The sequence below is a fragment of the Halonotius sp. GCM10025705 genome (assembly GCF_042662885.1).
Classification (GTDB): domain Archaea; phylum Halobacteriota; class Halobacteria; order Halobacteriales; family Haloferacaceae; genus Halonotius; species Halonotius aquaticus.
Genome location: NZ_JBHSZD010000001.1, coordinates 1,057,697 through 1,282,077, shown reverse-complemented (window position 1 = coordinate 1,282,077; position 224,381 = coordinate 1,057,697). Strand labels below are relative to the sequence as shown.

At 62.1% G+C, this 224,381-nt stretch carries 207 protein-coding genes, 4 tRNA genes, 3 rRNA genes, 1 other RNA gene and 28 pseudogenes (2 of these 243 running past the window's edge); 100 read left to right on the top strand and 143 right to left on the bottom strand.

Annotated features, from left to right (window positions below):
• A protein-coding gene (locus ACFQJB_RS07210) for an acyl-CoA mutase large subunit family protein (protein WP_379725605.1) crosses the window boundary here: on the bottom strand, window positions 1-132 show its beginning. It extends 1,545 nt beyond the left edge of the window; 132 of the gene's 1,677 nt are visible here — the first part of the coding sequence; its start codon is at window positions 130-132; the stop codon falls past the left edge of the window.
• A gap of 125 nt (window positions 133-257) precedes the next feature.
• Here ACFQJB_RS07210 and ACFQJB_RS07205 point away from each other — a divergent pair, with 125 nt between their 5' ends.
• Both ACFQJB_RS07205 and ACFQJB_RS07200 read left to right on the top strand, forming a co-directional pair.
• Window positions 258-668 (top strand): nascent polypeptide-associated complex protein, encoded by a 411-nt coding sequence (locus ACFQJB_RS07205; RefSeq protein ID WP_379725602.1) that lies wholly within the window; start codon window positions 258-260, stop codon window positions 666-668.
• Entirely contained in the window at window positions 665-1,390 is a 726-nt protein-coding gene (locus ACFQJB_RS07200; RefSeq protein ID WP_379725600.1) for a methyltransferase domain-containing protein, read from the top strand. The genes ACFQJB_RS07205 and ACFQJB_RS07200 overlap by 4 nt, the downstream gene beginning before the upstream one ends.
• Before the next feature lie 71 nt (window positions 1,391-1,461).
• Here ACFQJB_RS07200 and ACFQJB_RS07195 read toward each other — a convergent pair whose 3' ends face one another.
• Window positions 1,462-2,049 (bottom strand): hypothetical protein, encoded by a 588-nt coding sequence (locus ACFQJB_RS07195; protein ID WP_379725597.1) that lies wholly within the window; start codon window positions 2,047-2,049, stop codon window positions 1,462-1,464.
• A gap of 182 nt (window positions 2,050-2,231) precedes the next feature.
• Between ACFQJB_RS07195 and ACFQJB_RS07190 the strand changes: the two genes are divergently transcribed.
• The 5 genes from ACFQJB_RS07190 to ACFQJB_RS07170 all read left to right on the top strand — a co-directional run bounded on the left by ACFQJB_RS07190 (window position 2,232) and on the right by ACFQJB_RS07170 (window position 4,783).
• Window positions 2,232-2,447: a hypothetical protein gene (locus tag ACFQJB_RS07190; RefSeq protein WP_120101855.1), complete on the top strand. Its 216-nt coding sequence runs from the start codon at window positions 2,232-2,234 to the stop codon at window positions 2,445-2,447.
• Between the two features lie 52 nt (window positions 2,448-2,499).
• A complete protein-coding gene (locus ACFQJB_RS07185) occupies window positions 2,500-2,868 on the top strand; it encodes a hypothetical protein (RefSeq protein WP_379725594.1) in 369 nt (122 codons plus the stop codon).
• A 121-nt stretch (window positions 2,869-2,989) separates the two neighbouring features.
• Window positions 2,990-3,334, top strand: coding sequence for a thioredoxin (gene trxA, locus ACFQJB_RS07180; protein WP_379725591.1), 345 nt, complete (start codon window positions 2,990-2,992; stop codon window positions 3,332-3,334).
• Window positions 3,335-3,398: 64 nt separating this feature from the next.
• Window positions 3,399-4,508, top strand: coding sequence for an aminotransferase class V-fold PLP-dependent enzyme (locus ACFQJB_RS07175; protein ID WP_379725584.1), 1,110 nt, complete (start codon window positions 3,399-3,401; stop codon window positions 4,506-4,508).
• The gene (locus ACFQJB_RS07170) at window positions 4,508-4,783 is read left to right on the top strand and encodes a hypothetical protein (protein ID WP_379725581.1); all 276 of its coding nucleotides are present in this window, start codon (window positions 4,508-4,510) and stop codon (window positions 4,781-4,783) included. Before ACFQJB_RS07175 ends, ACFQJB_RS07170 begins: the two co-directional genes overlap by 1 nt.
• 12 nt (window positions 4,784-4,795) lie before the next feature.
• Here ACFQJB_RS07170 and ACFQJB_RS07165 read toward each other — a convergent pair whose 3' ends face one another.
• The 13 genes and pseudogenes from ACFQJB_RS07165 to gnd all read right to left on the bottom strand — a co-directional run bounded on the left by ACFQJB_RS07165 (window position 4,796) and on the right by gnd (window position 20,345).
• Window positions 4,796-5,485: a DUF1641 domain-containing protein gene (locus ACFQJB_RS07165; RefSeq protein WP_379725578.1), complete on the bottom strand. Its 690-nt coding sequence runs from the start codon at window positions 5,483-5,485 to the stop codon at window positions 4,796-4,798.
• A gap of 1 nt (window position 5,486) precedes the next feature.
• A pseudogene (locus ACFQJB_RS07160) lies at window positions 5,487-6,631 on the bottom strand (NAD(P)/FAD-dependent oxidoreductase).
• Window positions 6,628-6,867 (bottom strand): sulfurtransferase TusA family protein, encoded by a 240-nt coding sequence (locus ACFQJB_RS07155; RefSeq protein WP_379725575.1) that lies wholly within the window; start codon window positions 6,865-6,867, stop codon window positions 6,628-6,630. The pseudogene ACFQJB_RS07160 and the gene ACFQJB_RS07155 overlap by 4 nt, the downstream one beginning before the upstream one ends.
• Window positions 6,868-7,001: 134 nt before the next feature.
• Window positions 7,002-10,050, bottom strand: a pseudogene (locus ACFQJB_RS07150) (FAD-binding and (Fe-S)-binding domain-containing protein).
• A gap of 73 nt (window positions 10,051-10,123) precedes the next feature.
• Complete coding sequence (locus tag ACFQJB_RS07145; RefSeq protein WP_379725573.1) at window positions 10,124-12,493, bottom strand: GAF domain-containing protein; 2,370 nt, start codon at window positions 12,491-12,493, stop codon at window positions 10,124-10,126.
• A 92-nt stretch (window positions 12,494-12,585) separates the two neighbouring features.
• Entirely contained in the window at window positions 12,586-12,765 is a 180-nt protein-coding gene (locus tag ACFQJB_RS07140) for a hypothetical protein (protein WP_379725570.1), read from the bottom strand.
• A gap of 38 nt (window positions 12,766-12,803) precedes the next feature.
• Window positions 12,804-13,959 (bottom strand): annotated as a pseudogene (locus ACFQJB_RS07135) (Gfo/Idh/MocA family protein).
• 127 nt (window positions 13,960-14,086) lie between these two features.
• Window positions 14,087-15,146 (bottom strand): annotated as a pseudogene (locus ACFQJB_RS07130) (Gfo/Idh/MocA family protein).
• 63 nt (window positions 15,147-15,209) lie between these two features.
• Window positions 15,210-17,747, bottom strand: a pseudogene (folP, locus tag ACFQJB_RS07125) (dihydropteroate synthase); the annotation flags it as partial.
• 80 nt (window positions 17,748-17,827) lie between these two features.
• Entirely contained in the window at window positions 17,828-18,313 is a 486-nt protein-coding gene (locus tag ACFQJB_RS07120; RefSeq protein WP_379725567.1) for a dihydrofolate reductase, read from the bottom strand.
• A 44-nt stretch (window positions 18,314-18,357) separates the two neighbouring features.
• Window positions 18,358-18,633, bottom strand: a complete 276-nt coding sequence (locus ACFQJB_RS07115; RefSeq protein WP_379725564.1) for an ArsR family transcriptional regulator — start codon at window positions 18,631-18,633, stop codon at window positions 18,358-18,360.
• 158 nt (window positions 18,634-18,791) lie between these two features.
• Window positions 18,792-19,373 (bottom strand): 2Fe-2S iron-sulfur cluster-binding protein, encoded by a 582-nt coding sequence (locus tag ACFQJB_RS07110; protein ID WP_379725561.1) that lies wholly within the window; start codon window positions 19,371-19,373, stop codon window positions 18,792-18,794.
• A 75-nt stretch (window positions 19,374-19,448) separates the two neighbouring features.
• Complete coding sequence (gene gnd / locus ACFQJB_RS07105) at window positions 19,449-20,345, bottom strand: phosphogluconate dehydrogenase (NAD(+)-dependent, decarboxylating) (RefSeq protein WP_379725558.1); 897 nt, start codon at window positions 20,343-20,345, stop codon at window positions 19,449-19,451.
• Window positions 20,346-20,435: 90 nt separating this feature from the next.
• Here gnd and ACFQJB_RS07100 point away from each other — a divergent pair.
• Both ACFQJB_RS07100 and bioB read left to right on the top strand, forming a co-directional pair.
• Window positions 20,436-21,666, top strand: a pseudogene (locus ACFQJB_RS07100) (DHH family phosphoesterase).
• A gap of 73 nt (window positions 21,667-21,739) precedes the next feature.
• Entirely contained in the window at window positions 21,740-22,831 is a 1,092-nt protein-coding gene (gene bioB / locus ACFQJB_RS07095) for a biotin synthase BioB (protein WP_379725555.1), read from the top strand.
• Here bioB and ACFQJB_RS07090 read toward each other — a convergent pair.
• The 4 genes and pseudogenes from ACFQJB_RS07090 to ACFQJB_RS07075 all read right to left on the bottom strand — a co-directional run.
• Window positions 22,832-23,629 (bottom strand): annotated as a pseudogene (locus ACFQJB_RS07090) (enoyl-CoA hydratase/isomerase family protein); the annotation flags it as partial.
• Window positions 23,630-23,698: 69 nt separating this feature from the next.
• Window positions 23,699-24,331, bottom strand: coding sequence for a peptide-methionine (S)-S-oxide reductase MsrA (msrA, locus tag ACFQJB_RS07085; RefSeq protein WP_379725551.1), 633 nt, complete (start codon window positions 24,329-24,331; stop codon window positions 23,699-23,701).
• Between the two features lie 8 nt (window positions 24,332-24,339).
• Window positions 24,340-24,747 (bottom strand): peptide-methionine (R)-S-oxide reductase MsrB, encoded by a 408-nt coding sequence (gene msrB / locus ACFQJB_RS07080; protein ID WP_379725548.1) that lies wholly within the window; start codon window positions 24,745-24,747, stop codon window positions 24,340-24,342.
• Between the two features lie 111 nt (window positions 24,748-24,858).
• Window positions 24,859-25,668 (bottom strand): helix-turn-helix transcriptional regulator, encoded by an 810-nt coding sequence (locus ACFQJB_RS07075; RefSeq protein WP_379725545.1) that lies wholly within the window; start codon window positions 25,666-25,668, stop codon window positions 24,859-24,861.
• A gap of 358 nt (window positions 25,669-26,026) precedes the next feature.
• On the opposite strand from ACFQJB_RS07075, the gene ACFQJB_RS07070 reads away from it, so the two are divergent.
• The 7 genes and pseudogenes from ACFQJB_RS07070 (at window position 26,027) to ACFQJB_RS07040 (ending at window position 32,996) form a co-directional block, all read left to right on the top strand.
• On the top strand, window positions 26,027-26,644 hold the full coding sequence (locus tag ACFQJB_RS07070) for a histidine phosphatase family protein (RefSeq protein WP_379725542.1): 618 nt from the start codon (window positions 26,027-26,029) through the stop codon (window positions 26,642-26,644).
• Window positions 26,645-26,701: 57 nt separating this feature from the next.
• Entirely contained in the window at window positions 26,702-27,094 is a 393-nt protein-coding gene (gene sdhC, locus ACFQJB_RS07065) for a succinate dehydrogenase, cytochrome b556 subunit (RefSeq protein WP_120085396.1), read from the top strand.
• A 2-nt stretch (window positions 27,095-27,096) separates the two neighbouring features.
• Entirely contained in the window at window positions 27,097-27,468 is a 372-nt protein-coding gene (locus tag ACFQJB_RS07060; RefSeq protein ID WP_120101906.1) for a succinate dehydrogenase, read from the top strand.
• Window position 27,469: 1 nt separating this feature from the next.
• Window positions 27,470-28,369 carry a succinate dehydrogenase/fumarate reductase iron-sulfur subunit gene (locus ACFQJB_RS07055; RefSeq protein WP_120101908.1) on the top strand — a complete coding sequence of 300 codons (900 nt, stop codon included), beginning with the start codon at window positions 27,470-27,472 and terminating at the stop codon, window positions 28,367-28,369.
• Between the two features lie 772 nt (window positions 28,370-29,141).
• Entirely contained in the window at window positions 29,142-30,983 is a 1,842-nt protein-coding gene (locus tag ACFQJB_RS07050) for an FAD-binding protein (protein WP_379727984.1), read from the top strand.
• 92 nt (window positions 30,984-31,075) lie between these two features.
• Complete coding sequence (locus ACFQJB_RS07045) at window positions 31,076-31,924, top strand: translation initiation factor eIF-2B (RefSeq protein ID WP_120101911.1); 849 nt, start codon at window positions 31,076-31,078, stop codon at window positions 31,922-31,924.
• 74 nt (window positions 31,925-31,998) lie between these two features.
• Window positions 31,999-32,996 (top strand): annotated as a pseudogene (locus ACFQJB_RS07040) (PrsW family intramembrane metalloprotease).
• Between the two features lie 3 nt (window positions 32,997-32,999).
• Here the strand turns inward: ACFQJB_RS07040 and sepF are convergent.
• Window positions 33,000-33,350 (bottom strand): cell division protein SepF, encoded by a 351-nt coding sequence (gene sepF, locus ACFQJB_RS07035; RefSeq protein WP_379725536.1) that lies wholly within the window; start codon window positions 33,348-33,350, stop codon window positions 33,000-33,002.
• A gap of 110 nt (window positions 33,351-33,460) precedes the next feature.
• On the opposite strand from sepF, the gene ACFQJB_RS07030 reads away from it, so the two are divergent.
• Window positions 33,461-34,180, top strand: a complete 720-nt coding sequence (locus ACFQJB_RS07030; protein WP_379725533.1) for a DUF1028 domain-containing protein — start codon at window positions 33,461-33,463, stop codon at window positions 34,178-34,180.
• Between the two features lie 33 nt (window positions 34,181-34,213).
• On the opposite strand, the pseudogene ACFQJB_RS07025 reads toward ACFQJB_RS07030, so the two are convergent.
• A pseudogene (locus tag ACFQJB_RS07025) lies at window positions 34,214-34,692 on the bottom strand (RNA-binding protein).
• Window positions 34,693-34,735: 43 nt separating this feature from the next.
• The gene (locus ACFQJB_RS07020) at window positions 34,736-35,062 is read right to left on the bottom strand and encodes a nuclear transport factor 2 family protein (RefSeq protein WP_379725530.1); all 327 of its coding nucleotides are present in this window, start codon (window positions 35,060-35,062) and stop codon (window positions 34,736-34,738) included.
• Window positions 35,063-35,185: 123 nt separating this feature from the next.
• On the opposite strand from ACFQJB_RS07020, the gene ACFQJB_RS07015 reads away from it, so the two are divergent.
• Window positions 35,186-35,695 (top strand): DUF367 family protein, encoded by a 510-nt coding sequence (locus ACFQJB_RS07015; protein ID WP_379725527.1) that lies wholly within the window; start codon window positions 35,186-35,188, stop codon window positions 35,693-35,695.
• 49 nt (window positions 35,696-35,744) lie between these two features.
• Here the strand turns inward: ACFQJB_RS07015 and ACFQJB_RS07010 are convergent, their stop codons facing one another.
• Window positions 35,745-36,110: a DUF5518 domain-containing protein gene (locus ACFQJB_RS07010; RefSeq protein WP_379725524.1), complete on the bottom strand. Its 366-nt coding sequence runs from the start codon at window positions 36,108-36,110 to the stop codon at window positions 35,745-35,747.
• Between the two features lie 169 nt (window positions 36,111-36,279).
• Here ACFQJB_RS07010 and ACFQJB_RS07005 point away from each other — a divergent pair, with 169 nt between their 5' ends.
• Both ACFQJB_RS07005 and ACFQJB_RS07000 read left to right on the top strand, forming a co-directional pair.
• Entirely contained in the window at window positions 36,280-38,673 is a 2,394-nt protein-coding gene (locus ACFQJB_RS07005) for a heavy metal translocating P-type ATPase (RefSeq protein WP_379725521.1), read from the top strand.
• Window positions 38,674-38,749: 76 nt separating this feature from the next.
• Window positions 38,750-39,220: an FKBP-type peptidyl-prolyl cis-trans isomerase gene (locus ACFQJB_RS07000; RefSeq protein ID WP_379725518.1), complete on the top strand. Its 471-nt coding sequence runs from the start codon at window positions 38,750-38,752 to the stop codon at window positions 39,218-39,220.
• A 98-nt stretch (window positions 39,221-39,318) separates the two neighbouring features.
• Here the strand turns inward: ACFQJB_RS07000 and ACFQJB_RS06995 are convergent, their stop codons facing one another.
• Genes ACFQJB_RS06995 through ACFQJB_RS06985 form a run of 3 tightly spaced genes read right to left on the bottom strand, consistent with a single transcriptional unit; the run spans window position 39,319 to window position 40,638 of the window.
• Window positions 39,319-39,639 carry a hypothetical protein gene (locus ACFQJB_RS06995; protein ID WP_379725515.1) on the bottom strand — a complete coding sequence of 107 codons (321 nt, stop codon included), beginning with the start codon at window positions 39,637-39,639 and terminating at the stop codon, window positions 39,319-39,321.
• Complete coding sequence (locus ACFQJB_RS06990) at window positions 39,636-40,415, bottom strand: DUF7490 domain-containing protein (RefSeq protein WP_379725512.1); 780 nt, start codon at window positions 40,413-40,415, stop codon at window positions 39,636-39,638. The genes ACFQJB_RS06995 and ACFQJB_RS06990 overlap by 4 nt, the downstream gene beginning before the upstream one ends.
• Entirely contained in the window at window positions 40,330-40,638 is a 309-nt protein-coding gene (locus ACFQJB_RS06985; RefSeq protein ID WP_379725509.1) for a DUF7490 domain-containing protein, read from the bottom strand. The genes ACFQJB_RS06990 and ACFQJB_RS06985 overlap by 86 nt, the downstream gene beginning before the upstream one ends.
• Before the next feature lie 228 nt (window positions 40,639-40,866).
• Between ACFQJB_RS06985 and ACFQJB_RS06980 the strand changes: the two genes are divergently transcribed.
• Window positions 40,867-42,093 carry a HEAT repeat domain-containing protein gene (locus ACFQJB_RS06980; RefSeq protein WP_379725506.1) on the top strand — a complete coding sequence of 409 codons (1,227 nt, stop codon included), beginning with the start codon at window positions 40,867-40,869 and terminating at the stop codon, window positions 42,091-42,093.
• A gap of 47 nt (window positions 42,094-42,140) precedes the next feature.
• On the opposite strand, the gene ACFQJB_RS06975 is transcribed toward ACFQJB_RS06980, so the two are convergent.
• Both ACFQJB_RS06975 and ACFQJB_RS06970 read right to left on the bottom strand, forming a co-directional pair.
• Complete coding sequence (locus tag ACFQJB_RS06975) at window positions 42,141-42,380, bottom strand: hypothetical protein (protein ID WP_379725503.1); 240 nt, start codon at window positions 42,378-42,380, stop codon at window positions 42,141-42,143.
• A 192-nt stretch (window positions 42,381-42,572) separates the two neighbouring features.
• Window positions 42,573-42,644, bottom strand: a tRNA-Ala gene (locus tag ACFQJB_RS06970).
• A 254-nt stretch (window positions 42,645-42,898) separates the two neighbouring features.
• On the opposite strand from ACFQJB_RS06970, the gene ACFQJB_RS06965 reads away from it, so the two are divergent.
• From ACFQJB_RS06965 to ACFQJB_RS06950, 4 genes are read left to right on the top strand one after another with little or no spacing between them, the layout of a single operon-like run.
• The gene (locus ACFQJB_RS06965; protein ID WP_379725500.1) at window positions 42,899-43,363 is read left to right on the top strand and encodes a 30S ribosomal protein S15; all 465 of its coding nucleotides are present in this window, start codon (window positions 42,899-42,901) and stop codon (window positions 43,361-43,363) included.
• A 9-nt stretch (window positions 43,364-43,372) separates the two neighbouring features.
• Window positions 43,373-44,644, top strand: coding sequence for an exonuclease RecJ (locus tag ACFQJB_RS06960; RefSeq protein WP_379725497.1), 1,272 nt, complete (start codon window positions 43,373-43,375; stop codon window positions 44,642-44,644).
• Entirely contained in the window at window positions 44,637-44,978 is a 342-nt protein-coding gene (locus ACFQJB_RS06955) for a KEOPS complex subunit Pcc1 (protein ID WP_379725494.1), read from the top strand. The genes ACFQJB_RS06960 and ACFQJB_RS06955 overlap by 8 nt, the downstream gene beginning before the upstream one ends.
• On the top strand, window positions 44,975-45,628 hold the full coding sequence (locus tag ACFQJB_RS06950) for a 30S ribosomal protein S3ae (protein ID WP_379725491.1): 654 nt from the start codon (window positions 44,975-44,977) through the stop codon (window positions 45,626-45,628). The genes ACFQJB_RS06955 and ACFQJB_RS06950 overlap by 4 nt, the downstream gene beginning before the upstream one ends.
• 45 nt (window positions 45,629-45,673) lie before the next feature.
• On the opposite strand, the gene ACFQJB_RS06945 is transcribed toward ACFQJB_RS06950, so the two are convergent.
• Complete coding sequence (locus tag ACFQJB_RS06945) at window positions 45,674-46,099, bottom strand: plastocyanin/azurin family copper-binding protein (protein ID WP_379725488.1); 426 nt, start codon at window positions 46,097-46,099, stop codon at window positions 45,674-45,676.
• A 120-nt stretch (window positions 46,100-46,219) separates the two neighbouring features.
• On the opposite strand from ACFQJB_RS06945, the gene ACFQJB_RS06940 reads away from it, so the two are divergent.
• Window positions 46,220-46,945: a protein sorting system archaetidylserine synthase gene (locus tag ACFQJB_RS06940; protein ID WP_379725485.1), complete on the top strand. Its 726-nt coding sequence runs from the start codon at window positions 46,220-46,222 to the stop codon at window positions 46,943-46,945.
• 5 nt (window positions 46,946-46,950) lie between these two features.
• Here ACFQJB_RS06940 and ACFQJB_RS06935 read toward each other — a convergent pair whose 3' ends face one another.
• From ACFQJB_RS06935 to ACFQJB_RS06925, 3 genes are all read right to left on the bottom strand, one after another.
• On the bottom strand, window positions 46,951-47,274 hold the full coding sequence (locus tag ACFQJB_RS06935; protein WP_379725483.1) for a DUF7111 family protein: 324 nt from the start codon (window positions 47,272-47,274) through the stop codon (window positions 46,951-46,953).
• A gap of 72 nt (window positions 47,275-47,346) precedes the next feature.
• Window positions 47,347-47,658, bottom strand: an RNA gene (gene ffs, locus ACFQJB_RS06930) — signal recognition particle sRNA.
• Window positions 47,659-47,742: 84 nt separating this feature from the next.
• Window positions 47,743-48,306, bottom strand: a complete 564-nt coding sequence (locus ACFQJB_RS06925; protein ID WP_379725480.1) for a class I SAM-dependent methyltransferase — start codon at window positions 48,304-48,306, stop codon at window positions 47,743-47,745.
• Window positions 48,307-48,448: 142 nt separating this feature from the next.
• On the opposite strand from ACFQJB_RS06925, the gene ACFQJB_RS06920 reads away from it, so the two are divergent.
• The gene (locus ACFQJB_RS06920) at window positions 48,449-48,883 is read left to right on the top strand and encodes a universal stress protein (RefSeq protein WP_379725477.1); all 435 of its coding nucleotides are present in this window, start codon (window positions 48,449-48,451) and stop codon (window positions 48,881-48,883) included.
• Between the two features lie 21 nt (window positions 48,884-48,904).
• On the opposite strand, the gene ACFQJB_RS06915 is transcribed toward ACFQJB_RS06920, so the two are convergent.
• The 4 genes and pseudogenes from ACFQJB_RS06915 to gatD form a co-directional block, all read right to left on the bottom strand.
• Window positions 48,905-49,333, bottom strand: coding sequence for a universal stress protein (locus ACFQJB_RS06915; RefSeq protein ID WP_379725474.1), 429 nt, complete (start codon window positions 49,331-49,333; stop codon window positions 48,905-48,907).
• A gap of 110 nt (window positions 49,334-49,443) precedes the next feature.
• Window positions 49,444-49,788, bottom strand: a pseudogene (locus ACFQJB_RS06910) (universal stress protein); the annotation flags it as partial.
• A 111-nt stretch (window positions 49,789-49,899) separates the two neighbouring features.
• Complete coding sequence (locus ACFQJB_RS06905) at window positions 49,900-50,175, bottom strand: hypothetical protein (protein WP_379725471.1); 276 nt, start codon at window positions 50,173-50,175, stop codon at window positions 49,900-49,902.
• Complete coding sequence (gene gatD, locus ACFQJB_RS06900; RefSeq protein WP_379725468.1) at window positions 50,166-51,452, bottom strand: Glu-tRNA(Gln) amidotransferase subunit GatD; 1,287 nt, start codon at window positions 51,450-51,452, stop codon at window positions 50,166-50,168. The genes ACFQJB_RS06905 and gatD overlap by 10 nt, the downstream gene beginning before the upstream one ends.
• Before the next feature lie 150 nt (window positions 51,453-51,602).
• On the opposite strand from gatD, the gene ACFQJB_RS06895 reads away from it, so the two are divergent.
• From ACFQJB_RS06895 to ACFQJB_RS06885, 3 genes are all read left to right on the top strand, one after another.
• Window positions 51,603-51,863, top strand: a complete 261-nt coding sequence (locus ACFQJB_RS06895) for an antitoxin VapB family protein (RefSeq protein ID WP_379725465.1) — start codon at window positions 51,603-51,605, stop codon at window positions 51,861-51,863.
• Window positions 51,860-52,246 carry a PIN domain-containing protein gene (locus ACFQJB_RS06890; RefSeq protein WP_379725462.1) on the top strand — a complete coding sequence of 129 codons (387 nt, stop codon included), beginning with the start codon at window positions 51,860-51,862 and terminating at the stop codon, window positions 52,244-52,246. Before ACFQJB_RS06895 ends, ACFQJB_RS06890 begins: the two co-directional genes overlap by 4 nt.
• Before the next feature lie 88 nt (window positions 52,247-52,334).
• Window positions 52,335-52,799, top strand: a complete 465-nt coding sequence (locus tag ACFQJB_RS06885; protein WP_379725459.1) for a hypothetical protein — start codon at window positions 52,335-52,337, stop codon at window positions 52,797-52,799.
• On the opposite strand, the gene ACFQJB_RS06880 is transcribed toward ACFQJB_RS06885, so the two are convergent.
• The 5 genes and pseudogenes from ACFQJB_RS06880 to ACFQJB_RS06860 all read right to left on the bottom strand — a co-directional run bounded on the left by ACFQJB_RS06880 (window position 52,796) and on the right by ACFQJB_RS06860 (window position 57,188).
• Window positions 52,796-53,440 (bottom strand): DUF1405 domain-containing protein, encoded by a 645-nt coding sequence (locus tag ACFQJB_RS06880; protein ID WP_379727982.1) that lies wholly within the window; start codon window positions 53,438-53,440, stop codon window positions 52,796-52,798. The two genes, ACFQJB_RS06885 and ACFQJB_RS06880, sit on opposite strands and share 4 nt — an antisense overlap.
• Before the next feature lie 167 nt (window positions 53,441-53,607).
• Entirely contained in the window at window positions 53,608-54,717 is a 1,110-nt protein-coding gene (locus tag ACFQJB_RS06875) for an MFS transporter (protein WP_379725456.1), read from the bottom strand.
• A 26-nt stretch (window positions 54,718-54,743) separates the two neighbouring features.
• Window positions 54,744-55,978 (bottom strand): annotated as a pseudogene (locus ACFQJB_RS06870) (ABC transporter permease).
• Window positions 55,978-56,709: an ABC transporter ATP-binding protein gene (locus ACFQJB_RS06865; protein ID WP_379725453.1), complete on the bottom strand. Its 732-nt coding sequence runs from the start codon at window positions 56,707-56,709 to the stop codon at window positions 55,978-55,980. Before ACFQJB_RS06865 ends, ACFQJB_RS06870 begins: the two are co-directional and overlap by 1 nt.
• Window positions 56,710-56,810: 101 nt before the next feature.
• Window positions 56,811-57,188 (bottom strand): helix-turn-helix domain-containing protein, encoded by a 378-nt coding sequence (locus ACFQJB_RS06860; RefSeq protein WP_379725450.1) that lies wholly within the window; start codon window positions 57,186-57,188, stop codon window positions 56,811-56,813.
• Between the two features lie 500 nt (window positions 57,189-57,688).
• Here ACFQJB_RS06860 and ACFQJB_RS06855 point away from each other — a divergent pair, with 500 nt between their 5' ends.
• From ACFQJB_RS06855 to ACFQJB_RS06845, 3 genes are all read left to right on the top strand, one after another.
• Entirely contained in the window at window positions 57,689-57,865 is a 177-nt protein-coding gene (locus ACFQJB_RS06855; RefSeq protein WP_379725447.1) for a hypothetical protein, read from the top strand.
• Between the two features lie 331 nt (window positions 57,866-58,196).
• Window positions 58,197-59,738, top strand: coding sequence for an ATP-binding protein (locus ACFQJB_RS06850; RefSeq protein WP_379725444.1), 1,542 nt, complete (start codon window positions 58,197-58,199; stop codon window positions 59,736-59,738).
• Between the two features lie 543 nt (window positions 59,739-60,281).
• Window positions 60,282-61,652 carry a two-component system sensor histidine kinase NtrB gene (locus tag ACFQJB_RS06845; RefSeq protein WP_379725441.1) on the top strand — a complete coding sequence of 457 codons (1,371 nt, stop codon included), beginning with the start codon at window positions 60,282-60,284 and terminating at the stop codon, window positions 61,650-61,652.
• Between the two features lie 171 nt (window positions 61,653-61,823).
• Here ACFQJB_RS06845 and ACFQJB_RS06840 read toward each other — a convergent pair whose 3' ends face one another.
• On the bottom strand, window positions 61,824-62,480 hold the full coding sequence (locus tag ACFQJB_RS06840; protein ID WP_379725438.1) for a helix-turn-helix domain-containing protein: 657 nt from the start codon (window positions 62,478-62,480) through the stop codon (window positions 61,824-61,826).
• 190 nt (window positions 62,481-62,670) lie between these two features.
• On the opposite strand from ACFQJB_RS06840, the gene ACFQJB_RS06835 reads away from it, so the two are divergent.
• The 9 genes from ACFQJB_RS06835 to ACFQJB_RS06795 all read left to right on the top strand — a co-directional run bounded on the left by ACFQJB_RS06835 (window position 62,671) and on the right by ACFQJB_RS06795 (window position 73,718).
• Window positions 62,671-62,844: a hypothetical protein gene (locus ACFQJB_RS06835; RefSeq protein ID WP_379725435.1), complete on the top strand. Its 174-nt coding sequence runs from the start codon at window positions 62,671-62,673 to the stop codon at window positions 62,842-62,844.
• 689 nt (window positions 62,845-63,533) lie between these two features.
• The gene (locus ACFQJB_RS06830; RefSeq protein WP_379725432.1) at window positions 63,534-64,553 is read left to right on the top strand and encodes a methyl-accepting chemotaxis protein; all 1,020 of its coding nucleotides are present in this window, start codon (window positions 63,534-63,536) and stop codon (window positions 64,551-64,553) included.
• 9 nt (window positions 64,554-64,562) lie between these two features.
• Window positions 64,563-65,006 (top strand): chemotaxis protein CheW, encoded by a 444-nt coding sequence (locus ACFQJB_RS06825; protein WP_379725429.1) that lies wholly within the window; start codon window positions 64,563-64,565, stop codon window positions 65,004-65,006.
• A gap of 83 nt (window positions 65,007-65,089) precedes the next feature.
• A complete protein-coding gene (locus tag ACFQJB_RS06820; RefSeq protein WP_379725426.1) occupies window positions 65,090-66,121 on the top strand; it encodes a PAS domain-containing sensor histidine kinase in 1,032 nt (343 codons plus the stop codon).
• A 781-nt stretch (window positions 66,122-66,902) separates the two neighbouring features.
• Window positions 66,903-68,321, top strand: coding sequence for an ATP-binding protein (locus ACFQJB_RS06815; protein ID WP_379727980.1), 1,419 nt, complete (start codon window positions 66,903-66,905; stop codon window positions 68,319-68,321).
• A gap of 806 nt (window positions 68,322-69,127) precedes the next feature.
• The gene (locus tag ACFQJB_RS06810) at window positions 69,128-70,195 is read left to right on the top strand and encodes a sensor histidine kinase (protein WP_379725423.1); all 1,068 of its coding nucleotides are present in this window, start codon (window positions 69,128-69,130) and stop codon (window positions 70,193-70,195) included.
• 116 nt (window positions 70,196-70,311) lie between these two features.
• A complete protein-coding gene (locus tag ACFQJB_RS06805; RefSeq protein WP_379725422.1) occupies window positions 70,312-71,385 on the top strand; it encodes a LolA family protein in 1,074 nt (357 codons plus the stop codon).
• A gap of 331 nt (window positions 71,386-71,716) precedes the next feature.
• Window positions 71,717-73,303, top strand: a complete 1,587-nt coding sequence (locus ACFQJB_RS06800) for a HEAT repeat domain-containing protein (protein ID WP_379725420.1) — start codon at window positions 71,717-71,719, stop codon at window positions 73,301-73,303.
• Between the two features lie 46 nt (window positions 73,304-73,349).
• A complete protein-coding gene (locus ACFQJB_RS06795) occupies window positions 73,350-73,718 on the top strand; it encodes a hypothetical protein (RefSeq protein WP_379725418.1) in 369 nt (122 codons plus the stop codon).
• Here the strand turns inward: ACFQJB_RS06795 and ACFQJB_RS06790 are convergent, their stop codons facing one another.
• Window positions 73,719-75,179, bottom strand: a complete 1,461-nt coding sequence (locus tag ACFQJB_RS06790; protein WP_379725416.1) for an RtcB family protein — start codon at window positions 75,177-75,179, stop codon at window positions 73,719-73,721.
• A 41-nt stretch (window positions 75,180-75,220) separates the two neighbouring features.
• Window positions 75,221-76,261 (bottom strand): class I SAM-dependent methyltransferase, encoded by a 1,041-nt coding sequence (locus ACFQJB_RS06785; RefSeq protein ID WP_379725414.1) that lies wholly within the window; start codon window positions 76,259-76,261, stop codon window positions 75,221-75,223.
• Between the two features lie 85 nt (window positions 76,262-76,346).
• Here ACFQJB_RS06785 and ACFQJB_RS06780 point away from each other — a divergent pair, with 85 nt between their 5' ends.
• Window positions 76,347-76,634, top strand: a complete 288-nt coding sequence (locus ACFQJB_RS06780) for a hypothetical protein (RefSeq protein ID WP_379725412.1) — start codon at window positions 76,347-76,349, stop codon at window positions 76,632-76,634.
• 29 nt (window positions 76,635-76,663) lie between these two features.
• On the opposite strand, the gene ACFQJB_RS06775 is transcribed toward ACFQJB_RS06780, so the two are convergent.
• Both ACFQJB_RS06775 and btuC read right to left on the bottom strand, forming a co-directional pair.
• On the bottom strand, window positions 76,664-77,416 hold the full coding sequence (locus tag ACFQJB_RS06775; protein ID WP_379725410.1) for an ABC transporter ATP-binding protein: 753 nt from the start codon (window positions 77,414-77,416) through the stop codon (window positions 76,664-76,666).
• 55 nt (window positions 77,417-77,471) lie between these two features.
• Complete coding sequence (btuC, locus tag ACFQJB_RS06770) at window positions 77,472-78,569, bottom strand: vitamin B12 ABC transporter permease BtuC (RefSeq protein ID WP_379725408.1); 1,098 nt, start codon at window positions 78,567-78,569, stop codon at window positions 77,472-77,474.
• Window positions 78,570-78,743: 174 nt separating this feature from the next.
• Between btuC and ACFQJB_RS06765 the strand changes: the two genes are divergently transcribed.
• Window positions 78,744-79,709, top strand: coding sequence for a PGF-CTERM-anchored ABC transporter substrate-binding protein (locus ACFQJB_RS06765; RefSeq protein ID WP_379725406.1), 966 nt, complete (start codon window positions 78,744-78,746; stop codon window positions 79,707-79,709).
• An 18-nt stretch (window positions 79,710-79,727) separates the two neighbouring features.
• Here ACFQJB_RS06765 and ACFQJB_RS06760 read toward each other — a convergent pair whose 3' ends face one another.
• Window positions 79,728-80,462, bottom strand: a complete 735-nt coding sequence (locus ACFQJB_RS06760) for an adenosylcobinamide amidohydrolase (protein ID WP_379725403.1) — start codon at window positions 80,460-80,462, stop codon at window positions 79,728-79,730.
• A gap of 182 nt (window positions 80,463-80,644) precedes the next feature.
• On the opposite strand from ACFQJB_RS06760, the gene ACFQJB_RS06755 reads away from it, so the two are divergent.
• Entirely contained in the window at window positions 80,645-80,899 is a 255-nt protein-coding gene (locus tag ACFQJB_RS06755; protein ID WP_379725400.1) for a hypothetical protein, read from the top strand.
• Here ACFQJB_RS06755 and ACFQJB_RS06750 read toward each other — a convergent pair whose 3' ends face one another.
• Complete coding sequence (locus tag ACFQJB_RS06750) at window positions 80,900-81,148, bottom strand: hypothetical protein (protein ID WP_379725397.1); 249 nt, start codon at window positions 81,146-81,148, stop codon at window positions 80,900-80,902.
• The gene (locus ACFQJB_RS06745; protein ID WP_379725394.1) at window positions 81,145-82,158 is read right to left on the bottom strand and encodes a hypothetical protein; all 1,014 of its coding nucleotides are present in this window, start codon (window positions 82,156-82,158) and stop codon (window positions 81,145-81,147) included. The genes ACFQJB_RS06750 and ACFQJB_RS06745 overlap by 4 nt, the downstream gene beginning before the upstream one ends.
• A 220-nt stretch (window positions 82,159-82,378) precedes the next feature.
• Between ACFQJB_RS06745 and ACFQJB_RS06740 the strand changes: the two genes are divergently transcribed.
• The 5 genes from ACFQJB_RS06740 to ACFQJB_RS06720 all read left to right on the top strand — a co-directional run bounded on the left by ACFQJB_RS06740 (window position 82,379) and on the right by ACFQJB_RS06720 (window position 86,876).
• Complete coding sequence (locus tag ACFQJB_RS06740) at window positions 82,379-82,783, top strand: high-potential iron-sulfur protein (RefSeq protein WP_379725391.1); 405 nt, start codon at window positions 82,379-82,381, stop codon at window positions 82,781-82,783.
• Window positions 82,784-82,859: 76 nt separating this feature from the next.
• On the top strand, window positions 82,860-83,393 hold the full coding sequence (locus ACFQJB_RS06735; protein ID WP_379725388.1) for a DUF2062 domain-containing protein: 534 nt from the start codon (window positions 82,860-82,862) through the stop codon (window positions 83,391-83,393).
• Window positions 83,394-83,485: 92 nt separating this feature from the next.
• On the top strand, window positions 83,486-84,145 hold the full coding sequence (gene tenA, locus ACFQJB_RS06730) for a thiaminase II (RefSeq protein WP_379725385.1): 660 nt from the start codon (window positions 83,486-83,488) through the stop codon (window positions 84,143-84,145).
• On the top strand, window positions 84,142-84,990 hold the full coding sequence (locus ACFQJB_RS06725) for a TenA family protein (RefSeq protein WP_379725382.1): 849 nt from the start codon (window positions 84,142-84,144) through the stop codon (window positions 84,988-84,990). The genes tenA and ACFQJB_RS06725 overlap by 4 nt, the downstream gene beginning before the upstream one ends.
• On the top strand, window positions 84,930-86,876 hold the full coding sequence (locus ACFQJB_RS06720; protein ID WP_379725379.1) for an SLC13 family permease: 1,947 nt from the start codon (window positions 84,930-84,932) through the stop codon (window positions 86,874-86,876). The genes ACFQJB_RS06725 and ACFQJB_RS06720 overlap by 61 nt, the downstream gene beginning before the upstream one ends.
• Here the strand turns inward: ACFQJB_RS06720 and ACFQJB_RS06715 are convergent.
• From ACFQJB_RS06715 to ACFQJB_RS06705, 3 genes are all read right to left on the bottom strand, one after another.
• Entirely contained in the window at window positions 86,873-87,079 is a 207-nt protein-coding gene (locus ACFQJB_RS06715; RefSeq protein WP_379725376.1) for a hypothetical protein, read from the bottom strand. The genes ACFQJB_RS06720 and ACFQJB_RS06715 overlap by 4 nt on opposite strands.
• Before the next feature lie 74 nt (window positions 87,080-87,153).
• Window positions 87,154-87,726, bottom strand: a complete 573-nt coding sequence (locus ACFQJB_RS06710; protein WP_379725373.1) for a MogA/MoaB family molybdenum cofactor biosynthesis protein — start codon at window positions 87,724-87,726, stop codon at window positions 87,154-87,156.
• A gap of 38 nt (window positions 87,727-87,764) precedes the next feature.
• Entirely contained in the window at window positions 87,765-88,190 is a 426-nt protein-coding gene (locus ACFQJB_RS06705; protein ID WP_379725371.1) for an EamA family transporter, read from the bottom strand.
• Between the two features lie 118 nt (window positions 88,191-88,308).
• Here ACFQJB_RS06705 and ACFQJB_RS06700 point away from each other — a divergent pair, with 118 nt between their 5' ends.
• The gene (locus ACFQJB_RS06700; RefSeq protein WP_379725368.1) at window positions 88,309-88,797 is read left to right on the top strand and encodes an Lrp/AsnC family transcriptional regulator; all 489 of its coding nucleotides are present in this window, start codon (window positions 88,309-88,311) and stop codon (window positions 88,795-88,797) included.
• Window positions 88,794-89,939: a pyridoxal phosphate-dependent aminotransferase gene (locus ACFQJB_RS06695; RefSeq protein ID WP_379725365.1), complete on the top strand. Its 1,146-nt coding sequence runs from the start codon at window positions 88,794-88,796 to the stop codon at window positions 89,937-89,939. The genes ACFQJB_RS06700 and ACFQJB_RS06695 overlap by 4 nt, the downstream gene beginning before the upstream one ends.
• An 18-nt stretch (window positions 89,940-89,957) precedes the next feature.
• Here the strand turns inward: ACFQJB_RS06695 and ACFQJB_RS06690 are convergent, their stop codons facing one another.
• Entirely contained in the window at window positions 89,958-90,551 is a 594-nt protein-coding gene (locus tag ACFQJB_RS06690) for a HalX domain-containing protein (RefSeq protein ID WP_120102012.1), read from the bottom strand.
• 119 nt (window positions 90,552-90,670) lie between these two features.
• Between ACFQJB_RS06690 and ACFQJB_RS06685 the strand changes: the two genes are divergently transcribed.
• From ACFQJB_RS06685 to ACFQJB_RS06675, 3 genes are all read left to right on the top strand, one after another.
• A complete protein-coding gene (locus ACFQJB_RS06685) occupies window positions 90,671-91,093 on the top strand; it encodes a nuclear transport factor 2 family protein (protein ID WP_379725362.1) in 423 nt (140 codons plus the stop codon).
• Window positions 91,093-91,317: a hypothetical protein gene (locus ACFQJB_RS06680; protein ID WP_379725359.1), complete on the top strand. Its 225-nt coding sequence runs from the start codon at window positions 91,093-91,095 to the stop codon at window positions 91,315-91,317. The genes ACFQJB_RS06685 and ACFQJB_RS06680 overlap by 1 nt, the downstream gene beginning before the upstream one ends.
• An 88-nt stretch (window positions 91,318-91,405) precedes the next feature.
• Entirely contained in the window at window positions 91,406-92,860 is a 1,455-nt protein-coding gene (locus ACFQJB_RS06675) for a phosphomannomutase (RefSeq protein ID WP_379725356.1), read from the top strand.
• Between the two features lie 44 nt (window positions 92,861-92,904).
• Here ACFQJB_RS06675 and ACFQJB_RS06670 read toward each other — a convergent pair whose 3' ends face one another.
• Window positions 92,905-93,378, bottom strand: coding sequence for a redoxin domain-containing protein (locus ACFQJB_RS06670; RefSeq protein WP_379725353.1), 474 nt, complete (start codon window positions 93,376-93,378; stop codon window positions 92,905-92,907).
• 115 nt (window positions 93,379-93,493) lie between these two features.
• On the opposite strand from ACFQJB_RS06670, the gene ACFQJB_RS06665 reads away from it, so the two are divergent.
• Window positions 93,494-94,261: a hypothetical protein gene (locus ACFQJB_RS06665; RefSeq protein WP_379725350.1), complete on the top strand. Its 768-nt coding sequence runs from the start codon at window positions 93,494-93,496 to the stop codon at window positions 94,259-94,261.
• Here the strand turns inward: ACFQJB_RS06665 and ACFQJB_RS06660 are convergent, their stop codons facing one another.
• Window positions 94,262-94,861: a class I SAM-dependent methyltransferase gene (locus ACFQJB_RS06660; RefSeq protein ID WP_379725347.1), complete on the bottom strand. Its 600-nt coding sequence runs from the start codon at window positions 94,859-94,861 to the stop codon at window positions 94,262-94,264.
• 60 nt (window positions 94,862-94,921) lie between these two features.
• The gene (locus ACFQJB_RS06655) at window positions 94,922-95,248 is read right to left on the bottom strand and encodes a 2Fe-2S iron-sulfur cluster-binding protein (RefSeq protein WP_379725344.1); all 327 of its coding nucleotides are present in this window, start codon (window positions 95,246-95,248) and stop codon (window positions 94,922-94,924) included.
• A 206-nt stretch (window positions 95,249-95,454) separates the two neighbouring features.
• On the opposite strand from ACFQJB_RS06655, the gene ACFQJB_RS06650 reads away from it, so the two are divergent.
• On the top strand, window positions 95,455-97,014 hold the full coding sequence (locus tag ACFQJB_RS06650) for a sensor histidine kinase (RefSeq protein ID WP_379725341.1): 1,560 nt from the start codon (window positions 95,455-95,457) through the stop codon (window positions 97,012-97,014).
• A 25-nt stretch (window positions 97,015-97,039) separates the two neighbouring features.
• On the opposite strand, the gene ACFQJB_RS06645 is transcribed toward ACFQJB_RS06650, so the two are convergent.
• The 3 genes and pseudogenes from ACFQJB_RS06645 to ACFQJB_RS06635 all read right to left on the bottom strand — a co-directional run bounded on the left by ACFQJB_RS06645 (window position 97,040) and on the right by ACFQJB_RS06635 (window position 102,643).
• Entirely contained in the window at window positions 97,040-97,444 is a 405-nt protein-coding gene (locus ACFQJB_RS06645) for a VOC family protein (protein WP_379725338.1), read from the bottom strand.
• Between the two features lie 76 nt (window positions 97,445-97,520).
• On the bottom strand, window positions 97,521-98,069 hold the full coding sequence (locus tag ACFQJB_RS06640) for an SRPBCC family protein (protein WP_379725335.1): 549 nt from the start codon (window positions 98,067-98,069) through the stop codon (window positions 97,521-97,523).
• 36 nt (window positions 98,070-98,105) lie between these two features.
• Window positions 98,106-102,643, bottom strand: a pseudogene (locus tag ACFQJB_RS06635) (glycoside hydrolase family 15 protein).
• Between the two features lie 240 nt (window positions 102,644-102,883).
• Between ACFQJB_RS06635 and malA the strand changes: the two are divergent.
• From malA to rrf, 6 genes are all read left to right on the top strand, one after another.
• Entirely contained in the window at window positions 102,884-104,857 is a 1,974-nt protein-coding gene (gene malA, locus ACFQJB_RS06630) for an alpha-amylase MalA (RefSeq protein ID WP_379725332.1), read from the top strand.
• A 65-nt stretch (window positions 104,858-104,922) separates the two neighbouring features.
• Window positions 104,923-105,375 carry a universal stress protein gene (locus ACFQJB_RS06625; RefSeq protein ID WP_379725329.1) on the top strand — a complete coding sequence of 151 codons (453 nt, stop codon included), beginning with the start codon at window positions 104,923-104,925 and terminating at the stop codon, window positions 105,373-105,375.
• A gap of 615 nt (window positions 105,376-105,990) precedes the next feature.
• Window positions 105,991-107,459 (top strand): 16S ribosomal RNA (locus ACFQJB_RS06620).
• Between the two features lie 167 nt (window positions 107,460-107,626).
• A tRNA-Ala gene (locus tag ACFQJB_RS06615) sits at window positions 107,627-107,698 on the top strand.
• Between the two features lie 309 nt (window positions 107,699-108,007).
• A 23S ribosomal RNA gene (locus ACFQJB_RS06610) occupies window positions 108,008-110,918 on the top strand.
• A 142-nt stretch (window positions 110,919-111,060) separates the two neighbouring features.
• Window positions 111,061-111,182: ribosomal RNA gene (gene rrf, locus ACFQJB_RS06605) — 5S ribosomal RNA — on the top strand.
• The 16S, 23S and 5S rRNA genes sit together here with 1 tRNA gene alongside, the layout of an rRNA operon.
• A 213-nt stretch (window positions 111,183-111,395) precedes the next feature.
• On the opposite strand, the gene ACFQJB_RS06600 is transcribed toward rrf, so the two are convergent.
• Window positions 111,396-111,578: an HVO_2922 family protein gene (locus tag ACFQJB_RS06600; protein ID WP_120102464.1), complete on the bottom strand. Its 183-nt coding sequence runs from the start codon at window positions 111,576-111,578 to the stop codon at window positions 111,396-111,398.
• Window positions 111,579-111,608: 30 nt separating this feature from the next.
• Window positions 111,609-111,965, bottom strand: coding sequence for a hypothetical protein (locus ACFQJB_RS06595; RefSeq protein WP_379725326.1), 357 nt, complete (start codon window positions 111,963-111,965; stop codon window positions 111,609-111,611).
• Between the two features lie 119 nt (window positions 111,966-112,084).
• Here ACFQJB_RS06595 and ACFQJB_RS06590 point away from each other — a divergent pair, with 119 nt between their 5' ends.
• Window positions 112,085-113,275: a redox-regulated ATPase YchF gene (locus ACFQJB_RS06590; protein ID WP_379725323.1), complete on the top strand. Its 1,191-nt coding sequence runs from the start codon at window positions 112,085-112,087 to the stop codon at window positions 113,273-113,275.
• Window positions 113,276-113,281: 6 nt separating this feature from the next.
• Here the strand turns inward: ACFQJB_RS06590 and ACFQJB_RS06585 are convergent, their stop codons facing one another.
• The 3 genes from ACFQJB_RS06585 to ACFQJB_RS06575 all read right to left on the bottom strand — a co-directional run bounded on the left by ACFQJB_RS06585 (window position 113,282) and on the right by ACFQJB_RS06575 (window position 114,528).
• A complete protein-coding gene (locus tag ACFQJB_RS06585; RefSeq protein ID WP_379725320.1) occupies window positions 113,282-113,800 on the bottom strand; it encodes a CinA family protein in 519 nt (172 codons plus the stop codon).
• Between the two features lie 72 nt (window positions 113,801-113,872).
• Complete coding sequence (locus tag ACFQJB_RS06580; protein WP_379725317.1) at window positions 113,873-114,145, bottom strand: DUF7521 family protein; 273 nt, start codon at window positions 114,143-114,145, stop codon at window positions 113,873-113,875.
• Window positions 114,145-114,528 carry a winged helix-turn-helix domain-containing protein gene (locus tag ACFQJB_RS06575; RefSeq protein WP_120102468.1) on the bottom strand — a complete coding sequence of 128 codons (384 nt, stop codon included), beginning with the start codon at window positions 114,526-114,528 and terminating at the stop codon, window positions 114,145-114,147. Before ACFQJB_RS06575 ends, ACFQJB_RS06580 begins: the two co-directional genes overlap by 1 nt.
• 265 nt (window positions 114,529-114,793) lie before the next feature.
• Between ACFQJB_RS06575 and ACFQJB_RS06570 the strand changes: the two genes are divergently transcribed.
• Together ACFQJB_RS06570 and ACFQJB_RS06565 are read left to right on the top strand one after the other, a co-directional pair.
• Complete coding sequence (locus ACFQJB_RS06570; RefSeq protein ID WP_379725314.1) at window positions 114,794-115,132, top strand: ArsR/SmtB family transcription factor; 339 nt, start codon at window positions 114,794-114,796, stop codon at window positions 115,130-115,132.
• Entirely contained in the window at window positions 115,129-115,428 is a 300-nt protein-coding gene (locus ACFQJB_RS06565; protein ID WP_379725311.1) for a helix-turn-helix transcriptional regulator, read from the top strand. The genes ACFQJB_RS06570 and ACFQJB_RS06565 overlap by 4 nt, the downstream gene beginning before the upstream one ends.
• Here the strand turns inward: ACFQJB_RS06565 and ACFQJB_RS06560 are convergent, their stop codons facing one another.
• A complete protein-coding gene (locus ACFQJB_RS06560; protein WP_120102471.1) occupies window positions 115,429-115,989 on the bottom strand; it encodes a TATA-box-binding protein in 561 nt (186 codons plus the stop codon). It lies immediately after the preceding gene.
• 147 nt (window positions 115,990-116,136) lie between these two features.
• On the opposite strand from ACFQJB_RS06560, the gene ACFQJB_RS06555 reads away from it, so the two are divergent.
• From ACFQJB_RS06555 to ACFQJB_RS06540, 4 genes are all read left to right on the top strand, one after another.
• The gene (locus ACFQJB_RS06555) at window positions 116,137-117,696 is read left to right on the top strand and encodes an ATP-binding protein (RefSeq protein WP_379725308.1); all 1,560 of its coding nucleotides are present in this window, start codon (window positions 116,137-116,139) and stop codon (window positions 117,694-117,696) included.
• Window positions 117,697-117,887: 191 nt separating this feature from the next.
• Window positions 117,888-118,943: an ABC transporter substrate-binding protein gene (locus ACFQJB_RS06550; RefSeq protein WP_379725305.1), complete on the top strand. Its 1,056-nt coding sequence runs from the start codon at window positions 117,888-117,890 to the stop codon at window positions 118,941-118,943.
• Window positions 118,940-119,794 (top strand): ABC transporter permease, encoded by an 855-nt coding sequence (locus tag ACFQJB_RS06545; protein ID WP_379725302.1) that lies wholly within the window; start codon window positions 118,940-118,942, stop codon window positions 119,792-119,794. Before ACFQJB_RS06550 ends, ACFQJB_RS06545 begins: the two co-directional genes overlap by 4 nt.
• Complete coding sequence (locus ACFQJB_RS06540) at window positions 119,791-120,549, top strand: ABC transporter ATP-binding protein (RefSeq protein ID WP_379727978.1); 759 nt, start codon at window positions 119,791-119,793, stop codon at window positions 120,547-120,549. The genes ACFQJB_RS06545 and ACFQJB_RS06540 overlap by 4 nt, the downstream gene beginning before the upstream one ends.
• 13 nt (window positions 120,550-120,562) lie before the next feature.
• Here ACFQJB_RS06540 and ACFQJB_RS06535 read toward each other — a convergent pair whose 3' ends face one another.
• A complete protein-coding gene (locus ACFQJB_RS06535) occupies window positions 120,563-121,714 on the bottom strand; it encodes a DUF63 family protein (RefSeq protein WP_379725299.1) in 1,152 nt (383 codons plus the stop codon).
• Window positions 121,715-121,793: 79 nt separating this feature from the next.
• Window positions 121,794-122,597, bottom strand: coding sequence for an inositol monophosphatase family protein (locus tag ACFQJB_RS06530; protein ID WP_379725296.1), 804 nt, complete (start codon window positions 122,595-122,597; stop codon window positions 121,794-121,796).
• Between the two features lie 86 nt (window positions 122,598-122,683).
• Here ACFQJB_RS06530 and ACFQJB_RS06525 point away from each other — a divergent pair, with 86 nt between their 5' ends.
• Window positions 122,684-122,875, top strand: coding sequence for a hypothetical protein (locus ACFQJB_RS06525; RefSeq protein ID WP_379725293.1), 192 nt, complete (start codon window positions 122,684-122,686; stop codon window positions 122,873-122,875).
• Window positions 122,876-122,899: 24 nt separating this feature from the next.
• Here ACFQJB_RS06525 and npdG read toward each other — a convergent pair.
• A pseudogene (gene npdG / locus ACFQJB_RS06520) lies at window positions 122,900-123,567 on the bottom strand (NADPH-dependent F420 reductase).
• 59 nt (window positions 123,568-123,626) lie between these two features.
• On the bottom strand, window positions 123,627-124,502 hold the full coding sequence (locus ACFQJB_RS06515) for a TIGR01548 family HAD-type hydrolase (protein ID WP_379725290.1): 876 nt from the start codon (window positions 124,500-124,502) through the stop codon (window positions 123,627-123,629).
• Between the two features lie 162 nt (window positions 124,503-124,664).
• Between ACFQJB_RS06515 and ACFQJB_RS06510 the strand changes: the two genes are divergently transcribed.
• The 3 genes from ACFQJB_RS06510 (at window position 124,665) to ACFQJB_RS06500 (ending at window position 126,045) form a co-directional block, all read left to right on the top strand.
• Window positions 124,665-125,186, top strand: coding sequence for an archaemetzincin family Zn-dependent metalloprotease (locus ACFQJB_RS06510; RefSeq protein WP_120102481.1), 522 nt, complete (start codon window positions 124,665-124,667; stop codon window positions 125,184-125,186).
• A 135-nt stretch (window positions 125,187-125,321) separates the two neighbouring features.
• The gene (locus tag ACFQJB_RS06505; RefSeq protein ID WP_379725287.1) at window positions 125,322-125,618 is read left to right on the top strand and encodes a toxin-antitoxin system TumE family protein; all 297 of its coding nucleotides are present in this window, start codon (window positions 125,322-125,324) and stop codon (window positions 125,616-125,618) included.
• A complete protein-coding gene (locus ACFQJB_RS06500; RefSeq protein ID WP_379725284.1) occupies window positions 125,608-126,045 on the top strand; it encodes a transcriptional regulator in 438 nt (145 codons plus the stop codon). The genes ACFQJB_RS06505 and ACFQJB_RS06500 overlap by 11 nt, the downstream gene beginning before the upstream one ends.
• A gap of 10 nt (window positions 126,046-126,055) precedes the next feature.
• On the opposite strand, the pseudogene ACFQJB_RS06495 reads toward ACFQJB_RS06500, so the two are convergent.
• The 18 genes and pseudogenes from ACFQJB_RS06495 to ACFQJB_RS06410 all read right to left on the bottom strand — a co-directional run bounded on the left by ACFQJB_RS06495 (window position 126,056) and on the right by ACFQJB_RS06410 (window position 141,634).
• A pseudogene (locus ACFQJB_RS06495) lies at window positions 126,056-126,852 on the bottom strand (DUF2797 domain-containing protein).
• Between the two features lie 73 nt (window positions 126,853-126,925).
• Complete coding sequence (locus tag ACFQJB_RS06490) at window positions 126,926-127,852, bottom strand: cation diffusion facilitator family transporter (RefSeq protein WP_120102485.1); 927 nt, start codon at window positions 127,850-127,852, stop codon at window positions 126,926-126,928.
• Between the two features lie 116 nt (window positions 127,853-127,968).
• Entirely contained in the window at window positions 127,969-129,165 is a 1,197-nt protein-coding gene (locus tag ACFQJB_RS06485) for a mechanosensitive ion channel family protein (RefSeq protein ID WP_379725281.1), read from the bottom strand.
• Between the two features lie 93 nt (window positions 129,166-129,258).
• Window positions 129,259-130,124, bottom strand: a pseudogene (locus tag ACFQJB_RS06480) (class 1 fructose-bisphosphatase).
• Window positions 130,124-130,945, bottom strand: a complete 822-nt coding sequence (locus tag ACFQJB_RS06475) for a class I fructose-bisphosphate aldolase (RefSeq protein WP_379725278.1) — start codon at window positions 130,943-130,945, stop codon at window positions 130,124-130,126. Before ACFQJB_RS06475 ends, ACFQJB_RS06480 begins: the two are co-directional and overlap by 1 nt.
• Before the next feature lie 239 nt (window positions 130,946-131,184).
• Window positions 131,185-131,556, bottom strand: coding sequence for a DUF3209 family protein (locus ACFQJB_RS06470; protein WP_120102489.1), 372 nt, complete (start codon window positions 131,554-131,556; stop codon window positions 131,185-131,187).
• A gap of 5 nt (window positions 131,557-131,561) precedes the next feature.
• Complete coding sequence (locus tag ACFQJB_RS06465; RefSeq protein ID WP_379725275.1) at window positions 131,562-132,782, bottom strand: CbiX/SirB N-terminal domain-containing protein; 1,221 nt, start codon at window positions 132,780-132,782, stop codon at window positions 131,562-131,564.
• Window positions 132,779-133,462, bottom strand: a complete 684-nt coding sequence (locus ACFQJB_RS06460; RefSeq protein ID WP_379725272.1) for a cobalamin biosynthesis protein — start codon at window positions 133,460-133,462, stop codon at window positions 132,779-132,781. Before ACFQJB_RS06460 ends, ACFQJB_RS06465 begins: the two co-directional genes overlap by 4 nt.
• Window positions 133,459-133,725: a ferredoxin gene (locus tag ACFQJB_RS06455; protein WP_379725269.1), complete on the bottom strand. Its 267-nt coding sequence runs from the start codon at window positions 133,723-133,725 to the stop codon at window positions 133,459-133,461. Before ACFQJB_RS06455 ends, ACFQJB_RS06460 begins: the two co-directional genes overlap by 4 nt.
• Window position 133,726: 1 nt before the next feature.
• Window positions 133,727-134,656 (bottom strand): precorrin-3B C(17)-methyltransferase, encoded by a 930-nt coding sequence (gene cobJ / locus ACFQJB_RS06450; RefSeq protein WP_379725266.1) that lies wholly within the window; start codon window positions 134,654-134,656, stop codon window positions 133,727-133,729.
• Between the two features lie 2 nt (window positions 134,657-134,658).
• On the bottom strand, window positions 134,659-135,531 hold the full coding sequence (locus tag ACFQJB_RS06445; protein ID WP_379725263.1) for a precorrin-3B C(17)-methyltransferase: 873 nt from the start codon (window positions 135,529-135,531) through the stop codon (window positions 134,659-134,661).
• Window positions 135,528-136,529 carry a cobalt-precorrin 5A hydrolase gene (cbiG, locus tag ACFQJB_RS06440; RefSeq protein WP_379725260.1) on the bottom strand — a complete coding sequence of 334 codons (1,002 nt, stop codon included), beginning with the start codon at window positions 136,527-136,529 and terminating at the stop codon, window positions 135,528-135,530. The genes ACFQJB_RS06445 and cbiG overlap by 4 nt, the downstream gene beginning before the upstream one ends.
• Window positions 136,526-137,485 carry a cobalt-precorrin-4/precorrin-4 C(11)-methyltransferase gene (locus ACFQJB_RS06435; protein WP_379725256.1) on the bottom strand — a complete coding sequence of 320 codons (960 nt, stop codon included), beginning with the start codon at window positions 137,483-137,485 and terminating at the stop codon, window positions 136,526-136,528. Before ACFQJB_RS06435 ends, cbiG begins: the two co-directional genes overlap by 4 nt.
• Window positions 137,482-138,201, bottom strand: coding sequence for a cobalt-factor II C(20)-methyltransferase (locus tag ACFQJB_RS06430; RefSeq protein WP_379725253.1), 720 nt, complete (start codon window positions 138,199-138,201; stop codon window positions 137,482-137,484). The genes ACFQJB_RS06435 and ACFQJB_RS06430 overlap by 4 nt, the downstream gene beginning before the upstream one ends.
• Window positions 138,198-138,790, bottom strand: a pseudogene (gene cbiT, locus ACFQJB_RS06425) (precorrin-6Y C5,15-methyltransferase (decarboxylating) subunit CbiT). The gene ACFQJB_RS06430 and the pseudogene cbiT overlap by 4 nt, the downstream one beginning before the upstream one ends.
• Before the next feature lie 214 nt (window positions 138,791-139,004).
• Window positions 139,005-139,175 carry a twitching motility protein PilT gene (locus tag ACFQJB_RS06420; RefSeq protein ID WP_379725250.1) on the bottom strand — a complete coding sequence of 57 codons (171 nt, stop codon included), beginning with the start codon at window positions 139,173-139,175 and terminating at the stop codon, window positions 139,005-139,007.
• A gap of 202 nt (window positions 139,176-139,377) precedes the next feature.
• On the bottom strand, window positions 139,378-139,869 hold the full coding sequence (locus ACFQJB_RS06415) for a Fic family protein (RefSeq protein ID WP_379725247.1): 492 nt from the start codon (window positions 139,867-139,869) through the stop codon (window positions 139,378-139,380).
• Between the two features lie 178 nt (window positions 139,870-140,047).
• Window positions 140,048-141,634, bottom strand: a complete 1,587-nt coding sequence (locus ACFQJB_RS06410) for a GMC family oxidoreductase (RefSeq protein ID WP_379725244.1) — start codon at window positions 141,632-141,634, stop codon at window positions 140,048-140,050.
• A gap of 151 nt (window positions 141,635-141,785) precedes the next feature.
• Here ACFQJB_RS06410 and ACFQJB_RS06405 point away from each other — a divergent pair, with 151 nt between their 5' ends.
• Window positions 141,786-142,646 (top strand): helix-turn-helix transcriptional regulator, encoded by an 861-nt coding sequence (locus ACFQJB_RS06405; RefSeq protein ID WP_379725241.1) that lies wholly within the window; start codon window positions 141,786-141,788, stop codon window positions 142,644-142,646.
• 86 nt (window positions 142,647-142,732) lie between these two features.
• Window positions 142,733-143,049 (top strand): annotated as a pseudogene (locus ACFQJB_RS06400) (RPA12/RPB9/RPC11 RNA polymerase family protein).
• A 47-nt stretch (window positions 143,050-143,096) separates the two neighbouring features.
• On the opposite strand, the pseudogene ACFQJB_RS06395 reads toward ACFQJB_RS06400, so the two are convergent.
• The 5 genes and pseudogenes from ACFQJB_RS06395 to cobN all read right to left on the bottom strand — a co-directional run.
• A pseudogene (locus tag ACFQJB_RS06395) lies at window positions 143,097-143,408 on the bottom strand (mechanosensitive ion channel domain-containing protein); the annotation flags it as partial.
• 37 nt (window positions 143,409-143,445) lie between these two features.
• Window positions 143,446-144,768, bottom strand: coding sequence for a cobyrinic acid a,c-diamide synthase (locus tag ACFQJB_RS06390; RefSeq protein WP_379727976.1), 1,323 nt, complete (start codon window positions 144,766-144,768; stop codon window positions 143,446-143,448).
• A complete protein-coding gene (locus ACFQJB_RS06385) occupies window positions 144,746-145,513 on the bottom strand; it encodes a cobalt-precorrin-7 (C(5))-methyltransferase (RefSeq protein ID WP_379725238.1) in 768 nt (255 codons plus the stop codon). Before ACFQJB_RS06385 ends, ACFQJB_RS06390 begins: the two co-directional genes overlap by 23 nt.
• The gene (locus ACFQJB_RS06380; protein WP_379725235.1) at window positions 145,510-146,256 is read right to left on the bottom strand and encodes a precorrin-8X methylmutase; all 747 of its coding nucleotides are present in this window, start codon (window positions 146,254-146,256) and stop codon (window positions 145,510-145,512) included. The genes ACFQJB_RS06385 and ACFQJB_RS06380 overlap by 4 nt, the downstream gene beginning before the upstream one ends.
• The gene (gene cobN, locus ACFQJB_RS06375) at window positions 146,249-150,130 is read right to left on the bottom strand and encodes a cobaltochelatase subunit CobN (RefSeq protein ID WP_379725232.1); all 3,882 of its coding nucleotides are present in this window, start codon (window positions 150,128-150,130) and stop codon (window positions 146,249-146,251) included. The genes ACFQJB_RS06380 and cobN overlap by 8 nt, the downstream gene beginning before the upstream one ends.
• A 31-nt stretch (window positions 150,131-150,161) precedes the next feature.
• Between cobN and ACFQJB_RS06370 the strand changes: the two are divergent.
• Together ACFQJB_RS06370 and ACFQJB_RS06365 are read left to right on the top strand one after the other, a co-directional pair.
• Window positions 150,162-152,368: pseudogene (locus ACFQJB_RS06370) on the top strand (VWA domain-containing protein).
• Between the two features lie 100 nt (window positions 152,369-152,468).
• Window positions 152,469-153,720 (top strand): annotated as a pseudogene (locus tag ACFQJB_RS06365) (Glu/Leu/Phe/Val family dehydrogenase).
• Between the two features lie 8 nt (window positions 153,721-153,728).
• Here the strand turns inward: ACFQJB_RS06365 and ACFQJB_RS06360 are convergent.
• Window positions 153,729-154,133 carry a TlpA family protein disulfide reductase gene (locus ACFQJB_RS06360; RefSeq protein WP_379725230.1) on the bottom strand — a complete coding sequence of 135 codons (405 nt, stop codon included), beginning with the start codon at window positions 154,131-154,133 and terminating at the stop codon, window positions 153,729-153,731.
• Between the two features lie 172 nt (window positions 154,134-154,305).
• Here ACFQJB_RS06360 and ACFQJB_RS06355 point away from each other — a divergent pair, with 172 nt between their 5' ends.
• The gene (locus ACFQJB_RS06355) at window positions 154,306-154,755 is read left to right on the top strand and encodes a pyridoxamine 5'-phosphate oxidase family protein (protein WP_379725227.1); all 450 of its coding nucleotides are present in this window, start codon (window positions 154,306-154,308) and stop codon (window positions 154,753-154,755) included.
• Between the two features lie 137 nt (window positions 154,756-154,892).
• Window positions 154,893-155,804, top strand: coding sequence for a PLP-dependent cysteine synthase family protein (locus ACFQJB_RS06350; RefSeq protein WP_379725224.1), 912 nt, complete (start codon window positions 154,893-154,895; stop codon window positions 155,802-155,804).
• 27 nt (window positions 155,805-155,831) lie between these two features.
• Here the strand turns inward: ACFQJB_RS06350 and ACFQJB_RS06345 are convergent, their stop codons facing one another.
• The 5 genes and pseudogenes from ACFQJB_RS06345 to cyaB all read right to left on the bottom strand — a co-directional run bounded on the left by ACFQJB_RS06345 (window position 155,832) and on the right by cyaB (window position 161,215).
• Window positions 155,832-157,556, bottom strand: a complete 1,725-nt coding sequence (locus tag ACFQJB_RS06345) for an ATP-binding protein (protein ID WP_379725221.1) — start codon at window positions 157,554-157,556, stop codon at window positions 155,832-155,834.
• Between the two features lie 176 nt (window positions 157,557-157,732).
• Window positions 157,733-158,185: a DUF5804 family protein gene (locus ACFQJB_RS06340; protein WP_120102512.1), complete on the bottom strand. Its 453-nt coding sequence runs from the start codon at window positions 158,183-158,185 to the stop codon at window positions 157,733-157,735.
• Window positions 158,186-158,223: 38 nt separating this feature from the next.
• Window positions 158,224-159,354: an ATP-binding protein gene (locus ACFQJB_RS06335; RefSeq protein WP_379725218.1), complete on the bottom strand. Its 1,131-nt coding sequence runs from the start codon at window positions 159,352-159,354 to the stop codon at window positions 158,224-158,226.
• 41 nt (window positions 159,355-159,395) lie between these two features.
• Window positions 159,396-160,597, bottom strand: a pseudogene (locus tag ACFQJB_RS06330) (methionine adenosyltransferase).
• A gap of 72 nt (window positions 160,598-160,669) precedes the next feature.
• Window positions 160,670-161,215 carry a class IV adenylate cyclase gene (cyaB, locus tag ACFQJB_RS06325; RefSeq protein WP_379725215.1) on the bottom strand — a complete coding sequence of 182 codons (546 nt, stop codon included), beginning with the start codon at window positions 161,213-161,215 and terminating at the stop codon, window positions 160,670-160,672.
• A 135-nt stretch (window positions 161,216-161,350) separates the two neighbouring features.
• On the opposite strand from cyaB, the pseudogene ACFQJB_RS06320 reads away from it, so the two are divergent.
• Window positions 161,351-162,330: pseudogene (locus tag ACFQJB_RS06320) on the top strand (FKBP-type peptidyl-prolyl cis-trans isomerase).
• 22 nt (window positions 162,331-162,352) lie between these two features.
• Complete coding sequence (locus tag ACFQJB_RS06315) at window positions 162,353-162,622, top strand: hypothetical protein (protein WP_379725212.1); 270 nt, start codon at window positions 162,353-162,355, stop codon at window positions 162,620-162,622.
• A gap of 427 nt (window positions 162,623-163,049) precedes the next feature.
• Here the strand turns inward: ACFQJB_RS06315 and ACFQJB_RS06310 are convergent, their stop codons facing one another.
• Genes ACFQJB_RS06310 through ACFQJB_RS06295 form a run of 4 tightly spaced genes read right to left on the bottom strand, consistent with a single transcriptional unit; the run spans window position 163,050 to window position 170,131 of the window.
• Window positions 163,050-164,135: a hybrid sensor histidine kinase/response regulator gene (locus ACFQJB_RS06310; RefSeq protein ID WP_379725210.1), complete on the bottom strand. Its 1,086-nt coding sequence runs from the start codon at window positions 164,133-164,135 to the stop codon at window positions 163,050-163,052.
• Complete coding sequence (locus tag ACFQJB_RS06305) at window positions 164,128-164,583, bottom strand: response regulator (protein WP_379725207.1); 456 nt, start codon at window positions 164,581-164,583, stop codon at window positions 164,128-164,130. The genes ACFQJB_RS06310 and ACFQJB_RS06305 overlap by 8 nt, the downstream gene beginning before the upstream one ends.
• Window positions 164,580-167,564: a PAS domain-containing protein gene (locus ACFQJB_RS06300; RefSeq protein WP_379725204.1), complete on the bottom strand. Its 2,985-nt coding sequence runs from the start codon at window positions 167,562-167,564 to the stop codon at window positions 164,580-164,582. Before ACFQJB_RS06300 ends, ACFQJB_RS06305 begins: the two co-directional genes overlap by 4 nt.
• Window positions 167,555-170,131 carry a PAS domain S-box protein gene (locus ACFQJB_RS06295; RefSeq protein ID WP_379725201.1) on the bottom strand — a complete coding sequence of 859 codons (2,577 nt, stop codon included), beginning with the start codon at window positions 170,129-170,131 and terminating at the stop codon, window positions 167,555-167,557. Before ACFQJB_RS06295 ends, ACFQJB_RS06300 begins: the two co-directional genes overlap by 10 nt.
• Before the next feature lie 442 nt (window positions 170,132-170,573).
• Here ACFQJB_RS06295 and ACFQJB_RS06290 point away from each other — a divergent pair, with 442 nt between their 5' ends.
• A complete protein-coding gene (locus ACFQJB_RS06290; RefSeq protein WP_379725199.1) occupies window positions 170,574-171,092 on the top strand; it encodes a DUF21 domain-containing protein in 519 nt (172 codons plus the stop codon).
• Window positions 171,093-171,110: 18 nt separating this feature from the next.
• On the opposite strand, the gene ACFQJB_RS06285 is transcribed toward ACFQJB_RS06290, so the two are convergent.
• From ACFQJB_RS06285 to ACFQJB_RS06275, 3 genes and pseudogenes are all read right to left on the bottom strand, one after another.
• Window positions 171,111-171,485: a YlbF family regulator gene (locus ACFQJB_RS06285; protein WP_379725196.1), complete on the bottom strand. Its 375-nt coding sequence runs from the start codon at window positions 171,483-171,485 to the stop codon at window positions 171,111-171,113.
• Between the two features lie 76 nt (window positions 171,486-171,561).
• Window positions 171,562-172,343 (bottom strand): annotated as a pseudogene (locus ACFQJB_RS06280) (TSUP family transporter).
• Between the two features lie 142 nt (window positions 172,344-172,485).
• Window positions 172,486-173,141, bottom strand: a pseudogene (locus ACFQJB_RS06275) (alpha/beta hydrolase).
• A 126-nt stretch (window positions 173,142-173,267) separates the two neighbouring features.
• On the opposite strand from ACFQJB_RS06275, the gene ACFQJB_RS06270 reads away from it, so the two are divergent.
• The gene (locus tag ACFQJB_RS06270) at window positions 173,268-173,732 is read left to right on the top strand and encodes an Lrp/AsnC family transcriptional regulator (RefSeq protein ID WP_379725193.1); all 465 of its coding nucleotides are present in this window, start codon (window positions 173,268-173,270) and stop codon (window positions 173,730-173,732) included.
• 29 nt (window positions 173,733-173,761) lie between these two features.
• Here ACFQJB_RS06270 and ACFQJB_RS06265 read toward each other — a convergent pair whose 3' ends face one another.
• Complete coding sequence (locus ACFQJB_RS06265) at window positions 173,762-174,778, bottom strand: amidohydrolase family protein (protein WP_379725190.1); 1,017 nt, start codon at window positions 174,776-174,778, stop codon at window positions 173,762-173,764.
• Window positions 174,779-174,929: 151 nt separating this feature from the next.
• Between ACFQJB_RS06265 and ACFQJB_RS06260 the strand changes: the two genes are divergently transcribed.
• From ACFQJB_RS06260 to dph2, 4 genes and pseudogenes are all read left to right on the top strand, one after another.
• Entirely contained in the window at window positions 174,930-175,613 is a 684-nt protein-coding gene (locus ACFQJB_RS06260; protein WP_379725187.1) for a carbonic anhydrase, read from the top strand.
• A 190-nt stretch (window positions 175,614-175,803) separates the two neighbouring features.
• Window positions 175,804-177,294, top strand: a pseudogene (locus ACFQJB_RS06255) (proton-conducting transporter membrane subunit).
• A complete protein-coding gene (locus ACFQJB_RS06250; protein ID WP_379725184.1) occupies window positions 177,284-179,713 on the top strand; it encodes a DUF2309 domain-containing protein in 2,430 nt (809 codons plus the stop codon). The pseudogene ACFQJB_RS06255 and the gene ACFQJB_RS06250 overlap by 11 nt, the downstream one beginning before the upstream one ends.
• Before the next feature lie 98 nt (window positions 179,714-179,811).
• Window positions 179,812-180,870, top strand: a complete 1,059-nt coding sequence (dph2, locus tag ACFQJB_RS06245; RefSeq protein ID WP_379725181.1) for a diphthamide biosynthesis enzyme Dph2 — start codon at window positions 179,812-179,814, stop codon at window positions 180,868-180,870.
• 26 nt (window positions 180,871-180,896) lie between these two features.
• Here the strand turns inward: dph2 and ACFQJB_RS06240 are convergent, their stop codons facing one another.
• Both ACFQJB_RS06240 and ACFQJB_RS06235 read right to left on the bottom strand, forming a co-directional pair.
• Entirely contained in the window at window positions 180,897-182,264 is a 1,368-nt protein-coding gene (locus ACFQJB_RS06240; protein WP_379725178.1) for an ATP-binding protein, read from the bottom strand.
• Window positions 182,261-182,677: a hypothetical protein gene (locus ACFQJB_RS06235; protein WP_379725175.1), complete on the bottom strand. Its 417-nt coding sequence runs from the start codon at window positions 182,675-182,677 to the stop codon at window positions 182,261-182,263. The genes ACFQJB_RS06240 and ACFQJB_RS06235 overlap by 4 nt, the downstream gene beginning before the upstream one ends.
• Before the next feature lie 267 nt (window positions 182,678-182,944).
• Between ACFQJB_RS06235 and ACFQJB_RS06230 the strand changes: the two genes are divergently transcribed.
• The 5 genes from ACFQJB_RS06230 (at window position 182,945) to ACFQJB_RS06210 (ending at window position 189,020) form a co-directional block, all read left to right on the top strand.
• The gene (locus ACFQJB_RS06230; RefSeq protein ID WP_379725172.1) at window positions 182,945-183,910 is read left to right on the top strand and encodes a C-terminal binding protein; all 966 of its coding nucleotides are present in this window, start codon (window positions 182,945-182,947) and stop codon (window positions 183,908-183,910) included.
• Window positions 183,911-183,974: 64 nt separating this feature from the next.
• Window positions 183,975-184,814, top strand: coding sequence for an MBL fold metallo-hydrolase (locus ACFQJB_RS06225; RefSeq protein WP_379725169.1), 840 nt, complete (start codon window positions 183,975-183,977; stop codon window positions 184,812-184,814).
• 226 nt (window positions 184,815-185,040) lie between these two features.
• The gene (locus ACFQJB_RS06220) at window positions 185,041-185,247 is read left to right on the top strand and encodes a hypothetical protein (protein WP_120102542.1); all 207 of its coding nucleotides are present in this window, start codon (window positions 185,041-185,043) and stop codon (window positions 185,245-185,247) included.
• A gap of 128 nt (window positions 185,248-185,375) precedes the next feature.
• Window positions 185,376-188,045: a hypothetical protein gene (locus ACFQJB_RS06215; protein ID WP_379725166.1), complete on the top strand. Its 2,670-nt coding sequence runs from the start codon at window positions 185,376-185,378 to the stop codon at window positions 188,043-188,045.
• Between the two features lie 75 nt (window positions 188,046-188,120).
• Window positions 188,121-189,020 carry a hypothetical protein gene (locus ACFQJB_RS06210; RefSeq protein ID WP_379725163.1) on the top strand — a complete coding sequence of 300 codons (900 nt, stop codon included), beginning with the start codon at window positions 188,121-188,123 and terminating at the stop codon, window positions 189,018-189,020.
• Here ACFQJB_RS06210 and ACFQJB_RS06205 read toward each other — a convergent pair.
• The 18 genes and pseudogenes from ACFQJB_RS06205 to ACFQJB_RS06120 all read right to left on the bottom strand — a co-directional run bounded on the left by ACFQJB_RS06205 (window position 189,021) and on the right by ACFQJB_RS06120 (window position 200,562).
• Window positions 189,021-190,078: pseudogene (locus ACFQJB_RS06205) on the bottom strand (Mrp/NBP35 family ATP-binding protein). It abuts the gene before it with no gap.
• Window positions 190,079-190,135: 57 nt separating this feature from the next.
• Entirely contained in the window at window positions 190,136-190,930 is a 795-nt protein-coding gene (locus tag ACFQJB_RS06200) for an isopentenyl phosphate kinase (RefSeq protein ID WP_379725160.1), read from the bottom strand.
• On the bottom strand, window positions 190,930-191,946 hold the full coding sequence (gene mvk, locus ACFQJB_RS06195; protein ID WP_379725157.1) for a mevalonate kinase: 1,017 nt from the start codon (window positions 191,944-191,946) through the stop codon (window positions 190,930-190,932). Before mvk ends, ACFQJB_RS06200 begins: the two co-directional genes overlap by 1 nt.
• Window positions 191,947-192,174: 228 nt before the next feature.
• Window positions 192,175-193,257 carry a CNNM domain-containing protein gene (locus tag ACFQJB_RS06190; protein ID WP_379725154.1) on the bottom strand — a complete coding sequence of 361 codons (1,083 nt, stop codon included), beginning with the start codon at window positions 193,255-193,257 and terminating at the stop codon, window positions 192,175-192,177.
• A 66-nt stretch (window positions 193,258-193,323) separates the two neighbouring features.
• A complete protein-coding gene (locus tag ACFQJB_RS06185; protein ID WP_379725151.1) occupies window positions 193,324-194,292 on the bottom strand; it encodes a hypothetical protein in 969 nt (322 codons plus the stop codon).
• A 74-nt stretch (window positions 194,293-194,366) separates the two neighbouring features.
• Entirely contained in the window at window positions 194,367-195,224 is an 858-nt protein-coding gene (rpsB, locus tag ACFQJB_RS06180; RefSeq protein ID WP_379725148.1) for a 30S ribosomal protein S2, read from the bottom strand.
• On the bottom strand, window positions 195,221-196,420 hold the full coding sequence (eno, locus tag ACFQJB_RS06175; RefSeq protein WP_379725145.1) for a phosphopyruvate hydratase: 1,200 nt from the start codon (window positions 196,418-196,420) through the stop codon (window positions 195,221-195,223). Before eno ends, rpsB begins: the two co-directional genes overlap by 4 nt.
• Complete coding sequence (locus ACFQJB_RS06170; RefSeq protein ID WP_379725142.1) at window positions 196,417-196,590, bottom strand: DNA-directed RNA polymerase subunit K; 174 nt, start codon at window positions 196,588-196,590, stop codon at window positions 196,417-196,419. Before ACFQJB_RS06170 ends, eno begins: the two co-directional genes overlap by 4 nt.
• Complete coding sequence (locus ACFQJB_RS06165) at window positions 196,587-196,781, bottom strand: DNA-directed RNA polymerase subunit N (protein WP_379725139.1); 195 nt, start codon at window positions 196,779-196,781, stop codon at window positions 196,587-196,589. Before ACFQJB_RS06165 ends, ACFQJB_RS06170 begins: the two co-directional genes overlap by 4 nt.
• Window positions 196,782-196,793: 12 nt before the next feature.
• Window positions 196,794-197,192 carry a 30S ribosomal protein S9 gene (locus ACFQJB_RS06160; RefSeq protein ID WP_120099941.1) on the bottom strand — a complete coding sequence of 133 codons (399 nt, stop codon included), beginning with the start codon at window positions 197,190-197,192 and terminating at the stop codon, window positions 196,794-196,796.
• Entirely contained in the window at window positions 197,186-197,623 is a 438-nt protein-coding gene (locus tag ACFQJB_RS06155) for a 50S ribosomal protein L13 (protein ID WP_379725136.1), read from the bottom strand. Before ACFQJB_RS06155 ends, ACFQJB_RS06160 begins: the two co-directional genes overlap by 7 nt.
• Complete coding sequence (locus ACFQJB_RS06150) at window positions 197,620-197,973, bottom strand: 50S ribosomal protein L18e (protein ID WP_379725133.1); 354 nt, start codon at window positions 197,971-197,973, stop codon at window positions 197,620-197,622. Before ACFQJB_RS06150 ends, ACFQJB_RS06155 begins: the two co-directional genes overlap by 4 nt.
• Window positions 197,974-198,000: 27 nt before the next feature.
• Window positions 198,001-198,084: transfer RNA gene (locus ACFQJB_RS06145), tRNA-Leu, on the bottom strand.
• A 158-nt stretch (window positions 198,085-198,242) separates the two neighbouring features.
• Window positions 198,243-198,992, bottom strand: coding sequence for a DNA-directed RNA polymerase subunit D (locus ACFQJB_RS06140; protein WP_379725130.1), 750 nt, complete (start codon window positions 198,990-198,992; stop codon window positions 198,243-198,245).
• A 1-nt stretch (window position 198,993) separates the two neighbouring features.
• The gene (locus tag ACFQJB_RS06135; RefSeq protein ID WP_120099951.1) at window positions 198,994-199,383 is read right to left on the bottom strand and encodes a 30S ribosomal protein S11; all 390 of its coding nucleotides are present in this window, start codon (window positions 199,381-199,383) and stop codon (window positions 198,994-198,996) included.
• A gap of 3 nt (window positions 199,384-199,386) precedes the next feature.
• A complete protein-coding gene (locus ACFQJB_RS06130) occupies window positions 199,387-199,914 on the bottom strand; it encodes a 30S ribosomal protein S4 (RefSeq protein WP_379725127.1) in 528 nt (175 codons plus the stop codon).
• Window positions 199,911-200,456, bottom strand: coding sequence for a 30S ribosomal protein S13 (locus ACFQJB_RS06125; protein ID WP_379725124.1), 546 nt, complete (start codon window positions 200,454-200,456; stop codon window positions 199,911-199,913). The genes ACFQJB_RS06130 and ACFQJB_RS06125 overlap by 4 nt, the downstream gene beginning before the upstream one ends.
• A gap of 20 nt (window positions 200,457-200,476) precedes the next feature.
• A tRNA-Ser gene (locus ACFQJB_RS06120) sits at window positions 200,477-200,562 on the bottom strand.
• 189 nt (window positions 200,563-200,751) lie between these two features.
• Here ACFQJB_RS06120 and ACFQJB_RS06115 point away from each other — a divergent pair.
• Window positions 200,752-200,958 carry a hypothetical protein gene (locus tag ACFQJB_RS06115; RefSeq protein WP_120099959.1) on the top strand — a complete coding sequence of 69 codons (207 nt, stop codon included), beginning with the start codon at window positions 200,752-200,754 and terminating at the stop codon, window positions 200,956-200,958.
• Window positions 200,959-200,964: 6 nt separating this feature from the next.
• On the opposite strand, the gene ACFQJB_RS06110 is transcribed toward ACFQJB_RS06115, so the two are convergent.
• The 6 genes and pseudogenes from ACFQJB_RS06110 to ACFQJB_RS06085 form a co-directional block, all read right to left on the bottom strand.
• Complete coding sequence (locus ACFQJB_RS06110; protein WP_379725121.1) at window positions 200,965-202,119, bottom strand: ABC transporter ATP-binding protein; 1,155 nt, start codon at window positions 202,117-202,119, stop codon at window positions 200,965-200,967.
• A gap of 33 nt (window positions 202,120-202,152) precedes the next feature.
• A pseudogene (locus ACFQJB_RS06105) lies at window positions 202,153-203,075 on the bottom strand (carbohydrate ABC transporter permease).
• The gene (locus ACFQJB_RS06100) at window positions 203,072-204,067 is read right to left on the bottom strand and encodes a carbohydrate ABC transporter permease (RefSeq protein WP_379725118.1); all 996 of its coding nucleotides are present in this window, start codon (window positions 204,065-204,067) and stop codon (window positions 203,072-203,074) included. Before ACFQJB_RS06100 ends, ACFQJB_RS06105 begins: the two are co-directional and overlap by 4 nt.
• 24 nt (window positions 204,068-204,091) lie before the next feature.
• Complete coding sequence (locus tag ACFQJB_RS06095) at window positions 204,092-205,360, bottom strand: ABC transporter substrate-binding protein (RefSeq protein ID WP_379725115.1); 1,269 nt, start codon at window positions 205,358-205,360, stop codon at window positions 204,092-204,094.
• A 448-nt stretch (window positions 205,361-205,808) separates the two neighbouring features.
• Window positions 205,809-207,344 (bottom strand): sodium:solute symporter family transporter, encoded by a 1,536-nt coding sequence (locus ACFQJB_RS06090; protein ID WP_379725112.1) that lies wholly within the window; start codon window positions 207,342-207,344, stop codon window positions 205,809-205,811.
• A gap of 158 nt (window positions 207,345-207,502) precedes the next feature.
• The gene (locus ACFQJB_RS06085; protein WP_379725109.1) at window positions 207,503-208,255 is read right to left on the bottom strand and encodes an MBL fold metallo-hydrolase; all 753 of its coding nucleotides are present in this window, start codon (window positions 208,253-208,255) and stop codon (window positions 207,503-207,505) included.
• Window positions 208,256-208,366: 111 nt separating this feature from the next.
• Here ACFQJB_RS06085 and ACFQJB_RS06080 point away from each other — a divergent pair, with 111 nt between their 5' ends.
• Both ACFQJB_RS06080 and ACFQJB_RS06075 read left to right on the top strand, forming a co-directional pair.
• Window positions 208,367-211,138, top strand: coding sequence for an ATP-dependent helicase (locus ACFQJB_RS06080; RefSeq protein ID WP_379725106.1), 2,772 nt, complete (start codon window positions 208,367-208,369; stop codon window positions 211,136-211,138).
• Window positions 211,139-211,292: 154 nt separating this feature from the next.
• On the top strand, window positions 211,293-212,264 hold the full coding sequence (locus ACFQJB_RS06075) for an AAA family ATPase (protein ID WP_379725103.1): 972 nt from the start codon (window positions 211,293-211,295) through the stop codon (window positions 212,262-212,264).
• A gap of 3 nt (window positions 212,265-212,267) precedes the next feature.
• On the opposite strand, the gene ACFQJB_RS06070 is transcribed toward ACFQJB_RS06075, so the two are convergent.
• The 8 genes from ACFQJB_RS06070 to ACFQJB_RS06035 form a co-directional block, all read right to left on the bottom strand.
• Complete coding sequence (locus ACFQJB_RS06070) at window positions 212,268-213,806, bottom strand: hypothetical protein (protein ID WP_379725100.1); 1,539 nt, start codon at window positions 213,804-213,806, stop codon at window positions 212,268-212,270.
• Window positions 213,807-213,808: 2 nt separating this feature from the next.
• The gene (locus ACFQJB_RS06065) at window positions 213,809-214,075 is read right to left on the bottom strand and encodes a hypothetical protein (protein WP_379725097.1); all 267 of its coding nucleotides are present in this window, start codon (window positions 214,073-214,075) and stop codon (window positions 213,809-213,811) included.
• Window positions 214,054-214,641, bottom strand: coding sequence for a DUF58 domain-containing protein (locus ACFQJB_RS06060; protein ID WP_379727974.1), 588 nt, complete (start codon window positions 214,639-214,641; stop codon window positions 214,054-214,056). The genes ACFQJB_RS06065 and ACFQJB_RS06060 overlap by 22 nt, the downstream gene beginning before the upstream one ends.
• 146 nt (window positions 214,642-214,787) lie before the next feature.
• The gene (locus ACFQJB_RS06055; RefSeq protein WP_379725093.1) at window positions 214,788-215,144 is read right to left on the bottom strand and encodes a hypothetical protein; all 357 of its coding nucleotides are present in this window, start codon (window positions 215,142-215,144) and stop codon (window positions 214,788-214,790) included.
• Window positions 215,144-215,830 carry a DUF7269 family protein gene (locus tag ACFQJB_RS06050; protein ID WP_379725090.1) on the bottom strand — a complete coding sequence of 229 codons (687 nt, stop codon included), beginning with the start codon at window positions 215,828-215,830 and terminating at the stop codon, window positions 215,144-215,146. Before ACFQJB_RS06050 ends, ACFQJB_RS06055 begins: the two co-directional genes overlap by 1 nt.
• Complete coding sequence (locus ACFQJB_RS06045; RefSeq protein WP_379725087.1) at window positions 215,827-216,240, bottom strand: DUF4129 domain-containing protein; 414 nt, start codon at window positions 216,238-216,240, stop codon at window positions 215,827-215,829. The genes ACFQJB_RS06050 and ACFQJB_RS06045 overlap by 4 nt, the downstream gene beginning before the upstream one ends.
• A complete protein-coding gene (locus ACFQJB_RS06040) occupies window positions 216,218-217,129 on the bottom strand; it encodes a hypothetical protein (protein WP_379725084.1) in 912 nt (303 codons plus the stop codon). The genes ACFQJB_RS06045 and ACFQJB_RS06040 overlap by 23 nt, the downstream gene beginning before the upstream one ends.
• Window positions 217,126-218,529: a transglutaminaseTgpA domain-containing protein gene (locus ACFQJB_RS06035; protein WP_379725081.1), complete on the bottom strand. Its 1,404-nt coding sequence runs from the start codon at window positions 218,527-218,529 to the stop codon at window positions 217,126-217,128. The genes ACFQJB_RS06040 and ACFQJB_RS06035 overlap by 4 nt, the downstream gene beginning before the upstream one ends.
• Before the next feature lie 79 nt (window positions 218,530-218,608).
• Here ACFQJB_RS06035 and ACFQJB_RS06030 point away from each other — a divergent pair, with 79 nt between their 5' ends.
• Together ACFQJB_RS06030 and ACFQJB_RS06025 are read left to right on the top strand one after the other, a co-directional pair.
• Entirely contained in the window at window positions 218,609-219,046 is a 438-nt protein-coding gene (locus ACFQJB_RS06030) for a hypothetical protein (RefSeq protein ID WP_379725078.1), read from the top strand.
• Between the two features lie 57 nt (window positions 219,047-219,103).
• Window positions 219,104-219,241 carry a hypothetical protein gene (locus ACFQJB_RS06025; protein ID WP_379725075.1) on the top strand — a complete coding sequence of 46 codons (138 nt, stop codon included), beginning with the start codon at window positions 219,104-219,106 and terminating at the stop codon, window positions 219,239-219,241.
• 66 nt (window positions 219,242-219,307) lie between these two features.
• On the opposite strand, the gene ACFQJB_RS06020 is transcribed toward ACFQJB_RS06025, so the two are convergent.
• Window positions 219,308-219,880 carry a hypothetical protein gene (locus ACFQJB_RS06020; protein ID WP_379725073.1) on the bottom strand — a complete coding sequence of 191 codons (573 nt, stop codon included), beginning with the start codon at window positions 219,878-219,880 and terminating at the stop codon, window positions 219,308-219,310.
• A gap of 147 nt (window positions 219,881-220,027) precedes the next feature.
• Here ACFQJB_RS06020 and ACFQJB_RS06015 point away from each other — a divergent pair, with 147 nt between their 5' ends.
• Window positions 220,028-220,660 (top strand): DUF3267 domain-containing protein, encoded by a 633-nt coding sequence (locus tag ACFQJB_RS06015; RefSeq protein ID WP_379725070.1) that lies wholly within the window; start codon window positions 220,028-220,030, stop codon window positions 220,658-220,660.
• A gap of 34 nt (window positions 220,661-220,694) precedes the next feature.
• Here the strand turns inward: ACFQJB_RS06015 and ACFQJB_RS06010 are convergent.
• Window positions 220,695-223,402: pseudogene (locus tag ACFQJB_RS06010) on the bottom strand (AAA domain-containing protein).
• Between the two features lie 69 nt (window positions 223,403-223,471).
• Window positions 223,472-224,167 carry an SOS response-associated peptidase gene (locus ACFQJB_RS06005; RefSeq protein WP_379725067.1) on the bottom strand — a complete coding sequence of 232 codons (696 nt, stop codon included), beginning with the start codon at window positions 224,165-224,167 and terminating at the stop codon, window positions 223,472-223,474.
• A gap of 86 nt (window positions 224,168-224,253) precedes the next feature.
• Here ACFQJB_RS06005 and ACFQJB_RS06000 point away from each other — a divergent pair, with 86 nt between their 5' ends.
• Window positions 224,254-224,381: the beginning of a ribonuclease H-like domain-containing protein gene (locus ACFQJB_RS06000; protein ID WP_379725064.1), read on the top strand. It continues 631 nt past the right edge of the window; the window shows 128 of its 759 coding nt (coding positions 1-128); its start codon is at window positions 224,254-224,256; its stop codon lies beyond the right edge, outside the window.

Here is a 224,381-nt window from a genome sequence, read left to right as displayed (position 1 = left end):
CGCCTGGCCACCGGTGTCGGTGGTGAACGTCTCCTCGCGCTCGCCGAAGCGATCCAGCGTCGGGCCGGCCGTCTCGGCCTCCCAGTCGGCTTTCGCCTCGCGGATCGCTTCCAGATCGTCCTCATCAAACATGCCTCGACAGAGACGGCGACCCCTGTTAAAATCCGTTGGCGACGCGATGAGATCCCAGTGGCACGCATGCCCTCCCGGCAGCCCGCTTCGCCATGCTTTTGCTGCCGCCACCAGAAGCACGAGGCATGTTTGGAGGCGGCGGTATGAATCCACGGAAGATGCAACAGATGATGGAACAGATGGGGATCGACGTGACCGAGATCGACGCCGAGTCGGTCACGATCACGACGAGCGACGGCGAACAACTCGTCTTTGAGGCCCCGGAGATCACCCGAATGGACGCCCAGGGAACCCAAACCTACCAGATCGTCGGCGAACCCGACCGACAGGAAGCCTCGGGTGCGGCCGGTGCCGTCGAAAGCGGTAACGCCGGCAGTGACGCCGGCGACGATAGTGGTGGCGACGCTGACGACGAGATCCCCGAATCCGATATCAAGCTCGTTGCCTCTCAGACCGGCGTCTCGCCCAGCGAGGCCCGAGAGGCACTTGAAGCCGAGGACGGCGAACCCGCCGCAGCGATCAGTCGCCTGGAGTGATCCTCCTCGTTCACGGCGACCGAGAGTATCTCCGGGAACCGGGTGCAGAACTCCACACCGATCTCGGCGTCGTCGAGATCCCCGAAGACGTGGAATCCGGTGACACGCTGGAGACGCATCTCGGTGAGGCGTTCCGCGCCCGCGAACTCCGCGGCCCCGACCTGTTCAACCATCTCGAACGCACCGGCGCGCCGATGATGCCGCGAGATATCGGTCTCGTGATCGGCCATACGGGCGCGTCAGCCGGCGACCGCGTGCTCGACGCCGGCACCGGAACTGGTATTCTCGCCGCGTATCTTGGCCGGCTCGGAGCCGAGGTGACGACCTACGAGCAGGACGCCGAGTTCGCCGAGGTTGCCCGCGACAACATGGCTGTCGCTGGCGTCGACGACACCGTTGAGGTACGCACTGGCGACATCACCGAGGAAATCGATGCGCTTGCCGGAGGCGAACCCTTCGACCTACTGACGCTCGATACCGAGGATGCTCCCGAAGTCGTTGCCGACGCGGCTGATCTGCTCGCCTATGGCGGCTATCTCGCCGTCTACTCGCCGTTCGTCGAGAACTCACGGGCGAGCGTCGAGGCTGCCGAGGCGGCCGGGCTGGCTGATATCGAGACCGTCGAGACGATCCAGCGGGAACTCACCGTCGACGACCGGGGGACGCGGCCGTCGACTGCGGGTGTCGGCCACACGGGCTATCTGACGTTCGCGCGACGATAACGGTCGGTACCCCGACAAGGAATCGACCTGTTTTCGCTCTTTCTCTTTTGTGTTCGGCACAGTCCCCACGGCTATGCCAGTACTGCTCGGATCTCGTAGTCGTTGTCAAACTTGTATGTTGTGTGGAAATCGACGCGTTTTGTCTCGTCGGCATCGATCTGAACCGTGGTTTCCGTGATGGTGGTCTCATCGACTGGATCGACCATGAAAACTCGCACGTCGGCCGCGCTGCCGGTGTTTCGGATGGTCGCCACGAATCGCGTGCCACGCGTCACAAATCCAAACTGCTCGGCCCACGGCGGCCGGTCGGCGGTGACACTGAGTTCGAGGCGCTCGCCCGCATCAAGCATCGTTTCTTGACTCGCTGCCGGCGTGGACGCTGTGGTGCCGTCAGCGCGGAAGTATAGCTCGGTCAGGATCGTCCCCTCGATCCCCTCGTTTTCGATTTCGGCTGTGTACGTACTCCCGCTGGCTGTCATCTCGATCAGCCGTCCCTCTGAACTCGCTGTTTCGGTGACTCGGAGGTCGGGACTGAGTGGCTCGGTTGCCTTTTCAAGTTCACGCGCGAGCGGCTCCGCTGATATCTCCGGATCGGCAGCACAACCGGTCAGCGAGGCGAGTCCTGCCGTACAGCCGAGCAGGTATCGTCGGCGACTCACCATATTTGTTGATTGAACGCTTGGAACCGCTGCTCACCGCTCACGACGAGACCTGTCCTTGGTTGAGTATATGATTCGGTCGGCAGCGGTCAAAGTTGCGGGTTCGTCCGGCGTGTCTGCGTGATCGCTACGTTCGGTTCGCCGGAAGCACTATGCCGTTGCCGACCGTGTGTCGAGATACAATGGCATCCGATGATACCGAGATCGACGAGACGCGAACGTGGCCGGAACTGGCGATCGGGCTCTACGAGCGACTGACGGGCCGCGGTGCCGAGATCGCCTACGAGTTCGAGGACATGCAGGTCGATGTACCCGATCGGGTCGGTGACGACGCAAACCACGCTCGCTGGCGGCTTGATGGGACGCTGACGATCCGAACAAGCGAAAACGACGAGTAACGAGTGTGACCGACGCCGAGTCCGGATCGGCCCCCAGCAACTCGTCGTGGGGGTGGATCTAACCCTCCAGTCCGACCGCGCGGACGTGTCGATCACGACCGCCGACGGCATGCTCGTCGTCGATGTCGACAGCCTCGGCGGGCTGTTCGCCCTATACGACCTCCAGCAGAACGTCACCGCAACAGCCGGCCACTGGCTTCCCGAGACGGACGAACTCCCTGAGGAGACACCCCTGGTGTTCAACTCACCGGCCGTCATCCGGGTTCGTGAACGGGTGGTTGCTACCTACGTTTCGGATGGCACCGGCGGCCTGCTGGCTCGTGTGTCGTCGCTGTCGATGATACAGCTTTCTCCACGGGGATTGGTCGGCGCGGTTGCCGCCGAAACGGCCGCCCGCCTTCGCGGCTGGCTCGGCGCGTAACCGACACCATCCCGCGGCATCCCGTCTTTTATCGAGAACGCGTCAGCGCCAACTGTCTGTGTTGTAGTATTGTGGCAATAGCCCAAAACAGTTTTACGTCGATAGCTCCTACCCTGTGGTGATGAGTTCACAATCCGATGCTGCGCCAGCCGAACCGATCCACCTGACTGACGCCGACGAGTACGCGGATATCGTCTCGCGGTATGATACCGTTCTCGTTGACTTCTACGCTGATTGGTGTGGCCCCTGTCAGATGATGGAGCCGACGATCGAGGCCCTCGCCGAGGACACTGCGGCGGCGGTACTCAAGGTCGATGTCGACCAGTTCCAAGCATTGGCGAGCCAACACGGTGTCCAGGGCATTCCAACGCTGTTGGTCTATGCTGACGGCGAACAGGCCGAGCGCATGGTCGGTGCCCAAACCGGCGACGCGCTCGAAAATACCCTCACCGGCTACACGGCCTAACCGCCGTGGCGGCGCGCTGTCTCGGCCGCGACGATTTTCCGTCCGCTCCCCGGAGTGGTAAGCAATGACACCGCGAGAGCTCCGTGCCGACGTGCCGGGGTTACAGGAGTCGGCGTATCTCAACTTCGGGGCCCACGGGCCGAGCCCGGAGTATGTTGTTGAGGCGGTCAGCGACGCCGTCGCCGACCACGAGTTCAACTCCGGCACCGACGACCCCTACACGACCGCTTTTGCCGGCTACGACCGTGCCCGCGAGCGCGTCGCCGAGTTCATCGGAGCCGAACCCGAGGAGGTTGCCCTCACCGAAAGCACGACCGACGGGATCAACCGGATCGCCACCGCCATCGACTTCGACCCCGGCGACGTGGTCGTCCGCACCGACCTGGAACATCCGGCCGGCACGCTGCCGTGGCAACAACTCGAAGCGCAGGGTGTCGAGGTGCGCGTCGTCGAAACCACCGACGGCCGGGTCGATATCGACGCCTACACCGAGGCCGTCGCCGACGCGCGGCTCGTCTGTTTCAGCGCGGTGACGTGGACACACGGCACACAACTACCCGTTTCCGAGCTGGTCGATATCGCCGCCGAGGCCGGCGCGTTCACACTCGTCGATGCGGTGCAGGTACCTGGCGAGCTCCCGATGGACGTTCATGAATGGGGTGCTGATGCCGTGGCTGCAGCCGGCCACAAATGGCTGCTTGGGCCCTGGGGCACGGGATTCCTCTATGTCGACCGAGAAGTCGCCGACACCATGGTACCAGGTGCGGTCGGCTACCGCAGTGTCACCGAGCCGACGGCCGCCGAATTGACCTACGAACCCGGCGCGAAACGCTTCGAGATCGGCACCACCTCGCCGGGGCCCCACGCCGGCCTGATCGAGGCGATCGATGCCATCGAATCGGTCGGCGTCGAGCGGATCGCCGATCGGATCGAGACGCTGACTGACCGACTGAAAGCCGGCATCGACGACGAGGCCCTGTTGAGCCCACAGGCACACGAATCGGGGCTGGTGTCGATCGCCGTCGATGACCCCGAGGCAACCGTCGAGCGGTTTGCCGAGGAGGGGATCGTCATCCGGTCGCTGCCACACCCCGATGCGATCCGCGTATCGGTGCATGCGGTTTCGACGGCCGCCGAAATCGATTCGGTGCTCGCGGCGTTGGAGATGGTATAATGCCAACCGAAACGCGCGTCTGGCTCGTCGAGCGCACCTACTCGGATGACGAACAGAACCTGATCATCCTCACGTACGCCACGCCCGACGGCCGACAGGATTTCCGCAAAGAGCGCGCGCTGACGAGTTTCAGCGGCGACCACCGTGAGACGCCGGTCAGTCTCACGGTGCCGGCTGACAACCTCGGTGTCGTTGATGACCCCGACACCCGCGAGCGCTACGAAACGGAAGCGACGCGGATGGCCGAAGAGTACGACGCCGACGACGCGCTGTAATTGCTGTCCGGCTTACGTGTCTTCTTTGTCTTGCTGTTGGCCGAGGGCTTTGGCAACCGCAAACAGATAACCCAAGCCCTGTTTGATCTCCGGATCGCGGAGCCCTTTTGCGAGTCCAATTGCCCCAACGGATGAGGTGTCGGCTTGTTCAGCCGCGCCAACGCTGTCGAGGAGTGCCGTGAGCCCCTCGCGGGTGTGGTCATCGCTGGCGGTGTCGGCAAGCTCGCCCAGCGAGGAGCCGGTGCCGGCCAGCGAGACGACCATCTCGTCGGTCAGCGCCGCGTTGGCGAGCCCGGCGACGTTGCCAAGCTCGGCGAGATCATCGAGCGTGCCGTCTCGCTGTAGCTCCAACACCGTTTCAAGCGCGTCGGTGAGGTCGTCGCCGTTTTCGCCGACTGTTTCGGCCAGTCTGACGGTTTCGTCGGTCGCAACGCCGTCGGCCGAGGCCGCCAGCGTCTCAGCGGTGCCGGTGAGTTCGACGACCATCTCGTCGGTCATCGCGGCGTCGCCGAGGGCGACGACATCGAGCAGTTCGTTGACCGCGTCCAGTCGCCGAACGAAGTCGGCGACCGCTTCGGGGTTCTCTGCGATGGCGGCTTCAAGCGCGGCATCGTTGCCGACACCGTCGGTATCGCCGTTGCTGGCGTCATCGTAACCGTCGCTGTCGTCGACGGCAGCCGACTCTGTCTCCGTGTCAGCCATCTCAGATCAGCCCCCGTGCGGTGAGCCAGTAGGATTCGTTGTAGGCGAGTTTCGACCAGTGAATCGATTGGGACGGCGCGATCGGCGACGGTGGGTTCTGGTAGTCAAACTCGACGAAGGAGGCCGAATCCATCCCCGTCTCGATGAAACAGATGGTTTTGCCGTCGTAGATCGCTGTCGGCACTTGGCCGCGTACCTCGCTGGCGAGCCGCTGTCCGATCGTGCCAGCTTGGTAGTGGGCCACGCTGCCGGCTTTCGGGACGCCGGTTGCGGCCGCATCGCCGAGCGCGTAGACGTCCTCGGCGTGTTCGGCTTCGAGGGTGTGTTTGTCGACATCGACCCAGCCGCGGTCGCCCAGTCCGGCCTCCTCAACGATGTCGACCCCGCGGTGCGGGGGATCGCGACCAGCAGGTCGTAGTCGAGTTCGGCGCCTTCCATCGACGTGAGCACCCCCTCATCTGGATCGACCGACTCGGCGTTGAAGAATGTCTCAATGTTAATGTCGCGTTCTTCCATGAGTGGCTGGGCCCACTCGGCGATCTGGGCGTTGCCGTGGACGCGCTGGATCGGGTAGGTGTAGGTGATCTCGATGTCCTCCCGAAGTCCGCGTTTGCGGAACCAGTCGTCGGTCATAAACGAGAACTCCAGCGGCGCGGCCGGACACATGTGTGGGCTGCCGATGACGCTCAACACGAGGTGGCCTTCGGTGAACGACAGCAGTTCCTCGCGGAGGGCCAGCGAGCCGTCCTCGCTGTAGAAGTCGTGGCCGCCCTCCTGTAGGCCGGGTACCTCGTCGGCCGCCAGCGTTGAGCCGGTGCCGACAACGAGGTGATCGTAGCCGATCGGCGTTGCGTCCGTGGTCGTCTGGAGCTGCTTGGCGTCGGTATCGATCTCGGTGACTCGGGTGTCTTCGATCTCGATGCGGTTGTCGATCAACTCTCGAAGTGGCCGCCGCCCGTCGGCCGGCTCGCGCTTGCCGAACGGGACGTACAGCCAGACGGGCTTGTAGACGTGATCCGGGCCGTCGTTGAGGAGCCGGACGCGTACCTCGCCGGCATCGATCTCGTCGTCGAGTCGTTCCGCAAGGTCGTTGGCAAGCACGGCCCCACCGGTACCGCCGCCGATGATGACAATGTCGTCGGTCATACGTTCTCCACGTAGAACGCCGTGTAGTCGTCGTGCTCTTCGATCTCGTGTAGCGTGTTCCCAGCCTCGTCGACCCACTCGGGCACGTCGGTGCGTGACTGCTCGGCATCGCTGAGGAGTCGCACGACGTCGCCCGATTCCGCATCGCGGATCGCGCCGATCAGATCCATCAGCGGGCCGGGGCAGGTCGCGCCGCGTGCATCGACGGTCGTGGTCGGTTCGATAGATGTACTCATCGTTACACCTACACCTTTGATCTCCATCGTATTAATATTGTGCGTTCGTTCCAAAACAATGAAAAACCGATCGTCGCAGATGATATCACGCAGGTATCGCTCTCTCGCGACGACCAGAAGCGACCGACAGCAGTCTACTGGAGCGCGTCAGCGACCTTCTCGATGGGGTGTGACGGTTTGCCATCGTACCGGTCAGTGTCACCGAGTTGCGAGCGACAGGAGGTACCCGGCGCGACGACTGTGTTGGCCGGCGAGTCGTCGACGGCGTCGAACAACAGGCGGCCGATTGCCTGGCTCATCGAGTAGTGTTCGGCCTCATAGCCGAAGGAGCCGGCCATCCCACAGCAGGTGGTATCGAGAACGTCGACCTCGTAGCCGACCCGCCGGAGCACGCCGACCGCGTGGTGCTCACGGCTAGCGGCGGTCTGGTGGCAGTGGCCGTGGTATGATAGTGTTTCGTCACCGTCAGCGTCGAGAGCGTCGTCCAGCCGGAAGGTGTCGATGTACTCCAACACGCTGTAGGTGTTGTCGGCGACGGCTTCGACCGCGTCGCCGGAGAGCAGATCGAGATAGTCCTCCTGGTACATCACCGCGTCGCTGGGTTCGACGCTGACGAGCTCCCAGCCGTCGGCGACACGCTCGGCCAGCACCTCGACATTGACCTCGGCGGTCGCTTTCGACTGATCGAGCAGCCCCTTCGAGTGGGCTGGTCGCCCGCTGTCAGTCACCTCGTCGGCGATGGCGACATGGACGCCGGCGGCTTCGAGTACTTGAACCGCGGCTTTGCCGACGTCGGGCTGGGTGTAGTTGGTGTATGGATCAGGGATCAGCAAGGCCTTGCGGTCGGCCTCGCGTTCGCTGACAGCTGGCGTTCGGTTTCGATCCCACTCTTGTAGGGTGGTGCGGCTGAACGTCGGTAGCTCGCGCTCGCGGGCGATGCCGAGGGTTTTCTCAGCGAGCAGGCCGCTGCCGGGAAGCTTCGTCGCCAGGTTCGACAGCGGCGCGAGCGTGCTCCCGAGGCTGTACAGCGTTTCGACGTTGGCGAAGAGTTTGTCGCGGAGGCCGACGCCATCGCGCTGATGGCGTTCGTGAGCAACCTCGGTTTTCAGCTTCGCCATATCGACGCCGCTGGGGCAATCGCGCTTACAGCCCTTACAGCCAATACAGAGATCCAGCACCTCGTGGCTGAACTCCTCGCTGAACACGTCGTCCGGCAGGTCGCCGCTCATCGCCCGCCGGAGCATGTTGGCGCGCCCCCGCGTTGAGGTGATCTCTTCGTTTTCTGTCGCCCGGTAGGTTGGGCACATGACGCCGCCTGTGGTCTCCTGATGGCCGGTACAGCCTGCACAGCCGTGACAGAGTTCGGCCATCCCCTGAAACCCATTTTCGTTGTCCCAGTTGAGCGTTGGCTCAAAATTGGCATCAAACTCGTAGTCGGCGTCGTATCGCAGATGCTCGGTCGGGTCGGCGTCGCCGCTGACGTTGCCAGGGTTGAGCAGGTCGTCGGGGTCGAAGGCGGCTTTGAGTCGCTGGAACAGCGACCAGATCTCGTCGCCGTAGAGCTTCTCATTCCATGTCGTCCGCGCGCGGCCGTCGCCGTGTTCGCCCGACACCGAGCCGCCGTACTCGATGACGAGATCAGTCACGTCGTCGCAGATCTCATACATCGTTTCGATGCCGTCGTCGGCTTTGAGATCAAGCAGCGGGCGGATGTGGAGCACACCGGACCAGCGTGGGCGTAGTAGGAGGCGAAGGTGTCGTACTCCTCGAAGAGCGTCTGGATGTCGGCGACGTACTCCGGGAGGTTCTCGGCAGGAACCGCGGTGTCTTCGATGAACGGCCAGTGTTTCGCGTCGCTCGTCCGAGAGAGGAGAATGGGGAGGCCGGCCTTCCGCATCTTCCAGAATTTGGTCTGGCGGTCGGCGTCGTAGGCTTCCAGGGCGTCGACAGCGTAGGTCTCGTCGGTCTTCGTCGATCCTGCGTCGTCGCTGGGCGCGACCGCCGCAGCAACGCCCGGCAGGCGGTCAGCGAGTAGGTCGGCGACTTTCTGTTTCCCGTCAGCAACCGAATCGGCATAGAACTCGACGAGCAGCGTCGAATCCGTGCCCTCGGGGAGAATATCGACCACATCGGCAAACTCCGGGCGGTCGGCCGCGAGATCGAGGAAGACGTCGTCCATCACCTCGACGGCTGCGGGATCGTGTTCGAGGATTGGGGCCACGTCTTCCATCGCGTCGAGCACATCGTCGTAGGTCAGCATCACGACCGCCGTCTCGTTGGGGATCGGCTCCAGCGAGACGGTCGCTTCGGTGACGATCCCGAGCGTGCCTTCGCTGCCGGCCAGCAGGCGACCGACGTTGACCGCGCCGTGTTCCTCGGCGTCGGCGATCAGTTTGTCGAGATTGTACCCTGAGACGTTGCGCATGAGATCCGGGTAGCGAGACTCGATCTCATCGCGGTGGTTACGGAGAATGTCGCTGACGACGGCGTAGACCTGGTCTTCGATGCTCGGGTCGTCGTCGCTCGCGGCGGCCTCGGCGCGGTCGTGGAGTTTGTCGAGTGGCATCCAGTCGAACGTCGTCACGGTGCCGTCAGCGAGGACGGTCTCGCAGGCTTCGAGATAGCCGTCGGCCTTCTCGTATTTCAGCGAGTGCGCGCCGGTGGAGTTGTTGCCGATACAGCCGCCCAGCACACTCTTGTCACCCCACGCGGGATCAGGAGCGTATTTGAGGCCGTGGGATTCCAGTTTGTCGTTCAGCCGGGCGAGCGTGATCCCCGGCTGGGCGGTCACGGTTTCGGCGTCGGGATCGATGTCGACGACGCCGTCCATCTCCTTTTTAAAATCGAGGACGACAGCCTCGTTGACGGTTTGGCCGGCGAGGCTGGTGCCGCCGCCGCGGGGAGCACCGGGATGTCGTTGTCGGCGCAGTACGTCATGACCGCCTGCACGTCGGCCGTGGATGTCGGGATGACGACGCCGATCGGGAGTTGGTGGTACGCGCTGGCGTCGGTCGCATACAGGTTTCGGGTGTAGCTGTCGAAGCGTACCTCGCCATCGACGAGGGCGTCGAGATCGGCGACGAGGCCCGCGTCGTCGATCTCACTGCTCCGGTAGTCGTAGTTGCTTCGCGGATCGGCGGCTGGCTCCGGCCGCGACCGCTCGGATGGCGTTGGTTTGCTCATGGGGTTGTTGGCTGGGAATTGGGAAACCGGATGAATGAATCTATGGTTGGCATCCGTGGTGAGAGCGCCGTCGCTATGCGCGCTGTAGGGTGATCTGTGCGATCGTCCCGCCGTCGATATCGACAGCAAACACGCCGTCGGAGTAGGTGACGATCCGATCGATGAGCCAGAGGCCGACACCGCTGGCGTGGCTGAGCGTGGATTCATCCGCTTGGTCGATGACCGCAAGCTCGTTCGTCGGGATCCCCGGGCCGTCGTCGGCGACGGTGATCTGTACCTCGTCGTCGGCTGTGGCTGTCACCCGGATCTCCCCGCCATCTTGCACCGCGTGTTCCAGTGCGTTCTCGATGAGGTGGGTGATCGCTGTCGGGAGCTTTGGATGCGCAATGACGGCTGCCGTGGTGTCGATATCGACGACGAGATCCACGTCGGCTGGTGGGTCAGGGGCCGCCGTGATCGCGTCGTCGATGACCGTCTCGACCGGGAGCTCCCGGCGGTCATTCCGGCTTTGGACGACCGATCGCATCGTCCGGGCGTTTTCGGCGGTCGCCTCAAGCCCCTCGGCGTGGGCCAATATGCGGTCGGTGAATGCGGCGTCATCACAGGCCTCGGCGAGCTGTTGGGTTCGGGATTTGATCACACTGAGATCCGTCCGTAGATTGTGCCGGAGCACGCGGTCGATGACGGCCTCCAGGAGCTGGAGATCTCGTCGGTTCTCGATCAGCTCGATCGCTGTTTCAAGGCTTGAGGCCAGCGTTTCGGCGATCTTTTGATCAGCAGTCGTAATGTTCTGCGGGCGCATCGCCGCCGGGATTAACACCCCAAACTCGCCGATCGGCGTGATCGCCTCAGAGCGGATCACGCTGTCTTCGTTGTAGGCCTCTGGGTGCTCCCGCACATCCGAGACCAGCCGCGTTTCACCCGCCTCGTAGGCTTCCCAGGCGATACTGTTTCCGGGTTCGAACGTCGGATGCGTCCCGATAAGCTCCGCGGCGCGTCCGGTCGCGCCGATCGGTTCGAGTCGATCCGTGGCGGGGTCGGCTCGCCAGATCCCTGCGGTCGGGAAGTTGGTCGCTGTCGGGAGTTGATCGACGACCCTCTCGACCATCTCATCGACGCTATCGGCGGTGACAGCGTCTTGGGTGATCGACTGGATCGCCTCAAGGCTCTGGACGCGTTCCGTCCGGGTCAACGCGATGCGACCGAAGGCCGCCAGCAGTTGCCCCAACTGTCGGGCCGTTTCGTCGAAGCTCTCCGGTCGGTCGTCGCCGACGATGACAACGCCGTGATCGCCCAGCGGCAGCAACAGCACACTTTCGATCGTCTCGTCGTCACAGCGGAGCGTCGTGTCGGCGCTTGACAGCGCGTCGATCCGATGGGGCGTCCCATCGTACGTTGCCCACAGCAGCGAGTCGCCGTCTGGGTCGGTATCGACAAATATCGGCTCCGTTGCGGTTGTTGCTGCCGGCTGTAGTGTGTCGGTACCGCGGTCGTAGCGGTGAATCTCGGCGACCGCCACGTCGAGCACCGACACCATTGTCGCTACTGTTCGGTCGCAGGCTGTCGCCTGATCCTCGCTGGTCAGGATCGCCGCTGACTCCTCGGAGAGTGATGCTAACGTCCGCTGGCGGCGTCGTTCCTCGGTGATATCCACATACAGCAGGAAGATTTCCTGGCCTTGTGGCGTCCGCACCGGCACGCCGCGCAGGAGAAACTCGCCCGTTCCGGTTGGTGTCTGTCGGCGCACCGCCTCGGTTACGGGATGGCCATCCCGCAGGCGTGATTCGATCTCGATCAGCCGGTCGGGGTCGCTGTCGGGGGCCGGGTCGGTTGGATCAATCCCGTCGGCTGGGGCTGTCGGCTGGCCGAACGTCGCTGTGAAGGCCGCGTTCGTGCGGCCGATCTCACAGCCCGTTTCGCTGACAACGACGGTGACCATCGGCTCGTCGATCGTCGTGAACAGGGCCTCAAACCGCCGGCGGGCATCGCTTAGCGTCGTTTTGACCTGCTTGGTGCTGCAGGCTGTTGCCAGCTGTTCGTTGAGCGGCGTTACCCCCGTTAGCATCGCGTCATCGAGCGGCTCGCCACGCCGAGCGAGTAACAGCACGCCGAACTCAGGCAGGTCAAACAGCCAGTAGTATCCATCGTCGTCGACCGTTCCGGTGATCGGCAGCGACGCCCGGTGCTCCTCGTCGGTGGCCGCCCACGTTGTCAGTCGCTCTTCGGCGGCGTCATACAGCGGGTCGTCCGTTCCGACGGCCGCATCCGGGTCGACGAGCCGATACTCGTCCGTGTCGTGTCGCTCGAAGACCGCGCCGACCGAACAGTCGAGGTGGTCAAGATACGCGTCCAGTGCGGTCACCGCTGTTGCTTCGAGTGTCTCCTCGGGGGTGATCGCAAGCGACAGCGCGTACAGCGTCTCGATCCGTTGGTGGCTATCCATTCGTGACTTCGAGTGATATCGACGACGGAATTGTCTCGCTTAGTGGTCAGTCAGCGATACTACATCGTATACGGGATCAGTATCGACTCCGCCTACCGCCAACTCCATTTGCGGCCACGGATCACACGCATGGCAATAAATCCGATCAGCACCATCGAGACGAAGGTGATCGAACTCGGCACCGTGAGATAGCCGGCCGACACCAGCACCCCTGCCATGATAACCCCCATCACCACGGTCAACACCAGTTCGAGATCATTGACGCTGGACATACCCGGAGGGATACCGGCGACCCGAAAAGTCGTTTCGGTCAGTCACCCCCGGGCATCGATCCGGTATCAAGGTCGATCCACGCCCCGGTGGTGTCGGCGCGCTCGATGGCATCGAGGACGCGCTGGACGGCATAGCCGTCGGCAAACGATGGCTGAAACGTCGTCTTGTCGGCGACCGCCGAGAGGAAGGCCGCACTCTCGTGGACGAAGGTGTGTTCCCACCCGAGGACGTGGCCCGGCGGCCACCAGGCGTCCAGATAGGGGTCGCTCTCCTCGGTTACCAACACCGTCTCGTAGCCGCGGTTGTCACCGGTCAGCACCGCCAGTTCGTTGAGCCGTTCAAGTGAAAATCGCAGACTTCCTCGGTGCCGTGGATTGTGATGGTGTGGTCGTTTTTGTGGCCGGCGGCGACCCGGGAGGCTTCGAAGCAGCGGTCGCCCCGTTGGCGAAGACGGCTTCGGCGGTGTAGGCGTCGTCGACGGTGACCGGCCGATACTCGGCGACGGTCTCGCCATCGTCGGCGTAGACTGGCCGTTCGTCAACGAACGTCTGTTGCTGGCCGGTGATGCGGTCGATCCCGCCGGTGTGGTCACCAACGAGGAACCGTGCGAGGTCGATCGTGTGCGCTCCCAGATCACCGAGCGCACCGGAGCCTGCGGCGTCGCTGTCCATCCGCCACGTCCAGGGTGCCTCGGGATCGACGAGCCAGTCCTGTAGATACCGCCCGCGAAACTGCCGAATCTCGCCGAGTTCGCCGCGATCGATCAACTCCTTGGCGTACTGGATCGCCGGGACAAAGCGGTAGTTGAAGCCACAGCCCGCCGGAACCGTCGCCTCGTCTGCGGCCTCGGTCATCGCCTCAGCGTCGGCCAGCGTCGCCGCCAGCGGCTTCTCACAGAGCACGGCTGTGTCAGCATCGAGAGCGGCAATCGATGGCTCGGCGTGGAGGTGATTCGGCCCGAGATTGTACAGCACGTCCATGTCGTCGATGACGGCTCGCCAGTCGGTCGCTGTGTGCTCGAAGCCGAGTCGATCGGCGGCCTCGCTGAGCGCGGCCTCATCGCGGCCGATCAGCGTGTGCCGTTCTGTCGCTGGCGCTTCGGGGACGAACATCGGAAGGCGGGCGATGGCGTTGGCATGAGCGCGACCCATGAACCCATAGCCGAGCATTCCGATCCGCAGCGGATCAGTCATCGCGCTCACCGCGTGGCTGGCGGTTGGCCTGCTGCGATATGCGTTGTTGTGGCATAGTCGCCGCAACAGCGACCAGCCGAATAACAGTTCGCCCGCCAGCGCGGTACAGTGCCGGCCAGTCTCACCCTCATTCAAGCCCGACGGCGTGGCCCGCGTCCGCAGAGCGATAGATGGCGTCGATCACCCGCTGGACAGCCACCCCCTGTTCGACCGTGTTTGTTGTCGGTGCTTCTCCCTCCCGGACGTGCTCAAGGAAGTAGCCAACCTCGGCCGCATGCGTGTTGCTGTCGCGGGTTTCGACGGTTGTTTCGGTAAGGTGTTCCTGCCCGGCTGTGTCTGCCTCATAGAGGGTGAGCGAATCGGCTTTTCGGTCATAAACTGCGCCGGCGTCGGTACCCCGAAACACGAACTCGTCGGTTCGCGGTCGGTTGGTCGCCCACGCGACCTCAGGGAGATAGTGCGGTCGTCAGCGGTGCGGATGAACGCGCTAGCGGCATCCTCAACATCGAAGGCCTCGGGGCCCTCGTCGTCGCCCCACATGTGGAGATAGGTGTACTCTTCGCGGGTGCCGAACTCCGCCCGTGTTGTCGCCGAGACCTCGGTGATCTCAGGGAAGTCAAGCACCGATAACGCGAGGTCGATGGCATGGACGCCGATGTCGATGATCGCGCCGCCGCCAGCGATCTCCGTCGCGGTGAACCACGAGCCTCGACCGGGGATGCCGCGTCGCCGCACGTAGTTCGCCTCGATGTGGGTGATCTCCCCGAACCGACCCGCCGCGCGGTAGCTGGTGAGGACGTCGATCGGGGCGGCAAACCGGTTGTTGAAGCCGACCATACAGAACCCCTCAGCGTCGGCGGCCGCCGCCGCGATCCGCTTCGCGCTATCGAGCGTGTGCGCGAGCGGTTTTTCGATCAGTACGTCACAGCCAGCCGCCAATGCGGTGGTTGCATACTCCTCGTGGTATTTGTTTGGCGTCGTGACGAAGATGGCCTCGGCGTCATCAAGCAGTGGCTCTGACTCTCGTACGTTGGCACCGACCATTCGGCGTTAAACTCCCGGCGGGCGGTTTCGTCGATGTCGACGCCGCCAACGAGGTCGGCGTCGTGGTCGGCAAGGATTTCGGCGTGGTGGGCGGCGATCCCCCCAAGGCCGACGATGCCGACGCTGACTGGCTCCGATGTCATTGGCATGGTTCGGGTACCGCCAGCCGATAAACCTGTGGCCCCGCGATAGTTACCCCCGATTGAATCAGGATCGTCGAGCGCAGCCACGACGTCGACCGCGGATCGGTTCTCGGCGACATCGTGGACGCGAACGATATCGGCCCCGCGCTCGGCGGCCAGGGCGGTCGCCGCGACCGTCGCGTCACGTCGGTTGTCGGGCTCACTGTCGATTTTGCTGAACATGGATTTCCGGGAGTGGCCGACGAGAACGGGGCAGCCGAGTGCATCAAATTCGCCGAGGCGATCCAGCAGTTCAAAACTCTCCGCGCTGGTTTTCCCAAAGCCGAGGCCGGGATCGACGATAATCCGCTCGCGGGGGATACCGGCTTTTTCGGCAAGCAGCAGTCGCTCGTTGAGGACAGCGAGAATATCCTCAACCACGTCGTCGTAATCGATCTCCTTGTCGGGGACGACCGGTGCGTCGATCGAGTGCATGAGGATCACCGGCACCTCGCGGTCGGCGACCAACTCCCGCATCGCCGAATCGTCAAGCCCGGTTACGTCGTTGACGATATCAGCACCGGCATCGAGCGCGGCCTCCGCAACCGCGGCTTTCCGGGTGTCGACGGAGATAGCAACGTCCAGTTCTGAGACGGCCTCGATGACCGGTACGACGCGGTCGATTTCTTCCGCAACGCTCACTGGCTCCGCGCCGGGACGCGTACTCTCGCCGCCGATGTCGATGATATCTGCTCCCGCATCGACGAGTGCGCTTGCTCCTTCGATGGCCGCATCTTGATCAAAGAAATCGCCGCCGTCGTAGAAGCTGTCGGGCGTGACGTTGAGAATCCCCATGACTGCGGTGCCGTCATCCCACGGTCTGTGCTCGGTCGATGTCGCGGTGGCAGTGGACTCGGCAGTGAGGCCCAACTGCTCGCGGAGGTCAGCCGCGATCGCCGGGAGGCCGACACCGCAGTCAGCGAGTTGGGTTGTCAACGCACGGAACTCGGCGAGTGTCCCCGAGAGGACGAGCTCGTGGCGTTCGCCCGGTGTTGTAACGCCCGAAGCGACGCAGTTGCCGCCGAGCGCCGCGAACTGCTCGCGGAGGATGGCCGCTTGTCTGTCGTCAACACGGGTCGCGATCGTTCGGTGGACTGTCTTCTCGTGGCCGCTGTCGATGTCACCGGCTGTTGCGTGAATCCTCCAACACATCGGTCGCTGTTTCGGTGTCGTCGACGCGTTTCGGGATATCGAGCCGCGTCACGGCCGATCGGGCCTCGCCGACCGCAAACAGCGAGCCTGTGACGAGCAGGCAGTCGTCGGGGCCGACCCGCGTTTCAGCCTCGCTGACGGCGTCGGCGACCGCCTCGCCTGCGGTCACCGAGTCGATGCCCTCGGTTTCGAAACAGCGGGCCAGGACGGCCGGATCTTCGGCGCGGTCGAGATTTGGGCGACAGGTGATCACCGAGGTTGGTGTCGGCAGCGCGGCGATCATCTCGGCGTGGGGCTTGTCGTGCATCGCGCCGAAGACGATATGCAGGTCGTCGTACTCGAAGGTCGACAGCGTCTCGGCGACCTTCTCGATGGCGTCGGCGTTGTGCGCGCCGTCGAAGACAGTCAGCGGCTCCGTTTCCAGCACCTCAAATCGACCGGGCCAGTGAGCGTTGCGCAACCCCGGCGGAGGGTTTCGGTGTCGAGGGTAGCGGCTGTGTCGTCGCCATCCTCGTCGAACGTTTCGACGACTTGGCCGGCCAGCGTCGTTGCGATCCCGGCGTTGAGGGCCTGGTGTTCGCCGAGTAATGCGAGTCGGGCCGAACAATCCAGCCCGTCGGCAAACGGTGCTGGGAATCTGGCGGTTCCGTCACCGCTGCTCTCAGCATCTCTGTTGCCCGGTATCGACACTGAGATCTGCGATTCGGTTGTGGTCACGCGACCATCGTAGCCGACGGTCACGTCTGTTGTTTCGTCGGTGCCGACCGTCACCACGTCGCCTGCGTCGGCTCGAAGCGTCGCAAGCGCGTCACCGGTCGTCCCGGTTACCAGCGGCGTTCCGTCGTCGGGGGCGACTGCCGCTTTTGTCGCCGCGATCTCCTCGATGGTATCCCCCAAGACGCTCGTATGCTCCAAGGAGATGGTCGTCACGCAGCTGGCGACGGGATCGATGACGCTGGTTGCATCGAACTCGCCGCCGAGACCGACTTCGAGGACGGCGACGTCGACGTCCTGCCGATCGAAATACCAGATCCCAAGCAGGGTGACAACTTCGAAAAACGTCAGCGGCTCACCCGCAGCGGCGCGGTCGATCAGCCACGGTTTGACCTGCTCGACGAACTCAGTAATCGCGCGGTCGGTGATCGGCCGGCCGTCGACCTGAATCCGCTCGTTCAGCGTTTCGAGGTGTGGCGAGGTGTAGAGGCCGACCGAGTAGCCGGCTTCCCGCAGCACGGACTCCGTCAACTTTGCCGTGCTGCCCTTCCCGTTGGAGCCGGCGATCTGCACGAACCGGATGTCCGTGCCGGGCTCGCCGAGCTCCGACCGCAACGCGGCCGCGGATTCGATCCCTGGCCGCACCTGAAACCGGCGGAGGTCGAAGAGGAAATCCACCGCCTCGTGATACTCCATACGTTCGGATCTCACCGCCGCCGCTTATGGGTAACGAAGGGGTCGGCACCGCGGCTGGTGACTCGTGGTGATGTCGGCGCTTACGTGTCGTTAACGCGAACCCACTCCTCCAAGCGGAAGCGGTCGTACTCAGTCGTCGATTCCAGTTGCCAGTCCGCGTCGTCCCACGCGGGATAAAACGCGTCGCCCTCGTAGGCGCCGGCGACCCAGCTCAACACCATCCGGTCGAGATGCGGTTGAAACAGGTCGTAGATCACCGCGCCGCCGATCACGTAGACCGTCTCCGCATCCAACGCCTCGGCGACAGCGACCGCGTCGTCGACGCCGCCGGCGTGGTGAGCAGTCGGCACGTCGAATTCGCGCTCGCTTCGGCTGAGAACGATCTGGGCTGCGCCCGGCAGGTCATCCAGCATCGATTCGAAGGTGACTCGCCCCAAAATGACAGGATCGGTGGCGATCCGCTCGCGGTACTGTTGTTTGTCGGCTGGGATCGACGGCCACGGGAGCTCGCCGTCGTCACCGATCACGCGGTTGTCGGCGATAGCGGCAACTGACACCAGTTCCATAGCCAGCGTACGGGCGGCGGTGAGAAAACCGTTGGCGTGTCGACTCAGCTCGGTTCGTTGATCGTAAGATCGGCCGTGGCGGTGGGCTCCTCGGTGGCCAGCGAGTAGAGCCGTTTGCGGGCGTCCTGAATGTGGAGCCGCTCCTCGATGAGGTCATCGTCGGCCAGCGTCGTCAGCGCGTAGCGAACAGTACGGGAGGGGAGCAACGATTCGGTTGCGAGGTCACCCTGCGTCAACGGCCCCTCGTATTCGAGCGTTTTGTAGACCAGCTTCGCGCTCGGCGGGAGGTCTTCAAGGGTCGAACGGGTGGCGTCGTCCATACGAGAAGACCGCTACGCCGGCAATTAAACACCACGGGGTTGTGCGTCGCCTGCGGTCGACCGCCTGTGTCGCCACTGTTGGTAAGCTGTGCTGTCGAGCGTGAAATCAGCAACAAAACCCGATCGTCGATCGAAATCCCCGCGGCGACGCCCGGTCGCTACGGTGCTTCGCCGGTTTCGAGCGTGAAGTCCGCAATCGGGTAGGCCACGCAGGTCAGCGTGTAGCCCTCCTCCATTTCTTCGTCGGTGAACGTTTCCTGCTCGTAGTGGATCACGTGATCCTCGGCGGGGCCGTCTTCGATGTGGCCCGCACAGGAGACACACTGCCCCTGTCGGCAGGCATACGGGAGATCGAACCCTTCGTCTTCGGCCTTGTCGAGGATCGTCTCGTTGCTGGCGACCTCGATCGTTTCGCCCTGTTTGGCGAGTTCGATCTCGTGGTACTCAACCTCGTCTTCGGGCATCTCCGCGGGGCTCTGTTCTTCCGGCTCGGCCTCTTCAAGTTCGCCGTCTTCGCCTGTTTCGGCACCGCCTTCGATGGCGACCGCGCCGCCACCGCCGCCGATCGACCGGTTCATCGGCTCAGGGAAGCTGGTCTCCGGCACTGCCGCTGCGCGCTTCTCAAGGATCTCCTGGGAGATATCGGGGTTTGCCTCCCATTCGGTTCCATTGGCAAAGTGCAGCACGACGAACATCCCCGTCAGGGCTGCAGCGATGCCGAACGCCACAAGATCAACCATATTGAGGCGTTAGGAATCGGGGGTTAATTACCTTACGAGGTTCCGCCTGCGTGTGTCGGTGTGCGTCTGTGATGCTTATTCGTTGCGAGCGACATGATGTCGCCCAAACCCGTATCGCAGCCGGTTGGCCAACCGCCGGGAGAATCGCCCCTCGTTGCGGCTGTCGAACCGTTCGGCAAGAGCTTGGTAGATGAGTGGCACCGGCACCTCCTGTTCGAGTGATTCCTGCACCGTCCAGGTGCCTGTCGAGCCGCCAGCGACGTGGTCGGCGACGTCGCCGAGGTCGTTGCCCTCCTCGACGAAAGCTTCCTCACAGAGCTCAAGCAGCCATGAGCGGATCACCGCGCCGTTGTTCCAGGTTCGCGCGATCGACTCCATATCGAGGTCGTAGCGGCCGTTGGCCAACAGCTCAAAGCCCTCGCCGTAGGCCTGCATCAGCGCGTACTCAACGCCGTTGTGCACCATCTTCACGTAGTGGCCCGCGCCGGATGGGCCCATTCGGTCGTGGCCCTCCGGGCCGGTGGCGACCGCATCGAAGACAGGGGTGAGCTCCTCGTAGGCCCACTCGGGGCCGCCGATCATCAGTGAGAAGCCAACCTCTGCGCCCGCGGGCCCGCCGCTGGTGCCACAGTCGAGGTAGGCCGCTGAACAGGCGTCGGCGCGGTCGACCGATCGCTGGAACTTGGAGTTGCCGCCGTCGACGACCACGTCGTCCTCGGTGAGGTGTGGATCAAGGTCGTTGAGGGTTGCATCGACCGCCTTGCCGGCCGGCACCATCAGCCAGATCCGTTTGTCCGCACCGAGTTGCTCGACGAAGTCGGCAATCGAGTCGGCTGGCGTTGCCCCCGCGTCGGCTGCCGTTGCGACCGCGTCGTCGTCGAGATCGAAGGCGACCACATCGTGGCCGCCGTCGACGGTTCGGTCAACAACGATCTGTCCCATCCGGCCAAGGCCGATCACGCCGAGTTGCATGCGCGAGGGAAGACGGTGGGGGTGGTAGTGGTTGTGATTGCACTCGCCCCAACACAGGGGAGTTTTCACCGTTGCCGATAGAGCCAGCCTATGGACGATTCGCTCATCGACAGCAGCGAGCTTTCGCTTGATCGCCGGTCGGTTCTGCCGGGCACCGGCTTCTTTTACCCGAATTCGCTCGACGAGGATCGAAGTGAGGAACGCGCTAAGGCCGCCATCGACGGCGCGGAGGCCGTCGTCGTCACCGACTCCGATGCCGACGGACTGGGCTGTGTCGCGCTCATCCGCGAGCGGTACGACGCCGCCCTCGATGTTGAGCCGTTCCTCAACGAGATCAACGCTCGACTCGACGATGGCGACGACAGCGATGAGACAGCCGTTGCGACGGACGATGGGGTTGACTCCGCGGTCGGCCTCATTGCCGCCGGGCCACACTCTCTGACAGAATCCTTGGAGTACGTTGCTGCGTATGCCGAGCCCGGAACCGATGTCTACATTTGTGATATCGCGCCCGATAGCTACGAAGCGGTCGCCGATCCCCTTGAGACACTCCGCGATCGAGACGACCGTGTCTCGTGGTACGACCACCACCAGTGGCCCGAAGCGGTTGCCGACGCTGTCCGTGATATCGGTGTCGACCTCGTTGTCGGCGATTCCGACGCGGAGTGCAGCACGGATGTCACGCTGCGCTCCTGAGTATGACTTCGACGAGCAGTTCACCGAGTTGGCGGCGGTCACCCGCGATCACGACCTCTGGATCAATGACGATCCACGGAGCAAGGATCTGGCTGACTACGCTTTCTGGACGGACGCCGAGGAGTACGCCGCCGTCGTCGGTGCCTATGGGGCGTCGCTGCCACAGCCGGTCGAGGAGTACATCAGTCACCGCCGCGTCGAAAAAGAACAGTTGATCGCGAAAGCCGTCGATCGGGCGGCATACAAATCGGTTGGCCCGTGGACGGTCGGCGTCACCTACGGTCGCTGCTCACAAAACGAGGTCGCCGACGAACTGCAGGCCGCGGGCGCGGACGCGGCGGTCATCGTCAAACCCTCCGGAAGTGCGAGCATCCGCGGTGGCGAGGGCTTCGAGTCTGCCCATTTGGTTGCCCGACAGGTCAACGGCGGCGGCCACCCAAAAGCCGCGGGCTGTAAACCCGATATCTACGATGATATGATGGATTACGCCTACCACTGGACGACGAAGGGTGAGACGACGAAACGCGTGATCCTGCAGGCCTTCGAGCGCGTCGCTGAAGAGTTGGATGCAGCCGACGAGGCTGATGCGGCTGACGAGGACGACACCGACACAGCCGACGAGTAGCGACGGACGCTGATCGCCCTGCTCTCCCCCTCGACCCCCGACACTTATAATCGTGTAAACGACACAGATGATCGTGGTTTACGAGACAGGAAACAGAACCATCGACGACGCTGTTGCGTGCGTTCTCGATGGCGGGATGATCGACCGCACGGACGCCATCGCACTGTTGGCCCAACCGGTCGATGACCTCGCCGCAGCGGCCGACACGGTGCGGGCAACACTCGGTGATGGCACCGTCGACGCCTGCAGCATCGTTAACGCCAAAGCCGGCAACTGCGCTGAGGACTGCGGGTTTTGTGCTCAATCGGCACACTTCGATACCGGCATCGAGACCCACGGCTTCCTCGATCCCGAGGAAATCTTAGCGGCCGCCAAACGCGCCGAAGCCGACGGCGCACAGCGGTTCGGCATCGTCGTCGCCGAGAAAGGCGTGAGCAAAGAAAAGCGACCCGAGGAGTGGGCCGATGTCCTCCGTGCGGTTCGACTGGTTCGCGATGAAACCGATGTCGAAATCGACGCCAGTCTCGGGCTGCTCACACAGGCGGAAGCCGATATCCTCGCCGACGAAGGACTCAATCACTACAATCACAACATCGAGACCTCCCCGCAGTACTTCGATGAGATTGTCTCGACGCACTCCTTCGAGGATCGCCTCAAGACGCTCCGCCGCGCCAAGAACGCTGGGATGGATCTCTGTGCCGGCGTCATCCTGGGGATGGGTGAAACACCCGCTGACCGTGTTGATGCCGCGCTCGAACTCCGAAAGATCGGTGTCTCCTCGCTGCCGGTCAACATTTTGAACCCGATTGAGGGGACGCCGCTCGGTGACCGCGAGTCGGCAGCGATCTCGAAAACCGATCTCATCAAAACCATCGCTGTCTACCGACTGCTCCATCCGACTGCCCGCGTTCGCCTGACGGGTGGCCGCGAGGTTAATCTCGCCGAGGATGAACAACACTGGCCTTTCGAGGCCGGTGCCGACGGCCTGCTGACCGGCGACTATCTCACGACCGGCGGGCAGGACGCCGCAACCGATATCGAGGTCATCGAAGACGCCGGCCTTGCGCCCAACATGGCAGTCAACGAGTTCGATCCTGAGAACGTCAAAGCAAACGCCAACCGCGACGGTGCGGACGCCGCCGTCGAATCGCGTCCTGACGACTAATTATTCGCCAGTAAACGCCGGGTCGTCGTCATTTTCGAATGCGGTGACACCTTCGTTGAAGTCCTCGGTATCGAGCAGTTGCCCGAAAGCGTGAGCCTCGATTTCGAGGCCGGCATCGGTGTCGTCGCGGCCGGCGCGCATCGCGCGTTTCGTGTATTTCTGGGCGAGCGGCGGGCCAGCGGCGACCTGTTCGGCTACCTCCATTGCTCGCTCGGCGAACTCGTCGGCGTCGACGACGCGGGCCAGAAAGCCGTAATCGGCCATCTCTGCTGCGGTGTAGCGGTCGCCGGTGAAGATGATCTCTTTGGCGCGACTTTCGCCGATGAGGTTCGGGAGTCGCTGGGTGCCGCCCCACCCTGGCAGCAACCCGAGGTCGCGTTCGGGCTGGCCGAACGTCGAGTCGACGGTTGCGACTCGGAGATCCGCAGCCGTCGCCAACTCCATCCCGCCGCCAAGACAGAAGCCGTCGATGGCAGCGACGACGGGGGTGTCGCAAGCCTCCAGTTTGCCGAAGGTTTGCTGACCCTGACGGGCGAGTTCGACGCCGTCGGCGGCGGTCATCTCGTCGGCAGCCAACGCTGCGAGTTCGGCTCCCGCTGAGAATGCGCGGTCGCCTGCGCCGGAGAGGAGGAGACAGCGCACGTCGCTGTCGTCGTCGAGGGTGTCGATGGCGGTTGCCAACTCGTCGAGAAGTGCCGGCGTGATCGTGTTTAGCTCAGCCGGACGGTCAAGAATAATGCGGGCGACCGCATCGGTTCGCTCGATTCGAAGCGTTTCGAATGCGGTGGGAGTCGCGTCGCTATCGTCGCTGTCTGCGTCCATACTCGACCTACTGGCGGGTGGCGATTCAACGTTCCGTCTTGCCGTCTATGTGCTGTGGACGCTGCGATCTGATGCGATGCCGAGGGCATCGGCGTCGTTCACCTCATGGCCGACAACATGGCCGTTGAGCGTTGCGGCCGCTGGCGACTCCCGAATCGCCGTCTCGTCGTAGCCGGCGTCCTCGAAGGCACCCATGATCGACCGCTTGTTTCGGAGGCTGTACTTCTGGTGGTAGTCCTCAGCCGGAACAAACCGGGATAGGTGTTCGACACGGGTTGCGATCCCGTCGACCGTGTAGTCGTTGGCGTCGAGATAGTCGGTGAGCGCCTCGCGCTGGTCGGCGGTTGCGACAAAGATAATGTTTTGATACTGGGTTTTCCGTGTCTGCTGGGTCGGATCGTGACTCCGGAAGACGAGATCGAGCAGGTCGCGAAAGGATCGTTCCGCAGGGTCGTAGTCGACCTGGAATGCTTCGGTGTGATCGCCGAGATCGTGATACGTTGGATCAGTTTTTGTGCCGCCGGCATAGCCAACGCGGGTGCGGACGACGCCGTCGAGCGCGCCGAACTGGGCGTCCGGCCCCCAGAAACAGCCGACTGCGAACGTCGCCGTCTCGGTTGCTGCTGGGTCGGGGGCTGCGTCGTCGTACGCTTTGATCGTAGACGCTGTGGGAGCCATCGCGGTCGCTATTCGTCCTCGAAATCGAGGGCGATCCCGTTGATGCAGTAGCGTTTGCCGGTCGGCTCTGGGCCGTCCTCGAAGACGTGACCGAGATGGCCCTCACAACTGCTGCAGACAACTTCGGTGCGCGTGCGGCCGAGGCTGTGATCTGGTCGGGTCTCAACAGCGTCGCTGTCGGCTGGATCGTAAAAACTCGGCCAGCCGGTGCCGGACTCGAATTTCTCGTCGGTCGTGAATAGCTCTTGGCCACAGCCGGCACAGCGGAAGACACCATCGTCGCTGATATCTAACAGCGGTGAGGTGCCAGCGGGCTCGGTTCCTGCCTCACGAAGGATCTTGTACTCCTCGGCTGAGAGAATCTCCTGCCACTCCTCGTCGCTGTCGGGCTGCTGGCTGTCGGGCTGATTGCTCATACACATAACAGGGGCTACAGCGGTATAGTTCTCGTGGCGGTGTCCGCCCGGCTTGCACAGCCCCGTCAACGTGTATCGACTACGATGACGATGGCCGCGACGACACCCCAGCTACGCCTCCGGCACGTCGGCGGGTGTGAGCTCCTCGGCGGCCGCCTGGATCGACGCATAGCGGTCGGCTGCCCACTCGACGGCGGCCGGCGTGTCGTTGATAACAACCCCGTGGACGCCACGGTCGGCATACACGATGAGGCCGATGTGATCCGGCTCCTCACCGATCCAGAAGCCGAATTCGATATCAACCGGCGCGCGATATACCGAAAACAGCGGTCGCTGAAGTCGATCAGCGACCGTCTCAGGATCGAGCGTCGACAGCCGTTCAAATACGGACTCCGCAAGCGTCATCTCCAGAGTGGTGTCGTTGTCGGCAGCGATCCGGAAGACCCGATCTGTGTACCCTGATAGCGCGCGCGGTGCCACCCCACGAACCCGGTCGGCGGTGGCGATCCGATCGAGAAACTCCGTGAGCACCGCATCGGGCACCGGCTCCTCGGCCGGAAAGCTGTCGGCATCCTCAAGCGCGACGGTTGGAACCTCGTGATCACCCGACAGCGGCGATAACACCTCTCCCGCGGCGGTGATCGATCGGATCGAGTCGACGGTGTTGGCATACACCGCCGCGGTGGCCTCACCGGCGACTGTCGGCTGCCAGACGCCATCGTGGTAGGTCACCAGATCAGCCCCTTCGAGCTCTCTGACGACGGTATCCAACGTTGATCGCGGCATCGACAGTGTGTCGACGAGCGCGCGTTTTTCCTGTGGCTCCTCGACGATCGCTTGCAGGCAATCCCACCGTCGATTGACGGTGTACAGAAGCTCGTGGGGGCTCTGATCCGACATCTGTTCGTTGCTCGTATCCATATTCGTGTAGGGGAATATACTTTCGGTAGGGGTACACGAATTCGGAACACCTAGAGATTCTTCGAACGAGGAACCGTAGATGGCATAATATGGGTGGGACTTCTACCACGGACTGTCCACCACTGACCCCTCGGCCCTCTCCACCTGTCCGTCCCACCGTGGTCTGCCTCGTCCACGCCTCGGCCCTCCACTGACGGCTCTTAGTCGTCTCTCCGAGCGGGTTGCGTGGTGGAAGAACACATCCACGTTTCACGAGCTGCTGATCTATTTATCGACTGCCAACCTCGCATGGTCGACAGCCGTCCAGTCGTCTGGCGCGGCCACCACAGCTATACGCCGCTGTCCCGAGACCCCAGCCATGACCGATAGCGTGTGGGTTGTTCGGCACGGCCAACGACAGGACACAGTCGATCCGGACTGGGAGTTGACCGCCGCTCGTGTTCACGATCCGGGCCTGACCGAACTCGGTCGCTGGCAGGCGTGGCGATGTGGCCGATTTTTCGCCGACAACGGGATCGATTTCGAGGCGATCTACTGCTCGCCATTTCTCCGGGCCGTCCAGACGACCGCTGAGATCTGTGGGGTGATCGGTGGAACAGGCTGGCTGGAACCCGGCCTCGGCGAACACCGCAACAACGAGTGGTTCGACAGCGAGCCCGAAACGCTCTCGTTCAAAACGCTGGCGGACTACTTCGATCCGATCCGCGACGACCACGAGCCAGTTGTCGTCCCAGATTTCCCTGAGTCCCACGACGAAGCCGAATCGCGGGCCGGCGAGACCGCTCGCCGGCTCGCCGACGCCCACGAGGGTCGGGTGCTCATGGTCGGCCACGGGCTGACGATCGGTGGCGTCGTCCGGGGCCTCGTCGGCTCGACCGAGGGTGTCGACGCGCCACTCTGTGGACTCACCCGGATCGACCGCGTAGATGACCGCTGGGAACTCGGATTGTCGGGCAAGACTGACCACCTCGATTAGCTGTGGTGTCCCGACGACGTAACTTCTATACCAGCGCGGGACGCACCCCCACACGATATGAGTCAGTCGTACAATCGCGGCACAATCGAGAGCTTCGGTCGGTGGCGGGAGTTCTCCGCCGGGATGTGGGCGTGGATCTTCCACAAGTTCACCGGCTGGGTGCTCGTTGGCTATCTCTTCACGCACATTGCCGTCCTCAGCACCGCCATTGAGGGCGCGGAGATGTACACAAACACGATCGTCACCCTCGAAGGGCTGTTGTTGGTTCGGATTCTTGAGGTCGGCCTGCTGGCGGTTGCCGTCTTCCACATCCTCAACGGCCTTCGACTGCTGTTGGTCGATCTTGGGGTCGGACTGGAATCGCAGGACAAGAGCTTCTACGCGTCGGTGATCCTGACCGGAGCGATCACGGTTGCCTCGGTGCCGACGTTCATCGCGGGGGCGTTCTAACGATGGCTGAACACTACTCCTCGTTTACTGAGGGCGGCCGACTCTGGCTGTGGCAGCGCATCACCGCGGCGTTTCTCGTTGTCGTGTTAGCCTTCCACTTCTTCCTGCTGCATTTCGTCTACCACGCCGACGAGGTCACCTTCGGGCTGAGCGCGGCCCGCATGCAGACGTGGACGTACTACTCGCTGATGGTGTTGTTCCTGATCACGGCGACGTTCCACGGTGTCAACGGCGTCTACAACGCCCTCATCAACCAAGGGTTGACAGGGACGAAACGACAAGTCGTCAAATGGACACTCGTCGTCGCCAGCGGGATCCTCCTCGTTCAGGGGATTCGCACCGCAAACGCCTGGGCAGGCATCGGAGTATTCTAATATGAGCACGCAACCACCACAACAGCAGTCCGAGGAACCGGCCGCCGAACAGTCCGCCGACGCGGAGTCGACGCCGGCGGCCCAACAGCGACGCGAGGACAAAAAGGCGGCCGACCGTGAGGCCCGGGACAAACGACAGGCTGAGGAAGCCGAACGAGAGGCCAAAGCCAACGAGGATACCCGCGAGATCAAGGTATTCCGCTACGATCCCGAGGTCGAAGCCAAACAGGAACCGCGGTTCGACACCTTCCACGTTCCCTTCACGAAGGGGATGACCGTTCTCGATGCCGTGATCTACGCCCGGGATCACTTCGATCCCTCACTCACCTTCCGTCACTCCTGTCGGCAGGCGGTCTGTGGCTCGGATGCCTTCTTTGTCAACGGCCAGCAGCGACTCGGCTGCAAAACCCAGATTTCTGACTTGGAGGAGCCGATCCGGATCGAACCGCTCCCACATCAGGATGTCGTCAAGGATCTCGTCGTCGACATGGATCACTTCTACGAGGAGATGGAGGCGGTCGATCCGTACTTCGATCCCGACGAGACGCCGGACGGCGAGCTTGAAGAGCAGCGACAGTCACGCGCCAACCGCGAGAAGGTGAAGATGTCGACGCGGTGTATCTGGTGTGGAGCGTGTTTCTCCTCCTGTAACATCGCTGCTGGCGACAACGAGTATCTTGGCCCGGCCGCGCTCAACAAGGCCTACCGGTTTGCGATGGACGACCGCGAGGGCGACGCCAAAACCCAGGATCGCCTCGAAACAATCGAACAGGAACACGGCGTCTGGCGGTGTCAGACCCAATTCTCCTGTACGAACGTCTGCCCGAAGGATATCCCACTGACCGAGCACATCCAAGAGCTGAAACGCGAAGCGGTCAAGAAGAACCTCAAGTTCTGGTAGACGCTGGCGACATCTTTTATTGCCTTTTTCATGCGTGCCGCTGGTGGTTTGTGAGCCGAACGACAGCGGGACAGCCGGGCATTCCCGGCTGAACCGCCGCCGAGTGGTACAATGAATCCTGTCGGCCGGCCGCTGCGAATGCAAGCGACCATCTATCCACCTGTTCGCCATCAAGTAAACGTTGTCGCAACTCGGTCTGTAAACTAGTTCCTATTACTACCTCATGAACATTAATTAGTGACTAAACGGCGACCTGGCATGTCATGCAAAGACGCGGGGCTTGCCAACCTGGTGTTGTCGCTTCGAAAGGCGGGACGGCGGTGGATGTGGGTCGACCCGCCAGGGGAAGTCGGTACAATGAACGGTCTCGGGCATGGCCGTGGCGGGTGGCACACGACCAGTTGGTTGAAGCGTCGAAAGCCACTAAAAGATTCTGCAAGGTATTAGCCAAATAGTGTAATAGTAGATCATAATCGTTGTATCTCTATAGTATATTTATTCTACTACAGGGATTCCACCATGATGTCCGTAGTCTTTCTATCGTCGCTTGTGGGCTCTCACAGCGCGCTCAACAGTGGGTCTTAACCCGGTGTTGCCCCCGTCGAATCCGAATGTTTTACTCCGTGCCTCCCGTTGCCATAGCTATGGTTGGGAGCACCGTTGCTCGGCCGCCGATAGTCGGGGCTTGCTCGACGATGTGGCCGCAGCCGAGCCCGTGTTCCCGAAACTGCTGGTAACGCACACGACCGTCAGAACCCAACACTACTCAACTATGTACGAACACGATGTCGTCGTCGTCGGCGCGGGCGGAGCCGGACTTCGGGCTGCCATCGCCGCCGACGAGGCCGGTGCGGATGTCGCTATCGTCTCGAAACTCCACCCGGTGCGCAGCCACACGGGCGCGGCCGAAGGCGGGATCAACGCCGCCCTTCGGGACGCCGACTCCTGGGAAGATCACGCCTACGACACGATGAAGGGGTCGGACTATCTCGGCGACGCCCCCGCGATCGAAACGCTCTGTCAGAACAGCCCCTATGAGGTCATCCAACTCGAACACTGGGGGATGGCCTTCTCCCGTGAGGACGACGGCCGCGTCTCCCAGCGACCCTTCGGTGGCCTCTCGTTCCCCCGGACGACCTACGCCGGCGCCGAAACCGGCCACCACCTGCTGCATACGATGTACGAGCAGGTCGTCAAGCGAGGCATCGAGGTCTACGACGAGTGGCACGTCCTTGATCTCGCGGTCACCGACGAGGAACGCCCCGAGGATCGGCACTGCCACGGCGTCGTCGGCTACGATGTTGCGACCGGCGAAGTTTCGGGCTTCAAGGCCCGCGACGGGGTCATCCTTGCGACCGGCGGCCCCGGTCAGGCCTTCGATCACACGACCAACGCCGTCTCCTGTACCGGCGACGGCCAGGCGATGGCCTACCGTGCCGGCGTCCCCCTGGAGGACATGGAGTTCATCCAGTTCCACCCGACGACACTCCCCTCGACCGGCGTCCTCATCTCCGAGGGTGTTCGCGGCGAGGGCGGGATTCTCTACAACAAGGACGGCGAGCGGTTCATGTTCGAACACGGCTACGCCAACAACGACGGCGAACTCGCCTCCCGTGACGTGGTCTCCCGTGCCGAGTTGACCGAGGTCAACGAGGGCCGCGGCATTGAAGACGAGTACGTCCACCTCGATATGCGCCACCTCGGCGAGGAGCGCATCCTCGACCGCCTCGAAAACATCCTCCATCTCGCGGAGGACTTCGAGGGCGCGGATGGCCTCGAAGAGCCGATGCCGGTCAAACCCGGCCAACATTACGCGATGGGTGGCATCGAGACCGACGAGAACGGCGAGACCTGCGTCGGCGGGCTCTACGCTGCCGGTGAGTGTGCCTGTGCCTCCGTCCACGGTGCGAACCGCCTCGGCGGCAACGCCCTCCCCGAACTCATCGTCTTCGGCAAACGCGCGGGCTACCACGCCGCCGGCAAGGAGATGGAGCCCGCAGAGATCGAGACCGGTCAGCGCGGCGAGTTTGAGCGAGCGACCGTCGACAGCCCGGTCGAACTCGGCGACCCCGGCTCACCTGGCGACGCCGTCGCCGACGGTGGGGCTGTCGCCGCCGGCGGATCGGCCGACGCCGACTCCGTTATCGACACCACCGTCGAGCAGGCGCGCCGACGAATCGATGAGCTGCTGAACAGCGACGGGATCCACCACTCGGAGGTACGCGCCGATGTCCAAGAGACGATGACAGCGAAAGTCAACGTCTTCCGCGAGGAGGATGGCCTGAAGGAAGCTCTGCGGGAGATTCGGCAGGCACGGGAAGAGTACGAGAACGTGGCTGTCTCTGATCCCTCCCAGACGTTCAACACCGATCTGTTGCAGACGATCGAGACCCGCAATCTGTTGGATCTCGCCGAGGCGATCACCGTCGGTGCGCTCGCCCGCGATGAGTTCCGCGGTGCCCACTGGCGGGCCGAACACCAGGAGCGCAAAGACGACGAGTGGCTGAAACACACGCTGCTGTCGTGGAACGATGGCTCCCCGGAGCTGTGGTTCCGGCCGGTCATCCTTGAGGGCGAAGAGAAGACCTACGAGCCGAAAACCCGGAGCTACTGAGCGTCGACACCGATTCCGCCGCTGTGTGGTCTCGTCTCCGGTGACCGACCCGCGCCCGCAACACATTTTGCCCGAGGGAAATACGTTGAGGTATGATTAACGAGACCGTCGAGGAGATTCAGGGGATGCACTCCCACAGCTCCTCGACAATCGCGATCAAGGCGACGGAAGCGCTGTCGGAACTGCTTGACCGCGAGTACGCCTCCGTCGACGAGTTCGAACTCGACCTCCAGCGCAACGCCGGCGCGCTTCGGCGGGCCAACCCCTCGCATGCCTCCCTCCACAACGCGGTGCGGGCGGTCGAACGCTCGGTCGTCGATGTTACCGACACCGTCTCAGAGGCTAAGGAGCTGACCCGGGAGATGATCGACCGCGTTGTCGACGATATCGAGACGGGCAAGCGGCGGGCCGCCGAGAACGCCGCCGAAACCTTCGACGACGGCGAGACGTTCATGACACACGATTTCTCCTCGACCGCCTTAGCCGCGGTCGAAACCGCCGCCCAGGAGGGCCACTATCTCGACGCCTACGTCATGGAGGCCCGGCCGCGCTACATCGGCCGCGGAACGGCGCGGATGCTGTCGGCGATCGACCGCGTCGAACCACATCTGATTGTTGACAACGCGATGGGCCACTTCCTCCAGGAGTGTGACCGCGTGGTTATCGGGATGGACTGTATCGTCGACGATACGCTATACAACCGCGTGGGCACGTTCCCGCTGGCGGCGACAGCCAACCAGCTTGATGTCCCAGTCGTCGCCGTCGGCTCCGGTGCGAAGGTCATCGAGGAGGGCTTCGTCTTCGAGAATCAACAGCGCGACCCCTCGGAGGTCATGTTGGAGCCGGTCGAAGGGATCACCATCGAGAACCCGGCCTACGACGCAACCCCGGTTGAGCTCATCGATACGCTGATCACCGACACCGGCGTCCACGACGTCTGAGCCACTGGTGATCGCTGACCTGCACGCACTGTTTCAACCGAGATATCCTTACGACCGCACCACCCACACACGGTATGGACGACACACAAGAGCCCGTGGAGGCCGCCGCCGAGGAGTCACGGGATCTGTATGAGATCGCCTCCTGGGAGGAACGCACCTCGATCGACGGGGCGGCGGTCGCCCTCTACTGGCTGTTGACGCGGGCGGCAAAGTGGATCGTCGTCCTGCTGGCGCTTGGGATTCTCGCCGGGATCGGCGGGTTGGCCGCCCTCAGCGATCCCGCTGTTGGTATGTTGACGCTGTTGTCGGTGGTGCCGGCCGCCGGACTCACGATCTACGTCTACCGCTCGGATGTGACCGACGCCGAGCCGCTGTCGCTGCTCGTGACGACGTTTTTGCTCTCGATTCTGTTTGCGACGTTTGCAGCCGTGTTCAACTCAACAGCCGAACGGTTCTTTGAGCCGCTTGGCGTCCTGGGAATGCCGCTTTTTTCTTCCTGATTGTTGGCCCCGGCGAGGAGACAGTGAAGCTGCTTGCGGTGCGGCTGTACGCCTACACCGACCGCCGGTTCGACGCCGTCATCGACGGGGCGGTGTACGGCGCGGTCGCCGGCCTCGGCTTTGCGACGATCGAAAACTCGCTGTATATCCTCCGCCAACTCTCCGAGAGCGGTGAGTTGGCCGAACTGACGATCGGGCTGAGCGCGGTCGCCGCCGGCGGCGACATCACCGCAGTACGCGCCCTGGCAGGGCCGGGCCACGTCATCTACTCGTCGATCGCCGGCTACTATCTTGGATTAGCAAAATTCAATCCGGCCAACCGAGGGCCGATCGTCGTCAAGGGACTCCTGCTTGCGGCCGTGATTCACGCGACCTACAACTCAACGGTAAGCATCGGCTCCTACGTTGTGACCTCGATCACCGGGCTGCCGGGGTTGGGTGGGTTTCTCGTCTACGTCATTATCTTCGACAGCATCTTCGGGCTCTTTTTGCTGCGGAAGCTCTGGCGATACCGGCGGCACTATCTGGAGACAAATGGCACGGAGCCCGCCGACCCGACGGCCGACAGCTGAGGCCTACAGCTTTTCGCGGTCGATCCCGATCCCGGTCGGGGTGACGATCAGTTGATCGTCGCCCTTCTGAACGATATCGCCGTCGACCTCGCGGGTGACCTGCCGGAGCTCGTCGATGATGTGTTCGATCGTCCGGTCGCTCGTGCTGTGGCGGGTGATATCCGCAAGCACGAGATCGCCGTCGTAGATGGCGTCTTTGATGTCGATCACGTCGTGTTTGTCGCTGATCTCGGCGATCCTGACTGACATCCCCGCGCTCTCGGCGGCCCCCGACACGTCCTGCATATCGAGTTCGACGTACTCCGACGCCGAGTGGCCGTCATCGCTACCGAGGATCTTGCTCATGATACCCATAGAGTACCGGAGCCGGCGTTCAACAATAGTTCTTACGTCAGACACGCCCCTGACAGATCACGAGCATCCCCGATCTGTGGGGTTTTGGCACTCCGGCCCGAGCCACCGGTATGACGGTCAGTCTCTGCGTGCGGGAACCCTACCGTGTCGATGGCGACCGCCAGTTCCGATTTGGTGTCGTCGCGGCCGCCGCGGTGCCGGGGATCGGCGCGCTCTCACCGGTCGTCTCCCCCAACGGTGCGGCCGCGATGGGCGGCCACATCGACGATACCCTCGGCAACCGACTCAGTCGGTATCTCGCCGATGGCGTCGCGATCGACGACGCGGTTGAGGCCCTGCTTGGTGCCGAGGATGTGGCCTCCCGGCGCGGCCGACAACTCCACGGTGTCGGCCGTTCCTCACAGGTGACAGCCACCGGCCGCGACTGCGTGGCGGCCGCCGACCGCGATGGCGATCACTACACCGTCGCAGGAACACATCTGCCGAACGAGGCGGCGCTTGATGCGATGGTTGATCGATACACCGGGGCAGCTTTCGGTGATGATCCGCTGGCCGAGCGGTTAATCGACGCGCTGACGGCGGCACGCGAGGTCGGCATCGACAGCCGCCGCGGCGATAGCGACAGCGATGGGCCGCTCACCGTCGGCAGTGCGGCGGTTCGCGTTGTCACCACCGAGTCGACTGACGACCGGCGATTCTACAACGATCTCCGGGTTGATGCCAGCGAGTCGCCGATCACCGATCTCGAAACAACGTACAACGCCGCGCTGTTGGGGTACGAGCAAACGGTCGACGCCTACGGCGAGCCGGATGCTCCGTCGTCTCCCTGACAGCGAGCACTGAACGGTGGAGGCTGTTCAGCGTTAGACGGAAAATTCGTAGAGGTCGTCGCCGACGTGGTGGATCGAGTCGACGACCTTCCCGGAGTCGCCGAGCATGTCGTCGCTGGCGGTCTGTGCGCGACCGACGGCGAGCACCTTGCCGTGGGTTTCCTCGGCGATAGCGACCAGATCACCGGGGTGATCCCGTCGTCGACCTCGACGATCCCCGGCCGCATCACGTCCGCGCCGTTGGAGACAAACTCGATCGCGCCGGCATCGACGGTCACGAGCCCGCGCTGTGGCGGGTATTCGTTGGCCCCCTCGACGGTGAGAAACGGTTCGTCGTCGACGTAAGCGACCAGCTTGTCGCCGTCAACGAGGATGATATCGAACTCGGTGCCGTCGAGTTCGACGAGTTCGAAGGTGTCGCCCTCGATGTCGACCCCGAGGGCGTCCGCCAGCGACGCCGTGAGGTCGTCGATGGCGTCACTGCGGAGATGGTGTCTGGAGCTGACCTGCATGCGCGCCCGGAGGGTGTCGGGGCGAATAAATCGCCCGTTTCGATCAGACGTACGTGGTCAGCTGGGTGAGCCGGCCGTCGGGCCCAAACTCGAAAACGTCGATGAACGCAAACAGCTCGTTGCCGTTGGCATCCAGCAGGTGCCCGCTGGCTGCGCGGCCGCCTTCGGAGGCACAGACGGTGGTTAGCTTGTGGGTTGTTTCAGTCAGCGGCCGCTCCGAGCGCATGAACTCCAGAAACGACGCCCGATCCTCGAAGGTGCGGTCTGGGCGTCGCTGGACGAAGGTCGGATGCAGCAGCGACTCCAATTCGGCGTACTCGCCGTCGTCAAGTCGCCGGTAGTAGGCCCGGACGCGACTGTCTCGATCCATATTCATTCTTTGTCGGGGTACCTAAGAGCGTTGCCGGTCTGACCGCTGATCCACCTGGGTCAGTATATCACCACGCCACGAACGCGCCGCTTTTGATGGTCGCAAACGAACGCCGACCCAACTGTGGAGCTACATATCCGGTATGCGGGCGACGACGACCCCGAGAAGTGTACCGCCCGCAAGCTGGCGCGCTTCGAGTTGGCAACGCTCCACCGAAGCCACAGCGAGACCCCCTACGGCGTCGTGCTCAACCCCCACGCCGAGCAGGCACTCTCACCAGCCGACCGCGAGCATGCTGAGGATGGCGCGCTCGTCGCTCTCGATTGCTCGTGGGAATCCGCGGGCGAAGCGCGCTTCTCGCTGGCCGGCGAGCACCGCGCGCTACCCTATCTCGTCGCCGCCAACCCCGTCAACTTCGGTCGGCCGATGGAACTCACGACCGTCGAAGCGCTTGCTGCCGCGCTCGCTATTTTCGGCGAAACCGAGCAGGCCGAAGCGATCCTCAGCAAATTCACGTGGGGTGAGACGTTCCTCGAACTCAACGCTGAACCCCTCGATCGGTACGCCGACTGTGCGGATTCCAGCGAAGTCGTCGCCGTCCAGCAGGAATACCTTGACCGTGGGGAGGAGTAACACCTGCCCGTGGCGACACGTGAGTCAGCGGCGACAGTAATGCACAGATTCAGGCCGCGAGCAACGCGCCGAGTGCGCCCCCGAGCGCGCTATCGAGGGCCATAATCAGGGTGATGATGACGCCGCCGATGACGACGCCACCGAAGCCGAGCAGGCCGCCGAAAGGGCCGCCGGCAGCGACCCCGATGACGCCAACGCCGAGCGCGAAGACCACGGCGACGGCGACGCCAGCGATCGAGCCGGCGAGCAGGCCGTGCCACGCGCCGCTGGTGATCCCGCCCCCGGCGACGTAGCCAGCCGCGACCCCGCCGATGAGGCCCGCGCCGACGTGGCCGACGATCGGGACACCCGTCGCCAACGCGCCGGCGACGAACAAGACGACGAAGCCGATGCCGACCGCACGCCAGTTGGGCATACACGCCGGAGGCAGCCAGTCCGCAAAAGCCCGCGGATCCTGGGGCGGAGTATCCTGATCGCGGTAGCGGCCCTGTTGTTAACGATGTTGCCGCGAGAAGCAATCTTTCAGCAATATCCGCGCTATTTAGCAGTTGAGTTAATAACCATCGAGCGAGTAGTCCCAATCAATGAGCGACGATACCGCGGAGGCGACCCCGTCTACACCACCGGATGCGACAGGGTCAACCACGACTGATTCGGTCGACAGCGATCCCGATACCCTCTCGCTGTCGGTGCCCTCGATGGACTGCCCATCCTGTGCTGGCAAAGTTGAATCCAGCGTGAGCGACCTCGATGGCATTGCCGATATCGACCCTCGAACCACCTCGGGGACGCTTGTCGTCGGCTACGATCCCGATCGGACGACACCCGAGGCGATCCGCGGTCGTGTCGAAGCCGCCGGCTACGAGATCGTCGACGACGACGAACCCTACGACCCGATGGCGATCTGGACAAGCGGGCGGGCGGTTCGCACCGCCGTCGGCGGGGCGTTGTTGCTGGTCGGGATTGTGTTTGAGTGGGTGCTCCCTGCCGCAAATCCAACGCTCACAACGATCGCAGGCGCGGAGATCGGTCTTGATACGGTCGCCTACGTGGCCGCGGCTGCGGCTCCGGGTGTGATCATCCTGCGGAATGGCTATGCCTCGCTCCGCAATCGCAGCTTGGATATCGACCTGCTGATGACCGGCGGGATCCTCGGCGCGCTCGCGGTCAACCTTCCCTTTGAGGCGGCGACGCTGGCGGTGCTGTTCAGCATCGCCGAACTGCTGGAACGCTATTCGATGGATCGCGCCCGCGGCTCGCTCCGAGAGTTGATGGCGCTGTCCCCGGAAACCGCGACCGTCCGACGGGACGGCGAGGAGCAGGTGGTCGCCGCCGACGCCGTCGAGATCGGTGACCGCGTGATCGTCCGGCCCGGCGAGAAGATCCCTGTCGACGGCGTGATTCGGGAGGGCTCCAGCGCGATCGATGAGTCGCCGATCACCGGCGAGAGCGTCCCCGCCGACAAGGAACCGGGCGCGGAGGTGTATGCGGGTAGTCTGACCGAGACCGGCTACATCGAGATCGAGGCGACCGCGCCGGCCAGCGAGTCGACGATCGCTCGTGTGATCGACTTGGTTGAGGCTGCCGAAGGCGAGGAGACCGACACCGAGCAGTTTGTCGATCGCTTCGCGGCGGTCTACACCCCGATCGTCGTCGCCGCCGCGTTGCTGACGATGGCGGTCCCGCCGCTGCTCGGGTGGGGCGCGTTCACCGAGTGGTTCGTTCGCGGGCTGACGCTGCTGGTGATCGCCTGCCCCTGTGCGTTCGTCATCTCGACGCCCGTTTCTGTCGTCTCCGGGCTGACGAGTGCGGCGCGCAACGGCGTGTTGATCAAGGGTGGCCCGCATCTCGAAGCGATGGGTGATGTTGAGGCTGTTGCGCTCGATAAGACGGGGACGCTGACGACCGGTGATCTCGGCGTCACCGACGTGATCCCGCTCAACGACACAACCGAAGCTGAGCTCTTAGACTGCGCGAGCACGCTCGAACAACGCAGCGAACATCCGATCGCCGACGCGATCGTCGACCAGGCCCGCGAGGCCGGTGCCGTCGGCGACCGCCCGGTCGAGGATTTCGAGGCGCTGACCGGCGAGGGCGTTCGCGCCGAGATCGACGGCGTCACCCACTACGCCGGCAAGCCATCGGTGTTCACCGAATTGGGCTTCGAACTCGATCATGCCCACCTCAAAACGGACGGCGGGCTGACGACCGACGCGATCGACGCCGATGAGACGGGTGCCGCCGACCCCAGCGACGAGCACCCGACTCTCGTCGAGGAGGCAACCGACTGCGAACACGGTCAGTACGTCGACCTGCTGGCGGAGACGATCCCACGGCTCCAACAGGCGGGCAAAACCGTCGTGCTTGTCGGCACCGATGAAACCCTGGAGGGGCTGATCGCCATTGCTGACACGGTACGCCCCGAGGCAAAGTGGGCTGTCGATCAGCTTCGGGCCAACGGGATCGAGCGGATCGTCATGCTGACCGGTGACAACGAGCGCACCGCCCAAGCGATCGGCGAGCAGGTCGGTGTCGACGAGGTGCAGGCGAGCCTGCTCCCCGAGGCGAAAGTCGATGCGGTGCGTGACCTCCGGGAGGCCCACCCAGGTGGGGTGGCGATGGTCGGCGACGGCATCAACGACGCCCCGGCGTTGGCGACGGCGACCGTCGGGGTCGCCATGGGTGCCGCCGGCACCGACACCGCACTGGAGACCGCCGACATCGCGTTGATGGCTGACGATCTGAGTCGGCTGCCCTACCTCCACACCCTCGCGGAGACCGCCGATGGCGTCATCCGGCAGAATATCTGGTCGAGTCTGGGCGTGAAGGTGCTGCTGGCGATCGCCGCGCCGTTTGGCTACGTCTCGGTGCTTGGCGCGATCGTCATCGGCGACATGGGGATGAGCCTCGGGGTAACCGGCAACGCGATGCGACTGGCCGGCCTGACACCCGCGGAGCCGCCGACGGACAGCGAGTAGCTGCTACCTGCTGCTGTCGGTCGCGCTGCGAGGTGGTCACCGCAAGTCCTATTCGGCCCGGTGATGTATTTGTTCTATGACAATCGAATCCGGCGATGAGGTCGTTATCGAGTATGTTGGTCGCGCTGACGACGGAACTGTCTTTGACACCTCACGCGAGGATGTTGCAACCGAATCCGGGCTGGCCGACGCCCAGCCAGACCGAGAGTTCACTCCGTTGACCGTCTCTGTTGGGGCCGGCGAGGTCATCGCCGGGATCGAAGAAGCCCTCCCAGGGTTAGACGAGGGTGAGACCACATCTGTCGAAGTGCCGCCGGAGAAAGGCTACGGTGAATGGTCAGAAGAGCACGTCCAGGAGTACGAGACCGACGAGCTGACCGCCACTCTCGGTGGCCAACGGCCGGAGGTCGGCCAGTACGTCGAAACCGAGCAGGGCGCAGCCGCCGAGATCACCGACGTTGCCGACGATGTCTCGAAAGTGGATTTCAACCCGCCGCTGGCCGGCGAAACGCTCCACTTTGAGCTTGAAGTGGTCGCTATCAACTAAGGAGTCGTTGTTGACACTGTAGGGCCGCGGACAGCGTTTCTTTGGAGCCGTCTTGGCACAGTGAGTCGCTCTAAAACCGGACAAGGGGAGCTATGTCGCTACCGAAGTTTCTGTACCTGCCAGAGAATTCCTGCGCCGGATACCAACAGGATTGTGAGGTTGAACAGCGCCTGAAACAGCGACCGATACTCCCGTGCGACCCAGGTATCGATCGTTGCTCCGGCAGCGAAATAAAAGCGGAGCGTCGCGATCAGGGCCAACAACGCGAGGCCGGCGACGACCGCATACCGAAGCGTCCGCTCGATATCGCCGGAAAGGAATCTGCTCTTGCCGGTGTCCCCGTCCACCGATGGTGGTGATTCGGGATCAGTCGACGCCTGTTCATCTGTCGTCGTGGGGTCGTTGTGATCAGAACTCATGCTGTTCGCCTCCGTGCCAGTAGCCCACCGAGCAGGAGAGCCAGTGCCGCGACCGGAACACCGAACCCGGGGGTTGCTGAATCGCTTTCGCCCCCTGCTTCTACCCGTTCTTCGTCACGATCCGGTCGTCGGTCGCGTTCGAAATCGCTGACCTCGAGTTCGACCGACTGTCTGGTCTCGTTGACCGCGATCCGTTCACTCGGGTTGAGATTCACCGCCGTCCGGGTGGTATCGACGATAACACCGTCTTTTTTCAGGACGCCGTCGACGTAGTAGTTGTAGTTGTTTGGCACCGAGACGGTCAGCGTGGTGCCGGTTGTTCGTCCGGGCTCGATCGTAGCAACATCAGCAGCGTCGCGGTCGGCCACGAGATTCGAGTCGGCCTGTCGGGCGATCACGCTTACTTCCACATCATCCGACTGCACTGATCCTCGGTTGATCAGTTGGGCGGTGATATCCAGCGTTGCTTGGCTCTCGGTTGCCGCCTGGACTGAGACGCCAAGCGGTGGCAGCGTCGTCTCGTCGGCGAACTGGATCGGTGTGCGTGCGTATTCGGGCACCAACGCTGCCAGTCCACGCACCTCCTGGCGACCGGTATCGACTCGCTGGCCGTCCTGATACACCACGGTCTCGATGCGGTAGCCACCCTCACGGGCGACGCTGAGCGTCGCGGGAACGACCCGCTCGCGGTCACCGGCCAACTCGCCGACTTCGACTGTCCGGGTGGTCTCGCAACCCGGACTCGGCGTCGATGGCTCGCAGGCGAACCGTGACATTCGGGCTTGGATTCCCGCGATGGCGCAGTGTCGTGTTGACCTGGAGGGCGACGGTTTGGCCGCCGACAGCCTGTGGCTGGATGGTGGTGTCGGCGATATCGACGTTGCCGGGCTGGGTCGCCGCACGCGGGGCTGAGAGCGCGCCCGGTACGAGCACGGCAACGAGGAGGGCCACCACAACCACGCCGGCGGCTCCGGCTGCGAGGGTTTTCGTCCGATCCATACCGGCGAACCACCCGCCGTCTGTAAGTGTTTTTGGGAGGCTATAACGTCGCCTTGAGTGACGGCTGCGATGGTGCTGGTGTCTTGGCGGGCGGGTTGACGCTTGGATGGCTATGACCGCCGGTGCGATTGGCTGTGTCGGTAATTATTCTATTATTGTGACATTTTATCCAGTCAGTATGTGTATTCAGCCAGTATTTTTTTACTCTACCGAGCATAGTATGTGACAATGGCACAAGAACCCTCCTCGGAGATGTTCGACCACTTCTATTCGTTGTCGAGCCGAGGAGCCTACGGTGAGCTCATCCGGTATATTCGGGATCACGACGACGAGGATGTGCGGTACGGTGCGGCTGGGGTGCTTTCGGAGTCCGTGTCGGGATTCGCCGAGCAGATGACGCCGCCGGCGCGGAAGGCGCTCGTTGACGCCGTGCTCAACGATCCCAGCGACGCCGTGCGGGCAAACGTCGTCAAGACGCTGCTCGCCATCGATGAGTCGATCGCCGACAACATCATCACGCGGTTGGAGATGGCTCCGGACTCGACGCCGACCGACACGCCGTATCCGCTGATCTTGACCAAATGGCACGAGCGACAGTGGCCCGAACTCCGATTTCTCGCTGTCGTCGGGTTTGGACGCGTCGGCAGCCACACCATGATCGAAAAGCTGCGGACGACGATCCAACGGGAGACCGATCTGCGGGTGATCCGCCGGGCGATCGAGGCCAGCGGCACGGTCGGCGATGAGACGTTTGTCACGCCGATCAAGAACTATCTGCGGATCGACGACGAGAGCATGTACCAGTCAGCCGACGCTGAGGAGATCAGACGCACCAAACAAGCCGCCGTTGAGGCGCTGGTCAAACTCGGTACCAACGGTGCCTACGAGGCGTTACACACAGCCTCCCGCGGGACGGATGCCGAACTCAAAGCCTGCGCGCTCAGCGAGATCGGCCGGCTTGCCCCCGACGAGGCGGTCGATCTGATCGTTGACGAACTGCACAACGATGATGACGATGCGGTACGCGAGGAGGCCGCCGAGGGGTTGATCACCACCTTCACCGAATCCGACTTTGAGGATGGTCACACTGTCCGCGAGCAGGCCCTTGCTGAGATGGACGACGACGTCGACGATGCGGTGTCGGATGAGTTTGCTTCGATCGTTGATGAGTCGCCCCGGAAACCCGAACAGCGCAACGCGGCGTGGGTGTTGGGCCAACTTGAATCCGACACTGAAGACACCGTCGAGAGCCTGCTTGCGGCCTTGGATGATGACGACGACTATCTCAGAATCATCGCTGCCGCCGGGTTGACGACGCTTGACTCCTCGCTGGTCGAAGAGAAGCTTGAAGCCTTCCTTGAGTCGGTCGACGAGGAGTCTATGGCCCACAACTTGGCGTCGTCGATCCGCTCGAATCTACAGGACGGCCCGGAGAAAGTGATCTGGGGCTCGTGACCGATCGAATCCGCCTGTTGTAGAGTGAGTCACGACTGGCTGCAAAATCAGGGGTCGATACCCTCGTCGTTGAGGATATAGTAGGTTTCACCGGTATCAAAGCCGAACGACTCCAACACATCCCATTCAACCATCGTTGCGACGGCATCCTCGATCGTGTCCTGTGGTGGTGTGTCCTCGCCAAACAGTTCCTCACAGACACGGCTGACCTCCTCGACTGAGAAGCCAGCCTGTTCGTTCGATACCCGAAGTACCCCCGCCCATACGCGGTCACGATCCGTTCCCACGAGATATACCTACTGCCGGTGGCGACCAAAATACTATCGCTAAGCGTGAGCAAAACAGTATCGCGTCGCTGACAGACGTTGAATGGTTTCACTGAATGGACTCGGCGGGACTCCCGCGAGCGAACGGCGTGAGCGAGTGGGAGGTCGCCGAGTTCACTGAACGAGTTCGAGCGCAGCGAGAACGAAGTGAAGTGGACTCGGCGGGATTTGAACCCGCGGCCTTCCCCGTGCCAGGGGGATGATCTACCGCTGATCTACGAGCCCGCGAACGCATCCTGTCGTTTTCCGGTTTTGGTATTAAGGCCTTCGACTCGGGGGAATGAACCCGTCAGCAAATAGAAAGCCCTTAACGCCCACAGCGGAGAGCAATCGGTGGGAACAGCACAGTCGTAACTCTGACTCGCCCACATGGGCTTGGGATTGCGACAGTGCGCCACCAGCCCGCGACGACTAGTCGGTCGTCTCTGGGCTGTGTGGACACGTCGTTTCTGCGGCCTGTGCCGTTCCAATATCAGACAATGGCACGAATGCATACCCGTCGCCGCGGCTCATCCGGTTCGGATCGCCCGGCGGCAGACGAACCAGCCGAGTGGAGCGATGTCGACGCCGATGCCATCGAGGATCGCGTCGTTGAACTCGCCGAACAGGGCCACGACCCCAGCGTCATCGGAATGAAACTCCGCGACGAGGGCGTCAAAGGCACGCCGATCCCGAACGTCAAACTTGCCACCGGCAAGAAGGTCGGCGAGATTCTCGAGGACAACGACGCCGCCCCGGAGCTCCCCGAGGATCTCCGGCGGCTCATGGAGCGCGCTATTACGCTCACCGAGCACCTGGATGACAACGGCCAAGACCACCAGAACAAACGCGCACTCCAGAACACGGAGTCGAAGATCCGTCGCCTCGCCAACTACTACCGCGGCGACGAGATCGACGCGGACTTCAACTACAGCTACGAGCAAGCGAAAGAACGCCTCGAATAAGGATTCACGATGTCGGACTCCCGGACTGACGCCGCAGCCGCGACCGCTCCCGACGCCGCCAACAGGGTGGCCTCGGCGGTAGCGGCCGCGCCGTTCGTCCGGGTCTTCGGCCACGCCGACGGCGACGCACTCGCCGCCTGTGGGCTGTTGGCGGTCGCGCTCCGCGACCGGGAGATCCCGTTCCGCGTCCACGTCTCGGCCGATCCGGTCGGCGACGCTGTCGCCGCTGAAACTGCCGAAGACAACAGTAGCGGAGCCGGCGAGCCCGACGCTGACGCCGAGAGCCAATCCCTTGTGGTCAGTCGTGGCCAGCGCGGCCCTGCTGATCTCACGGTGCCGGCTCGCGGCGACCGCCAGCCGGCGAGCGTTGCGGCCGCGGCGATCAGCCGCGAACTCGGCGTCGATCCCGACCCGGTGCTCGCCTTAGCGGGCATCATTGCCGCCGGCGAGACACCCGGCGGTGCCGGGAGCGACGACCTCCTCGCGGCGGCCGAGTCGGCCGGCCTCGTCGAGCGTCGCCCTGGCGTTGCGGTGCCGACCGCCGATATCGCAACCGATCTCGCCCACTCGACACGGCTCGATGCGCCCTTCTCGGGTGCTGTCGACGCCGCGAGCGACCTCCTCGCCGACCTTGGCAGCCAATCAGATTCGGACGCCGAACTCGACGAGGGGATACGCACCCAACTCGCCTCGGCCGTTGCTGTCGCAACCGCGACCGCCGACACGGCTGCCCCGCAGGCTGCCGATTCGGTGGAACCCGTGTTGCGACCGTACGCGACGCCGACCGCCCCGTTCGCCACGCTCGGCGGCTACGCTGACGTGGTGTCAGCACTTGCCCGCGAGGCTCCAGGGGTGGCGGTGTCTCTGGCGTTCGGCGCGCCGGGAGCCGTCAGCGAGGCGGTTGGCGTTTGGCGCGAGCACGCCGCCGCGGCGCATGCCGCACTCGACTCGCCGACGACGGGGCGCTACGATGGCGTCTTCGTCCTCCGTGTCGAGACGGATCGCCCGGCGGTGTTGCCGACAGTCGCCCGCCTCGCACGCGCGTACCGTTCGCCGGAACCCGTCGCGCTCGTCGCCACCGATGACCCGGTTGATGGCCGCCGACAGGCCGCCCTCGCGGCAACCGAGCCGCGCGGGCTTGACGACGCGACAGCGACCGTCGCCCGCGAGTTCGACGGCGACGCCGGCGGGACACCGACGCAGGCGACACTCACTGTTGCCGGCAGCGTTGCCGACGGCGAGTTGATCGCCGCGGTCAGGGAGGCACTTGACGATGACTGACGCCACCCACAGCGCGGTCGCCACCAGCGCGACTGTGACAATCGAGTACGCGACACCGACGCGCGCCGAGCGCGTCGCCCGCGCGGTCGGCCCCGACAACACCGCGTCGATGACGACGCGGGTTGAGTCGGCGACCGTGACGACAGAGATCGATCGGGACACCACCGGTGGGCTGCAATCAACCGTCGACGACTACGTCGTCAACCTCGGCGTTGCCGAGGGCGTGCTCGACGCCGTCGACAACCCAGCCGACGTTGGAGGCCAATCCGACATCACGCCGACCGAGGACAGCACAGCAGCCGAAACCACGACAGACGAGACAACCCAACTATGAGCGAACGATCAGTATCTAAGCAGCAACAGGACGGAAAACGATGGTACACCGTACAGGCCCCCGAGCAGTTCGACCGGGCCGAACTCGGTGAGACCATCGCCGCAGAGCCACAGCAGGTCGTCGGCCGCACGATCGAGACGACCCTCGGCGACATCAAGGATGACGCCGGATCAGACAACACCAAACTCACGTTCAAGATCAACGACGTGGGCTCGGATACGGCCTACACCGAGTTTATCAAACACGAGTTGACCCGCGATTACCTGCGGAGCCTCGTGCGACGCGGGGCCTCGAAAACCGAGGCCAACATCACGGTCGTCACGACCGACGACTACCGCGTGAAGATCCAGCCGGTCGCCTTCACGACGAAGAAGGCCGACAACAGCCAAGAGCACGCCATTCGGCGTGTCATGATCGACCTCGTCAACGAGGCCGCCGAAGAGCGAACCTTCGAGGAGCTGGCCGACAGCGTTATCGAAGGACGCCTCTCGTCGGCGATCTACGGCGAGGCCAAACAGATCTATCCGCTGCGACGTGTCGAAGTGACGAAACTCGAACTCGAAGCCCGCCCCGAAGAGCTGGCCGAAGAGGAAGCCACGGCCGTCGATGTCGACGAAGACGACGTGGCCACCGACGTCGCAGACGACTAAGCTGGCGACCACATTTTCGCAGTTTCTACCCGCCCAGCGACGCAGCTATGCTTCGACAACAATCGTCCCGACCATGCTGCTTGTCTCATGGGGAATACAGACATAGCTGTACTCGCCGGGTACCTCGAAGGTGTGGCGAAACGTCTCACCGGTTTCGATGCGGCCGCCGCTGTCGTTGTGCCAGGCTTCTCGGGCTTCGTCGGTTGAGTCGTAGCCGCCGCTGGCGAAGAAGGCTGCCCCGTCAGGGAGCGTGCTCTCGTAGGCCGTAACGGTGTGGCCGCGGGCACTTGTGTTCCGCCAGACAACGGTTGTTCCGGCGTCAACGGTGATCTCTTCGGGGGCGAAGGCTGTCGCCCGCATCCCGATGTCGTAGTCGGGGCGATCAAAGGTGCTGAGACAGCCCGCGAGCCCGCCCACTCCGGCGGCCCCAAGCGTGGCCAAAACACGCCGTCGCGTCCGCAATTCGACCATACAAGGGGTAGGGGTGGGAGCCATATAGGCCGCGTGGTTCGACCGGCTGTCTGTCACCTGTATCGAGGGCTCGGCCACGAAGATAACAACACATAACCTCCCACTGGCCAACGAGCAGGTATGCAACCGCGGTTCGTCGGGCGACTCGGCGCTGCCGATGCGGTCACCGTCGCCAACGCTGCGCTTGGCTTTCTGGCGACCGCGGCCGCGCTCATCGACGTGACCCTGGCCGCCCGGCTCATCCTCGTCGGCGCGATCACCGATGCCCTCGATGGGATCGTCGCCCGCCGCCGAGGGAGTACCCCGGCTGGCGTCTATCTCGACTCGCTGGCCGATGTCGCCTCTTTCGGTGTCGCCCCTGCCGTGCTCGTCGTCGCCGTCGTCTTTGAACAGTGGATGCCGAACGGCGAGCCGGCGATCGTCGGCGTTGGCGTCTGTCTCCCCGCGCTATTTGTGGCGATGGCGGTCACCCGATTGGGGATGTACACCGCCTACGACTACGACAGTGCCGAAACCCAAGGCGTCCAGACGACGCTGGCGGCGACGATCCTCGCGGCGGCCGTCCTGGCTGGCTTCACCGCGGTCTGGCAACTCATCGGCCTTGTTGGGGTTCTCGCGGTGCTGATGGTTACTCAGATCACCTATCCGGATCTCCATCCACAGGACGCGCTGATTATGGGCGTGGTTCAGGGGTTAGCGATCCTCACGTCGGGTTACTACGGCCGCGTCTTTGCGTTCGCCCTGCTGTTTCTGGCGGTGGCGTATCTCGTCTTCGCGCCGCGATTTTACTGGCGGGATCACCTCGACAGCGACTTCCTGCAGTCGTCGTTCGGCGAGAACGGATAACGCGCTTACATCCCCATGTCGGCGGCCGCCTCTGGCACCGGGAGCCCGTTGGGGTCAACACCGAGTAGTTCTGCGGCGTGATCGAGTGCCATATCGAACCCGTAGTAGCGTTCGAGTTCGTCGCCGTCGGCTGTCTGTCGCACCCGCAACATCGCATATCCCTCGCTGTTTTGTGCGACGACCGCGGTTTGACCCTCGCGCTCGAAGCTGAGTCGTCGCTCCCCCGCAGTTTCGGTGTAGGTGGCCTGGATGTCACCGGTGACTGCGGTGGTCTCGCTGTCTCCCTCAGATACTGTGTCGTCGCGGTCGGTCGTCGCGTCGTCGGTCATACCGACAGCAGGGGCTGGTGATAGTCGAAGCTATCGGTGGAGAGTGGCGTCGCAGCGAAAACCGCGTATGAATGGCGGACAGGCCGACTTGCCGGCCGTTCCAAACACAGGGATTCTCGGTTGCCTCCTCCACCCCGCGATCCGGCGAGCGACGGGCGTCCGGCGATGGGCTGCTCGCTTCCGCGCCTGACCCACTGTCGCCGACAAACCGGTGTGGAACACCCCTGCGGGTGTACACACCGAACCGCTGTCCCCGACGGACGAGGTTTCCACGTTGGCTCCCGAGGCCTGTGTCGGTTCAACCGACGCCCCGGCTGTTCGGCCCCCGCTAAAGACTGTCTCACGGGTGAAGAGCAGGGCCTACCTGCCCGGCCTAGTCCACTCCGGGATACAGCCGAGGGCGTTAAGTCCCTTTCGGCTCGCCGTCCAGCCATGCCGACGCCATCGGGGGTTGCTGCGTTGTCGCCGTCAGTCGCGTGTTGCCGTGACCAGCAGCGTCTCGCCGCGTTCTTCCGCGCGATCGACGCTGAAACCAGCCTCGGTCAGCGATTCCCGAAGGTCGGCCGCACTGAGGCGTTCGCTTCGCGGCGGGCCAGCCTCACCCTGTCCTTCGGCCGACCAGTCGACGATCACGAATCGCCCGCCGGTGCCGAGCACCCGCCGAAGCTCTGCCAGCGTCGCCGCAAGCGGGAGCTCGTGGGCCGTCATCGTCGACAGCACCGCGTCAACCGAGCCATCATCGAGCGGGAGGCTATCGGTCGAACTCTCGACCAGCGAGACGTTTGCCGGCACCCCGTTCTCCCGGAAGTGGTCGTGCATTTCCGACTGGATATCGACCGCCGAAACCTGCCCAAAGAAGGGGGCAAGCGCGGTCGTGTAGAAGCCGGTACCGCTGCCGAGATCAACAAGGTGGTCGTCGGTGCCGCCGCCGGCCGCAAACGCGCCGAGCAGCTCCTCCCGCGAGCAGAACTGATAGCGGCTTTCGTCGTCTAACTTGGCTGCCTTCGCCGGATCAAACGTGTGAAATCCCATTGGTCGATTGTGGGAACCAAGCCCAATAGAGCCTCGGGTTTGGCTCCTCGTGGGCGAGGATCTATGTGGACGGCGGCGAAAGCGACGCTATGATCGACTCCTCGCTGTTGCCATCCGACTCCGCACTGTTAGGTGGTTATCGATGACTGACCGGTCGGGGCTGCTCACGCGGCCGATCGTCCCGGTGTCAGATGCTGACGACGCCGTCGAGACTTACAACGCGCTTCGTCCCGAGATTGATCCCGAGTGCTGTCAACCACTGGTGGTCAGCGTCGTCGCGGCCACCGATGGCGACGACACCACTCAGCGCGCCGCGACTGACCGCGCTACCGACGCTGTCGATCGGTTTGTGTCGCTTGCGGCCGCCGACGGGATTGATATCGACACTGACGTGCTGACCGGCGACGACATTGCCGCGTCGATTATCGAGGCTGCCAGCGACAACGATGCTTCGGCGATCGCCTTTCACTCACGAGGCGGCAGCGATTGGTTGGATATCGTCGCCGGTGGCGTCCGAACCGCACTTATCGTCAAAAGCGACATCCCGATTGTGGTGTTGCCAGCCGACGACCAGTAGAGGCTGTCACTCTATTCCAGTTTACGCCTCAGTGTCGCGATCTGCCGGCGGGACGACCAACACGGGTACCGATGCGGTTCGGATCAGCTTCTCGGTGACGCTTCCCAGTAGGTATCGATCAAGGCCGGTTCGACCGTGGGTGCCGACAACGATGCAATCGCTGTCGGCGTCGGCGGCATACGACTGAATCCCTGCGACCACCGACTCGTCTTCCTCCACAGCGGTGACAACATCGTTGACACCGGCGGCTGTGGCCCGATCGCGGGCCGCAGTAACGATCTCGGTGGCGGTCTCGCTCAGACTGTCAGCGTACTGGTCAGCCTGTAGCTCGCTGCCGAACAGCGAGGTGTCGATAACCGACAACAGCTGGAGCGTACTGCTGTCGGCGACTGCGAGATCGATGCCAACATCGAGGGCCGCGGCGGCGGTGTCGCTGCCGTCAGTCGGCACGAGCAGCCGCTCGAAGGGGGCGACACCCCTGCGGTGTCGGGGCCAAGCGTAAGCAACGGCACGGGTGTCTCGCGGCTGACGCGTTCGGTCGTGCTGCCCAGCAGGTGCTCCTCGATGCCGGTTCGCCCCTGTGTCGGCATCACAATGAGATCGACATCGGCGGTCGCCGCATACTCGGTGATCGTCGCGGCGACACCACCCTGTATCACCGCCGTCTTCGTCGGAATCCCGCGTTCAGCCGCTTGGGTTGCGGTCTCGGTGACGAGTTCTTCGCCCTCGATTTCGAGGGCATCAACGACCTCGTCGCCGATCCGGGTGACGCTGTCGTGGGCGGTGTCGGCGACATTGAGCACGTGGAGGGTCGCGTCGTGGGCGGCCGCAAGGGCATAGACGCTCTCGCGGATGGAGACTGCACCGTCGCTATCGTCGATCGGGAACAAGATACGGTCGAACATGGTTGCCTCTTCGGGCGGCGACCTAATAACAACCCTTGCCGACTCCGCTGTCAACCGACCTCCTCTCTCCTTTGATTGCTCCGTTATACGACGGGTGCTGCTGTCGGTTATTTAGGCGTCGTCTTCAGGTGACTCCTCGGGTCTCGATGACGTGTCGTTCAGTCGCCCGTACAGATACCCGAAGTGGACGATTCCCGGGAGGACGAACCCGCCGACCGCCCAGCCGGCCGCCACCGGGATCGATCGCTGTCGACGACGTGCATCCCGAAACAGCCACACGGAGATGGCGAGTGTGATCCCGTAGATGACGACCAAAATTGGCTGGTCGATGACGGCGGCGACGAGCAACGGCGAGCCGGCGGCTGTTGGCGACGCCGCTACTGCCACGGCTGGGATTCCTCGGTGAGCTCGCCGGCCAGCGACCGCCCCATCGCCTCAGTGGGGTTGCCGACGTTCGCCAACGCCCACATCAGCTTCACCTTCGCGGTGCCGGGCAGCGTATCGCCGGCTTCGACGATGCCGGCATCCAGCAGATCGCGGCCGGTGTCGTACACCCGATCGCAGACCCGCCCCTCCAAACATTGGCTCGTCATCGCGACCACGGTTCCGTTGTCGACGAGTTCCTCGACTCGCGGGATCAGCTCAGTGTGGATGTGGCCGAGGCCGGTGCCCTCGATGATCACGCCCTCGGCGTCATCGAGGTAGTCCCACGCCGCGGGATCCATGCCGGGGGTGAATTTGACGAGTTCGACCGCGGGATTGAGGTCGTCGCTGAGCGCGAGGTCGGTCTCGCCGCGGGCTGCGTACTCACGGTTGAATGCGATGGCGTCGTCGGCAGCATCGCCATCCGCGCCGTCGTCTCTGGCGGTTTCGTACTCGATCGTCGCCAGCGGCTTGTTGCCAACGGTTTCGAAGGCGTCCCGCCGGGAGGTGTGATTCTTTCGGACGCGGGTGCCGCGGTGGAGCGCGCAGCGATCGTCACTGGCCGACGCGTGCATACAGAGCAGCACCTCCGCGCAGTCGGATTTTGCGGCTTCGACCGCGGACACCGCGTTCATGACGTTGTCGGAGGAGGGTCGGTCAGCCGATCGCTGGCTGCCGGTGAAGACGATCGGAACCGGCGTGTCGAGCATGAACGATAGCGCGGCCGCCGAATACTGCATCGTGTCGGTACCGTGCATGACGACGACGCCGTCCGCGCCGGCCTCGATTTCCTCGTAGACGGCGGTGGCCAACTCCTGCCAGATTGAGGGCTCCATATTCTCGCTGAGGATGTTGGCGACGACACGGCCACGGTAGTTGGCGCGACCGGCGAGTTCGGGGACGGCTCGCAGCACATCTTCGGCGGTGAACTGTGCGGTCACCGCGCCGGTGCGGTAATCAACCGTTGAGGCGATCGTGCCGCCCGTTGAGATGAGCGAGATCGTCGGCCGGTCGTCGCCGAACTCGATTTCCGAAACAGCTCCGTCGTCGGGTTCGCCATCGTCGTCGATATCGTGAACGTCGGTTTCGAGCACGTCGACGCTGGCTGCCTCGCGGTCGATCCCGATGTTGTAGCCGCCGTCGAGTTTGAGGACGATGTGATCGGTCGTCGAGGAGGGCAGCACCACCCCTTCGTTGGTGGTACCGCCGCGCTCGACGCGGACGCGGTCGCCTGGATTCATACTCCCGCGTTGCCCGGGGGTCGACTTGAAACCACGCTTTCGCGGTTTAGATAGTGGGAATTCCACCGGACCTTCCGACTCCACTTGTCTTGAAACGGGAGCGACCGGGAACAACCTTGATGTGTACCCAAACCCATACACAAAACACGGATGGCCTCGAAAAATATCGGCATCAAAGAAGCGGTCTACGAGCGGCTGAAAGCGCACAAACGCGGTGACGAGAGCTTCAGCGATACACTCGACCGCCTCTTGGAGGAACTCGATTCCGATTGGCGGACGAACGCCGGATTTCTTTCTCAGCAAGCGGCTGACGACCTCGAAGCGGCGGTTGAGCAAGGCTTTGCGGATCTCGATGCTGCGTTCGATGAAGATGGCGATGAAATCGACGAGCGACTTTCAGGGGAATCGTGAAGCTCGTCGACGCGTCGTTTCTCATCGACTACGCCCGAGGTGACGATGCCGCAATCGCGTATTTAGCTGCCCACGACAGCGAAGAGATCGGTGCACCGACCATCGTCCTCTCGGAGCTGTATCGCGGGTTGATGATCACCCAAGAGATGACACAAGCGGAGGCGATGTCGAAGTACGAGTGGGTGCAGCCGGTGCCGTTCACGAACGAAACGGCTGCGGAAGCCGCCGAAATCTATGCCAGCCTCCGTGCCGACGGCGAAATGATCAACAAAAGCGACATCTACATCGCTGGAACTGCTCGTTCGCTCGGTGTGTCACTCGTCGTCGACGACACTCATTTTGCTGCTATCGAGGATCTACAAATCGAGACGTATCGAGACTAGTTCGTAGCGGTTGTGCGACAGACGGCACGCTGTACAGTATCGTCGCTGTCGGCACAACAGCCAAACCGCTGGGGCGTCAGCTACCGGTATGCAGCAGACGGACGAACTGACCGAGACGGTCGAAGGGGTCGACACCGAGATCCCATCAAGTGCCGACGATGATGGTGGCTCGGGCCGCCTCGGCGGCCGCTTCTCGGCGAAAGCCCTCCTTGTGTCGCTGGTCGCCGTCGCAGTCGGTGTCGGCGTCGGTGGGATGATCCCGATTATCGGCAGTATCGGCTCGTTGGCCGGCGTTTTCGCGGCCACATTCATCCTTGGTGCCCTCGCCGGTGAATCGCGCTATCTCGAAACCGGCCTTGCTGGTGGTGTCGTCATCGGTGTCAAATTTGCGTTGAGTCTGCTCACCTCTGTCGCACTACCCATCGGCGTCGACTTCTTTCAGCAGTACGGCCTCGCCTTCGGCGGCCTCGGCGTTGTCATCGGTGCAGGCCTCGCGCTTGTCGGCCACTACTTCGGCCGCGATCTGCGTGATGGGCTAACCCGGGAGATTTAATCCGCTCTCACGTCGCTAAGGTGGTCGAACTGCCAGGCCGCCAGCGCGACGACACCGATCGACAGCGCGACCGTGAGCAGCGGCACCACGATCCCAGGCTCGTAGCGCAGCGGCGGGTAATAGCCAAACCCGTAGTCGACGATGTCGTTGAGAAGCAACAGTCCCAGCGAGAGCCCAAGCGCGCCCCGGGTCGTCCGCCCGTAGTGGAGGATGGCGAAGGCCAGCGCGACAAACAAGAGGTGGGTGCCGATGATCCCCCAGTAGGCATAGAGTGCGTCGGCGTCGAATCCGATATACAACCCCACTCGGCGGTTGAGCGCGATGACGACCCAGAGCCCGTACTTGATGAGCCAGACATACGCGAGGGTATGCAGATACGCCAGCGGTCGATTCATTGGGGTCGCCGCCAGCGGGCGGCCGAGTGTCGGCAGCAACGTCGCCAGCGACAGCGTCGCCAGCGCGATAGCGGTTGGGGAATCCGCATACAGCGGCCACAGCAGTGTCGACACCGCGGGCATGGTGTCAACGTAGAACCGTACCCCGACGAGAAAGGCGGCCGCGCTGGCGACCAACAACATGACCAAACTCGGGCCGTGGGAGAGATACGACTCGGCGGTCGCCCGCGACACCGGTCGCCGCATCGATGGGGTTGTCTCCCACTCCGCTGACTGCGACATGGCTGGTCTCTGTACGGCCAGCTACAGGTGTCTGTCGGTCGGCCAATACGTGGCGATCACGACGACAACAACCCCGACAGCGGCGACAGCCGCGCCGACGGCGAAGACGCCGGTGACGCCGACAGCCGGCACTAACGGTCAAACAACACCGGTGCGAGAAATTGGCCGGTGTAGCCAACTGAGGCGAGATAGGCACTGAACTGGCCCTGTTTGGTTGCCGGCGCGAACTGCTCGACCCACGCGAAGGCGGACGGAAAGACCAGTCCGATGCCGGCCCCGAATAGGACGACCGGCAGCAACGCGCCCCTGGCGGTTGTGACGGCACTCACACCAGCAAAGCCGAGCGTCCACAGCCCGACGGCAATGCCGACGAGCGTGAGCCGACTGACCCGTTTGCGCAGCCGATCGTAGGCAACGGCGGTCACGCCGCCGGCCGCGCCGTTGACGGCCAGATAGAGGCTGATCGCCGCCGAGGACTTGACGCCGACACCGTCGAGAAACTGTGGGTAGAAGACGACCACGACGTACAGCAGCGTGTTCGCGGTGAAATAGAGCAGATAGACCGCGAGCAGCTGCGGACGAGCACCGACGATGGCGGCTGTTGCCGCAAGTCGCTCTCGGAGCGTGGTGGTGGTCTCGGCTGTATTCCCAGATTTATCGCTCGCTGTCGACGTTGCTGCCGGTTCCGGGATCGTGAGCAACGCGAGTGCTCCCAGCGGGAGCGCGATCAGATAGACGGCAAACGGCAGATTCCAGGTTACTGTCCCGGCCGCACCGCCGACCAGCGGCCACACCGCCGCGCCCGCGCTGTTGGCGCTGCTCCGATAGCCGAGGGCCCGCTCCATCGCTTGGCCCGCATAGAGTTGGTAGAGCAACACCGTGATCGACGTGTAGACCGCGGCGGTGCCGACTCCGAGCACAACCCGGGAAGCCAACAGCGGGAGGTAGCTGTCGACAAGGAGCCCGGCCCCACCGCCGAGGCCGTAGATCGCCAGTCCGCCAATAAACGGTCGCCGCGGGCCAATCCGATCGATCAGCGCGCCGACAATCGGGCTGGCAAGAACGATCACGCCGCCGTGGGTCGTGATGATCAGCCCGGCAGCGGTGTCGGAGACGCCAAGGGCCGACTGGATCTCTGGGACAACCGGCCCGAGGATCGCGCCGGCCATCACCGTCAGCGTCGCGGCGGCGACGATCACCCAGAGGACGATCCGGGTCGGCGAGGACTCGGTCTCGGCCATCTACCGTGGTGTTTGTGTGTGACTACTCATTCGTGTCGGAGCGCGTCGATGGGATCGATTCGGGCGGCCCGCCAGGCCGGATACAAGCCGGCGACGATCCCGACAACGACGCCGACACCGACGGCGAGAGCGATCCAATCCGGTGCCAACGCGAATGTTACGTCCGCGTAGGCGGCAGCCCCCGACCGACAAGGAGACCGAGCGGGACGCCGAGCAGCGAACCGAGCGTCCCCAACAGCGCGGCCTCGATGACGAAGATACTCATGATATCGCGGTTGCGCGCGCCGACGGCTTTCATGATCCCGATCTCCCGGGTGCGTTCGGTGACGCTGACCAACATCACGTTGGCGATGCCGATCGCGCCGACGACCAGCGAGATGACGCCGATGCCGGTCACAAACCGGGTGATGCGCTCGATCACATCGCTGATCTCATCGATGAAGTCACTGCCCGACCGGGCGACCAACTCGGTGTCGCTCGCCGAGAGTTGGCGGGCATCGGCGGCGCCAGCGAGATACTCCTTGATGGCGGCTCGCGTCTCGGCGGTCTGTCGTGGGTCGGTGACGACGGTCACCTGTGGGTAGGCCCGCTGCCGCACCCCAGCCGAGGGACTCTCGACGACCGCCTCGTAGAAGGGATCGACCGGCGCGAACAGCCGCGGCTGGCGAGCAAAGTTGCTGACCGGCAACTCACCGCGGGTGCCGTTGACGACCCCCGTTACCGTAACCGGTCGCTCCTCGCCGTCAGGATAGCGCAGCGTCAGCGTCGACCCGGCCGTCAGATTCTTGCTGAAGCCGGTCGCCAGTCGCTCGTTGACAACGACCTCGCGTTCGCCGCTGGTGAACGAACGCCCCGCCACGATCGACCCGGCGGTGATGCTTTCAGGCGTTGTTGCGGTCACCTGCGATCTGGCCAGCGTTTGATTCCCGGCGCGTATCGATGACACTTGTATCGAGCCGCGTGGTAAGACAGCCGTGACGCCGTCGATCTCACTGATCGCCGCAAGATCGGCTTCGGTGAACACCGGCTGCAACACTCGATCGAAGCCCTCGTCGTCGCTGGGGGTGCCGAAGACGTAGATATTGCCCGCGTTGCTGTCGCCGATATCGCCGATGATCTCGGCTTGGACGCTGGCCCCGAACGTTGCAAACGTAATCACCGAGGCGATGCCGATGACGATGCCGACGACGGTCAACGCCGAGCGAAGCTTGTGGGCCCGCACCGACCGCACAGCGATCCGGAGTTCTTCGCGGCCGTCCATTAGGCCTCACCCGTGGCTTCGATTGAGCCGATCTCGCCGTCCGTGATGTGGACGATCCGGTCGGCCCGCTCGGCGACATGGCGTTCGTGAGTGACAAGCAGGATAGTGTTGCCCGCGGCGTGGAGCTCATCAAAGATATCGAGGACGGTCGCGCCGGTGTCGGTGTCGACATTGCCGGTGGGTTCGTCGGCCAGGATGAGTGCCGGATCGGGCGCGAGCGCGCGGGCGATGGCGACTCGCTGGCGTTGGCCGCCGCTGAGCTCGCTGGGGACGTGGTCGGTGCGATCGGCCAGCCCGACCGCCTCCAAGCGGTCGGTCGCGCGGTCGAGCCGCTCGGCCCGCGACCAGCCATCGAACACCAACGGGAGGGCGACATTTTCGACGGCGGTCAGCCGCGGCATGAGGTTGAACGTCTGAAAGACAAAGCCGATGTCGGTGCCGCGGATCGCGGCGCGTTCGTCTTCACTCGCTGTCGAGACCGGCTTGCCGTCGACGGCAACATGCCCCGAGGATGGCGTATCGAGTCCGCCGATCAGGTTCAACAGGCTGCTTTTGCCGGAGCCACTCGGCCCCATGATCGCGGTGTACGACCCCGTTGGGAGTGTGAGGCTCACCCCATCGAGTGCGGTCACCCGGCTGCCGACCGTGTAATGTTTCGACACCGCCTCAACGACGACCGTCGGCTCGGCGTCGTCGCTGGCTGCTGTTGCGGTCGCTGCTGTTTCGCTCACAGGTGAGTATGGCTGTCTGTGGGTATCAACGTTGGCCGCCGGCTCGACGGGACTGGACGGCGCAGGTGGTCGCTGGGTGGTATATCGACGGCTGCTTGTGGTTATTCATCGGAGGCAGTCAACAACAGTGTATTTGAGACCAGCGTGTCGATTGCCCGCCGGAGCCGCTCGGAGGCGGCCTGATCGGAGATGTCGAACTCATCGGCGATCTCTTGGGTCGAGATCTGCCGCGGCAGGGAGTAATACCCCATCTCAACGGCGTACATCAGCGTCTCTCGCTGGGGTGCGGTCAGGCCGTACCATGGCCCAGCGTCGGGTTTGGTTGGGTTGTAGATCCGCCTGATATCGATGGGGATCCCGCCATCGAAACAGACCTGCTGGAACGCTGAGAGCGCGTCGTGGGTTCGGAACCGAATCTGAAAGACCCACGTCTCGTGGCCGCCACTCGCCTCAAGAATATGGCCGTCCAGTGATATCACACTATCAAAAAACGTGTCGTCAGCGATCTCCCAATCTAACCCATACAGTGTTTCGCCGTTATGTGAACTGACCCCGTAGAGATTCGAGACCGAGGTATGGTTCCGAACGTTCGCCTCGAAGGCCTCCCGGGCGTGGTCGACGACGTGAAAAAACGGGACTGATCGCCCCCAAGCGGAACCATTGTTTTGAGGGTTACTTTTCCCTCTCCCTCCGTGGCCAGAATCCGCCCGAGTTGAAACTCGGCTGCCGGGAGGGCCAGTTCGATGATAACAGGCACAGGTGTTTACAAACGGACAGGTGAGATAAACCCTCGCCATATAATCGTGTGGGGCTATCGGAAAACCATGGTTGATCATGCATTTCGGTACGCCTATCCCCGTGGCGACGAATGTCTAGCTATGTCAATAGCCACCAGCACTCTGCGAGCGTGTTCTTGCCGCCACCATGGCGCTGTCAGGACGCAGCAGCCTGCCAAGCGACAGCGGTTTGAGGCGGCGGTATGAGCGACACGCAGTGGACAGAGTCTCTGACGACCACAACTGAGTTCGAAACCGCGCTTAGAGAGCTGCTTACCGCGGCCGAAAAAAACGATGTCGACATCGAAGGTAGCTGGGTCTACCATGCCGATGGGAACACTGATCCCAACTGGGAAGTGCTCGTCTACGAGTTGGAGTAGCGCGGACTCAACGCCCACCTCGTTAGGTCATTTATATACCTTGGTGCATCAAGCTAAACGAACTTCGGGGTAGCTGAGAAACGACTACTATGGCCCCTGCTGACGTTTTCTTCCGTCTAACGAGTGGTACAGCGCGAGCTACAGTTCACGGGTCGACTGCCACCACCGACAAGCGGAGTGAGTCCATTCCGCCCGCTTCTCCTGTCACTGGTGCTGGTATCTCTCTGTCCCGCCGGACGGGGGCTCTCGATAGCAACGCCCGCTGTCTGAGTCCAGTGCGGCTGGGATACCTCCACCTCCGTCGACTCGGTCGTCGCTTGGAGGGGCCACAATGACTGTAGAACAGCAGCTACAGGCAGAGACAACAGCTGACACGGCCAGAGAAGCACTGTATAACCTTATGCAATCTGACGTAAGCTTTGAGGAAAAGGCCCGCAAGGCACTCGATCTGGGTACCGCATATCTTGATGTTGACGCCGGTCATCTCACACGAATTAACCAAGCAACCAATCATTGGCACGTGACTATCAGTACTGATGGGCCGGACGGTCAGTTTTCACCTGGTCTGGAACTTGATCTGAACACTACATATTGTCGACGAGTGATCGAAACCAACGAGACGATTGCTATTTCAGACGCCCCGGCCCAAGGGTGGGGTGACGATCCAGCCTTCGAAGCGCATGGCCTCCATTGCTACCACGGCACGGAGATAACCGTCAACGGAACCGTATACGGAACCCTCTGTTTCGTTGCCAAAGATGCGAATAAAGAACCGTTCACCGAGGAGAAAACAAAGTACGCCACGTTGATCGCTAGGTTGCTTGAACATGAGCTTGAATACGAACGATTCGAGACCCAAATCACCCGACAATCAAACCTCGCAGTGGTGCTTAATCGGGTACTTCGGCATAATCTTCGGAATGATCTCTCCGTGGTTCGTGGCTATACGCAGGCGATGGCGAATGAACTGGATAACGACGCATTATCCGAACCGCCACTCCGGAATATCGATAAACTGCTCAGTTTGAGTGACAAAGCTCGTGAATTAGGTCGTCTGGTCACCCAGAACATGGAAAGCGAATCGGCTGATCTGTCGACTTTAGTTCGTGACAAATTTAAACAGGTTGAGGCGGAGTACCCAACGGCAGCCTTCGCTATTGAGGCCGAGGGTAATCTCACCACCACGGTACTCCCTTGTTTCGAGAAGGTAATCAGAGAACTCGCTGAAAATGCGGCCAAACACGGCGGTTCAGCACCGACTATCTCTGCGGATCTGTCTGTAGTTGACGCCGATATCGTGATTGAGATCTCGGATGATGGCCCGGGGTTACCGAAACAGGAGGCACAAGTGTTCGAAACAGGCGACGAAACACCGCTGGTGCATGGTTCTGGACTCGGCCTTTGGCTTGCCTATTGGATCGTCTCGATTCATGACGGCTCGATTAACGCGACGGCCACGGCCAGTGGGACAACAGTGACGATTACCCTACCCCGAACCACCAAGACCTACCGAGCATACCAACAAAACAGCCATCTCTGTCAGCATGATCAGTATAAGCAGTGCTTCGATACCGCCGGCGAGGGGATGACAATCACTGACGACGACGCACGAATCATCGATATTAACGATGAAGCAGCCCGTATCTTCGGTGAAAAGAAAGACGAGCTCATCGGCCGCTCAATCCGGGAGTTCTTGCCCGCCGATTTCGATTTCGAATCGGAGTGGGGTGAGATTCAATCGGGTGCTGTCACCCGAGATACGCTTCCTGTTGTCAGTGCGGATGGCGGCACCAGCCCAATCGAATACACGGCAAAAACGGATGTTGTGTCTGGCTCGCATCTGCTCATGAGCCGAGATCCAAACAAACGCTGATCCTTCCGCTGTTTCTTCTCAGTCTTCGTCACAACGAATGCTGCAAGCGGTCGCTGATTGTCCTCTTTACCGGAGAATATAAGCACCATTGTATATCACCGGGTAGAGCTATCGGGAAACAAGAGAATGGTAGTAGTATGCAGCAGCTACCAGCAGAAAGCTCCCCATACCGCGTCCGTCATCCGATGGATCCACACGGTATACTGCTGCTTACCGCGCCATCGGCAGAGCGGGTGTTCCAAGTCGTCACATACGAAGATACACCGTTGCGAACACAGTTCCAACACGCCACCCGCGGTGATATGCTCCACCTCAACTTGGAACGTGTTGAAGGGCGTGCGAGTGTCTACCGAGCAACTCGGGAACCCGACCATCCGGTGACAACAGAAAACCGACCAGTTATGCCGCGATTGCTGCATGCGGCTCTGGAATTACTCTTCGAGCCTCAGGAAAACACCACCCCCGACACAGTTCGCGGGGATCCGCAACTGACACAAAAACTGACCCTCGGCCGGTCAAGACAGAGAAACAGAGCATAAAACGATGAGTAAATTCCAACAAGTACTGGTTGTTGAAGCTGACACTGAAGAGACGGAATCACCATTGACGTTGTCAGAAACGGCCGGGTTCAATGTTGAAACCGCACGAACCCCAGATGAAACTCGTGACCGTCTTAGTCGAAACGACATCGACTGTGTTGTGACTTCTCTCGATAGTGCGACGACAAATACAATGGCTATCGTTGCCCGGCATCCTGATATCCCTGTGTTGGTCGTCGCTGAATCCGGCTCAGAGTCAGTTGTCGTCGAACTTGATACGCCAATGGCAATTGACGATGTATCAAGTATGGCTGCCCAACAAACAGTCCTGAGCCATCAAGTTGAGTCGGCTGTGACCAACGGGCAGGCACCATCGGAGAGTTCAACCCCAGATGCAAGGACTGTCTGTGAACGAGTGACTGATGGTATCTTTGGCGTCGATACGAACTGGCGTTACACGTACGCCAACAGTGAGGCCGCAGCCCTCACGGATCGATCTAAAAATGATCTGATCGGGATGTCGATTTGGGAAGCGTTTCCCGAGCTCGCTGATTCAGCATTTGAAGATGCCCTCCGGCGTGGAATGGAGTCTGGCGAATCACTCTCAGTGGAAGCCAAATATGAACCACACGGAGTTTGGTACAATGTGCGTGTCTATCCGGATGATGATGGAATTTCAATCTATTTCAAGGATATCACCGAAGCTATCGCCCGGCGTGAAAAGTTACAACGTGAAAACGAACGGCTAGAGAAGTTCGTCAGTATCGTAAGCCACGACCTTCGGAACCCATTGAATGTCATCCGAGGGGCCCTCGAGCTTATCGAAGACAGCGGCGATACATCCCACACAGAAATGGGACTTCGAGGTGTTCAGCGAATGGAAAACCTGATTGAAGATCTCTTGACGCTCGCCCGAGAGGGAGATCGGATCGAGGAATTTGAAGAAGTAAAGCTAAATCATATTTGCACTCAATGTTGGGAGACTGTCGATACACATACCGCAACCCTCGATATCGTCGGCGATCACACAATACAAGCAGACAGAAGCCGTCTCAAGCAACTCTTAGAGAATTTGTTCCGTAATGCAGTTGAACATGGTGGTGAGGAAGTAACTGTTACTGTAGGAGTGCTTGCGAACTCTCAGGGATTCTATGTCGCTGACAACGGTTCCGGTATCCCACACGAAGACCGAGAGTCAGTGTTTGAACATGGATACTCAACCTCAACCACTGGAACCGGGTTTGGCCTTTCAATTGTAAAGGAAATTGTCAATGCACACAGCTGGCAAATTACGGTCGATGATAGCGACTCTGGTGGCGCGCAATTCAACATCACGGGAGTTTCCAGAGTTGCTAACCCACAAGAGATTGATTGAGTTACAGGATAAGCCCTGCGTTCAACACTTGATACCCCATTCTATACAGTACCTGATAGACATCCGAGTGATCGATACAGAAGACAGAGGATCTATCCATTATCCTGAAAATTCACTGGATGGATTCTAACTGCTCCAGTAGGAGTTTGCCACGCATCCAACCAACATATGCTACTCGTCGGATGCGGTCAACAGCAATGTATTCGTCACGAGCGTCTCGATCGCGCGTCTGAGCCGTTCGGAGACCGCCTGATCAGAAATGTCGAACTCCGCGGCGATCTCTTCGGTCGAAATTTGTCGTGGTAGCGAGTAGTAGCCCATTTCCACAGCATAGGTGAGCGTTTCGCGTTGCGGCGGCGTCAGCCCATACCACGGCCCTGCGTCGGGTTTGGTCGGATTATAGATCTTCAATACGTCAATCGGAATATCCGCATCGAAACAGGTTTCCTGAAACTCTGAGAGTGCGTCGTGGGTTCTGAAGCGGAGCTGGAAAACCCACTGGTCGGTGCCACCAGACGCTTTCAGCACCGAGCCGCCCAGCCCAATGATACTGCCAAAGAAGGTGTCGTCACCGATGTCCCAATCCAGTCCATACAGCGTCTCGCCGTCGTGGGAATTGACCACATAGAGATCTGAAACACTGGGCTGCTTGCGAACGTGTCCCTCAAATGACTCGCGGGTGTCATCGGAGACATTAAAGAATGGAACGGAGCGCTCTCCGAGCGGAACCATCGTTTTGAGAGTTATTTCTTGGTCTTCAAAGATGGATAAAATCTCTCCGAGGCGAAACGCGGAGGCGGGGAGAGCCAGCTCAACGATGACGCTCATAGGCGTATAATATGGGCAAGCGGATTAAAACGCGGGGAAAATTATTGATAATCGTCAGATTATGCATGGTATACCATGCTTTCCAGAACCCCTATCCGATTAAGGATAGTAATAGAGTTGTGAGACAACTAAGACGGTTCGCGCACGAAAGTTTGGCTACCGCTGTGGAGAGCCGAGTCGGTGGCATATGATGAGTGATCCCCCGTGGGAAGATGCCCCAACAACTGATGCAGAGTTCAAAACGGCGCTGGATAAACTCATTGTTGCAGCAGAAACGAACGATATTGATATTGCTGGAAGTTGGGTCTACGATGGCGATGCCGCAGCGACCAACTGGGAAGTCCTCATGTACGAATTAGCATAAGCGGAAACTCATGGTTGTGCTCGGTAGGAGGGTCAGTTCGAGTTACACGCCTTTGATTCGGCACTTGGCGAATCGGTATTAGATCAAGTGACCGATTCGTTGTTTAAATGGGTTTGTCTACCAAGCAATTGGATATCATACACTCACGGGTATATTCAGTTGTCTCGCTGACCGGAGTTGCGTGTCCACTCGGCGAGACACTGGTTGATCAGAATAACCCACTCCGTGTTGCCTTTTCGAACGTGGCTTTGAAAACTTTCCAAGATATGCGCTGTCTATTCCTGTCTCTTACCCACAAATCGAGTCAGGATTTTGGGGGTGCGAAATCGGCGAGCACGACCGAAATCCTCGATACCTACGGTTTCAACATCTCTTTGGAACAATTGTAGCGAGCGTGATTACTGTCGTTCTGTAACCCTCGCGGCCAATATCACTGTCTGAATCACTCCTCGTCTCGATTTTCTGTTCAAACTGCGTCGGAGAGGGTCTGAAACGTCCGTCTACGACTCCACGAACTTATGGGTAAGAGACAGGCCTAAAGATGCAGGAATTCTCCTCGAATCTCTATCGCTTGACCCTTTGCTTAACGCAAAGGTTGGCACCTCCCTCGCTCAGATTGTAAGACTGTTTTAGTAGGTTGATTTATCAAGCACAAATAGGAACCGGTAGTCGGGACAACCATCGAGTGCATGTCATCAGATGCCCAAGCTGGTGCAGAGTCACCCAGCACCGAGATGAAGAATGGCACTCAGACCAAACCTGCTCCCGAGACCGAATCCAGTACCGATGCCATCCCAAGTTCGGGAGGCGAGCAAGTAGTTGTCGAGCGCAACCGGCTCGAAGAGCTGCAGGGCTCGATGCAAGAGCTTGCGTCGGCTGCAACGCAGATTTCCGAGAGCACCGATAAAGTCAACGGCGTCGCTGCTGAGCAGGCCGAAAACATGGCGGAGGTATCCAACGAAGCCTCGGATCTCTCGGCGACCATCGAGGAGATTGCTTCCAGCGCAGATCAGGTTCGTGCTGAAAGCCAGAAAGCGCGAGAACTTGCTAATGAAAGTCAAAATGCAGCCAACGATGCGATCAACGCAATGGATGCTGTCGATGAAGCCGCCGACGAGGTCGCGGACGATATCTCGACACTTCGTAGTCGTGTCGACGAAATTGACGATGTCGTTTCTGTCATCCAAGAGATAGCTGATCAAACAAATCTCCTCGCACTGAATGCCTCTATTGAGGCAGCTAGAGCCGGCGAGGAGGGTGATGGGTTCGCTGTCGTCGCCGACGAGATCAAGACCTTGGCGGAGGAAACCCAAGAGCAATCTGTCGATATTGAGGAGATGGCAGACCGAATCAAATCCAACACCGACGAGACCGTCGACAGCATCAACCGTGCCAACCAGCGCATCGACGATGGGGTCGAGAAGGTCGATACCGCACTTGACAGTCTCAACGAAATTGGCAATGCCGTTGGCGAAATCAATACCGGGATTGAAGAGGTTGCTACTGCGACCGACGAACAGGCCGCCAGTACCGAAGAGATAGCGTCGATGACCGAAGACGCAAACGACAACGCCCGGATGCTCGCCGACGAGATGGACGAACTCGCCGCGGCCAATCAAGAACAGACGAGCATGGTCACGGAGATCGCCGATCTCATTGAGGCATTCAGTGAGGACACGACTGTAGACTTCGAAGCCAGCCGTAACTGAGGTGGTTCGATGAGCGACACTACACAAGTACTCACGTTCACACTGGGCGAGGACGAGTACTGTATCCCAATCGACTACGTCGCCGAGATCGTCGGTGGTGACACAGTGCGGTCGGTTCCGAATACCGATACTCATGTTGAGGGCATCACTGACCTTCGTGGGGAGACAACTACTATCGTCGATCCAAGCGAGCTGTTAGAGGTCGATACTGGCGAACTGCTGACCGACGGTGGCGAGGCAACCGAGCGAATCATCGTGCTTGATGCTGACGCTTTGGATACCGACTCGCCGGTCGGCTGGCTCGTCTCGGAGGTTCGGGCCGTCAGTGAAGTCGCGGGCGACGCGCTTGATTCCAGTAGCATCACCGACAGTCCGTACCTCCGTGGCTTTCTGAAAGACGACGGCAATGATAGCTTCACGCTGTGGCTTGATCCACACGAACTGATTGCCTGAACACAAGACAGGTATGCACGGATCCGTGGCGGGTAGGCCGTTTTCGAATAGATGCGAACCCAATGCAGTTACACCGCTGATATATGATATCAACTCACCGAACCGAGACAACGAATCATTTTACGACGCTGTTCACGCAATTACCTGATCCAGTCGTCGAATTTAGACAGGAGACTGACAGCGAGCCGACCATCGTTAATGCAAATGTTGCGTTCCATGATATGTTTGCATCGATCGAGTCAGTTGTCGGCCATCCGCTCCGCGAGCTTATCGTCCCGGCTGATAGCCGCGATGGTGCTACGGCTTTCGACCAACGAAGCAGCGATGGGATAGAGACGCAGGCCGTGGTCGAACGGGCGACCTCGAACGGTCGCCGGAAGTTCCGCTGTCGCCGTATCCACATTAGCGATAGTAACGGGTTCGCTATTTACTCGGATGTCACCGAGAAATACCACCAAGAGCAGTATCTCGATGTGTTGCATCGTGTTCTCCGTCATAATCTCCGCAATGATCTGACCGTTATCAACGGCCAAATCGAACGTGCATTCGAGGCGGTCGATAGCGACGAGGGCCGCGAGGCACTCGAATCGGTACAGGAGACGGTCAGTTCGCTCAGGCAACTCTGTTCGGAGGCTCAGACGATCCGGAAGGTCACCGGCCAGCCGTCGACACTGGAGGTGACGCCGCTCATGGATCTCCTGTGGCCGGTCATCGAGGACTGTCGTGAAAGGTTTCCGGCGGCCACGATATCGGTCGACTGCCCGGCCGATCTCGCAGTGTTGGCCGACAACCGACTCCGGATCGTCGTCGACAGTCTCGTCGACAACGCAGCCCGGCACAATACATCGGAAACGCCCAGCGTGACCATGAGCGTGGCTGCTGTAGACGACGAAACCGTCGAACTTGCCGTCGCCGACGATGGCCCTGGGATACCCGAATCCGAACGGCGTGTGATCATGGAGGACACTGAGGTCTCGCCGCTATCTCACGGTAGCGGGCTTGGGCTGTGGATCGTCAAATGGCTCACTGAGAGCTACGGTGGTTGTCTCGATATCGACACACTGAACGTGAATGGTAGTATCGTTCGGATCCGACTCCCTCAGGCGAGTACTTGACATCCTCCCCGCGCTAAAGCGCGAGGCTTTTCCTTGTACTTCCGTAACCCTCTTGTCGTCGGTCGTAGTGAGCACAGCACCATCCTGATGACGTTATCGGCGATATCGAAAGGTAGCTAACGCCGACTAAGTGATAGCCCTCTTTCCCCGATATTCCCTCACGATAGCTGAGGGAACTGCTTCGCTCAGAGCGATAACTCCATTGTGAACCGCCTCGGGGTCAGCCCCGAGGCACTCGGCCTGCTCAGCCTGTAGATCCCCATTCGCCCATGGGAAGACTAATTTAATGACCATTATCTATCAAGCTAAAGTCCATTACCGGTAGCTAAGAAAAAAGCATATGGCCCCCGGTGACGTTTCTTCCCAGCCAAAGAGTCGTATAGAGCGATTTACTAGTCGCAGATCGACTGCGATTATCTCCGACAGGTGTGGATTCGACCCCCGGCTGTCTCTGGATGTGTTCATATTAGGGCACGACACCGACACCTTCCGAGCAGTAGTCTCGGAGCCATTGACAGTAGTCTCCGTCGTGCTGTATCAGGCGTACCGGGTGGATCTCAACTATATCAAGTGGTACATCTCCGTCTGGAGGGCTCACGATGCCCGTAGAGAATCAGACACAAACGGGGACAGCGGCCGATACAGCCCGTTGGGAGCTCTACGAGCTGATGCAAACCGAGGCAAGCTTCGAGGAGAAGGCCAACCAAGCGCTCAAACTCGGCACTGAGTATCTCGGTGCCGAGGCTGGACATCTCACACGCATCAACACGGCAGACGACCACTGGAAAGTGACAGTCAGCACGGAGGGGTCGAATGGTTTGTTCCCCCCGGGCTCGAACTCGATCTCAGTACTACGTACTGCCGGCATGTGGTCAAAACCAACGACACGGTCGCGCTCTCAAACGCGACAGCACAAGGGTGGGACGATGATCCTGCATTCAAAACACACAATATCCACTGCTACCACGGTACAGCAATCAATCTGAATGGAGAGTTATACGGCACTCTGTGCTTCGTTTCCACCGATCCACACGAGGAGTCGTTCAGCAACGAGGAAACCATGTATGCTGCGTTGATCGCTCGACTACTGGCGCACGAACTCGAACAAGAGCGATTCGAAACGCAAATAACCTGTCAATCAAACCTCGCAGTCGTCCTCAATCGAATCCTCCGGCATAACCTTCGGAACGATCTCTCGGTGGTTCGGGGCTATACACAGGTGATGGCGGAGCAACTGGGTGACGATGTCGTATCCGATCCGCCGCTGCGAGCTATCGATGGGCTTCTTGAGTTGAGCGACAAGGCTCGTGAACTGGGCCGGGTGGTTACGGAGAACATGGACAGCGAAGCACTTGATATACCGAGCCTTGTTGAGGATCAAATCGAACTAGTCGGCGAGGAGTATCCAAACGCGGTATTCGACCTCGAAACGGATAAGCGAATCACCACGACAGTCCTCCCTTGTTTCCACAAGGCGATCAGGGAACTCGTCGAAAACGCCGCGGAACACGGCGGGTCGCCACCGCAGATCACTGCAGCCATATCGACGACTGACACCGAGATCGAGGTCGAGATCTCCGATAACGGATCGGGGTTACCGGCGCAGGAAGCAAAGGTGTTCGAATCGGGGGACGAAACACCGCTAATTCACGGCTCTGGACTGGGACTGTGGCTCGTCTACTGGATCGTGGCGATTCATGACGGGTCGACAGACGTAACGGCCACTGCTGACGGGACGACGGTGACGATTACGCTCCCCCGAACCACAAAAACGTACCGGGCCTATCAGCAGAACACAAACCTCTGTCAGTACGACCAGTACAAGCAGTGTTTCGACACAGCAGGCGAAGGAATGACAATCACCAATGATGATGCAAAAATCCTTGACATCAACGATGAGGCTGCCCGTATCTTTGGTGAGGAGAAACAGGCCCTAATCGGTCGCTCGGTTCGGGATTTTCTGCCCGCCGAGTTCGATTTTGAAGCGGAGTGGGGAGATATTCAATCGGCGGCCGTCACCCGCGATACGCTACCAGTCCTCAGCGCGGATGGCGGTGCCAGCTCCATTGAGTACACCGCACAGACGGATGTCGTTCCCGGCTCACACCTCATTATGAGCCGAGATCCGGACAAGCGCAGTAATTCCACAGAGTGCCTCTATAGTAGATGCGCTCTTTGTCACTCTACAGGCCCGTTGTGATCCTCACGACGGTGGCTTTGCTACCGGGGGCAGCGGTCTGATAGCGGTATAAGTGTCATTGTATATCAGCGCGTAGTCATATCGGGACGTACAAAAATTATCTCGTATGCGACGGATAACACCAGAAGGGTCTACATATCGGGTTAGTGACCCGATGGACGAATACGGTATTCTGTTCGTCACCTCACCAACAAGAAAACGGGTGTTCCAAGTCGTCACATACGAAGATACACCGTTGCGAACACAGCTCCAACACGCCACCCGCGGTGATATGCTCCACCTCAGCTTGGATCGACTTGAGGGGCGTGCGAGTGTCTACCGGGCAACTCGGGAACCCGACCATCCGGTGACAAGGAGTCGACCACTCATCCCACGTTTACTGCAAGCGGCTCTCGAATTGCTCTTCGAGCCTCAAGAAGAGGCCACTTCGCAACACAAGTCATCGGAATCCGCGGTTGATTCGACTAGTGACGTACAGTCGATCAAGTCGGAGAAACTAAAATTATGAGCAAATTTCAACAGATACTGGTCATCGAAGATGGCCCTGAAGGAACGGAGTCACCATTGACGTTGTCAGAAACGACCGGATTTAATGTTGAAACCGCACGAACCTCTAATGAGGCTCGTGATCGGCTTAGCCGTGACAATATCGACTGTATCATAACCTCTCTTGATGGTGCGACGACAAATACAATGGCTATCGTTGCCGTCATCCTGATATCCCTGTGTTGGTTGTCGCTAAATCCGGCTCAGAGTCAGTTGTCGTCGAACTTGACACACCAATAGCGATTGACGATGTACAAAGTATGGCTGCGCAACGAACCGTGCTGAGTCACCAAGTTGAGTCGGCGGTGACCAACGGACACGACACAGCCGCCAGCCCATCCCCAGATCCAAAAGCGGTCGCTGAACGTGTGACAGATGGTATCTTCGCCGTCGACACAAACTGGCGGTACACATACGCCAACAGTGACGCCGCAGCACTCACAAATCGGTCGTCGGCTGACCTCATCGGGATGTCAATCTGGAAGGCGTTTCCCGAACTTGCCGGGTCGCCGTTTGCGGACGCGCTCCGCCGCGGGATGGCGTCGAAAGACACGCTGATAGTGGAGGCGAAATACAAGCCACGCGGATTGTGGTATGATGTTCGTATCTATCCCGACGATGATGGCATCTCGGTTTATTTCAAGGACATCACCGAGGCCGTCGCCCGTCGTGAGAAGTTACAGCGCGAAAATGAACGGCTTGAACGGTTCGTCAAAATCGTCAGTCATGACCTTCGAAACCCGCTTACTGTGATCAGAGGGGCCTTCGAACTCATCGAAGAGAGCGCCGATATCTCCCATACAGAGTTGGGTCTTCGAGGCGTCACGCGAATGGAGAACCTAATCAGTGATCTCCTCACGCTGGCCAGAGAGGGGAAGCGAATCGATTCGTCTGAAACGATCGATCTCAACGAGATCTGCACCCAGTGCTGGGAGACTGTCGAAACCAATACCGCGACCTTAGCTGTTGTCGACGAGTACATTCTCTCTGCGGATCGGGGCCGCCTCAAGCAACTCTTCGAGAATCTGTTCCACAATGCCGTCGAACATGGCCCCGAGGGAGTCACCGTGACAGTGGGGGCGCTCGCGGACGAACAGGGATTTTATGTCGCTGACGACGGCCCAGGTATTCCGGCGGCCGACCGCGAGTCCGTGTTTGACCAGGGTTACTCACTGTCGTCGACTGGTACCGGCGTCGGTCTCTCGATCGTCGCCGACATCGCCAGTGCCCATAGCTGGGAGATTTCGGTCACCGATAGCGACGGCGGCGGCGCGAAGTTCATGATCACCGGTGTTTCCAGCGTTGCGGATCCGCATGCGGCGGACTGACTCACACGCCCTTTCACTCATCTCAGCCCCCTCCACCAGCGAGTAGCGACGTGTGCAACTCGACTGAGGTTGACTCCGGAGCAATGTACTTACGGCGCAAGCACGTACACCAGATGATGACTTCCACCCCTTTCAGTCGTCGCCTCGGTGTGCTAGCCGCCCTCCTTGTGGTCGGCTTGCTGGCCGCTGGCGCGGCGACCGGGCTCCCCGGCATGGCTGTCGACGACCAGCCGTCCGGCGACGAGATTCTTGATCGCGTCGAGACCCGATACGATTCCGCCGACACGCTCAGCGGGACGGCGACCGTGACGGTCGAAAACGCAACCGCATCGTCGACGGCAACCGTCTCCTTCGCCGCCAAACAGCCCGAGAAGGTGGCCTACACGGTCGAAAAGGCCGGCATAACCTACGAGGCTGGCTCGAACGGCAGCGTCGCCTGGGCGGTCGGTGAGAACCGATCGTACGCCCGTGAGATCCCGACCGAAGCCGAGCTTGAAGCCTACGAGGCGAGTGGCGACCGCGAGCGGCTCCCAGGCGAGGCCAGCCAGTATGGCTCGCTGACCGATCCGGTCGCTGCATCGAACGTCACCGCGACGCTCGTTGAGACCACCGAGATCGACGGCGAATCCGCCTACGTTGTCGACATCGAGCCAACTGACGACGCTGCTACCGTCGCCGGCACGCTCTGGGTCGCCACCGATGACAGCCGCCTGCTGCAGGCGACCGCGACCGACGGCACCAACGAGACGACCGTTCGGGTCAGCGAAACTCAGTTTAACGTTAGCATCCACGACAGCACCTTCGAGCCGCCGGCCGATCGGGTGTCGGTGACGACAACTGACACCTACGACAGCTTCGCGGCTGTTCAGTCGGCGACCGAGCTCTCAGTACCGCCCTCCGACGCCGGCACGTTCACCACCGCCACCGTGATCAGTCGGGCAAACGGCCAGGCTGTCGTCCAGCAGTACGCCGTCGACAACGACACGGTCTCGGTGATCACGGCAAGCGGTGTGTCGATGCCGTTCGATCAACTCGACAATGAGACGACGGTGGCCGTCGATGGGCGGTCGGCAACCGCCGTCGAGCGTGACGACCGTGCGGTCGTCTTCTGGACGGCCGACGGGGTCACCACCGCCGTCGCTGTCGAGGGAACGATCGAGGAGGCGACCGCGGCCGCAGCGGAGCTGTAACGCGCTGTTGTGGGCCGCCGTGCGTACGTCATTATCCTAATTATCGCTGGTGATACCCGCGGGCGAACGCTTTTTGACTGAGCTACCGACCATCCGATATCAAGTAGATGGCGTCCCAGTCACCACACCACCTCCAGTGCTGTTGTTGCGGCACACCCGTGTCGTGGGCGACCGACGACACCGACGCCGCAGAGCCGCCCACACAGCGGTCGGTCGGTTCGGGACCGCCCGCGACTCTGGGAGGCCCGCCGACGATCGGTTCTGACCCGGCGGGGGAGGGCGCTCCCGAACCAGACGGCGGGGTTCAACTCCCCCGCCGATCCCGAACCCGGTGTGTCGGGACTGTGCGACCACGGCAACCACGACTGCCGGCGACCCGATCGACGCACCGCCGACACCCCAGGGCACTTCCGCCCTCCCGGCTACCGCCCCAAAATCCGGCCCGAATCCCGTCGTTGTCGACGGCGTCACCTGTTGGCGCGTCGGCACCGACGACCGGTGGCAACTCGCCCGGGACGCGGTCGGCTGTGACTCAGCCCGTGAGTTTCTTCGACGCCATACCGACGCCGACGGCACCCCGCTGCGATGGTTCGGGATCGACCACCGCGGCTCGCCGCAACAGGTGCGGATCGACCCTGACGGCGTTGTCGATCTGCTCAGTTTTTGTGAGACGTTTGGCTCCGGCACCGCCTTCGACATCGAGACAGCCCGTCCTGCGTCGCCGATTGAGCCGCCGGTTGTTGACCTACAGCGCGTGACGGCGTCCCGCTCGACGCACGACACCCCACAGGTGTCAGCGTTGACAGCCGAACCCGCCCCGCGTCGGGTTGTGGTGTCGATCGATGCGGTCGAGACCATCGCTGTGGCTCCACAGCCAACGGTAGCGACCCCTGATCCCGGAGCCACTACACAGCAACTCGATCGCTACGGGCAGTTGGCGGCGGTCGCTCCCGGGGTTATCAACCCCAGCGGCCTCGAAACGCTGCTTCGGACGCCCGATCCACAGGCGCGAGCGACCGCCGTAGAGATCTTTGAATCCGTTCTCGCCGCGACAGCTACCTCCGGGTTGACAGCGATCTCGTCGCTGGTGGACTGTCTCGATGCGGGGCGGGTGAGCACGCTGTATGCCCTGCGCTCGCTGGCGCATATCGCGGAGCTGTATCCCGATATCGTCGCCGAGGAGGTCGACCCCGTCATCGACACCGTCACCGCTGATAGCCGGCTGGTGGCGGCAGCGGCAACACGGCTGTTGCTTTACGTAGCCGAACACAACCCCGGTGCCGTCTTGGATGCCGTCCCCGCCTTCGGCTCGCTGTTGGCTCCGACGCCGACCCGCGCGCGCCGGCAGGCGTTGGCGACGGTCGGCCTCCTCGCCAAACCACACCCCGGGGCGGTACGACCGCTCGTCCCACAGCTCTGTTCGCTGTTGGACACTGATGACACCGCCTTTCGGATCAGCAGCACCGCCGCGCTCGGCCGCGTGACGGCTGCCTACCCGGCGGCGGCGACGCCGGCGGTGCCGACGCTGGTGGCCCAACTCGACGCCGACCATCCGGAGCTCCGCGCCAACGCGGTCGGCGTCCTCGGCGACATCGCCAGGGAATACCCCACCGATATCGCGCCGTATACCGACGAACTCGCCGCCCGTCTCACCGACGATGATCCGACCGTGCGGTCGAATACGGCTGGCGCATTCGCTCGCATCGCATCGGTGAAACCCCGACACGTCGAACCGTTTACCGATGCGTTGATCGAGTTGTTGGATGACGAGTGGACACGAAGCCGTGTCCATGCCTGCTGGGCGTTGGGTCGGTGTGATGCCACCGCGGCTGCCGACGCACTCGCTGAGTGTCACCACACTGATCCCGAGGAGTCAGTGCGACAGCGGGCAGCGTGGGCGCTGGAACGCATCGAGTGAAAGGGCGCACAAAGGGCTCAATAGCGTTGCCGCCCAAGAACTGGTAATGAGCTTTACTGTCACCTACTACTGTCCTCACTGTGAGGCCCTCGTCGAACTCGACCGCGAGGGGTATCTCGATGATAAGGCTGTCACCCCCTATCCCTTCGAGGGCTGGTCGTATGTCTCCCCTGATGAGCCGTTTGAGGACGAAGCCGATGTTGACGGCGTCGCCTTCACCTGTGGCGAGGATGGGACGCTCCGGGATGGCGAAACCGGCTGTGGGGAGTCGTTTTATCTCAGCTTCATCAAGTTCGACGACGGCCGTGAGATCGATCCACGGCAGCCAACTGAACAGGTCGAACTCGCTGACGAATCGCCCTCAGCACCCAGTGGCCCGCGCGGCCCCTCCGGCCCGGGCGGCTTCTGGTCGTAATCAGCCTTTGATATTGCAGACCGGCACGGTTCGAGCAACAGGATCGGCGAGATCGAGATCCTTGGAGACGGCGACCACGTCGTCGATATCCTTGTAGACACCGGGTGCTTCCTCGGCGATGGTCTCGCCGTCCTCGGCTTTGATGTAGATCTGCTGGTGATCGCGGAGGTCGGTTTGGACGTCGCTTGCGCCGTACTCGCGTTTGGCCTGCGTGCGGCTCATGAGCCGCCCCGCGCCGTGGGCGGTGGAGCCGAAACTCTCCGACAGCGAGCCATCTCCGCCGCGGAGCACGTAGCTGCCGGTGCCCATGCTGCCCGGCAGAAGGACGGGCTGGCCCACCTCACGGTAGGCCCGTGGCACCTCCTCGCGGCCGGCCGGGAAGGCTCGCGTCGCGCCCTTCCGATGGACGTAGAGCTCCCGATTTTCGCCGTCGACCGCGTGGATCTCCTTCTTGGCGATGTTGTGAGCGACATCGTACAGCAGTTCCATCCCCATGTCTTCCCAAGAGCGACCAAAGACGCGCTCGAAGACCTGCCGTGTTTGGTAGGTGAGCAGCTGGCGGTTGACCCACGCGAAGTTGATCGCCGCGCCCATGGCCCCGTAGTACGCCTCGGCAACCTGGCTGCCGGCGGGGGCGGCCGCGAGGTTGTCATCGGGGAGGTCAGCGTTGAACTCGGCGTGTTCTTCGCTGATGCGGTTGACATAGTCCTTACAGACCTGGTGACCGAGCCCGCGGCTCCCACAATGGATCATCACGACGATCTGGTCGGACTGAAGCCCGTAGGCGTCGGCCACGTTGTCGTCGAAGACCTCGGTTACCCGCTGGACTTCGAGGAAGTGGTTGCCGGAGCCGAGACTCCCGATCTGGTTTTTGCCGCGGTTTTTTGCATCTTCGGAGACGAAGGCGCTGTCGGCGTCGGGGCGGCGACCCTCGTCCTCGCAGTGCAGCATGTCGTCCCGTGTTGCATACCCTTCCTCGACCGCCCAGTCGAGCCCGCGGTCAAGCACCTCGGTGACGGTTCCCACATCGGTTTCGACAACGCCGCCGTGACCGATGCCGGTCGGAATATTCGCAAACAGCGCGTTGACGAGTTCCTCTTCTCGGCCGCGGAGGTCGTCGTAGGTGAGATTTGTCCGGATCAGTCGGACGCCGCAGTTGATGTCGAAGCCGACCGCCCCCGGCGATATACAGCCATTTTCCGCGTCGATTGCGCCGACGCCCCCGACCGGAAAGCCGTAGCCTTGGTGACCATCCGGCATACAGAGCGCGTGGGTCGTGATCCCCGGCAGTTGGGTGGCGTTGGTGATCTGATCGAGGGTGTTGTCGTCGCCGATCTGATCGAGAAGGGATTCGCTGGCGAGCAGCCGCGCCGGGACACGCATTTCGCCTTCTTGGGGGATCTCCCAGACGTGTTCCCGAACCCGCTGCAGCTGATAGCCGTTGATCTCCCGTGTGGTCATGGCTGGCTGTCGGCGACCGACGCGAAAGAGCGTTGCGTCCGCTATCGGTCAGTTCGCGTCAGCCGCACGTTGAGACAGACATTGAGTTCGTGCGGCGCGTACGACCGGACGACGTGTTCGGTCTCAACGCTCACAGCGTACTCCGGTTCGGCGGCCGCTTTGATCGCCTCAATTCCCGGGCCGAAGGGGTCGTCCTCGTGTTGGATGTCGTAGTAGTGGAGGACACACTCCTCGCCGGCGAGATCGACCGCTGTGGCAACAAACTCGTTCGCACTGTGGGGAAGGTTCATCACGAGCCGGTCGGCCCAGCCGCGGTAGTCGTCGGCGACCTCGCGCACGTCGCCGGCGATCGCGGTTACCGCGTCAGCGACACCGTTGCGACGGGCGTTTTCTCGGCAGTAGTCGACCGCCGTCTCGTTGAGATCGACGGCGACGACATCGCCCCCGCGGCTGGCGGCAGGGATCGCAAACGGGCCGACACCGGCAAACATATCGAGTACCTGCTCGCCCGGATCGATCTGTTCGACGACGCGGTGGCGTTCGGTGGCGAGCCGCGGCGAGAAGTAGACGGCGGCGAGATCAAGGCAAAACTCGTGGCCGTACTCCCGATGTATCGTTTCGGTCGGTGAGAGCTCGCTGTCGGCGGCTGCGTCGTCGTCGACGGCAACCACCTCCCAGTCTCGCACCCGGAGTTCACCTTTGATCTTCGAGGCACGATTGAGCACCGATCGAGCCGGCAGGTCGGCGTCGATGACGGCCTCGGCGATCGCCGCCGCGCGGTCGGGATCATCCTCGTCGATGACGACGATGTCGCCGATCCGTTCCACGGAGGGTTCGAAGCCGAGGATGTCGGCGGGCGTGCGGACACCCTGGCGGACGGGAAGATCGTGGGTCGTCATCTCGGTGTCGCCATCGAGTGCGGCAACAGCGTCGGCTGCGGCCTCGGCGTCGGTGACCGGAATATAGATCGTGCCGTCCTCGACAGCGATCTCGTGGTCGTCGTCGAGCACCCCTGCCTCCGCGAGCGCGGTGCGGGTCGCCTCGCCGGCCTCGCGGGCGACGGCGACACACGGAACGTCCATAGCGACCTTGGAGTGTCGCCGTGCCTAAGCGTGACGTTTGGCGGCGACCACGAGGGCTTTGAGGGTAGCATCCCAACGAACGCCAATGAGCGACAGCGAGTTTCCCGATCCCCGCCCCGGGCCATCGTGGGAACGCCTTCGGGTACGGGCCGCCTGTAGTGCGGGCGTCGCGCTGCTGCAGCTCGCCGTCTTCTGGGAGTTTGTCGTCCGGACGATCCCGATGTTGTGGCCACCGGTCGAACCGTTGACCCAGTGGGTGAGCTTTCTGATGGTCTCGCTCGGCTCGTTTGTCATCATCTCCGGACTGTTTGGAACGCTGCTCGGCGACCAACTCTACGATCGGTATCTGCGCGACACCTCAGAATCGCCGTAACCAGCTGTTTTCGGCCTGCGACGAACGGTCTATTCCTCCTCGTCAGCGGTCGCTGTCGACTCCGCCGCCAGCGCGGTCACCCGTGGTGTGTCGGTCACCTCGTCGTGGGAGACAACCGCGGTTGCATCAAAGGCGTCGTCCAAGGTTTCGCTTGTTAGCACCCTCTCCGGGTCGCCTGCGGCGACAACGTCGCCCTCAGCCAACAGCACAAGCCGATCGCAGTAGCGGGCTGCCAGATCCAGATCGTGGATCGCGGCGACCGCAGCGGTGCCGTCGTCGACGACTGACCGAACGGTCTCCAGCGTGCGGATCGCGTGGTTAATATCGAGACTTGCGGTCGGCTCATCCAACAAGAGCACCGGCGTCGCCTGCGCCAACGCCCGGGCCAACAGCACCCGTTGGCGCTCGCCGCCGCTGAGGTCGGTGACCGGCCGATCGGCCAGCGATTCCAGCGATGTTCGCGCCAGGGCGTCGGCGATCGCCTCTTGATCCGTCTCATCGGGGGTGCCGAACCGACCGATGTGGGCGTGTCGTCCCATCGCCACCGCTTGCTCGACGGAGAACCCAAAGGAAAGTTCGGTCTCCTGTGGGACAGTCGCTACCCGCCGGCCAATCTCGCGGGCCGTCAGCGATGACACCGATTGGCCGGTTACCGTGACCGCGCCGGTCGTCGGGGTGACGCCGCCGCGGATCGCTCGCAACAACGTGGTTTTTCCCGCGCCGTTCGGCCCGATAAGCCCGACGAGTTCACCGCGCTCAGCTGTGAGTGAGACACCTGACAACACCGCTCGACCGCCGAGAGCGACTGATACGTCGTCGACGACGAGTGGGGGTCGCTCACAGCGCGTGCACCTCTCGACTGCGGAGCAGATATAGGAAAAAGGGCGCGCCCAAGGCTGCGGTGACGATGCCGACCGGAATCTCCGTCGCCCCCGCCCGAGCGATCGTATCCGTGATCACGAGAAATGACGCGCCGCCCAGCGCGGCCGCCGGCAGCAACACCCGATGGTCGGGGCCGACGACCAACCGCAGCATATGCGGAACGATGAGCCCGACAAAGCCGATCACGCCGGAGACGGCGACCGCGGCGGCGGTCAGCACCGCCGACACCGCAAGCAGGAGCCGCTTCGTGCGCTCAACCTCAACGCCCAGTCCAGCGGCAGCCTCCTCGCCGAGCAGGAGGACGTTCAGATCGCGGGCGTACGCCAGCAGAATCCCAAACAGCACGGGGACGATGAGCAGTGTAATCGTCACATCACCCCAGCCGGCGTTGCCGAGATGGCCCATCAGCCAGCGCACGACCGCTCGAAGTCCCTCGCCACTGTACAGCTGGAGGGCGGCGATAACGGCCCCAAGAAAGGCTTGGATCGCGACCCCGGCCAACAGCAGCGTTGCAACCGGCGTTCGACCGCCATCGGTGGCGATCAGATAGACGACAAAAGCCGTTATCACCGCGCCGAGAAACGCCGCGCCGCGAAGCCCCAAGCCGAAGGGAATCGCCGCGGGCGCAACGATGGCGGCGACCGCACCGACCGCGGCTCCCGAGGAGACGCCGATGATCGAGGGATCGGCCATCGGATTGCGGAAAAAGCCCTGCATCACGGTGCCGGCGGCCGCCAGCGCGAAGCCGACCGTTGCCGCCAACACAATTCGTGGGAGCCGAACGCGCATGATGATCGTTTCGGCCGTGTTGTCGACGGGGTAGGCAACCGCTGACTGCCACTGCAGTGTCGGCACCGGTACCTGGAGGGTGCCGGCAACCGACAGCGGTGCGACCTCGATTCCGGCCGGCAGCGACACCGCGTTGAGCAGGATCTTCACGACCGTTGCCGGCGGAATTGAAACCGGCCCGATCCCCGCACTGAGCGTCCCCGCGACAGCGAGCACCGTGGTGAGCCCCAGCGACCACGTTACGGCGCGCTGTCGCACTCGCATGAATGAAAGCCGAGTTGCAGTAGGCAAATACTTATTGTCTTCACCCGGAGATGGCGTATGATCACGAATCGACGACTGCGTGTTGTGTGTCTGTTGGCGGCTGTGGCCATCGGTATTGGCCTGGTCGCTGTCACACCTGTGTCGGCTACAGCGTCGCCATCGGCAGGTGAATCTGTGTCGACCGCAAACGACACGTTCCCCGTTACGCTCACCGACGCGACCGGCACGGCGGTCACTGTTGAGTCCCGTCCTGAGAATGTGACGACGACCAACCCGAGTGCGGCCCAGACGATGTGGACGCTTGGCGCGGCCGACCAGGTCGTCGGGGTGACACAGTACGCGAGCTACCTCGATGGGGCCGAGAAGCGGGACAACGTCTCGGCGGCCGGTCTCGGCGTCAGCATCGAGCGGGTGGTAGCGACCGAACCGGATCTGGTGCTCGCACCGAATGCGACCAGTGTTGAGACCGTGCGAACGCTTCGCGCAGCCAACCTCACCGTGTATCATTTCCCGGCGGCAACCGATTTTGAGGCGGTTGCCACGAAAACACAGACCATCGGTCGGCTGACGGGCAACACCGCCGCGGCCGCTGAGACGAATGCGTGGATGTGGCGCAATGTTGCGGCGACCGAGTCGGAACTGAACGATGTCGACCGACCACGCGTGCTCTATCCGCTACTCGGTGGGTTCGCGGTCGGCAACAACACGTTCATCGACGAGATCATCACCACCGCTGGCGGCACAAACGTCGCTGCCAGCGAGTTCGAGGGCTACCGACAGCTGAACGATGAAACTGTCATCACTCTCGCCCCGGAGGTGCTGATCGTCACAGAGCAAACGGAGGGCCAGATCCTCGGTTCGGAGCCCTACTCGCTCACCCCGGCAGGGGAAACCAATCGCACAGCGACCTTGTCGGTGCAGTATCTCAACCAACCTGCCCCACGGAGTGTCGTCTTTGCGACCGGTAATCTCAGTGCTCAGCTGCATCCGGATGCGGCGGCTAACGTGACCACGACACCCGGCGCCGACGGCGATGATGGGCCGGCGACAGACGTTTCGGCCCCTGGATTCGGTGTTGTTGTCGCTGTCCTCTCCTTGGTGGCAGTCGTTGCCAGCGCGCGATTCTATCACGGGCGGTAGTCGACGACGCCGGTGGAGCTATTTTAATGTCGACACCGTCGCTGTCGCCGTCGTTGCAGCGCCATAGTCAGCGTCGGCTACCGATCGCGGCAGCTCACCGTCCGGATATCGTGCGTCTACGGCGGCGGTGAGGCCGTCTCGAACACAGGCCCGGGCCGCTTGGCCAACCGTCGTCGCCGAGCCAGCAAACTGTGCTGGCTCACCGGTGGGGTCGCTGCCGACGATCACCGCATCGCTCGTCGTGCCGGTGAAGTCGGTTCGGTGGCTGAGCGTGGCGGTCTTCGCCTCGGCGACCCCTGCAAGCAGGCTGGCCAACGCGGCCGGCGGGAGTGCTCGCGTTGTGCCGACGATGATGTTGATTGTTCCATAGTGGTCGGTGGTGTCGGGGGTCGTGCTGTCACCTTCGACCGTCGTCGACGACTCGGTAGCCCCCTGCGGCGGCAACGTGGCCGGATTTGAGAGCCCAGCGGTGACGAGCACCTCAACCGGGTCGAGGACGGCTCGTCTGGCGTGTCGTTGCTCGACACCTGTCAACAACGCTGGCCCATCGATCTCGAAGCCGGCGGCTGCCGTCCGCCGATCGACGTACCTGCTGAGGTCGGTGACGTCCCACCCGGTCGGCACCGTGATGTTGTAGGCGGCGTCGGCGCGCCCTCGGCCGCCATCGACGCCCGTCGAGAGCCAGTCGGTATCGGGCCGGCCAGCCTGTAGCACGCCGTCGGTGATCGTTGTCTCGAAAACGCCGTTGGCCATCGTTGCTGGCAATCAATCGCAAACCAAGTAGCCCTGTCGACTCCGAATGCAGCATAATTATCTATGAATATAGAATTATACCAATTATAATACAACAAATATTTGAATAAAAGCGTATTGTGATTGTACTTCACAGATATAGCCGCAATTCTTTTGACAATCGCAGTTACTACTGTTGTTGTATGAAGACGGAGCGATCAAAACCACACGAATACCGCGTTATCGACGAAATGAATACAAACGATGCGATTAATCTCCTCAACCCATCAGCAAACCGTGTGTTTCAGGTGGTTGCCTATGAAGATGATGCGCTCCGGAAAGAGCTTGCAACGTTGCCGGCCGGCAAACTCGTCGAGCTCAAACTCGATCGCGTCGGGGCGCGGGCCAACGTGTGGCGAGCGCGTCGACCGGCAAACGTGACATCGCTTACCGCGTGATCAGTTTCCTTCGTCTCTGGTGATCTCGTAGCGGAAGTCGATCGTGTTCTCCGGCATGATCCGCACCGACCACTCGCCGGCGGCTGGCTCATCCAGCTCGTAAGTGAACGTCTGTTGGCCGCCGCGGGCGGCGTAGGTGCCGTCGGTTGTTTCTCTCGGCCGCTGGGCGCCGAGATTGACGCTGCCGGAGTCCGTCAGGCTGGTTCGTTCGGCGTCGATCTCACGGCCGTCAGGTGCGACAAAGGTCACATCGAACGACGCGTCTTGGCTGCGCTCGCCGGCTCGGCGCCGTTGGTTGGCGGTGAGTTCCAGCGTTGCATTACTCGTCGTCTCGCTGACGCTGAAGCTCGTCTCGAATGGTTCCTCGGGGGCAGTCCATACCTGGAAGTTGAGATCGACCTCCTGCCAGTAGGTGTTGTCGGCGTTGCGAGCCGGATCGGTAAGGCCGAGGTCGACGGTCGCGCTGTAGTCGCCGCGCTCGGCGTCAGCGGGGGTTCGACGGTAAGCTCGATAGTCTCGGTTTCGCCCGGGGCGACCTCGCTGGGGGCCTCGATCGTCACCCACGAGCGATCCAACGTGGTGCGACCGCCTGGGCGATGGCGGCGTCGGTTCTCAGCGTTGAACTGCGGGTTGACCGGGACAGCCTCCTCGCCGGTGTTCGAGACTGAAATCTCTCGGGTGATCGTTTCGCCGGCTTGGAGGTGGGTGTAGATGTGTGTCTCCGAGTTGAGCTGGACGGTCGGCTCCTGCCAGACATCAACGCTGAGGGAGACGCTGTGGATCGGTTGCGGCGGCCGGCCTGGATACCGAACCGTCTCATCGGTGAAGGCGATGACACCGCGGTAGTCGCCGATCTCGGCATCATCTGGAACGTCAACCGAGATCTCAACCTCGGTGGATTCACCGGCATCGAGCGTAGTCTCACCATTCGGAATCGATACCCAATCCGGTTCGACCGGCGGCTGGCTCCGGGTCGGCGGGGTAGCGATTCGTGGGGCGATGTCGACGGCCTCGTCTTCGCCGTTTTCGATGCTAACGGTGACCGTGTCGCTTTCGCCCGGCTTGAGTTCGAGGTTTCGGTACCCCTCATCGACATAGAGGCGCGTGTAGTTGCCGGGATCAGGGGCGGTGACTCCGTCGCTGGCGGTCGCTGTCTCGGTTGCTGTTGCGGTGCTTCCCGTCGTTGCGGCGACCACGCCCGTGGCAGCGACGGCACCGACTACCACCAGCGTGATCAACATGAGCGTTCGACTGTTCATAGTGGATGCCAGCGTCTGTGGATCCGGCCTGTCTGGAGGGCGGTGTACTGGCAGCTACAACTCGGTGATCGTGGGTACTACCCCTTATGGAGACTCAAAGCTTGATTTGTGTTATATATTCACACTCCTACCGTACGCGACGACGGCGACCTGCGAAGTTGATTCCCAGTTCGTGAGAACAGTAGTGTTCATCTTTTGCACACTCGTCGTACCTCCTGACATGTCGGAGACACCGAACTCACGCCGACAGTTCCTGCGTGTCGCCGGTGCCGCAGCCATCACCACCAGCCTCGCCGGCTGCGGTGGCAGCGGCGGCGGTACAGACAATTCGGAATCGACGACTGAGAGCACTGACGAATCGGGTGGCGGCGGTAGCAAGTCTGAACCGGTTCCTGAGTCAGAGCGCACCGCCGAGGCACTTGGCGGCATCGAACGCGATCCCGAAGCACTCCAAGACCCCGAGGCACTCAACTACCAGTCAACGCCGAACAACGGCCAGCAGTGTAACGGCTGTCAGTACTATGTCCCGGATCAAAACGGTGACGGGATGGGTGCCTGTACGCTGGTTTCCGGCCAGATCGACCCTGAAGGCTGGTGTATCAGCTACGCCGCGTACAACGGCTAACCTGACTCGCAGTCGTCACGCCCGTCACCGCGTCGCCGTGCAGTAGGTTCTTGCCACGATAGGGCAGCTATCGAGTATGCGTCGCTCTCGTGGTGGTCGCCTGACTCGCCTGCGACAGCGAGTCCGGACAGCGGTCGAGGCCTCTTTTGATGACGATCAGCCGCCCGAGGAGATCGCTGGGAGCTTTGCGATCGGCGTATTTTTGACCACGTTGCCGACCCTCGGCGGCAACCTCCTTGTGATGGTCGCGTTGGCAGCCCGCGTCGCCTGGATCAACCCGGTCGCACTGTTTAGCTCAGGGATTGTGGTCAATCCTCTCGTCAAGTGGGGAGTGTATGCGGTCAGCGTTCCGATCGGTGTCGCACTGCTCGGCCCGATCGATGGCGGCCTCAGCGTCGACCTCTCGCTGTCGGGCAATCGACCCTTATTGGTGCGCGTTGCTGTCGGCTCGTCGATTATCGCGGCTCTCGCAGGCCTGCTTAGCTACGGGCTCGTCCGTCAGATGGTCATCGCCTACCGCCGTCGTGAGATCGATGTTGTCGAGGAACTGGTCGACACCGTACTCACCGGTGACGACGAGCCCACCGCTCCCGCCGAAGACGCCAAATAACTGATCGGCCGGGGGTGCCTACCGTGTGCGTCGCAGACGAATAAGTTGGTGTTATTAGCAAGTTATAACTGCGAGAACCCGAACACACGCCCATGGCCGGCAGCGACCACCTCCTCGATGCAGGCGAATCGATCTGGCAGGCCCAGAAATCCCATCCCTTCGTTGTCGAACTCGCCGATGGCAGCCTCGACCGCGCGGCGTTCGAACACTGGGTCAAACAGGATTATCGCTACCTCCAAGATTACGCCCGATTGTGGGCCCTCGCCGGGACGAAAGCCCGCGAGGAGACGACGATGACCGACCTGTTGGGTATCGCCCACAACATCCTCGACACTGAGATGGATCTCCACCGCTCGTTTGCGGCCGACTACGGGATCAGTCAAGAAGCGTTGGAGGCGACAGAGAAGGCACCGACCTGCGTCGCCTACACGAACTTCCTGCTGCGAACGGCCTACGAGGGGAGCCTCGCCGAGATCGCCGCCGCGCTGTACCCCTGTATGCAGGGCTATCTCGATATCGCTGATCACATGGCCGAGGTGGCCGACGACACCCACGCGTACACCCCGTTTATTGAGACCTACACCGGCGATGAGTTCCGCGACGACGTGGCGTGGGGACGGGCATTCGTTGATGACTGCTGGGAGCAATACCCCGGCGAACGCGAGGCGATGGAAGAGGCGTTTCTGATGAGTGCGAAACTCGAATACCGATTCTGGGAGATGGCCTACAGCGAGGAGGGGTGGGGCCTATGAGCGATGCGTCGACTGTGGCGACGATCGAAGACGCTGACACCTTCGACGACTACGCTGAGAGCCACGACGATCCGCGATTCACCGACTGGCTCCGTGAGCGAAGCGAGCCGGCGTGGAGCGACGCCGTCGACCATAGATTCACTCGGGAGTTGGGTGCAGGCACGCTTGACGAGGCCGTGATGGCCGCCTACCTCACCCAAGATTACGCCTTTGTCGACACGCTGGTCGGCGTCTTCGGCTACGCTGTCGGACAGGCGACGACGATGGCGGCAAAACGCCGCTTTGTCGAGTTTCTTGACGTGGTCACCGACGACGAGGATGCCTACTTCGAACGCTCCTTCGATGCCCTTGCGGTGCCGCCAGAGAACTGGCAGACACCCGAGCGAACCGCAACGACAGAGGGGTTTATCGACCTCCTGCTTGCCGCCAAGGAACAGGGCGGCTACGCCGAGACGCTGGCCGTCCTGGTGCCCGCCGAATGGATCTACCGCTCGTGGGCGACCCGTGAAGCCGAGGATCGCCCCGAGCAGTTTTACCTCGCCGAGTGGATCGACCTCCATGCCAACGACGACTTTGTCGCCTTCGTTACCTGGCTGCGAGAGCAACTCGATACGGTTGGGCCGACGCTGTCGCCGCGTCGCCAACAGCGGGTGGCTCGGTTGTTCCAGCGGACGGTTGTTCAGGAGGTCGCCTTCTTCGACGCTGCCTACGACGCCGTCAGTTCGACTCGGCAGTCTCGCAGTCGCCGGCTTCAAGACGCCTGCCCTGCCTTGCTGAGACAACAATGTCGGCGGTCATCACCGGCGGGTTGCCGCTTGCGACCGGCGGGCTCGCCGCGGGTGTGACCGTCGAGACGCTTGTTGTCTTCGGGATCATTCTGCTGGCGTTGGTGTTGTTTGTCACCGAGTGGCTGCCCATCGACGTGACGGCCATCTTCGTGATGGTGCTGTTGATCCTCTTGGGCCCTGACGGGATCGTCAATTTCACGCAGATCACGACAACCGAGGGTGTGTCGGGCTTTTCGAATCCGGCGACGATCACGGTGTTGGCGATGTTGATCCTCAGTTCCGGGATCAGCCGAACTGGCGTCGTCCAGATTCTCGGCCGCAAGATGGCCAACTTCGCCGGCGATAGTCCGCACAAACAGCTGCTGGCGACCATCGGCGTCGCCGGCCCCGTCTCGGGCTTTATCAACAACACGCCGGTCGTAGCAATTCTCGTCCCCATCGTCTCCGATATCGCTCACAAGGGCAACACCTCGCCGTCAAAGCTGCTGATGCCGCTGTCGTTTGCCTCCATGTTCGGCGGGATGCTCACGCTGATCGGCACCTCAACGAACATCCTCGCCAGCGACGTGTCGGCGCGACTGCTCGGCCAGCCGTTTTCGATGTTCGAGTTCACCAAACTCGGGATCATCGTCTTCATCGTCGGCTCGGTGTACCTGCTGACGATCGGCCACCGGCTGCTGCCCGAGCGCGTTCCAGCCGAGGAGGATTACATCCAGGAGTACGAGCTTGAACCGTATCTGACCGAGGTCGCTGTCGTCGAGGGCTCGCCGATGGTTGGCAAGACCGTCCCGGCTGCCATCGACGACGCCGCATTCAACGCTGATATCCTCGGATTAGTCCGCGACGACGAGCAGTTTATCGAGCCGGCCAACGCGACAACGATCCGTGCCGGCGACGAACTGCAACTCCGCACCGACCGCGACACACTCGCCTCGCTGGTCGATGAAGCGACGCTTGGCGTGGTTGGCACCCCCGATTCGGATGCTGACCTTGTGGCTGACGAGCAGGCCGAACAGACGCTTGTCGAGGTCGTCATCCCGCGTGGTTCCTTCCTTGCCGGCAAGACACTGGCAAGCTCGACGTTCCGGAAGCGATACGACGCCACCGTCTTGGCGTTCCGCAGCCGTGGCGGGACGATCCGTGATGGCCTTGAACACCGTCCCATTCACGTCGGCGACACACTCCTCGTGCAAGCGCCACCGGACAGTATCGACCGCCTCTCGCGTACCTCGGACTTCATCGTCGCCCACGAGCCCGACAAACCTGAGTACCGAACCGACAAGATCCCCCACGCCGCGGCGATCATGCTCGGCGTCGTCGGCCTCGTCGCTGTCCCGTTCGAGGCCATCGGCGCGTGGCTCGCGTCGGCGACAGGGATCGGTGCGTTCACCGCGCTGTCGGCGTTGTCGCTGCCGATCATGCTGACCGCGCTGATGGGCGTCGTGGCGATGGTGGCGACGGGCGTGATCAAGGCACCCGAACTCTACGACGCCGTCGAGTGGGATGTGATCCTGTTGCTTGCTGGGATCATCCCCTTGGGCATCGCCCTCGAACAGACCGGCGGGGCCGACCTGCTGGGTGCGCTTGTCGCCGCGACGGCGAACTATCTCCCTGTGATCGGTGTGCTGTGGGTGTTTTATCTCGCAACGGGGTTGATCACGGGCGTTATCTCGAACAATGCGAGTGTCGTGTTGATGCTCCCGGTTGCCATCGAGGCGGCGACAGCTATCGGCGCGAACCCGTTTGCGTTCGTGTTGGCGGTGACCTTTGCGGCCTCGACGGCGTTTCTGACGCCGGTCGGCTACCAGACGAACCTCTTCGTGTACGGGCCGGGTGGCTACAAGTTCTCGGATTTCCTCAGAGTTGGCGCGCCGCTGCAGTTGCTGCTGTCGGTGGTGACGGTGCTTGGGATCGCGTTCTTCTGGGGATTGCGCCCCGCTTAATCTCGCGCTATAGTATCGGTGTCGCAATCGCCGGTCGCATCGGGTGGGGTGTCAACGACGTGGTGCGGCCCCAGTGGGCCATGCGTTGGACAGACGCCGTCGATGGTTGTCGCGTTGAGACAGCAGGCCCGCTGCTCGCTGGCGATCGCTCCTTGGAGGAGCGTCGCACCACAGAGCCGGCAGTATCTGTCGGTGCTGACCATGTGATATGTTGACGTGGGATTGTGTTATGTGTCTCGGTCGTCAGTCCAGCAACGTTGTTATTCCAGTCGCCTCATTACTCAGCCAGATGCCGCGTCGCCAATCCGACGAGATGTGGGGCCTCGGGCAGGATGATCGCCTCGGTCGCCAACTCGACGGCGTTGGTGCTGCCCGGCAGGACGAAGACGGGCGTGTCGCGGGCGATGCCGCCGGTCGCCCGCGAGGCAATGGTTCGCGTCCCGATCTCCTCATACGAGAGCTGCCGAAACAGCTCGCCGAACCCCGGTAGCTCACGGTCGAAGCGGTCGGCGACGGCGTCAGGGGTTACATCGTCGACGGTCGCGCCGGTGCCGCCGGTGGTGACGACTAGATCAACGGTATCGGCATCAAGGAGGTCGTCGAGAGCGCGCTGAATCTCGCCAACACTGTCGGCGACAAGTCGGCGGTCGACGACGCGATGGCCGCCGTCTTCGAACAGCGACTCGATGTGGTCGCCGCCGGGATCGTCGACCGCGCCGTCAGCCTCGGCTCTGGAGGTCGAAACTGTCAGGATCGCCGCCTGGAGCGGCGAGACGATATCGTGGCCGTGGTCGTCGGTGGTTCGGCGGTCGGGATCGGTCGTCGGTGTCGGCGTCGAATTGGTTGTCATGTCCCCCTTGCGTGTCGCCGTCATCTTAGCGGTGGCGGCTACTCGATGCTGACGAGCGCGACGGCAACGACCGCCAACACGATGCCAGCCAGTTTTCGCGGTGTCGGTGCCTCCCCGAGGACAGCGATCCCGAGGATCGAACTCGTCACCAGAAACATCCCAAAGATGGGTGTCACAACGCTGACCGGGCCGCGAGCCAGCGCGCGGTAGTACGCCAAGATCCCCACCGTGAGACAGATGCCGGCGGCGAGAATGTAGCCGGCATTCGGCCCGCGAAGATGTGACATCACCGGCTGATCGGTGGCGACGACGAGTGTGCTGACGACGCCAACCAACAACCCATTGGTGAGCAGCATGGCTACGTCGCTCGGCACCGCGTTTGGCCCGGTTGTCGCCACCCGCAGCAACACGGGCACGAGTGTGTATCCAACCAATGCCAAGAGCGCCCACGGCAAATAGCTCATACCGTTGGTCGGTTCGCTGGCATGATAGCGGTTCTGGATACCGGCTGCGGCAGCCCCTTCGAGCGGGATGCCAGCGGAGTGTCGCAAATGCTATGCAACCCGGGGCCCCACCACATGTATGGACGAGAAACAGGAGCTCCTGTCGCTGCTGTCGACCGATGCGCGGGAGGCTGTCGACGACATCGCCCGCCAGCTCGGCACCGACACCGAGACGGTCGAGAGCCTGCTCGATGAGTTGGAGTCCGACGGCACCGTTCACGGCTACCAGGCGGTCATCGACTGGGACAACACCGACACCGAGCATGTCGCCGCGTTCGTCGAACTCAACGTTGAGCTTGACCGTGAAACCGGCTACAAGGAGATCGCCGACCGGATCGCCAAATTCCCCGAGGTTGAATCCCTCCGACTCGTCTCCGGCGACTACGACTTCGCGATCGAGGTCACCGGCGACTCGATGCAGGACGTCTCCCAATTTATCTCCGAGCAGATCGCACCCATCCCGGAGATCACCCAGACGGTGACCCACTTCATCATGGAGACCTACAAGGAGGCCGGCATCGACTTCGGCGACCGCGACGACGATGATCGCCTCTCTGTGTCGCCATGACGCTGCAGCCGAACGACCGCGTCGCGGCCACCCCCGAGTCCGGAATTAGAAAGTTCTTCGAACTCGCCGAGGAGCGCGACGACGTGATCTCGCTGGGCGTCGGCGAGCCCGATTTCTCCGCGCCGTGGGCCGCACGCACCGCCGCGATCCACTCCTTGGAGGCGGGCAAGACCTCCTACACCGCCAACCGCGGGAAGCTGGAACTCCGCCAAGAGATCGCCAACCACGTCGAGCAGTGGGAGCTCGACTACGACCCCGACAGTGAGATCCTTGTAACGACGGGCGCAAGCGAGGCCGTCGATCTCGCGCTCCGCACCTTCGTCGATCCCGGCGATACGGTCGCCGTCCACCAGCCGACCTACATCTCGTATAAGCCGGGCGTCCGCTTTGCGGGCGGTGAGCCACTGCCGGTGCCGACGGGCGCGGACAACGACTTCGTGTTGACGCCGGAGGCCCTCCGCGAGGCTGGTGCAGCCGACGCCGACGCGCTCATCCTCTGTTACCCGAATAACCCGACCGGCGCGGTGATGAACGAGGATGAGATCGCAGCCGTCGCCGAGTTCTGCGTTGACAACGACATCGACGTGATCGCCGACGAGATCTACGCCGCGCTCACCTACGACGGCGACCACACCTCGATCGCCACGATGCCGAACATGCGGGAGCGAACGGTCGTCATCAACGGCTTCTCGAAGGCCTACGCGATGACCGGGCTTCGACTCGGCTACGCGATGGGGCCGCCCGACGCGGTTGAGGCGATGAACCGCGTCCATCAGTATACGATGCTGTCGGCACCGACCACTGCCCAGTACGCTGCGATCGAGGCCCTCCGGAGTTGTGACGAGAGCGTCGACGAGATGGCGACCGCGTTCAATCGACGACGGCGGTTTGTCCTCTCGCGGTTCGAGGAGATGGGCCTCGACTGCTTTACCGCCAAGGGCGCGTTCTACGCCTTCCCGGCCTGCGGCGGCGACGACGAGGCCTTCGCTGAGAGTCTCCTCGAAGAGCAAGGTGTTGCCGTCGTTCCGGGTAGTGTCTTCGGCCCCGGCGGGGCGGGCCATCTCCGAATCTCGTATGCAACGGGGATGCGTGACCTCAAAGAAGCGATGAACCGGATCGACGCGTTCGTCGCTGATCGATAACTGACCGCTGTCGGGGAACTACTCGAAGGAGACTTCCTCGTCGGCGTCGTCGAACTCCTGATAGAAGCCAGCGTAATCCTCGTGGTCGGTGAAGGCATCCATCGTGTTGTCGAGGTCGTCCCGAAGCTCGTTGATCTGTTCGGTGAGTTCTTGATACTCCTCGTTGTCGGCGAGAGCGGATTGGCTCTTTTCAGACTCCAAGAGCGCCTTCTTCGAGGACAGCGAGAACAGCTGTTGGACACCTTCCTCGTAGGAGTTCCGCGAGAGCAGATCCTCGATCGTCTCCTCCAGCGTTTCTCTGGTGACGGGTTTGACGAGGTAGGTGTCGAACCCCATCTCGATGATGTCGAAATCGGGTTCGACGGCGGTCACCATCGACACCCGGCAGTCGATCCCGCGGTCACGGACTTCCTCCAGTACTTCGTCGCCGGAGAGTCCGGGCATCCGCCGGTCGAGAAGGATAATATCGATCTCGTCGTCCAGCTGTTCGACGGCCTCCTCGCCGCCGTAGGCCGTCCGAACCCGGTAATCCGCGCGGAGCCAGGTGGCATACAGATCAGCAAGGTCAGGTTCGTCCTCGACAACAAGTACGAGTGGGGGTTCGTCAGTCATATCTCGATGGATCCCTCGTCGCTCATAGAGGGTATGGTGGCCGAGGATATATGAAAATACCCCTTCCGGCGATGGGGCACAAACAGTGTTTTCAAGCCCCCACCGATCTACCACCACATATGGACGAAGACGCATCGGAGACGATCGCCGCCTACTACGAGGCGTTAGAAGCCAGCGAGCCGCTGTCGCCGTTTTTCGCGGAGTCGCTGTCGACGGTCAAAGTCGGCCTCAGCGAACAGCTGGTCGGCTACCCCGATGTCGCCGACGCCTTGGCCGAACAGACGGCGACCACGGCCGATTGGCGCGTCGAAGACGCTGATCCATCGGTCACCGAACGCGATTCGTTTGCGTGGTTTCACGACCGGCTGACGCTGGCGTGGACTGACACCACCCTCGATACCGACTACGAGTTCGACACGCGGTGGACGGGCACTCTCGAAGCGAACCCGGATGGCACCTGGCAGTTTGTCTCACTTCACGTGTCGTCGCCCTGTGAGGAGCTCGAGGACGCCGAAGACGACCTGTTTTCTTGGGACGACTGATGGTTGGTTCAAGCCTCACCGACGACGAGAAGAAAACCGCAAACACGCGGCTCAAAGTTGGCTTCGTGGTGCTTGTCGCCGCGTCGATGGGGCTGATGGCACTGCAGGTCGATCCGACACCGCTACAGTTGGCTGTCGTCATCGCCGTCGGGCTCGTGGTTGGCGTCGGACTGCTGTGGTTTGTGCTGCGAAATCTTGCGGATTATCGGTCGTCGCTGCGCTGAGCGTCGGCTACTTCGACGCGACCGACGGTTCCCTGCGTCGTCGCGCGCGGATCGCTGAACACTAAGTGAGCCAGGCCATTGGGCTGGTATGGTCGAGTTTGGAACCGCTGGTATCCGCGGTTCGGTCGTCGAGACGGTTACGCCCCACGTTGCCCTCAGCGTTGGGAGCGCGGTCGGCCGCCTTGCGGTCGCGGATGCACCGACTAAACACCCGGAGATTGTCATCGGCCGGGATGGCCGGCTGACGGGGCCAGCCCTCGCCGCGGCGGTTGAAGCCGGCGTCGCCGCCGCGGGCGCGCTACCGGTTCGGGTTGGAACTGTGCCGACGCCGACGCTGGCATTTGCGTCCCGTGGTCGCTACGGGGTGATGCTGACGGCCTCGCATAACCCGCCGGCGGACAACGGGATCAAATGCTTCGTCGACGGCGAAGAGTTCGGCGACGAGTTAGAGGCACGGATTGAAGCACTCGTTGACGACGCGGCCGCCAGCCCAGCCGACTTTTCGGCGTGGGGGTCACCACGCCGCCGCGAGCCACTGCCTGATTACCGGACTGCCGTCACCGGGTATGTCCGCGACCAACTCCCGCGTGACGGCGAGTCAGCCATCGGCGATGGGCTTCGTGTCGCTGTCGACTGCGGCAACGGGATGGCCGCGCTGGCGACACCACAGGTGTTGGATGCCCTTGGGGCGACCACCGTCGCACTCAACGCCAATGTTGACGGTCGGTTCCCGGGCCGACCGAGCAAGCCAACGCCGGAAACGCTTGGCGACCTCCAGGCTTTCGTCGCCGACGGCGACTTTGATCTCGGGATCGCCCACGACGGCGACGCCGACCGGATCGTGATCCTCGATAGTGACGGCGAGATCGTCCATGAGGATAGCGTGGTGGCGATCCTGGCGGGCTACTACACGCGCCGGGCGGTTTCGGACGACGGCGACCCAGACGACGCTGACGATGCTGCTGCTACCGACCGCGGCGACGACCCGGTCGTCGTCACGACGCCCAACGCCTCAGGGCGCATCGACGAACAGGTGACCGCCGCCGGCGGACGCGTTGAGCGGGTGCGTCTCGGCGCGCTGCATGAGGGGATCGCCGCCGCCGAACGTGACGGCGGCTCGGTTGTTTTTGCGGCCGAACCGTGGAAACACATCCACCCCGGATTCGGCGGCTGGATCGACGGCGTTGTCAGCGCAGCCCTGCTCACTGGCCTTGTTGCCACCCACGGGCTTGCGGCCCTTCGGGAGCCGATCACCGAACGACCCTACAGAAAGGTCAGCATTGATTGTCCAGACGGGGCCAAAGCCGTGGCGATGACGACGCTGGAATCGTCGTTGCCCGACGCCTTCTCCGAGGCAACGGTCTCTGGAGAGCACGGGGTTCGGCTTTCCCTGCCGGATGGCTCGTGGCTGCTCGTGCGACCCTCCGGCACCGAGCCCTACATTCGGCTCTATGCTGAAAGTGAGTCTGTCGACGAGATCGTCGATACGGCGACTGAGCGGATCGAGGTGGCCATCGCCGACGCTGACGGTAAGTCGAACTGACGGCTCTCTGCGACGGAAAAATACGGTGAAAACTGCGGGTCGTGTTAGGCGTCTTCGGCGGCGGCGACGAGTTCCTCGTAATCCGGCTCGTCGGTCGGCTCGTCGGCAACCCAGTCGTAGGTGACCGTGCCGTCCTCGTCGAGAACGTAGACCGCGCGGTTGGCGATGCCGTAGAGGCCGAGATCCGGGATCTCCATCTCAAGGCCGTAGTCGCGGATCGCCTCACCGGCCATGTCGCTGACGAGCGTAAACGAGAGGTTGTACTCGTCGCTGAAGGCACCCAGTGAGAACGCCGAGTCGGCGCTGAGGCCGAGGACGGTCGCGCCAGCATCCTCGAAGGCATCGAGGTGTTCCTCCAGGGCGACCATCTCGTTGGAACACGGCGGCGTGAACGCGCCGGGGAAGAAGGCCAACACGACAGGGCCATCGCCGAGATAGTCGGACAGCTCAAACTCCTCGTGGTCGCTTGTACCGATCGTTGCGGAAATGTCGGGGGCGGTGTCTCCGGTTGAAACCATAAGCACTCACCTCATCGGGTGCAATCATGATAAGCCCGTTGTGCCACTAAATCGCACACGCAACCACTTCTCGCTACATAGCAACTGTTGTGTCGGTCGCGGTCGTATGCGATGTATGCACACCAACGACAACGGCCACTACGCGGCAGCGGTCGCCGCACTTGCTGACCGACGCTACGAGGCGGCCGGCGACGCCTACACTCGGGCCGGCTGGTCGGTGCTTGCCGACCCCCGTGACGACCACGACCCGTTTGCCCCGGACGACCGTGGGTCGATCGGTGACGGCCCCCGCCACCTGCTGACGGCCGCCCTCTGCTATCGCGTCGCCGACTGTCCAGCGCGAGCGACCCGGCGAGCCACCGCCGGGATCGCCCTCGTCGGCGACCTTGGGGCGACAATGGCAACCCCGCTCCAGGCCGCCTGTTTCGACGAATTTGCCGCCGATTTCCGGGTCGCCGGTGGGTTGGAGGGGGCCGCCGACGCCTATGCCGCTGCCGCCGACGCTTACCGGGCGGCTGCCGACGAGACAACTGATCCCCAGACGGTTGGGGCGACACCCCTCTTCTTGGCCGCGGCCGCGCCAGCAAAACAGCTCGCTCGCACGCTTGAAAACGGCGAGATCGCAATCGAGTGGGAAGATCTCCACGGCGCAGATCCGTCCGATCCGGGCGACTTCTTGGCCGCCCGCGCCGAGTACAAACGCCAGCGGTTCGCGTCGTTGGTCGACGGCTGTGTCGACAAGGGTGTTCTCGCTGCACCGCGTGGGACGACCGAGTATGCAACCGATCACCACGCGTGTCCGGCCTGTGGCTCCCGCGACGTCAACTGGGTTGCCAACAGCACCCTCTGTCTTCGCTGTTCACGCCCGACCGAGCCACAGTAGCTACCCGGTGTATTCGGCGAGGACGAACTCGGTGCTGCTGCCGAGTGGATCGGTCGCCGTCGGCGTGGCGAGGATCTCGAAGCCGGCCGTCTGCAACTGCGCAAGCGTACGGTCTCGTCCCGGCGCGGAAAAGAACATCTCACCGCCCATCCAGCCGCGCCGCACCGTCTCGAACCGCCCACCGGGAAGCGTACTCAGCAGCATCCCACCCGATCGCAACACGCGAGCGAACTCCGCGTACACCTCAGGGTGTCGCGTCCGCGGGACGTGAAAGACCGCGTGGTAGGCAGTTATTCCGTCGGCGACGGTTTCAGCCAGCGGCAGCTGTCGCATGTCAGCCTGCACCAGTCGTGCGTCGGGGACGGTATCGGCCGCCAGTGAGAGGCCGGTGCGGGCAAAGTCGACCCCGATGCTGTCGGCCGGGAGATTCGCAAGCGTCCGCGCGCCGTCCCCACAGCCGATATCGACGATGGTTGGATCAGGCGGACAGCGGTCGAGCAGGTCGTCGATGAGGGCTGCATCCGAGCCATCTGGATCGCGGCGGTCGGCATACGTTGTCGACAGCTCCTCCCATGCCGCCTGTCGCTCGTGGGGTTCCATAGGGTGGCTACGGGCGCGATCGCAATGAGTGGTCGCCCACCCGACACTCGCCAGCCAGCCCTACGACTCGCGGCCGCCCCAGACCAGTTTGTCATCCAGCAGTTCGACCCGCATATCGCGGTCAACGGCCACCTGACACGACAGTCGCGGGTAGCCAAACCGGTCGGCCAGCCGGTCGTGCCAGTGGTTGGGTGCCACATCGTCAGCGAGTCGTACCCCACAGGTCGCACACAGCCCGCGGCCGCCGCAGTTCGCTCGTTCGGACAGTCGCCCGTACGGCGAGCGGTCGGCTGCCAGCAACGCATCCCGGAGTGTCGTTCCGGCCGCCACCGAGAGTTCGGTTTCGGTTCCCTCGCTTGCGACGACGACACGGTAGGACTCACCCATAGGTGAAACCTGTCGCTGCAGCGACCTGAATCCGTTGCTGCGGCCGCGATAGTGTCGATTATGACACGACGAGACAGGAAAATTGATACCCCCCACGGCCAAACGGTAGCTATGAGCAGTGCGGAGGCGTCGTTTCAGCTGCTGTATATCGACGCCGATGAGAGCCGCCGCGAGGCGGTTCGGGGGCATTTGAGCCAGAGTGGACGGTGACAGCCGTCGAGAGCGGCGCGGCGGCGACAACCGCCGCTGACGTCGCTGTCGACTGTTTTGTCGCCTCGGCTACGCTGCCGGAGACGACCTGGCAGTCGCTGTATGAGTCGCTGACGACCTCATCTGAGGCACCCTTTGTGTTGTTCGCCGACGAACCTGACGCTGATATGGTGCGGCAGGCGTTCCGGCTCGGTGTCGACGACGTTGTTTACACAGCGAGCGACAGCGGTGCGGCAACGCCAACTAATGCTGGACTGGGCGCACCAGCTGATCCCGCCGGCGAACCCGTCGCTGACAGTGGCATCGACTCATTCGACGCTGAGGCTCTGACCGTCAAAGAGCCCACAACGTCAGCATCGGCCGTTGAGCCACTTGACGGGGTCGTGGGCCTGCGTACCCGCGTTGAATCGCTTGTGGCCGCCCAACGCCTCGATATCCGGGATACAACCCTCGATGTTTCCCGATCGCTGATGAGCGCGGCCATCGACGAGGTCGACGTCAAAATCGAGTGGGCGCTGCAGTCGCTGGCGACCGAGCTTGAAGCGGTGCAGTGTCTGCTGTATCACTACGATGACGAAACCGGGCTTCTCACCGAGGACTTTGGTTGGCGGGATACCGACGCTGCCGCCGCCGACCTCGCCATCGAGCCACTGGACGACGAGGAGATCCCAGCCGCTGAGTTCCCCGGCTTCGCCGAACGATTGGAACAGTTCGAAGCCGTCTGTTATGATGCGACGACTGACGAATCGACCTTTGACGCCGAAACTGGGACACTACTGGCGGTGCCGATCGTCATCGACTGGGAGTTGGCCGGTACGCTCGTCGTGACGACAGCCACCCCGCGGCGGTGGCCGGAATCGGTGCGTCAACAGCTCACATCCGTCGGTGAGTTCATCGGCTACACCGAACGCCGCCGCCGCCGGCGCGCTGAACTCGAACGCCAGAACGAACGCCTCGAACAGTTTACCTCGGTCATCAGCCACGACCTCCAAAACCCCCTCAGCGTTGTCACCGGCTATCTTGAGTTGGCGACCGAAACCGGCGATGTTGACCGCCTCGACCCTGCGGTCGACGCCGCCGAGCGCATGGAGACGATGCTCGACGAGCTGTTGACACTCGCCCGCGAGGGCCGGGCCGTCGGCGACACCGAACCGGTCGCGGTCGATACAATCGTTGCCAACGCGTGGGACAGCGTCGACACCCCCGAGGCGTCGCTGGAAACTGAGAAGTTAGAGCCGATGGAGATGGTCGAGGCTGATCCGACACGGCTGCGTGAGGTCTTCGAGAACCTGTTCCGCAACGCGATCGACCATGCCGGCGAGGACGTGACGGTGACCGTCCGGGCGACCGACGGCGGGGTTGTCGTCGGCGACGATGGTGCAGGCATCCCCGCCGATGAGCAAGACGCCGTCTTCGATCACGGCTACACCGGCGGCGGCGGCACCGGTCTCGGGCTGTCAATCGTTGAGACGATCGTCGAGGGCCACGGCTGGGAAATCAGTGTCGGCGATAGCGAGGCCGGCGGCGCAGCATTCGAAATCGATTTCGACGCCTGATCTCGCCTGTGGCTGTTTTGTTGCGTCAGTGGAGTTTGAGTTCGACCCGTCGCCCATCTGGATCCCGGACGTAGATCGCCCAGTCGTTGCCGTAGGCACCGTACCGCTCGTACGGTTCGCCCGCCTCAACCGTGTAGCCGGCTCTCTCGATCTCGTCGATCAGGGCATCAATCTCCGCGCGTGTGTCAACCGAATCCGATCGCACCAACAGACAGAGGTGTTCTCCGCCGACATCGATCGGTTCGTCGGTTGGGACGAGATGGATATGCCGGCCGCCAGCCACGACCGCAACAAATGGCACTTCGCCGGCGTCGAACCGATCCTCGTCACGCGTTTCGAGCCCCAGCAGATCATGGTAGAAGCGAAGTGATTCCTCAATATCCCTGACGCGGATCGCACTGTGGTCGATATCGACAACGTCGATCGTCATGGCGGGCACACGGCCGCGAGCGACTAAGCGATACTGGTGATGCGTTTGCGGTGGGATCAGTGCTGCTATTGGTCAATTAGGTGTCGCCCTCGGCACCCGCTGGTGTGTCACGGTCGACAGCCGGCATCCAGTCCGGATAGGAACCACCTTCCAGCAGGGCCTTTGTCTGGCGATGTCGGTACCGAAACATCGGCTCGAAGCCGACGACAGCAAGCCGATCGACCAGTGGGCCAACCGGGCCGGCTGGGAATTCGTACTCAACGGTGTCGATCATGACGGTTTCATCGCCGTCGCCGTAGAACTCGTGGGTGTGTACCCACACCGCGAAGGGGCCACCGAGCATGTCGTCGCGGAACATCCGATAGCCGTCATCGCGCTCGCGGGCCACGATCCGCGACAGCCACCGGCTTTCGGGGGCGACACCGAACGGTCGACTCGCCATCGTGATCTCGCTGCCCTCGAATAGCTCCGCGGGATCAGCATCGCCGTCGGGGCCGACGACGCCCTCGACGCGGAGGCCCATCCACCCCGGCGTCAACGCCTCAAGCCCGTCGATCTGCCCGTGAAACGCCCAGACGGCCTCCAGTGGGGCGTCGATCCGTGTCCGGCGGCTATAGGTTGCCATACCACCTGTAGGCACGGGGGTCGCAAAAACACCCGGTCAGATGGTGAAGCGTTCGACCGTCGTCCCCGCCGTGGTCAGGTCAGTGTCGGTGGCAGCGGCGACCGTGACTATCGTCTTGCCGTGGCCGGCTGGCAGCGTTAGCTCAAAGCTGCCGTTGTCGACGGTGACTGTCGTCGATTCGCCGTCGGCACTGGCCGCGACAACCGTGCCATCGGTTTCACCAGTGATTGTCAGCGTATCTTTCGACACGTTGCGCTCGACTGACAGTGCCGGCCCAGCAGGCCGCGGGCCGCTGCGATACCGGTCAGCGACGGCCGTCGGCGTTTCGACTGGTTCACCCTCAGCGATGCCGTGGGCAGGCGGATGAACTGCGCCATACTCCAGGCCAGCGGTGTTGCCGAGCCGGTGCCGTCGCCGATCTCCCAGTTGTACTCGTTGTCGATGTGGCGATCCCAGACCTGCTCGGCGATCATCCGGCCGCTGTTGGCGAATCGGGCCATCGTCTTCAAGAGGTTTTGTGGCGCGAGGTCGCCCTCGTCGGTGCCGGCCAACAGCTCGTACTCGCCGCGCTCGCCGGTGAAGATCGGCCACAGCCGCCCTTTGCCTTTGGTTTGGACTGACCACGGCGCGCCCTTCTCGCCCATCGCGCGCTCGCCGTAGCCATCGCCGTTGTAGCGGTAGAACGCCGGGCCTTGCGGTGTGTCCAGCCGGATCGTCTCATCGACCTCGACCAGCGAGTTGGTGATGATCTCGTCGTCAGGTGATTTGATGCCGAGTCGCGTGAGTTCGAGGAAGCCGCCGTCGATAATCTCTCGCTCATCGAGTGTTGGCCCCGCGTTGGCAGCGTCCGCAGGTGGCCGGCTTCGGGGTTGCCGTCGCGGGTCACCCGGACGTAGTACGGCGTGTTCGTGTGGAGTTGCGTCCCGGTTTTGGTCGCACACCACTCCTCGACGCGATCAGCCCACTCGTCGGCCAACGCGAGCCAGACGATCGCATCGCCGGTCTCGCCGGCGTCGTTTGCGATGTCTGCCGCACAAACGAGGCCGGCGACCTCGGCGGCGATCGATGACGGCGAGTAGCCGGCTTCTTCCTCCCAGCGCTCTTGGGCGGTCGCTGGCCCGTTGCGGGCGACGTAATCCGCCGAGCGTTTGACGTTGATGTAGTCGTAGCTTACGTCCTCGAAGTCGATGCCCACCTCGGCCAACTGGTAGGCCATGATCAGCGGGAAGGAGATGTTGTCGATCTGTTCGCCACCCCAGCGAGTCAGCCCGTTGACGTAGGTGTTCTGGGGGATGAAGCCCTCGTCGTCCTGCTGGTATTCGAAGATGTACTGGAGGGCGTCGGTCGCGGTTTTGTGGTCGCCGATCGCCTCGAAGACGGTAAAGACCTGATACAGATCCCGTGACCACACGAAGTTGTAGCCGTACCCCTTCGGCTCGTCGGCGGTGACCGCTTCACCCCACGGCACCGAGGGGCTGGCGATTCCCGCGCCGAGATAGGTTTTGTCCTCGACGGCCCGCAGGGCCATCAGACAGCTCTTGTACTGTTTGTAGAGAGCCTCGTCGTCGACGACGAACTCGGGGATCTCCTTGTCGGCGAGGAAGTCCCCCAAGTCTCGCGGTAGGCCGCCCGCACGTCGTCGTAGCCGTTTGCCAACGCGCCTTCGGCTTCGCCGAGTGCGGCGGCCGTGTCGGCGTTCTCGCCGAACCCGATCGACAGCGTCTCGCCGACGGTTGTTCCGGTTCCGAGCAGGCCTGCAAGCACGATGTTGTCGTCGTCAAGTCGGTCGTTTGGCAGCGGGCGATCTCCTCGCTGAATAGCTTTGCGAGGTGTTCGGAGCCCGCAGCCCCGACGGTCGCCCAATCGAACTGATTCGGCGTCGTCATCGCCATGGCGACGCTGTAGACATCGCCGTCCTCGTCGGTGAGGAGGGCTTCCGCGCCGGTGTCGTAGGCCTCGGCGTCGCGGGCCGCCAGATGGTAGTTGCCGCGCTCGCCGAGCCGGTAGCCACGATCCCGGGTGCCCGTGTTGGTCAGCGAGATGTCGGCGACAGCGTAGATGTCGTACTCGTTGTCGTCGGCGCTCTCGAAGTCGATGTCGGCGACGATGGCGTCGTGGTCGGGATCGATCGCGTACTCCACGGTCAGCGTCCACTCGTGGCCGCGCCCATCGCCCTGTTCGGTGATGATGTGCCGGAAGAGCAGCGCGTCGTCGTCGGCCGGCTCGACCCGCCGGTCGATCGTTTCGGTGTCGTCGTCGGTGCGGGTCTCGTTGTGAGTGCGAGCGGTGTAGTCGGTGGTGTCGCCGGCATCAGCCACGACAAAGTCGACCGTTCGGAGGTTCATCAGATCGACTCGGGGGAACCGCGCCTCGGTGAGCGCGCCCTCGGTGAGCGTAAACCACACCTTCGAGGCGTCATCGTTGCCGTGGTCGGCGACCGTCGCCACGCCGTATTTTTCGCCGGTCGTCCACCGCGGTCGGCTCTCCGGGCCGGATGGCGCGGGCGCGATGATCGGCAGCGCGTTCTGCTCTCGCAGCGTCGCCGTCGCCCGCAGGCGGAGGGCGTGTGACCAGCCCAGCGGGGCCGCGCTGTCGACGGTGCCGTCGTCGAAGGCCTGCTCGGCGAGATAGCCGGCCCGCGTCGTCAACGGCCCGTTTGGAAGGAGATGTTCGTACAGAGTTCCGGCCTGATCGAAACACTCCTCGGCGTCGTCTTCGCGGTCATACGTCGACAGCAGGACGCCGAGTTCGGTGGCGGCGACCGCACCCCACGCCGTCGAGGGTGTCCAAATCTTCTCGCCCTGTTGGCCCTCTGAGCGCCAGGTGTCGCCTTCGAATCGTGCGAGCCCAGCGACAGTGCTATCCTCGGGATCGCGGTACAGCGCGTCGAAGACGTGTTGGACGTGGTCGCTGAGTCGATCAAGCGTCTCCGTGGAAAGCTCCGTCTCAACAAGGTCATCGTAGGCAACGACCGCCTCAACGATCGCGAAGCTCGCCGAATCGATCCGGTCGTCGAGCTTGCCGCTGTTGTTGAGCCGGATGCCGTAGGCCGCCCGCGTCTCACTCCAGAACCGATCGAGCCCATCGAACACTGTCGTCGCTTGCGCCTGTGCGTGTGACTGCAGGTCGGCTGCGACCGGGGCGTCGGCGACCGCCACATAGGCCGCGAGATAGGTCGCTGCGGTGTGGCTGAACCGCCCGGTCATGTTTTCCCAGAGGTTCTGACAGGCGACCGGCAGCCCATCGTCGGCCAGCGTCTCATCGAGGACATCGACCGCATCGCGGATCGTCGTGCGGATCTGCTCCCGCAACGGCTCTGAGAAGGTGTCGCCGCGCTCGCTCAACAGCTCCGCCAGGAAGGTAACCGCACTCGCCGTCTGGTCGGCCTGATAATCGTCGTTGCCGCCCTCGATGCGGCCGTGGGCCCACCCTGGGGCGAGGGAGCCATCCATCGCCCACACGCGGTGTGACCACGAGCCGTCATCTTCCTGTGTCTCACAGAAGAACTCGGCTGTCGCTGCCAGCGACTCTTGGAGGTCGAGATCCAACAGCGAGTCCGCTGTCAGGAGATGGCGGCCAACCTCAGCCTCATCGCGGAACCAGGTGTAGCCGTAGCCGCCGGAGTGCGCATAGAAGGGGTCGAACTCCGGGGCCGCGATGTGGGCACCGGTTGGGGCTTTCAGCAGCGAGAGGGCCCGCAGATCCTCACGGACGACGTTGCCGTTGGGGGCTGACTCCGGCACCGAGACCTCCGCGCGCTGGCGGCCGGCCTCGCGGATATCGTCGGCCCCACGGTGGGCGGCCGCACACTGCCGGAGATCAGCGAGGGCGGCCTCCCGATCGACCGTCTCGTGATCCGATAGCTGGGTGACGATCGTCGTCTTCGCTGCCCGGCCACTCTGTTCTAGTGGGGCGTTGATGACGACATCGCCGCTGAGGTGGGTGTCCTCAAAGCGGTTGATGACGGCCTCACGCGGGAACTCATAGGCCTCCTCGGAGAGAATCTCCTCGAAGCGTTCGGGGATCTGGCCCCGCACGTCGATGATGCCGGTCGAGGCGGTGACGTAATCGTGTTCGCTCCGGTGGAATACCTCTACGACATCGGTGTCGTTGGGGCCGGCTTCGCCGTGGATCAGCCGACCGACCTGGGATTCCTGGCCTTCCGGGGCGAAGGTGAGAAACGCCGTGAGCTCGGCGTTCGGTGGGATCGCTCCCCGAAGCTCGATGTGGGTGACGTGAGCCCGTCCAAGCGTGAGATCGTACTGGTGGACAGTGAAGCCGTCGGCGGCATACTCGGTTTCGACGACATTTGTCTCCCGGTAGTAGTGTTGGCGAACCGTCGAAAACTCGTCGAACCACTGGGTGCCGGTTTCGGTTTCGATGCCGAGTCGTGCCCGATCAATCCCAGAGAGGCCTGACAGCGGCGCGGAGTAGTCTCGGAGCCCGCCATCCGGATCGACGTAGACAAGCCGATCCCCGTGCGCAGAAAACGCCCCGTCGGTGGTTCGGCACTCGGCCGGAAACCGCCCATCGCGGGTGCGTTTGAACTCGTTGAGCGCGGTGCGGAGTCGCATGTAGGTGGGGATTCGCTGTCCATAACTAAGTATTGGCGGCTTTGCGTTCGCTCAGATTCGTCCATGATAATGAACAAATGTGACAAAATAGCCCGGATCACGCCGTCACGATACACCCAGATATCGGCTGATTCAAACGCTCTCTGTCGAATATAGCCGCTTGTCGCTCGATTTATTATGTTTGTACACAGTTTCTCGCAGATACACAAGACCAAAGTAACCCTCTGTGTAGATACGACTATGAACCATCCAGGGCAGCCGCAGTTCATTGCTGTTGGGGATGCTATTCAGTTAGCACCCCGCGATCCAGACCCAGATGCCGAGTATAGTTGGACGATCAGCGACGCCCCGATCGACACCGACACCAGCCTCGGTGACGACCCTGTCGAGCATTTTGTCCCCGACGCACCGGGCCGATACGTGGCGACGTTGACGACGCCACACGACACGTTCAATCAGACTATCCGTGTCTTCCCCAGTTCGTACCAGCCGACAGGCGAGGGCACCGGCGCAACCGGTGTCAGCGGCTACAGCGGGTACAGCGGCTACAGTGGTCAAAGCGGCTCCGGGCGCCCACAACAGCGCAGCGGGAGCGGCTTTGCCTCCGGCTCCGGGTCGGGCGCACTCGGTGAGTCACAAGGCGAGGGCGAGGGTCGCCCGCGGGTTCGCCTTGACGGCGACATCGTCGACGATGAAGCCGTCATCACGGCGACGCCGAAACCACACCCTGATTCCTCGCGTGACGCCGAGGAGCTCGACGTTGAGTTCCTGCTTGACGACCGCGACGGCGTCGAGGAGTCCGCGGTCACCATCGACGGCCACGAACTCCGCGCGCCGCTCGATGTGATCGACGACGAACTGCGTGTGCACGCTGTCGCCATCGGTGACAGTTACAGCGTGGCCGACGCCGTCAGCATCGATCGGCTCGGCGACGAGGGTGATTTTGCTGTTCACCGACTCTACGACCCGCCGCAGTGGGGCAAGGAGGTTACCCTCTATGAGATCTACGTCCGCGGCTATGCGGCCGACGACGACGAGGCCGAAACGACGTTCGAAGCCCTCGAAAAACGCCTCGACTACATGGAGGATCTCGGCGTCGACTGTCTGTGGCTGACGCCCGTCCTCCAACACGACGGCGCGCCACACGGCTACAACATCACCGACTTCTTCTCGATCGCCGATGATCTCGGCGACCGCGAGGATTACGAGTCCTTCGTCGACGCCGCCCACGAGCGCGGGATGTCGGTGCTGTTTGACCTCGTGTTGAATCACTCCGCGCGTGACCATCCGTACTTCGAGGACGCCTACCAGAACCCGGACTCAGAGTACTACGACTGGTACGAATGGCAGGATAACGGCGAGCCCGGCACCTACTTCGGCTGGGAGTTCATCGCCAACTTCGATTTCACCAATCTCGAAGTCCGTCGTCACCTGCTTGATGCCCTCGACACGTGGGCCGAAGTTGCCGACGGCTTCCGGTGTGATATGGCGTGGGCCGTTCCCGAATCCTTCTGGAAGGAGATGCGCGAGCGGCTGAAGGCCATCGACCCCGAGTTTCTGCTGCTCGATGAGACGATCCCGTATATCGCCGACTTCCACGAGGGGATGTTCGACATCCACTTCGATACGACGACGTACTTCACGCTCCGGCAGGTCGGCGACGGCAACCAGCCCGCCGAGGCGATTCTTGACGCCGTTGAGGGCCGCCAGCGCTCAGCGTTCCCCGACCACGCCGCCTTCATGCTCTACATGGAGAACCACGACGAGACCCGATACATCGTCGACTGTGGTGACGCCGCGACGAAGGCTGCCGCGGGCGCGGTGTTTACCTTGCCTGGCGTGCCGATGCTGTACGGTGGTCAGGAGCTCGGCCAGCGTGGTCGGCGTGACCACCTCGCGTGGAATCACGTCCGCGAGGAGATCCGCGATCACTACGATCAGCTGATCGATCTCAAACAGGAGTACCCGGCACTCAGCTCGAACGGTGATCTCCAGCGGATCGACTACGACGCCGACAACGAGGATGAGGTCGTCGCCTTCGGCCGCGAGAGCGACGATGACCGCTATATTGTCGTGCTCAACTTCGGCGAGGGCGAGACGGTCGTTGGTGTCGACGAAACGGTTGATGCGACCGATCTCGTCTCCGGTGAGTCCCGGGCCGCCGAAGAAGGGCTGACCGTCGACAGCGTGGCCGTCTTCGAAGCCGCCGACTAAGCGCGACGTCTCGTTTTTCGGTTTCGCCACCGACAGTTTTGACGCTGGCCCTCGTAGGCCCATGTATGTACGACCGACTACTCCTGCCAACAGACATGAGTCCCGGTGTCGACCAGGCGACCGCCCACGCGATCGACGCGGCCCAGCGGTATGACGCTGACCTGCACGTGCTCTACGTTGTCGACTCCGACGCCTACAGCTCGTATCCCGGCGACGAGTACGTCCACGAGTTTGAGGGGTTGGAGGCCGCGCTTGAACAGGCTGGTGCGGATGCCATCGCGGCGATCACCGACCAGGCCGCTGACGCCGGCGTCGAGACCGAATCGACCATCCGGCACGGCGTCCCCCACGAGGAGATCCTCGCCTACGTTGACGAGGCCGCGATCGAGCTGACGATCATGGGCTCGAAGCATCGCTCAGGGGAGTACCGAAGCCTGCTCGGGAGTGTCGCCGAACGTGTTGTGACGATGGCCGACGGGCCGGTGACCGTCGTGAAAACCCCGGTCGATGACGACTAATTGGTCGTGTTGCGTCCCTCAACGGCGTCGACGACGATGCCATGTGAGCGGTCGACACACAATCACCCATGTGTCCAATTCTCATGGCTTGGGGGCGCTGCTGACGTGACGAACGGCTGAAATTCCTGCTTTGTTTTCGAATCTCGGACTGTATCAGAGGCCTTTTGTAGTAACCCCGTCTTCGATAGGATGCACTGGTCGTGTGTGGAAACACGCCCGACCACCACCGTCCGGAATCGCCGGACGGCACCCAGATCGAACCAACGCCCTTAAGTACAACAGGGCGCTCGACTGGAATGCAGCAAAAACACACCGCGAGCCGCCGACCGTTCGAATCGGTCAGCACTCGCATGGATCGAGTGGACGACAGTCCACGAGTGATCCGACGGGCTTATACGGCCCAATCGGATACACTCAGATCCGACACAATGGGGATCCCACCCCTGCGGTACGCCGTACAGACGGGATCCGACGTTAGCCTTGGTAGTTCGGTGCCACCCGATTGCTCGCGTGGCCCCGAACACAGACCATGCAATGAGACACATTTGGTGACCGATTCCTGTCAAGGAATCGTTCCCGCCAACCCCCAACTCGCTCTCCGAGTGAGTTGGACACATTCCGGTTGATCCTGCCGGAGGACATTGCTATTGGGATTCGATTTAGCCATGCTAGTCGAACGAGTTCACACTCGTGGCAGATAGCTCAGTAACACGTGGCCAAGCTACCCTTCAGTCGGCAATACCCTCGGGAAACTGAGGCTAATGGCCGATATGAAACAGTCGCTGGAATGCACTGTTTTCTAAAGACACCGCTGAAGGATGCGGCTGCGGCCGATTAGGTAGACGGTGGGGTAACGGCCCACCGTGCCAGTAATCGGTACGGGTGATGAGAGTCAGAGCCCGGAGACGGAATCTGAGACAAGATTCCGGGCCCTACGGGGCGCAGCAGGCGCGAAACCTTTACACTGCACGGAAGTGCGATAGGGGAATCCCAAGTGCGAGGGCATATTAGCCCTCGCTTTTGTTGACTGTAAGGTGGTCAACGAATAAGAGCTGGGCAAGACCGGTGCCAGCCGCCGCGGTAATACCGGCAGCTCGAGTGATGTCCCATATTATTGGGCCTAAAGCGTCCGTAGCTGGCCACCCAAGTCCATCGGGAAATCCACCTGCCCAACGGGTGGGCGTCCGGTGGAAACTGGCTGGCTTGGAACCGGAAGGCTCAGAGAGTACGTCCGGGGTAGGAGTGAAATCCCGTAATCCCGGACGGACTACCGATGGCGAAAGCACTCTGAGAAGACGGCTTCGACAGTGAGGGACGAAAGCTAGGGTCTCAAACCGGATTAGATACCCGGGTAGTCCTAGCTGTAAACGATGCTCGTTAGGTGTGGCACCCACTACGAGTGGGTGCTGTGCCGTAGGGAAGCCGCTAAACGAGCCGCCTGGGAAGTACGTCCGCAAGGATGAAACTTAAAGGAATTGGCGGGGGAGCACTACAACCGGAGGAGCCTGCGGTTTAATTGGACTCAACGCCGGACATCTCACCAGCCCCGACATCAGTAATGACAGTCATGTTGACGACATCTGCTCGAGCTGATGAGAGGAGGTGCATGGCCGCCGTCAGCTCGTACCGTGAGGCATCCTGTTAAGTCAGGCAACGAGCGAGATCCACGTTCCTAATTGCCAGCACCATCGCACGATGGGTGGGTACATTAGGAAGACTGCCAGTGCTAAACTGGAGGAAGGAATGGGCAACGGTAGGTCAGTATGCCCCGAATGGGCTGGGCAACACGCGGGCTACAATGGTCAGGACAACGGGTTCCAACACTGAGAAGTGACGGTAATCTCGCAAACCTGGTCGTAGTTCGGATTGCGGGCTGAAACTCGCCCGCATGAAGCTGGATTCGGTAGTAATCGCGTGTCAGCAGCGCGCGGTGAATACGTCCCTGCTCCTTGCACACACCGCCCGTCAAAGCACCCGAGTGAGGTCCGGATGAGGCCCTGTTACCAGGGTCGAATCTGGGCTTCGCAAGGGGCTTAAGTCGTAACAAGGTAGCCGTAGGGGAATCTGCGGCTGGATCACCTCCTAACGTCCGAGATCTGGCCTTCAGGCCAGACTCACCCTTCATACTCATTGCGTCTGCTCGCTCACCCCGGTCATCCCCGACCAGTGAGCACTCGTTCGGCCCACGCGTGCAATCGGGCACCTTCGAACTACCAAGGCTAACACGCTCGGTCGATTCCTCGACCGAGGCGGGCTCATAGCTCAGCGGCAGAGTGCCTCCTTTGCAAGGAGGATGCCGTGGGTTCAAATCCCACTGAGTCCATGTCAGCACGCACCCAAACCGTGTCCCTTATACGGGTTACACGGTTCGGGTGTGATACGACAAGATCGATGCACCATCCCGTGCAAGCGGGTTGGGAAGGATCGAGCGTCCCAGATCTACCACCCTGGGTCGCCATGAGATCGTGTGTACGTGCAATCCAGGCGTCCACTGGACCCATTACAGTTTGTGTGCTCTTCCGAGCACGCATACCGGGTACAGTGAACATACATTGAGGCGAGTTATACTCGTCTCGCGAGGTGATCCTTTGGATCACCTCACCAGCGATAACATTCGTCCGAATGTTATCTCTTCAACTGGCTACTGTGCCAGCTGGTGAACGGCTCGGCTCGAGTGCCGATGAAGGACGTGCCAAGCTGCGATAAGCCTACGGGAGCCGCATGGAGGCGAAGAACGTAGGATCTCCGAATGGGAATCCCTCTCACAATTGCCTTGCGCAATAGGGAACGTCGGGAATTGAAACATCTCAGTACCGACAGGAAAAGAACGCAACCGCGATATCGTTAGTAACCGCGAGTGAACACGACACAGTCCAAACCGAAGCCCTCACGGGCAATGTGGTGTCAGGACTGACAATCACCGATCGAACGCTTTTGAGAAGTCTTCTGGAACGGAGCGTGATACAGGGTGACAACCCCGTATCAAAAGCAAGTACATCGCGCGTCAGCTCCAGAGTAGCATGGGTCGGAACTCCCGTGTGAAAACTCCCGGGCATCCCCCGGAAAGACTAAACACTCCTCGAGACCGATAGCGAACAAGTAGCGTGAGCGAACGCTGAAAAGCACTCCGAGAAGGATCGTGCAATAGGGCCCGAAATCAGCTGGCGATCGAACGACGTGGCATACAAGGTCTCACTCAGAATGACCGAGGTGCAAGCCTCCAGTAAGACGAGTGAGAAGCCGATGTTGCGTCGTACGTTTTGAAAAACGACCCAGAGAGTGTATCTCCATGGCAAGCCTAACCCGATGATCGGGGCAGGCAGAGCGAAAGCGACATGGCCGCAGTGCTTTGCACCAGGGCCGCCGTGTTCAAGCGCGGGGAGTCGTGGGGATACGACCCGAAACCGAGTGATCTACACATGGGCAGGGTGAAGCGTGCCGAAAGGCACGTGGAGGCCCGTTAGCGTTGGTGTCTTACAATACCCTCGCGTGACCTATGTGTAGGGGTGAAAGGCCCATCGAACTCGGCAACAGCTGGTTCCAACCGAAACATGTCGAAGCATGACCTCACCCGAGATAGTCCGTGAGGTAGAGCGACCGATTACTCGTCCCGCCCTCGAGAGAGGTCGGCCGGGTTGTCGAACTCCAAACTTACGGACGTTGTAGACGGTGGGAGTCCGGACTGCGGGGTAAGCCTGTGGTGTAAGGGAGACAACCCAGCGTACGGTTAGGACCCAAAATACGGATTAAGTGCAACCGAAGGTGGTCTCGAGCCCTAAACAGCCGGGAGGTGAGCTTAGAAGCAGCAACCCTCTAAGAAAAGCGTAACAGCTTACCGGCCGAGGTTCGAGGCGCCCAAAATGATCGGGGCTCAAATCCGTTTCCGAGACCGTACAACACCAATCATGGTGACTACGTAGGTTGGCGTACTGTTCGAGTGGAAATACGGGTGAGAACTCGTATGGATCGTACAGTAACGACAATTCTGGTCACAGTAGCAGCGATAGTCGGGTGAGAACCTCGACGACCTTACGAGCAAGGGTTCCTTGGCACTGTCATTCAGCCAAGGGTTAGTCGGTCCTAAGTCCCCTCGCAACTCGACGGGGACAACAGGGAAACTGGTTAATATTCCAGTACCAACACCACTCAAAGCCAACGCTTTGGGAAACACCGCACCGGGTTTTCGCCCGGTCGAATCGGTCACGCCCGTGGAAGCCGTCATGGCACGAAGCGGGTAACTACCGAGACAGGGAAACGCGGTGGTACCAGAGCCCGTGAAACGGCAAGCGTGTTGTCCGTACCAAGATCCGACACAGGTGCTCAGGCAGCGAAAGCCAAGGTCTGTCGGGCCCCAACCGGCGTTAGGGAATTCGGCAAGTTAGTCCCGTACGTTCGCAAGAAGGGATGCCTGCCTCCAGCGAGGCAGGTTGCAATAACTCGGACGCTCCGACTGTCTAGTAACAACACAGGTGACCGCAAATGCGCAAGCACTCGTACGGTCACTGAATCCTGCCCAGTGCGGGTATCTGAACACCTCGTACAAGAGGACGAAGGACCCGTCAACGGCGGGGGTAACTATGACCCTCTTAAGGTAGCGTAGTACCTTGTCGCTTCAGTAGCGACTTGCATGAATGGATCAACGAGAGCGTCACTGTCCCAACGCTGGCCCCGGTGAACTGTACGTTCCAGTGCGGAGTCTGGAGACCCCCAAGGGGAAGCGAAGACCCTATAGAGCTTCACTGCAGGCTGTCGCTGAGACGTGGTCGCTACTGTGCAGCATAGGTAGGAGGCGTTACACAGGTACCCGCGCTAGCGGCCACCGAGCCAACATTGAAATACTACCCGGTAGTGACTGCGACTCTCACTCCTGGCGGAGGACACCGGTAGCCGGGCAGTTTGACTGGGGCGGTACGCGCTCGAAAAGATATCGAGCGCGCCCCAAGATTTCCTCACTCGGGTCGGGAACCCGAGGCAGAGCGCAAGAGCAGAAGGAAGTCTGACAGTGATCTTCCCAACGAGGATCGCTGACGCGAAAGCGTGGTCTAGCGAACCCACAGAGCCTATTGATGAGGCTTGTGGATGACAGAAAAGCTACCTTAGGGATAACAGAGTCGTCACTCGCAAGAGCACATATCGACCGAGTGGCTTGCTACCTCGATGTCGGTTCCCTCCATCCTGCCCGTGCAGACGCGGGCAAGGGTGAGGTTGTTCGCCTATTAAAGGAGGTCGTGAGCTGGGTTTAGACCGTCGTGAGACAGGTCGGCTGCTATCTATTGGGGGTGTAAGGTACGTGCCATGAACGATCGTATAGTACGAGAGGAACTACGATTGGGCACCACTGGTGTATCGGTTGTCTGAGAAGGCAGTTGCCGAGTAGCCACGTGCCGCGGGGTAAGAGCTGAACGCATCTAAGCTCGAAACCCACATGAAAAAGACGTACCATTGAGGACACTCGTAGAAGACGAGTTCGATAGACTCGGGATGTACGCACCAAGGCAACGAGGTGTTGAGTCCACGAGCACTAACAGTCCAAGCCAATATTCATACTATGCACTGTGACCCACTGTAATGGGTCCAGGCGCGAACTGGATTGCACATACACGCGATAAGCAAACGAGCGATCGTGAGGTGGTAGAATTGCCGACAGTGGTCTGGTAAGATACCAGTTCGATTCTGGTAGTCGGTTTCGGCGGCCATAGCGACGAGGTTCCACCCGTGCCCATCCCGAACACGGTAGTTAAGCTCGTCAGCGTACCACGCGGTACTGGAGTGGGAGACCCTCTGGGAGTTGTGGTTCGCCGCCACCCATTCATACTTCATTCATCCTGGCGAGTCACTTCCATGGCTCGCCGACACATTTCGACCGGGTAGCGGCAGCCCTCGCGATTCCACTCACACGAGGCCGGTCGTGTCAAGACCGGCAGCGATAGCTGTCACTGCCACGCCATTCTGGACGCAATACTGGTGTACGTCAAATGGCGTGCGTAGGAAACGCTGCACATAGCGGTATCGCTGTCGACTTATTCGGCGTCAACAACGTCGGCGTCGGCGGCATTTTCTTTGACGCTTTCGAGTCCTTGCTTACATTTCTGGCGGCTAGCATAGCCCTCTCCACTGTCGGCGATGATGTTGCCGTTTGTGTGGACAAGCCGCCATCGCCACTGATCCGCGCTGTCGACGAAGAGTTCAAAGGTTGCTGTCACAGTATGGTATTAGCTCACACACATATGACTCTACCGGTGATCGAGGCTATTTTCAGCCGTTGGTGCTGTCAACTCGGCGTCGACAACGGTTCCGTCCGGTTGCAGTGTCACATGCCCAAGCGTAACCGTCTCGCCGGGCTCGCCGGTGGCGGCGATCGTTTGCAGCGTGGCTTCCTGATCGAGGTGTTCCCACGTCACGTCTGCGACCAACTGTTGAAACGCCTCGGGATCGCGCCACCCTGAATCGATCTCACTTGGCACGTGGACAACAAACTTGAGTTGGTCATCGGTGACCTGTACGCCAACGACAAACCGATCGCCGTCGTCAGCGGTAGCCGTGTCAGCGTCGGGTTGTCCCGCCGTGTCATCACTCTCAGCATCATCCATGGGTCTCCGTTCGCCAAGCGACAGCAAAACCGCTGTGGGTTGGCCCTGTCATACGCTACCAGCCGGCGACGCGCCGACGGGTAGAACGGTTTTTGCCCGTCGGTCGACCACCACGGACAATGAGTTATCGCATCGGCTTGGTTGGCAAGCCATCGGTCGGTAAATCCAGTTTCTTCAATGCGGCGACGATGAACGATGTGCCGGAAGGGGCCTACCCCTTCACGACGATCGACCCCAGCGTCGGCGAGGCCTACGTCCGCGTCGAGTGTGCGGCCCCAGAGTTCGATGAGACCTGTAGCCCAAACCTTGGCGTCTGCCGGGATGGCACCCGCTTTGTGCCGACGAAACTCGTCGACGTTGCCGGGCTGATCCCTGGAGCCCACGAGGGCAACGGGCTCGGCAATCAGTTTCTGACCGATCTCAACGAGACCGATGTCCTGATCCACATTGTCGACTTCTCAGGGACGACCGACAGCGAGGGCGAACCCACTGCGGGCCACGACCCACGCGAGGACATCGATTTCCTCGAAACTGAACTCGACATGTGGTATCTCGATATTCTCGAAAAGGGCATCGAGAGCCACGAAACGACATACGAGGGCGCGGATGCGAAGATTGAGGTCGACCTCGCCGAACAGATGAGCGCGTTCAAAACCAACAAGGATGAGATCAAACAGATCATCCTCTCGCTTGGTCTCGAACTCGACACCGACACGTGGGACGCCGACGACCGCGAGGCCCTCGCCCGCGAGATCAGAAAGCGAACCAAACCCATGTTGATTGCGGCCAACAAGATGGACACCCCCGAGGCCCAGGCCAACTGGGACGAGATCACTGACGACCCCGACTACGACCACCTCACGTTTGTGCCAACAAGTGCCCACGCCGAAGGTGCCCTAAAAACCGCCGACGACAACGGTGTCGTCGACTACACACCGGGCGACGACGACTTCGAGATCATCGGTGATCCATCCGCCGACCAGAAGGCCGGCCTCGAACAGATCCGGGAGTTCATCGCCGACTACGGCGGCACCGGCGTCCAACAGGCGATCGAAACCGCGCTGTTCGATGTGCTGGGCTGTATCGCCGTCTTCCCGGGCAGTGCCAACGGGAGCGACGACACAGATGGTGTGTTCCGAGATTGTTTCATCCTCCCTGAGGAAGCGACTACCGAGGACTTCGCGTATTTCTTGCACTCCGATATCGGCGACGGGCTCCTCCACGGGATCGACTGCCGAACTGAGCGACAGGTTGGCGCAGATCACGATCTCACCCACCGCGACGTGGTCGAGATCGTCTCGACCAACTAAGCTGCCCTACGCCTCGGCGACGTCATCGATCGCCCTCGCCAGCGCGGTAAGTGCCTCGGTCGCGGTCGTCGATTTCACCGCTGCGCGGTCACCATCGAAGACATGGCGAGTCACCCGCACGAACGACTCGTCGGTGCCCCACGGAGCGGCGTAGGCAACGCCGATGTAGACGAGGCCGACCGGTTTCTCATCCGTGCCACCGGTTGGGCCGGCAATCCCGGTCGTCGAGATCGCCCACGTTGTTTCGGCGGTATCTCGCATCCCTTGGGCCATCTCGGCGGCAACGGGCTCGCTGACCGCTCCGTGGGCGTCAAGTGCCTCCCGAGAGACGCCGAGTGCGGTCTGTTTTGACCGGTTTGAATAGGTGACGACGGCGCGGTCAACATACGCACTTGCGCCGGGAATGTCAGTGAGTCGCGAACAGAGTAACCCGCCGGTGAGCGATTCAGCAACCGCCACCGTCTCTTCGCGGGCGGTGAGGCGGTCACCGAGGGTTGCTTCGATGGTGTTGGTGGAGGTATCCATATCGGGTGTCGTCGATCCGGCAGTTTGAATCATCGGATCGTCGCCCCTGAATCCAACGTGGGCGTGATCCGGCTATTCGATAAACAGTGAGTAGGTGATAATCGAAAAGCCGATCGCTGTCAGCACGGCATTGATGACGACCCCAACGTCAAGGCCAACCTCAAGCAGTTGGTGAGCGATCCCACCAAACAGCGCGCCAAGGGTGACAAACCCGAAGCCGATCATCAGCCCACGCAGTGAGGGATCACCCGTTCGTCGGTAGGCCTTGAACGCAAAGTAGGTGATTGCACTCCCCAACACGAGGATCGAAGCCATCACGCCAATGATGATCGTTTCAAGGTGCATTAGGTCTCCTCCCGCATTCGCGTCCAGAGCTCTTCGAGCCGCCGGTCGGCGGTCTGTTCGTCGGCCGGTCGCTCGACGGCGACAACCAGCTGCTCGTCGTCGTCGACAGACACGGTAATCTGGCTGAAGCCACGAGCATACAGCGTCGCATGCTGGCCGCTGCGGCGGATCTCCGTCGATTCGGTCAGCAGGTTGGCGTCGGTCAGGCGGTCGAGTTTGCGGTACATCGTTGACAGCGGAATATCACACGCATCCGAGAGTTCGTTTGCCGTCATTGGTTCTGAGAGTTCGGTGATAATAGCTCTGGTAGGTTCGTCGCCGAGTGCGTTGAGAACCTCCTCAGTGGTAGGAGCATCGTCCCGTTGTGACGGGTCACGCACCATTGCATATCCGTTGTGCCGAAGCGTGCATAAACGTACTCGTTCGACGACTCGCGGTGTCACCGTTATCGACTGACGCCGGCGACCACCGACTGACGCGCTGGCGTGTCCCAGTCAACACAGTCTCTCACCGGTGCGTTTCTGTCTGTGAAACCCGCGTGGGCGATTTATATACCGCCACCGAGTTAGTTCCAGTAGCGTCCCCCATGTGTCACCCGTTTCAACAGCCTGACTGTATCGACCGCGTCCGTCGTGGAGGTGCCCGCTGATGCACGCCCTCTCGACGCGCCCTGAGCCAACGCCGACGCCGACCGATGAGACGCGTGTCATCGAGTTCGACGATGACGCCTTCGGCGACGTGCTGGCAGCGATTCACTCCGAAACCGCCCGTGAGATCCTGTTGAGCGTCCGCGACGAGCCGTTGACAGCCTCGGAGATCGCCGACCGCGTCGACACCTCGGTGCAGAATGCGAGCTACCACCTCCGAAAGCTCGTCGACGCCGAGCTTGTCCGTATCTGCGACAACGTTTACTCCGAAAAGGGGTGTGAGATGAAATGCTACCGCGCCGTCGACACGGCGTTGCTGCTCACCACTGAGTCCCGATGAAGGAGTTGAGCGCGTTCCAACGCGATCTGTTGTTTGTCATCGACGGGATGGACGAGCCCTACGGCCTCGGGATCAAAGCCGAACTCGAAGCCTACCGCGAGACAACAATCAACCCCGGGCAGCTGTATCCAAACCTCAATTCTCTCGTCGAGCAGGGGTATCTCAGCAAACAACAAAAGGATGACCGGACGAATCTCTACCTGCCGACCGACCGCGTCGCTGCGGCGATCGCCGACCGACGGAGGTGGGAAGCCGAGCAGTGCACCGAACCGGCGACGACAACCCCCTCGCCGTAATCAGCCCGACAGCCCGAGTTCGGCGATCCGCTCGGTCATATTTTCGACGCCCGCCGTTGCGTCTTCGGGTTTTTTGCCGCCGGTGATGACGATCTTCCCGCTGCCGAACAGCAGGATGACAACCTCAGGATCGTCCATCCGATAGACGAGCCCGGGGAACTGCTCGGGTTCGTACTCGACGTCTTCAAGTCCCAACCCGATGGCGAGGGCGTTGAGATTGAGGCTATCGCCGAGATCCGCACTGGAGACGATGTTTTGGACGGTGATTTCCGGATCATCACCGACCGGGATGCCGAGGCCACGAAGCTTCTCGAAGACGATATCGAGCGCGCCGTGAACCTCGTCGGTGCTGGCCGCGCCGGTACAGACGATCTTTCCTGACCGGAAGATCAACGCAGCGGCTTTCGGATCTTGGGTGCGGTAGACCAACCCAGGGAAGTTGTCAGGGTTGAAGTCCGCCCCCGGGATGTCGGTCGCAAGTGCTTCGAGATCGAGCTCCTGACCGATCCCTGTCGAGGCAACGACGTTTTGGATTTCGATAGTTTCTGTCGGATCGACCATATGTCAGTAGTACGTGCGACTGGTAGAACACGAACCAATATAAAAGTGGTACATAAACGACTGATAAAAGCCCCCATCAGTGTCGGCTGTGCGCCAGCAACTCAGAACCCCCAACGACCTAATGGCTTCGTTGACACTGATCCCACAATGGCCACACCGTCGACGCGTTGGAAGCGGTACGGCGGGTTCGGGATCGCTGCGGTGGGGTTTCTTATCACACGACTCTTTGTCGCCGAGACGATCGGAGCTGGGATGCCGTTGCCGTTTCTGCTGGCGAGTCTGCCGCCGCTGTTGGTCGGCCTTGGATTGACGGTCTTCGGCGTGATCCTCGCTGTCGGGCGGTTCTCGACGACCTACGTGCGAACAGTCACGGTTTGGTGTGGCCTCGGGATCGTCGCCTTGGTCGCGCTGTTGGTGGCGACACAACTCAGTGCGATCCTCCGCGAGGGGATGATGACAACACTGCTCGATTCACAACTCCTCGTGGGTAACCTCTTGTTGGGCGGTGCTGTTGTCGGCGTTCTCATGGGGGATCGATCGGCTGCCAACACCCGAAAGCGACAGGAGATCCGGCGGACGGCCAACCGCGCGGCGTTTGTTAATCGACTGTTGCGCCATGATGTGCTCAACGCCGCTGCAATCATCGAGGGCCATGCCGGTCTGCTGGCCGAGACGCCAGACCGACCGGAGTCGGTTTCGGCGATCGACAACGCTGCCGGCACGATCAAACAGACGATCACTGAGGTCGGCCGAATCGCCAGCCCCAACGAGGACAGCGAGATCACACCGGTGCCGCTTGCGGGGACGCTTTCGACGGCTATCGATGAGCTTCGTGAGCGCTACCCGGATCGGGAGATTCGCGTCGAGTCAGTGCCAGACGAGTTGACCGTCGCTGCCGACGACCGTCTCGACATCGTTGTCACCGAATTAGTCGAGAACGCGATCCGGTACGGCGACGACGCTGTCCGCGTTGCGATCGAATCAACACCGCAGTCGGTTGCGATCAGCGTGGTCGACTACGGCCCCGGGCTTCCGCCGGCCCAACGTGAGTTGTTGACGATGGGGGAGTTTCCGGAGTACGACGATCCAGGTGCCGGCTTTGGCTTACAGGCGGTCAGCCTGTTAGTCGAGCGGTACGGCGGGCAGATTATGACCGCGGGCGGTGCGGGGAGCGAAGAGCCACACCGGATCACGGTTCGGCTTCCCCGGGAGCCATTGTCGGGATCGATGACGGAAACGACCGGGATTAGCATGTTCGCCGTCGGTCGCGCAACGACAGCCGGGGTCGTTGCCGGCGTGGTGATGGGATCGTTCCTGCAACTCGCCGCGGACTCGCTGCCGGTGATCGGCGCGCTCTACAGCGTCAACAGTCCCGGGATCGGGTGGCTGACACACCTCTTTCACAGCGTGATCTTCGCGCTCCTATTTGCGACCGGCTATCAGTACACTGACCGCGGCACATTGCTGTCCCCACGGCGACGGGCATCGCTGTTCGGGCTTGGGTGGGGTACAGTGCTGTGGTTTGTTGCTGCCGGGTTCGTGATGCCGGCCTGGCTGTCGATCCTCGGCCAGCCGGCAACGCTTCCGAATCTCACGCCGATCGGCCTGCTCGCTCACCTCCTTTGGGGACTCACGCTTGGATTGAGCTACACGCTACTCGGCCGTCTGTCGTGGTTCGAACAGTGTGTCCAGTGGTATCGCGGCTGAGTAGTTCGCCGGGGGCGGGCAACTGACAGCAATATTTGCGGCTATATCTGACATAATCTGCTGGAGCAAACGGAAGCAAACACCTGCATCAAACGGCTCGGATCGGGCTTTTCGATATCAACGGGTATTCGGTATCGGCAGGTATCCGACCTATCCGACGGTTAAACCACTCTGATAGCCGATATGTGGTAATGACAGACGACCATACACCCGTTTCCCGGCGGACATACCTGAGCGGGCTGGCAACAGCCGGTGCAGCAGGGCTGGCCGGCTGTGCAGGCGGTGGAAATGGCGGTAGCATCGACACATTGCGCGTCGCACATATGCCGATCTATCCCGACATCCAGTCTCATATTATGCTGGAGGAGGGCTACTTTGAGGAACTCCCGGTCGAGGTTGAGACCGAACTCTTCTCCGATGGGCCGAGTATCGTCCAAGCCTCCGCAACCGGCGAGTATGACGTGATGCTGTTCGGAATCATCCCGGCGATGATCGTCATCGATCGGGGGATCCCCGCGAAGATCACGAACGCAAATATCGTTGATCCGATGTTGATCATGGGAACCAACGAGTTTGCTGCGGACTACGAGGAATCCGGTGCCGATGCCTTCGCGGCTTTCGAGGAGGAAACCGGCGAACGCTTCGAGTTCGGCACCTACCCACCGGGGTCGGTTCCCGACATCACACTGCGGTACTGGCTGATCGAGGAGTTAGGACTGGAACCCGGCAGCGACGTCGATGTTACCTCGCTGGGCGGTGCAGGCCCGGTTCGGCAGGCACTACTTTCGGGACAGATCGATGGCACGAGCATGATCGAGCCGGTGCCGACGATCGCCAAACGGCGCAACGCCGGCTACACCGATCTCGACTGGAGCGGGAACTTCTTCCCTGGTGGCCAGCCCGGTGCGATCACCCTCATGCACGAACGAGTCTACGACGGCGCGCCCGCGATCGCCGAAGCCTTCGTCGAACAACACATCCGGGCGACGGAGTTCGTCGCGGAGAATCCCGATGGAGCCGCCCAAGCGACGAGCAACGTCGTTGGGTCGGAAGCACTCCCCGTCGAGGACGCCCGCGCCGCGCTTGACTCCCGGGCCTCGAACTTCATCTCTGATCCCCACCAGATCGAAGACGGGACGCCGATCTTCGCCGACTGGGCCAATCGGCTTGAGCGAACAGAACAGGAGTTAACCAACGACCAGCTTCTTCGAGTTCAGTCACTACGACAACGTCGCGTGATCGGATGAGCATCGACACAAGCACCGACTCAGAAAGCGGATTGTTTGCCGACGAGGAACTGATCGCCTCCGGCCGACGGCAACGACTCCTTCGCGGAGCCGTCGGCTCGGCGATCTTTCTGGTGGTGTGGCAGGTCGCCGCGATGCCGGTGCCGACCTATCTGCTGCCGACGCCGCTTGAGGTCGCCCAAGCCTTCGTCGTCGAGTTGACCGCGCCGGCCGTCTTTACCGTCCCACTGCTCGATCTTGAGATTGGGCTCACCAGAATGCTGGTCAACCTTTCCGACAGCCTCTATCACTACATTCCGGGGCTGTTTGTCGGCGGCGCGGCCGGGATCGCCTTCGGGATCGCCCTCGGCTGGAGCGAACTGCTCGACGATGCGATCACACCCGTCCAGCGCGTGTTACGCCCGATCCCACCGCTGGCCTGGATCGCCTTCGCCATCGTCTGGCTCGGTGTCAACCATCAGGGAGCCGCGTTCATCGTCGGCATCGGGGCCTTTTGGATCAACTTCTACAATGCCTACGCCGGCGTCAAGAGTGTCCCCCAGAGCACGAAGGAGGTTGCCGCCTCACTCGGCGTCGACGATGACCTCACAATGATCCGCAAGGTGGTCGTGCCGAAGGCGAGCCCGGAGATCATGACCGGCATCCGCACCAGCATCGGCCAGTCGTGGATGATCGTCGTCGCCGCCGAACTGTTCGGCGCACCCGGCGTTGGCTTCCAGATCATCAACGCCGCCCAGAACCTCGCACTCGATGTGAGCGTCGCCTACATGTTCGTCATCAGCATCGTCTTCCTGATCAGCGACGGGATCTTCCAACGCGTTGAATCGAGGGTGCTCGTATGGCGCGAATGAGCCAACAGCCGACCGACGGCAAGATCGTCGTCGACGGGATAGATAAGCGATTCCGCTCGGAATCGGGGCCGGTCGACGCATTACGCGACGTGAACTTCGCGGTCGAGGAAGGCGAGTTCGTCTGTATCATCGGTGCGTCAGGGGCGGGGAAGACAACACTGTTCCGCATCATTGCCGGCCTCGAATCCGCAACTGAGGGCACCGTCTGGCTTGACGGCGAACCGATCGATGGCCCCGGCACCGACCGCGGGATGGTGTTTCAGGAATACGGGTTGTTCCCGTGGCGCACCGTGCTCAAAAACGTCACCTTCGGACTCGAAGAGCGTGGCCTCGACAAACAGGCTCGCCTGCAGCGGGCCCGCGAGATGATTGACCTCGTCGGGCTCGACGGGTTTGAGGATAGCTACCCCAAGGAGCTCTCCGGCGGGATGAAACAGCGCGTCGGGATCGCCCGCGCGCTGGCCGTCGACCCCGAGATCCTGCTGATGGACGAACCGTTCGGCAGCGTCGACGCCCAGACCAAACAGCGGCTCCACGAGGAACTGCTCGATATCTGGTCGGCGACAAACAAGACTATCCTGTTTGTGACACACGATGTCGACGAAGCCGTCACGCTGGCCGACCGCGTGGTCGTGCTGACTGGGTCGCCGGGGTCAGTACACGAGGTCGTCGACATCGACCTTGCTCGGCCACGCTCCCGGACGGACGACGCCTTCGCCGACTACGAACAACAGTTACGGGATGCGATCGAGTAACCGGATCCCGTTCTCATACCCCAAAGGTCGCTCGCAACACATCCCGCGTCCCGGGGCCAAGGCCGACCGCTAACACCGCGATCAACAACAGGATCGAGTATCGTGGCGACTCCTCAAGCAGATCCGGTTCAAACACCCAGATGACGAACGTTGCTGCCGCCAGTTTGAGCACCAGAAACGGCCATGTGTCGCCGGTGACCGCCAGCACGGACGGCGGCAACACCGCACCGGTAATATCGACGACGGCCGCGTTCACCGGGTGTTTCGGGACGAGATTCGATCCTGCTCCGAGGGCCGGCATCCAATCGAGGCCAACGACGTTGGCAACGCCGTCGATCGAATGGCCCCACAGCAACACCAGGCCCATCAGGCCGGTGCCGGCGTTGATCGCCGGCGCGACCCGTTCGATGAGCAGCCACGTCGCCGCCGCCGACAGCGTCGCGCCGATCACCACGACAGCCAGCACCTGCGGCCGCAGGCTGACGTATGTTGTCGTCACCGCGAGATAGGTGAGATAGCCGACGCTTGCGGCAAGAAGCAGTGTCCCGATCGCTGCGACCGGGTACTCGTAGGCGTCAACGACCTCTCGGCGTTCGAGGGTGACGCCAACACCAACGGCCGCAAGCGTCATCGCAAACACCGTCACGTAGATGAACGGGCTGATGATGAGCGCGCTCCACGGGAAGGCGATCAGCGGTTCGCTTCCCGCGGCGAGGGCAGCGATCCCCGCGTCCTCGATTGTGCGGAGCGCGCCGCCGAACAGCATGAACGGAAACAGCGCGTAGAACAGCGACCGGCTGTCGCCGATCGCAAGCCGGCGAAGGAGCAGATAGACGCCGACGAGTGCGAGCAGCAAAACGAGCACATAGCCAACCTCCGAGACAAGTGTGTAGCCCGGGTAGGCGACGATCTCACCCGCTGCCTCGGCGGACGTACACTCGGTAGTCGAGAAGAGATACGACACGTCGCCGTCGCGGATCACCGCACACTGCGCGCCGTTGCCGTCGGCCGCGACCGGCCCCCAGAAATACTGCCAGATGAAGCGGTCGTAAACCAACTCGCGGGCAAGCACTGTGCCGACAACGAGGACGGTGGTCAGTGTGCCGACAACACCGAGCCACAACTGTTCGGGGTCGGCATCAAGACGTGCGGAGAAGCCGGCCATACGAGCGTGTCCGGCCGAGACCGAATTGAGGGTTCCGGTCTCTCGTGGCTGGGCAGCACAGCCGACCAACCACGATGCCCTACACCGTGTTGTCGATCCCGCGGGTTGCGGCCAACAGCGAGTCGTGAACTGCACCGTTTGAGACGACCAGCCCTTCGGAATCGTGTCGCCACCGGTCGCCGTGGCGGTCGGTGACCGTACCGCCGGCCTGCCGGATGAGATGGACGCCGGCAACGCTGTCCCAGGGATACGAGACAAGATTTGTGAACCCACCGTCCAGCGACCCCGCGGCGATCAGCGAGAGCGTTGCCTGCGCGGAGCCGAACCGCCGGAGATCAGTATATCGCGTCACGAGTTCGCGTGTCGCCGCCGCGTACTGTTTGCGGTTGTTAACGTCCCACAACATCAGCGGCGAGACGGTCGCCAACTCCGGCTCGCTCGTTTCGCTGACGCTGATGGCGGTGCCGTTCAGATAGGCCGCCTCTCGGTCGGCGGTGTAGCTGTCGTCGAGTGCGGGTAGCACGACCGCCGCGCCGACTGGTTCGCCGTCCTTGACGGCGGCGACGGCGGTGCCCCACACGCGGATGTCGTTGACGAAGTTGGTGGTGCCGTCGATCGGATCGACGATCCACGCCGGCCCCGAATCGGGCACCGTCTTTAGGGCGTCATCTTCCTCGCCGACAATCGGTTCGTCGGGGTACTCGGATTCGATGACCTCGATCACCCGGGCTTGGGCGTCGCGGTCGGCCTGCGTCACCACGTCGATATCGCTTGCCTTGGTCTCGGTGGCGATATCGGTTCGGAACGATTCAAGCGCCAGCTCCGCCCCGGCGGTTGCAGCGCGCGTGGCGACTCCCGGTCGGCTTGTGGCGTCTGCGTTCACGGGTTAGCTCTCGGCTGACGCTGGTCTATATCCGTCGTTTCCGACCGGCTTTTGCCGACCGACGTGCGTACTCACACCACGTATTGATGCGGGTATTCAGGAAGCTGCGGCGATGGCTCGCCAACAATGTCGACACCGAGGTCGAACCAGCAACAGCCGATTCAGCCGACAGCGACGCAAAAACTACCATCGACGACCCGGAAGCCACCTCACTTCGAGCGATCAAACTACCAGACTCGGAGCGGGAGGCACGCGACGCAGAAGAACGCGAGCCCTAAGCAGCCGAATCGACGCTCAATAGCTCACTCGAAGCGGACGCCCAGATCGTGGAGGCCGTCATTGTGCATGGCGACGTTGATCAACAGCGGCGTCACCGACTCGATTTCAGGGGCGTTGGCGAGCCCACCGGCGTCAAGCGCACGAAGCCCGTCGATATCCTCTGCAAGCCCACTGACGGTCGCTTTCGCGCTGGCGTCGTCGGCGACGACGAGCGTGTCGATCCCAGGTCAGCATCGAGATCCGCTAATCGCCCGGCAGCAAGGTTGTGGAACGCGCCGACGACCGGAATCTCGTCGGGAGCCGCGGCGGCGGCGATGGCGGTCACGCTACCGGCGTCGGGCGGATGATAGTGGAAGCCGTCCTCGTCGCGCTGCATGCCTGTTGCCGGCGAGATAATGATATTGTCCTCGGCCAGTGAGTCGGCGACGGCCTCGATCGTCTCGGCGACATGATACGGCGGGACGGCGACGACGACCACGTCGGCACGGTCGGCGGCCATCGCGTTTTCGAAGCCAGTGATCTTGGCGTCGACGCCGCGGTCAGCAAGTTCGGTCTCGTAGTCATCGGCTGCTTCGCGTGCCTTTTCGGGGTCGCGGGAGCCGATGACGACATCGTGGTCGGTGTCGTGGCCCCATCTGAGTGCCAACCCTTCACCGATCTCACCAGTGCCGCCAAGGAGTGCGATTCGCATGGTTTTCGTGAGGGCTGTTTGGGGGTAAGCGTTACGTGACCGGCGGGCCGCCCCGGTAGTTAGTCCATACGCTGCAGATACGCGGGAAGGTCGTTGACCGAATCGAGCACCGCGGCCGCGCCAGCGTCCTCAAAGGCCGCTTGGCCTTCGTCGCCGGTCAACCCGCCGGTGAGGACGCCGACGCCATGGTACTCGCGGCGGTCGTCTTCGACGGCTGCGTTGCCCGCAGTTCGTACGTCATCGAGCGTGTCGCCGACAAAGACAACTTGCTTGGCGTCGAACCGGTCGGCGAGCGTCAATAGGGCGTAGGGATGTGGTTTGCCCTGTTTCCAGTTATCCATCGTAAAGCGGTGCTCGTCGGCGACCGAGAGGCCAACACGGTCGAGGGCAATCGACGCCTCTGCCGCCGGTCGACCGGTGATGACACCGACAGCGTAGCGGTCGGTCAGCGCGGTCAGGGTGTCGTCGTCGACGAGAACGGGCTCGTCGTGGATGTATCCGTCCGCGTCGTACGGTGGTTTCTCGCCTTCCAGTTCCGCAAAGAGATCGCTCCCAAGATACAGTGCCTGAAACACGGTGCGGAGCTGATCTGGCTCCCACGCGTCGGTCACCCTCTCGTAGTTGTCCGACGACAACTCGGATTTGAGAACCGTCTTCGTCGCTTCGAGGCCGCCGCCGGCGTCGGCGATGCGGTCGGCAAACGTCGGGACATCCTGCTCGAAGCCCTGCCGTCGGGCGAGGACGTAGAGTGCGATCGCGTCAGTGACCAGCCAGTCGTTGTTGAAGCCGCCGGCGTCTTTGAACGGCTGGATCGCTGCGCGATCAAGTGTTTCGTCGTACACGCGACGCACTGATTCGATGACGGCCCGGCGGTAGGAGTCGGCGACATCGACTAAGACGCCGTCGATATCCAACACGACAGCAAGCTCACTCATTGTCCCGACGGTCGCCGGCCGATACAAAAAGCGTACCGAGACACCCGCGTCAAAACACGGGTCGGGCGTCGCCACGGAACCGCCGACCGGCGTCAGACAATCGCACGACGCCGAGGTGGTTGGGGCGTGAAATTTAAGAACCGGCTTGTCGTATGCTGTGTCATGCATGCCGACATCGTGCCGATTGGGGATGTCCCCGCCCACGTCAAGCGCGAGTCGTCGGCTGTCCTGCGGTCGGTCTACGACTGTGACGTGACCGTCCACGACAGCCAGTCGATCCCCGACGGCGCGTTCGACCAATCCCGGAACCAATACCGGGCCGAAGACTTCATCGAACTCGTCAGCCGTGTCGGCACCGGTGATACGAACATCGGCATTACCTCCAACGACCTCTACTACCGTCGCCGAAACTACGTCTTCGGGCTGGCGTATCTCAACGGCAACGGCTCGGTGATCTCAACGCACCGCCTCCGGACGTCTTCTGATGGAGGGATCACGACCAAGCCGGAAGACGAGGTGTTTGCGGATCGCGTCCGAAAGGAAGTTGTCCACGAGATCGGCCACACCCTTGGGCTGGAGCACTGTGATAACTCGAAGTGTGTGATGAGCTTCTCGCCGACCGTCCGCGAGGTCGACGTGAAAGAGGAGAACCTCTGTGGCTCCTGTAGTCGGATTCTGCGATAACGACCTGATTCTACTCCAGTAATTCCTCGTTGTCTCCGCGGTTGCTATGGTATCGGTCTCATAGCCAATCACCGGTAACTGTTGACGGCGACACTTCTATACTGTATCAGGTGATAGCATATCGTGTAGACTCGCATGGCTGACGGTGATGTCGTCATCGAGCGCAACTTCGAGGTTGATACTGTTGCCGGCACTCGGGTCGAACTGTTCGCCGTCGAGGATTCGACGGCCCCGGGCGGCTACGCTTACCGGTTTCAGTACGACGACCCAGATGATGAAACAGCGATCTTGCGGTACGACAACGCCCACGACAGCACCGTTGGCCCACACCACCGACACCACAACGGCGAGGTAACTGGGATCGAGGTTACGGATCTCGAATCCCACCTTGCCCGGTTCCGAACGGAGGTCTTCCAGCTCAATGAGCAATGATACCCACACAACGCCCGTCCCCGAATCGACACAGTATCCGGAAACGCTCCGTCTGACGATCCAGTCCGGCGCGGCGGCGTTCGATGCTGCACTGGAGGCCGTCGCCGACGATCCGGCTGCCGCCGAGGCGGCGGTCGTTTCCTTCGAAACCGCTGAGGGAATCCGCCGGCTGCTTACCGATCGTCGGTTGGAACTCATTCAGTCACTGATGGCGGCCCCAGCAGCAAGCATCACCGAGTTAGCCGAGCGTGTCGACCGCAGCTATTCGGTCGTCCACGAGGATATCGAGCTATTAGCCGACACCGGGATCGTCAAATTTCGGCAGGATGGGCAGTCAAAAGCCCCCTTCATCCCCTACGAGACTGTCGAGCTTGATGTAACAATCAGTGCAGCAGGCGTCGCAGGTGGTGCTGAACTGTCTGTGTAACCGTCTCAGCTCACTCAAACGACCCAAGACTCGACTGTAGCTCCCGGCTGCTGCGCCCTCGATCAGTTCGCAGCCGACCAACTCCCGCATATCGACGGCGTACGTCGATCCGTCGCGGTCAACGATCAGGAGTCGCCCTTTCGTGCCTCGCACGGTGCCGGCGGCGACCGTTTCGGCGACCGGCTGGCTGTCGAGGGCGAGCCCATACTCGACGTCGAACCGTTCGATCGGGGCAAATTCAGCCAGCAGTGTCTCCCACGCGTCGGTGTCGACCGCCTGCCCGAGGCCAGCCTGTTTGGTCGGCACCCGAACCCGATCCGGAATCTCGGTGGCGATCTCGGCTTCGCGCTCGCGGGCGATCCGGCCGTTTTCGACGGTCGCGATGTGGGCTCCCCGGTCGGCTCCCTGCTCGCGGAGCCGGGTCTCTAGTCGCCATGCCTTCGTCACGCCGACTTTGAACGTCGCTGGCGCGAACGCTGCGAGATAGATCGCGTGGTTGTCATGGCAGTCCATCTCGTCTTTCAGACAGGTGCCGGTACAGCGCGCACAGACCCATGTTTGGTTGTGTTCCGGGCAGTACGGCGCGGTGGGGTTCTCGCAGGCGATATGGCTGTCATCGTGGATCGTGCCGGCGCAGTGCCGCTCACCGAGGCTGTAGTCGAGTTCGGTGCCGGGATCGAGCGGCTGATAGGTGATCTTCTCATCGCTTGTCGCAGCGGTATCGGCGGCTTCGCCCGACGCAGCATCGCCGTTGCTGGGGCTCACCAAAAACCCACCGTCGGCGGCATCGTAGCCAACGATCTGCACAGCGGTGCTTCGATAGCTGGCAGTAAATCGCTGTCCCTTGTGGCCGCTGCCACCTGCTGTCGTCGCTGTCGAGCTATGACGTGTCGGTCGGCGACTGCGATGGCGAATCGCTGCCGTCCTTCCACTCGCCAAGTCCGGCGGGATCAAGGTGAATGTGGGCGTCGCCGACCTCACCCATCCCGGTAAGCTGGGTGACGAGATCGGTTTCGATATCGTGGGCCTCCGCGATGGTCAACTCGCCGTCGACCTCGACGTGGGCTTCGACCTCCAACACGGTGCCATCGTAGAACACCGTCAGATCGTGGTAGCCTTCGACCGCGGCGTGGTTTGCGATGATCGACTCGATCTCCTCGCGTTTGCCGGCTGTGGGGGCCGCGCCGACAAGGTAATCAAGGTTCTCTTGGCCGATCTCGACGCCCTGATAGATGACCAGCAGGCTGACGAGTGCGCCGGCGATCGGATCGAGCACCGGAAAGCCCAGCCGGACGCCGACAACGCCGATGATCGCTGCGACAGTCGTGTAGATGTCGTTGAGGCAGTCTTTCGCTAAGGCGGCCAGCGCGGTCGAATCTAATCCGACGTTGGCCCGCTGGGTATACCAGTAGGCGAGATACATATCGGCCATGGCGAATCCGAGCGCGCCGAGCAGGTAGTAGCTAAACTCGATCTCTGAGCCGGCAAGCAGGCCGCGAGCGGATTCATAGAGGAGATACCCGCCGAGCACGACGATCACCGCCCCGACAAACAGCGCGCTCAGCGGTTCAATACGGGCGTGGCCATGTGGGTGGTTGACATCTGCTGATTCGAAGGAACTGCTACCCCAGACGAGGACAACGACGCTGGCGACGAGATCGGCCACCGAGTGGGCCGCGTCGGCGACGAGAGCAACCGAGCCAAAGAGGATGCCGACAGCGCCTTCGGCGATGATCTTGGCGAGATTAGCTCCGACATTGACCCACGAGGCGCGTCGAAACCGGCGTCTTGCGTCCTCGCGGTGCATACAGCAAATTGCCCCAGAAGTGACTTCAGGGTTCGGGTTGTCCGGGTCTAATTTCGAGTTTCGATCGATCTACCGAGTGGTGTCGCGGGCCAGCGGATCGGTGCCGGGGCGCGCTGTTACTCCTCGATATCCCCACTCGTTGCTGGCTGGGTCACCGTCTCCGTCTCGGAGGTATCACGGTTGCTGACCGTGCGCTGTGGGAAGGGGATCGAGATCGACTCGGTGGCAAACCGTGATTTGACGCCCTCGACGACGCCGGCTGTCGCCCGCCACCGACGCTGTGGTGTCGGCGGTGCGATCCAAAACCGGATATCCAGCGTCACCGCTGACCCGCCGAATGCGACGGGGAAGACCTGTGGCTTTGGGTTGTTTTCGACCATCTTCACGTCCTCGACGGCCTCGCGGGCGATCTCCTTGGCGCGTTCGGGATCGTCCTCGTAGTCGATGCCGACCTCGACGTGGATGCGGAGTTTACCGTCGCGGCTCCGGTTTGTGATCGCCTGATTGGCAACGTTGTCGTTCGGGATGACGACGTGTTCGCCGTCGAAGTTTCGCAGGATCGTGTTCATGATCGTGATCTTGGTGATGATCCCCTCCTTGTCGCCGATCGCAACCCAGTCGCCGATCTCGAAGGGCCGAGAGAACATGAGCACAAAGCCCGCAAGCAGCGAGCCAAGCGTCTGTCGGGCCGCAAGTCCGATAACGACGCCGAGGAAGCCAGCCCCGACCAGCAGACTCCCGATATCAATCCCCCAGATCGTGAAGATCGCCACCACAACAACGAGGATCAACGCGACCTGTAACACCCGCGTGAGGATCTGCTCTTGGTGGGCTGTGACGCGTTTGGTGTTGGCCGTATACTCTCTGACGATATCGCGGATGAAGTCGTTGGCGACGAATGCTGCGAGGAGGACGAGGCCCGTCGTGACGAACTGCCCGACCGCCGGCAACGCGAGTTGCCCGAGCCCGATCAACTGGAGTGCCGTCGATATCTGCCCCCAGACAACGAGCAACACGAACGTTGCCGCCGAAAGGACAGCCAGTTGGATGAGTCGAACAAAAATCGTAATCAGTACGCCTACCGGTGCGACCGCATCGACACGGTCGAAGGTCTCGCTGGCGGACTCGCCAAACCGACCTTTGGCCCATCCCGCGACGAACAGTCTAATTCGGGTTGTCACCCGTGGGACAACCACCCCGGCGATCACCACCGCAAGCAGCGCGATGCCGAGACTCGCCGCGATCCGCAGTTCCGTCGAGACGCCATCAACCAACAGGGACTCGACCCGCGTGGTGATGCCGGACACGGTCATACAAGCCCCTGACACTAAAGGATAAAAACGATGCTGATGTCGACAAGCCCTGGTTGGCTGTGAGGCCGATGCTGCCTTCGTCGTGACGCCGCCTCAGTCGTGGGCGGCGAGTTTCGCTTCGACGGTGTCGATCAGTTCCTCGTTGCCGAGATGGACGGGCACGCGCTGGTGGAACCGTTCGGGGTCGACATCGAGGATCGACTGTGTGCCGTCAGAGGAGACACCGCCGGCACACTCCACGATGTAGGCCATCGGAATCCCCTCAAACTGCAATCGGAGTTTCCCGTTTTCAGCCGATTTGAGCGCGGGATACGAGAAGCTCCCACCGTAGGTCAACACCTGGTTCACGTCGGCAACCATCGCCCCGCCGTAGCGGAGTTTGTACTCCTGTTCGACCTCCTCGATGAACGCGGCAAAGCCTTCGGTCCAGTCGGGGACGCGACCGCCCATACTGTAGACGGTCGGCTCGTCTGGGATCGTCACATCATCGTTGATCACGTCGATCTCGCCGTCCTCAACGATAGCCTCGGTGACACGCCCGTCGCGAGCGATATCCATCGTCAAGATCGGCCCGAAGAGAATGAAGCCCGAAGCCAAGAATCGTCGCCGCTGGCTGGGAGGTCGCCTTCATAGACCGCGATGATCGTCCCCATCGGGCTGTTTGGTTTGATGTTTGAGGAGCCATCAAGCGGGTCACAGGCGATCGAGACATCGCCGCTGCCCACGTCAATCGGCTCGGCTTGCTCTTCGCTGGCGTAGGTACCAACGCCGTCGATGCCGCCGAGTGCCTCCTCGATCAGTTCGTCGGCGTAGGCGTCGGCCTCCAGGCGTGTTTCGCCGCTGGGATTTGTTTCGTCGCTTTTCACGCGCCGGCCCGGCAGCGAGGCGCGAATCTCGGGGGCGAGCGCCGCAAGCGTCTCGAAGATCTCGTCGAGGATCGCGTCCTGATCGCGGCTCATTAGAGGGCCTCGGGGTTGGTGGGTTCGACGCCCATGACGTCGAGTGCTTCTTTGACGCTGGCGTCCTCGAAGATGACCGCTTCGAGGCCATCAAGAATCTGTTCGGGGTTATCGCGCTGGAAGACGTTGCGACCGACGGCCAGCCCATTGGCACCGGCATCCATCGCGTTGCGAACCGTCGTCAGGAAGTCCTGGTCGTCCGTTTTCGAACCACCGCTCATAACGACCTTTGAATCAGCGGCCTGGGTGACTGCATGCGACATCGCCTCCGGCGAGCCGGGATATTTCACCTTCGTGATATCTGCGCCGAGTTCGAGCCCCAGTCGTGTCGAGTAGGCGATCGTCGAGGGGGTGGTCGCGTTTTTCAGTCCTTGGCCGCGTGGATACGACCACATGACCACGCCGAGGTCGTGTTCCCGGGCAGCCTCTTGGGCGTCGCGGAATTCCTCGACCATTTCGATCTCGTGGTTCGAGCCACCGTAGACGGTGAACCCGATGGCCTCCGCGCCGACCTCGACGGCGTTTTCGACCGTCCAGTTGACCGCCGAGTTTGGCTCGCCCATCCAGAGGTTTGAGGTGCCGTTAAGCTTGGCCAGCAGGGTCACATCGTCCTCATAGGAGGGATAGTAGCCCTCGGCGATCCCTTTCTGGACGGCGACCGCTGTCACCGCATCGTGGGTGCCGATCTCGAACACCCGATCCGGATCGGCCGTCGCGGGGTTCGGCTCGAAGTCAACTGGCCCGTGCTCCAAGCCGTGGTCGTAGGCCAAGATCAGGGACTTTTCATTGCGCGTGATCGCGGAATCAGCACCTGGGATCATCGTTTGATGGGTCGGTGAACTATACTAAAAGTCCTATGGGAAATATACGTACTTTGAGGTATCTAATTTCCCATCTGTTTTCGATCTCGCCGTCGATATCGCGCTGTTTGGTACTTCGCTCTGTGTGTACAGTTGCCGTTAATACAATGATCGTTGGTGTATATACCGATAGAACCAATCAATCGATAGAATCTCAGATGTTGCTCGCCGGGGACGATCTGTCTTCACCGCCAACTGGCTTACTCTTCGACCGGGAATGCTTCGTGGAGCGTATCGTGGGCTTTGCCAAGCCCCTCAAACACGCTCTCACCTTGCGCGGTCAGTCGGTGAATCGCCAGCTCGGCGTCGCGGACGGCCACAAGTCGACCACGGAGATAGTCGTACTCCGGGTCGTCTGCATCTGTTGCGGCGATTTCTTCTTCGAGATCGACGAGGGCAGCATCGAGATGGCGTTCGATCGCCGACAGCGTTTCAGCCTCGGCCAGCGCGCCGATCGGGCCGGTGAGATGGCCCTCCAACTCCTGTTCCGCGTGTTCGCGGGCCGCGGTGTCTTCGGTTCCCAGTACGTTCATCAAGCCGAGTTTGAGTGCTTCGAGTTCGTGACAGCTCATACGGATTACAGTGTTTGATCGACCAAGTCGCTGACGATCCGATCGCGGTCTAAGTGCGATGAGACGATGCGCTCGGTGTCATCGGCGTCGACGCCGCCGTACCAGACGTTTTCGGGGTAGACAGCGACGATCGGCCCTTCGCCACAGCGGCCAAGACACGAGCTTCGGGTGATGCGGGCATCACATTGTTCGGAATCGCGGGCTGCCTGCCGGAGTCCTTCGAGGACGGCCGGTGCACCGTCGGCCGCGCAGGTCTGGTTGGTGCAGACGGCGACGTGTTTTTCGGGGGCGTCGTGAGTGTGTGGCTCGTCGTCGACATCGCTACGATCAGCATGAGTCTCTTGATGCGTCAGCGCGCGCAGCATGGCGCGTGCGCCGCCAGTGTCCTCCTCGTAGCCGGTGAGGTCGACCTTGTACTTGCAGGTGTCACACGACATTTCGACGCTGTCTGTCCGTGCCTCCTGCCAGCGGTCGCCAAGCACGTCCAGCAGCCGGGAGTCGGTGCCGAGCGGGTCGCCGGCGAGGGCATCGACGTAGGGGTACTCCTCGTCGAAGTCGTCGGTCCACTCCCGGATCCGGCCGGTGAGCACGCCGTCGCCGAGCATGTACGGGACGACGACAACGGCGTCCGGTCGCTGTTTGGCGAGTGTCGACAGCGAGTCGTCCAGGGTCGGCTCGGTGATGCCGATGAACGACGCCTCGACAGTACTGAACTCCCGGCCCTCGTGGAGGAGGCGGGCGAGTTTGTGGAGGTCAGCGTTGGCGTCGGGATCGCTCGAACCGCGACCGCAGACGACGACGGCGATCTCGTCCTCCTCGCGGTCGACTCCGAGATCGGATTCGACTGCTCTCGCGCGGTCGTCGAGCAAATCGACGATAGCGGGGTGGATCCCGAGGTGCGCGCCATTGTTAATCTCAGCCTCGTGGGTTGAGCGGGCGCGCTGGACGGCCAGCGGCACGTCGTTTTTGACGTGGCTGGCTGCGAACAGCGAAAGCTGGACGACCGTGATCGAATCGACTGCGCCGGCCAATCCCTCGATACCGTCCTCGATTGCTGGCTCGGCGAGTTCGAGGAAGGCGGCGTCGACTGGAATCTCCAGTCGGTCTTCGAGCATCGCTGCCAACTCCCGAACCTGCTCGTTGGACTTCTCGCGGCGGGAACCGTGGCCGACCAGCAGAACGGCCTCGTTGTCGACGCTTTCGATGGTGTCGTGGAGTTGGCTCATGCTTCGAACTGTGAGCGGTCGAACTCGACGTCGGTTGCCTGATCGAGACTCTGTACCAGTTTGCGACGGCGACTGGGCGCGAATAGTCCCGTTGCCTCGGTGCCCTCGTAGAGCCACATGCCGAAATCAGCGGCCGCGTCGTCGTCGATGCCGAACCAGTAGCCGCCGGACGACGTATCCGAAAGGTCACCGTACGGCGCGTCGACCGGCGCGTCGTCGATGAGCTCTTGGACAAGTTCGAGGAGGTTGGCGTCGTCGTGGACGAAGGAGACGCCGACGGTGCCGCTGGAGGACTTGAAGCAGATCGTTCCGCAGCCCTCCAAGATGCCGCGCAGCAGGTCGCGGCGGTAGTCCGCAAAGGCACCGAACCGGTAGTTGCCACGGCCGTCGACCGGGAGGCCGAGCGCGCCGCTCATCCCGAAGAGGTCGTCGCTCGTGACTTCGACCGTGTACTCGTCTTCGGTCTTCGTGATGTCGGTGTTGTGAGCGTAGTCGCGGGTTTTCTGATCGTGGTCGATCTCGCTGCCGACGATTTCGCTGAGCGTTTCGGCGGCAGCCTCGTCGTTGGTCGTCACGGTAAGGCTGTCGCGGCCGACCTCGCCGTTGCCGGCGACGCGGCCCCAGAAGTAGGCTGTTGAGGAGTGGCCCGCCAGCAGGTCGTCGGGGACGGCGACGCTCATGCGTCGACCTCCTCGACGACGATGGCATTGGTCGGACAGGCTGCGGCGGCCTGCCTGGCCTCCTCGATGCGGTCGTCGTCGAAGGTGGCGATCACGTCGCCGTTTTCCTCCCGAACCTCGCCGTCACCGTCGTAAACTGGATCGCCGTCGGAGTCGATGGTGGCGAGGCCGTCGTCGTCCTCGACGAACCGGGGGTCGCGGGTGAGACAGGCGAAAACGCCGTCGCAGGGCTCCTTCTTCAGGGTGACTTGATAGGTGGGCATGTTAGTAGTCGTATTTGGTCTCGTAGCCGCGCGGGGTGACCATCCGGTCGTCCCAGACGTAGGTCTCCTCGTTGCCGACGAGGATCGTCGTCGTCATGTCGATGATGTCCTCTTCGCCGAGCTCTTCTAGCTGGTCGAGTGTCGTGATCATTACCTCCTCGTCGTCCCGTCCTGCGCCGTGGACGATGCCGACCGGCGTATCGGGGTCGCGGTGGGCGAGCAGGATCTCGCAGGCCTTCTGGAAGTTCTCGCGGCGTTTGCGGCTCCAGGGGTTGTAGATAACGATGGTGAAGCTCTCGCCGGCAGCCGAGTGCAGGCGGGACTCGATCTCCGGCATCGGCACCAGGTGGTCGGACAGCGAGATCGACACGGTGTCGTTGACCAGCGGCGCGCCCAGTAGCGCGGAACAGGATTGGGCGGCGGGGACACCGGGGACGACCTCGTAATCGACCATCGAGGCGGTCGCGCCTTTTGATTCCAGAATTTCGAGGGCGAGCCCAGACAGCGCGTACACGTTGGGGTCGCCGCTGCCGATGATCGCCACGTCGTTGCCGGCGAGCGCGCGGTCGATGGCCTCCTCCGTCCGGGAAACCTCGCCGCACATCGGCGTGTCGTAGAGTTCCTCGGCTTCCTCGGTGATCTCGTCGGGTAGGAGTTCGATGTAGGTCGTGTAGCCGACGATGTGTTCGGCATCGAGCAGCGCGGCACGAGCGCGCTGTGTCATACCTTCCGGGTGGCCAGGGCCAAGACCGACGGCCGTGAGTTGGCCGGGGTCGGCGTCGAAATCGTCGACTGTCGAGCCGACTTTTTCATCGACCGACTGCTGTTTCGACGACGAGTCAGATTTGGCGGTACAGCCGCCGGTATCGTCGCTCGATTCGCTTGCCTGTTCCGTTGTCGTCTCCGCTGTCGTGTTGGTGTCCGTACTCATGATTAGAAATCCTCCACGTCACGCCCGCCGCGCGGGGTGACAAGGAACGTCCGGTAGTCGTTGCTCCAGGTTTCCGTCTCGTGGTTGCCGATGATTAGCGAGGTGCCCATCCCCGACACTTTGTCGTCGTGGGCGGTCGCTTCGCCGAGCGTCGTGATGACGTGGCTCTCGCCGTTGCGGCCGGCGTCGGCGCGGCCGGCGTCGTTGACAATCGCCACTAAGGCGTCGTCAGTGCGCTCCTCGCGGACGATGTCGACGGCCTTCTCGTAGTTTCGCCAGCAGTTGTACAAGACGATGACGAAATCGCTGATCGCGGCCGCGCGCAGTTTCTCTTCTATCTCTTCCCACCCGCGCCACTTGTCGGAGAGCGAAATCGTGCAGAAGTCGTTACAGAGCGGCGCGCCGACCATCGCCCCGCCGCCGAGTGCGGCGGTGACGCCGGGGACGATCTCGATGGGAACGTCCGTCGCGGCTTCCTCCTCAGCCATCTTGAAAATGAGGTCGGATTTGCCGTAGACGGAGGGGTCGCCGCCGGAGACGTGGGCTACGTCGTCGCCGGCACGGACGCGCTCGAAGGCGACTTTCGCCAGCTCAATCTGTCGGCCCATCGTCGAGCGGATGATCTCCTGTTCGTGGCCGTTCTCGCGGGTGACCCGTCCCTCGTCGTCGACCTGCTCGGCGGGCGGCAGCGTGCCGTCCTCCCGCAAAAACGCCTGGTAGAGGTCGGAGGCGATCACGCAGTCGGCCGTCTCGATGACGTCCTTGGCGCGTTTGGTCATGTCGGCCGGCAGGCCCGGCCCGATGCCGACGACCGACAGCGTGCCGAGATCGTCGGGGCGCTCGGCGGCCGTCGCGCTCGTTGACTCGCTGCTCATTTGCTGATCGCCACCGTGACCTCGTTGTCGTAGCTCTGCTTTTCGAGCAGGAGTTCCTGGTCGCTCCCGCCGGCGATGGCGGAGGCCTCCGAGATACCGGGCCAGCCGATCAGTTCCTTCGATTTCGATGGACTCGGCCCCTCGTGCTCCAACAGCGTCTCTTTGTCGAAGGCGACAACGCCGAGATCGAGTTCTTCAGCGGCCTCCAGAAGCCCCTCCTCGTCTTCTTTCCGGGTCGCCGTGGCGACGAACTCCACGTCGTCGAAGTCGTACTCGGTTTCGTCGAGGGCGTTCTCCCACGCTGCGATGAAGGAGTCGGCGGCCGCGCCGGAGACGCTGCCGGTGCCGAGGACGATGCCGTCGTCTTTGTTGCGCTTCAGAACGGTCACGTCGTCGCCAACGAGGACGGCCTGTGGGCCGTCGAGGCGGGCTACGGGACCGAGTTCGTCGTCGAGGACTGCGAGATTGGTCTGGATCGTCGAGCGGCCGTTGACGACGTGGGTGTCCATCGCTTTCGCGCGGGCCTCGACGCCCTGCTTGCCGGCGGCCTCGCTGGCCGTCGTCATCGCCGGGATCGCGCCCATTGTGGCGAGGTCTTGGGCGACCTGGTTCGCGCCGTGGTGGCCGCCGGTGATCGGGATCGCCCACGTGAGTTCCTCGTCGACGACGCAGATCGCGGGATCGTCCCACTTGTCGTCGAGCAGGTGGGCGGTTTTCCGCATAGCGATCCCGCTGGCCATCAGGCCGATAAAGCAGTCGTACTCGCCCCAGTGCTCGTCGAAGACCTCGCCGTGGTACTCGATGATGTCGATGGACTCGTAGCGGTCGGCGAGTTCGCTTGCGATCTCCTCGGCGGTGTCCATCTTCCGACCGAAGGAGATGATGGCTATCTCCTCGGCGACTTCGCCATCGCTGTCGGGCGTGCTACAGTGACCGCCGCTGTCGGTGTTGTCGCTCGTCTCGCTGTTCGTCGTCGTGGATTCGTTGTCGGTGCTCATTGGGTTGTCTCCGCTGTTTCGGACTGCTCGCTGTCCGCTGTCTCACTACTATCGTCGCTCTCGCTGTCCGCATCGTCGCAATCGGGGCCGCGATCTGCCCAACCGTCGTACAAGTAGGATCGCTCGTAGCCCGCGCCGGTCACGGCGTCGCCGATGACCACCATCGCCGAGGCGCGGTAGCCGGCGTCCTTGACTTTCTCGCCGATGGTGCCGATTGTGCCGTAGATCACGTCCTCGTCGGGCCACGAAGCGTGATAGACGACCGCGACCGGAATCTCGGGATCGTGGCCGTCGTCGATGAGTCGATCCATCGTATCGGCGACAGCGTGGGTGCCGAGGTAGATACAGGTCGTCACGTCGCCCATCTCGACGAACTCGCCGATGTGGTCGTCCTCCTCGGTCAGCGTCTTGCCCTGCGGGCGGGTGAACGCGACGTGGTTCGAGACCTCGTTGAGCGTGAGTTGGGTGCGGAGGGTCGCGCTCGCCGCGAACGCCGACGTGACGCCGGGGACGAAGTAGGTGGGGACACCTTCGTGTTCGAGGGCGTCCATCTGTTCGAGGGCCGCGCCGTAGATCGCGGGGTCGCCGCTGTGGAGTCGGACGACGTTGTCGCCGTCCTCGTGGGCGTCCCGCATCAGCGGGATCAGCTCTTCGAGATCCTTGCCGATTGAGCTGACTGTTTCGGCGTGATCGCAGTATGCTTCCAGCAGTTCGCTGTTGACCAGCGAGCCCGCGTGGACGACGAGGTCGGCGTCCTCCAGCAGTTCTTTGCCGGCAACCGTCAGCAGCCGTGGATCGCCGGGGCCGGCACCGACGAAGGGAATCCCCTCCTGTTCGTCGCCAGCGTTGTGCTCAAAGATTCGGTTGTCGAGTTCGGCACGCCGCTGCTCGCCTTGGGTGTCGATAGCGGATTGGGGGTCGGTTTCGTCGCCGTCGGTCTCAACTGGCTCGCTCATGCGCGCTCCTCCACCCCGGTCGCGTCGCCCAACTCTTCGAATCGGGCGGTCGCGGGTTCGATATCGAGGTCGCGCTTGACCGCATACGCCAGCGTATAGTAGTCGCGTTCGTCGATTTCCGCTGGATCGTCGGTGATGACGGTCTCACCTTGCTCCATGTAGAGCCGCCGGCCATAGGTCACGTCGTAGCCCGCGGCGACCAGCTTCTCGTGGGTCGCTGGCGCGTCGGTGACTTTGAACAGGATCATTCGGTCGGGGCCGGTCGGCGCGTGGCCGTTGGCAGCTTCTCGCAACGCGAGGCCCGCGCCGGCTTCGATTTCGACATCAAACGCGGTCGCAAACGCCGTCATCGCGCTGATGCCGGGGACGATCTCGACGTCCACGTCGGGGTGGAAGGCATCGAGCGTGCGTCGCAGGTGGCCGAACGTCGAGTAGACGTTCGGATCGCCCAGCGTGACGAAGGCGGCGTCGCCATCGCGGGCTTGCGGGGCGATTTCGGCGGCGGCTTCTTTCCACGCCGCTCGCAGTTTCTCCTCGTCGCGGGTCATCGGGAAGTCGAGGTCGCCGATCTTCGCCTCGTCGACGTGGTTCAGTGCGACCGTCCGCGAGAGGCGGCCCGGCGAGTAAACCACGTCGACCGATTCCAGCACCTCCTTGCCGCGCACCGTCACCAGGTCGCCCTCGCCGGGGCCGAGACCGATGCCGTAGAGGGTCACTGTGTGGCCTCCGCTCGTTCGCCGTCGTCGCCGTCGTCACTGCCGCTCGCACTGCCGACCAGCATGTAGACCGGATTGTCGGAGTTGAAGCTCGTCGCGCCGGCGAGTTCGTAGCCGTGGCTGACCTGGAACTGGACGACCTCCTCCAGAATCCCGCGCTCGCGGAACGCTTCGGTCGCGCGGCCGGCGACTTCGAGCCGCGAGACGTTCATCACGATCCGGTCGATTGCGGTGTCGACAGCGTGATCGAGCACGGCTTCGAAGTTCCGGCTCCCGCCCAGAAAAAGGGCGTCGGCGTCGTCGGGCAACCCCTCTGGGGCCTCGGCATTTCGGAGGTCGATATCGGCGGTGATCGACTCTTCGTTGGCCGCCAGGTTTTGCTCGGTTACGTCGAGTCGGTCGGCCTTGCGTTCGAGGGCGGTCACGCGGCCGGCGCGGCGGGCCGCTTCGATGGTGACCGCGCCGGTACAGGAGCCAACCTCAGCGAAGTGATCGTCCGGGCCGAGATCGAGTTTGCCGAGCGTGACCGACCGGACTTCCGACTTGGTCGGTCCGCTTTGGCGTCGTGTGGCAGTGCGATAGGCATCATCCCGACTCTCAAACCGGACCGATAAAACAATTGTGCTTGGGGTAGCGAAAGTTCGGTTGTATACGACACCCAGTGATCATCTGAACGGAAGGGACAAGACGGCAGCTACAGGCGTTAGCGGTTCAGCAGGATGCGTTAGCCGCCGTACTGCCCAGACGACAGACTGGCTCGCCCAAACAAGACAGCAGCCTCAATTGAACGGATTCTCTGCCGTCTATAGCCGCGAAATACCCTCGATCCCGTCGAAGTCGTCGTCGAAGGAGTACAGAAACTGGATTCCGGTTCGCTCCAAGTACGCCGGGATGGTCGCATCACCGAACGAGACCCGCTCGTGGCTCTCGAACAGTTCGTCGACTCGGTGGAAACCTTTCCGGGCGCACTGCACGAGTTCGAAGCCCGCCGAATCAGCAAGCCGGTTCCGTATCCGCTCTCCAAGAGCGATTTCAATATCCCAGTAGCTTATTACGAGGCAACCCCTTCTTTGAGATAGCAATGAACGACGAGGCACAGCGGCAAATGGATAAAGATATCGAGGAAAACGCCGAACTGTACGAAGCCCTCGCTGACGAGAGCGACGAGTAGATTCCTTACTCCGTATATTCTTCTTTCAGTACGTCGGTGAAATACGCTCGCCAGAGTTCGAATAGCTCGTCCCGTTCGTACAGCGTATCCATCCGAATCGGTGGCAACGCCGCTCGAACGTCGTGTGACTCCTCCCGCACCCGTTTGGTACGCTCAATCGGCCATTTCCCCGGTTCGATCCCGTTTTCACGAAGCAGTTGCCGTAACAGCGCAATCGCAGTGCGGTGGTTCGCATCCGGAAAGAAGTGTTTCCCGACGACAGCGTGCATCCAGTGCGCACATTGATCGACGAGGGGTTCATCCGTCGGGAACTCACGGAGCACCCGGCGAAGATCGTGATTCCGAACGGCCCAAATATCATGCCGAATTTGCACCGACAGCGAATACTGATTCATGTCGTAGTGGGCGTCTCCTTCCAAGAATTTCGTGTTTCGGTGTTTGAAATCTTCCGCAGAGAGATGGGAGAGATCAGTAATCCGCACCTCCTCGTCACACATTGGCTACTGTTCAGGGCTGAAGAACCTAATTCCCAGCGGTACGTCAACGAAACGGTGGCAGAAGTGGGATAGCGATTCGGTTCTGATTTGCGATCAAAACACGCTATCCTCACGGGAAGGATGGCCAGTTTCACCCTCCAGCACGCCGATCAGACTGTATAGCCGGTACGTCCCGTAGCTATGCGTCCAGGATGTAGTCAGCCGCTTTCTCGGCGATCATGGTCGTCGGGGCGTCAGTGTTTCCGCTGGTGATCCTCGGCATGATCGAGGCATCAACAACGCGGAGCCCTTCGATCCCGTGAACAGCGAGGCGGTCGTCAACGACCGCCATCTCATCGCCACCCATCTTGCAGGTTCCCACGGGATGATAGAGTGATTCGGCCGTCTCACGGATATGCTCGATCAGCTTCTCGTCCGATTGGGCATCGGCACCCGGCGCTACCTCATCGCCGCGGTACTCGTCGAACGGGGCGGCTTGCAGGATTTCGCGGACTAATTTGACCCCTTCGAGCAGGACTTCTAGATCGTCACCTTCGGTCAGGTACTGCGGATCGATGACCGGATCTGCCGTTGGCTCGTCCGACCGAAGCCTGATCTCTCCACGACTCTCCGGGCGAAGACACAGCGCGCCAAGCCAGAACCCATGCCCGTCGGGATTGTCGAACCCGTGGTTAACCGAGTACGAGGGGCCGAAGTGGAACTGGATGTCGGGGCGATCAGATTCCTCCGACACGGACGTGAAGCCGCCGGCCTCAGCGACGTTCGAGGTCAACGGCCCGCGTTTCAAGACCAGATACTTGAGTAGGTTCCACAGTGAGTCCGCCCCTTCCAGCGTGATCGATTTCTCGCAGGCATAATTGATCTTCACTTGGAGGTGATCCTGCAGATTCTTGCCGACACCGGGGAGATCCTGCACGACCGAAATATCGTGGGCTTCGAGATGCTCTGCCGGCCCAACTCCGGACAGCATGAGCAGTTGCGGTGAGTTGATCGTCCCTGCGGACAGAATGACTTCCTCGGCGGCATCGACCGTTTCAGTTGATCCGTCTTTGACGTACTCCACGCCGACTGCCGTGTGGCCGTCGAACCGAACCTGCGTTACCTGTGCACCGGTGGTCGCAGTCAGGTTCGATCGATCAAGCACCGGTTTGAGATAGCCGTCGGCAGCACTGTGTCGCTGGCCGTCCTTCTGTGTCACCTGATAGAGCCCCACACCGGACTGCTCGCCGGCGTTGAAATCGTCGTTGTGGGGCAGGCCGACCGCCTCTCCCGCCTCGATGAACGCCTCGGTGAGTTCGTTTGGCTGCTGGAGGTCGGCCACGTTGCGTGGGCCGCCGGTACCGTGATACTCGGAGGGGCCGCGTTCGTTGTGTTCAGCCCGCTTGAAATAGTCCAGCGCGTCGTCGTAGGCCCAGCCATCGTTGCCGAGGTCAGCCCAGTGATCGTAGTCTTCGGGGTGGCCGCGCGCATAGATCATCGCATTGATCGAACTCGATCCACCGAGAGTTTTCCCGCGTGGCCAGTAGCACTCCCGGTCGTTCAGTTCGGGCTGTGGTTCGGTGTCGAAGGCCCAGTCGACCTCGGATTTGAATAACTCTGAAAACGCCGCTGGAATGCCGATTTCATTTTTCTCATCAGGGGTGCCCGCTTCCAACAGCAGCACGTCAGTGTCGTCGTCGGCCGAGAGCCGATTGGCGAGGACACACCCCGCCGATCCCGCGCCAACGATCACGTAGTCATAGGGTTCGCCACCTGCGGTTGACATGCTATCACACCATCGAAAACAGCGGCATAAATCCCACAGTATCGCAGAGACGACCCGTGAACCGCCGGGGGAGCGGTCACCGGGCGGCTCGCGCTTCCGTTTGTTTTGGAATCTGATAAATTAAGTAGGAGGCCCACGGGGATATGGGTGAATGCCGTCGCAGTCGCCAAACGAGTTTGTCCTCACGTCCTCGGTGCGGACAGAGATCGTGCTTCGGGTCGCCGAGCGTGTGACACCGACCGACATGCTGCTGTCCGAAATCACGGCGAGCGACTCAGCGATCTACGACGCACTTGGGACGCTGCGGGATCGTGGGCTGCTGACCCAAAGCGACACCGGGTGGGAACTCACGGCCCACGGCTCGCTTGTCGCAGACAGCGTCGAGGCATGGCAGTCCTCGGAAGCGTTTCTCGAAACGAATCCGATGTTCTGGAAAACCCACCGCACCAGCGTCATTCCACCACAGTTTCGTCGACGACTGCCAGAGATCGGCGACTACGAGATCATCCGCGATACGCCGCAGGATCCCAATCGATCCGAAGACGTGGCCATCAGTATCCTCGAATCGGCCGACGCCTGTGAGTTGACAACGCCGTACTACTCACGCCGCCATCAGGAGGCGATCCCAACGACCCCCGACACACGCTTGTTGGTCACCCGCGGCGTGATTGATGTCAGTTTCCAGCGGTACAAGGACGGCCACCGCGAGGAGCTAAACAACTTAGCGCCAGCGACCATCCGGCTGACTGACTGCCAGTTCGCGTCGGTTGTCACCGACGAGAAACTAAAATTCGAACTGCCGACAGTGAGCGAGCCTACGACGGATCGATACGACGAGCCTGGATCGACTGACCCGTCAGACCGTGGCTCGGTCGCTGACACCACGGCCCTGTTTGTCTCCGAGACTGAGGCAGCACTCCAGTGGGGCCGCGACCTCTTTGCAATGCTCTGGGCGGAGTCAGATCCGCTCGACCCGTACGTCAAACGCAATTTCCCTGACCTGTGGGAGTGACACAGATCGTATTGTGTGGCTGCGTCGTGTTCAGGACGGATCGGAAGTTGACAGATATATCCGACGCCCGTGCATTCTGACAGTGTATGCAATTCTGTGATGAGTGTGGGTCGCTGATGCACACGGCGGGCGACAGGTGGGTGTGTCGCTCCTGTGAAAACGAGGCCCCCGGGACGCCGAGGCAGAAGCGGCGATGACGACCCAGGATGGACAGCAAACCGACGAGAAACCCGCTGTCGCCGACGCGACGCAGGACGCCAGCGAGACGGTCGAAGAGTCCTGTCCGGCTGAGGGCTGCGACAGCGACCGGGCTTCCTCGGAGATGATGCCGAAGCCGGGCGGCTCCTACGAGGTTCGGCTGTTCACCTGCGTCGAGTGCGGCCACAAATGGCGCGAGACCTGATTGCGCGTCTGTTCGCTGTCACCGACACCGACTCGATAAACGAGGGTTCACGCACCGTCTCCCGCCGTTGTTTCTCCACCGTCACCGTCCGCATCGGCTTCCTGCACCCATTTCTTCTCTACATCGCGGTTGGCACCAACGATCAGATCGCCGCCGTCGCCGCAAATCCGCGTTTTCCGAAGGCTGATCCCGGCGACCGTGTCCGTTACGGGGGCTGTCGTCACGCGATTACTCTCGTTGAAATCGGCATCCTGTAGCAAATAGACGCCGGCAACGGTGTGGGCGAGCATCTCCTTGAGCGCGGAGGCAACGCCGAGGGCGACGAAGCCGGTCGCCGTCCCGAGGCTGGCGGCGACATCCGGCGCAAGCGACAGGCAGATTTGCTGCGGCGTGCCCTCAGTCCACCAACGACTCGATGAACCGGTCGAACGCACCACTTTCAGGATGGACGTGGGCGTAGGTGCCCAGCGAGTCGTATTCCAGAAGGCCGTCGTGGTCGGCGGCGATGCCGTCGCCGCGCCGCACGTCGAAGGCGAACCGCGCGTCGTCGCCAACGGTCGCCTCCGAGTAGTGGAACTCGTGGCCGCGGATCGACTCGCCGCTGCCCGCGGTCAGCGTCTCCGTCGTAGCGTCGAGTTCGACGTGATCGAGCGCCTGATACCGGTCGCGCATCGTCACGTCCGCTGGCAGAATCCCGGCCATCTCGTAGGTGTCGCCATCGACGGTCGTCAGCGACTGACTCATCGCCATTAGGCCGCCGCACTCGCCGACGACCGGCAGGCCGTCGCTGGCCTGCTCGCTGAGGTCGGCAAGCGTCCGCGATGACGCCAACGCCTCGGCGTGGAGTTCGGGATAGCCACCGGGCAGATAGACCCCGTCGCAGTCGGGCACCGGATCGCCGGCGACCGGCGAGAACGTCTTGACGGTCGCCCGCTCGCGGAGCCGTTCGATGGTTGCTGGATAGCGGAAACAGAACGCGGCGTCGCTGGCGACGGCGACCGTCGCGTTTGTCGGCTCGGCTGGGAGCCACTCGGCGTCAGTCGGGGGTTCCTGCGCCACATCGACCAGTCCCTCAGTGTTAAGATACGCGGCAGCCTCGGCGAGCGCATCACGGGGAAGCGCGGCTTCCTCACCCATCTCCAAGCCAAGGTGCCGATCCGGGATTTCGAGATCGCTCGATGGCGGAATCCGCCCGAAATACGTCATTTCGTCGGGCAGTGCGTCCCGAATCCCCTCGGCGTGGCGGCCGCCGTGAGCACGCTGGGCGACGACACCCGCAACGTCGATCTCGCGGTCGATCGTCGCCGCGTACTCGCGGAACCCGTAGGCTGTGGCGGCGACGCTCTCCATGCCGGCCTTCGCGTCGACGACGAGGACGACCGGCAGATCGAGGGCTTCGGCGACCATCGCCGTGCTGGAGCCATCACCGTCGTAGAGACCCATCACGCCCTCAACGACGCAGATGTCGCCATCGCCGCGGGCGTAGTTGCGAGTGATCCCCTCGTTGCCTTCCAGCCACAGATCGAGTGTGCGTGAGGGCCGGCCCGCAATCGCCTCGTGGTGGCTCGGGTCGATGAAGTCCGGGCCGGCCTTCGCCGGCTGTACCTTGTAGCCCGCATCATTGAGCGCGTGGATGATGGCGAGCGTGGCGACGGTCTTACCGACGCCGGAACTCACGCCGCCGAGGACGACCCCTTCATGCGACCTCCCGTCGCACAGCCAGCACCGACAGATCCGAAAACGGCGTGTCGTCGGGTTCCGAGCCACCGGCGTGGTCGCACAGCGCGCCGAGCGACGACCGCGTGATCGACTCGTCGTCGTGGGTGAGTTTTTCCAGCACCAATGCCTCTAATTCGGGGTCGGCTCCGTGATCCAGCAGGTGGGCGGCGATGTCGCCGGGCATCCAGTCGAACGGCCGCGGCAAGACGAGGAGGTGCCGGTCGCCGACAGCATCGGTGAGCCTCGCGATGTCGTCGGCGATGTCCCCGCTTTTGTGCAGCGTGACGAACTCGGTATCTTCCATCGGCGTCCGGGCGCGGCCCGCTGCGATCTGCAGCGAGGAAATCCCCGGAATCACACGGACGGGGCTGTCAACGACGCCCTGAACCTTGCCGACGAACTGATACCCCGAGTGGTTCGGATCGCCCATCAGCACGGCCGTCCCGCGCTCGCCGTCGGCAACGCGGTCGGCGAAGCTCGTGAGAGCCTCACGCTCATCCTTGTATCCACAGGTCAGCAGGTCGGCGTCGGTCTCGTCGGCGATGAACTCGACGACAGTCTCGAAGCCGACGACGACATCGGCGTCTTCGATAGCGCGGCGACCACGCGGCGTCAAGTAGTCAAGGTTGCCGGGGCCGATCCCGACCGCATAGACCGGGTCATTTGACTCGTCGATTGCGGACTCGGCTGTGGCTGCCGCGACCGTCGCCGGATCAGGGCCGGAATCGAGGTCGTAGTCGCTCACGACCCCGACTCCAGGTCGATCTCACCGTCGCGTGCGTCGCTGGCGACGTGAATCAGTTCGTTCGTCAGTGCGGCCGCCAGCCCGCTGCCGCCACGGCGACCGACGTTCGTGATCGCCGGCACGTCGTACTCGGCGGCGACTTCGCGGATGCGCTCGCGGCTCTCGACGGCTTTGACGAAACCGACTGGCGTAGCGACGATGACGGCGGGCCGGGTGCCGTTTTCGATGCAGTCTGCGAGCGCGAAAGCGGCGGTCGGCGCGTTGCCGACGACAGCGATGGCGTCTTCGTAGACGCCCTGTTTGTCGAGTTCGAGCACCGAGGCGGCGGTACGGGTCATCCCCGTCTCCTTGGCGAGTTTCGCGCCGTTGCCGATGGCCTTGCGCTTCTCGCAGTTGTGGCCACGTCCCGTCACGCCGGCTTTCGACATCGTGATATCGGTGACGATGGTCGCTTCGCGGTTGACGGCGCGTGCGCCGGCACGGATCGGCGCGGCATCGTCGGCGTTGCCGTCGCTGTCGGTGCCAGTAAATCGCAGAAGGTGCTGGAACTCGATGTCGCCCATCGAGTGGACGGCCTTCTGGCGGAACCGATCAGCGAGCGTCTCGTCGGGGACGAACTGCCGGACGATGTCCATACTCGTCTCGGCGATGTCCATCGCCTCCTCGGTGGTCGCGCCGAGATCGGCGTACTCCTCATCGACGCCGTCGGAGCCGTCGCCCGCTTCCGCGTCCTGCTTAGTCATCGGCTGCCTCCGGGGTTGCCTCGCTCGCACGCGCTTCCAGGTCGCCCTCCACGCTGAGGTTGATATCCCGTAGCTGATCGACGGTTTCGTCATCGGCCTCCCAGAGGTCGCGGTCGATGGCCTCCAGCAAGGTATCGGTGATCGATTCGAGCGCCCAGGGGTTCACGTCGCGCATCCACTCTTGGCGGTCTTGGTCGAACGCGAACTTCTCGGCGACATCTTCCCAGAGCGTGTCGCTGATGACGCCCGTCGTGGCGTCCCAGCCGAGAACGACATCGACCGTCGTCGAGAGGTCGCCCGCACCCTTGTAGCCGTGTTCCTCCATCGAATCGAGCCACTCAGGGTTGAGGACACGAGCCCGCATCGCCTTCCGGACTTTCTCCTCGTTGGTGTAGACATCGACGTTCTCGGGATCGGAGGAGTCGCCGACGTAGGAGGCTGGTTCGCTGCCGGCGATTTCGGAGACAGCCGAAATAAATCCGCCGTGGAAGGCGTACCAGTCCGAGGAGTCGAGTTCGTCCTGTTCCATCGTGTCCTCGATTTTGACCGTCGCATCGACGCTTGAGAGGCGGCGTTCGAAGCTATCGTGGGCCTCGCTGACTTTCCCGCGTTTACCCATCGCGTACCCGCCCCACTGGACGTACACGTCGGCGAGGTCGCCGCGGTCGTCCCAGTTGCCCTCGTCGACGGCCTTGTTCGTGCCCGCGCCGTAGCCGCCCGGGCGGGTCGTGAACACGCGGTTCGTTGCCGCGCTTTTCGCTTCGTCAGGATCAAGCCCGTCGGCTTCGAGTTCGTCGGCTTCCTCCTCGACGTGTTTCTTGATGTAGTTCATGTCGTGGGATTCGTCGAGATCGACAACCGCGGAGACGGCGTCGTGAATGACACCGGCTGCGGCAGGGAAGGCATCCCGAAAGAGCCCTGAGACACGCGTCGTCACGTCGATCCGGGGACGGCCGAGTTCGTCGAGGTCGATTGGCTCCACGTCGTCGATCCGGCCGGCGTCAGTCCAGACCGGCCGCACGCCCATCATCGCCAGCACCTGGCCGATGGTCTCGCCTTTCGTTCGCACCGTGGGCGTCCCCCAAGCGACGACGCCGATCTCCTCGGGATACTCGTCGTTGTCATCGTGGTGGCGGTCGAGGACGCCCTCGGCGACGTTTTTGCCGACTTGCCACGCGTATTTCGCCGGCACCTTGCGCGGATCGAGCGTGTAGAAATTGCGCGCTGTCGGCAGCAGGTCGACGCCGCCCCGGGTCGGCGCACCGGAGCCGCCTGGTGGGACGTACTCGCCGTTGAGCGCGTCGGCCGTGCGTGGAACCTCGTCTTCGGCACCCTGCACTCGCGGGGCGGCCTCCTCGCAGATAAACGCGAGTGCCTCTCGCAGGTCGTTGTGCGCGCCGGAGTTCGCCCGGCCGTCGCCGAGGGTATCGATATCGACGACGAGTAGATTGATGTTGACCTCGTCGTCCGGGCCGGCCTCTCGCTCGGAGTCCGGCACGTCGAAGTCATTGGCTGCGAGGGTTTCGACTAACTCGACACAGGTCTCGTGGACGTGGTCGGCGGCCTCGGCATATGTCATCTCGAGGGCGTCATCGTACTCGCCGGGGCGGTTCCGCATCGCGTCGTAATCGACGCCGAGCGCGCCGGCGACGCTCTCCCGGAGGCTCGGTGTGTCGCCATTTTCGAGGCGAGTGAGCGCGACGAGATACTCCACAAGCCGGTCGTCGACCGGCGGTTCGCTCATCGTATGCAGGCCGAGACGGATCTGTGTCGTCTTCACGTCGGTCAGATACTCGTGAATCCGCTCGACCAGTTCGTCGATAGCGAGGTCGTCACCAGCAACATCGCCTTCGGCGAGTGTCGAGCCGGCTTCGTCGGGGCCGCGAACCTCCATCGCTTCGTCGATTGTGCCGCTCGTCCCGAGTTCGACCGCGAGATCGAGATCGTCGACTCGTTCGCGGATGAGATCTGCCAGTTGCTCGCCGCTGTCGTTGCGGGCGTCTTCCATCCCGGCCTCGCGGTACTCGTTGGCAAGCTCTTCTAGTTCGCTGAGTTCGTCATACGTCCCTGCGTTGGCCATCACCGGCGTCAAGTAGTCGACGATGGCGGCGTATGAGCGTCGCTTCGCCTGGGTTCCCTCCCCGGGGTTGTTGACGATGTAGGGGTAGACGTTCGGCAGGTCGCCGATCAGCTGGTCGGGCGCGCTCGCGCCGTTGAGCCCGACGGTTTTGCCGGGCAGCCACTCCAGCGAGCCGTGGGTGCCGAGGTGGACGACGGCGTCGGCCTCGAAGCTGTTGCGCAGCCACGCGTAGAACGCGTAGTAGTCGTGTGGTGGCTGGAGGTCAGAGTCGTGATAGACTTTTGCGGGATCCATCCCGAACCCACGCGGCGGCTGAACGGTGACGAGGACGTTGCCGAATTCAGCTCCTGGAATCGCAAACGGCCGGTCGGGTGGGTCGCCCCACTCCTCGATAATATTTTCCCGAAACCGCTCGTCGGCGTCGGCGAACCACTCGCGGTACTGGTCGGTCGCAACGACATCGACCGAGCGGTCGCGCACGTCCTCAGGGGCGACCCAGCGGTTGTCGAGCGTCAGCTGGCTGGTGAGCGTGTCGATGAGTTGCTGGCCCGAATTTGGGTGGCTGTCGCCGAGGTCGTAGCCACGAGCGTCGAGTTCGTCGAGGAGGTTGATCGTGCTCTCGGGGGAGTCAAGCCCGAAGGCCGTCCCGATACCGTCGTCGCTCGGCGGGTAGTTGTGGAGGACGACAGCGACGTTTTTGTCGTCGTTGTCCAGGTGGCGGAGTCGTGCCCAATTGACAGCGAGGCAGGCGGCGTGGTCGACGCGGTCCTCGATCGGGAAATGGTGTTTCGGCGCGCTGCCGATGTCGGCGGCGTCGTCCATGCGCTCCTTGCCGGAGATCGGGTGGGTGATGACGTTGCCGTCGAACTCGGGGAGCGCGACCGAGAGTGCGAGTTCGAAGCCCATCACGCCGGTGTCGCTTGATTCGTATCGGGAGCGGGAGCGCATCGTCGTGATCGTCTGGAGGACGGGGACGCCGAGGCGGTCGAGAAACACGCCCTCGGCCGAGTCGCCCTCGTCGCTGGCCGAGCGGCCGCGTTCGTCCATCGACAGCGAGAACATGAACGAGGAGAGAACAGCATCGACAATCGGCTCACCATCTTCGAGCAGCCAGTTGTCAGTGACCCACTCCGCGTTTTCCTGCCCTTCTTCCTCGGCTGCAGGATTGCAGAAAATAGGGAGTGCATTCGCGCCCTGCGATTCGAGCGCGCGGACTTGGGCATCGACGTAGCGGGTGTTCTCGTGTGTCCAGTGAGATTCGTAGAACCAGATAGCGATCGTCGGTTTGTCAGGATCGAACGTCTTCCGGAGGGCGTCGTACTCGATACCGGGGTGGTCAGGGTGATAGACGCCTTCGGTCGGGAGTTCCGTGGGGTGGTCGTACTCGGTGTCGACGCCGCCGTACTCGCTTGCCAGGAACCGACAGCAGTGTTCGACATTGATGGTGCCGCCGCGTTCGAGATACGCGTAGACCAGATCGCGGTCGGCGTCGGCGACGGAGGTGTCCTCGAAGGCGAAAGCGTCGCCGGTTCCCTTGACGATCAGCGGGACGCCCATTTCTCGCAGCCGGTCGACGGCGTACTCGTAGCCAGGCATGCTGTCCTCGCCGCCATGAAGCCACAGGACAACTGCCGCCGCGTCCGCGCAGTTGTCGACGAACGCCTCCACGTCCGTCTGCTCATCGAGGTCGCCCTCCGAGCGGACGACGAGATCGATACCATCGAGTCGGCCCGCCGCCCGCTGGACGGAGCCGAGTTCGTTTTCCGTTGCCGTATAGAGGCCAATCCGTGTCATCTTTATAAACCAGCGTTGTAGTAGCGCAAGTATGGTTGCAGACCCGGTGAGCAAAAAACTGTCGTCAGTGCCTTTCCCCGCCATCGTCGGCCAAGATGACCTCAAACGGGTGCTGCTGCTCGCTGCGACCCACGACGACCTCAGCGGTGCGGTCATCACCGGCGAGAAAGGCACCGCGAAATCGACGGCGGTGCGCGGGCTCGTCGATTTGCTGCCCGAACAGCAGGCTGTCGCCGACTGTCCGTACGGCTGTGCTCCTGACGATCCAGCCAGCCAGTGCGAGGACTGCCGCGCCCGCGACCGCGAGAACCTCCCGGTCGAGACGCGACAGGTGCCGCTGGTCACCCTCCCGCTGGGAGCGACCCGCGACCGCGTCGTCGGCACGCTCTCGATCGAGGATGCGATGGCCGGCGACGCGGAGTTCGACCCCGGCCTGCTCGCGGCGGCGAACCGGGGGATTCTCTACGTCGACGAGATCAATCTGCTCGACGACCACCTCGTCGACGTACTGCTCGATGCCGCCGCCAGCGGCGTCAACACGGTCGAACGCGACGGGATCAGTGTCTCTCACCCCGCCGAATTTACACTGATCGGGACGATGAACCCCGAAGAGGGTGATCTCCGGCCGCAGCTCCGCGACCGCTTTGATTTGCAAGCGACAGTGACAGGCTGTCAGGAACTCGACGACCGCGTCGAAATCATCGACCGCGCGCTGGCCGAGGGCGACGAAGATGCCGCCGCGAAGTACGACGAAGCGGTCACCGATCTCCGCGAGTCGTTACGCACTGCCCGCGACGGCGTCGCGTCGGTGTCGCTTCCGGATGAGTTCAAGGAATCAATCGCCGAACTCTGTACCGACGCCGAGGTCGACGGCCACCGAGCCGACATCGCCACGGCGCGGGCGGCGATCGCTTCGGCCGCGCTGGATGGACGCCCGAAAGTCATCGAATCCGACATCCAAGAGGCTGCCCGATACACTCTCCCGCATCGGCTCAAGAGCCAACCCTTCGAGGAGCCGCCCGATCCCGAGGAGTTGCTTGATGATCATTTCGACGACGATGACGCCAGTGGCGAGGATGATGCTGAGAACACCGGTGACGGCGATGCCGACGAATCAGGTGATGCCGAGGACTCGGAAGCTTCAGCGGACGAAAACCAGGAGACAGGTGAATCCGACGACGGCAACGAAGGCAAGCGCGACGACGAGGGCGTTGACGACGGCGGTAGCGACACCGACAGCGAGGGACCGATGAGAATACCGGAAGCAAAGCCTCGGCCCCCAGCGGGGCCGATGGTGAGCCAGATAGTGGGCAAGCCGATACTTCGGAAAGCGGTGGAGACAGCGACGATGGCGACGACCCGGGATCGAACGAACGCGACGACGAAACTGAGGGAACACCGCTCGTTCCCGGCCAGCAGCGGACCGGCGTCGGCGACGCGGCCGCGCCCGATATCGACGACACGGTCGATGAGGGCGATATCGATGCAAACAGCGGATCACCGGGAGAACGTGGCCACCAGCAACAGGCCGGCGGTCGGGGGACACGCGTTCGGACTGAGCCAGCGACAGGCGAGGCCCCAGTCGATGCCGCCGCGTCGGTGCGGACAGCCGCGAGTCGTGGCCATAACCGAGTCACTAATGACGATCTCCAGCAGTCGGTGCGAGAACGCGAGCAGGCGGCGACCATCGTGTTCGCCGTCGATGCGAGCGCGTCGATGACGCCGGCGATGAAGGCCGCGAAAGGCGTCGTACTCGAACTCCTCCGGGACGCCTACGAGCAACGCGATGAGGTCGCCTTCGTCGCCTTTGGCGGCGACGACGCGGAGGTGTTGTTGCCGCCGACCCGGAGCGTCTCGCTGGCCGCGCGGCATCTCAAATCGTTACCGACGGGCGACCGGACGCCGCTGCCGGCCGGCCTCTCGACGGCTGCCACGGTTCTCGACGATGCCGACTCCCCGATTGGGGTGGCCGTCATTATCACCGATGGACGGGCCAACGTCGCCGATGGGAGCCCGACGCAAGCGACGCGCCGGGCAGCCGAGCAGTTGGCCGGTGTCGCCGCCGCCGTCGTCGTTGTTGCGGCCGGTGATGACGCCCGCGGACTTATTCCAACGATCGTTGAGGTGGCCGGTGCGGAGACGGTGCCGTTGGCGGAGCTATCGCCACAAGTGGTCGCTACTGCGGTGGCGCAGGCCCAGCAGGCTGGTGACTCTGGGCCGTCCCCACCCGAGTCCTGAAAGCAGGTGTACCCATCTCACAACCCGTTGTGGTGTAATCGTCGATCACTCATAGACGGATGACGACACAATTAAACTCCCCACAGCCGCCTGTTTGGGTATGGCTGACCAAGCCAACCCTTTTGAGAGCCTACAGACACAGGTCGAGGACGCAGCGGCCTACACTGATGTACCATCCGATGTCATCGAGCGGCTCAAACACCCCGAACGGGTCTTAGAGACGAATCTCTCGATCGAGTTGGATGACGGCACCGTCGAGGTATTCAAGGCGTTCCGCTCGCAGTACAACGGTGACCGCGACCGTATAAAGGCGGCATTCGGTATCATCCGGGCGTCACCCGCGATGAGGTCAAGGCACTGTCCGGCTGGATGGCCGCGAAATGTGCGATTGTCGATATCCCGTACGGTGGCGGCAAAGGCGGGATCGAAATCGATCCCGCGGAATACAGCGAGAGCGAACTGAGCGGCTCACGCGTGCGTTCGCAACCGAACTCCGTCCGCTGATCGGCGAGGATCGAGACATCCCCGCGCCGGATGTCAACACCGGCCAGCGAGAGATGAACTGGATCAAAGACACCTACGAAACGCTGGAGCACACAACTGCCCCAGGTGTCATCACCGGGAAAGCCATCGACTCCGGCGGCTCCGAAGGGCGTGTCGAGGCGACCGGTCGGTCAACCATGCTGGCCGCCCGAGAGGCCTTCGAGTGGCTCGGTCGTGATCTCGCTGATGCGACCGTCGCCGTCCAAGGCTACGGCAACGCCGGCGCGATCGCCGCTCGACTCATCGACGAGGCCGGCGGGACTGTCGTCGCCGCCTCCGACTCGACCGGCGGCATCTACGATCCAGATGGGTTCGATGCTGCTGCGGCCGCCGAGCACAAAGCCGAGACCGGTACCGTGGTCGGCTACAACGACAGCGAGGAGATCACAAACGAGGAACTGCTCACGCTGGATGTTGACCTGTTGATCCCAGCAGCCCTCGAAAACGCGATCGACGAGTCGCTGGCCGCGGATGTCGAAGCCGACGTGATCGCCGAGGCCGCAAACGGCCCGATCACGCCCGCCGCTGACGAGGTGCTGACTGAGAAGGATGTCTACGTTGTCCCTGATATCCTCGCCAATGCCGGCGGGGTGACCGTCTCGTACTTCGAGTGGGTACAGAACCGACAACGGTTCTCGTGGACGGAAGAACGCGTCAACGACGAACTCGAACGCGTCATCACGACTGCCTTCGATGATCTCATCGAGGCCTTCGATGCTACCGAGACGCCGAACCTCCGGACTGCGGCCTACGTCGTTGCGATCGAACGGATCGTCAGCGCATACGACCAGGGCGGCAACTGGCCATAGCGACCGCGTTACTCCCCTGTTGTCGTCGTTTCCGGGTTGCTTATTTTGTGGAGGTCACGGCCAAGCGTTACGGCGATCGAGTCAGGCGCTGACTCGACAAACCGAGCGACCTCTTCACCATCACGCTCGACAACCACAGTCGGGATATACTCGATCCCGTATTCGTCGACGCCCGGCCCGGTCTTCGAGCCGTCGTCGTCTTTTTCGACCGGGTAGTGTTCGATCTGATCGTCGTCGACACCGGCGTAGCTGAGCGCCGCGCCGAAGGCTGGTAATTGGTGTTGGCAGTCGATACACCAATCGCCGCCCCAGACGTGGAACGTGTACTCCGCAGCCCCTAAGGCCTCAATCGCGGCCTCGGTGCCGGCCTCGGGTTCCCAGTCGTCGGCTGGCGTCATCGTCTCCAGTTGCATACGTTGGGTTGGCTCTCGGAGGCTAAAAACATTCTCGGCGTCGACGGGAACACTTTCGGCGTCAACGGGAACACTTTCGGCGTCGACGGGAACACTTTCGGCGTCAACGGATGGTGTCAGAGACGACAGCACGTCCTGAAGTTTATATCCGGCCTCTGTGTGAGTGTGTCATATGACAGCCGCTCACTCACTGTTGGGCTTGGAACTCGACGATGCTGCGATCGACGACGTGTTGACAGAGATGGGGATCGGCGTGCTTTCGATGAGTGCTGATGGTGTGCCGTACGGCGTCCCGTTGTCGTTTGGCTACGATGGCGAGGACACACTGTACTTCCTCTTTCTCGATGCCAGCACTGACCTCCGAAAGGAAACGTATGCCGAACAGGCCGACACCGTGAGCTTCACGACCTTCGACGTCGACCCTGAGGGGTCGTGGCGGAGTGTGATCGTCTCTGGCTCACTTGACCGGATCACGATCGACGAGTGGGACGCTGCGCGTGCGGCGATGGCTGACAACGCCTACCAATCAGAACTGCTTGAAAAATACGAACTCCAAGAAAACCCCAACGTGTGGGCGCTTACAATCGACGACCGAGCCGGTCGGGCTGTCGGCCAGGAGTGACCTGGTCGTCCACCAGTCGTCCGCTTGTTGCCATCTCAACCAACCCTGTGACTCCGGGATTCGATAGGGCTCCGTCGAGGCTCATCGGCGTCGCCAAGAGCGTCACGCGTTTAGGCCTGTGACGCGAACCGCCGCCAATGGACGACACTATCGTAGACACCATCGGCTCGCCGTTAGTCGAGGTTGACGCCCCCGAGGGCGCGACCATCGCCGCGAAGATCGAGTCGCAAAACCCCGGTGGGTCCGCGAAGGATCGTGCCGCGCTGTGGATGATCGAAGCCGCCGAGCGCGACGGTGACCTCACCGGCGACGACACCATCGTTGAACCGACCAGCGGCAACACCGGCATCGGGATTGCCATGGTCGGCGCGGCGAAAGGCTACGATGTCCAGATCGTGATGCCGGCCTCGAAATCCCCGGAACGCCGGTCGATCATGCAAGCCTACGGAGCCGATCTCGAACTCGTCGAGGGAGATATCTCCGACGCCAAGGATCGTGCCGATGAACTAGAAGCAGAGCAAGGCTACGTGCAACTCCGCCAGTTCGACAATCCCGCGAACCCCCAAGCGCACTACGAGTCGACCGGCCCCGAAATCCTCGATCAGGTCGGCGATCGCGAGATCGATGCCCTCGTCGCGGGTGTGGGCACCGGCGGGACGATCACCGGCATCGGCCGCCGACTGCGCGAGGCGTTCCCAGAGATGGAGATCGTCGCGGTCGAACCCGACGACTCGGCAGTCATTTCCGGCGAAGAACCCACTGGCGATAGCTTCCAGGGGATGGGGCCGGGCTTCATCAGCCCGAATCTTGATACCGACCTGCTCGATGACGTTGAACTCGTCTCCGCCGACAATGCCGAAGCCGAGTGTCGCCGCCTCGTGGGTGAGGAGGGGATCTTCGTCGGCCAGTCAAGCGGGGCGTCGAACCTCGCTGCCAAACGTGTTGCCGAGCGATTAGTCGACGACGGCCGCGACGACCCACTCGTGATTACGGTCTTCTGGGACAGCGGCGAACGCTACGTCTCGACGGGGATGTTCGACGCCGAATAGCGAAATCAGCGACCGCAGGCGCTTCCGTCAGTCCGCTGTCGCCGCGGCCGCTGGCGTCGGTTCGGCCTTGGTCTCGGTTGGGATTGCTATCATAACGACTGTGCCGCGCGGTTTGCGATCCTCGAAAGCCAGTTCGCCACCGAGTTGGACGGCACCCCACTTGACAGCCCAAAGCCCGAGGCCGCTGCCGTGGGCAAGCGCGTCCTCGTCGCCGGTCTCGACAACGGCTCGTTCGGTGCTGGGGATCCCGGGCCCGTTGTCGGCGACAGACACCTCGATACCGGTGTCGGTCGCGCGTGCGCCGACCGTGACCACCGGCGTCGGCGCATCGTTGTGAACGACGGCGTTCTCGACGAGGTTATCGAGGACGTGGGCCAACACCTGTTCGTTAATCGGTGCGGTCAGTGAGTCATCGATATCGACCGAAAGCGTGGCGTCGGGATACATCGACTGATACTCCTCGACGACCGTCTCGGCGATGGTGACAAGCGACGCGGGCTCCTCGATCGCCGACGGGGTCGACATCATCTGTTCGACCTGTCGCGCGCGTTCGCCCGTCGACATGAGATCGTCGGCCGATGAGACGATGGTCTCAGCGTGATCGACGTACCCCTGCCCGCCGTCGGCGATCAGCTCCGCGCGCCCTCTGATCTTGTTCATCTCGTTGCGGAGGTTGTGTCGGAGCACCCGGTTGAGTACCGAGAGCCGCTGTGACCGAACCCGCTGTTGGGTAACATCAGTAAACACGATCGCGTACCCCGGCTGTCGGTCGAAGCGATCGGCGATTGGTGACACTGTTGTCTCAAGCTGTCGGGTTCCCGCAGAACCGGACAGCTCAACTGTGTCGCTGTCACGCAGCGTCTTGAGGTCGAAGCCGACACACGACGAAAGTGGGGTGGCGGTGGCAGTCTCGGGGTCGACCTCGAAGCTGTCGGCGGCCGCATCATTGAGCGTGACGATCCGGTGGTCGCGGTCGACGACGACAACGGCGTCATCAAGATCGGCCAGCACCGTCTCTGGGCCGAGCGTGCCGGCCGCCGGGGCCGCATCGAAGATGCCGCCACGGGTGACCGCAAACCCGACGGCCGCGAGGCTCAGGGTGTAGCCGCTCGCGTTGAGGCTGATAATCGTCTCCACACCGACGCTGCTGACGATCGCTGGGGTCACGACGTAGGCCAGCCACGGCCAGACGGCAACAAACGAGAGAGCCCCCGCGAGTCGGCGGTCGAGATACTCGTAGTCGGAGACGGTTTGCACGAGCAGGGCTACCCCGGCAAGCATGACGCCGCCCGCGTAGTAGAGGCCGATCTGCTCGGCGAGGGCGGCGAACCCAAGCGGCGCGGGCACCGCCGGTGCCGTTGGCCCGCCGCCGGCCATCGAGCCGGTGCTTTCCGGCGTGAGAATCAGTGCGATCCCACCCACCAGTGCGATCACCGCCGGGGCCAGAAACGCCGCTTTCCGACGCGGCGACGCCAGATACGGCAGGCCATAGTATTCGATGACAAACCACGTGAACGCACACGGAATCGCAAGCACGGTGAGCAGCCAGACCGTCGACAGCGACGTGAGCGCGCCCGCAGCCACGGCATCGGCGACCGCCAGCGTGCCGACGACACCGACAAACAGCGCGAACGGCCGCAGCGCAGCCGTTTCACGTCGCCGAGCGATCCAGACGGCCGCACCCAGCAGGGCGATTCCAACCACGCCAGCGCGATCCGAGCGGCCACCACCGATGCTAGCATCGGTTGTCACCCCTGTCGGTACTCCGCTGTCGGTTCGGTCGAGCTGTGTTCATCCAAGAATAGGTTCGACCAACATCACGTAAAACCGTTTTCCAAATTTCATTCAGAATTCGACCAAAATGGCTTTTCACGGCCTGAGAACGGAGAACTCGCCGCACGGTTGTGTCGGTTTATAAGCGCCCTTTCTTAGCCGGAAAACTCCTCGGCTGTCACCCGGACGACGACCGTGTCATCTACGTCTCGCAGATCGTAGTCCGGGATCTCGCCGTCGACACGGGTGACATACATCGGCTCGACGAGTTGGTCGTCATCGACACCGTAGACACAGAGCCGTTGGTCGGTTTCCTCCGGTGGAAGTTCGCGGTCGCGGACGGCGGTTGCGAGATCGCGTGAGAGCCATTCGGTCTCGCTAATGCTCGGTTCTTGGACGAGGGCAGTGTCGGCGAATCGAACCAGGTACCAGTTGAGGTCGTTGAGGAGGGCGACCGCGGCTCCAAGACTGACCGTCTCAAGGGCGACTGTGTTGGCGAATGGTTGACTGAGATCGTACGTCGAGACGGCCGCCCGGGCTGTCTCTCGGGAGAGCAGTTCGTATCTGAGGTCGACATCGTCGCTCCCGACAAGACAGACACGGGTCACGCTCGGGGACAGCAGGCCACACAGTAAAGCGGTTTCGGCTACTCGGGATCGGTGCGAAACTCGAAGCGCGCGCCGCCGCCGTCGGCGTCAGTCACCGAGACCGTCCAGCCGTGGGCCTGAGCGATCCGACGGACGATCGCGAGCCCAAGGCCGCTGCCGGTGCCGGAGCTTGAGACCCCGGCTTCAAAGATGTCCTCGCGTTCCTCCTCCGGGATTCCATCGCCGTTGTCGGCGACGTAAAATCCCTTGGCGTCGGTGAGCTCTCCGACGGTAATCGAGAGGCCATCTAAGACGGACTCGGATGGCTCATCGTCGCCGTAATCATCCGGCAGGCCGGCGGCGATGGGGTCACCGCCGTCGTCGCTGTCGTCGCCGTCGGCCCCGTGTTCGATCGCGTTCCGGAAGAGATTCTCCAGCAGTCGCAGGAGGCGTTCCGGATCGGCATCCAACTGCATCTCGGTGGCGACAGACAGCGTCTCATCGTCGCCGCCGACGGTCTGCCACGCCTGGGTGGCGATCTCGGTGAGCTCGACCGGTTCGGGGTCGGTGACCTCGTTGCCACCGCGGGCCAAAGCGAGTGAGTCTTCGATGATCTCCGACATCCGGTCGTGAGCGAACTCGACGTGGGCGATCAGTTCCTCGTCGACGGCGTCGTTGTCGCCGATGAGCTCCATGTTGCCTTTGGCGACGGTCAGGGGGCTCCGGAGGTCATGGGAGACGACCGAGGCAAACTCCTCAAGCCGATCGACCTGTCGCTCAAGTTCCGCGCCGCGGCGTTTGGTGCGTCGGCGCTCGATATCGAACAGCCCAAAGGCGATGCCGAGGGCGGCTCCCCGGGCGGCGGCGGTCGTGAGTGCCCGAAGCAACTCGATCTCCGCGGCCCCAGCCGCATACAGCGACAGCGCGGTCAGCAACTCGAAGCCGCCGATAGCGATGCTGCCGGCAAGACACCAGCCGGCCAGCCGGACGATATCCCAGTCGGGGCGGTCGGTGGTCTGGGCCCAGTAGCCCGCACCGATGACCAACGCAGAAAAGAGAATACTGAGCACGCCATCGGTGATCAGCCCGACGATGCCATCGTAGGCTCCGGCGATGACGCCATAGACCGTCAGCTGGGCGGTGGCAACTCCGATCCCGGCGATGACGCCAATGCCCAGTTGCCGGCGCATGCTTCACTCACCTTGTGGCAGTACCAAAACGGTACCCCTTCTCAGAATGTCGACAGCTCACCGTCGATGACCTGTCGGGTGATCTCGGTCACGTCGCCGAGCTCTCGGTCGATGATCGCCTCGATCTCGTCCGTTCGGTCGGCGAGGGCAACGCCGTCGTCGGTGACAACCTGTGCGTCGGCAACGTGTGGCTGATCGATCGGCTGACCGATCTGGCTCAACAGCCGCAACTGGAGATCCCGGATCCCGTCGACCTCGTCGACAACCGATTCGGCGATCTTCGTCGACAGCAGATTGTAGATCTTCCCGATGTGGTTGACCGGATTTTTGCCGCTCGTGGCCTCCATGCTCATCGGCCGGTTCGGCGTAATGAGGCCGTTGGCGCGGTTGCCGCGGCCGACCGAGCCGTCGTCGCCCTGTTCAGCGGAGGTGCCGGTGACGGTGAGGTAGATCGACCCCTCATCGTAGTCGTCGGCCGTGTTGACATCGACGGTTACCTCGCGGTCGGTGATGTCCTCGGCGAGTTCGGTGACGTACTCTCGAACACCCTCGACGGCGTCGATGTAGGCGTCAAGATCGGCGATATATGCATCGACCATGGCGGCGGCGACGGTGATCGTGATGTGGTCGCCCTCGCGTTTACCCATGATCTTCACGTCAGGGCCGAGTTCCGGATTGGTGGCGACGTACTCCGTGTTCAGCTTGTGTTCGGCCGTGTGGACGATCTCTTCGGTTTCGGTCAGCGGCGCGTGGCCGACACCGAAGGAGGTATCGTTGGCCATCGGGACGGTCGCGCCGTCCTCACCGAAGACCTCTTGGAGATCACCGGAGCCTTCGCCGAGTTTGACATCCACGATCACGTCGGTAGCGGGATCGAGTTCCGGGATCGTCTCATCAAGATACTCACGCGCCGCGGTCAGGGCAGTCGAATCCACCGGGAGCTGTTGGCCGTCGTACTCCTTTGTGGCACGGCCAACGATCAGTAGATAGATCGGCTCGACGACCTCGCCGCCGCCGAAGGCAGGTGCGGCGCGGCCGGCGACCAACTGGGTCTCGTCGGTGTTGTAGTGGAGCACCTTCCCAACACGATCAAGATACAGCGCCGAGAGTGCGCGGGAGACTGCCTCCGCAACCCCGTCGCTGATCGAATCCGGATGGCCAACCCCTTGCGCTCGACGATCTCAACCGACTGATCCTCGACCGCCTGCCGGTCGAGTTCGCTAACCTGAATATTGCGACTCATTACCGGCTCTTTGCTATCGGTCGTGCTATAACTTGCGGAAACTTCTCGCCGATGCAAAATAACTGGGAGACATTATTCGTCGGCTGCCAGTAACAGTCCGAGATACGAGGTTCGGATCTGGTCGTCTGGGTCGAGCCCGAGTTGTTCCAGGAGATCGATCGCTTCCTCACGGGCAGCTTCGACCTCGGCTTCGGGCACCTCGCGTTCGATCTCGACGAACTCGCCGAGGCCATCGACCGCATCGAGGACGACGGTGTACCCCTCGAAGCTGAAGTACGTCCGGTCTTTTCTGACGGTCGCAGCCGGCTCAAAACCCAGTCCCGCAAGCACACCCTGGAGTGCCTCGTCGTCGTCGACGACCGTCTCGTGTTCTTCCCGCGTCTTTGAGGCCGCCTCAACCAGCGGCCCCTTGTAGGTGAGTTTTGTGACGTCATCGCCGTTGGCTGGCTCCTCTCGACGGATACGGAGCGCTTCGTCGGTCTCCGCGAAGGATCGATGCGGGGCGTCGTAGTAGGTATCGACCTGTCGGCGAGACTCGACGCGGTCGCCCCCGGCGGTCGTGAGTCGCCCCCGGAGTGCCTCGTGGTCGGCCCGGAGTTTGAGTTCGACTTCGTACATGGCCGTCCCGACTGCGCGGAGGTGAAAAACTCCTGTGGCTTGCGGGATTCGGCCGCCTGAGCCAGCCTGCCTGTCGGGACACCGCAGTGGCATCGAACCGTGCTTCTTAAGGGTACCTCGGCAGTGTATCGGGGTATGAGTGAAAACGAGGCCGAGGCTACTGATGCCGACGACGCCGACGCTGAGGGACTGCAAGACGGCGATTTCGTCGAGCTTGACTACACGCTTCGAACGACCGACGACGACGATGTTATCGATACGACTCATGAGTCGGTCGCCGAGGAGGCCGGCATCGCCGACGAGGAGAACCGCGATTTCACCCCGCGGACGATCATTGTCGGCGACGGCCACGTGTTCGAATCCGTCGATGAGTCGCTGCGTGGCAGCGAGGTCGGCGACAGCGACACCGTGATCATCTCCCCTGAGGAAGGCTTCGGCGAGTACGACCCCGAAGAAGTCCGAACGGTCAGCGCCGACAAGATCCCCGAGGACGACCGCTACCCCGGCGCGACGGTGCAGATCGACCGCCAGCAGGGTCACATCGAGACGATCATCGGCGGCCGTGCGCGCGTCAACTTCAACCATCCGCTGGCCGGCGAAGAGCCGAATACGACTACGAGATCGCTTCCGTCGTCGACGACCGCGAACAGCAGGCCGAGGGGATTCTCGGCATGCACCTCCAGGAAGTGCCTGACCTCTGGATCGAGACCGACGAAGTCGAAGAGGAGGTCACCGTCGACTCCGACGAGGACAGCGAGACTCCGGAGGAGTCTCTGGCAGACGGCGAAGCCGTCGACGACGAGGATGCTGAGCCGACGACGGAAACCCAGACCGTCGAGAAGGAAACGCTGTACATCGAGGCGACTCAGCAGTTGACGATGAACCAACAGTGGATGATGGGGAAAACCCAGATCGCCCAGGAGATCACCGACAAACTCGGTCTCGACCGCGTGATCGTCCAGGAGATCCTCGACGGCGGCGGGATGATGGGCGGCATGGGCGGGATGATGGGCGGCGGCATGGGTGGCGGCGATGTCGAGGACGCCCTCGACGATGTCGACCTCGATGACGTCGACCTTGACGCTGACGAACTCGCCGAAAGCCTCGACGAATAACAGCACGCTGCCTTGATCGTGGATGGATAACGCGACGCTCCGAAGGGATGTTGCTGTCGCTGGTGCCGCCGCCGGGGTGACAGTGGCACTCTCGTTGCTGTATGCCTACGGCCTCGGCATTGATGTCGGATTCGTCGGTACGGCTACACCACTCGGGGTGTACTTTCTTTACACATTCACCCACAACCGGCTCCCCGAACAACTAGATACCGCGGTCACCTGGATTGGGTTGACTGTTGTCGTTGCCGCGGTCACGATTCTGGCAGTGACAACGCCGTCGACTGGCCTGTGATGACGCCGTCGACTACCGGCGGTGCTCCTGGGTGTGCGTGTGCCCGCGACCAAATTGGTGCGTCGCATGGGTAGCCTCCACCGGACAGCTAAATCGACGATGCACCCACGCTGGAATCGTTTCCCGATCGAGTAGCCGAATCTGTGCTGTTACGTGTGATCGAGTCGTCTCACAAACTCGTTCGGCGGCCTGTATTGAGACTGCACACAGTCGCACACAAACGGTAACGTTCTGCACTGGTTGGGTCGGTGGGAGTCGACCACAGCGTGTCGCCCGCACCACTCTTTGAGCACCCTCGTTGGTGATTGCTGTCCTGGCTGCCGCGGTGCTCACACCTGGGGTGGCAACGACAAGGTGCATACCCCCGGTGGCCGCGGTTTGGTATCTAAACCTTTGGCACGCAGCTGGGAGCGTATATTTGTGGTCGTTACGACACTGCATCGAGCGTGACGGTAAACACGCTGCCTGTCGGCTCGTTGTCTGTGAGAGTCACTGAGCCGTTGTACATATCGACGAGGGTATCAACAAGATATAGTCCGATCCCAGAGCCGGAGCTTTCTAGACCCATCTCCCCGCGACCGAAGATCTCATCCTTTTGGGTATCGGGCACTCCTGGTCCGTTGTCAGCGATTTCGACAGCGATGCTGTCGCCGTCGTCGGTAACGGTCACCGTGATCTCCGGGTCGGCTTTGTCGTTATGCGAAACAGCATTGTTCAGGATGTTGCGAAACACCGAGGACAGCAGGTCTGTCGCAACAACCTCACAGCCGCTGTCAAGATCGCCGCTGACAGTGATCGTCGCGTTGTCGTAGGCTGACCGGGCCTTTTCGATCTCGTTTGTCAGTATCCGGTCGAGGGTGACCGGGTGGAGCTCCGGATCACTCTCGCCTTCGAGGACGCTGAGGAAATCGCCGATCGTCTCGGTGATGTTCGTGATGTGTTCACTGGCATTTAACATTCGTTCCAGATGGGCTTCGCCCTCGCTGTCAACATGGGCTTTGAGCCCCTCGCCCCAGCCGACAATCACGGCGACATCGTTGCGGATATCGTGGCGAACAACCTGATTCAACAGGGCCAACTCGGCGTTCCGCTGTCGGAGCTCCTGTTGTTGCTGTTCCCGACGGATCGCATACCGCAGTGTCTGTTGGAGCAACCGCGGTGAAATATCGTCTTTGACAAGGTAATCTTGTGCGCCGTGTTCGACGGCGTCGACACCAACGCGTTCGTCATCGAGCCCGGTCAGGACAACCACAGGGGCCGACGCCCCAACAGCCAGCAGTTGGTCAAGCGTTTCAACACCGCTGCTATCCGGGAGGCCGAGATCCGAGAGGACGAGATCAACCTCGTCGGTGAGTGCCTCACGAGCCTCCGCAAGCCGTTCGACGTGGGTGATCGTCGGCGCGTCGGCATTGAGGTTCGGCCACGACTGTTCGGCGATGTACTCTGTGATCAGGCGCGCGTCGGCCGGATTATCCTCGACAAGGAGGATATGGGTTAGCGATTGCTTACTCATTGGTTGGCGAGTGGGTGGCGGTTGTAATCCAGAAATCGATTGTCGCGTCAATCATGTCGATATAGTTGTCGGGATCAGCTGGCTTTGTGATGTAGGCGTTGGCGGCGTGTTCATACACGCGGTTGATATCGTCGCGGCTCTCCGAACTCGAAATGATCACCACGGGGACATCCTGAAACGGGGTTTCGGTGCGAACCAAGGTGAGCAGCTCAAGTCCGGATGTCCCTGGAAGATTCAGATCTAAGAGTATTAAATCCGGGTGATCACCGGGCACATCGGCGTCGATCGCCCGAAGTTGATCGGCGGCCGTTCGGCCACTGTTGTAGACGGTGAGTGCCAGTTCGACACCGGCGGCCGCAACACCCTCTTCCATCAGTCGCACATCGGCCGGATTATCTTCGACCGCAATTACCCGTGGCACCGCTGTGTGAGCAGTTTGTTCACTCATCTGTTTGTTTCCCCATGTGGTAGCGAGATCGTGAATGTCGACCCCTCTCCCGGGGTGGATTGCACATCAATCGTCCCATCGTGGCGATCGACGATCTTCCGGCAGATCGACAGTCCGATCCCCGTGCCATCGAACTCCTCGCGTGTATGGAGCCGCTGGAACACCTCAAAGATGTCGTCGAGCTGGTCGGCTTCCATTCCGATCCCGTTGTCGGTGATATCGATGACAACCATCTCACCGTCGTGTCGTGCCGAGATGTCGATCGCTGGACGGTCGGTGTTGTACTTGATGCCGTTGTCGATGAGGTTCTGGAACAGTTGGGCCAGTTGGCTGTGATCGCCGGTGACTGTCGCCGCAGTCGCCGGCAGCGACACCGTTGCGTCAGCTTCGTCGATCTTGACGCTGAGATCATCGGTGACCTGTTCTAAGAGCGGTTTCACCTCGACCGGCTCGAAGGATTCTCTGCGGGTGTCAACCCGTGAGTAGGCCAACAGCGCTTGGATCATCTTTCGCATGCGATCGGCCCCATCGACGGCAAACTCGATGAACTCGCTGGCGTCCCCATCAAGTTCCTCGCCGTATCGGCGCTCTAGCAGCGTCAGATAGCTTGATACTGTGCGGAGTGGTTCCTGAAGGTCGTGTGAGGCCGCGTACGCGAACTGTTCGAGTTCCTCGTTGGATCGTTTGAGCTCGGCTTGGGTTTCGCGGAGCACTGTCTCCCGTTCGGCTCGGGTGAGGGCGGCCTCGACAGTCGAGGACAACACCTCAAAGAGGTTCAGATCCGCCTCGGAGAATGCCTGCGGCTTCACTGCGCCCGCACTTATCACCCCGTGATCGCCGAGTGGCACGATCGCCTCGGATTCGAGCATCGTTTCATTGTTGTGTAACGCATCGACCGCACTCAGATCATCATAGGCTTGGAACTCGCCGGATTCGAAGACCCGCCAGGCGAGAGCTGTGTCATCCTCGAAGACTGGCTGTTCGTCGATGTACTCTGTCGCCGACTCAGCCATCCCTGCCGGAACAAGGGCTTCGCGGTCGTCGTCGTACCACCAGATTCCTGTCAACGGCGTATGCAACAGTTCTGTGGCGCTCTCAACCGCGATTGACGCGATCTGTGACCGATCAGGAACGGTCATGAGCTGTTTGGCTGTGTCATTGATATCTCGTAGTTTCCGTTCGACGGTTTGGGTGGCAAGCTCGTGGCTAATCCACTGGACAAGGAGTTCCACAAACGCGCGCTCTGCGTCGGTGAACTCGTGATCACGCCGCTGTTGGTCGGCGAAACAGAGTGTGCCGTACTGGTCGCCGTCAACAGTGACGGTGCCGCCGATATAACAGCCGAGGGCATATCGTTCGTATGCCGGATCATTACCCCACCCCTCAGCAACCGCATCCTGCACATCGAGTGGCTCAGATTGGGTGATCGTTTTTCGACAGTAGGTGTCTGATTTCGGGGCTGAGGCACCAGTCTGAAGCTCGGGATGATCGCCAACAGCCTGCACGACGTGTTGTGTGCCGTCGTCGATGCGGTTCAAAAAGCCGAACGGGAGTCCGAGTCGTTCGGTACCGAGCGTGAGGAGGGCATCAAGCTTTTCGTCAAACTCGCGGTCGGTATCGGCGGCGATGGTGGTGAGTTCACGAACCGACTGTTCGCTCTCCCGTAGTGACCGTTCAAGTCGTTTCTGTTCGGTCACATCGATCAGGTAGCCGAGGTAGTGGGTGATCTCCCCGTCAGTCCGAATAATCTTGGTATTATCTGTCACCCACCGAATCTCCCCGTCGGCCGTCACCATCCGGTATGGGTCGTGTCTGAATCGGTCGACGGCGTTGTCCTTGGCCTCGGCGACCTCATCCATGACGCGATCGAGATCGTCGTCGTGGATCAGGTCGGCATACGGAATTTCCCCGGATCGGAACTGTTCGGGGGTGTAGCCAAACGTCTCAGCGACGTTCTTCGAGACGTATTCGACCGGCCACCCATCGGCGTTCTCCCATTTGAACACGACGGCTGGCCCCTCGGCGAACATGTCTCGCTCCTCTTCAAGTTGGAGCTTCGATTCCTTCTCCTCGGTGATATCGAGGTGAATACCGACTGCCCGCGTTGGTGTCCCGTCGTCATCGCGGTCGACGACCTTCCCGACATCCCTGATCCACCGGTAGTCGCCGGCTTTGGTCTGCATCCGGTGTTCGCAGTCATACAGGTCGGCGTCGCCGTCGATATGGGCGTTCAGGGCCGCCTCAACGTCCGGCATATCGGCGGGATGGACGCGGTTTTCCCACGTTTCAAGCCGTGGTTCGAGTTCATCCAGCGAGAACCCGAGTATCGATGCCCACTGCTCGTTGAACGTGACCGCGTCTGTTTCCATATCCCAGTCCCAGACGCCGAGGTTCGCGCCCTCAACGGCCAGATCGAGCCGTTCTTTTACTTCCCGGAGTTCCTCATCGCGTTCCTTGCGGTCGGTGATATCCTGGAAGATGCCCAACGCTCCGGTGATATTTCCCGCCTCATCGAACTGTGGATCGCCGACTGCCCGAACCCACCGCGTCCGGTCGGCCGCGGTGATGAGCCGAAGTTCGAGATCGTACGACTCACCGTCGCTGATGAGTCGATCAAAGGCCGCTTCGATCTGTGGTCTGTCATCCGGGTGGTAAAATTCGATGCCGTCACTGAGGTCTATGTCGGTGTCGGTCGGGAGGTCGTGAATCCGGTAGACCTCGTCAGTCCAGCGGAGTGAGTCCGTCGTAAGGTCGACTTCCCACCCGCCGATGGACGCACTCTCTTGGGCCTGCTCGATGAACTCCCGGCTTCGTTTGAGTTCCGTTTCCCGCTGTTTTCGCTCGGTGATATCCCGAGCCACAGCGATGTATCGGGCGTTGCCGTCGACGGCGATCTTGTTCACCCAGACTTCAACCGGGTACGTCTCGCCGTCTGCTCGGCGGTGGTTGCCTTCGACTTTCAGGGTGTCGTTCATCGCCATCTCCCCCAGATGTCGGCGAGTTCCGACTGCTCGATCTCGGCTTCGAACTCGGCGACATTCATCGAACTCAGCGTTTCCCGGTCGTAGCCCAGCGAGTCGGCCATGGTTTGGTTGACATCGATCACGGTGCCGTCGGCGGTGTGGATTACGATGCTGTCCGGTGAGTTGTCGAACAGGGCTCGTAGCCGGCTTCGCTGCTGGCGGAGTTCTGCTTCCCGTTGTTTTTGGGCGGTTATGTCTCGGTTCGTACAGATCAACTCGCCGCTGTCGAGTAGCGCGAGGCCGAGATCCTGTGTGACCGTGGTTCCATCCCGTTTGCGGCCAACTGTTTCCCCACGCCACGAGCCGGTGTCGGCGAGCTCCGGAAACACCTTTGCTTCGAGTCGTTCGATCTCGTCGTCGTCGTAGAGGGTACGCCACTCCTCGCCGAGCAGTTCCTCGGGCTCGTAGTCGAAGACATCAGCGTGCGCCTGATTCATGTAGACATACTCATCGCCATCGAGGATGGCGATCCCGTCCATCGCAACCTCCATCGCCGCCGACTGGAGTTCGATCTCGGCGTCCCGCTGTTTGCGCTCGGTCACATCGGTGGCGATCCCGACCAGTCGTCGTGGGGTGTTTGGCCCCGCGTGTAGTTCGGCCCGCGCCTCGATCCACAGCTCTGTTCCATCGTCTTGCTCGACTCGGTACTCCACCTGGAGGGAGTCACCGTTCTCGGTTGCTTCCTTGAGTGACGCCTCTACCGCCGGGACATCGTCCGGATGGACAAGCTCCAAGAACTCCTCGTAGGTGCCCTCGGATGTGCCGGGGTCGAGGCCGAACAGTTGTTCCATCGACTCCGTCCAGATGACCTCATTCGTTTCGAGGTTTAGTTCCCAGACACCCGCGTTTGTTGCCTCTAAGGCCACAGTGAGCCGCTGTGAGGTCTCTTCGAGTGCCCGCCGCTGTTCGGTCATCTCGGTGATATCGGTTGCGACACCCAAGACTGCCTCTGTGTCGTGGTCGACCGGTTCGTACGGGATCTTGATCGTCTGGAGCATCACCGTTTCGCCGTCTGCTTTCGTCAGTGGCTCCTCCGGGATGTGTTTCGGCTCACCGGAGTCCATCACGGCGAGGTCGTCCTGTCTGAACTGTTCGGCTTCGGCCTCCGAGGAGACGAAATCGGCGTCGGTCGAGCCTTCGACATCCTCGACGGTCGTCCCGTAGGCGTCGGCAATCGCTTGGTTGGCCAGAATATACTCGTTGTTTCGATCCTTGGCGAACACCAACTGTGGCAACAGATCGATGATCTGCCGGAGTCGATCCCGGTTTGCGGTCGCTCGCTGTTTGTTTTGCTGTCGGCTCAGTTCCTTGCCGACCCATTGGGCGAAGAGGCGCACAAGCGTCCGTTCGCTCTCGGTAAACGGTTGTTCGCGTGGGGTTGCCTGCGAAAAGTTCAGCGTGCCGTACCGCTCGCCGTCGACGATCACCGCCGTCCCGATATACGATCTAAGCCCGTGTTTCTCGTAGGCTGGATGGTCGGCCAGATCGCTGTTGCTGGCGTCGGCCACGGCGATGAGTGCCTCGGTGTCGACGACGCGATCACAAAACGTCTCACTGAGAGCAAACTGCTCGCCCGGCTGTATGCTGTCGTCTGTGGCTTTGACCTGCTCAACGGTGTACTCGGTGTCGTCGATCGCCGAGAGAATCCCGATATCGAGCCCGAGATGGTCACAGCCCAGTTCCAGCACTGCATCGATCCGCTCGTCGACTGATCGCTCATCGTCGGTCGAGATCTCGTGAAATCGCTGGAGGGTGTCGGTGTGCGATTCCAGCGTTTGTTCGTACTCGATCCGTGCGCTGGCGTCCCGCACCGAGCCAAGGAATGCCAGCGTTTCGCCGTTCGGGCCTTTGAGGGGTGTCCCAAGTGTTTCACCCATGAACGTCGTGCCATCGGCCCGCTCGTATTCGACGATATACGTCTCCTCGTTCACCGCGGCGTGTTCGTTGAACCGCTCGTCGCCCTGTTGGTCGTAGGCCTCGTCGTTGGCATAGAGCAGTCGAGTCGTTTCGCCGAGTACGTCGCTGGCCGCGTAGCCAAAGAGCTGTTCGGCTGCGGCGTTGAAATCGGTGATCCGACGGTCGGCGTCGGCAACGATCAACGCGTCTTCTGTCTCCTCGAATACCGTTTCGAACAGCCGACGCTGTCGGTGTTGATCGAGTCGCTCGCCGCGCTCATCGGTGATGTCGTAAAAGAACGCTGTGGCCCCGTCGTCGTCGGGATAGATCCTGATTTTGAACCACCGATCGAGATCATCGCTGTAGCGTTCGAAACGGGTGGGTGTCTGGGTGGCTACCGCTTCTTCGAGCTCGGTGCCGACAGTTGTTTCATCAATCCCTGGCACCGCTGTCCAGATTTCGGCCCCCAGTAGTTCGTCAGGTGACTGTTCCAACATCGCTGCCGCCTGGTCGTTGACAAAGGTGAGTTGCCAGTTGTCATCAAGTGCGCAGATGGCCTCATCAACCCGCTGGAGAACGCTCTCGGCGTTGCAGCCTTCCAGTGAGTGAACCGCTGATTCAGTGCTCATCGGGCACCCGCAATCCGGCTCCCGGCGACTGCTCTCGAGTCGACCGCTTCGATCTCATTGCATCGCTGCCCGACATTGTCACTGACTCGTTTTCCATTGTCGTCTACACAGCATGCACTGGTGGGATGCCACTTTGTGCCGAGCAGTGAGGCCCTGCCAACGATCCCTGTAACCACCGGTGGCGTTCGTGAATAGAAATTCTGCATACAATACTAACGATCGGTCAGGATATAAGCACATTGCCGGATGCTGAGCACATTACCGGATGCTGTGTTCAGTTGCACAGCGTGTGTCGACACAAACCCCTACTGGCACACCACCCTGGGAGTCAGTTCGAGCTGATAGTCTCCCCCATCTACGACGATCGGTTTGCGGTTGACAAACCGCCCAATCAACGCTCTTGGCGACCGAATTGAAATACCTGCCGCCCAACCGAGGTCACATGCAACGCTTCACGCTGCTCGTGCCGTCGCTTCTCGCTGTTGGTGTGTTGGTGGGCCTCAGCGCGTTTTTCTCCAGTAGTGAATCGGCGATCTTCTCGTTGTCCGACGAGTGGATCGATTCGGCTGCCGGCGATGGTGCCCGTGACAGCCAGACCCTCCAGCGGTTGCGCGAGGATCCCCATCGCCTTCTCGTCACGCTGTTGGTCGGCAACAATCTCGTCAACATCGCGATCACGAGTATTGTCACGCTGTTGGTCGCTCGGTTCGTCCCGCCCGGAGCCACCGTCGTAGTGGCGACACTTCTTGTGAGCGTCGTCGTGCTTGTGTTCGGCGAGATCATGCCAAAATCCTACGGGCTCGGCCACGCCGGATCGTGGAGCCGTCGGGTCGCCCGACCGATCGCCGCCATTGAGCGACTGTTGGGGCCTGTTGTGGCGGTGTTTGATCTGGTAACCCGGTGGCTCACGGCGCGGATCGGTGGCGACCAACAGATCGAAAAACCGTACGTTGACGACTAGCTATCTGGTACTGAGGCCTCAGTCCTGACAGCAGCCGCCGGCCTCGCCGCCGAAATCAACTGCCAGCGGTTCGGAGATCGCCTTGTTGACCGCTTCGAGTTTGGCTTGGAGTTCCTCTTGGGCCTCAAGGTAGTCTTCCATCAGCGGCATGCTGTGGAGCTCTTCTTGGGCGTCTTGCACCTCACGCATCGATTCGCGGTCGGCGGTTCCGGCCTCTCGATCGAGCATGAACTGGTGGCGTAGCTCCTCAAACTCCTTGATCGCCTCCTGGGTTTCGGCGTCGTTTTCGACAGCCTCGCTGGCCTCGCGGAACGCCGTATGTTCTGGACAGTCTGCGATTTTCTCGCCGAGTTCTCGACCCAGGTCTTCCAGTGACGCGGTTTCAACGCTCATAGATGACGTTGGTGATCAATTCGCTTCAATGTGCCGGACGGGTGGCCCCGGAGACCACATCACCGAACCCAGCACGTCAGGCAATCCCGAGCCCACCGAGCACAAGCCGACCCCCGATGACCGTAAGCAAACCCAGCACTGCGATCGCGCGATGGCGGCTGGCCACCCGGCGGCGGAGCCGTCGACCGACCGCAACGCCGAGCACCGAGGGGACGACCGCCGCCACCGAGAGCGCGACGACCGCCGACGACGGATACAATCCCAAGGCCCCGGCCGCGGCGACACGCACCCCGTTGATCCCAAGAAACACCATCGCGACGACGCTGACAAAGAGGCCATGCGAGAGGTCAAACGAGCGGAGGTAGGCAACGAGCTGGACGCCGACGTTGGTCGCGCCGAACAACAGCCCCGAGCCGCCGCCGACTACGAGCATGACGACCGTCCCCCGCGGTCGATACCGCTGTCGCCGCCAAGCGAGGGCAGCGGCAGCGTCGACTGCCGGGAGCCCACGAACGCCAGCGTGATGAGGCCCAACCCGACCCGGACTGGCGCGCCCGGCAGGCGGTCGATAACAGCCATCCCGATGATCGTTCCCACAAGGGCTGCGAGCATCAGCGGCCAAAACCGCCGGCTACAACGGGTCAGCTCTGGGGCTGAGAGTTCGCTAACGAGCGTAGCGTTCGCCGACAGGATCGGGATAATCATAAGCACGACAGCGGTTGCGGGCTCGATCACCGTCGCCAACGCCATCGTGCCGACGAGCGCAAACCCAAAGCCGGCTAAGCCGTTGACCGCTCCGGAGACCAACAACACAACCACGAGGATCACCAGCAACGACGGCGAGAAGCCAGCGATCATCGATGGCTCCGAAGCGAGATAGTTGCGGTGCTGGCGGTCGATCTCGCTGTCGTCGTCGGCGCGTGAGGATTCGCCACAGTCGGCAGTTGCGCCGAGTTGAAATATGCCTCCCCCGATTGTGCACGCGGCGTGCCCTGCCGCCTTACGCCACCTGCTCGGTGACGAACTCGACGACGGCCTCGTGTTCGGCGGGGCCGATCCCGTGGCCGCCGGCGTAGCTCGCGTATTCGACGGCCGCACCGAGCGTCTCAAATCGATCGGCAGCGGCCTCTGTGCGGGCAGCAGGAATGATCTCGTCGGCGTCGCCAGCCGCGAGCAACACCGGTTTGTCAGCGATCCCGTCGGGGTCGACATCGCCGTGGGAGTCCGGCAGGTAGCCATGCAACGCGACAACCCACGCATACCGGTCTGGGGCATCGAGCAGCAGCGAGAGGCTGGTGATCGCCCCCTGGCTGAACCCAAACAGACCGATGTGGTCGTCGTCGATCCCGTAGGCCTCGACGGCGGCATCGATGCTCTCGATAATTAGCTCTCGGCTGCGCTTGAAGTCTACCGCGTCGGGTTGACTCTGATGGAGCCCCCGCCGGAGAGGTTGAGGTCGTACCATGTGTAGCCGCCCTGCAGGCGATTCGGGGCCTGCAGGCTCACGATATGAAGCCTGTCCGGGAGCGATCGGGCGACCGGCAACAGATCCTCCTCGTTGGCACCGCGGCCGTGAAGAACGATGACGGCAGGGGCCGGCTCCTCGTGTGGGTTCTCTGGGGCGACGTGAACGTGTTCGAGTGGCAGATCGCTCATGGTCGCTATAGCCGGGCGACCCACATTAATACGGGAGTAACATCGATGCCACCGATCTGCGGCCAATGCCGATGCCGCCGGCTACTTGGGGCGAAGTTATTTGCGGATACTGATTCATCACTACCCATGAGCGATACGTCCATCGACGCGGTTGACCAAGCGATTCTCCATGCGTTACAGGCGGACGCCCGCAATCTCTCGTCGGCTGACATCGCTGAGCGAACCGGCACCGCCGACAGCACGGTTCGCAAGCGCATCCAACACCTCGAAGCCGACGGTGTGATCAAAGGCTACAGTGCGGATGTCGACTACGAGCAATCGGGGTATCCCCTTCGTATGTTGCTGTACTGTACGGCATCGATCGCCGATCGCGGCGACCTGATCCCCGATATCCTGGCCATCGACGGCGTCATCTCGGTTCAGGAGTTGGTCACCGGTGAGGAGAATCTGCTTGTCACCGCAGTCGGCGAATCTGATAGCGATATCACGCCGGTCGCCCAGGAACTCCTCGATATGGGCCTGACCGTCGCCGACGAGGTACTGGTTCGGAGCCACAAGACGACACCGTTCAGCGAGTTCGACTCGACGTAGCCGCTTCGCCGTGTCTGCGGCTTGCATGATCAGGCAACAACCTGTTTGATATCCAGTCCGGTCGCCCGACGAACAACAGCCGAGATCGGATTGCCCGTTCCCGAGAGATTGTCGGAATCGCCATCAAGGACGAGCAGTGCCGCCCGCCGCCCGGGCTCGATCACCCCGCAGTTGAGATCGGCAATCTCCGCCCCGGCCCGCGTCGCCATCCGCAAGACTTCACGGTCGGTCACATCGTAGGTTTTCGCCGTAAACGCCATCTCGCGGAACATCGACGGCGGGTTGAGCATGACATTATCTGTCCCAAGCGCGACAGTTGTGTGAGCAAGCAACTCACGGATCGGTGGTCGCCCGACGCCGAGGACGGCGTTTGCGCGTGGACAGACCGCAATCGGGATCGCTTGCTCGGCCACCCGCTCGAGATGCCCGGATTCGGCATGCACCATGTGAACCAGTAGCTCCGGCTCGTAGTCTAAGGCGGGGTGGATGTCGGTTGCATCGGGCTCGCCGGCGTGGATGGCGAACGGTTTGTTCGCCTCGCGGGCGGCCGCACGCTCGTCGGTAAACTCGTCGTCGTTTGCGCCGCTGGCCCCGTAACCATCGGCGAGTTCGAGGACTGACGCCGGGCCGCTGCCGAAAATGACCGCGTCGGTTGCTGTTTCGCTGGCAGCTGTTCGGAGGGCCTCGGTGCCCGCCTCACCTGACTCCCGGAAATCGAGATGTGCCGCAGTCCCCGTGTCTGCCATGAATCGGAGGGTGCGGCGCATCGCCGTGATGAGTTCATCACGGCTGGCGGCGGCCAGCCGGCGGTGTTTCTCGCTGTCCGGTGGCGCGACCGCCTCGTCTAACGAGAGGCCGACACCGGCTTCTTTGGCCACCGAGTCACCGATGTGGGTGTGGGCGTTGACGAATGCCGGCAGGACGATATCGGTCGAGTCCGTGGCCGTCTCCTCGACGGCCGTAATCTGCCCGTCGTCGACGACGACCCGGCCACGAACCGGTGCAAAGGAGTCCTCGGCGAGAATCGTCCCCTCAAACTGTTGCATACCTCAGTCCACCAGTTCAGCCCCGATATGTGTTTCCACCATCGGCGAACGAACAGGCTGGTAAATTTTATATCAAATACGAACAGATTGGTATTCAAGATGGGATTTCGGCGATCTGTGGAGAGACTCTGTCGGATGCGTGGAGGCCAGCATGGCTGACGACGACCTCGCGACGTTAGTCTCGGCGTTAGATGTTGAGCCGACTCGTGGGAACGACCGCGCAGCGACCGGGTCGACCGTCCTCTCTGTTTCCTGTACGCTCGCCGACTGCGATCACGATCCAGCATGGCTGACCGAGTCCCCGTCCGACCACGTCGGCGTGACGACGCTTGGCCCCCGAACGTGGGCCCAACAGAACGGCGAACGGGTGCTCTCGGCGTCGATTCGCCGGCTCATCGCCGACCGGCCGGTTGCGGCGATCGTCGTCGTTGGCCACACTGACTGCGACGTGGTGGCTGATGCGTACGATCACGCGCACGGCGCGACGGCGTCCGCGGCGGCCGGTATCCAGGCGACGCTCGCGCCGCTGGCAACGATGATCGATGAGGCGACTGCAGCAGGCGTTGTTGGGCCCGAGGACTCCCCCAGACAGGCCCGGGAGCGACTCGCCGAGTACAACGTTGTTCGCAACGTCGCCTTTCTGCGCTCGCAGTTCCCCGCGATGACCGTCGCCGGCGTCGTCGCCGATGAGGCCGGCGTCTACGGCTCGTTTCCTGGCAAACAGTATTTAGTGGCTCTCGACGACGCGGCCGAGCCGACAGCCCTCCGTGCGCGACTCCCCGATGATGCTCAGCTATCGGTCGGCTGCCAGCTATCGCTGGCGTCGACCCGGTAGTTCGTCGGCGTCGACAGTGAGCCCCGCCGATTTACGCCCAGCCGAAACCATAATGTTCTATAATTTTGTTTTGGAGAACAATCTGATCAAATAAACAGATTTATTGCACATTTTGTTCTACAACGGAGCGAATGCGACCAGTGTTCGTCAGGCGCGGTCGTCCTGGCGGATCGGTTGCTCGACTCAACCCATGACAGACGGAACCCAGCGCAGATCAGTCGGATCGCTTCCCGAACCGAATGGTGCGTCCTCGCGTGTGCCAGCGGCCCTCACCCGGTTCGTGTGGGCGATGTGGCTCGGCACGCTCGCCGTTGCGGCTGTCTTCGTCCGATCCGACCCCCTGTGGGCGGTCGAGGGGCTCGTCGCCATCGACGGGCTAACGGTCGTCATGTGGACGGTTGTTGCCTTCTTCAGCGGGATCGTCCACAGCTACTCACGTCGGTATCTGGCCGGCAACCCCGACAAGACCCGGTTCATCACGCAGGTCTTTGCGTTCACGCTGGTCGTGATGGTCGTCGTCGCCGCCGACCATATCGCGTTGTTCGCGGCAGCGTGGCTGGCGATGGGCCTGCTCATGGCTGAGTTGATCGGCCACGTCGACGGCTGGCCGCAGGCACAGGCCGCAGCCCGCACCGCCCGTCGATACTTCGTCGGGGGCTGCGTTAGTCGCCGCCAGCCTCACACTGCTGTGGTCGGCGACGGGCGCGACCACCATTACCGGGCTGCTTGACGCCGTCGGCGGCCTGTCGACGACGACCACCGTCCTCGCCGCGGGCGGGCTCGTCGTCGCGGCGATGATTCAGTCGGCACTGCTGCCGTTCCACACGTGGATCCTCTCGTCGATGACCGCGCCGACGCCGGCCTCCGCGCTGATGCACGCTGGCTTTGTCAACGCCGGCGGCGTCCTGCTGGCGCGGTTCGCACCGGTCGTCACCGTCGAGCCAACCGTGATGCTCGCTATTGTCGCCGTTGGCGCGATCAGCGCGCTCGGCGGGAAGCTCCTCAAATCCGTGCAGTCGGATATCAAGGGCCAACTCGGCTGCTCGACGGTCGGTCAGATGGGCTTTATGATCATGCAGGCCGGGCTGGGCTTCTTCGGCGCGGCGATCACCCACCTCATCCTGCATGGCTTCTACAAAGCCTACCAGTTCCTCTCCTCGGGGGTGAGGTCGAACACACGAGCCCGGCGGCGGTGAGCGATCACACGGTTGGCTTCAACGGTATCGGCAGCGTTGTCGTGACGCTTGTCACCGGGATTCTCGGCGGCGCACTCTTTGCCGTGTTGACCGGCAAGGGAACGATTATCAACGGCGGGCTGCTGTTGACGTTCTTCGTCACCTTCGCCACGCTACACGCCGCCCGCAGCGCGGTTCAACACACCTCGTTGCCGGCGACGTTCCGCTACGGGGCTGTTCCGCTGGTCTTCTTCCCGGCGATTACGATCTACGCCATCGTCTACGAGGCGGTCTCGTTCCTGCTGGCTGACCTCCCGGTCGTGACGGCCTCGACGGAGCTAACGCTGTTGCATGGCGTCATCGCCGCTGTTTTCGTCGGCGTCTATCTCGCCATCGAGACCGGAGTTCACGAGGGGAGTGGGCGTCTCTACGTTGCACTGCTGAATTTGGGCCAACCGACATCTGACACGCTGCTGACGACCACGGAGGACTACAATGAGTACTGAATCCACAATCGACGACAGTATCGACAGCGCAGCAACCACAGTCGGCTCCGTCTGGCCGATCCACTCGTTCGTGACGGCCAACCCGCTTTCGGGGTTCGAAGACCAACCCTTCGAGCACGCCGTCTCACAGGCGACCGACCTGCTCGGTGGGCGCGGCTACCCCAGCGCGGACACGTTCAAGCAGGCACTCACACGAGGGCAGATCGATCCCGAACTCCTCGAATCGGAGCTCGCCGACCGCGGCTACGATGCCGCTCCTGAGACGCTGCTCGATCGGATGGCCGACGCCGACGACAGCGGCATCGACGACGATGCCGGCGACAGCGACAGCGAGCGCGTCGATGCCATCCTGACAAAGTGGTTGCCGGTCTTCCTCGATGAGGGTCGAGCCCACTGGTCGATGCCAAATCGTGAGGACGGCTTTTACAGCGCGTTCCGTGCGTTGGCGGCTCACGACGGCGAAATCCCCAACTCCGGTATCGTTGCTGACCTGCCAGACTCACCGACAGCAGCGATCGACGCCGTCATCCAGTCGTATCCGGAACACCAGTGGGAAGCGATCTTCGAGGAACAGCTGGCCGCCCTACCGGGCTGGACGGGCTTCATCAAACAGCGCGTCGACGATGGCGGCGAGTGGCACTCAGCGTACCCGATCACGCTCGACGGCTACCTCGCTGTGAGATTGTCGCTGCTGGATGCCTTCGGTGTCGACCTCTCCCCCGAAACAGACGGCGAAGCCACGGAGGTCGACACCGTCGATGAACTCAGCGAGGCGTTCCTGAGCGCGTGGGAGGCAACCTACCGCGAGGAGGTAGTCGACACTGTCGCCGCCGAGAGCGAGGCGATCGTCGACACCGAAGGCGGAGCATCGAGCCGCCCGGACGCCCAACTGACCTTCTGTATCGACACGCGCTCTGCGGTGATCCGCCGCCACATCGAAGCCACCGGTGCGTACGAAACGTTCGGCTACGCGGGCTTTTTCGGGGTTCCCATCGAATACAACGGCTACGAATCTGACGTGTCGGTCGAGGCCTGTCCACCGATCCTCGACCCACAACACCGTATCACGGAACTGCCGACCGACGACGAGACCCAGGCAAGCCACGACCGCCTGGCGGGCGTTCGTGACGCCACCCGCGAGGTCATCGACACACTCCAAGCGAACGCGGCGAGTGCCTACGGGTTCGTCGAGAGCGCCGGCAGCGGCTATGGGCTCGCCTTGGCGGCGCGGACGCTCGTCCCCGGCCGCGTCCACGACCTCTTTGATGCCGTCGCCGGCGCCGAACCCGACAGCCACGAGTTCTGTGAGCCGATGGTGCACCACCAACACACCTACGCCGGCGACCTCCCGGTCGGGCTGACGACAGACGAAAAAGTCGAGTACGCCGCGACGGCTTTCGAGTTGATGGGCATCGAGACGTTCAGCCGTGTGGTCGCCTTCGTTGGCCACGCCAGCGAGACCGAAAACAACCCATATGATTCGAGTCTCGACTGTGGGGCGTGTGCCGGCAACCCCGGCGGGCCGAACGCCCGCGTGCTGGCGGCGATCTGCAACGACGAGGCGGTACACGACGAACTCCGCGATCAGGGCCATGCGATCCCCGAGGATACCGTCTTCGTCGCCGGCGAACACAACACGACGACCGACGAGATCGACCTCTTCGACAGCGACGTGCCTGCAACCCACGCCGACGATATCGAGCACCTCCGCGCTGACCTCGCCACCGCTCGCGAAACCGCGACCGCCGAACGCACCGACGCGATGGGCGCAGCGGCCACAAACGGTATCGACGAGACCGAACGCCGCGCAGCCGACTGGGCGGAGACCCGCCCTGAGTGGGGGCTGGCCGGCAACGCCGCCTTCGTTATCGGGCCGCGTGAACTCACGGAGGATGTCGACCTCGACGGGCGTGCGTTTCTCCACTCCTACGACCACACAACCGACCCCGATGGCGACGCCCTCGAAGCGATCCTCACGGGGCCGATGGTCGTCACCCAGTGGATCAACAACCAGTATTACTTCTCGACGGTCGACTCTGGCGTCTACGGCAGCGGCTCGAAGATCACCCACAACCCCGTCGGCAACGTCGGCGTCTATCAGGGCAACGGCGGCGACCTGCTGACCGGCCTCCCGCTGCAGTCGGTGGCTGCGGGGCCTGATGATCCATACCACCAGCCGTTGCGTCTCTCGACGGTGGTTCACGCGCCCGTTGACAGCGTTACCGAGATCCTTGCCGACCACGCGGAACTCACGACCCTGTTGGACAACGGGTGGCTCTCGCTGACGGTCGTCGATCCGACCCGTGACCACGACGTCTTCCACTACGAGGGCGGCCTGTCATGGACAGGCTCCCCCGATCTCGAGGCGGCTATCGACGACGCTGAACCGGCCGCCCCAACGGTTCCCGCTGACGACTGACGCGGCCCTCCGTTTCGGTTGAGTAGTGCTGGTTGATCGATCGTGACAGTGTGGCGATAACGCCGTGGTTATACGGCTTCGACAGATATGAGGGTGTAATGAGCCACGACGCCAGCGACGACAGCTACTCCGAGGGTGACCTCCGAAACACGGGGATGGATCTCCGCCACGACCGCGAGTGGGATTACGAACTCGAACGCATCGTCGACGAGATCGAGGAACGCGATGCTGAGAAGGTCGGCCTTCAGTTCCCTGAAGGCCTCAAGCGCCGGGGCCCCGCCGTCGCTGACGATCTCCGGGAAGTCGTTGACGACGACGTGACGATTCTCCTCTCCGGGCAACCGTGCTATGGTGCCTGTGATCTCGATACCTATCTGATGCGCCGAACCGACGTATTCGTCCACTTTGGGCACTCCCCGATGAAGGAGTCCGACCAGATCATCTACGTGCCGCTGTTCTCTAACGTCGACCCCTTCCCGATCCTTGAGGACTCCCTCGCGGAGATCCCTGATCCCGATGACGACCCTGCGGTCGGGCTGGTGACGACCGCCCAACACATGAACCGCTTCGGCGAGATGGTTGAGTGGCTGGAAGAGCGTGGCTACGAGGTGCATACCCGCAAGGGCGACGACCGCCTAACCTACGAGGGCCAAGTGCTTGGCTGCAACTACGCCTCCGCCGATATCGATGCCGACAACGTGCTCTACGTCGGCGGCGGGAAGTTCCACCCAATGGGGCTGGCGATGGAACACCAGGACAAACACATTGTCATCGCCGATCCCGTCAACAATGTCGTGACCATCGCCGACCCCGACCAGTTCCTCAAAGAACGGTATGCGACCGTTCACAAGGCGATGGACGCCGAGAAGTGGGGTGTCATCTTCTGTACCAAGATCGGCCAAGGCCGGTGGGAGAAAGCCGAGGAAATCCTCGACAACAACGATGATGCCTACCTCATTACGATGGATGAGGTCACGCCTGATCGCCTACTGAATTTTGATATGGATGCCTTCGTCAACACCGGCTGTCCGCGGATCACAACCGACGACGGCCCGCAGTTCCACAAGCCGATGGTGACCCCCGGCGAGTACGAGATCGCGATGGGCAACAAACCGCTTGACGAACTCGAATTCGACACGTTCCACGGCACGTGGTGAGGCGGTCGGCGGTCGTCAGCGACCGATTAGTCCTGCGCTAATTCGCTCTCGCTTTGCGCTTCGTCGTCAGCAGCAGGGCGTACCCCGGTGATCTCGAATCGGGCCCCACCGTCGCTGCTGTCGGTCACGGTGATCTCCCAGTTGTGCGCGGCGACGATATCCTGTACGATCGCCAGCCCGAAGCCGGTGCCACCGCTCGCAGCGGTGTACCCGCTTTCGAACACGTCGTCGTGGTCGGTCGCGTCGATCCCGGTGCCATCATCGGCCACGTAAAACCCGGATCGCTGCCCGGCATCGGTGGCCAACTCGCCATCGCCAAGCACGCCAACACGCACCGTGACCGGTGTCTCATTATGCTCGGCGGCGTTTCCATAGAGATTCTCGAAGACCTGTAACAATCGTTCACGATCGGCTGCAATCTTGACATTTTCTGGAACTGACGCCTGCAGTGTGCACTCATCAACATCGCTGTACGTCCACGCTGTCCGGGCCGCCGCCGCAAGGCCGACCGGCTCGGTTGCGTCGATCGTCTGACTCGTGCGGGCCATCGTGAGCAGGTCATCGATCATCGACTCCATCCGTGTCAACGCCGCCTGCGCGTCCTCGATCTCCTCGCTGTCGGACTCCCAGCCAGCGATCTTGAGTCGGCCTTTCGCCACGTTGAGTGGGCTCCGGAGGTCATGGGAGACGATGCTGGCGAACTCGTCGAGATGCTCGTTTTGGTCGCGGAGCTGTTGCTCACGCGCTTTGCGCTCGGTGATCTCGTGGAGTCGTATCAACTGTCCCGCCTGCGTGTCGGTTCGGTTTTCGATCGGCACACTGTCGACGGTAAATGTTCGTTCTGTCCCGGCTTCCGCGAGCGTTGTCTCGCCTGCCTCCCCTGTGGTAAACCAGTCGACGGGATCGGGAAACGGCGCAAAAAATTCAGTTGCGGGCATCCCACGCCACCCCGCTGGGGCGTCGACTAACCTGCGCGCCGCGGGGTTGCAGTCGACGACGCGCTGGTGGTCGTCAAGCATGACCACTGGATCAGCCAGTTGTTCGACAAGCTGTTTCCGCCCGATGGGGGCGACTTCGAGCAGTCGATACCGAAAGATTGCGACCGCGAATGCGACGGCGGTCACACCGAAGGCGACATGTGATGGATTCCACTCCGGAGGAAGTATCCGAAGAAAGAGCGCTGTGCTCGCTACTGGCGGCGCGCCGGCACCAAGACACAATGCGGCAGCCTGTCCGGTGTAGATGTCACCGCGATTTGCTACGAGATAGCGGGCGATAATCCCACCACCCAGGAGCAGTACCGCATAGATATAGAGCTGAAAGAGGCGAAATGCAGGGGTGAGTGTGAGATCAAGCGTGACCCACTCCGGGAAGGTGAGTCCGGCAATCGTCACCGGTCCTGTGTCATCAGTCCATTCGCTTTGAGCATGAACTCCGGGTTGAGTACGATCGTCACACTAGTTGCAGCGATCGTCGCCAGCGCGAAGCCAGCCGTCCACCGGTTTATCCAGCGTGTCTGCTCGGTATATGCCAACGCAAACCAGGTAAAAGAGTAGGCAAACCCGAACACGAGGACAGCGTTGCCGAAGTTGTTGCCGGCCAAGATGAGTCCAGGAACCGTTATCACGCTCACAAAGATCGCGTTGAGTTGCCACACACAGATTACAGACAGCAACACGATGAACGCGAGCAGTTCGGGTGTCCGACCGCGTCGATGATACTGCCGGAGCGAATAGACCAGCAGTGACGCCGTCACCAGCAGGATCCCCACGAAGACGGGCACCTCTGGTTGCAGTTGAAAGGTCATGCCCGGGCGAATGCTACAGCAATGTTTCGCCCGAACAATAAAAATAGTACTGCATTGCTTGGGATTTCGATTATTTTATTCAACTATTATTTTGCATAAGTAGACAAACCTAGTGCGTGAATAGCGAGAGATTTAGATGTCTCATAGCTGCAATCCTGGCTTACTCGCTTTGACCGTTGCCGGTTATATTTGTCAGTCCCGACAGCTGCCCCCACGCATTGAGAACCAAAGTAACGCTTCATATGCCTGCAGGCAAAATACTCTGGCATGCCAACTGTTGTTATCAACGACGATCCGATGATCCGCGCTGAAACCCTCCGTCACGTCCTCGGCGACGACGTGACAGTCGAGGTCGCTGACCTGCAGACGACCGACGATATCATTGCGGTGGCCGCCGATGCCGCGGCCCTCGTTGTCGACGTCCAGACCGACGTTCCTGCCGCGGTTTTTGAGGCCTGTGAGGACTTAGAGATTGTCGCCCGCGCAGGCGTCGGCGTCGACGGCGTTGATATCCCCGCGGCGGCCGACCACGGTGTCACCGTCGTCAACGTCCCCGATTACTGCCGCGAGGAGGTCTCGACACACGCGGTCTCGTTGCTGCTGGCCTCGGTGCGGCGACTCAACGTCTACGATCGATCGGTCAAAGGCGGCCGCTGGGAGTGGGAAGATGGCGCGCCGATCCATCGCCTGACCGGCGAAACTGTTGGCTTCCTCTCGTTCGGTCAACTTGCCAAGGCAACCGCCGAGAAACTTGCCGGCTTCAACTGCGATGTCGTCGCGGCTGATCCCTACGTCGACAGCGAGGCGATGGCCGACTACGGCGTCGAGAAAGTCCCGCTTGACGAACTGCTCGAAACGGCCGATCACGTCTCGGTGCATGCGCCACTGACCGATGAGACGCGGCACCTCTTTGACCGTGATGCGTTCCGCAAGATGAGCGAGAGCGCCGTCCTCGTCAATGTTGGCCGTGGCCCGATTGTCAAAGAGGATGCCTTGGTGTGGGCGCTTGAAAACGACGAGATCGCCGCTGCCGGGCTCGATGTCCTCGAAGACGAGCCGCTGACGGACTCGCCGCTGGCTGACCGCGATGATGTCATCCTGACACCGCATACCGCCTTCTACTCGGAGGAGTCGCTGGCGGATCTCAACGAACACATCGGCCACGATATCCTCGCAGTCTTCGACGACGAGGAGCCAGCAGGCTACATCGATCCCGAGGCTGACTGGCTGTAACCGCTTTGGCCCGGCTCCGACCGCGACGGCAACGTTTAGAATGGCCCATCACGGATAGCCACCTATGACAGTCAGCGATTGGGGCGATTGGCTGCCGACCGCCGTCGCCGACGCCGACCCTGAGACCGTCGCCATCTGGTATCTCGGCTGCAATGGCTTTGTGATCAAGGGCAGTGAGGGCACAACGATCTGGATCGATCCCTACGTCGGCCTCGGCGATCCACCGCGGACGATCCGGATGATTCCGGTGCCGTTCGATCCCGAGGACGTGCCGGAATCGGCGGCCGATGCTGTGTTGGCAACACACGAACACACCGATCACACGCACGGCCCAAGTCAGGGGCCCATTCTCGAACGCACGGGCGCAGACTTCTATGCCCCCGACGACAGCCTCGCGGTCGCTTTCGACGACGAAAATTGGCTCGACAGCTACGATATCAGCGAATCACAGTTCACCGAGGTCGCCGAGGGTGACACCATTGCGATCGGTGAATTCTCAATCGATGTTGTCGAAACGCAGGACGCCGATTCGACCCACCCGGTCGGCTACATGATCCAACATGAGTCGGGAACGATCTTCCATGCCGGCGACAGCAAACCCGCCGACAATTTCGCCGATCTTGGCGAGGAGTACGATATCGATCTCGGGATTCTCGCCTTCGGGGCGATCGGCAATATCCCTGACAAGGAGACCCGCGAGCCGGTACGAACGAAGTGGTATGCGACCGAAAACGAGACGATCAAATCGGCGTCAGATCTCCAACTCGACCGACTGCTCCCGAGCCACTGGGATATGTGGAAAGGGATGACCGCCGATCCGACCGTCCTCCACCACCACGCCGCTTCCTATGCGTATCCCCAAACACTGGAGATCGTCGAGATCGGCGATCGGGTCGAACTGTAACATCAGCAGATCACCCACAAAACCGCTGCGCTGTTGTGAGTTCTCGATTGGGTCTATAGAAGATATTCGTACAACGTAACAGAAGATGATCGCCCGTATATACACATATAATCGCATTTTCACGGACACACTAACAGTTAAGTCTGTAGCAGACATACATATATCCGAAGCAACAGCGAGATCAGCACAACAAACGCTGTGTCACATTACGGAGAACAACACAATGATGACCGATTACGACCTCCCAGTGTGGTTCTGGGATCCGGAGACGACTGACGAAGACCGCAGCGACTGGATGACACAAGAGCGGTGTCGCCGCCAGGCGATGCGACAGCAAACCGCCTACCGCCGCCGCATGGAGCAATCAGCCGAGCGACGGGCGCGTCGCGAGGCAGCCAACCCCGCAACGGTTGCTGTCGAGGAGTACCGCTAAGCTCCCTTCTCACCCCAGTCGACGACAGTTATACTGCAGTTGCCGGTGGTGGGCGTCGACAGCCAGCGGTGGTGTGTGCCCGTCCACCAGCCCGCACATTTTAAGTCGTTGGTTGAATAGTCCTTTTTATGAGCCAGGGGCCAGACACGGATGACCTCGTGACGGTGTCCAACGACGGCGTTGTCGTCGAGAAGACCGTCACGGCCGAGGAGTTCCCCGTCCCAGCCGTCGCGTTTACACTCACGTCGAACACAGATGTGCCGGTGCATGTTCGACTAACCGACCAGATTCCGAGTTCCTTCCCGATGGAGCGGGTCGGTTTCCATCCCGACTACCACAGCGACGCGTGGACGGCCTACAAGAACCACCGGGTCGAGTTCGAGCACACGCTCGACCCAAACGAGACGATCGAAACCGTCTACGGCATCCGGACTGACGACCCTGAGGAGCTCCAACAGTTCCTGACCGAACCCACGATCAAAGAGATCGCCACCTCCGAGGACGATCCCAGCGACATCGAAGGGGTGCTTGGCCCAGACAACAGTCAACTCATCCGTGACGTGCTGGCCGGTGAACGCTCCTCACTCCCCGGCGCGGACGCCGGCGAGACCCCACTTGATGGCCCCATCGATCCCAGCGAGTCGGATGTCGACCCCGAAACGCCACCCGCAGACGCGACCGCAAGTGATCCCGCCGATGACGAAGGCACCGACAGCGATGAGACGGTCGCCAGCGATGAGACACCAACGCCCGATGCTGATGATGGGCCCGTCGACGCGGAGCCTCCGACCGACGACGGTGCCGATATCAACGAGACCGTAAGCGAACCATCAGCGGTCGACGACGATGGAGCCGCCGCCGATGACATCGAGCCCATCGATAGCGATTCAGCAGCCGCTGACGACGCTGCCGACCCAGAAGCCGACGATGCGGCCGATGATGATCCCGATATCGACCCGATCGATGATGTCGATATTGACGCCGATCCAACCGAGACCGACGACGAGTGGGGGCCAGCAACCGGCCCTGACGCCGATGCCGACGCGACTGCGGACGACGAGTGGGGAACCGAAACCGGGCCTGACGCGACCAACGAGGATGATGCACCCGCCGAGGATGAGGCAGCTGACGAGGTTGACGCACCCGCCGAGGATGAGGCAGTCGACGAGCCGGTCGACGACGAAACAGCCGCTGCGGAGCCCGACTCGGACGCGGTCGACGACGCGGAATCTGCTGCCGATGACGCAGTGTCGACAGCCGACGAGGAGCCCGCCGATTCAGCGGCACCAGACGACGCGTCGTCATTCGACGATGCTGTCGATGAGGTCGATGACGAACCGCCGGTCGACGGTGCCGACGAGGCGGATGACACCGACGTCGCCTTTGACGACACCGAATCAGCGATTGATGCGGACGCCGCCGACGAGGGGTCGATCGACGACGAAATCGACAGCGACGAGGAACCGGATTCCGGTGTGGAATCCGACCCCGACGACGGTGGGACGGACACCGATGTTGATATCGAGCCCGAACTCGATACCGACTCTCCCGATGACAGTACCGAATCGATCGGCGCTGACGTCGACGACACTGCCGACATTGACGTTACCGACACCGACGATACTGACGTTGCCGACACCGACGATACTGACGTTGCCGACACTGACGGCACCGGCGACACTACGGCCGATGATGTAGCCGATCCTGAAGCGACCGCCGACAGCGACGATGCGGCCGAGGAGGATGCTATGACACCTGATTCTGAACCTCACACCGACGACGAGCCTGTTGCAGCGACGACCGACACCGAGCCAGCAACCGCGGCGACCACTGACACCCCCGAGGGGATCGCCGCCGCCCTCGCCGCGGAACTCCGTGAGGGAACGATCTCCGAGGAGGATCGCTCGACGATCAAATCCGAACTCGGGTTGGGGCTGCCCCGGAGCGCGGAGGTGCGGATCGAACGCCTCCAATCTCAGGTTGAGGATCTGGCCGCCTACACCGACGCCCTTGAGGAGTTCATCGACGACCGCGGGACGAGCGACGACATCCTTGATGGCCTCCGCGACGATGTCGACGACCTCTCAGCGACCGTCACGGCGATGGAAGAGGAACTGGCGACCGACACCGCCGATCGGGAGGCCCTCGAAGCCTCGGTTGAGTCGCTTGAAACCGAGGTTGAGACGACAACCGATGAGCTCACCACCCTCTCGGAGACAGTCGACAGCCACGCGCGGAACCTGGACGACATCGAGTCCGACATCACTGTCCTTGATGAACGGCTCGACGAGACCGACGACACCGCAACCGAGGCGGCGGAGACAGCCGACACAGCCCACGCGACGGCTACCGACGCCGAGGCCGCCGTCGATGCGGTTGAGGACGATCTTGACGACGCTGTCTCGGAGATCGATGCCGTCATCGACGAGGTTGACTCCCTTGCCACTGAGGTCGACACCGTCGACGACAGCGTCACCGACATCGAGGGGACGGTTGATACCCTTGAGGACTCGGTGGCCGCGCTTGACGATGCGGTCGTCGACACCCAAGGTGAGATCGACGATCTCGGTGACCAACTCGACTCGGTCGAGACAGAGCTCGGTGGGGACATCGACTCCCTCCGAGAGACGCTTGGCGAGGTCGAACGCATGGCGGATGCCGCCGCCGACGAAGACGATATCGCCGACATCGAAGCCCGGATCGACGATGTCGAGGAGAGCATCGAAACCCTCGAACGGTTCCGCGAGGGCCTGAGCTCGGCGTTCGGTGGCGTTGGCGACGGCGGCGACGACAGCTAACTTCCTTTTCGGGGTGCGTTTCCTGGTGGCCGGGAAAACGGAATCCGTTTAGTTGGGGACGATAAGAGTGAGTCAATGACCGCGACGATCCCGGTTGCCGTCCCCAGAAAGGGGCGGCCGCTGGAGGCGGTGCTCGAACGTATCGCCGCCGTAGCCGATATCGACGCCCTCGCAGACAGTATCATCTCCACGCTGCGCTACGAGAAGGCCCTCACCAAAGGCACGAAAACGGCCGACGCGAGCCCCTACGAACGGCTGGCCGACTACAGCGAGACAGGTGACCCCCATGCCCCGGAGTACACACTGCTGCGTGACGACCGAGAGGGGTTTCCCCGGCGGGTCGTGTTCGATAGTCTCACCGTTGCACTCGATGGGGTCGATCTCCGGCTGATCGGCCGCGAGGAGCCGTTTCGGTCGCTCCGAACCCATGAGTTTGCCCTCGGCTTCGACAGCGCGGATCTGGTGCTCGAAGAGGTCGTTGAACTCCGAGAGGCGGGCGTCGGCTCACTCTCTGAGATTAACGCCCGGATCAACCCACATGACACCGATGTCGCCGTCGTCACCGGCCTCGGCGACACGGTGTATCATACCTTGTTGGCAACCCCCGAGGTCGTCGGCGAGACGGCGACACTCGATCGTGAGTTTGTCACCGACTACCAGGGGCCGCTGTGCATCTCGCCGCGGTACGAACGCCTCGTTGAGGCCGTTCTCGGGACACGAGCGACCGATGGTGTCGAGTTTGTCTATCCGAGCGAGGCCGCAGAAGAGGAAGCCGCCATCGCCGAGGCCGGCCTTGGCGTCTACCTGACGGTCACCGGGTCGACAGCCCGGGAACACGGTCTTGTGCTCGGCGAGCACCTGTTCCCAAGCGAAACGGTTCTGATGGAAAACACGGTTGAGGCTGGTGGTGAAGCCGAATCGATCAAAACACTACTTACCGAGCCCGCTATTGATACCGCCTTGCAGGTGGAGTAACTACTGTTCTGGAGTGGTTTTTGCGTGGGTGCTGGCTTGTTGTCGCCGAACAATCCCGACATTGTTGGCGACGCGTTCGGTCATCGATTGGAATGCGGTCGCTGTCTCACCGTCCGATCGGACGATCGGTTCGCCGCCGTCGCCGCCGGCCCGGATCGCCGGATCGAGTGGGATCGCCCCGAGGAACGGGAGGTTCTCCTCGTCGGCAAAGTCCTCGCCGCCGCCGCTGCCGAAGATATCGTGACTGCCGCCACAGTCGGGACACCGGAACGACGACATGTTTTCGACGATCCCCAAGACGGGCGTTTCGTGCTCGCCGAACATGCGCAATCCCTTGACGGCGTCGTCAATCGCCACCTCCTGTGGTGTCGTGACGATCACAGCCCCCGTTAGTGGTAGCGTTTGGAGGACGGTGAGCTGTGTATCACCCGTTCCTGGTGGCAGGTCGACGACGAGATAATCAAGCTGGCCCCACTCGACATCTTCAACCAATTGGGTCAGCATCTTGTGTACCATCGGCCCACGCCAGATCACCGGGTCGTCGGGGCCGACAAGGAAATCCATGCTCATCAGTTTGAGGCCGTACTGCTCGGGGGAATCAGCGTCTTGTCGTCGGTTGCCTCCGGGGCGTCCTCGCTGTCGACCATGCGGGGGACATTTGGCCCGTAGATATCGGTATCGAACAACCCGACTCGCGCGCCACGCTTGGCGAGGCCAGCAGCGAGATTCACCGAGACCGTCGATTTCCCGACGCCGCCCTTCCCGGAGGCGACAGCGATGATATTCTGGATATTTGGAAGCACCTCCTCGTCGGTGTGGAGCCCCGGCGGCATCGCCGCGGTCAACTCGATCTCGCGGTCGGTGTCGGCAAGGGCGTCCCGCACCTGGTCGGCGATCTGGGACTCATTGGGGGCATACGGGGCACCGAGCGCAAGCGAGAGCCGGATCGTCTCGGCGTCGACATCGATGGCGTTGACCAAGCCAAGCGAGACGATATCGTCGTCGAGATCCGGATCCTCGACGCTTGACAAGAGCGACCGCACCTCATCGGAGTTCATACCGATAGCTCGGCGAGTCCGTTGAATAAGGGTTTGGTACCGGGCTGTGGTACAGCCTCAGTCTCTACTCCCGCCGTCGATCAACGTGCCCGGCGCGTCGCCAGCGAGAAACGCGCCGACAGCGTCAGGCCCGAAGATACGCGCTGGCCGTGCCAACGCGAGTAACTCCTCGACCTTGCCGGCCATTCCGCCGCTCACATCGGTCGATTCGCTGTCGCCCAACGCGGCAGCGACTGATTCGAAGTCGGTGATCGACTCGATCACGTCGCCCTCGCCGTCCAAGACGCCCGGAACCGTCGAACAGAGCCCCACCCGCGCGGCACCAAGCCGGTCGGCCAGTCCCGTCACGAGTTCGTCGCCGCTGATCACTGTAACCCCCTGTCCAGCGTGAGCGATCACATCGCCGTGCAGCACGGGCACGAAGCCCTCGGCGCGGAGGCTCCCAACAGCAGCCGTCGGCAACGACACTGCCGCCTCGCCGTCGCGGGCGACTGCTGACAGCGGATGGACGGGAACAGCTGCCACGCCGGCGGATTGCAGGCGATCGACGACGACACTGTTCAGCCGCTTCATCGCGCCATGGATCGCTGTTACTGCTGCCGGATCATGTGTTCCCTCAGTTGTCGAGACGCCGTGGTCGGACGCATGGACGTGCCCGAAGCTTCCGCCGCCGTGGACGATAATTAGGTTTGCTTCGTCGCTCCCGTCATCGATCGCCGGGGACTCGGCGATCGCCGCGACCGCCGCAGCAAGCGCGTCGTCGTCGACTGTTTCGGGGGTATCCTTGTCGGTGATGACGCTCCCACCGAGTTTGAGGATCGTTAGGTTGTCACCCCCGCTCGCGTCGGCCATTATTCGTCCTCCACGCGAACGCCGTCGGTGGCGAGTTCGGCACGGAACGCCTGCTCACAGTCCGGCGTATACTGAAGACTCGTCTCGGTTTCAGTGGTTGCATCGAGGGCGACGATACAGCCGCCACCGCCTGCACCGGTCAGCTTTGCCCCATCTGCGCCGGCCTCACGGGCGGCCCAGACCATCGTATCCAGCGACCGCGAGGAGACCCCGAGTGCCGAGAGGAGGCCGTGATTGATATCCATCAGCTCGCCGAGTTCGCCGATCAGCTCCGCACTGGGGTCGCTCTCGGGGTCGGCTGCCGCCAGCAACGACTCGCCTTCCCTGACAATATCACCGATCGCGTCGACTGTATCAGCCGCAAAGTCATAGCGGTCGCGCAGCGAGCGCACGCCGGCGACGAGTTGGCCGGTGTCGCCCGCGCCGCCATCGAAACCGACGACGAACGGGAGTTCCGGCGTCTCAAGGCGGCTGCAGTCGTCGCCCTCGACGCGGACGGCTCCTCCCATCGTCGAACAGAACGTGTCGGCTCGGGAGGCTTGGCCATCCTGAACGTCGTACTCCGCTTGGTAGGCGCGATCCGCAAGTTCACGACGGTCGAGTGGCTCGCCCAGCGCGCGGGTTGCGGCGTCGATGCCCGCGACAACAACGGCTGCCGAGGAGCCCAGCCCCGCTCCGAGTGGGATCTCGCTGTCGACAGAGATATCGAAGCCGGCGGCGGGCGCGTCGGCGGCATCCCGAGCCTGTTCGACGGCGGCATCAACATAGCCGGTTGCGGCTTCGATCAGCGGTTTCGGCACGTCAACATCGGGCCCGCTGGCCGGCGAGTCGGCGTACTCAACGGCAAACCCATTGAGCGTGAGATCCTGAGCCTCGACGCGGACGTGGCCGTCGTCGCGCGGTTCGACCGTGACGGTCGCGCGTTTCTCGATGGCACACGGGACGGCTGGCTCGCCGTAGACGACGGCGTGTTCGCCGAAGAGATACACCTTCCCCGGCGCGCTGACGACGGTCATCGGGTGCCCCCGTCGTCGCCCGCCAGTTCGTGTGTTGCGATCGAATTGTACATCTATATTCCCGTACGATAGCGTAGGTTTTTATATGGTTGCATGGTAACAACGGAGTGTGAACGTCAACCACACCGTGGTTGACACTCACGTGTTTGGGGTGTGGCCCTCGCCCTCCTCAAACGGGAACGGGGAATGCACGCTGCGTCCGCACGGTGGTGCGGACACCGGTTTTCACTATTTTGACTGAGTAGCTTCGCCTTCGGCTCGCGTATCCAGCGGATCCTCGAGGTCGCCCATCACGGCTTCGAGTGTGTCGGTCGCTGTCACCAATCCGACGACGTCGCCGTCCTGCACCACGAGGGCCAACTCCTGATCCTCGGCTTGGAACTGATCGAAGGCGTCGCTCACGCTTGTCTCGGCGGCGACGGTCATCGTCGCCGCGGCGATATCCTCGAACCGCTCCTCGCCGGCCTGCAAGGCGTCGTAGTGGTCGATGATCGACGGCGAGTAGACGACACCCCGGAAATCCGTTAGCGCGTCGCCGACGAGCGGGAACCGGGTGTGTGGCGTATGGCGAATCCGGTCGAGGTTGTCGTCGACTGACCGCTCTGTTGACAGAGCGACGATATCGTCGGCAGCCACCATGACCTCGCTGATCGGGAGTTCACCGACTTCGAGGGCGTTGAGCACCTCCTCGCGGCGTTCGTCAGGAATCTCGCCCTCCTTCAGTAGCGACCCGAGTTCGTTCCGCAGGTCGGCGCGGGATTCCAGTACGTCTTCCTCAGTTTCCAGCCATGCGCCGGTCATCTCGATCCCGAACAGTTTCAGCGTCCCCTTGGCGACCCAGTCGCCGAGGGTGATCACCGGCGAGATAACGCGGTGAAACCAGTACAGCGGCGATGCACCGTACCGACAGACAAACCGTGAGCGCTCGACACCGAGGTAGGTCGGCGTCTGCTCGCCGTGGGTGAGATGGACGAGGTTGATGATCAGAAAGGCGATCACGCCGCCCGCTCCGATCGACGCCAGCGGCCCGCCGACGAACAACGGTTCGAAGATGGCTGCGAGCGCCGGCTCGGCGACGATCCCAACGGCGATCGAGGAGGCGGTAATCCCGACCTGACAGGTCGTCAGGTAGATTTCGAGGTTTTGGGTCATCTCCCACGCCCGTTCGAGCGCGGGCCGGTCGCCGATAAACTCGCTTTTCTCAAACTGTCTGGCACGCGTCAGCGCGAACTCGATAGCGACGAAGAAGCCGTTGGTGAGGATCAACGCAACCCCAGCAACGAGACGGAGGGTCAACTCAAGCGGTGTCATCGCCCGCGGCAGGTCGGTGCTCGCCAAAGAAGGCCATGGAATCGACAGCCACGCGGGGACGCCCGCTTACTCCGGTGTGTCGATGTAGAGCCCGTAGCGGTACAGCTGGTCGTCATACCACAGCAGCCTGCCGTTCAGGCTCTCGTCGGCAGTCGCCACGCCGAGGGCCGCAAGCACCGCCTCGAAGGCCGTCGACAGCGGCGTCGACTCCGTATACTCACCACCGAGCGTTTGCTCCAGCAGTTCACGGGCTGGAGTCGACAGCGAGGCCCCGTCGAGTTCGGCGTCGATCTCGGCGGCAAACACAACGTCGCGGAACGCGGCCTCGCTGTCGGCAACAGGGATCGCTCGCGTCGTGTACGCTGTTTCGCGGATCAATTCGGTGGTGACGGAGACGCGATATAGGAATCCGCCGTCTGTTGTCATCGTGACGACTCGGCCGTCAAGGTCGCCCGTTGCCAGCCGGCTGTCGCGCTCGGCCGGCCGCCGGAGGACGTAGGCGTCATCTCGGAGCAGGTCGGCCGACGCCCCCGCGCCGCCGGTTGCGCTGTTGCTGTGGAGGATTTTGATCACCCGCGCACTCGGCCGGTCGAGCGCGTCGACGTGGAGCGCCTCCTCGCCGGTTCTCTCGCCGCTTTCGTCGTCGTCCTCACCGACAGCGTCGTCGTCGAGTGACTCCACACGGATCAGCGTTCGATCCATCTCCTGCCGACCGGTGATCGCCGTCTCGATCTGGAAATATGCCCTCTCGCCGGCGACGTAGCTGTCGTCCGGCACCGGTGTGTAGCCGTAGGTCATATGGGTGCCCTCGGGGATGATGTCGGCCAGTGCGGCGCGGGCGGGATCACCGAACAGCGCGTCGTCGCTCGGCTCATACAGCGCATGCTCGGTCGGGCTGGCGTCGATCGTGTCGATGCTGAGTGTGTATTCGGTTGATTGGTCGCTCTCACCGAAGCCACCGCTCGTACAGCCGGCAACCCCGGCTATCAGCGTCGGTGCAGCCGTCTGGAGGAGTCGGCGTCGACTTGGGGACATACGCGGCAGTTTGTCCGAACACACTTGCGAGTATCGAAGCCGACCATAACGCAAAATCGAACGGTAAAACCAGCTTACAGCGCGTCTTCGAAGTCTTCCAGCTCGTAGAGCGTGCCGGCGTTGCGTCGGTCGAGCGTCTCGTTGGCAAGCAGCCAGTAGACGACGCTCAGCGCGCGGCGACCCTTGTTGTTGGTCGGCACAACGAGGTCAACATTGCTGACCTGGTTGTTGGAGTCACACATCGCAATCACCGGGATGCCGACGGTGATCGCCTCTTTGACCGCCTGGGCGTCACCGATCGGGTCAGTGACCACAACGACATCAGGCTCGATGTAGCCGGCGTAGTCGGGGTTGGTCAGCGTCCCAGGGATGAATCGCCCGGTGCGGGCGCGTGCGCCGATGGCCTCGGCGAACTTTTCGGCCGGGAACCGACCGTACTGCCGCGAGGAGGTCACGAGGATCTGCTCGGGATCGTAGTTCGCCAGGAAGTCAGCCGCCGTCCGGATGCGGCTGTCGGTCTGACTCACATCGAGCACGTAGAGCCCATCGTCACGGACGCGGTGGATGAACCGCTCCATGTCGTCGGTCTTCTGTTGGGTACCGATGTGGACACCCGCGCCGAGGTAGTCCTCGACTGGGATGAGGAGGTCAGCCTCGTCGTCCGGCATCACGTCGTCATCGAACGGTGTGGCTTCCTCTTCGGCCTCGTCGTCGGCATCGCCCTCGGCTTCGGCGTCAGCGTCAGCAGCCTCGTCGGCCGCCGCAGCGTCTGCGTCGCCGTCGTTGGCTGCCTCGGTTGCTTCAGCCTCCTCGGCGGCCTCGCTGGCGGCGTCGGTGGCGTCCGATTCATCATCGACAGGCGCGTCGTCCGCGTCGGCCTCGTCGGCTGCGGCGTCGTCCTGTTCTTCGAGTTCTGTGTTGTTGTCGCTCATACTGCGTCGTCTGCGATTCGGATCAGTTCATTTAGCTTGGCGGTGCGTTCGCCGGCAACGGTGCCGGTCTTGATGTAGTCGGCGTCGGTGGCGACCGCCAGATGGGCGATCGTCGTATCCTCGGTCTCTCCGGAGCGGTGGGAGATGATCGTCTTGTAGCCGTGTTTGACGGCCAGTTCGATCGCATCGAAGGTATCCGACAGTGAGCCGATCTGGTTCGGCTTGATGAGGATGCTGTTGGCCGCGCCGGCGTCGATGCCGTCCTGCAGCCGCGAGACGTTGGTGACGAAGAGGTCGTCGCCACAGATCAGCGTCTGGTCGCCAACCTGCTCGGTCAGCTCGGCGAAGGCCTCGTAGTCGTTTTCGTCGAGTGGATCCTCGACGTACGCAAGGTCGTACTCCTCGACGAGATCAGCGACGTACTCGATCTGTTCGTCGGTGGATTTCTCGCCGTCGCTGTACTGGTAGGCACCGTCTTCGTACATCTCTGCAGCGGCCATATCGAGGCCGAACTTGATCTCAAAGCCAACCTCATCGGCGACCTGCGAGACCGCCTCGTCGACGATCTCGAAGGCTTCCTCGTCGTCAATCGGTGGGGCCCACGCGCCCTCGTCGCCTTTGCCCGCGCCGATGCCGCGCTCATCGAAGATGTCGCCGATCGCCGCGTGGACGGCGGCGTTGGCGAAGACAGCTTCCTCGACGCTCGGCGCGCCGACCGGCGCCGAGAGGAACTCCTGGATGTCGGTAGCGTCTTTGGCGTGTTCGCCGCCGCCGACAACGTTGCCCAGCGGGATCGGGAAGTTGTCGCCGCGGAACGCGCCGCCGAGATGCTGGTATAGCGGCGCACCCAGCGTGTCCGCGCCGGCTTTTGCGGCGGCCATCGAGATGGCGACCGCGCTGTTGGCACCGATCTCAGAGAAGTTGTCAGTACCGTCAGCCGCCCGGAGTGCGTTGTCGACCGCGCGCTGGTCGCCCGCGTAGACGGTGTCGACCAGCCGCGGCACCGCGTGTTCGCGGGCGTTGGCGATGGCTTCCTGGGCCGGCAGTTCGATCGCTTCGTACTCGCCGGTCGAGGCACCCGAGGGTGCTGCGGCGCGGCCGAAGCCACCGGCGTCGGTCAGGACGTCTGCTTCAACCGTGGCGTTGCCACGGGAGTCGAGCACGCGTCGGAGTGAAACGGAGCTGATTCGTGTCATTGGTCTCGATTGATCGTAAACGGCAGGACGCCCGCGTCGTACTCCTCGGCGGCGATGAGGATCGGTTCGCTCTGGTCAGTCTCGACGAGCACCGGGGCCCCATAGGAGATCTGCAGCGACCGCGCGCCGAGAATGCGGGCCTTCTCGTAGCGGTTGTAGTGTACTGTCATTGGTATGGGGCAACGACATCGACGAGGTCAGTGTGCGATACCATCATGCGCCGACAGCAGTGGCGGGTGATCCCCAGGTCGTCGAGTACCTCCGCGGGGTCTTCATCGCCCTCGCTGGCGCGTGTCTCGAACTCCTCGTAGTGTTCACCGATGACCGTGCCACAGGTGAAACACCGGACTGGGATCATCATGCGTGGATCACCTCAGCGGTAGGACTTCTGGTAGCGGGCCCGTGCACCCGGGCCGCCCCACTTCTTTTTCTCGGATTGCCGAACATCGTTGACGAGCAGCGAGCGATCGAACTCGCGGTAGGCCTCGCGCAGTTCGGCGTCATTGTGATGCTGGACGAGCCCGCGGGCGAGGGCGGTGCGAACGGCGTCGGCCTGACCGCTGAAGCCGCCGCCTTCGACGGTCACGTCGATGTCGACGCTGTCTCGCAGATCGTCGTCAGCGATGCGGAACGGTTCAAGCATCTTGAGCTGTGCCATCTCCGGCTCAACCAGCTCGACGGGCTGGGAGTTGATCCGGACACGGCCCTCACCCTCACGCACGGTTGCGCGGGCGATGGCCGTCTTCTTCTTACCTGATGTGTTGGTTACCATGTAACGTTTGCCCCCAGTTTCTCTGAGATCTCGCCAAGCGAGATGAACTTGATATTCGAGAGTCGATCCAGTGAGGTGCCGTCAAGCACCTCGCCATCCTCGTCGTAGGGGTTGCCGAGGTAGACGCGGACGTTCTCGAAGGCCGCTCGACCGTGATCCTGCTTGTACGGCAGCATGCCGCGGATCGACCGCTTGAAGATGCGATCCGGTCGTTTCGGGTAGTACGGCCCGCTGTCGGAGCCGACATCGGCGCGTTTCCGGTAGGTCTCCATCGTCGACTCCGGATTGCCGGTGATGACGGCGTCTTCGGCGTTGACGACGGCGACGCGTTGATCATCGAGGGCCTTCTGTGCGACCTCGCTGGCGACGCGACCAAGGATGCAGTCTCTGGCGTCGACAACAACGTCGACATCAAACTTGGCCGCGCTCATCGAATCACCCGGACGTTACTGCCCTCTGGGTTGCTGTCGAGGGCCTCTTCGAGTGTCACCGCGTCGCCGACCTGCCCGATCTTCGTGCGGGCGGTCGAGGAGAAGTCGACGGCGGCGATCGTGACGTTTGTTTCGAGCACACCACTGCCCAGCACCTTGCCGGGGACAACGACGGTCTCGTCTTCCCGGGCGTATCGCTCGATACGACCAAGGTTGACTTCCGCGTGGGTGCGCCGTGGCTTTGCGAGACGGTCGGCGATATCGCGCCAGACACCGGCGTCTGACTCGCCTGCGACCGTCCGTAGCTCGGCGATGAGACTCTGTAGTCTCGGATTCGTTTTGCTGCTCATGAATACTGCTCCTGAGAGAAATCGGAGTGCAGGGAGCAGGATTTGAACCTGCGACCCCTATGGGACAGCGCCCTGAACGCTGCGCCGTTGGCCTGACTTGGCTATCCCTGCACGCACTCCGAGGTACCGCACACCACGGCTTACCTGTTTCGATCCCACGCCAGTCTGTCATCGACCGACGGCCGCGGCTCGACGGCCACACAGCTGTGCGGCCATGGCGGCGAGCGCGTGAGTGGATCGGGTGTGTCGTCATGTGCGGTGAATGCAGTCTAAGCGGTGACTGCGTCGTGTAGTTCGTCCGCGCGGTCGCCGAGCGATTCGGCGGCGCGGAGCACCAATTCTGCAACCTCGAAGGAGCCGTCCGTCTCAACGTGGAACACGTAGGCTCCGGGCACGTCTTCGACGGTCAGCTCCTTGCCGGGATACTTGTTGGTGAGGTCGTGATCGAACTCCTTGGTGAGGACAACGTCGCCCTCGTCGGTTTCGATCGCCCCACGCAGGATCTCCGGCTCCTGTTCGTCGAACTCGCCGATATCGTCGCCAACGGTGACCGACTGGAGGTGGCGGAAGCCGACAGCCACGCCGCCCTGCTGTTTGGCGTGTTCCTTGCCGGTGTCCAACACCGCGTCGGCCTCGAATTCGAGGCTGTGGCCGTCTTTGAGCTCAACGATCGGGATGTTCTCGTCAGCCGGCTGCACCAGCTCATCACTGGATTCGATATCGCCGGAGTAGGCCGTCGCCGGCCCCTCGACGTCGAGAGCGACGGTGACGGTGTCACCGATCTCAAACTCGTCTAACGGTGTTGTCAACGGGACGAGGCCCAATCGGAGGCCGATCATCTCGTCGAACATGACAGAGGAGTTCTCGGTGAACCGAACGGAGTCGATGGCAAACGTCGGCACATCGGCGATCATCGCCCGGCGGAAGCCGTTGGCTAACGCCGGTGTCAGCCCGCGAACAACGAAGCGGGCTTGCCGATCGTCGCGTTCGATAATCTGAACGTCGAATTCGCCTGACATACTAGAGTCGCTTGTTTTTCGGCGCGCGTGTCCCGTCGTGTGGGATCGGGGTTACGTCCTCGATGCGGCCGATCTCGATGCCGGCCCGAGCCAGCGCGCGGATCGTCGCCTGCGCGCCGGGGCCGGGGGATTTGTTGCCGTTTCCGCCAGGGCCGCGCACGCGAACGTGGACGCCCTCGATGCCCGCGGCCTTCGCCTTCTCGGCGACGACCTCGGCCATCTGCATGGCGGCGTACGGCGACGCTTCGTCGCGGTTCTGCTTGACCACAGTCCCACCGGAGGACTTGGCGAGGGTTTCCGCGCCAGTCTGGTCGGTGATCGTGATCAGCGTGTTGTTAAACGAGGAGAACACGTGGGCGATGCCCCACTTGTCGTCTTGTGATTCACTCATTGGTTACTCCTGGGCCTCCGCCCGGGCTGGGTGCAGATCGTCTGCAAGCGGACTGGTCTCATCGTAGCTGATCGCCGACTCTTCGGCGACCTCGATGGTACGGGACGGGGTCGTCGCCCGCGCGCCATCGACGGTAATGTGGCCGTGAGAGATGAACTGCCGGGCCTGCTGTGGGGTGCTGGCCAGGCCATCCCGGTAGACGACCGTCTGGAGTCGTCGTTCGAGGATGTCGGTGACCTCAAGCGACAGAATATCCGTAATGGTGTCGTTGTCACCGAGGATCCCGTAGCGGCGGAGTTTGGCAAGGAACTCGCTGCCGGCTTCGGCAGCGGCCTCGGTGTCACCCTGGGCCTCACCGATGAGGCGACGGGCCTCCCGTCGGATCGATCGGAGTTCCGACTGGGCGCGCCAGAGTTCTTCCTTGTTTTTCAGGCCGTAGCGGCCGATGAGGCCACTTTCTTCGGCGATCCGTTCACCCTGGTAGGGGTGGTTAGGCGTCTCGTAGCCGACGGTGTTTTGGCCGGTCGTCATTCGTCGTCATCTCCTGCGGCCTCTTCCTCGGCGGCCGCGTCTTCCGCTTGCTCCTCTTTGATCCGTTCGACGTTGACACCGATCGTCCCTTCGGTACGACCGGTGGATTTGGTGCGCTGGCCGCGAACCTTCTGGCCGCGCTTGTGGCGGATCCCTTTGTAGGAGTCGATCATCTGCATGCGGTTGATATCCTGTCGGCGCTGCTCTTCGAGATCACTGCCCACGATGTGGGTGGATTCGCCGGTAAAGAAGTCGTCTTGCCGGTTGACCATCCACTCCGGAAGGTGTGATTCGAGGTTTTCGACGACGTCGACAACGCTGTCGATCTCGTCGTCCTCAAGCAGGCCGAAGGTGGCTGTACGGTCGATACCGGCCGCCTCGGTCACGATGCGTGCCGTGCGCTGGCCGATACCTTTCATGTCTGTGAGACTGCGTTCGACGCTCTTCGTGCCGTCGAGATCGGTCTGGCCGATCCGGACGAAGTACCGGAGGTCTTCGTCGTCCTCCTCCGTCGAACCGTCTTGTGGGTCTTCTGCACTCATAGCTAGTTCAGTTGTGCGAGCGTTGCGGCGGGGATTCGAACCCCGGAGGCAGTGACGCCACAGAGTTAGCAACCCTGCGCCTTGGGCCAAGCTTGGCTACCGCAACCCGCGGTTGTCGGTCATATTGTCGCCCGTCACGGACTCGGGGCCGGTCGCCCCTACAGTACTACGAGTAAGCGAAGCCTTGTCGGTTACTTAAGGGTCACGGATAGTCGGAGGCATGCGGCGGTGTCGCATGGCTGTCAGCGACCGAGAAAACCGGATTCATTTTAGTAACCCACCGAAACACTGAGATATGACTGACCACAGCGACGACCCCGAGGTGCCGATCATCTGTGAGGAATGCGGGACGGAGACGACGGTGCCGCTGTCGGAGCTTGAAACGCAACTCGATCGACACAACGAGAATCGCCACGACGGCGAGGAACACGCCACCGTCGATCCGACGCTGAAATCCCAACTCCAGGATCTCGTCGCCGAGGATCTCGGGCTGTTTGAGTAGCGGCCCTTAGAACACCTGTTGTGTTGCGTCCTCGGAGTCGAACGTCCGGTTATGAACCGCAACCCCGGAGTCGGTATCGAAGAGATGGATCGAATCCGGTGGGAAGGTGGCGACGACCTCGTCGCCAGCCGAGATATTTCTGAGGCCGCTGACGGTCGCGGTGAACGTCACTGGGTCGTCGACGCTGCGGTCGAAGGTGAGATGGATCGTGTTCTCGTCGCCGCGGGGTTCGACAACGTCGACGGTCACCTCAAACTGGTAGTTGTCGCTGAGCCCGCCGGGTTCCTTGATCCGGATGTCCTCCGGCCGGATGCCGAAGACAACGTCGGATCTGCCACTGATAGCCTCCTGTTGGGCCGGCTTGAGCGGATACTCAAAGCGGTCGATGACGAGCGTTTCGCCGTCGACGTCCATCTCGAAGAAGTTCATCGAGGGGTCGCCGATGAAGCCGGCGACAAACCGATTATTTGGTGTGTGGTAACACTCCAAAGGTGTGCCGACCTGTTGGAGAATCCCATCGTTGAGGATGGCGATTCGGTCGCCCATCGTCATCGCCTCCGTCTGGTCGTGGGTGACGTAGACGGTCGTCACGTCGAGGTCGTCCTGAATGCGCTGGAGCTCTGTCCGCATCGTCGCCCGCAGTTTCGCATCAAGATTGCTCAGCGGTTCATCCATCAGGAATGCTTCGGGCGCACGCACGATAGCCCGCCCGAGGGCGACACGTTGCTGCTGGCCGCCGGAGAGATCGCTCGGCTTTCGATCCAACAGCTCCTTGATCTCCATGAGCTCAGCGGTGTCAGCGACTGTGGATTCGATCTCGTCGTCGCTCATCTCGGTCGACTCCTCCAGCCCGAAGCTCATGTTCTGCCGGACGGTCATATGCGGGTACAGCGCGTAGGATTGGAACACCATCGCGATGTCCCGCTCGGCGGGTGGCTTCTCGTTGATGCGCCGGCCGGCTGGCCGGATCTCGCCGGTCGTGATCGTCTCTAAGCCGGCGATCATCCGCAACGTTGTCGACTTCCCGCAGCCGGAGGGGCCGACCAACACGAGGAATTCGCCGTCCTCGATGTCGACCGATACCTCATCAACTGCGGTGATCTCGTTGCCGTCGTCTTCGGTGAATACCTTCGTTACGTCGTCGAGTGTTAGCTCTGCCATGCGTGGGTTCCTCCTGTGAGTTCAGTGATCATGCTATGCGGCGACCCCCTTGGCGAACTTGTCGCCGAAGAAGATGTACACCAACAGCGTCGGCAACGCCGCCAGCAACGCCGCGGCCATCCGCAGCGGGAAGTTCGTCCCCGACTGGGAGACGCCGATGCCGACGAGATCCTGCGTGACGACCGCCGCATCGCCGAACTGGACGATGGTCAGCGCAAACAGCAGGTCATTCCAGATCTGGGTGAACTGGTAGATGAACACAACCGCGAACATCGGGATCGACAGCGGCAGGATGATTCGCCGGTAGATCGTTGCCACCGACGCGCCGTCGAGTTGGGCGGCTTCGACCATCTCGTCGGAGAGCTTCTTGTAGTGGGCGCGGAACAGCAGCGTACAGATCGGCAGCCCGTAGGCCGTGTGGGTGATAATCAACGCCAGCAGTTTCCAGTGGTACGTCTCGACCAACGGCAACGCCGCCAGCGGTTCGAAGGCGGCCCGCAGTGGGACGACGTTGTACCAAAACTGCGTCAGCGGCACCAACACTGCTTGGTAGGGGATGAAAATCCCCGCGACAAACAGGATGTAGATACCGATCTGTCCGCGCCAACTGATCGTTGTCAACCCGAAGGCAGCCATACTGCCAAGCAGCCCCGAGAGAATCGTCGCCGGCACGACGAGGATGACGCTGTTGACAAGCCCTTGTCCAAGGCCGTCGATAGCACCCCGCCATGGCTCTGGGAGAGTTCACCCGTTCCCGGCACCAGCGGCTCCAGCGGCGGAAGATACGGGAAGTTCCCGGAGTAGGTCTCGGGGCTGATGATCGAGGTCATCAGCCCGGTCTCGATCGGGATAAGATAGAACGCCCCCATCCCGATGAGGACGAGATACAGGACGATCCGTCGCCACGAGTGGCCGAACAGGGTGCGTTCGCCTGCGCGACCCGTCTCGGTGCTCATAGCTCACCCCGCTGGTACTGCGTGTAGATGTACGGGGCGACGATAGCGAGTGCCATAATGAACAGCAGCACCGCGATCGCCGAGCCGTAGGCCCAGTTGCCGTTGGCGTAGGCTTCTCGCACCATGCGGGTGGCAAGAATATCAGCCGACGGCCCCGGCTGGTAGCCGCCGTACATCGAGAACAGGAAGTCGAAGGCCTTCAGCGAGAACACCGTCAACACGACGAGCGCGCTCACCGTAGCCGTCCTGAGTTGCGGGATAATCACGCGCCAGTACATCCGGATCGTGCTCGCGCCGTCGACGCGGGCGGCCTCGAAGTGGCTGGTCGGGATCGCTCGTAACCCGGCCAGATAGACGATCATCGCATAGCCGCTGAACTGCCAGATCAACGCAAAGGCGACCGCCGCCAACTTCAGGTCGGGGTTCTGGACGATTTCGATCGGGCCAACGCCGACCGCCCCGAGGATGATGTTGACGAGGCCGGTTTCGACGTTGTACATGTAGAGCCAGAACTTCGCCGTAACGACAAAGGAGAGGCTCATTGGCAGCAGGTAGATCGTCCGGAACGTGTTCTCAAAGCGGATTTCCTGATCGACGAGGATCGCCATCACCAGTCCGACAGCCAGACAGACCACCGAAAACGACACCATCAGGACGACCGTGTTCCAGGCCGCGTTCCAAACCGGCGAGACGGTCAACTCCGACCACGACGGTGTCCCGCCGACAAAGGCGATGACGTAGTTTTCGAAGTCAAGCGCGCTGTAGTCTGGTGAACCGAGCCCTTGGAAATCGGTCAACGAGAGGACGATATTCCAGATGATCGCCCCATAGATGAACAGCCCGATCAACAGGAACGGCGGGAGCCAAAACGGGGCCGATCGCACCGAATCGCGATCGAGGATTGACCCCGCCTCCGTGGCGGTGCCGCCGTCGGCGCGTACCTCACGGTGGTCTGCGAGGCGTTGTCTGAGTATGGTAAGTGGATTACGCATAATGCGGGGATGGGAGTGTCCCGATTAGTTGAACGCGTTAATTAGTGCGTCGGCTGTGGCGGCGGCATCGTAATCCTCGAGGAAGCCACTGAACGCGCTGCTGATGTTCGTGGAGACACCGGGTGAGACAGCCAGGCCGTGTTGGATTGACGGCGGCTGGTTGTCAGCGGCGTTGAAGTCCTCGAACTGATCCTGCTGGAAGTTGTTCAGTGAGGACACATCGGCGTCGCTCCGTGGCGGGATCGAGCCCTTCTCGGCGTTAAACAGGACTTGCCCTTCCGCGCTGCCACAGTAGCTGAGGAACTGCTTTGTCGCCTCCGGTGAGGGGTTGTTGGCGAGATACGGGAAGGAGTCCATGTTGAGGAGGTAGCTCCCGCTGCCAGGGTAGGTAACTTGGCCCCAGTCGTCGCCGTAATTGAAGTCGTCGGCATTGCTGTAGGCGCCAGCGGCCCAGTCGCCTTGGTGGATGAACGCGGCGTCGCCGTCCATCACCATCGTGTTGGCCTCGGTGAAGCTGATCGACGAGGAGTCACTCGGGTAGTACTCGCTGAGATCGACGACCGACTGGAGGGCACTTTCCACAGCCGCGGTGTCGCCGTTGCCGTTGATGAACGCTTCGTAGCCATCGATGCCGGCCTGACCGAGCAGGATCGTCTCCCACAGTTGGACGGTCGACCACCCACCGCTGGTCTGTTGGGCGAAGGGCACGGCGTCGGTTTCGGCGGCAATCGTCTCACAGGCGTCGACAACATCGCTCGGCGACGAGAGGCTTTCAGGGTCGACTCCGGCCTCCTCAAGGACGGCCGTGTTGTAAAACAGGTTGTTGATCCGGTGGATGTTCAGCGGGACAGTGACGTAGCTCCCGTCGTATTGGGCTTGTTCCTGTGGCCCCGCCAGATAGTTCTCCTTGAGATCATCGTCCCACACATCGCCCTCGATGTCCTCGTAGGCTCCGTCGAACTTGGCGAGGGTTTTGCCGGGCCACGTCTGGAACGTACTCGGCGGATCGTTGGCCTGCAGTTTGTTGAGGACGACCTGATCGAGATTGCTACGGGCCGCGCCGTCGACCGGCTCCTCGGCGAACTCAACATCGGGGTGTTCCTCTTGGAACCCTTCGATGAGGGCCGCGATCGCGGCGTTGCCGTCGCCGGATGACCATGCGTGAAGCAGTTCAAGCTCGTTGCCGCCGCTTCCACCGTCGCCGCCATCGCCGCCACCGCCGCCACCGCTACAGCCGGCCAGCCCAGCGACAGCGGCAGCACTGGTAGTCGTGAGGACGGTACGGCGTGACACATTGGGTTCGTGTTCAGACATTGGATATCATTCCTTGGCGGGGATCGTGGTGCCGGTAGACTGCTCGATGTCTACCGTCAACGGCAGCGCACGAATCCACTGGTCACTCTGAAACACTAAGGCACATTAACAATTATGTAGAATTTAATTTATATAGCATTTCGAAACCGGATACTATACACAATTTGTAAACTAATTCCGATTGCAACTTTTGCAGTATTTGCTACAGAGGACGAGTGGTACAACCGTCTCATCAGGGATATCGCCCACGGGTTCTCGATTAAATCGAACGTTCATTAAACTGGCCGCGACGACCAAGCGATCACACCAGCGACGGCGCGCACGTATCAACGAACGCTGATGAGCAGCCAGCCGATGTAGCCGAAGGCCACCAACACCGCCGCGATCGATCCCCAGACGATCCCGCCGAACAGGAGGCTGCCGACCATCAGTCGGACACCTCCGAGGCTGCCGTGCCGTCCTCGGTCGTCGTCTCAGCCCCGGGCGGATCGAAGGATCGAATCTCTGTTGTCAACGACTCGAAGGCGAAGCCGTCGCCGCCAATGGCGGATGCAACAGCCGTCACAGCTGTCGAGACGGCGGTCGCGCCGAGGAACGCCGGCAGAAACGCCGGTTCGGGCAGCACGCCAGCGATCCCAGGAATCGTTGCGACCAGCCCGCGAAGCATCGGGAAGTAGGTGATCCCGACGACGAGACCGGCGAGACTCGCCGCCAACGCGCCGCCCTGCGTGAGCTCCTGAGAGAACAACCCCCAGATCAGCGGCACAAACACGGCGGCCGCAAGCAGGTCAGCCGTCAGGAACAACTGAAGAACGCTGTACTGTTGGGCCCCGATGATGACCGCTCCAAGCGCGACGAGCGCGGTGAGACCCCGACCCGTCAGGCGGAGCGAGCGGTCGTCCTCAACGTCGATGAGACGGGCAAGATCGACGGTGATGAGACTCGAAATCGCGTTGAGCATCGTGTCGGCTGAGCTCATCACCAACAGGACGACCAGCATGACGACGACGAAGGCGATCGCATCAGGCAGGGCCTCGGTGACGACGAGGAAGAAGGCGACGCTGTTGGTTTCCGGTGTCGTGAGCCCTAAGCCAGCGGCTGCGACGCCGAAAAGCCCGGCCAACAGCACCATCGGAATCACGGTCAGGGCGGCCACGCTGAACGATCGGGAGAGCGTCGACTCGCCGTCGGCCGCATACACGCGCTGCCAGATCCCCTGATTCAGCATATTGGCTCCGAGCACGGCGAAGACGACATACAAGCCGAACTCAAGCCCGGGCCGGAAGCCCGGATCCAGCAGCGTCGGATCGGTTGCCATCGCTGTCTGGTAGAGGTCGCCGGTGCCGCCGAGCGAGACGACGGCTGCGGCGAAGCCAACCGCCAACAGCGGGAGGATCACGAGCGTCTGAACTGTATCGGTAAAGATGCTGGCGACGAGGCCGCCGTAGGCCGTATACACCAACACGAACGCGCCGACAACCGTGGCGGTCTGCCACGCTGGAACGCCGGCGATCAACTCCAGCGCGCCCGCGATCCCGGTCATCTCCGCGGCGAGGAAGATGAACATGTAGAACACTGAAACGATGAGCACGAAGACGTACATCACCGGACCAAACCGAACAAGGACGAACTCCGTCAGCGAGTGTCCTGTCGGCATCAACTCCCGAATCCGTTTGCCGACCGGGACGAACAACAGCAGCGGGATCGCACTGCCGATAGCGTAGCCGAAGACGGCGGTGATGCCGCCGAAGGCCGCGCCGGCCTCCGCGGGACTGAACAGGATCCACGCGCCCATCGTTGAGGCGATCAACGTCGCGGTCGTCATCCCCGTCCCCGTGGAGTTGCGTGCGGTCAGCAGATCCTCGACGCTGCCAACGCGCCCGCGAGAGTACCACAGACCCGCGATGGTAAAGACCGCCAGCGTGGCGATTGTCAACCCGAGTCCGAGTGTTGTCGAAACCATGCTATGTCCCCTCCAGTGACTCGATTTGGGCGTCGTCGTGTCGAGACATTCAGTTCAGTCAAGCCGTACCGACCGCGACCTATATAATTGACGAATATAACTGCTGAATAACTGGGTTCTGTATCGCGAGAGATACCAGCGAGTCGAATGCCGTGCAGCTACGAAACTGAAACGCGAAGCCCATCGCGGGCGACGTGCACCTCGCCGTCGAAGGATTCGGCAACGCTCGCACACATCTCCTCGTGGGTGCCCTCGGTATGCGGGTAGAGGTGCGTCAGATAGAGATGGTCGACATCGCTGTCGGCGAAGGCCTCGCCGAGTTGACTCGGCGTCGGGTGGCCGTCGACATCGACAGAATCGGGAAACGAGCAGTCGTGGGCGACGACCCGGCAGCCCTCGACAAACCGCGCCATCCCGGCGAAGGCCTCGGTATCGCCCGAGAAGGCGAATTCAGCATCGTCGCCGTCGACAGTAAACCGGTAGGCGAGGCCGTCGATCGAGTGCTGTGTTTCACGACTTTCGACGCTGAACCCGCCGACAGACACGGTCTCGCTGGCCACAATCTCCCGCACCTGGAGGTCGACCCGCCCGTCAAGATACCCATGGACGGAAAGAAGGCCATCGACCAGCCCTTTCGTGCCGACGGGACCGACGACTTCCAGGTGTTCCTCACCGGCGAGCCACCGTGCTTTGAGCAGGGGTAGCAGGTCGGCGACGTGGTCGAGATGAAGGTGTGTTAGCAGGACGGTACTCACGCCCTCGTAGCCGGCGTCGGTCGCGGCAAGGCGGTGGAGCACGCCGCTGCCGCAGTCGACCAACAGGCGTCGGTCGTCGTGTGTCACCAGCAGCCCGGTCTGCATGCGGTCGCCGGTCGGCATCGCGCTGCCCGTTCCGAGAAACGTGACCTCCATACGCGAACCGTACGGGGCAGCGTGGAAAGCGGTTGTGACACACTGTGAGTCGGAAGGGGTATTCCGACGCCCACAACCGACTTACGGACGCGTGACCAAGCCTTCTCATCAATGGCGCGCTCCGGGCGGGATCGACTCTGCGACGCTGACAGCGACTACGAGTTCGATCCCGAAACGGTCGAGATCGCCGACGAGGACGTCCTCTCCTTGTTCGAACCCGCTGTCGCTGACTGGTGGATCGACCAGTTTGGCGAGTTCGTCGCCGGCAACGGCGGCTTCTTCACGCCGCCGCAACGCGGCGCAATCCCCCACATTCACAACGAGCAAAACGCCCTGATCTGCGCGCCGACCGGCTCCGGCAAGACACTGGCCTCGTTTGCGGCGATCATCAACGAACTCTTCGCCCGCGAGCAGGCCAGCCCGGACGGCCTTGAGAATTCGGTGTACTGTCTCTATATCTCGCCGCTGAAATCGCTCGCCAACGACATCCACCGGAATCTCACCGTTCCGCTTGAGGGGATCGCCGACCGCCTCGCAGACGACGGCGTCGACACCGACATCCGGCATGCGATCCGCCACGGTGACACCAGTAGTAGCGACCGGCAGGCCATGCTGGAGACGACGCCACACATCCTCAACACGACGCCAGAGACGCTGGCGATTCTACTCAACAGCCCCAAATTCAAGCAGAAACTCGAAACCGTCGAGTATGTCATCGTCGACGAGATCCACAGTCTCGCCGAAAACAAACGCGGCACCCACCTCGCGGTCTCGCTGGAACGCCTCGAAGCGATGGCCGAGGAGTCGCCGACGCGAATCGGCTGTTCGGCGACGGTCGAACCACTTTCGACGGTTGGTGAGTTCCTCGTCGGCCGCCAGCAGCCGGGTGGCGAGCCACGCGACTACGAACTCGTTGACAGCCGGTTCGTCCGGGAATTCGACATCCAACTGGAGTGTCCGACCGACGACCTGATCAACACGCCCAGAGAGATCGTCCAAGGCCGATTTTACGACCGGCTGCACGAACTGATCGGCGACAACGACCAGACGCTCGTCTTTACCAACACGCGCTCTGGAGCCGAACGCGTTCTCCAGACCTTGCGGGAGCGGTTCCCCAACGAGTACGACGACACGAACTCTGGCTGTCACCACGGCAGTCTCTCGAAGGGCCGACGCAAGGAGATCGAGACCGGCCTCAAAGACGGCGATCTCGACGTCGTGACGACCTCGACGAGCCTCGAACTCGGGATCGACATGCCACACCTCGATATGGTCGTCCAGGTCGGCTCGCCGAAATCCGTCGCCGCCTTGCTCCAGCGGATCGGCCGGGCGGGCCACCAACTCGGCGAAACCGTCGCCGGCCGGGTGATCGCACTCGACCGCGACGAACTCGTCGAGTGTGCGGTGATGCTCCGGAAAGCCGAGGAGGGATTCGTCGACCGTGTCTTCATTCCCGAGAACGCCGCCGATGTGGCCTCTCAGCACGTCTACGGCATGGCGATCAACCGCGTTTGGCGCGAAGCCGAACTCAAGGCGACACTCCGGCGTGCCTATCCCTACCGGAACTTCGACGACACCGAGTGGGAGCGGCTCATGCGGTATCTCACCGCCGACTACGCCGGCCTCGAATCGAAGGACGTCTATGCCAAAATATGGCGCGATACCAACGACGCGCCCGATGGCGACCATCACTACGATGAGTTCCCGGTCGGCGAGCCGTTGATCGGCAAGCGAGGTCGCCTTGCGCGGGTGATCTACATGACCAACATCGGGACGATCCCCGATTCATTCAGTTGCGACGTGCTCACCCGACAGGGCGACGAGTGGGTCGGCAGTCTCGACGAGAACTATCTCGATACGCTCGAACCGGGTGACGTGTTCGTCCTCGGCGGCTCGAACTACGAGTACAGCTATCGGCGCGGCTCGAAGGTCTACGTCGACCCGACGAGCGCACGCCCGACTGTCCCCTCGTGGTTTTCCGAGCGGTTGCCGCTGTCCTATGATCTGGGCCGCGAGATCGTCGTCTTTCAGGGCAACCTCTGTGAGCGATTCGACTCCGGCGGCGTCGCCGGCTGTCGGGAGTGGCTGCGGGAGTTCCCGATTGACGAAAACGCCGTCCGAGCAATTAGCCGACTGTTCGAAGAGCAGTTGCAGTATCTCGGCCCCGATGCCGTGAGCACCCCTGACCGCATCGTCGTTGAGGAGGAGTTAGATCGCGCCGAGTATCAGCGGCGGTTCTACGTCCACTCGAACTACGGTCGGCAGTTCAACGACGGCCTCTCGCGGCTGGTGGCCTTCCACTGCGCCCAGCAGGCGACCGCGAACGTGCAGGTCGCCGTCGCCGACAACGGGTTTTCGGTGCAGATGCCGCTCAACCGCAAGGTCGACATCGCCGGCATCATCCGCGATCTCGATCCCGGCGACGTGACGACCGACCTCCGGGCCGCCCTCGACGGCACCGACCTGTTGCAGCGGTATTTCCGCATCAACGCGACGCGCTCGCTGATGATTCTCAAACGGTACAAAGGCTATGAGAAGTCGGCGGCCCAACAGCAGGTTTCCAGTGAGATGCTGTTGTCGTTTGCACAGGATCTCGATTCCTTCGCCGTGATCGAGGAGACCTATCGGGAGATCATGGAGGACAAACTCAACGTGAGCGGGATTCGAGAGGTGTTGCAGCGAGTCGACCGCGACGAGATCGAGATCGTCGCCCACGAGGTCGACTCGCCGAGCCCGCGGGCCTTCGGGTTGGCGACGCTGATGGCCAGCGACGTGGTGCTCGCCGAGGACGAAAGCGCGGTGCTCCAGGAGTTCCACGAACGCGTGGTCGCGGCGATCGACGATAACTCGTCGTCAGTTTCCGAGGCCATTGAAACTGATTAAGTCACTGCCGGAGATGTGATGCTGAGAGGTACACCTATGTAGCTCGATCATCACGGAATATACAGTAGGAGTAGCTGGTGACCACCCAGACCCATTGCACTACAGCATCAGATATGTCTAATACAGCAAATCACTCATCCGAGCGACGCCGAGCATGAGCGAGACAGACTCGATCAGTGCTGCGTCGAACCAAATTTCGACGATCATCTCGCGGATCAGAGATGCGGTCATTACCGACGAGCAGTTCCTCGAAACGGTAGTATCCGGGCTGCTGGCCAGAGGCCATGTCCTCCTAGAGGATGTTCCGGGAACCGGGAAAACGCTGACCGCTGTCGCGCTCGCCGACGCATTGAACCTCGAGTTCAACCGAATCCAGTTCACCCCTGATCTGTTGCCGAGTGATATCACCGGCTCGCAGATCTACAACGAGCAGGCTGGTGAGTTTCGCTTTCAGCGTGGGCCGGTCTTTGCGAATATCGTGCTTGCCGATGAGATCAATCGCGCCCCACCGAAAACGCAGTCCGCCCTGCTTGAGGCCATGGATGAAGGCCAGGTGACCGTCGGCGGAACCACCTACGAGCTTCCGGATCCCTTCTTCGTGATTGCGACCCAGAACCCGATCGAACAGGAAGGGACGTTTCGGCTGCCGGAGGCCCAACGCGATCGGTTTGTCGTGAAGACCTCACTCGGCTATCCGGATCGTGACGGCGAGATCGAACTCCTTTCGCGACGCGAAGACCGAACAACAAAGCTGCCCACCGTCGATCCCGTCGTCGACGCCGAGCAGGTTTCGACGCTCCGGCAACTCCCGGAACAGGTGCGGATGGACGCAGAGCTGAAAGGTTATCTTGTTGATCTCGTTCGCGAAAGCCGAGCGGATTCCCGTGTTGACGTTGGTGTCTCGCCGCGTGGGATCCAGCGATTTTTCGAAGCCGCTCGGGCACGGGCGGTGATTCGCGGCCGAGACTACGTGACACCGGATGACATCAAGACGATCGCCCTCCCTGTGATGACACACCGTCTCGTGTTGACCTCGGAGGCAGCGATCCAGGATGTTGATGCGGCGACGATTGTTGCAGAAGTGCTTGAGAGCGTCCCTGTTCCAGGAGCGACCGGCGAGGCCTGAGTCTCAGCCCTGAATTGCGGCGAGGATCACGACAACACCCAAAATGGCGGCCAGCATCGCAACCACCGTTCCGCCTTCAGGGACGATCCCGCCGAGCACAGTCGCATACAGCACCCACGCGATGGTGATTCCACCGATCGTGACCACGGCCGCCGACAGTGTATGAATCAACTCGATCTGCAGCGGTGACTCGGTTTTGAGCTCCGCCCACGTGGTCGCACCCCGGTCGCCGATATCCCAGACGAACACCGAGAGTCCGACCACAGCAAACACTGTGAGCCCTGAGGCCCCGAAGATGCCGATCGCAATCGCGCCGATTGCAAGCCCGGTCGCCGCCATCGCGCTGCCGGCGGTCTCGACGGGGAAGTAGTTGATTCCGCTCCCGAAGATGACGACGCCGAGAACAAATGTCAGGAGCGACATGCCGATGACAATGACACCAGCGATCACACCAGCCGGCGTGAGCGCGGTTGTCACCTGTTCAACGATGGGCGCGACCGCTGCTGGAACGCGGTCTTGAAGCATCGATACCGCCGGCGTCCCGACAACAGCGAGCGTGCCCGTGGTAGCACCTGCAAGTATCCCTGGCACAAACCAGCCGACGGTACTGGCAATCCGGCCGGTGAGCAGCTGTACTCCGCCAAATACGGCTGCGATCAGCATCGCCCCGCCAAACGCGACAAGCAGGACGCGACGGAGACCGGGGGCCGCAAACAGCGCAAATAATGCGGGATAGCGACCGGCGATGGCAGCGATATCGACCGACGACACAACTGCCACCAGTCCACCGACTGTCAGCGATACAATCACCCACAGCGAGATATTCAGTAGCCGGCTGAGTTGGTTCACGCCGGCTTCAACCCGCTCTTGGCTTGTTTGCGGGGTGAGCTGGACGATCGGTGCGGCCGCAAGAATGAGCTGTCCGCCTGCGATAACGAAACTACACAAGACAAGGAAGGTGATCATCGCCACGGTCGCAGTTCGCGGCGCGAGGAGCACGGACGTGATGCCCAGGCTGTCGAATCCAACTGCCGGCACCTGCGTCAGGGCATCGAACCGTCCCACGATGATTCCCGCAAAGAGAACACTGGGCCCAACTGCGGCCTTGTTGTTCACCGTCCACATGGCTGCGATACTCCCGTTGCCGACCGTGGCGTTGAACAGCCCGAGAACGCCGAATCCAGCCAGCCAGGCGGCTCCCACGAGCCCGAATAATCCGATCGCCGTCGGGATCGTTGCGAGAATCGCGTCGACTGGCACCGGCACCAACACACGCACTGGCAGGACGACCGCTGCCAACACGCTGACACCAACGATCGGCAGCAACAGTGCGGTGATGGCGAGGCCGGCTGGCGTCTCTGTATCACGCAGAATTGTTAGCGCGCCGACGCTCACTCCGGAGCAGCCAGCGACGAGTGCCGGCGATGTCCGGCCAACGACGGTTGTGAGCAGCCAGATCCCCACCGCGACCGCGACCGCGATGAGTACCGCTGTCGACCGTGTGCCATTCGGTTCTGGGATCGACAGTCGGCCACGAAGCATCGTTATCGACCCATCCCCGTGAGTCGTGTGAGAGCATCCCGAAGGCTGTCTTCAGACTCCCAATCGATGACGGTCGCCCCCAGCAGTCGCAGAGATTCGAGCCGTACCGCCCGTTGCATCCCGGTGATGCGACCGCCGATTGTCGCCGGCGTCGTGGCCGGCGAGAGAATCGTCACCGCATGGCCATCAGCGCGGAGGGATTCGACGAGGTCGGTGATCGGCGCGTCTGTCACCGGGCTACAGAGAATTACCTGTGCCCCGGTCGGCACGAGCGACCGCGTTCGATTCCACGCCACCCCGCCGTCGGCGACAGACGCACCGGGGGTGTGTTGTCAGCGGTCGGGTCATCGGTCGTTGCCGAGCCGGGAGCCGTGTGAGACCCATCTGTCGTGCTGGTCGCAGCGGCGTTACAGATGGCGGTGGCATGCGGCACAAATGAGCGCCCCTCCTCGGCGGCAGCCCAGGCTGGCGGATGGCGATCGGTTTCTGGGTCTGCGACACCGAGAGCCCCCAGCGAGACCTCGTGACCCTCGTTGATGAGTACCTCAAGGGCGATCGTTGCGGCATACGCGCTCAGTGTTGCCCCCGTTGGTGCGTTGCGGTCGGCTGCGGTATGAGCCGCCCGACGACTGTCGATGAGGACGGTGATGTGTGCGGCATGCTGTTCACGGAACTCAATGGTCGCCAGCTCCCCGGTTTTGGCGTAGCTGCGCCAGTCAAGCCGCTTGACCGGGTCGCCAGGACGATACTCGCGGGTTGCATGGAATTCGACACCCGGCCCGCCGCTGTCTGTCGCTAACTGGCCCGCATAGGCTGTTGTCTGTTGTACCGGGATATCTTCGATCGTTACCCGACACTCGAAGCGATCGATGCCGTCGGCCGTTTTCGTTGTCTCCGCGAGTCGGGTGCCGTTGGTATTTCTGGCTCTGAGCGTGACCGGCTCGAAGCTGTAGCTCCCGCGGTCAGCTCTGATTGTGTAGGTTACCGTATACTGGTCGCCGGGCTGGAGCGCGCCCCCGGATCGAGGCGAGCCATCAGTGACACCGATCTCTGGGGGACTCCGTCGACAACCCGCAGATCCGGGATCGTCGACGGCCCCGTGTTTTCGACAGTCAATGTGACAGCGATCGATTCCCCCGGTGCTGGTGTTTCAGGTGTGAGCTCTCGGGTGACGTGGACGGCGTCGTCGATCGCTGGTGTGGTGGCCACAGCCGCAGTCAACACAAAGAGCAGTGGAATCCCGGCTGCGAGAATCAGGGTGTATGTCCCAGTGAGAATCCCTGTGGCAGCTAAGAGCAGTGCATACGCCCGAAACCCGCTGAATCGTCTGATCCGCATTAGCTGTCACCACCGGTGTCCGTCTGCAGTCGACCACGCAGTTTGTCGATCCAGGACTGCTGGGTGGCGGCAGGTGCAAAGCCGGTCGTCGCCTCAGCACACTGTGTTTCGACAACCCGCAACGTTCGCCGCATACGGTAGTCGTAGGCATGGGTTGGATACAGCCACTCGTAGAGCCGGTACCACAGCGGGAAGTCCGCGGCATTGGTCGTCGTCACCGTTGCTGCCGCGACAGCATCGGTCGTCCAATCGCCGCCGTCAACATACCTGATTGCGTCCTGTTTCTGTTTGTCCTGTGTGTAGAGTGCGATGAGTATTTGTCTCAGTGCATCCTCGATGGATGTCTCCGCGCTGTGTGCGTGGGCTGTCTGTTCAAACGCTGTCGTGAGTCGCTCACCCGTAATCGACACGTCGCGAGTTGGTGTTTCGACCGACGTGGTGTCCAACCCGCTGTCTGCATCGCGGCCGTTCCAGACCCCGAATCCGATCAATCCAGTAAGCGCGAGTAGTCCGCCAGTTAGCAGGACAATGCGCCGATCGCCAAGCGCCTCGGTTCCCTGGGTGAGTGGCTCGGTCACGCTAGCCGGCAGGGCCGACGGGCGGTAGCCGATCAGCAGCGCAAAGCCGACTATCAGACACACACTCCCAGCGAGCGCGATAGTGCGAGCGGTGAGTGTCTGTCTCATGGGTCGTCGTCCTCCGAGGACTCGGTGATCTCTGCGAGGGCCTGTCGGGCTGCGTCGAGCCGTGAGTCCCCCGGTGATTGCTGGCCGTACTCAACGGCCCGATACAGATCCGTGAGGTAGGTGACTGGTTGGTTCGGAACCCCCTTCTCGATCGCGTACTGTCCGATCTCAACGGGCGTTCGGGTTACGGCCTGTGGGGGACGGATGAGCGAGACGAATGTCTGCCACATCGACCGGAGCTGTCGATCCGGCTCAGCCCCGTTAGCCTCACTGTGTGTCGATTCCGTGTCTGCGTTGCCAGCGGTTGCTTGCCACCGGTGACGAAGGTGCTCCAGCCACGATTTGAGCGCGGCTAACAGCCGGCGTGGATCGAGTCGCTGCTGGATCTCACTTACCGACAGAGCAAACACCGACCGCCACGCCCGGAGCCGGGCGAGAAGCCGCCTCATCGCGGTGGTCAACCGATCTGCTGCCCCACTGGAGTGTCGTTGCTCGATCGGGGAGTCGCCGCAGAAACGCCCTGATGACAGCCAATCGATCTGTCACCGAACCGCTGGTCACGCCGCGACGACGGGCAGCAATCACGATCCCAGCGATGACGACGAGGACGCCACCAACAACGATAGCAGCGTTTCGGTAGAGCCCACCGACCTGTGTCTCGCCTGTTACACCAGTCCCCGTCGTTGCAACTGTGGCGGTGTTTGCGATCGGGAAATTGAACGCAAGCGTGCCGTTTTCATCTGTCTCGCCGACCGTCTCACCGTTGACGCGGACTGGAACCCCGTCGATCGGCTCTCCGGATCGGGTTACCTTCGCCGTCGCTGGCCCCGCGGGGAGCGCGATGCCACCCGGACTGACTGAGACATTTGGTGTCAAGGCAGTCCGCTCGTCGTTCGGCGTGTCGGCATTTGCTGGGGTGACCTCGAAGGTGGTCGACTCACTCACGGCTCCTCGGGAGACGGTGACGCGATACGTGCCCGGAGTGACATCGGCCAAGGAGAGGTCGTAGTATCCCTCCCTGTTTGTTGTTCCGACCTCGGTTCCATCGAACGAGACTGTTGCATCGCTGATCGGGATATCCTCGACGCTGGCGACGACTCTGGCGGTTTCGCCAGCTGTTCGGCTGCCGACGACCGCGAGTGTGGCGTTTTTCGCCAGCGGATAGGTCGCTGTTGAGTCTGCTGTCTCCCCATCGATCTGTGGGATCACTGTATTGCCTGGTGTCAGTGGTGTCGCTGCACTCAGCAGCGGGAGACCGTTGGTGATCGCGCCGACCGAGGCCACAGCGAGTGGTCTCACTTGGGGGTCGGTGTGGCATCGGTGTATTCGGTCTGGGTGGTGTCGTCGCCGGCCCGGATCGTGACGCGGTCGGTATAGGGCAGTGTGGTCTCGACGGATCCGGTCGCATCTGTCCACCCGACTCGCTGATCGTTGACGAACACCGGGACACCGCTGATCGACTCATTTTCTTTGGTGACTCGCACTGATACCGGCGCGCCGACAACAGCCGATCGGTTCAACGAAACCTCGTACGGTGGGTCTGGTGTCGACACCGAGAGCTCGTCGGCTGGCGTGGGATCGAACCGAACCCAGCCGACATCCGGGAAGTACACCTCGACCCACGCGTGGCCGCGGTCGCTCGTGACGAGATAGGTATCATCGCCGACCGGTCTGCCCTTCCGGAAGCCGACGACATACCGGGCGGGGACGCCCTGGCTTCGGAGCATGGCGGCCATCGTGGTCGCAAACTGCTGGCAGTAGGCGGCATCGACCTCAAAGATCAGTTGGTCGGCGATCGGCTGGCTCGGGTCGAGCGATGTGTTCAGCGAATAGCCCTTGTTCGATGTGAGCCACCGCTGGACGGTTATCGCGCGGTCGTATCGGGTGTCCGTCCCCGCCAAGAGTTCGCCGGTGAAGTCGCCGACGCGATCGGGGGTGTCCCTCGGCATCCGGGTGTACGTTTCGCGGATTTCCCGTGGTGTTTGGCCCTCCGCGTTTCGAAGCACCGACGGCTGCCGCGGTGGGAGCGCACTCGTTGCGGTGTAGGTCGTCTCCGCCGGCAGCGACTCGTCGGTTTGAATGCCGCCGGTCGCCGAGGTTTGGAGAGTTGGCTGGGTGCCGTCGCCGCGGAACGAGACTGATTCGGGTTGCCACGCCGTCGGCAGCGAGCGGCCACCCTCCAAGAGGGTGACATCGTAGGTGATGCGTCGATTGCCGCCGGTGAGGTCGTCGTTTGGAATCCCCTCATCGAGTGGGGTGGGGGCCTCGGCCTGCTGCCAGCCGGTGCCGGTGTAGGTCTCGTAGGCGGTCTGTCGCCAGTAGGTGTTCACCGGCGATTCGACGGTAAACAGCGGGGCTTGGCTGGGTTGCTCGCTGAGGCTCCCGCTGATCTGAGCCGACTGTGGTGGGTTGGTGAGCGAGCCCCCGGCGGTCTGTCCGGGCGCGCCGATCCCGGTTGGCTCACCACTCCCAGCAGACTGGCTCTCGCCGGACTCGCCGTCGCCGGTGGATCCCATCTCGCCGGATTGGGCGCCTGCTTGCGTGCCAGCGGGCAGTTGGCTGCCCTCTGGGAGTTGCTCGGCGATGGCTTCGTTTGAGCCGAAGATGTCGACGGCCGGGAGAAACGCGGCCGAAAACAGGAGGGCGACGATTGCGATCACGACCAAGATGGCCTCGCCGATCCGCCTGTCGTCGCCCATGGTATAGTAGCTGTCTCGGGTGCAGCGCAGGTAAATGTGACCCCTGAAGCGGTGAGTCGTTATCTGTGTCGAGCGGGCGATGATCCACCCAATCGAGAGCGCGCAGTCCGGGCGGTTCGGGTTTCTCGATCTCGACGCCGTCTATGTCGCCGACGGTGCGGGCAACGTCCTCGAATGCCTCTGCGACGACGGCGACGCGGCCGAGTCGCTCGCGGGCGGGGTGCCGATAGCCGGCGTGACCGAGGTCGGGCTGCCGGCTTCCGACGTGTTGGCGCTCGTCGAGTGGCTCGAATCGGCCGTCGGGCTGTCGGCGTGGGGCTCGCCGAGCGAGTCGTTCGCCTGGGTCGGCGACCGCGGGGCGCGGTTCGTCGTGCTGCCCGCCGGCAGCGAGTGGTATCCGACCGAGCAGGTGGCCGACAGCGAGCCGATGGGCGCGACCGTTGTGAACGACGAGGCGACACCGGGGACGTATGAGCATCCGGAGTTACCCTATGAAATTACCGTTCTCGAAGAATAGCTCGTGGTGTAGCGTCAGAACTTATTCGCATGGCCATCAGTAATTTCGACAAGAACCATGAGTAATTTCGACAAACAGGACGACGACCCCGAATTGGGGAACGGTGACAGGGTATCCGAGCGACTGGAAGAACTCGATTTAGAAGAAGCCGACACTTGTTCCACCGAGGAACTCCGCAAGCGACTTGATCTGTAGACGACTTCGATAGACGGTATCGAAGCGGTCGAGACTCTCAAGAAGTGCGTATAGATCGATCCACAATTAATCTTCATTTTCGGACACTTCTGTTGTGAGCAGAGGCCACAATAGTCTGTTTACGACCGCCTGAAATGGCCCCAGTGCAGTGACAACACCTCCAGCAGCAAATGAGCTAATACCCAGTACGAGATAGGCTCTCACTGGAAATCCAGTGGATTGTCCACCAAGTGAAAATCCGATATATGTCCCAATCAAAATGAGTGCCGTTGCGAACATCAAAGAGCCAATTATTACATACATACCGGGGGCGGTTCTGGAGTGTCGTTTCAACAGACCCCAGAGATCTCGATAAAATCCACCCACCGCCGTCTTAGTCTCTGTTGAGGCTGGGTTGTGTGTTTCTGTATTCCAAACGACCGTCATTTGTCCCTCTGTTTTGTCAATCCATGCCTCATCTCCCTCTTCCATTTCCTGAATAAGTTCACTGACACGGGTTTTCGAAACCGAGACAGCCTCACCTATCTCATCAAGTGTTAACTGCTTCCCGTGATTCATGTACAAGAGTTCTGCAATCTCGAAGAACGTTTCTCCCTTAGAACTGAATTCATTCTGGAAGCTATCCGGAATTTGAGCCATATGAAAATATCACGAATCCCGAAAGTAAATAATTAGTTCCGGTGTTGATGACGATCAATACCCCGGTTGATAGCGATAAACCCCTGTATTAGCCGATTTAAACATCTTCTGTGTTTTTTGACCCCCGAACAGTGGTTACGGTTGGCTATGTCAGGCCACAAAGAATCAGACACAACGAAGCAGCGACTCAAAACACTCTCGGCTGATCCGAACTGGAATGAATACATTATTCCGGAGAGGACGATAGGAGTAATAGGCGTCTTGATGGTGATCGTGGTGTCGGTACTATTCTATCCGGAGGAAATCATTCGGTTCGGGAGCGAGTTGGATCAGGGCTATATTAGCGCGCTACAAAGTATCGCCCCAGAAATAGGTCTTATTCTCCTGCTGGTTGTTGTCCACGAGTGTATCCATTATGCGGTAGCAGTCGCAGAAGGAAAGAAGCCACAATTCGGATTCCGAGTCCGTAAGACGGTTGGACTACCCTTAGAGATAAATCCGTATGTTATTGCACTCAAACAACGGATTTCTCGTAACGAGAATATTTTGGTGCTTATCGCACCGCTGGTTTTGATTAATTCGCTCGCAGTCGGTGTATTGTTACTTCCCATGCCGAATAAAGTGAGTTACTACGCAGAGTTAGTTTTCGTAGTCAATACTATCGGTTCAATTCAAGATATATACAATGTGATTCGGTTACTTGGCTTTCCCAAGACGACTGAATTTGTGAATTTCGTTGACGACGAGGTTAGAACATTCTACACGACTCAATCAAAGTAATCGAATTAGAACCCCTGTGACGCAATTTTTTCACTCACCGATCCGCCCACTCTAGCATCCGCTCGTAGAACGGCTCACTCGACAGCGCGGCCCCGTCACCGACCAACACGAGCCCCTTTTTCGCCCGCGTCAGCGCGACGTTGATCCGGCGGTAATCCTCGAACAACGGCCCATCCAACCCCCGGTGGCGACAAAGGAGACGATGATGACCTCTTTGCTTGAGCCCTGAAACCGATCGACGGTATCGACGGTGACGCCGACCCTGCGGCTGATCTCGGCGACCTGCGCGCGGAACGGCGCGATGACACCGATGTCCTCGGCGGCGACGCCGGCAGCGCGATACGACTCGACGATGGAGGCGACCCGGTCGGCCTCAACGGGGTTGGTGTTGCCGACGCGCTCGCCGTCGGGGTCGATAAACGCGACTGCATCACCCAACTCGGCCGGCAGCGACGCCGGATCGACGAGGTCGCCAAGCGACTGGCCTGCGACCGCGCCCGTCGCCGGACGGAGCGCGCCGTCGTAGAACTCCGCCGACGAGAAGGCCTGAATCCGCTGGCACATGCGGTACTGCCGGGTGAGCATCACGCTCGCCTCGGGATAGGCCTCGATCAGCCGCTCGAACAGCGAGGTCGACAGCGGATTGTCCGCGGCCGGTTCGTCGGCGACGCCGCCCTCGCCACCGGGGTCGGCGGCTTGGACGACCGGCGGCAACTGCTCGTGGTCGCCGACGAGCACGAACCGCTCGGCACGATTCAGCGCGGCCAACGCGTCCGGCTCAGTGAGTTGACTGGCCTCGTCGACGACCGCCACGTCGAACTCCTGTTCGCGCATCACGCGGGAGCCACAGCTCGCCGTCGTCGCCGCCACCACGGGCGCGCTGTGGAGCGAGCCGGCCAACTCCTGTGGGTCGCCGGCCTTCTCAAGCCGCACATCGAGCATATCTTCGCGAACCCCGGTCGTCGTCCCGACGCGCTGGATGTCCTCGAACCCTTGCTCACGAAGGGCCTCCAAGGCGTTGTCGACCGCGCGATTGGTAAACGCCGTCAGCAACACCCGATCCCCGCGAGCGACGAGCGCGCGGATCAGCCGCGCGATTGTATACGTTTTCCCCGTCCCAGGCGGGCCGTGAATCAGCGCGCAGTCCTCGGCGTTGACCGCGAGATTCACCGCCTGATTTTGCCCGTCGTTGTTGTCGATGAATATCTCCTCGCCCTCGCTAAATTCGGGCTCACGTCGCCCAAAGAGGATGTCCTTGCGGTCATCGCTGCCTTTCAGCACCGTGTCGTGCAGCGCGGTCAACATCCGATCAACCGAGAGTTCAGAGGGATACACGTCGAGCCGCCGGAGTTCGACCGGTTCGTCGGCCGTGACGACGATCTCCTCGTCGAGTTGGGTGATCCGACAAAGTTCGGCGTGGCCGGAAACCGGGTTCCCGTCGCTGGCGAGGGCAACGTCGCCTTCGCGGAGTTTCGACACCGCCTCGGCCGGTTTCCGCGCTCGAAGCTCCCAGCGATTGCCGTCGATCTCCTCGCGACCCAGTGGTTCGAGGTCGATCAACGCACGGTCGTCGGCCGCTCGCTCTTCAGCGTCTTGCTCCCAGAGTTTGCGATATTCGGCGTGGATCGCCCGACGTTCGGCCTCAATTGCGTGATACAATCGCTCGAAGTACTGCTGTTCTTCTTCGGGTACCGCAGTCCCGATCTGACCGGCTTTCGATTCCTGATCGAGTCGCCCGGAGACGACCATGCAGGTGTCCTGCTCGAAACAATACTCGCATTTCGCATCGGCCTCATAGCCGGTCGGTACCTCGCCGCGGGCCTCCATCGCCGCCAGTTCGTTACGACTGCGGACGACGAAATCGAGCAGACCTTTCCCCACCGAGAATTCTTTCGCGGGCGAGAGATCACCGGACTCCTCAGTCCGCTCCAGCGTCGTGTTCTTCGTGTACAGCAGCGTCCCAGTGTCGGCGTCGATCCCGCGTTCCTCCAGCATCAGCGCATAGCAGGCAGCCTGGATCTTGTCCTGAAACCGCGGCTCGCGGGTCGTGTTTTTGCCCGTTTTGAGTTCGACCGGCATCCCACGGCGGAGCGCGTCGGCTCGGCCCTTCAGGCCGAAGGTCGGGCTGATGAGCGTGTACTCCGAGCGCCAGTTGTCCTCCTCAGTGAGCGTTCCCTGCTGGAGCCAGCCTTCGATGGCGGCGGCGTTCTGTTTGACCTCGCCTACGACTTCGGCCACGTCGCGACCGAGAACACCGAGTTCGAGGCCAGCCTCTTCAACGCGGTCGGCGACAGCGGTATCGAGATCGCGGCCGCGGAGCAGGTCGCCGAAGACCTCGTGGACGATGGTTCCCTTAATGACGGGGTAGTTCAACGGAATCGCAGACAGTTTGTTGAGGTAGTACATTCGCGGGCACTGCACCCACGACCGCACGCTGGTCACGTCGACGATGAAATCGGGTTCAAGCACGACATAGGAACCGCCGCCCGTGCTGTAGGTTGTTGACCCTTGATACTCGCTTTCTTCGGGGTCGGTGAGCAGCAAGTCCATCCCGGTCTCGGCGTCCGCAGCTGTGTCGGCCCACTTGCCCCACAGCGTCACGTCGACGGCGTCGTCGCCGTCAGTCGGCGTGTCGTCGGTCGGTCGCACGCGGAGTTCGGCCAGCCGTCGCTCACCGTGTTGGGTTTCGACTGTCGTCGCCCCGTCGCAGGCGACGATCTCGCCGCGAAGCTCGTCGGTCACTACCGGGACTCTGCGCGGCGGCCTGAAAAACGCTGTCGGTGGCCGCGCCGCGAGTGATTGTCGACCCGCTCAGGCATCGACTGGCTCGATCAGGTCGGGATCGTCGTTGGTCGGGCTGTTGACGCGGTCGGAGACACGGAAATAGTCGAACTCGTCGGCCGGATACGGATCGAGCAAAGCCGCGGCCGCATCAGGATCCTCGTTGAGCCACTGTTCTTCCTCATCAGGTTCGAGCACGACGGCCATCCGATGATGGAGCTTCGAAACGAGGTCGTTCGGTTCTGTCGTAATCACGGTAAACGTCTCCAGCGGTTCGGGGTCATCGTCGGCATCGCCACCACCGAAGGAGTCGAGCCCGAGTTGCTGGGTCGGCGGCTCCCAGCGTTCCCATAGCCCGGCCATCGCAAACGGGCGGTCGTCCTCGAAGGCGACGCGGTAGGGTTCCTTCCCGTCGCCGAGATCAGCCCACTCGTAGAAGCCGTCAGCCGGGACGAGACAGCGGCGCGATTCATAGGCAGCGGCGAAGCTTCGCTTCTCGCGGACGGTCTCGGAACGGGCGTTGATCAGGCCCTGTTTCTCGTCAGCCCACGAGGGCGTCAACCCCCAGGTGAACCGCTGAAGCTGGTCAGCGTCGTCGCCCGTGATGACCGGCAACTCCTGGCCGGGCGAACAGTTGTACCGTGGTTCGAGCGAGTCAGGAACGGCGACATCGAACCGCTCGGCGAGGCGTTCCGGCGACGTATGCAGGGTGTACCGGCCGCACATACCGTCGCCTCGGGCCGCGGCGGCTTAGCTGCCGTGATCCGCGCCGAGCCGGAGAATTAAACTACACCCACCGCTCGGATGCATGTGTGCGAATCGAGAACAGTTTTATTCCTGTCAGCGGGGTCGGTGAGACAACCGAGCGAAAGCTCTGGGCCAACGGCGCGACCGACTGGGACTGCTTCGATCCCTCGCTGGTCGGGCCGACGACCGCCGA

What these genes read in the sequence shown, in the direction of transcription:
- ACFQJB_RS06225 (WP_379725169.1), top strand. Translation starts at nt 183,975, where the DNA reads ATGACAGTCAGCGATTGGGGCGATTGGCTGCCGACCGCCGTCGCCGAC.
- ACFQJB_RS06960 (WP_379725497.1), top strand. Translation starts at nt 43,373, where the DNA reads ATGTCGGACTCCCGGACTGACGCCGCAGCCGCGACCGCTCCCGACGCC.
- ACFQJB_RS06360 (WP_379725230.1), bottom strand. Translation starts at nt 154,133, where the DNA reads ATGCAACTGGAGACGATGACGCCAGCCGACGACTGGGAACCCGAGGCC.
- ACFQJB_RS06545 (WP_379725302.1), top strand. Translation starts at nt 118,940, where the DNA reads ATGAGCATCGACACAAGCACCGACTCAGAAAGCGGATTGTTTGCCGAC.
- ACFQJB_RS07030 (WP_379725533.1), top strand. Translation starts at nt 33,461, where the DNA reads ATGACGGTCAGTCTCTGCGTGCGGGAACCCTACCGTGTCGATGGCGAC.
- ACFQJB_RS06595 (WP_379725326.1), bottom strand. Translation starts at nt 111,965, where the DNA reads ATGGATGATGCTGAGAGTGATGACACGGCGGGACAACCCGACGCTGAC.
- ACFQJB_RS06020 (WP_379725073.1), bottom strand. Translation starts at nt 219,880, where the DNA reads ATGGCTCAAATTCCGGATAGCTTCCAGAATGAATTCAGTTCTAAGGGA.
- ACFQJB_RS06265 (WP_379725190.1), bottom strand. Translation starts at nt 174,778, where the DNA reads ATGCAACAGTTTGAGGGGACGATTCTCGCCGAGGACTCCTTTGCACCG.
- ACFQJB_RS07110 (WP_379725561.1), bottom strand. Translation starts at nt 19,373, where the DNA reads ATGGTTGATCTTGTGGCGTTCGGCATCGCTGCAGCCCTGACGGGGATG.
- ACFQJB_RS06215 (WP_379725166.1), top strand. Translation starts at nt 185,376, where the DNA reads ATGAGCCAGGGGCCAGACACGGATGACCTCGTGACGGTGTCCAACGAC.
- ACFQJB_RS06580 (WP_379725317.1), bottom strand. Translation starts at nt 114,145, where the DNA reads ATGCACCTTGAAACGATCATCATTGGCGTGATGGCTTCGATCCTCGTG.
- ACFQJB_RS06760 (WP_379725403.1), bottom strand. Translation starts at nt 80,462, where the DNA reads ATGGCCAACGGCGTTTTCGAGACAACGATCACCGACGGCGTGCTACAG.
- ACFQJB_RS06455 (WP_379725269.1), bottom strand. Translation starts at nt 133,725, where the DNA reads ATGCCCACCTATCAAGTCACCCTGAAGAAGGAGCCCTGCGACGGCGTT.
- ACFQJB_RS06315 (WP_379725212.1), top strand. Translation starts at nt 162,353, where the DNA reads ATGGATAACGCGACGCTCCGAAGGGATGTTGCTGTCGCTGGTGCCGCC.
- ACFQJB_RS07115 (WP_379725564.1), bottom strand. Translation starts at nt 18,633, where the DNA reads ATGGACGACGCCACCCGTTCGACCCTTGAAGACCTCCCGCCGAGCGCG.
- msrB (WP_379725548.1), bottom strand. Translation starts at nt 24,747, where the DNA reads ATGAGCAATCAGCCCGACAGCCAGCAGCCCGACAGCGACGAGGAGTGG.
- ACFQJB_RS06680 (WP_379725359.1), top strand. Translation starts at nt 91,093, where the DNA reads ATGGTTGGTTCAAGCCTCACCGACGACGAGAAGAAAACCGCAAACACG.
- ACFQJB_RS07140 (WP_379725570.1), bottom strand. Translation starts at nt 12,765, where the DNA reads ATGTCCAGCGTCAATGATCTCGAACTGGTGTTGACCGTGGTGATGGGG.
- ACFQJB_RS06645 (WP_379725338.1), bottom strand. Translation starts at nt 97,444, where the DNA reads ATGACGATCGACGTTGTCGATATCGACCACAGTGCGATCCGCGTCAGG.
- ACFQJB_RS06085 (WP_379725109.1), bottom strand. Translation starts at nt 208,255, where the DNA reads ATGGAGGTCACGTTTCTCGGAACGGGCAGCGCGATGCCGACCGGCGAC.
- cbiG (WP_379725260.1), bottom strand. Translation starts at nt 136,529, where the DNA reads ATGAGCACCGACAACGAATCCACGACGACGAACAGCGAGACGAGCGAC.
- ACFQJB_RS06515 (WP_379725290.1), bottom strand. Translation starts at nt 124,502, where the DNA reads ATGAGTGAGCTTGCTGTCGTGTTGGATATCGACGGCGTCTTAGTCGAT.
- ACFQJB_RS06250 (WP_379725184.1), top strand. Translation starts at nt 177,284, where the DNA reads ATGAGTACTGAATCCACAATCGACGACAGTATCGACAGCGCAGCAACC.
- ACFQJB_RS06300 (WP_379725204.1), bottom strand. Translation starts at nt 167,564, where the DNA reads ATGGCGATGAACGACACCCTGAAAGTCGAAGGCAACCACCGCCGAGCA.
- ACFQJB_RS06920 (WP_379725477.1), top strand. Translation starts at nt 48,449, where the DNA reads ATGACTGACCGGTCGGGGCTGCTCACGCGGCCGATCGTCCCGGTGTCA.
- ACFQJB_RS06695 (WP_379725365.1), top strand. Translation starts at nt 88,794, where the DNA reads ATGACGCTGCAGCCGAACGACCGCGTCGCGGCCACCCCCGAGTCCGGA.
- ACFQJB_RS06670 (WP_379725353.1), bottom strand. Translation starts at nt 93,378, where the DNA reads ATGGTTTCAACCGGAGACACCGCCCCCGACATTTCCGCAACGATCGGT.
- ACFQJB_RS06805 (WP_379725422.1), top strand. Translation starts at nt 70,312, where the DNA reads ATGACTTCCACCCCTTTCAGTCGTCGCCTCGGTGTGCTAGCCGCCCTC.
- ACFQJB_RS06965 (WP_379725500.1), top strand. Translation starts at nt 42,899, where the DNA reads ATGGCACGAATGCATACCCGTCGCCGCGGCTCATCCGGTTCGGATCGC.
- ACFQJB_RS06410 (WP_379725244.1), bottom strand. Translation starts at nt 141,634, where the DNA reads ATGTCAACCGCAGGTGGCGAACCCTATGACTACGTGATCGTTGGCGCG.
- ACFQJB_RS06885 (WP_379725459.1), top strand. Translation starts at nt 52,335, where the DNA reads ATGCAGCAGACGGACGAACTGACCGAGACGGTCGAAGGGGTCGACACC.
- ACFQJB_RS06550 (WP_379725305.1), top strand. Translation starts at nt 117,888, where the DNA reads ATGACAGACGACCATACACCCGTTTCCCGGCGGACATACCTGAGCGGG.
- ACFQJB_RS06710 (WP_379725373.1), bottom strand. Translation starts at nt 87,726, where the DNA reads ATGACAACCAATTCGACGCCGACACCGACGACCGATCCCGACCGCCGA.
- ACFQJB_RS06655 (WP_379725344.1), bottom strand. Translation starts at nt 95,248, where the DNA reads ATGGGTGAGTCCTACCGTGTCGTCGTCGCAAGCGAGGGAACCGAAACC.
- ACFQJB_RS07145 (WP_379725573.1), bottom strand. Translation starts at nt 12,493, where the DNA reads ATGGATAGCCACCAACGGATCGAGACGCTGTACGCGCTGTCGCTTGCG.
- ACFQJB_RS06005 (WP_379725067.1), bottom strand. Translation starts at nt 224,167, where the DNA reads ATGTGCGGCCGGTACACCCTGCATACGTCGCCGGAACGCCTCGCCGAG.
- ACFQJB_RS06945 (WP_379725488.1), bottom strand. Translation starts at nt 46,099, where the DNA reads ATGGTCGAATTGCGGACGCGACGGCGTGTTTTGGCCACGCTTGGGGCC.
- ACFQJB_RS06950 (WP_379725491.1), top strand. Translation starts at nt 44,975, where the DNA reads ATGAGCGAACGATCAGTATCTAAGCAGCAACAGGACGGAAAACGATGG.
- ACFQJB_RS06590 (WP_379725323.1), top strand. Translation starts at nt 112,085, where the DNA reads ATGAGTTATCGCATCGGCTTGGTTGGCAAGCCATCGGTCGGTAAATCC.
- malA (WP_379725332.1), top strand. Translation starts at nt 102,884, where the DNA reads ATGAACCATCCAGGGCAGCCGCAGTTCATTGCTGTTGGGGATGCTATT.
- ACFQJB_RS06135 (WP_120099951.1), bottom strand. Translation starts at nt 199,383, where the DNA reads ATGAGTGAATCACAAGACGACAAGTGGGGCATCGCCCACGTGTTCTCC.
- ACFQJB_RS06160 (WP_120099941.1), bottom strand. Translation starts at nt 197,192, where the DNA reads ATGGTAACCAACACATCAGGTAAGAAGAAGACGGCCATCGCCCGCGCA.
- ACFQJB_RS06540 (WP_379727978.1), top strand. Translation starts at nt 119,791, where the DNA reads ATGAGCCAACAGCCGACCGACGGCAAGATCGTCGTCGACGGGATAGAT.
- ACFQJB_RS06435 (WP_379725256.1), bottom strand. Translation starts at nt 137,485, where the DNA reads ATGAGCGAGCCAGTTGAGACCGACGGCGACGAAACCGACCCCCAATCC.
- ACFQJB_RS06475 (WP_379725278.1), bottom strand. Translation starts at nt 130,945, where the DNA reads ATGATCCCAGGTGCTGATTCCGCGATCACGCGCAATGAAAAGTCCCTG.
- ACFQJB_RS06835 (WP_379725435.1), top strand. Translation starts at nt 62,671, where the DNA reads ATGAGTGATCCCCCGTGGGAAGATGCCCCAACAACTGATGCAGAGTTC.
- ACFQJB_RS06700 (WP_379725368.1), top strand. Translation starts at nt 88,309, where the DNA reads ATGGACGAGAAACAGGAGCTCCTGTCGCTGCTGTCGACCGATGCGCGG.
- ACFQJB_RS06140 (WP_379725130.1), bottom strand. Translation starts at nt 198,992, where the DNA reads ATGTCAGGCGAATTCGACGTTCAGATTATCGAACGCGACGATCGGCAA.
- ACFQJB_RS07010 (WP_379725524.1), bottom strand. Translation starts at nt 36,110, where the DNA reads ATGCCCAACTGGCGTGCGGTCGGCATCGGCTTCGTCGTCTTGTTCGTC.
- ACFQJB_RS06955 (WP_379725494.1), top strand. Translation starts at nt 44,637, where the DNA reads ATGACTGACGCCACCCACAGCGCGGTCGCCACCAGCGCGACTGTGACA.
- ACFQJB_RS06405 (WP_379725241.1), top strand. Translation starts at nt 141,786, where the DNA reads ATGCCGTCGCAGTCGCCAAACGAGTTTGTCCTCACGTCCTCGGTGCGG.
- ACFQJB_RS06025 (WP_379725075.1), top strand. Translation starts at nt 219,104, where the DNA reads ATGAGTAATTTCGACAAACAGGACGACGACCCCGAATTGGGGAACGGT.
- ACFQJB_RS06165 (WP_379725139.1), bottom strand. Translation starts at nt 196,781, where the DNA reads ATGATGATCCCAGTCCGGTGTTTCACCTGTGGCACGGTCATCGGTGAA.
- ACFQJB_RS06470 (WP_120102489.1), bottom strand. Translation starts at nt 131,556, where the DNA reads ATGAGCTGTCACGAACTCGAAGCACTCAAACTCGGCTTGATGAACGTA.
- ACFQJB_RS06675 (WP_379725356.1), top strand. Translation starts at nt 91,406, where the DNA reads ATGGTCGAGTTTGGAACCGCTGGTATCCGCGGTTCGGTCGTCGAGACG.
- msrA (WP_379725551.1), bottom strand. Translation starts at nt 24,331, where the DNA reads ATGGCTCCCACAGCGTCTACGATCAAAGCGTACGACGACGCAGCCCCC.
- ACFQJB_RS07190 (WP_120101855.1), top strand. Translation starts at nt 2,232, where the DNA reads ATGGCATCCGATGATACCGAGATCGACGAGACGCGAACGTGGCCGGAA.
- ACFQJB_RS06685 (WP_379725362.1), top strand. Translation starts at nt 90,671, where the DNA reads ATGGACGAAGACGCATCGGAGACGATCGCCGCCTACTACGAGGCGTTA.
- ACFQJB_RS07070 (WP_379725542.1), top strand. Translation starts at nt 26,027, where the DNA reads ATGACCGATAGCGTGTGGGTTGTTCGGCACGGCCAACGACAGGACACA.
- ACFQJB_RS06705 (WP_379725371.1), bottom strand. Translation starts at nt 88,190, where the DNA reads ATGAGCTATTTGCCGTGGGCGCTCTTGGCATTGGTTGGATACACACTC.
- ACFQJB_RS06525 (WP_379725293.1), top strand. Translation starts at nt 122,684, where the DNA reads ATGCGGGTATTCAGGAAGCTGCGGCGATGGCTCGCCAACAATGTCGAC.
- ACFQJB_RS06840 (WP_379725438.1), bottom strand. Translation starts at nt 62,480, where the DNA reads ATGAGCGTCATCGTTGAGCTGGCTCTCCCCGCCTCCGCGTTTCGCCTC.
- ACFQJB_RS06110 (WP_379725121.1), bottom strand. Translation starts at nt 202,119, where the DNA reads ATGGCAGAGCTAACACTCGACGACGTAACGAAGGTATTCACCGAAGAC.
- ACFQJB_RS07005 (WP_379725521.1), top strand. Translation starts at nt 36,280, where the DNA reads ATGAGCGACGATACCGCGGAGGCGACCCCGTCTACACCACCGGATGCG.
- ACFQJB_RS07055 (WP_120101908.1), top strand. Translation starts at nt 27,470, where the DNA reads ATGAGCACGCAACCACCACAACAGCAGTCCGAGGAACCGGCCGCCGAA.
- ACFQJB_RS06305 (WP_379725207.1), bottom strand. Translation starts at nt 164,583, where the DNA reads ATGAGTGAACAAACTGCTCACACAGCGGTGCCACGGGTAATTGCGGTC.
- ACFQJB_RS06980 (WP_379725506.1), top strand. Translation starts at nt 40,867, where the DNA reads ATGGCACAAGAACCCTCCTCGGAGATGTTCGACCACTTCTATTCGTTG.
- ACFQJB_RS06735 (WP_379725388.1), top strand. Translation starts at nt 82,860, where the DNA reads ATGCGTCGCTCTCGTGGTGGTCGCCTGACTCGCCTGCGACAGCGAGTC.
- ACFQJB_RS06035 (WP_379725081.1), bottom strand. Translation starts at nt 218,529, where the DNA reads ATGGGCGACGACAGGCGGATCGGCGAGGCCATCTTGGTCGTGATCGCA.
- ACFQJB_RS06185 (WP_379725151.1), bottom strand. Translation starts at nt 194,292, where the DNA reads ATGTCCCCAAGTCGACGCCGACTCCTCCAGACGGCTGCACCGACGCTG.
- ACFQJB_RS06560 (WP_120102471.1), bottom strand. Translation starts at nt 115,989, where the DNA reads ATGGTCGATCCGACAGAAACTATCGAAATCCAAAACGTCGTTGCCTCG.
- ACFQJB_RS06660 (WP_379725347.1), bottom strand. Translation starts at nt 94,861, where the DNA reads ATGGAACCCCACGAGCGACAGGCGGCATGGGAGGAGCTGTCGACAACG.
- ACFQJB_RS06820 (WP_379725426.1), top strand. Translation starts at nt 65,090, where the DNA reads ATGATATCAACTCACCGAACCGAGACAACGAATCATTTTACGACGCTG.
- ACFQJB_RS06380 (WP_379725235.1), bottom strand. Translation starts at nt 146,256, where the DNA reads ATGACTAAGCAGGACGCGGAAGCGGGCGACGGCTCCGACGGCGTCGAT.
- ACFQJB_RS06505 (WP_379725287.1), top strand. Translation starts at nt 125,322, where the DNA reads ATGGCTGACGGTGATGTCGTCATCGAGCGCAACTTCGAGGTTGATACT.
- mvk (WP_379725157.1), bottom strand. Translation starts at nt 191,946, where the DNA reads ATGACCGTCGTCAGCGCGCCGGGGAAGGTGTATCTCTTCGGCGAACAC.
- ACFQJB_RS06125 (WP_379725124.1), bottom strand. Translation starts at nt 200,456, where the DNA reads ATGAGTGCAGAAGACCCACAAGACGGTTCGACGGAGGAGGACGACGAA.
- ACFQJB_RS06485 (WP_379725281.1), bottom strand. Translation starts at nt 129,165, where the DNA reads ATGACCGTGTCCGGCATCACCACGCGGGTCGAGTCCCTGTTGGTTGAT.
- ACFQJB_RS06115 (WP_120099959.1), top strand. Translation starts at nt 200,752, where the DNA reads ATGACTGACCACAGCGACGACCCCGAGGTGCCGATCATCTGTGAGGAA.
- ACFQJB_RS06190 (WP_379725154.1), bottom strand. Translation starts at nt 193,257, where the DNA reads ATGACACCGCTTGAGTTGACCCTCCGTCTCGTTGCTGGGGTTGCGTTG.
- ACFQJB_RS06755 (WP_379725400.1), top strand. Translation starts at nt 80,645, where the DNA reads ATGAAGACGGAGCGATCAAAACCACACGAATACCGCGTTATCGACGAA.
- ACFQJB_RS07165 (WP_379725578.1), bottom strand. Translation starts at nt 5,485, where the DNA reads ATGGCTGACACGGAGACAGAGTCGGCTGCCGTCGACGACAGCGACGGT.
- ACFQJB_RS06555 (WP_379725308.1), top strand. Translation starts at nt 116,137, where the DNA reads ATGGCCACACCGTCGACGCGTTGGAAGCGGTACGGCGGGTTCGGGATC.
- ACFQJB_RS06570 (WP_379725314.1), top strand. Translation starts at nt 114,794, where the DNA reads ATGCACGCCCTCTCGACGCGCCCTGAGCCAACGCCGACGCCGACCGAT.
- cobN (WP_379725232.1), bottom strand. Translation starts at nt 150,130, where the DNA reads ATGACACGGATTGGCCTCTATACGGCAACGGAAAACGAACTCGGCTCC.
- ACFQJB_RS06720 (WP_379725379.1), top strand. Translation starts at nt 84,930, where the DNA reads ATGTCGGCGGTCATCACCGGCGGGTTGCCGCTTGCGACCGGCGGGCTC.
- ACFQJB_RS06200 (WP_379725160.1), bottom strand. Translation starts at nt 190,930, where the DNA reads ATGGCCGACGCGAGCGGGGGTGACAACCTAACGATCCTCAAACTCGGT.
- ACFQJB_RS06575 (WP_120102468.1), bottom strand. Translation starts at nt 114,528, where the DNA reads ATGGTGCGTGACCCGTCACAACGGGACGATGCTCCTACCACTGAGGAG.
- ACFQJB_RS06725 (WP_379725382.1), top strand. Translation starts at nt 84,142, where the DNA reads ATGAGCGATGCGTCGACTGTGGCGACGATCGAAGACGCTGACACCTTC.
- cyaB (WP_379725215.1), bottom strand. Translation starts at nt 161,215, where the DNA reads ATGTACGAAGTCGAACTCAAACTCCGGGCCGACCACGAGGCACTCCGG.
- ACFQJB_RS06995 (WP_379725515.1), bottom strand. Translation starts at nt 39,639, where the DNA reads ATGAGTTCTGATCACAACGACCCCACGACGACAGATGAACAGGCGTCG.
- ACFQJB_RS06990 (WP_379725512.1), bottom strand. Translation starts at nt 40,415, where the DNA reads ATGTCACGGTTCGCCTGCGAGCCATCGACGCCGAGTCCGGGTTGCGAG.
- ACFQJB_RS06690 (WP_120102012.1), bottom strand. Translation starts at nt 90,551, where the DNA reads ATGACTGACGAACCCCCACTCGTACTTGTTGTCGAGGACGAACCTGAC.
- ACFQJB_RS06745 (WP_379725394.1), bottom strand. Translation starts at nt 82,158, where the DNA reads ATGAACAGTCGAACGCTCATGTTGATCACGCTGGTGGTAGTCGGTGCC.
- ACFQJB_RS06055 (WP_379725093.1), bottom strand. Translation starts at nt 215,144, where the DNA reads ATGCGGATCAGACGATTCAGCGGGTTTCGGGCGTATGCACTGCTCTTA.
- ACFQJB_RS06795 (WP_379725418.1), top strand. Translation starts at nt 73,350, where the DNA reads ATGAGCTTTACTGTCACCTACTACTGTCCTCACTGTGAGGCCCTCGTC.
- ACFQJB_RS07045 (WP_120101911.1), top strand. Translation starts at nt 31,076, where the DNA reads ATGATTAACGAGACCGTCGAGGAGATTCAGGGGATGCACTCCCACAGC.
- ACFQJB_RS06880 (WP_379727982.1), bottom strand. Translation starts at nt 53,440, where the DNA reads ATGCGGCGACCGGTGTCGCGGGCGACCGCCGAGTCGTATCTCTCCCAC.
- ACFQJB_RS07000 (WP_379725518.1), top strand. Translation starts at nt 38,750, where the DNA reads ATGACAATCGAATCCGGCGATGAGGTCGTTATCGAGTATGTTGGTCGC.
- ACFQJB_RS06050 (WP_379725090.1), bottom strand. Translation starts at nt 215,830, where the DNA reads ATGAGACAGACACTCACCGCTCGCACTATCGCGCTCGCTGGGAGTGTG.
- ACFQJB_RS06740 (WP_379725391.1), top strand. Translation starts at nt 82,379, where the DNA reads ATGTCGGAGACACCGAACTCACGCCGACAGTTCCTGCGTGTCGCCGGT.
- ACFQJB_RS06790 (WP_379725416.1), bottom strand. Translation starts at nt 75,179, where the DNA reads ATGACCACACGGGAGATCAACGGCTATCAGCTGCAGCGGGTTCGGGAA.
- gatD (WP_379725468.1), bottom strand. Translation starts at nt 51,452, where the DNA reads ATGAATCCAGGCGACCGCGTCCGCGTCGAGCGCGGCGGTACCACCAAC.
- ACFQJB_RS06030 (WP_379725078.1), top strand. Translation starts at nt 218,609, where the DNA reads ATGATCCACCCAATCGAGAGCGCGCAGTCCGGGCGGTTCGGGTTTCTC.
- ACFQJB_RS06070 (WP_379725100.1), bottom strand. Translation starts at nt 213,806, where the DNA reads ATGCTTCGTGGCCGACTGTCGATCCCAGAACCGAATGGCACACGGTCG.
- sepF (WP_379725536.1), bottom strand. Translation starts at nt 33,350, where the DNA reads ATGGGTATCATGAGCAAGATCCTCGGTAGCGATGACGGCCACTCGGCG.
- dph2 (WP_379725181.1), top strand. Translation starts at nt 179,812, where the DNA reads ATGAGCCACGACGCCAGCGACGACAGCTACTCCGAGGGTGACCTCCGA.
- gnd (WP_379725558.1), bottom strand. Translation starts at nt 20,345, where the DNA reads ATGCAACTCGGCGTGATCGGCCTTGGCCGGATGGGACAGATCGTTGTT.
- ACFQJB_RS06640 (WP_379725335.1), bottom strand. Translation starts at nt 98,069, where the DNA reads ATGGCAACCTATAGCCGCCGGACACGGATCGACGCCCCACTGGAGGCC.
- ACFQJB_RS06935 (WP_379725483.1), bottom strand. Translation starts at nt 47,274, where the DNA reads ATGACCGACGACGCGACGACCGACCGCGACGACACAGTATCTGAGGGA.
- ACFQJB_RS06170 (WP_379725142.1), bottom strand. Translation starts at nt 196,590, where the DNA reads ATGACAGTACACTACAACCGCTACGAGAAGGCCCGCATTCTCGGCGCG.
- ACFQJB_RS06845 (WP_379725441.1), top strand. Translation starts at nt 60,282, where the DNA reads ATGAGTAAATTCCAACAAGTACTGGTTGTTGAAGCTGACACTGAAGAG.
- ACFQJB_RS06810 (WP_379725423.1), top strand. Translation starts at nt 69,128, where the DNA reads ATGGCTGCGCAACGAACCGTGCTGAGTCACCAAGTTGAGTCGGCGGTG.
- trxA (WP_379725591.1), top strand. Translation starts at nt 2,990, where the DNA reads ATGAGTTCACAATCCGATGCTGCGCCAGCCGAACCGATCCACCTGACT.
- ACFQJB_RS06150 (WP_379725133.1), bottom strand. Translation starts at nt 197,973, where the DNA reads ATGAGCAGCAAAACGAATCCGAGACTACAGAGTCTCATCGCCGAGCTA.
- ACFQJB_RS06585 (WP_379725320.1), bottom strand. Translation starts at nt 113,800, where the DNA reads ATGGATACCTCCACCAACACCATCGAAGCAACCCTCGGTGACCGCCTC.
- ACFQJB_RS06235 (WP_379725175.1), bottom strand. Translation starts at nt 182,677, where the DNA reads ATGACCTTTCAACTGCAACCAGAGGTGCCCGTCTTCGTGGGGATCCTG.
- ACFQJB_RS06985 (WP_379725509.1), bottom strand. Translation starts at nt 40,638, where the DNA reads ATGGATCGGACGAAAACCCTCGCAGCCGGAGCCGCCGGCGTGGTTGTG.
- ACFQJB_RS06625 (WP_379725329.1), top strand. Translation starts at nt 104,923, where the DNA reads ATGTACGACCGACTACTCCTGCCAACAGACATGAGTCCCGGTGTCGAC.
- ACFQJB_RS06460 (WP_379725272.1), bottom strand. Translation starts at nt 133,462, where the DNA reads ATGAGCGTCGCCGTCCCCGACGACCTGCTGGCGGGCCACTCCTCAACA.
- ACFQJB_RS07060 (WP_120101906.1), top strand. Translation starts at nt 27,097, where the DNA reads ATGGCTGAACACTACTCCTCGTTTACTGAGGGCGGCCGACTCTGGCTG.
- sdhC (WP_120085396.1), top strand. Translation starts at nt 26,702, where the DNA reads ATGAGTCAGTCGTACAATCGCGGCACAATCGAGAGCTTCGGTCGGTGG.
- cobJ (WP_379725266.1), bottom strand. Translation starts at nt 134,656, where the DNA reads ATGAGTACGGACACCAACACGACAGCGGAGACGACAACGGAACAGGCA.
- ACFQJB_RS06785 (WP_379725414.1), bottom strand. Translation starts at nt 76,261, where the DNA reads ATGGACGTTCCGTGTGTCGCCGTCGCCCGCGAGGCCGGCGAGGCGACC.
- ACFQJB_RS06855 (WP_379725447.1), top strand. Translation starts at nt 57,689, where the DNA reads ATGAGCGACACGCAGTGGACAGAGTCTCTGACGACCACAACTGAGTTC.
- ACFQJB_RS06100 (WP_379725118.1), bottom strand. Translation starts at nt 204,067, where the DNA reads ATGCGTAATCCACTTACCATACTCAGACAACGCCTCGCAGACCACCGT.
- ACFQJB_RS06350 (WP_379725224.1), top strand. Translation starts at nt 154,893, where the DNA reads ATGGACGACACTATCGTAGACACCATCGGCTCGCCGTTAGTCGAGGTT.
- ACFQJB_RS07020 (WP_379725530.1), bottom strand. Translation starts at nt 35,062, where the DNA reads ATGGATCGAGACAGTCGCGTCCGGGCCTACTACCGGCGACTTGACGAC.
- ACFQJB_RS06490 (WP_120102485.1), bottom strand. Translation starts at nt 127,852, where the DNA reads ATGCACCGCGAGGACGCAAGACGCCGGTTTCGACGCGCCTCGTGGGTC.
- ACFQJB_RS06940 (WP_379725485.1), top strand. Translation starts at nt 46,220, where the DNA reads ATGCAACCGCGGTTCGTCGGGCGACTCGGCGCTGCCGATGCGGTCACC.
- ACFQJB_RS06465 (WP_379725275.1), bottom strand. Translation starts at nt 132,782, where the DNA reads ATGAGCCAACTCCACGACACCATCGAAAGCGTCGACAACGAGGCCGTT.
- ACFQJB_RS06825 (WP_379725429.1), top strand. Translation starts at nt 64,563, where the DNA reads ATGAGCGACACTACACAAGTACTCACGTTCACACTGGGCGAGGACGAG.
- ACFQJB_RS06715 (WP_379725376.1), bottom strand. Translation starts at nt 87,079, where the DNA reads ATGGTCAGCACCGACAGATACTGCCGGCTCTGTGGTGCGACGCTCCTC.
- ACFQJB_RS06285 (WP_379725196.1), bottom strand. Translation starts at nt 171,485, where the DNA reads ATGAGCGTTGAAACCGCGTCACTGGAAGACCTGGGTCGAGAACTCGGC.
- ACFQJB_RS07155 (WP_379725575.1), bottom strand. Translation starts at nt 6,867, where the DNA reads ATGAGTACATCTATCGAACCGACCACGACCGTCGATGCACGCGGCGCG.
- ACFQJB_RS06155 (WP_379725136.1), bottom strand. Translation starts at nt 197,623, where the DNA reads ATGAGCGCGGCCAAGTTTGATGTCGACGTTGTTGTCGACGCCAGAGAC.
- ACFQJB_RS07120 (WP_379725567.1), bottom strand. Translation starts at nt 18,313, where the DNA reads ATGGAACTGGTGTCAGTTGCCGCTATCGCCGACAACCGCGTGATCGGT.
- ACFQJB_RS06780 (WP_379725412.1), top strand. Translation starts at nt 76,347, where the DNA reads ATGAGCGACAGCGAGTTTCCCGATCCCCGCCCCGGGCCATCGTGGGAA.
- ACFQJB_RS06310 (WP_379725210.1), bottom strand. Translation starts at nt 164,135, where the DNA reads ATGAGTAAGCAATCGCTAACCCATATCCTCCTTGTCGAGGATAATCCG.
- ACFQJB_RS07075 (WP_379725545.1), bottom strand. Translation starts at nt 25,668, where the DNA reads ATGGATACGAGCAACGAACAGATGTCGGATCAGAGCCCCCACGAGCTT.
- ACFQJB_RS06510 (WP_120102481.1), top strand. Translation starts at nt 124,665, where the DNA reads ATGCATGCCGACATCGTGCCGATTGGGGATGTCCCCGCCCACGTCAAG.
- ACFQJB_RS06415 (WP_379725247.1), bottom strand. Translation starts at nt 139,869, where the DNA reads ATGTGTGACGAGGAGGTGCGGATTACTGATCTCTCCCATCTCTCTGCG.
- ACFQJB_RS06210 (WP_379725163.1), top strand. Translation starts at nt 188,121, where the DNA reads ATGACCGCGACGATCCCGGTTGCCGTCCCCAGAAAGGGGCGGCCGCTG.
- ACFQJB_RS06130 (WP_379725127.1), bottom strand. Translation starts at nt 199,914, where the DNA reads ATGACGACCGGCCAAAACACCGTCGGCTACGAGACGCCTAACCACCCC.
- ACFQJB_RS06220 (WP_120102542.1), top strand. Translation starts at nt 185,041, where the DNA reads ATGACCGATTACGACCTCCCAGTGTGGTTCTGGGATCCGGAGACGACT.
- ACFQJB_RS06830 (WP_379725432.1), top strand. Translation starts at nt 63,534, where the DNA reads ATGTCATCAGATGCCCAAGCTGGTGCAGAGTCACCCAGCACCGAGATG.
- ACFQJB_RS06500 (WP_379725284.1), top strand. Translation starts at nt 125,608, where the DNA reads ATGAGCAATGATACCCACACAACGCCCGTCCCCGAATCGACACAGTAT.
- ACFQJB_RS06230 (WP_379725172.1), top strand. Translation starts at nt 182,945, where the DNA reads ATGCCAACTGTTGTTATCAACGACGATCCGATGATCCGCGCTGAAACC.
- ACFQJB_RS07205 (WP_379725602.1), top strand. Translation starts at nt 258, where the DNA reads ATGTTTGGAGGCGGCGGTATGAATCCACGGAAGATGCAACAGATGATG.
- btuC (WP_379725408.1), bottom strand. Translation starts at nt 78,569, where the DNA reads ATGCGAGTGCGACAGCGCGCCGTAACGTGGTCGCTGGGGCTCACCACG.
- ACFQJB_RS06895 (WP_379725465.1), top strand. Translation starts at nt 51,603, where the DNA reads ATGGCCTCGAAAAATATCGGCATCAAAGAAGCGGTCTACGAGCGGCTG.
- eno (WP_379725145.1), bottom strand. Translation starts at nt 196,420, where the DNA reads ATGACACGAATCAGCTCCGTTTCACTCCGACGCGTGCTCGACTCCCGT.
- ACFQJB_RS06260 (WP_379725187.1), top strand. Translation starts at nt 174,930, where the DNA reads ATGGCTGACGACGACCTCGCGACGTTAGTCTCGGCGTTAGATGTTGAG.
- ACFQJB_RS06355 (WP_379725227.1), top strand. Translation starts at nt 154,306, where the DNA reads ATGACAGCCGCTCACTCACTGTTGGGCTTGGAACTCGACGATGCTGCG.
- ACFQJB_RS06925 (WP_379725480.1), bottom strand. Translation starts at nt 48,306, where the DNA reads ATGGGATTTCACACGTTTGATCCGGCGAAGGCAGCCAAGTTAGACGAC.
- ACFQJB_RS06090 (WP_379725112.1), bottom strand. Translation starts at nt 207,344, where the DNA reads ATGGTTTCGACAACACTCGGACTCGGGTTGACAATCGCCACGCTGGCG.
- ACFQJB_RS07050 (WP_379727984.1), top strand. Translation starts at nt 29,142, where the DNA reads ATGTACGAACACGATGTCGTCGTCGTCGGCGCGGGCGGAGCCGGACTT.
- ACFQJB_RS06080 (WP_379725106.1), top strand. Translation starts at nt 208,367, where the DNA reads ATGGCGCGCTCCGGGCGGGATCGACTCTGCGACGCTGACAGCGACTAC.
- ACFQJB_RS06075 (WP_379725103.1), top strand. Translation starts at nt 211,293, where the DNA reads ATGAGCGAGACAGACTCGATCAGTGCTGCGTCGAACCAAATTTCGACG.
- ACFQJB_RS06270 (WP_379725193.1), top strand. Translation starts at nt 173,268, where the DNA reads ATGAGCGATACGTCCATCGACGCGGTTGACCAAGCGATTCTCCATGCG.
- ACFQJB_RS06850 (WP_379725444.1), top strand. Translation starts at nt 58,197, where the DNA reads ATGACTGTAGAACAGCAGCTACAGGCAGAGACAACAGCTGACACGGCC.
- ACFQJB_RS06565 (WP_379725311.1), top strand. Translation starts at nt 115,129, where the DNA reads ATGAAGGAGTTGAGCGCGTTCCAACGCGATCTGTTGTTTGTCATCGAC.
- ACFQJB_RS06335 (WP_379725218.1), bottom strand. Translation starts at nt 159,354, where the DNA reads ATGCGCCGGCAACTGGGCATTGGCGTCATCGCCGGGATCGGAGTTGCC.
- ACFQJB_RS07175 (WP_379725584.1), top strand. Translation starts at nt 3,399, where the DNA reads ATGACACCGCGAGAGCTCCGTGCCGACGTGCCGGGGTTACAGGAGTCG.
- ACFQJB_RS06295 (WP_379725201.1), bottom strand. Translation starts at nt 170,131, where the DNA reads ATGAGCACTGAATCAGCGGTTCACTCACTGGAAGGCTGCAACGCCGAG.
- ACFQJB_RS06290 (WP_379725199.1), top strand. Translation starts at nt 170,574, where the DNA reads ATGCAACGCTTCACGCTGCTCGTGCCGTCGCTTCTCGCTGTTGGTGTG.
- rpsB (WP_379725148.1), bottom strand. Translation starts at nt 195,224, where the DNA reads ATGAGCGACAACAACACAGAACTCGAAGAACAGGACGACGCCGCAGCC.
- ACFQJB_RS07170 (WP_379725581.1), top strand. Translation starts at nt 4,508, where the DNA reads ATGCCAACCGAAACGCGCGTCTGGCTCGTCGAGCGCACCTACTCGGAT.
- ACFQJB_RS06015 (WP_379725070.1), top strand. Translation starts at nt 220,028, where the DNA reads ATGTCAGGCCACAAAGAATCAGACACAACGAAGCAGCGACTCAAAACA.
- ACFQJB_RS06445 (WP_379725263.1), bottom strand. Translation starts at nt 135,531, where the DNA reads ATGAGCAGCGAGTCAACGAGCGCGACGGCCGCCGAGCGCCCCGACGAT.
- ACFQJB_RS06665 (WP_379725350.1), top strand. Translation starts at nt 93,494, where the DNA reads ATGCACACCAACGACAACGGCCACTACGCGGCAGCGGTCGCCGCACTT.
- ACFQJB_RS06875 (WP_379725456.1), bottom strand. Translation starts at nt 54,717, where the DNA reads ATGGCCGAGACCGAGTCCTCGCCGACCCGGATCGTCCTCTGGGTGATC.
- ACFQJB_RS06535 (WP_379725299.1), bottom strand. Translation starts at nt 121,714, where the DNA reads ATGGCCGGCTTCTCCGCACGTCTTGATGCCGACCCCGAACAGTTGTGG.
- tenA (WP_379725385.1), top strand. Translation starts at nt 83,486, where the DNA reads ATGGCCGGCAGCGACCACCTCCTCGATGCAGGCGAATCGATCTGGCAG.